This is a genomic window from Paraburkholderia sp. J8-2 (assembly GCF_905220195.1).
In the GTDB taxonomy this organism is placed as follows: Bacteria; Pseudomonadota; Gammaproteobacteria; order Burkholderiales; family Burkholderiaceae; genus Paraburkholderia.
Map to the genome: position 1 here is coordinate 401941 of NZ_CAJMZA010000001.1, position 230686 is coordinate 632626.

The 230686-nt window shown below is 63.6% G+C and carries 208 protein-coding genes and 1 tRNA gene (2 of these 209 running past the window's edge); 99 read left to right on the top strand and 110 right to left on the bottom strand.

Annotated elements, in window-relative coordinates; all coding sequences use genetic code 11:
* The 6 genes from U5A52_RS01720 to U5A52_RS01745 form a co-directional block, all read left to right on the top strand.
* On the top strand, positions 1-308 hold the end of the coding sequence (locus U5A52_RS01720) for an HAD family phosphatase (RefSeq protein ID WP_321933595.1). The gene continues 379 nt to the left of window position 1, outside the view; only the last 308 of its 687 coding nucleotides appear in the window; its start codon lies beyond the left edge, outside the window; its stop codon occupies positions 306-308.
* A 171-nt stretch (positions 309-479) separates the two neighbouring features.
* Positions 480-944: a MarR family winged helix-turn-helix transcriptional regulator gene (locus U5A52_RS01725; protein WP_158760321.1), complete on the top strand. Its 465-nt coding sequence runs from the start codon at positions 480-482 to the stop codon at positions 942-944.
* A gap of 17 nt (positions 945-961) precedes the next feature.
* Positions 962-3097: an FUSC family protein gene (locus tag U5A52_RS01730; protein ID WP_321933597.1), complete on the top strand. Its 2136-nt coding sequence runs from the start codon at positions 962-964 to the stop codon at positions 3095-3097.
* Positions 3098-3134: 37 nt separating this feature from the next.
* The gene (locus tag U5A52_RS01735) at positions 3135-3344 is read left to right on the top strand and encodes a DUF1656 domain-containing protein (protein WP_158760323.1); all 210 of its coding nucleotides are present in this window, start codon (positions 3135-3137) and stop codon (positions 3342-3344) included.
* Between the two features lie 7 nt (positions 3345-3351).
* Positions 3352-4332 carry an HlyD family secretion protein gene (locus U5A52_RS01740; protein ID WP_321933600.1) on the top strand — a complete coding sequence of 327 codons (981 nt, stop codon included), beginning with the start codon at positions 3352-3354 and terminating at the stop codon, positions 4330-4332.
* Positions 4329-5849 (top strand): efflux transporter outer membrane subunit, encoded by a 1521-nt coding sequence (locus U5A52_RS01745; RefSeq protein ID WP_321933601.1) that lies wholly within the window; start codon positions 4329-4331, stop codon positions 5847-5849. Before U5A52_RS01740 ends, U5A52_RS01745 begins: the two co-directional genes overlap by 4 nt.
* Positions 5850-5864: 15 nt before the next feature.
* Here the strand turns inward: U5A52_RS01745 and pbpC are convergent, their stop codons facing one another.
* The 3 genes from pbpC to U5A52_RS01760 all read right to left on the bottom strand — a co-directional run bounded on the left by pbpC (position 5865) and on the right by U5A52_RS01760 (position 15315).
* The gene (gene pbpC, locus U5A52_RS01750; protein ID WP_321934156.1) at positions 5865-8075 is read right to left on the bottom strand and encodes a penicillin-binding protein 1C; all 2211 of its coding nucleotides are present in this window, start codon (positions 8073-8075) and stop codon (positions 5865-5867) included.
* 62 nt (positions 8076-8137) lie between these two features.
* The gene (locus U5A52_RS01755) at positions 8138-14158 is read right to left on the bottom strand and encodes an MG2 domain-containing protein (RefSeq protein WP_321933602.1); all 6021 of its coding nucleotides are present in this window, start codon (positions 14156-14158) and stop codon (positions 8138-8140) included.
* Between the two features lie 368 nt (positions 14159-14526).
* Entirely contained in the window at positions 14527-15315 is a 789-nt protein-coding gene (locus U5A52_RS01760) for an SDR family oxidoreductase (protein WP_321909406.1), read from the bottom strand.
* A gap of 110 nt (positions 15316-15425) precedes the next feature.
* Here U5A52_RS01760 and U5A52_RS01765 point away from each other — a divergent pair, with 110 nt between their 5' ends.
* Positions 15426-15983, top strand: a complete 558-nt coding sequence (locus tag U5A52_RS01765) for a helix-turn-helix domain-containing protein (RefSeq protein ID WP_321933603.1) — start codon at positions 15426-15428, stop codon at positions 15981-15983.
* 122 nt (positions 15984-16105) lie between these two features.
* Here U5A52_RS01765 and U5A52_RS01770 read toward each other — a convergent pair whose 3' ends face one another.
* Positions 16106-16441, bottom strand: a complete 336-nt coding sequence (locus U5A52_RS01770) for a DUF4148 domain-containing protein (protein WP_321909410.1) — start codon at positions 16439-16441, stop codon at positions 16106-16108.
* A gap of 253 nt (positions 16442-16694) precedes the next feature.
* On the opposite strand from U5A52_RS01770, the gene U5A52_RS01775 reads away from it, so the two are divergent.
* From U5A52_RS01775 to U5A52_RS01785, 3 genes are all read left to right on the top strand, one after another.
* The gene (locus tag U5A52_RS01775; protein ID WP_321933605.1) at positions 16695-18089 is read left to right on the top strand and encodes a selenium-binding protein SBP56-related protein; all 1395 of its coding nucleotides are present in this window, start codon (positions 16695-16697) and stop codon (positions 18087-18089) included.
* 14 nt (positions 18090-18103) lie between these two features.
* Positions 18104-18745, top strand: coding sequence for a hypothetical protein (locus tag U5A52_RS01780; protein WP_321933607.1), 642 nt, complete (start codon positions 18104-18106; stop codon positions 18743-18745).
* 183 nt (positions 18746-18928) lie between these two features.
* Positions 18929-19330: a DUF3597 domain-containing protein gene (locus U5A52_RS01785; RefSeq protein WP_321933609.1), complete on the top strand. Its 402-nt coding sequence runs from the start codon at positions 18929-18931 to the stop codon at positions 19328-19330.
* A gap of 124 nt (positions 19331-19454) precedes the next feature.
* Here the strand turns inward: U5A52_RS01785 and U5A52_RS01790 are convergent, their stop codons facing one another.
* On the bottom strand, positions 19455-20315 hold the full coding sequence (locus U5A52_RS01790; protein WP_321909417.1) for an oxidoreductase: 861 nt from the start codon (positions 20313-20315) through the stop codon (positions 19455-19457).
* A gap of 287 nt (positions 20316-20602) precedes the next feature.
* Here U5A52_RS01790 and U5A52_RS01795 point away from each other — a divergent pair, with 287 nt between their 5' ends.
* On the top strand, positions 20603-21460 hold the full coding sequence (locus tag U5A52_RS01795) for an NADPH-dependent oxidoreductase (RefSeq protein ID WP_321909419.1): 858 nt from the start codon (positions 20603-20605) through the stop codon (positions 21458-21460).
* Positions 21461-21505: 45 nt separating this feature from the next.
* Positions 21506-22417 (top strand): 2-dehydropantoate 2-reductase, encoded by a 912-nt coding sequence (locus U5A52_RS01800; protein WP_321909420.1) that lies wholly within the window; start codon positions 21506-21508, stop codon positions 22415-22417.
* A 33-nt stretch (positions 22418-22450) separates the two neighbouring features.
* Here the strand turns inward: U5A52_RS01800 and U5A52_RS01805 are convergent, their stop codons facing one another.
* The 5 genes from U5A52_RS01805 to U5A52_RS01825 form a co-directional block, all read right to left on the bottom strand.
* The gene (locus U5A52_RS01805; RefSeq protein ID WP_321909422.1) at positions 22451-22900 is read right to left on the bottom strand and encodes a PaaI family thioesterase; all 450 of its coding nucleotides are present in this window, start codon (positions 22898-22900) and stop codon (positions 22451-22453) included.
* A 141-nt stretch (positions 22901-23041) separates the two neighbouring features.
* Entirely contained in the window at positions 23042-24301 is a 1260-nt protein-coding gene (gene boxA / locus U5A52_RS01810; RefSeq protein ID WP_321933611.1) for a benzoyl-CoA 2,3-epoxidase subunit BoxA, read from the bottom strand.
* Positions 24302-24353: 52 nt separating this feature from the next.
* A complete protein-coding gene (gene boxB / locus U5A52_RS01815) occupies positions 24354-25781 on the bottom strand; it encodes a benzoyl-CoA 2,3-epoxidase subunit BoxB (RefSeq protein ID WP_321909425.1) in 1428 nt (475 codons plus the stop codon).
* 57 nt (positions 25782-25838) lie between these two features.
* Positions 25839-27515, bottom strand: a complete 1677-nt coding sequence (boxC, locus tag U5A52_RS01820) for a 2,3-epoxybenzoyl-CoA dihydrolase (protein WP_321933613.1) — start codon at positions 27513-27515, stop codon at positions 25839-25841.
* Between the two features lie 127 nt (positions 27516-27642).
* Positions 27643-28599: a helix-turn-helix transcriptional regulator gene (locus U5A52_RS01825; protein ID WP_321933615.1), complete on the bottom strand. Its 957-nt coding sequence runs from the start codon at positions 28597-28599 to the stop codon at positions 27643-27645.
* A 129-nt stretch (positions 28600-28728) separates the two neighbouring features.
* Between U5A52_RS01825 and U5A52_RS01830 the strand changes: the two genes are divergently transcribed.
* The 4 genes from U5A52_RS01830 to U5A52_RS01845 all read left to right on the top strand — a co-directional run bounded on the left by U5A52_RS01830 (position 28729) and on the right by U5A52_RS01845 (position 33845).
* Complete coding sequence (locus tag U5A52_RS01830; protein WP_321933616.1) at positions 28729-30342, top strand: benzoate-CoA ligase family protein; 1614 nt, start codon at positions 28729-28731, stop codon at positions 30340-30342.
* A gap of 21 nt (positions 30343-30363) precedes the next feature.
* On the top strand, positions 30364-31185 hold the full coding sequence (locus U5A52_RS01835; protein WP_321933618.1) for an alpha/beta fold hydrolase: 822 nt from the start codon (positions 30364-30366) through the stop codon (positions 31183-31185).
* 276 nt (positions 31186-31461) lie between these two features.
* The gene (locus U5A52_RS01840) at positions 31462-32823 is read left to right on the top strand and encodes a HAMP domain-containing sensor histidine kinase (RefSeq protein WP_321933620.1); all 1362 of its coding nucleotides are present in this window, start codon (positions 31462-31464) and stop codon (positions 32821-32823) included.
* A complete protein-coding gene (locus U5A52_RS01845) occupies positions 32820-33845 on the top strand; it encodes a response regulator (protein WP_321933622.1) in 1026 nt (341 codons plus the stop codon). The genes U5A52_RS01840 and U5A52_RS01845 overlap by 4 nt, the downstream gene beginning before the upstream one ends.
* A gap of 85 nt (positions 33846-33930) precedes the next feature.
* Here U5A52_RS01845 and cqsA read toward each other — a convergent pair whose 3' ends face one another.
* Together cqsA and U5A52_RS01855 are read right to left on the bottom strand one after the other, a co-directional pair.
* Complete coding sequence (gene cqsA / locus U5A52_RS01850; RefSeq protein WP_321933624.1) at positions 33931-35232, bottom strand: alpha-hydroxyketone-type quorum-sensing autoinducer synthase; 1302 nt, start codon at positions 35230-35232, stop codon at positions 33931-33933.
* A gap of 621 nt (positions 35233-35853) precedes the next feature.
* On the bottom strand, positions 35854-37023 hold the full coding sequence (locus tag U5A52_RS01855; protein ID WP_321933627.1) for a GGDEF domain-containing protein: 1170 nt from the start codon (positions 37021-37023) through the stop codon (positions 35854-35856).
* A 154-nt stretch (positions 37024-37177) separates the two neighbouring features.
* On the opposite strand from U5A52_RS01855, the gene U5A52_RS01860 reads away from it, so the two are divergent.
* The 6 genes from U5A52_RS01860 to U5A52_RS01885 all read left to right on the top strand — a co-directional run bounded on the left by U5A52_RS01860 (position 37178) and on the right by U5A52_RS01885 (position 42357).
* On the top strand, positions 37178-37480 hold the full coding sequence (locus tag U5A52_RS01860; RefSeq protein ID WP_321909440.1) for an antibiotic biosynthesis monooxygenase: 303 nt from the start codon (positions 37178-37180) through the stop codon (positions 37478-37480).
* A 101-nt stretch (positions 37481-37581) separates the two neighbouring features.
* Positions 37582-37893, top strand: coding sequence for a DUF2795 domain-containing protein (locus U5A52_RS01865; protein WP_321909442.1), 312 nt, complete (start codon positions 37582-37584; stop codon positions 37891-37893).
* Complete coding sequence (locus tag U5A52_RS01870; RefSeq protein WP_321933629.1) at positions 37890-38414, top strand: response regulator; 525 nt, start codon at positions 37890-37892, stop codon at positions 38412-38414. The genes U5A52_RS01865 and U5A52_RS01870 overlap by 4 nt, the downstream gene beginning before the upstream one ends.
* A 249-nt stretch (positions 38415-38663) precedes the next feature.
* A complete protein-coding gene (locus U5A52_RS01875; protein ID WP_321909445.1) occupies positions 38664-39185 on the top strand; it encodes a PRC-barrel domain-containing protein in 522 nt (173 codons plus the stop codon).
* A gap of 90 nt (positions 39186-39275) precedes the next feature.
* Entirely contained in the window at positions 39276-41408 is a 2133-nt protein-coding gene (locus U5A52_RS01880; protein WP_321933631.1) for a phosphocholine-specific phospholipase C, read from the top strand.
* A gap of 154 nt (positions 41409-41562) precedes the next feature.
* Positions 41563-42357, top strand: a complete 795-nt coding sequence (locus U5A52_RS01885) for an SDR family oxidoreductase (protein WP_321933633.1) — start codon at positions 41563-41565, stop codon at positions 42355-42357.
* 139 nt (positions 42358-42496) lie between these two features.
* On the opposite strand, the gene U5A52_RS01890 is transcribed toward U5A52_RS01885, so the two are convergent.
* From U5A52_RS01890 to U5A52_RS01900, 3 genes are all read right to left on the bottom strand, one after another.
* On the bottom strand, positions 42497-42661 hold the full coding sequence (locus U5A52_RS01890) for a DUF1328 family protein (protein ID WP_027820439.1): 165 nt from the start codon (positions 42659-42661) through the stop codon (positions 42497-42499).
* Positions 42662-42880: 219 nt separating this feature from the next.
* Positions 42881-43726 carry an alpha/beta hydrolase family protein gene (locus U5A52_RS01895; protein WP_321909449.1) on the bottom strand — a complete coding sequence of 282 codons (846 nt, stop codon included), beginning with the start codon at positions 43724-43726 and terminating at the stop codon, positions 42881-42883.
* A 146-nt stretch (positions 43727-43872) separates the two neighbouring features.
* Complete coding sequence (locus tag U5A52_RS01900; protein ID WP_158760356.1) at positions 43873-44199, bottom strand: hypothetical protein; 327 nt, start codon at positions 44197-44199, stop codon at positions 43873-43875.
* An 80-nt stretch (positions 44200-44279) separates the two neighbouring features.
* Here U5A52_RS01900 and U5A52_RS01905 point away from each other — a divergent pair, with 80 nt between their 5' ends.
* Entirely contained in the window at positions 44280-44966 is a 687-nt protein-coding gene (locus U5A52_RS01905) for an SOS response-associated peptidase (protein ID WP_321933635.1), read from the top strand.
* A gap of 60 nt (positions 44967-45026) precedes the next feature.
* Here the strand turns inward: U5A52_RS01905 and rhaS are convergent, their stop codons facing one another.
* The 6 genes from rhaS to rhaM all read right to left on the bottom strand — a co-directional run bounded on the left by rhaS (position 45027) and on the right by rhaM (position 50987).
* Positions 45027-46034 carry a rhamnose ABC transporter substrate-binding protein gene (gene rhaS, locus U5A52_RS01910; RefSeq protein WP_321909454.1) on the bottom strand — a complete coding sequence of 336 codons (1008 nt, stop codon included), beginning with the start codon at positions 46032-46034 and terminating at the stop codon, positions 45027-45029.
* A gap of 81 nt (positions 46035-46115) precedes the next feature.
* The gene (locus U5A52_RS01915) at positions 46116-47135 is read right to left on the bottom strand and encodes an ABC transporter permease (RefSeq protein WP_321933636.1); all 1020 of its coding nucleotides are present in this window, start codon (positions 47133-47135) and stop codon (positions 46116-46118) included.
* A complete protein-coding gene (locus U5A52_RS01920; RefSeq protein ID WP_321933639.1) occupies positions 47128-48183 on the bottom strand; it encodes an ABC transporter permease in 1056 nt (351 codons plus the stop codon). Before U5A52_RS01920 ends, U5A52_RS01915 begins: the two co-directional genes overlap by 8 nt.
* Entirely contained in the window at positions 48180-49718 is a 1539-nt protein-coding gene (locus U5A52_RS01925) for a sugar ABC transporter ATP-binding protein (protein ID WP_321933641.1), read from the bottom strand. Before U5A52_RS01925 ends, U5A52_RS01920 begins: the two co-directional genes overlap by 4 nt.
* A 28-nt stretch (positions 49719-49746) precedes the next feature.
* Positions 49747-50652: an amidohydrolase family protein gene (locus U5A52_RS01930; RefSeq protein WP_321933642.1), complete on the bottom strand. Its 906-nt coding sequence runs from the start codon at positions 50650-50652 to the stop codon at positions 49747-49749.
* Positions 50653-50672: 20 nt separating this feature from the next.
* Positions 50673-50987, bottom strand: a complete 315-nt coding sequence (gene rhaM, locus U5A52_RS01935; protein ID WP_321909459.1) for an L-rhamnose mutarotase — start codon at positions 50985-50987, stop codon at positions 50673-50675.
* Between the two features lie 202 nt (positions 50988-51189).
* Between rhaM and U5A52_RS01940 the strand changes: the two genes are divergently transcribed.
* A complete protein-coding gene (locus U5A52_RS01940; RefSeq protein WP_321909461.1) occupies positions 51190-52182 on the top strand; it encodes a LysR family transcriptional regulator in 993 nt (330 codons plus the stop codon).
* 7 nt (positions 52183-52189) lie between these two features.
* Here the strand turns inward: U5A52_RS01940 and U5A52_RS01945 are convergent, their stop codons facing one another.
* From U5A52_RS01945 to U5A52_RS01985, 9 genes are all read right to left on the bottom strand, one after another.
* Positions 52190-52972, bottom strand: coding sequence for an SDR family NAD(P)-dependent oxidoreductase (locus tag U5A52_RS01945; protein ID WP_158760364.1), 783 nt, complete (start codon positions 52970-52972; stop codon positions 52190-52192).
* Positions 52973-53026: 54 nt separating this feature from the next.
* Positions 53027-54205 (bottom strand): L-rhamnonate dehydratase, encoded by a 1179-nt coding sequence (gene rhmD / locus U5A52_RS01950; protein ID WP_321909463.1) that lies wholly within the window; start codon positions 54203-54205, stop codon positions 53027-53029.
* Positions 54206-54229: 24 nt separating this feature from the next.
* Positions 54230-55588, bottom strand: coding sequence for an MFS transporter (locus U5A52_RS01955; RefSeq protein ID WP_321933643.1), 1359 nt, complete (start codon positions 55586-55588; stop codon positions 54230-54232).
* Positions 55589-55684: 96 nt separating this feature from the next.
* Entirely contained in the window at positions 55685-56437 is a 753-nt protein-coding gene (locus U5A52_RS01960; RefSeq protein WP_321909467.1) for an SDR family NAD(P)-dependent oxidoreductase, read from the bottom strand.
* A complete protein-coding gene (locus tag U5A52_RS01965; protein ID WP_321933644.1) occupies positions 56434-57297 on the bottom strand; it encodes a fumarylacetoacetate hydrolase family protein in 864 nt (287 codons plus the stop codon). Before U5A52_RS01965 ends, U5A52_RS01960 begins: the two co-directional genes overlap by 4 nt.
* A 219-nt stretch (positions 57298-57516) precedes the next feature.
* Positions 57517-58233 carry an MIP/aquaporin family protein gene (locus U5A52_RS01970; RefSeq protein ID WP_042261976.1) on the bottom strand — a complete coding sequence of 239 codons (717 nt, stop codon included), beginning with the start codon at positions 58231-58233 and terminating at the stop codon, positions 57517-57519.
* Between the two features lie 114 nt (positions 58234-58347).
* The gene (gene glpK, locus U5A52_RS01975) at positions 58348-59850 is read right to left on the bottom strand and encodes a glycerol kinase GlpK (protein WP_321933645.1); all 1503 of its coding nucleotides are present in this window, start codon (positions 59848-59850) and stop codon (positions 58348-58350) included.
* 106 nt (positions 59851-59956) lie between these two features.
* Positions 59957-61516 (bottom strand): glycerol-3-phosphate dehydrogenase, encoded by a 1560-nt coding sequence (gene glpD / locus U5A52_RS01980; protein ID WP_321909472.1) that lies wholly within the window; start codon positions 61514-61516, stop codon positions 59957-59959.
* 279 nt (positions 61517-61795) lie between these two features.
* The gene (locus tag U5A52_RS01985) at positions 61796-62575 is read right to left on the bottom strand and encodes a DeoR/GlpR family DNA-binding transcription regulator (RefSeq protein ID WP_158760371.1); all 780 of its coding nucleotides are present in this window, start codon (positions 62573-62575) and stop codon (positions 61796-61798) included.
* 157 nt (positions 62576-62732) lie between these two features.
* On the opposite strand from U5A52_RS01985, the gene U5A52_RS01990 reads away from it, so the two are divergent.
* The 3 genes from U5A52_RS01990 (at position 62733) to U5A52_RS02000 (ending at position 65418) form a co-directional block, all read left to right on the top strand.
* Complete coding sequence (locus tag U5A52_RS01990; protein ID WP_321933646.1) at positions 62733-64124, top strand: nucleobase:cation symporter-2 family protein; 1392 nt, start codon at positions 62733-62735, stop codon at positions 64122-64124.
* Positions 64125-64225: 101 nt separating this feature from the next.
* On the top strand, positions 64226-64816 hold the full coding sequence (locus U5A52_RS01995) for an XRE family transcriptional regulator (RefSeq protein ID WP_321909475.1): 591 nt from the start codon (positions 64226-64228) through the stop codon (positions 64814-64816).
* Positions 64817-64869: 53 nt separating this feature from the next.
* Positions 64870-65418, top strand: coding sequence for an N-acetyltransferase family protein (locus tag U5A52_RS02000; protein WP_321933648.1), 549 nt, complete (start codon positions 64870-64872; stop codon positions 65416-65418).
* Positions 65419-65448: 30 nt separating this feature from the next.
* Here U5A52_RS02000 and U5A52_RS02005 read toward each other — a convergent pair whose 3' ends face one another.
* A complete protein-coding gene (locus tag U5A52_RS02005; protein ID WP_321909479.1) occupies positions 65449-65814 on the bottom strand; it encodes a hypothetical protein in 366 nt (121 codons plus the stop codon).
* Between the two features lie 328 nt (positions 65815-66142).
* On the opposite strand from U5A52_RS02005, the gene U5A52_RS02010 reads away from it, so the two are divergent.
* The gene (locus U5A52_RS02010) at positions 66143-66412 is read left to right on the top strand and encodes a hypothetical protein (protein ID WP_321909481.1); all 270 of its coding nucleotides are present in this window, start codon (positions 66143-66145) and stop codon (positions 66410-66412) included.
* 84 nt (positions 66413-66496) lie between these two features.
* Here the strand turns inward: U5A52_RS02010 and U5A52_RS02015 are convergent, their stop codons facing one another.
* Complete coding sequence (locus U5A52_RS02015) at positions 66497-68782, bottom strand: NADP-dependent malic enzyme (RefSeq protein ID WP_321933650.1); 2286 nt, start codon at positions 68780-68782, stop codon at positions 66497-66499.
* A 163-nt stretch (positions 68783-68945) separates the two neighbouring features.
* Here U5A52_RS02015 and U5A52_RS02020 point away from each other — a divergent pair, with 163 nt between their 5' ends.
* On the top strand, positions 68946-69911 hold the full coding sequence (locus U5A52_RS02020) for a LysR family transcriptional regulator (RefSeq protein ID WP_158760378.1): 966 nt from the start codon (positions 68946-68948) through the stop codon (positions 69909-69911).
* Here U5A52_RS02020 and U5A52_RS02025 read toward each other — a convergent pair.
* Positions 69884-70693: a DinB family protein gene (locus U5A52_RS02025; RefSeq protein WP_321933653.1), complete on the bottom strand. Its 810-nt coding sequence runs from the start codon at positions 70691-70693 to the stop codon at positions 69884-69886. The genes U5A52_RS02020 and U5A52_RS02025 overlap by 28 nt on opposite strands.
* A gap of 139 nt (positions 70694-70832) precedes the next feature.
* Positions 70833-72155 (bottom strand): MFS transporter, encoded by a 1323-nt coding sequence (locus tag U5A52_RS02030; protein ID WP_321933655.1) that lies wholly within the window; start codon positions 72153-72155, stop codon positions 70833-70835.
* A gap of 290 nt (positions 72156-72445) precedes the next feature.
* Between U5A52_RS02030 and U5A52_RS02035 the strand changes: the two genes are divergently transcribed.
* The 8 genes from U5A52_RS02035 (at position 72446) to U5A52_RS02070 (ending at position 78475) form a co-directional block, all read left to right on the top strand.
* Positions 72446-73189 (top strand): IclR family transcriptional regulator, encoded by a 744-nt coding sequence (locus tag U5A52_RS02035; protein WP_321909489.1) that lies wholly within the window; start codon positions 72446-72448, stop codon positions 73187-73189.
* Between the two features lie 63 nt (positions 73190-73252).
* Entirely contained in the window at positions 73253-74305 is a 1053-nt protein-coding gene (locus tag U5A52_RS02040) for a cyclase family protein (RefSeq protein ID WP_321909492.1), read from the top strand.
* Between the two features lie 46 nt (positions 74306-74351).
* Positions 74352-75053: an SDR family oxidoreductase gene (locus U5A52_RS02045; RefSeq protein WP_321909494.1), complete on the top strand. Its 702-nt coding sequence runs from the start codon at positions 74352-74354 to the stop codon at positions 75051-75053.
* A gap of 2 nt (positions 75054-75055) precedes the next feature.
* Positions 75056-76024, top strand: a complete 969-nt coding sequence (locus tag U5A52_RS02050; RefSeq protein ID WP_321933656.1) for a 3-hydroxyacyl-CoA dehydrogenase — start codon at positions 75056-75058, stop codon at positions 76022-76024.
* A gap of 70 nt (positions 76025-76094) precedes the next feature.
* On the top strand, positions 76095-77426 hold the full coding sequence (locus U5A52_RS02055; RefSeq protein WP_321909497.1) for a short-chain fatty acid transporter: 1332 nt from the start codon (positions 76095-76097) through the stop codon (positions 77424-77426).
* A gap of 53 nt (positions 77427-77479) precedes the next feature.
* Positions 77480-77764: a muconolactone Delta-isomerase gene (catC, locus tag U5A52_RS02060; RefSeq protein ID WP_158760386.1), complete on the top strand. Its 285-nt coding sequence runs from the start codon at positions 77480-77482 to the stop codon at positions 77762-77764.
* Between the two features lie 12 nt (positions 77765-77776).
* Positions 77777-78073 carry a YciI family protein gene (locus U5A52_RS02065; RefSeq protein ID WP_321909498.1) on the top strand — a complete coding sequence of 99 codons (297 nt, stop codon included), beginning with the start codon at positions 77777-77779 and terminating at the stop codon, positions 78071-78073.
* Between the two features lie 225 nt (positions 78074-78298).
* The gene (locus tag U5A52_RS02070) at positions 78299-78475 is read left to right on the top strand and encodes a DUF1328 family protein (protein WP_321933658.1); all 177 of its coding nucleotides are present in this window, start codon (positions 78299-78301) and stop codon (positions 78473-78475) included.
* A 54-nt stretch (positions 78476-78529) separates the two neighbouring features.
* On the opposite strand, the gene U5A52_RS02075 is transcribed toward U5A52_RS02070, so the two are convergent.
* From U5A52_RS02075 to U5A52_RS02085, 3 genes are read right to left on the bottom strand one after another with little or no spacing between them, the layout of a single operon-like run.
* Positions 78530-79480 carry a dimethyl sulfoxide reductase anchor subunit family protein gene (locus U5A52_RS02075; RefSeq protein ID WP_321933659.1) on the bottom strand — a complete coding sequence of 317 codons (951 nt, stop codon included), beginning with the start codon at positions 79478-79480 and terminating at the stop codon, positions 78530-78532.
* A complete protein-coding gene (locus U5A52_RS02080) occupies positions 79481-80347 on the bottom strand; it encodes a 4Fe-4S dicluster domain-containing protein (protein WP_321933661.1) in 867 nt (288 codons plus the stop codon).
* A gap of 13 nt (positions 80348-80360) precedes the next feature.
* Positions 80361-83213, bottom strand: a complete 2853-nt coding sequence (locus U5A52_RS02085) for a molybdopterin oxidoreductase family protein (protein WP_415773527.1) — start codon at positions 83211-83213, stop codon at positions 80361-80363.
* A gap of 299 nt (positions 83214-83512) precedes the next feature.
* On the opposite strand from U5A52_RS02085, the gene U5A52_RS02090 reads away from it, so the two are divergent.
* The 3 genes from U5A52_RS02090 (at position 83513) to U5A52_RS02100 (ending at position 87015) form a co-directional block, all read left to right on the top strand.
* Complete coding sequence (locus tag U5A52_RS02090) at positions 83513-83728, top strand: TOBE domain-containing protein (protein ID WP_321909508.1); 216 nt, start codon at positions 83513-83515, stop codon at positions 83726-83728.
* 220 nt (positions 83729-83948) lie between these two features.
* Entirely contained in the window at positions 83949-85121 is a 1173-nt protein-coding gene (locus tag U5A52_RS02095; RefSeq protein ID WP_321933665.1) for a porin, read from the top strand.
* A gap of 214 nt (positions 85122-85335) precedes the next feature.
* On the top strand, positions 85336-87015 hold the full coding sequence (locus U5A52_RS02100) for a metallophosphoesterase family protein (RefSeq protein WP_321933666.1): 1680 nt from the start codon (positions 85336-85338) through the stop codon (positions 87013-87015).
* 39 nt (positions 87016-87054) lie between these two features.
* Here U5A52_RS02100 and shc read toward each other — a convergent pair whose 3' ends face one another.
* Positions 87055-89088, bottom strand: coding sequence for a squalene--hopene cyclase (shc, locus tag U5A52_RS02105; protein ID WP_321933668.1), 2034 nt, complete (start codon positions 89086-89088; stop codon positions 87055-87057).
* Positions 89089-89152: 64 nt separating this feature from the next.
* On the opposite strand from shc, the gene U5A52_RS02110 reads away from it, so the two are divergent.
* From U5A52_RS02110 to U5A52_RS02155, 10 genes are all read left to right on the top strand, one after another.
* The gene (locus tag U5A52_RS02110; RefSeq protein ID WP_321909515.1) at positions 89153-89860 is read left to right on the top strand and encodes a TetR/AcrR family transcriptional regulator; all 708 of its coding nucleotides are present in this window, start codon (positions 89153-89155) and stop codon (positions 89858-89860) included.
* Positions 89861-89978: 118 nt separating this feature from the next.
* Positions 89979-90938, top strand: a complete 960-nt coding sequence (locus U5A52_RS02115) for a 4-hydroxyproline epimerase (protein ID WP_321934157.1) — start codon at positions 89979-89981, stop codon at positions 90936-90938.
* Positions 90938-92107, top strand: coding sequence for an FAD-dependent oxidoreductase (locus U5A52_RS02120; protein ID WP_321934158.1), 1170 nt, complete (start codon positions 90938-90940; stop codon positions 92105-92107). The genes U5A52_RS02115 and U5A52_RS02120 overlap by 1 nt, the downstream gene beginning before the upstream one ends.
* Entirely contained in the window at positions 92100-92375 is a 276-nt protein-coding gene (locus U5A52_RS02125) for a 2Fe-2S iron-sulfur cluster-binding protein (RefSeq protein ID WP_321933670.1), read from the top strand. Before U5A52_RS02120 ends, U5A52_RS02125 begins: the two co-directional genes overlap by 8 nt.
* A complete protein-coding gene (locus U5A52_RS02130; protein WP_321933672.1) occupies positions 92372-93640 on the top strand; it encodes an FAD/NAD(P)-binding oxidoreductase in 1269 nt (422 codons plus the stop codon). Before U5A52_RS02125 ends, U5A52_RS02130 begins: the two co-directional genes overlap by 4 nt.
* Positions 93641-93740: 100 nt before the next feature.
* Positions 93741-94523 (top strand): AraC family transcriptional regulator, encoded by a 783-nt coding sequence (locus U5A52_RS02135; protein ID WP_321933674.1) that lies wholly within the window; start codon positions 93741-93743, stop codon positions 94521-94523.
* 170 nt (positions 94524-94693) lie between these two features.
* Complete coding sequence (locus U5A52_RS02140; RefSeq protein WP_321909522.1) at positions 94694-95608, top strand: dihydrodipicolinate synthase family protein; 915 nt, start codon at positions 94694-94696, stop codon at positions 95606-95608.
* Between the two features lie 90 nt (positions 95609-95698).
* Positions 95699-96736 carry an Ldh family oxidoreductase gene (locus tag U5A52_RS02145; protein WP_321933675.1) on the top strand — a complete coding sequence of 346 codons (1038 nt, stop codon included), beginning with the start codon at positions 95699-95701 and terminating at the stop codon, positions 96734-96736.
* An 87-nt stretch (positions 96737-96823) separates the two neighbouring features.
* Positions 96824-97486 carry a response regulator gene (locus U5A52_RS02150; protein ID WP_201696283.1) on the top strand — a complete coding sequence of 221 codons (663 nt, stop codon included), beginning with the start codon at positions 96824-96826 and terminating at the stop codon, positions 97484-97486.
* Entirely contained in the window at positions 97483-98883 is a 1401-nt protein-coding gene (locus U5A52_RS02155) for an ATP-binding protein (protein WP_321933676.1), read from the top strand. Before U5A52_RS02150 ends, U5A52_RS02155 begins: the two co-directional genes overlap by 4 nt.
* Before the next feature lie 38 nt (positions 98884-98921).
* Here U5A52_RS02155 and ampC read toward each other — a convergent pair whose 3' ends face one another.
* The 5 genes from ampC to U5A52_RS02180 form a co-directional block, all read right to left on the bottom strand.
* Positions 98922-100100 (bottom strand): class C beta-lactamase, encoded by a 1179-nt coding sequence (gene ampC, locus U5A52_RS02160; protein ID WP_321933677.1) that lies wholly within the window; start codon positions 100098-100100, stop codon positions 98922-98924.
* An 88-nt stretch (positions 100101-100188) separates the two neighbouring features.
* The gene (locus U5A52_RS02165; RefSeq protein WP_321933679.1) at positions 100189-101757 is read right to left on the bottom strand and encodes a purine-cytosine permease family protein; all 1569 of its coding nucleotides are present in this window, start codon (positions 101755-101757) and stop codon (positions 100189-100191) included.
* 161 nt (positions 101758-101918) lie between these two features.
* Positions 101919-102848, bottom strand: a complete 930-nt coding sequence (locus U5A52_RS02170; protein WP_321909533.1) for a LysR family transcriptional regulator — start codon at positions 102846-102848, stop codon at positions 101919-101921.
* A gap of 12 nt (positions 102849-102860) precedes the next feature.
* Positions 102861-104294: an FAD-dependent oxidoreductase gene (locus tag U5A52_RS02175; RefSeq protein ID WP_321933681.1), complete on the bottom strand. Its 1434-nt coding sequence runs from the start codon at positions 104292-104294 to the stop codon at positions 102861-102863.
* 80 nt (positions 104295-104374) lie between these two features.
* The gene (locus U5A52_RS02180; RefSeq protein WP_321933683.1) at positions 104375-104719 is read right to left on the bottom strand and encodes a cupin domain-containing protein; all 345 of its coding nucleotides are present in this window, start codon (positions 104717-104719) and stop codon (positions 104375-104377) included.
* 171 nt (positions 104720-104890) lie between these two features.
* Between U5A52_RS02180 and U5A52_RS02185 the strand changes: the two genes are divergently transcribed.
* The 6 genes from U5A52_RS02185 (at position 104891) to U5A52_RS02210 (ending at position 110308) form a co-directional block, all read left to right on the top strand.
* Positions 104891-105721 (top strand): helix-turn-helix transcriptional regulator, encoded by an 831-nt coding sequence (locus U5A52_RS02185; protein WP_321909538.1) that lies wholly within the window; start codon positions 104891-104893, stop codon positions 105719-105721.
* 164 nt (positions 105722-105885) lie between these two features.
* The gene (gene speB, locus U5A52_RS02190) at positions 105886-106836 is read left to right on the top strand and encodes an agmatinase (RefSeq protein ID WP_321909540.1); all 951 of its coding nucleotides are present in this window, start codon (positions 105886-105888) and stop codon (positions 106834-106836) included.
* A gap of 18 nt (positions 106837-106854) precedes the next feature.
* Positions 106855-108339 carry an aldehyde dehydrogenase family protein gene (locus U5A52_RS02195; RefSeq protein WP_415773388.1) on the top strand — a complete coding sequence of 495 codons (1485 nt, stop codon included), beginning with the start codon at positions 106855-106857 and terminating at the stop codon, positions 108337-108339.
* A gap of 140 nt (positions 108340-108479) precedes the next feature.
* The gene (locus U5A52_RS02200) at positions 108480-108869 is read left to right on the top strand and encodes a DUF2946 domain-containing protein (protein ID WP_321933685.1); all 390 of its coding nucleotides are present in this window, start codon (positions 108480-108482) and stop codon (positions 108867-108869) included.
* Between the two features lie 196 nt (positions 108870-109065).
* Positions 109066-109917, top strand: a complete 852-nt coding sequence (locus U5A52_RS02205; protein ID WP_321934160.1) for a hypothetical protein — start codon at positions 109066-109068, stop codon at positions 109915-109917.
* 28 nt (positions 109918-109945) lie between these two features.
* The gene (locus U5A52_RS02210) at positions 109946-110308 is read left to right on the top strand and encodes a copper resistance protein CopC (RefSeq protein WP_321933687.1); all 363 of its coding nucleotides are present in this window, start codon (positions 109946-109948) and stop codon (positions 110306-110308) included.
* Between the two features lie 86 nt (positions 110309-110394).
* On the opposite strand, the gene U5A52_RS02215 is transcribed toward U5A52_RS02210, so the two are convergent.
* A complete protein-coding gene (locus tag U5A52_RS02215; protein WP_321909544.1) occupies positions 110395-110619 on the bottom strand; it encodes a hypothetical protein in 225 nt (74 codons plus the stop codon).
* A gap of 167 nt (positions 110620-110786) precedes the next feature.
* Here U5A52_RS02215 and U5A52_RS02220 point away from each other — a divergent pair, with 167 nt between their 5' ends.
* Positions 110787-111050: a hypothetical protein gene (locus tag U5A52_RS02220; protein ID WP_415773391.1), complete on the top strand. Its 264-nt coding sequence runs from the start codon at positions 110787-110789 to the stop codon at positions 111048-111050.
* 32 nt (positions 111051-111082) lie between these two features.
* Here the strand turns inward: U5A52_RS02220 and U5A52_RS02225 are convergent, their stop codons facing one another.
* The 3 genes from U5A52_RS02225 to U5A52_RS02235 all read right to left on the bottom strand — a co-directional run bounded on the left by U5A52_RS02225 (position 111083) and on the right by U5A52_RS02235 (position 114537).
* Positions 111083-111991 (bottom strand): LysR family transcriptional regulator, encoded by a 909-nt coding sequence (locus tag U5A52_RS02225; protein WP_321933688.1) that lies wholly within the window; start codon positions 111989-111991, stop codon positions 111083-111085.
* Positions 111981-113369: an MFS transporter gene (locus U5A52_RS02230; RefSeq protein WP_321933690.1), complete on the bottom strand. Its 1389-nt coding sequence runs from the start codon at positions 113367-113369 to the stop codon at positions 111981-111983. The genes U5A52_RS02225 and U5A52_RS02230 overlap by 11 nt, the downstream gene beginning before the upstream one ends.
* A gap of 175 nt (positions 113370-113544) precedes the next feature.
* On the bottom strand, positions 113545-114537 hold the full coding sequence (locus U5A52_RS02235) for a LysR family transcriptional regulator (protein ID WP_321909549.1): 993 nt from the start codon (positions 114535-114537) through the stop codon (positions 113545-113547).
* A gap of 146 nt (positions 114538-114683) precedes the next feature.
* Here U5A52_RS02235 and U5A52_RS02240 point away from each other — a divergent pair, with 146 nt between their 5' ends.
* The 3 genes from U5A52_RS02240 (at position 114684) to U5A52_RS02250 (ending at position 120687) form a co-directional block, all read left to right on the top strand.
* The gene (locus U5A52_RS02240) at positions 114684-116228 is read left to right on the top strand and encodes an acetolactate synthase large subunit (protein ID WP_321933692.1); all 1545 of its coding nucleotides are present in this window, start codon (positions 114684-114686) and stop codon (positions 116226-116228) included.
* A 59-nt stretch (positions 116229-116287) separates the two neighbouring features.
* Complete coding sequence (locus tag U5A52_RS02245; protein WP_321933694.1) at positions 116288-117727, top strand: coniferyl aldehyde dehydrogenase; 1440 nt, start codon at positions 116288-116290, stop codon at positions 117725-117727.
* A gap of 197 nt (positions 117728-117924) precedes the next feature.
* Positions 117925-120687 (top strand): LuxR C-terminal-related transcriptional regulator, encoded by a 2763-nt coding sequence (locus U5A52_RS02250; protein ID WP_321933696.1) that lies wholly within the window; start codon positions 117925-117927, stop codon positions 120685-120687.
* Positions 120688-120698: 11 nt separating this feature from the next.
* Here the strand turns inward: U5A52_RS02250 and U5A52_RS02255 are convergent, their stop codons facing one another.
* From U5A52_RS02255 to U5A52_RS02280, 6 genes are read right to left on the bottom strand one after another with little or no spacing between them, the layout of a single operon-like run.
* Complete coding sequence (locus U5A52_RS02255; RefSeq protein ID WP_321934162.1) at positions 120699-121976, bottom strand: DUF445 domain-containing protein; 1278 nt, start codon at positions 121974-121976, stop codon at positions 120699-120701.
* A gap of 5 nt (positions 121977-121981) precedes the next feature.
* On the bottom strand, positions 121982-122824 hold the full coding sequence (gene phaZ / locus U5A52_RS02260; protein WP_321909557.1) for a poly(3-hydroxyalkanoate) depolymerase: 843 nt from the start codon (positions 122822-122824) through the stop codon (positions 121982-121984).
* Positions 122825-122883: 59 nt separating this feature from the next.
* Positions 122884-123306 (bottom strand): TIGR01841 family phasin, encoded by a 423-nt coding sequence (locus tag U5A52_RS02265; protein ID WP_321933698.1) that lies wholly within the window; start codon positions 123304-123306, stop codon positions 122884-122886.
* A gap of 54 nt (positions 123307-123360) precedes the next feature.
* Entirely contained in the window at positions 123361-125067 is a 1707-nt protein-coding gene (locus U5A52_RS02270; protein ID WP_321933699.1) for an alpha/beta fold hydrolase, read from the bottom strand.
* 34 nt (positions 125068-125101) lie between these two features.
* Positions 125102-125566: a MaoC family dehydratase gene (locus tag U5A52_RS02275; protein ID WP_321909561.1), complete on the bottom strand. Its 465-nt coding sequence runs from the start codon at positions 125564-125566 to the stop codon at positions 125102-125104.
* A 30-nt stretch (positions 125567-125596) separates the two neighbouring features.
* Positions 125597-127243 carry a fatty acid--CoA ligase gene (locus U5A52_RS02280; RefSeq protein WP_321933701.1) on the bottom strand — a complete coding sequence of 549 codons (1647 nt, stop codon included), beginning with the start codon at positions 127241-127243 and terminating at the stop codon, positions 125597-125599.
* A gap of 273 nt (positions 127244-127516) precedes the next feature.
* Here U5A52_RS02280 and U5A52_RS02285 point away from each other — a divergent pair, with 273 nt between their 5' ends.
* The 3 genes from U5A52_RS02285 (at position 127517) to U5A52_RS02295 (ending at position 129645) form a co-directional block, all read left to right on the top strand.
* Entirely contained in the window at positions 127517-127939 is a 423-nt protein-coding gene (locus tag U5A52_RS02285; RefSeq protein ID WP_321933703.1) for a tautomerase family protein, read from the top strand.
* A 66-nt stretch (positions 127940-128005) separates the two neighbouring features.
* Entirely contained in the window at positions 128006-128812 is an 807-nt protein-coding gene (locus U5A52_RS02290) for an acetoacetate decarboxylase family protein (RefSeq protein ID WP_321933705.1), read from the top strand.
* A gap of 137 nt (positions 128813-128949) precedes the next feature.
* Positions 128950-129645 carry a Crp/Fnr family transcriptional regulator gene (locus tag U5A52_RS02295; RefSeq protein WP_321909567.1) on the top strand — a complete coding sequence of 232 codons (696 nt, stop codon included), beginning with the start codon at positions 128950-128952 and terminating at the stop codon, positions 129643-129645.
* Positions 129646-129693: 48 nt separating this feature from the next.
* On the opposite strand, the gene U5A52_RS02300 is transcribed toward U5A52_RS02295, so the two are convergent.
* From U5A52_RS02300 to U5A52_RS02310, 3 genes are all read right to left on the bottom strand, one after another.
* The gene (locus tag U5A52_RS02300) at positions 129694-130878 is read right to left on the bottom strand and encodes a porin (RefSeq protein ID WP_321909568.1); all 1185 of its coding nucleotides are present in this window, start codon (positions 130876-130878) and stop codon (positions 129694-129696) included.
* 244 nt (positions 130879-131122) lie between these two features.
* Positions 131123-132790: a long-chain-fatty-acid--CoA ligase gene (locus U5A52_RS02305; RefSeq protein WP_321933707.1), complete on the bottom strand. Its 1668-nt coding sequence runs from the start codon at positions 132788-132790 to the stop codon at positions 131123-131125.
* Positions 132791-132856: 66 nt separating this feature from the next.
* Positions 132857-134986, bottom strand: coding sequence for an alpha/beta hydrolase fold domain-containing protein (locus tag U5A52_RS02310; RefSeq protein ID WP_321933709.1), 2130 nt, complete (start codon positions 134984-134986; stop codon positions 132857-132859).
* Positions 134987-135049: 63 nt separating this feature from the next.
* Between U5A52_RS02310 and U5A52_RS02315 the strand changes: the two genes are divergently transcribed.
* The gene (locus U5A52_RS02315) at positions 135050-135751 is read left to right on the top strand and encodes a TetR/AcrR family transcriptional regulator (RefSeq protein WP_321909574.1); all 702 of its coding nucleotides are present in this window, start codon (positions 135050-135052) and stop codon (positions 135749-135751) included.
* Here the strand turns inward: U5A52_RS02315 and U5A52_RS02320 are convergent.
* The 5 genes from U5A52_RS02320 to U5A52_RS02340 all read right to left on the bottom strand — a co-directional run bounded on the left by U5A52_RS02320 (position 135748) and on the right by U5A52_RS02340 (position 140582).
* Positions 135748-136986 (bottom strand): acyl-CoA dehydrogenase family protein, encoded by a 1239-nt coding sequence (locus tag U5A52_RS02320; RefSeq protein ID WP_321933711.1) that lies wholly within the window; start codon positions 136984-136986, stop codon positions 135748-135750. The two genes, U5A52_RS02315 and U5A52_RS02320, sit on opposite strands and share 4 nt — an antisense overlap.
* Positions 136987-137054: 68 nt before the next feature.
* On the bottom strand, positions 137055-137819 hold the full coding sequence (locus tag U5A52_RS02325) for an SDR family oxidoreductase (RefSeq protein WP_321909578.1): 765 nt from the start codon (positions 137817-137819) through the stop codon (positions 137055-137057).
* A gap of 46 nt (positions 137820-137865) precedes the next feature.
* Positions 137866-138885 (bottom strand): phosphotransferase, encoded by a 1020-nt coding sequence (locus tag U5A52_RS02330; protein WP_321933713.1) that lies wholly within the window; start codon positions 138883-138885, stop codon positions 137866-137868.
* Positions 138886-138907: 22 nt separating this feature from the next.
* Complete coding sequence (locus U5A52_RS02335) at positions 138908-139582, bottom strand: histidine phosphatase family protein (RefSeq protein ID WP_321933716.1); 675 nt, start codon at positions 139580-139582, stop codon at positions 138908-138910.
* Positions 139583-139682: 100 nt separating this feature from the next.
* Positions 139683-140582, bottom strand: a complete 900-nt coding sequence (locus U5A52_RS02340; RefSeq protein WP_321933718.1) for a LysR family transcriptional regulator — start codon at positions 140580-140582, stop codon at positions 139683-139685.
* Positions 140583-140819: 237 nt separating this feature from the next.
* On the opposite strand from U5A52_RS02340, the gene U5A52_RS02345 reads away from it, so the two are divergent.
* Positions 140820-141698 carry a LysR family transcriptional regulator gene (locus tag U5A52_RS02345; protein WP_321909585.1) on the top strand — a complete coding sequence of 293 codons (879 nt, stop codon included), beginning with the start codon at positions 140820-140822 and terminating at the stop codon, positions 141696-141698.
* 9 nt (positions 141699-141707) lie between these two features.
* Here the strand turns inward: U5A52_RS02345 and U5A52_RS02350 are convergent, their stop codons facing one another.
* Together U5A52_RS02350 and U5A52_RS02355 are read right to left on the bottom strand one after the other, a co-directional pair.
* Entirely contained in the window at positions 141708-142799 is a 1092-nt protein-coding gene (locus tag U5A52_RS02350) for a porin (protein ID WP_321933720.1), read from the bottom strand.
* Positions 142800-142945: 146 nt separating this feature from the next.
* A complete protein-coding gene (locus U5A52_RS02355) occupies positions 142946-144361 on the bottom strand; it encodes a carboxylesterase/lipase family protein (protein ID WP_321933723.1) in 1416 nt (471 codons plus the stop codon).
* A 136-nt stretch (positions 144362-144497) separates the two neighbouring features.
* On the opposite strand from U5A52_RS02355, the gene U5A52_RS02360 reads away from it, so the two are divergent.
* Positions 144498-145430: a LysR family transcriptional regulator gene (locus U5A52_RS02360; RefSeq protein ID WP_321933725.1), complete on the top strand. Its 933-nt coding sequence runs from the start codon at positions 144498-144500 to the stop codon at positions 145428-145430.
* Positions 145431-145462: 32 nt separating this feature from the next.
* Here the strand turns inward: U5A52_RS02360 and U5A52_RS02365 are convergent, their stop codons facing one another.
* The 4 genes from U5A52_RS02365 to antA form a co-directional block, all read right to left on the bottom strand.
* Entirely contained in the window at positions 145463-146461 is a 999-nt protein-coding gene (locus U5A52_RS02365; protein ID WP_321933727.1) for an AraC family transcriptional regulator, read from the bottom strand.
* 96 nt (positions 146462-146557) lie between these two features.
* Positions 146558-147598: an anthranilate 1,2-dioxygenase electron transfer component AntC gene (antC, locus tag U5A52_RS02370; protein WP_321933729.1), complete on the bottom strand. Its 1041-nt coding sequence runs from the start codon at positions 147596-147598 to the stop codon at positions 146558-146560.
* 16 nt (positions 147599-147614) lie between these two features.
* On the bottom strand, positions 147615-148112 hold the full coding sequence (gene antB / locus U5A52_RS02375; protein ID WP_321933731.1) for an anthranilate 1,2-dioxygenase small subunit: 498 nt from the start codon (positions 148110-148112) through the stop codon (positions 147615-147617).
* A 3-nt stretch (positions 148113-148115) separates the two neighbouring features.
* Positions 148116-149504 (bottom strand): anthranilate 1,2-dioxygenase large subunit, encoded by a 1389-nt coding sequence (gene antA, locus U5A52_RS02380; protein WP_321909596.1) that lies wholly within the window; start codon positions 149502-149504, stop codon positions 148116-148118.
* A gap of 314 nt (positions 149505-149818) precedes the next feature.
* On the opposite strand from antA, the gene catA reads away from it, so the two are divergent.
* The gene (gene catA, locus U5A52_RS02385; RefSeq protein ID WP_321933733.1) at positions 149819-150754 is read left to right on the top strand and encodes a catechol 1,2-dioxygenase; all 936 of its coding nucleotides are present in this window, start codon (positions 149819-149821) and stop codon (positions 150752-150754) included.
* A gap of 6 nt (positions 150755-150760) precedes the next feature.
* On the opposite strand, the gene U5A52_RS02390 is transcribed toward catA, so the two are convergent.
* The 5 genes from U5A52_RS02390 to U5A52_RS02410 form a co-directional block, all read right to left on the bottom strand.
* A complete protein-coding gene (locus U5A52_RS02390; RefSeq protein ID WP_321933735.1) occupies positions 150761-152095 on the bottom strand; it encodes an MFS transporter in 1335 nt (444 codons plus the stop codon).
* A 73-nt stretch (positions 152096-152168) separates the two neighbouring features.
* Positions 152169-153389, bottom strand: coding sequence for a tricarballylate utilization 4Fe-4S protein TcuB (tcuB, locus tag U5A52_RS02395; RefSeq protein ID WP_321933737.1), 1221 nt, complete (start codon positions 153387-153389; stop codon positions 152169-152171).
* Entirely contained in the window at positions 153376-154785 is a 1410-nt protein-coding gene (gene tcuA, locus U5A52_RS02400; protein ID WP_321933739.1) for an FAD-dependent tricarballylate dehydrogenase TcuA, read from the bottom strand. Before tcuA ends, tcuB begins: the two co-directional genes overlap by 14 nt.
* Before the next feature lie 74 nt (positions 154786-154859).
* Positions 154860-155804: a LysR family transcriptional regulator gene (locus U5A52_RS02405; RefSeq protein ID WP_321909607.1), complete on the bottom strand. Its 945-nt coding sequence runs from the start codon at positions 155802-155804 to the stop codon at positions 154860-154862.
* Positions 155805-155864: 60 nt separating this feature from the next.
* Positions 155865-156230, bottom strand: coding sequence for a nuclear transport factor 2 family protein (locus tag U5A52_RS02410; RefSeq protein ID WP_321933742.1), 366 nt, complete (start codon positions 156228-156230; stop codon positions 155865-155867).
* A gap of 163 nt (positions 156231-156393) precedes the next feature.
* On the opposite strand from U5A52_RS02410, the gene U5A52_RS02415 reads away from it, so the two are divergent.
* From U5A52_RS02415 to U5A52_RS02435, 5 genes are all read left to right on the top strand, one after another.
* Positions 156394-157347, top strand: coding sequence for a LysR family transcriptional regulator (locus tag U5A52_RS02415; RefSeq protein WP_321933743.1), 954 nt, complete (start codon positions 156394-156396; stop codon positions 157345-157347).
* A gap of 122 nt (positions 157348-157469) precedes the next feature.
* Positions 157470-158039, top strand: coding sequence for a TetR/AcrR family transcriptional regulator (locus U5A52_RS02420; RefSeq protein WP_321933745.1), 570 nt, complete (start codon positions 157470-157472; stop codon positions 158037-158039).
* A 57-nt stretch (positions 158040-158096) separates the two neighbouring features.
* A complete protein-coding gene (locus U5A52_RS02425) occupies positions 158097-158942 on the top strand; it encodes an SDR family NAD(P)-dependent oxidoreductase (RefSeq protein ID WP_321933747.1) in 846 nt (281 codons plus the stop codon).
* A gap of 88 nt (positions 158943-159030) precedes the next feature.
* Positions 159031-159888 carry an SDR family NAD(P)-dependent oxidoreductase gene (locus tag U5A52_RS02430; RefSeq protein ID WP_321933749.1) on the top strand — a complete coding sequence of 286 codons (858 nt, stop codon included), beginning with the start codon at positions 159031-159033 and terminating at the stop codon, positions 159886-159888.
* A gap of 4 nt (positions 159889-159892) precedes the next feature.
* Entirely contained in the window at positions 159893-160570 is a 678-nt protein-coding gene (locus U5A52_RS02435) for an NAD-dependent epimerase/dehydratase family protein (protein ID WP_321933751.1), read from the top strand.
* Between the two features lie 45 nt (positions 160571-160615).
* Here U5A52_RS02435 and U5A52_RS02440 read toward each other — a convergent pair whose 3' ends face one another.
* The gene (locus U5A52_RS02440) at positions 160616-161539 is read right to left on the bottom strand and encodes a LysR family transcriptional regulator (RefSeq protein ID WP_321933752.1); all 924 of its coding nucleotides are present in this window, start codon (positions 161537-161539) and stop codon (positions 160616-160618) included.
* A gap of 101 nt (positions 161540-161640) precedes the next feature.
* Positions 161641-162063 (bottom strand): DoxX family protein, encoded by a 423-nt coding sequence (locus tag U5A52_RS02445; protein WP_321909620.1) that lies wholly within the window; start codon positions 162061-162063, stop codon positions 161641-161643.
* Between the two features lie 315 nt (positions 162064-162378).
* On the opposite strand from U5A52_RS02445, the gene U5A52_RS02450 reads away from it, so the two are divergent.
* The 6 genes from U5A52_RS02450 (at position 162379) to U5A52_RS02475 (ending at position 168717) form a co-directional block, all read left to right on the top strand.
* Positions 162379-163296: a LysR substrate-binding domain-containing protein gene (locus U5A52_RS02450; RefSeq protein ID WP_321909622.1), complete on the top strand. Its 918-nt coding sequence runs from the start codon at positions 162379-162381 to the stop codon at positions 163294-163296.
* A gap of 225 nt (positions 163297-163521) precedes the next feature.
* The gene (locus tag U5A52_RS02455) at positions 163522-165183 is read left to right on the top strand and encodes an AMP-binding protein (protein WP_321933754.1); all 1662 of its coding nucleotides are present in this window, start codon (positions 163522-163524) and stop codon (positions 165181-165183) included.
* Between the two features lie 69 nt (positions 165184-165252).
* Positions 165253-165618 (top strand): VOC family protein, encoded by a 366-nt coding sequence (locus U5A52_RS02460; RefSeq protein ID WP_321933756.1) that lies wholly within the window; start codon positions 165253-165255, stop codon positions 165616-165618.
* 56 nt (positions 165619-165674) lie between these two features.
* Positions 165675-166697 carry an LLM class flavin-dependent oxidoreductase gene (locus U5A52_RS02465; protein ID WP_321933759.1) on the top strand — a complete coding sequence of 341 codons (1023 nt, stop codon included), beginning with the start codon at positions 165675-165677 and terminating at the stop codon, positions 166695-166697.
* Positions 166694-167803, top strand: coding sequence for a flavin reductase (locus tag U5A52_RS02470; RefSeq protein WP_321933762.1), 1110 nt, complete (start codon positions 166694-166696; stop codon positions 167801-167803). The genes U5A52_RS02465 and U5A52_RS02470 overlap by 4 nt, the downstream gene beginning before the upstream one ends.
* A gap of 47 nt (positions 167804-167850) precedes the next feature.
* A complete protein-coding gene (locus tag U5A52_RS02475; RefSeq protein ID WP_321933764.1) occupies positions 167851-168717 on the top strand; it encodes an alpha/beta fold hydrolase in 867 nt (288 codons plus the stop codon).
* Positions 168718-168726: 9 nt separating this feature from the next.
* Here the strand turns inward: U5A52_RS02475 and U5A52_RS02480 are convergent, their stop codons facing one another.
* Positions 168727-169503 (bottom strand): IclR family transcriptional regulator, encoded by a 777-nt coding sequence (locus tag U5A52_RS02480; RefSeq protein ID WP_321933766.1) that lies wholly within the window; start codon positions 169501-169503, stop codon positions 168727-168729.
* Between the two features lie 326 nt (positions 169504-169829).
* Between U5A52_RS02480 and U5A52_RS02485 the strand changes: the two genes are divergently transcribed.
* From U5A52_RS02485 to U5A52_RS02500, 4 genes are all read left to right on the top strand, one after another.
* Positions 169830-170873: a porin gene (locus tag U5A52_RS02485; protein ID WP_321933768.1), complete on the top strand. Its 1044-nt coding sequence runs from the start codon at positions 169830-169832 to the stop codon at positions 170871-170873.
* A gap of 271 nt (positions 170874-171144) precedes the next feature.
* A complete protein-coding gene (locus U5A52_RS02490; protein WP_321933770.1) occupies positions 171145-171957 on the top strand; it encodes a pirin family protein in 813 nt (270 codons plus the stop codon).
* Positions 171958-171990: 33 nt separating this feature from the next.
* Positions 171991-172446: a DoxX family protein gene (locus tag U5A52_RS02495; RefSeq protein ID WP_321933772.1), complete on the top strand. Its 456-nt coding sequence runs from the start codon at positions 171991-171993 to the stop codon at positions 172444-172446.
* 44 nt (positions 172447-172490) lie between these two features.
* On the top strand, positions 172491-173327 hold the full coding sequence (locus U5A52_RS02500; RefSeq protein ID WP_321933774.1) for an aldo/keto reductase: 837 nt from the start codon (positions 172491-172493) through the stop codon (positions 173325-173327).
* Between the two features lie 12 nt (positions 173328-173339).
* Here the strand turns inward: U5A52_RS02500 and U5A52_RS02505 are convergent, their stop codons facing one another.
* Genes U5A52_RS02505 through U5A52_RS02520 form a run of 4 tightly spaced genes read right to left on the bottom strand, consistent with a single transcriptional unit; the run spans position 173340 to position 179172 of the window.
* Complete coding sequence (locus U5A52_RS02505) at positions 173340-174407, bottom strand: porin (protein ID WP_321909639.1); 1068 nt, start codon at positions 174405-174407, stop codon at positions 173340-173342.
* 60 nt (positions 174408-174467) lie between these two features.
* Positions 174468-175499, bottom strand: coding sequence for an ABC transporter permease (locus U5A52_RS02510; protein ID WP_321933776.1), 1032 nt, complete (start codon positions 175497-175499; stop codon positions 174468-174470).
* Positions 175496-177973 (bottom strand): ATP-binding cassette domain-containing protein, encoded by a 2478-nt coding sequence (locus tag U5A52_RS02515; RefSeq protein ID WP_321933778.1) that lies wholly within the window; start codon positions 177971-177973, stop codon positions 175496-175498. Before U5A52_RS02515 ends, U5A52_RS02510 begins: the two co-directional genes overlap by 4 nt.
* 17 nt (positions 177974-177990) lie before the next feature.
* Complete coding sequence (locus U5A52_RS02520; protein WP_321933780.1) at positions 177991-179172, bottom strand: substrate-binding domain-containing protein; 1182 nt, start codon at positions 179170-179172, stop codon at positions 177991-177993.
* Between the two features lie 532 nt (positions 179173-179704).
* On the opposite strand from U5A52_RS02520, the gene U5A52_RS02525 reads away from it, so the two are divergent.
* The 5 genes from U5A52_RS02525 to U5A52_RS02545 all read left to right on the top strand — a co-directional run bounded on the left by U5A52_RS02525 (position 179705) and on the right by U5A52_RS02545 (position 183881).
* Entirely contained in the window at positions 179705-180649 is a 945-nt protein-coding gene (locus U5A52_RS02525; RefSeq protein WP_321909648.1) for a 3-keto-5-aminohexanoate cleavage protein, read from the top strand.
* Positions 180650-180758: 109 nt separating this feature from the next.
* The gene (locus tag U5A52_RS02530) at positions 180759-181802 is read left to right on the top strand and encodes a homogentisate 1,2-dioxygenase (protein ID WP_321933782.1); all 1044 of its coding nucleotides are present in this window, start codon (positions 180759-180761) and stop codon (positions 181800-181802) included.
* Positions 181803-181870: 68 nt separating this feature from the next.
* Entirely contained in the window at positions 181871-182380 is a 510-nt protein-coding gene (locus tag U5A52_RS02535) for a nuclear transport factor 2 family protein (RefSeq protein WP_321933784.1), read from the top strand.
* Positions 182328-183524: a Gfo/Idh/MocA family oxidoreductase gene (locus tag U5A52_RS02540; protein WP_321933786.1), complete on the top strand. Its 1197-nt coding sequence runs from the start codon at positions 182328-182330 to the stop codon at positions 183522-183524. Before U5A52_RS02535 ends, U5A52_RS02540 begins: the two co-directional genes overlap by 53 nt.
* Before the next feature lie 120 nt (positions 183525-183644).
* The gene (locus tag U5A52_RS02545; RefSeq protein ID WP_321933788.1) at positions 183645-183881 is read left to right on the top strand and encodes a hypothetical protein; all 237 of its coding nucleotides are present in this window, start codon (positions 183645-183647) and stop codon (positions 183879-183881) included.
* Between the two features lie 41 nt (positions 183882-183922).
* Here U5A52_RS02545 and U5A52_RS02550 read toward each other — a convergent pair whose 3' ends face one another.
* Entirely contained in the window at positions 183923-184462 is a 540-nt protein-coding gene (locus tag U5A52_RS02550) for a MarR family transcriptional regulator (RefSeq protein WP_321933789.1), read from the bottom strand.
* A 211-nt stretch (positions 184463-184673) separates the two neighbouring features.
* On the opposite strand from U5A52_RS02550, the gene U5A52_RS02555 reads away from it, so the two are divergent.
* Together U5A52_RS02555 and U5A52_RS02560 are read left to right on the top strand one after the other, a co-directional pair.
* Positions 184674-187631, top strand: coding sequence for a molybdopterin-dependent oxidoreductase (locus U5A52_RS02555; RefSeq protein ID WP_321933791.1), 2958 nt, complete (start codon positions 184674-184676; stop codon positions 187629-187631).
* Positions 187628-188473, top strand: a complete 846-nt coding sequence (locus U5A52_RS02560; RefSeq protein ID WP_321909658.1) for a 4Fe-4S dicluster domain-containing protein — start codon at positions 187628-187630, stop codon at positions 188471-188473. Before U5A52_RS02555 ends, U5A52_RS02560 begins: the two co-directional genes overlap by 4 nt.
* A 75-nt stretch (positions 188474-188548) precedes the next feature.
* Here the strand turns inward: U5A52_RS02560 and U5A52_RS02565 are convergent, their stop codons facing one another.
* On the bottom strand, positions 188549-189541 hold the full coding sequence (locus tag U5A52_RS02565; protein ID WP_321909660.1) for an ABC transporter substrate-binding protein: 993 nt from the start codon (positions 189539-189541) through the stop codon (positions 188549-188551).
* A gap of 264 nt (positions 189542-189805) precedes the next feature.
* Between U5A52_RS02565 and U5A52_RS02570 the strand changes: the two genes are divergently transcribed.
* Entirely contained in the window at positions 189806-191551 is a 1746-nt protein-coding gene (locus U5A52_RS02570) for an FAD-dependent oxidoreductase (RefSeq protein WP_321933793.1), read from the top strand.
* Positions 191552-191566: 15 nt separating this feature from the next.
* Here the strand turns inward: U5A52_RS02570 and wrbA are convergent, their stop codons facing one another.
* From wrbA to U5A52_RS02595, 5 genes are all read right to left on the bottom strand, one after another.
* Complete coding sequence (gene wrbA / locus U5A52_RS02575; protein WP_321909662.1) at positions 191567-192166, bottom strand: NAD(P)H:quinone oxidoreductase; 600 nt, start codon at positions 192164-192166, stop codon at positions 191567-191569.
* 124 nt (positions 192167-192290) lie between these two features.
* Complete coding sequence (locus U5A52_RS02580; RefSeq protein ID WP_321909848.1) at positions 192291-193004, bottom strand: pirin family protein; 714 nt, start codon at positions 193002-193004, stop codon at positions 192291-192293.
* 282 nt (positions 193005-193286) lie between these two features.
* Positions 193287-193709, bottom strand: coding sequence for a MarR family transcriptional regulator (locus tag U5A52_RS02585; protein WP_321909664.1), 423 nt, complete (start codon positions 193707-193709; stop codon positions 193287-193289).
* Between the two features lie 342 nt (positions 193710-194051).
* Positions 194052-195500: a DHA2 family efflux MFS transporter permease subunit gene (locus tag U5A52_RS02590; protein WP_321909665.1), complete on the bottom strand. Its 1449-nt coding sequence runs from the start codon at positions 195498-195500 to the stop codon at positions 194052-194054.
* A 71-nt stretch (positions 195501-195571) separates the two neighbouring features.
* A complete protein-coding gene (locus U5A52_RS02595) occupies positions 195572-196177 on the bottom strand; it encodes an FMN-dependent NADH-azoreductase (protein ID WP_321909666.1) in 606 nt (201 codons plus the stop codon).
* Positions 196178-196307: 130 nt separating this feature from the next.
* Between U5A52_RS02595 and U5A52_RS02600 the strand changes: the two genes are divergently transcribed.
* Complete coding sequence (locus U5A52_RS02600; protein WP_321934163.1) at positions 196308-197231, top strand: LysR family transcriptional regulator; 924 nt, start codon at positions 196308-196310, stop codon at positions 197229-197231.
* A gap of 130 nt (positions 197232-197361) precedes the next feature.
* Positions 197362-198660, top strand: coding sequence for a TAXI family TRAP transporter solute-binding subunit (locus U5A52_RS02605; protein ID WP_321933795.1), 1299 nt, complete (start codon positions 197362-197364; stop codon positions 198658-198660).
* A gap of 68 nt (positions 198661-198728) precedes the next feature.
* Here U5A52_RS02605 and U5A52_RS02610 read toward each other — a convergent pair whose 3' ends face one another.
* Entirely contained in the window at positions 198729-200360 is a 1632-nt protein-coding gene (locus U5A52_RS02610; protein WP_321933797.1) for an AMP-binding protein, read from the bottom strand.
* Between the two features lie 37 nt (positions 200361-200397).
* Positions 200398-201000 carry a 2-hydroxychromene-2-carboxylate isomerase gene (locus U5A52_RS02615; RefSeq protein WP_321934164.1) on the bottom strand — a complete coding sequence of 201 codons (603 nt, stop codon included), beginning with the start codon at positions 200998-201000 and terminating at the stop codon, positions 200398-200400.
* A 132-nt stretch (positions 201001-201132) separates the two neighbouring features.
* Here U5A52_RS02615 and U5A52_RS02620 point away from each other — a divergent pair, with 132 nt between their 5' ends.
* Entirely contained in the window at positions 201133-201702 is a 570-nt protein-coding gene (locus U5A52_RS02620) for a TetR/AcrR family transcriptional regulator (protein WP_321909670.1), read from the top strand.
* A 36-nt stretch (positions 201703-201738) separates the two neighbouring features.
* On the opposite strand, the gene U5A52_RS02625 is transcribed toward U5A52_RS02620, so the two are convergent.
* The 5 genes from U5A52_RS02625 to U5A52_RS02645 form a co-directional block, all read right to left on the bottom strand.
* On the bottom strand, positions 201739-202479 hold the full coding sequence (locus tag U5A52_RS02625) for an SDR family oxidoreductase (protein WP_321909671.1): 741 nt from the start codon (positions 202477-202479) through the stop codon (positions 201739-201741).
* A gap of 127 nt (positions 202480-202606) precedes the next feature.
* A complete protein-coding gene (locus tag U5A52_RS02630) occupies positions 202607-203359 on the bottom strand; it encodes an IclR family transcriptional regulator (RefSeq protein ID WP_321933799.1) in 753 nt (250 codons plus the stop codon).
* A gap of 47 nt (positions 203360-203406) precedes the next feature.
* Complete coding sequence (locus U5A52_RS02635; protein ID WP_321909674.1) at positions 203407-204573, bottom strand: acyl-CoA dehydrogenase family protein; 1167 nt, start codon at positions 204571-204573, stop codon at positions 203407-203409.
* A 35-nt stretch (positions 204574-204608) separates the two neighbouring features.
* Complete coding sequence (locus U5A52_RS02640) at positions 204609-205910, bottom strand: citrate:proton symporter (protein ID WP_321933801.1); 1302 nt, start codon at positions 205908-205910, stop codon at positions 204609-204611.
* Positions 205911-206029: 119 nt separating this feature from the next.
* Positions 206030-207187, bottom strand: coding sequence for a CoA transferase (locus tag U5A52_RS02645; RefSeq protein ID WP_321909677.1), 1158 nt, complete (start codon positions 207185-207187; stop codon positions 206030-206032).
* 393 nt (positions 207188-207580) lie between these two features.
* Here U5A52_RS02645 and U5A52_RS02650 point away from each other — a divergent pair, with 393 nt between their 5' ends.
* On the top strand, positions 207581-208231 hold the full coding sequence (locus U5A52_RS02650) for an ureidoglycolate lyase (protein WP_321933803.1): 651 nt from the start codon (positions 207581-207583) through the stop codon (positions 208229-208231).
* 52 nt (positions 208232-208283) lie between these two features.
* Here the strand turns inward: U5A52_RS02650 and U5A52_RS02655 are convergent, their stop codons facing one another.
* Positions 208284-208748 (bottom strand): nuclear transport factor 2 family protein, encoded by a 465-nt coding sequence (locus U5A52_RS02655; protein WP_321909680.1) that lies wholly within the window; start codon positions 208746-208748, stop codon positions 208284-208286.
* 118 nt (positions 208749-208866) lie between these two features.
* Between U5A52_RS02655 and U5A52_RS02660 the strand changes: the two genes are divergently transcribed.
* A complete protein-coding gene (locus U5A52_RS02660) occupies positions 208867-209481 on the top strand; it encodes a helix-turn-helix domain-containing protein (protein ID WP_321909681.1) in 615 nt (204 codons plus the stop codon).
* Positions 209482-209527: 46 nt separating this feature from the next.
* Here U5A52_RS02660 and U5A52_RS02665 read toward each other — a convergent pair whose 3' ends face one another.
* The 3 genes from U5A52_RS02665 to rpoD form a co-directional block, all read right to left on the bottom strand.
* Entirely contained in the window at positions 209528-209818 is a 291-nt protein-coding gene (locus U5A52_RS02665) for a hypothetical protein (RefSeq protein WP_415773415.1), read from the bottom strand.
* A gap of 597 nt (positions 209819-210415) precedes the next feature.
* Positions 210416-210503, bottom strand: a tRNA-Ile gene (locus tag U5A52_RS02670).
* Positions 210504-210669: 166 nt separating this feature from the next.
* Positions 210670-213078 (bottom strand): RNA polymerase sigma factor RpoD, encoded by a 2409-nt coding sequence (rpoD, locus tag U5A52_RS02675; protein WP_321909683.1) that lies wholly within the window; start codon positions 213076-213078, stop codon positions 210670-210672.
* On the opposite strand from rpoD, the gene U5A52_RS02680 reads away from it, so the two are divergent.
* Positions 212960-213199: a hypothetical protein gene (locus U5A52_RS02680; protein ID WP_321909865.1), complete on the top strand. Its 240-nt coding sequence runs from the start codon at positions 212960-212962 to the stop codon at positions 213197-213199. The genes rpoD and U5A52_RS02680 overlap by 119 nt on opposite strands.
* Before the next feature lie 21 nt (positions 213200-213220).
* Here U5A52_RS02680 and dnaG read toward each other — a convergent pair whose 3' ends face one another.
* The 5 genes from dnaG to U5A52_RS02705 form a co-directional block, all read right to left on the bottom strand.
* On the bottom strand, positions 213221-215095 hold the full coding sequence (dnaG, locus tag U5A52_RS02685; protein WP_321933805.1) for a DNA primase: 1875 nt from the start codon (positions 215093-215095) through the stop codon (positions 213221-213223).
* A 111-nt stretch (positions 215096-215206) separates the two neighbouring features.
* Positions 215207-215653, bottom strand: a complete 447-nt coding sequence (locus U5A52_RS02690; RefSeq protein WP_321909686.1) for a GatB/YqeY domain-containing protein — start codon at positions 215651-215653, stop codon at positions 215207-215209.
* Between the two features lie 225 nt (positions 215654-215878).
* A complete protein-coding gene (gene rpsU / locus U5A52_RS02695) occupies positions 215879-216091 on the bottom strand; it encodes a 30S ribosomal protein S21 (protein ID WP_013434742.1) in 213 nt (70 codons plus the stop codon).
* A gap of 143 nt (positions 216092-216234) precedes the next feature.
* Positions 216235-217212: a universal stress protein gene (locus tag U5A52_RS02700; RefSeq protein ID WP_321933807.1), complete on the bottom strand. Its 978-nt coding sequence runs from the start codon at positions 217210-217212 to the stop codon at positions 216235-216237.
* A 111-nt stretch (positions 217213-217323) separates the two neighbouring features.
* On the bottom strand, positions 217324-218544 hold the full coding sequence (locus U5A52_RS02705; protein ID WP_321933809.1) for an NAD(P)/FAD-dependent oxidoreductase: 1221 nt from the start codon (positions 218542-218544) through the stop codon (positions 217324-217326).
* 169 nt (positions 218545-218713) lie between these two features.
* On the opposite strand from U5A52_RS02705, the gene tsaD reads away from it, so the two are divergent.
* Entirely contained in the window at positions 218714-219739 is a 1026-nt protein-coding gene (tsaD, locus tag U5A52_RS02710) for a tRNA (adenosine(37)-N6)-threonylcarbamoyltransferase complex transferase subunit TsaD (RefSeq protein WP_321909694.1), read from the top strand.
* Positions 219740-219780: 41 nt separating this feature from the next.
* On the opposite strand, the gene U5A52_RS02715 is transcribed toward tsaD, so the two are convergent.
* The 5 genes from U5A52_RS02715 to U5A52_RS02735 all read right to left on the bottom strand — a co-directional run bounded on the left by U5A52_RS02715 (position 219781) and on the right by U5A52_RS02735 (position 225427).
* Positions 219781-220884 (bottom strand): porin, encoded by a 1104-nt coding sequence (locus tag U5A52_RS02715; RefSeq protein WP_321933811.1) that lies wholly within the window; start codon positions 220882-220884, stop codon positions 219781-219783.
* A 388-nt stretch (positions 220885-221272) separates the two neighbouring features.
* Positions 221273-222079, bottom strand: a complete 807-nt coding sequence (gene folE2, locus U5A52_RS02720; RefSeq protein WP_321933813.1) for a GTP cyclohydrolase FolE2 — start codon at positions 222077-222079, stop codon at positions 221273-221275.
* Between the two features lie 161 nt (positions 222080-222240).
* Positions 222241-224148: a 1-deoxy-D-xylulose-5-phosphate synthase gene (gene dxs, locus U5A52_RS02725; protein ID WP_321909701.1), complete on the bottom strand. Its 1908-nt coding sequence runs from the start codon at positions 224146-224148 to the stop codon at positions 222241-222243.
* An 86-nt stretch (positions 224149-224234) separates the two neighbouring features.
* On the bottom strand, positions 224235-225116 hold the full coding sequence (locus tag U5A52_RS02730; protein ID WP_321909704.1) for a farnesyl diphosphate synthase: 882 nt from the start codon (positions 225114-225116) through the stop codon (positions 224235-224237).
* Entirely contained in the window at positions 225113-225427 is a 315-nt protein-coding gene (locus U5A52_RS02735; RefSeq protein ID WP_321909706.1) for an exodeoxyribonuclease VII small subunit, read from the bottom strand. The genes U5A52_RS02730 and U5A52_RS02735 overlap by 4 nt, the downstream gene beginning before the upstream one ends.
* Positions 225428-225734: 307 nt before the next feature.
* Between U5A52_RS02735 and U5A52_RS02740 the strand changes: the two genes are divergently transcribed.
* Positions 225735-226841 (top strand): aromatic ring-hydroxylating dioxygenase subunit alpha, encoded by a 1107-nt coding sequence (locus tag U5A52_RS02740; RefSeq protein WP_321909707.1) that lies wholly within the window; start codon positions 225735-225737, stop codon positions 226839-226841.
* 149 nt (positions 226842-226990) lie between these two features.
* Positions 226991-227860 carry a sulfurtransferase gene (locus U5A52_RS02745; RefSeq protein ID WP_321909709.1) on the top strand — a complete coding sequence of 290 codons (870 nt, stop codon included), beginning with the start codon at positions 226991-226993 and terminating at the stop codon, positions 227858-227860.
* A gap of 27 nt (positions 227861-227887) precedes the next feature.
* Here the strand turns inward: U5A52_RS02745 and U5A52_RS02750 are convergent, their stop codons facing one another.
* The 3 genes from U5A52_RS02750 to polA all read right to left on the bottom strand — a co-directional run.
* Positions 227888-228760 (bottom strand): dienelactone hydrolase family protein, encoded by an 873-nt coding sequence (locus U5A52_RS02750; RefSeq protein WP_321933815.1) that lies wholly within the window; start codon positions 228758-228760, stop codon positions 227888-227890.
* 67 nt (positions 228761-228827) lie between these two features.
* On the bottom strand, positions 228828-230204 hold the full coding sequence (locus tag U5A52_RS02755) for an NAD(P)/FAD-dependent oxidoreductase (protein WP_321933817.1): 1377 nt from the start codon (positions 230202-230204) through the stop codon (positions 228828-228830).
* 256 nt (positions 230205-230460) lie between these two features.
* Positions 230461-230686, bottom strand: partial view of a DNA polymerase I gene (polA, locus tag U5A52_RS02760; RefSeq protein WP_321934165.1) — the end only. 2576 nt of this gene lie beyond the right edge of the window; 226 of the gene's 2802 nt are visible here — the last part of the coding sequence; its start codon lies beyond the right edge, outside the window — the gene reads right to left on this strand; it ends in the stop codon at positions 230461-230463.

Genomic DNA, 230686 nt, shown 5'->3' on the forward strand with positions numbered 1-230686 from the left:
TGAACCTGCTCGACTGCTTCGAAGGGCACATCTACAGCGGCCACGAAACGCCGCGCAGCAAGCCGCATCCCGATGTCTATCTCGCGGCGGCGGCCGGTCTGGGCGTGGCGGCCGGGCGCTGCGCCGTGGTCGAGGACACGGTCACGGGCGCGCGCGCGGGCCTCGCCGCGGGCGCCACCGTATTCGGCTACAGCCCGCCCGAGCCCGGCCACAGCAGCGCGCAAGCGTTGCTCGAGGCGGGCGTCGCGCACGTTTTCACCGACATGGTGCAGCTCCCCGCCCTGCTTGCCGGCTGGTCAAATCGTTAAGCGCCTATAAAAAACGGCCAACAGCCGCGCTCCCCGCGTATTGTTGGCCCCACGCATCACCGCGCACCACATAGAAAGCAGCCCGCTCCCGACTCGCATACCATCCGAGTCGTGGCGCTGCGAAAGAAAAAGATAGTTTGCTATCGAATCGCTTTGGGCTATTATCCGCCGATGTCGAATCTTCATACTTTACGCCTTGCGGTTAGCAGCACGCTCGTGGTGGCGGCACGCAAATGGCGGCGCACGACGCACGGCGCGCTCACCGCATACAACGTCTCCGAAGCGTGCGCCGCGCCGCTTCTCACCGCCGGGCGTCTCGGTGAAGCCGTGCGCCAGGTCACGCTCGCGGAGCACGTGGGCATTGAAGGCCCTTCGCTCGTGCGGCTGCTCGACCAGCTGTGCGCCGCCGGGCTCGTACGCCGCGACGAGGACCCCGACGACCGCCGAGCCAAAACGATCTCGCTAACGAGCGAAGGCCGCGCCGTGACCGAGCGCATGGAGGACGAACTGCGCTCGCTGCGTGCGCGCGTGCTCAAGGGCGTGAGCCGCGCCGACCTCGAAGCGACGCTGCGCGTGCTCAACGCGTTCAATGCGGCGCCCTCCGCTGACCAGGCTGACCGGGCCTTACACGACTGAAAGCAGAAAGCGGACCCATGACCTACCCCTCCATCCGCGACTGGCTCTTTTCGGTCAAGACCTTCGCCGCGTCGATGCTTGCGCTCTATATCGCGCTCGTATTCCAGCTACCGCGTCCCTACTGGGCGATGGCAAGCGTGTACATCGTCTCGAACCCCTTCGTGGGCGCCACGCGCTCGAAGGCGCTGTATCGCGCGCTCGGCACGGCGCTCGGCGCGGCCGCTGCCATCCTGCTCGTGCCGCCCTTCGTCGAAACGCCGCTGCTTTTCAGCGTGATCGTCGCCGCGTGGACCGGCACGCTGCTCTTTCTGGCGATCTCGGACCGAACCGCGCGCAGTTATGTGTTCATGCTCGCGGGCTACACCATGCCGCTCATCGCGCTGCCCACGGTGACCGATCCCACCACGATCTTCGACGTGGCCATCGCGCGTACCGAGGAAATCACGCTCGGCATCATTTGCGCGAGCGTGGTGGGCAGCAACATTTTGCCGAGCCGCCTCGCGCCCACGCTGATCGAACGCGCCGACGCGTGGTTCCGCGACGCCGCCTGGTACGGCAGCGAAACGCTCTCGGGCCATATTGTGGGCAACGCGCTTTCGGCCTGCCGCCAGCGCCTCGCGGCCACGGTGAACCAGCTCGAATTCCTGCTGAGCCAGCTGAGCTACGACCACACGCACCCGGAAATCCTTTCGCGCGCCGAATCGCTGCGCGGGCGCATGCTGCTCTTTCTGCCGATGATTTCCGCGCTCGCCGACCCGCTCATCGCGCTGCGCCGCGATTTGCATGTGTGGCCCGAGGGCCTCGACAGTCTGCTCGACGACGCGGCCCGCTGGTTCAGCGAGCCACTGCCCACGCGCGCCGCCGACATGCACGACGACGCGGGCGACGCGACCGCGGAAAGCCTGCGCAGACGCGTCGCCGCGCTGCAGCCCGCGCGCGACGCGCTGGCGAGCTGGGAAGGCGCGCTCCTCTCCAACGCGCTCTGGCGCCTCGGCCAGGTGATCGACGTGTGGCAGGACTGCCGCGCGCTGCGCGCGCTCATCGCGCACGACGGGGGCGGCACATGGCGCGCGCGCTATCGGCACTGGCGGCTCGGCGGCACCGAGCGCTTCTACGACCGCGGCCTCATGCTGTTCTCGTGCTTCGTGCCCATGAGCGCGATCCTCGTGGCCTGCTGGCTGTGGGTGAGTTCGGGCTGGCACGACGGCGCGGGCGCGGTGACACTCGCGGCCGTGGCCTGCTGCTTCTTCGCGGCGTCCGACGAGCCCGCGCCGCTCGTGTTCCGCTTCTTCCTCGCCACGGCGGCAAGCGTGGTGTTTGCGGGCCTGTACCTGTTCGTCGTGTTGCCCAAGGTGCACGACTTCGCCATGCTCGTGCTGCTGTTCGCGGGGCCGTTCATCCTGATCGGCACGCTCATTCCACGCCCCGCTTTCAATATGGTGACGATGCTCGTGGCCGTGAACACGGCGACTTTCATCAGTGTGCAAAGCGCCTACGAGGCCGACTTCCTCGTGTTCCTCAACAGCAATATCGCCGGCGTGGCGGGCCTGCTGTTCGCGTACCTGTGGACGCGCGCAACGCGCCCGTTCGGCGCCGAACTCGCGGCGAAGCGCTTGCTGCGCTCGAGCTGGAGCGACGTCGCGCTCTCGGCCTCGCCCACGCCCATCGCGGACCAGCGCAACCTCACCTCGCGCATGCTAGACCGGCTCATGCAGATCATTCCGCGTCTGGCCGCATCCGACGACCATCGCCATCCGTCGGTCGAGAGCTTTCGCGATCTGCGCATCGCGCTCTCGGCGCTCGATTTGCGCCGCTCGCTGCGCAAGCTCGACAGCGAAGTGATCGACGCGATCGACCGCGTGCTCAGCGGCGTGAGCGAGCACTATGCGCGCTGCGCGCGCGAAAGCGAGCGCCAGAGCGCGCCGCCCGCGCTGCTCGCGAACATCGACGACGCCATGCGCCGCGTCGCGGCCCACGCCCGCGCGCAACTGCCGCCCGCCACCGCAGGCGACGCCGAGGCGCAGAGCGCGCCGCGCGCGCTCGTTTCGCAGCGCTCGTTGAGCAACACGCTGCACGCGCTCGTGGGCATGCGCCTCGCGCTGTACCCCGCTTTGTCGGCGCAGTCGCCTTCCCACCCGGACGCCACGATATGAGCGCGCATTCCTCTTATCCTTTTTCGAAATCCGCATCATGATCGGCGAAATCGATATTTTTGGTGTGTTCGTGCCCACCGTGCTTGTGTTGATGCTGATCGCGTACCTCATCAATGTCGTGATCGGCAAGGTGCTCACGCGCGTCGGCTTCTATCGGCTCGTGTGGCATCGTTCCATTTTCGATCTCGGCATTTATGTGTTTGTGCTGGCTGCCGTCGTCATCGTGTCGCATCGCTTCGTGAAATAACGTTAACGTGAAAAAAACCTGGTTCTCCGCAGGACAGATCCTGCTGACGCTCATCGTCGTCGTGGTCGCCGCCCTCGTGCTGTGGCGCATCGTCAACTACTACATGTTCTCGCCGTGGACGCGCGACGGCCGCGTGCGCGCTGACGTGATCCAGGTCGCGCCGGACGTAGGCGGCCTCATCACCGGCGTCGACGTCGTCGACAACCAGCAGGTCAAGCAAGGCCAGGTGCTGTTCGTGATCGACCAGGCGCGCTACGCACTCGCGCTGCGCCTGGCACAGGCCACGCTCGAGCAGCGCAAGGCCACACTCGCCCAGGCAAAGCGCGAATACGCGCGCAACATCGCGCTCGGCAATCTCGTGGCAGCGGAAACGCTCGAAGAAAGCCGCACGCGCGTCGATCAGGGCGAAGCCGCGGCGGCCGACGCCCAGGTCCAGGTCGATACCGCCAAGCTCAATCTGCAGCGCACGACCATCGTGAGCCCCGTGGACGGCTACTTGAACGACCGCGCGCCGCGGGTTGGCGAGTACGTCACCGCGGGCCGCGCCGTGGTCGCCGTGGTGGACATGCATTCGTTCCGCGTGGATGGCTACTTCGAGGAAACGCGCCTGCACGGCATTCAGATCGGCCAGCCCGTGGAGATCACGGTGATGGGCGAGTCGCGCCCGCTGCGCGGTCATGTGCAAAGCATCGTCGCGGCGATCGAGGACCGCGACCGCCAGGCGGCCCCGAACCTGCTGCCCAACGTGAATCCGGCGTTCAGCTGGGTGCGTCTCGCGCAGCGCATTCCGGTGCGCGTGGCGCTCGACGAAGTGCCCGCCGATTTCCGCATGATCGCGGGCCGCACGGCAACGGTGGCCGTGCGCACGGAGGCGGGCAACGACCGCCAGGCCGCAGGCGCGAATAACGCGAGCGGCGCCGTCGCCTCGCAGCCCGCTACGGCTGCGAGCGCGCCTGCCGCTTCGCACGCCGCCGGAGCTTCGCAATGACACGCCGCAGTCTCTGGCGCCGCCGCTCCTGGTCCAACCTCGCGCTTGCGCCGCTCACGCTCGCGCTCGGCGCGTGCATCACGCTCGGTCCCAACTACCACGTGCCGCAGGAAGCCATGGTCAATGCGCCGTTCGCGCAAGGGCCGATCGAAGGCGCGGACCATGCGCCCGTTTCGCAACTGGGCGTGCCCGCCAACTGGTGGCAGCTTTACGACGACCCCACGCTCAACGAGCTCGTGCAGGAAGCGCTGAAGTCGAACACGGACCTGCGCGTGGCGGCGGCGAACCTCGCGCGCTCGCGCGCGGCGGTCGATATCGCCAACGCGCAAGGCGGTTTCTCGGGCAACGCGCATGCTGCCGTCGAGCGCGCGCAGGTGTCGGGCGAGCAGTTCCTCCTGTTCGAAAAGGTGCCCGTTGCGACGCTGGGCGACCTCGGCCTCAACGTGTCGTACGAATTCGATCTGTTCGGCAAGCTCAGGCGCGGCGTGGAAGCCGCGCGCGCCGACGACGCAGCCGTGGAAGCCGCCGCCGATCTCGCGCGCATTACCGTGGTCGCGAGCGTAGCGCAGGCTTACGTAGAATCGTGCTCGGCAGCCGAGGAACTGGAGATCGCGCAGGAATCGCTCAAGCTGCAGAAAGAGCGCGTGGCGCTCACGAAGCGCCTGCGCGACGCGGGCCGCGGCAACCAGCCCGACGTGACGCGCGGGCAGACCCAGGCCAACACGATCGCCGCCGATATCCCGCGCTTCGAGGGACGCCGCCGCGTGGCCCAGTACCAGCTCGCCATGCTGCTCGCGCGCGCACCCAAGGACCTGCCGCCCGCCGCGCTTGCGTGCAAGCGCCTGCCCAAACTCAAGCAGCCGATTCCCGTGGGCGACGGCGCCACGCTCCTCAAGCGCCGGCCCGACGTGCGCGAGGCCGAGCGCCAGCTTGCGGCGTCCACCGCGCGCATTGGCGTGGCGATCGCGCAGATGTACCCCGACATCACGTTCGGTGCGGGCGTGGGCACGATCGGCCTGACGAGCGATCTGTTCACCCCCGCGACCAACGCGTGGTCATTCGGACCCCTGATCAGCTGGACCTTCCCGGTCAACGGCCAGCGCGACCGCGTGCATGCGGCGGAAGCGGCCACGGGCGGCGCGCTCGCGCACTTCGACGGCGTGGTGCTCAACGCGCTGCGCGAAACGCAGTCGAGCCTCGCCACCTACGCCGCCGACGACCAGCGCGCCGATGCGCTGCGCACGGCCTACACGTCCGCGCAGCAGTCGGCGGACGAAACGCATCGCCTCTATGCGGCGGGCCGCGAACCGTTCCTCTCCGATCTGGACGCCACGCGCACGCTGACCAGCGTGCATGCGCAGGTCGCGGCCGCCGAAGGCCAGGTTGCGCTCGACCAGGTACGGTTGTTCCTCGCGTTGGGCGGCGGCTGGGAAGGCAATCAGCAAACGCTGCAGCAGCAAGGCGCTCAAAGCGCGCCGGCAGCAGCCGGTGCAACGTCGCCAGCGCCGGCGAACTAAAGACGCCGGCCCCCCTCAGCGCGCCACGCCGCCTTGCGCGGCGTCGGCGCGCATCAACTTCTGCGGCTTGGCAAGCGCGCCGCGCACCTCGAAGCGCACGGTGTCGATCACCTGCCCTCGCGCATCGACGAGTTCGAGCGTGTGCTTGCCGGGCCACGGCAGCCACGCCACACGCGCGGCGCCGCCCAACACCTTGCCGTCGAGGCGCCAGTTCACACGCGCGGTCGAGCCCGTCGCACGCTCGAACCAAACGCGCTGACGCTGCGCGGGAATATCGGGATCGAGCGCGAAGATCGTACCGTCAACAGGACTGCCGATCTGCGCCGGGCCGCGCGCGAGATCGGCGGCGTTCGAGGCGAGGCCCACCAGCGGAGTCGACGTGCCTGCGATGAACCACTCGTTGCGCGCGGGCTCCACGGCGTCGGCGAACTGCACGCGCACGCGTTCGACGCCAGGCGGCGCGGCCGGCGCGACGCTCGGCACGCGCCGATGCAGATAGCCGACGATGGCGGCCCACACCGGCGCCGCGCCGGTCACGCCGGAAACGTCCCACATGGGCGAGCCGTCCGCGTTGCCGACCCACACGCCCACCGTATAGCGCGACGTGAAGCCCACGGTCCAGTTGTCGCGCATGTCCTTGCTCGTGCCCGTCTTGACTGCGGAAAACATGCGCGTATCGAGCGGGCTGTCGAAATCGAAGGTACGCGTGCGCGCGTTGTTGTCCGCGAGGACGTCGGTGACGATGAACGCGGACTCGCGGCTGAATACGCGCTTTGACGCGTTATTCGGCACCGCCTTCGCAGGCACGGGCAATTCGGCGATCGGGCTCACGACGCCGCCATTGGCCAGCGCGCGATACGCATTCGTGAGCGTGACGAGGCTCACGTCCGCGCTGCCCAGCGCGAGGCTGAAGCCGTAGTAGTCGCCCGCTTGCGTGAGCGGCAGGCCGAGCGCCGTGAGCGTTTTCGCGAAGCGGTGCGGCGTGACCATCACGAGCGTGCGCACAGCCGGCACGTTCAGCGAAGAACCGAGCGCGGTACGCACGCTCACCCAGCCCTTGAAACCCTTGTCGTAGTTCTGCGGCATGTAGAGGCCGCCGCCCGCGGCAAGATCGAGCGGCGCGTCGTCGAGCAGCGATGCGGTCGTCACGCGGCGCTCGTCGATGGCTTCGGCGTAGAGAAAAGGCTTGAGCGTCGAGCCCGCCTGGCGCAGCGCAAGCGCCGCGTCGACCTCGCGCGCTTTCGACAGGCCTCCCGATGAACCGACCCAGGCGAGCACTTCGCCCGTTGCGTTGTCGAGCACGACCACCGCGCCGTCCTGAACGTTGCGCGGATGCGCTCGCGCGTTGAGTTCGATGAGCGTGCGCGTGAGCGTGTCGCGCGCGTAGCGTTGCAGGCTCGCGTCGAGCGTCGAGCGCACGCGCATGCCGGGCGCGGGGTGCACGGCGTTCGCGATCTGGCGCGCGAAGTGCGGCGCAAGCTGCGGCGAGGTTTCGCTGCGGCCGTCGAGCGAAGGATCGTCGGCGGCGATGGACGGGCGCGCGAAAGCCATCTGCACAAAGGCATCGAGATTGGGGCAGCTGCTATCGACGTTCGCGGCGCGCATGTCGCGCAGAATGCGGCACGCACGCGTGGCGACCTTCATATAAGGCGCATTCGGTGCGCGGATCAGCGCGGCGGCGACGGCCGATTCGCGCTCGTCGAGGCCCGATGGCGCCTTGCCGAACAGCGTTTGCGAAAGCGCGGAAAGCCCCACCGACTCGCCGCGAAACGGCACGAGGTTCAAATACGCTTCGAGAATCTGGTCCTTGCGCCAGCTGTGCTCGAGCCGCAACGCGTCCACCGCCTGCACGGCCTTTTGCGCGAGCGAGCGCTGACCCGAGTGCTTCGGGTCGTCGTCGAGCAGGCCGGTAAGCTGCATCGTGACCGTGGAGGCCCCGCGCGTGCGCGTATTCCACAGGTTCGCCCACGCGGCGGCCGCCGCACCGCGCCAGTCCACGCCGCTATGCTCGTAGAATCGTTTGTCCTCCGAAACGACGATCGCTTCGCGCAGCGCCGGCGAAACGTCGGCGAGCGCCACCCAGTCGCCGCGCCTCACGGTGTGTTCCACGCGCGTGCGCTGCAGCGGCGTGCCGTCGCGCGCGAGCAGCACCCAGTCGGAGCTTTGCCACTGGCCGCGCACGTCATCGAACGTCGGCAATGCAAATGCGGGCAACGGCAGCAACATGAGGCATAGCGTGGCAACGCCAAGTGCCCTCGTGCAGCGATGCCGTTGCGCGACCAGGCGGCTCATTGCGCTGCCTTCACGACCACCGGCGCATTCGGCGCGACGCCGAACGTAGCCGGCGCATAAAGCGCCTCCACGCGCGTGGGCGGCAGCCCGAACGTGCCGGCGTTGTTGAGCCGCACCGTGTACTCCACCGAGACCTTGCCCTTCGGCAGAAACTCGTAATAGGCACGATAGCCGTCGAAGCCGCGCTCGATGAATGCGGGCCACGGACCGTTCTCGTCCTGCTTCTCGCCCTGCGTCGCCACGGCCGAATCGCGCCCGAGCCCGGAGCCAAGAATCGTCGCACCTGCGGGAATCGGGTCGTTCACGACGACCCACGTCATGTCGGTTTGCGCGTCGATGTCGAGGCGCACGCGCACGATGTCGCCGCGCGTGTACACGCCCTTCACCGCGGCGCTCACCGGCGTGACGGTCTTCGTGATGCGATAGCCCGCCGCGAACGGCGCGCGCAACGCGAGCGCCGCGAGGCTTTCCACTGTGGCCCACGGCTTGCCGCTTCCCTCCTGTGTCAGCGTGAGGGTCCCGCTCTGCTTTGGCCATGCGAGAAGCGTGCTGCGCGCGGGCGCATTGCGCGTCGCCGCCGTGGCTCCACTCGCGCTCGATGCCGCTTGCGCCGCCACGTTCCAGGCGACGACGCGAGACGTGTCGCCGAGCTGGATCTTCGTCGCGCCCGTTACCGGATCGCGCTCGAACACGCGCGAGAAGCGCTCGACCGCAAGCGAGCCGTACGCGTTCGCGGTCGTCGTGCTCCATGCGCCGTTGCGTTGCAGCGCGAGCAGGCCCGCCACGAGCCGCGGCATTTCATCCTTCCACGCCGGGTTATCGACGAACGCAAGCGCGAGGCGCGCCGCGTTGACTTCGGTGCCCGTCATGAGCCACCACAGATCGTCTTCGGCGGCAGTAGAGAACGTAAGCTGCGTGCCCTGCCACGTAAGACGCGAGCGCAGGATCTGATCGAGCTGTGCCAGTTTTTCCGCGCGCTGCGGCACGTCGCGCATGCGCGCGAGACTTTCCGCATAGTCGATGACCGCCGACGTAGGCCACTGGTTCGGCGCGATCTCGATCGAGCCGAACTGGCGTGCGTTCGCCGCGCCGTAGCGCGAGAGCGCATCGATGGCCGCAAGCTTGCGCAGATCGAGGTCGCGGCGCGGCGCCCACGAATTGCGCTCGATGCGGCCTTCCACGAAGCGCGTGAGGCCCTCGACCATCTTGCTGCGCAAGGCGTCGGGAAGCGCGAAGCGCGGGTCGAGCTTCGACGCCTCGTCGCTCACCGTGAGCAGATACGCGGTGAGCGCGGTGCTGCCGTGGCTTGCGCTGCCGTCGGCGGGCGGGAAGTAGTTCGCGAGGCCGTCGCGATCCAGATACACCGGCATGCGCGCCAGTTCCGCCTGCCAGCGCACGGGGTCCCGCAGACCGATCGCGATCGACGTTTGCTGCTCGAGGCAGGAATACGGATAGCGCGTGAACCAGCGGCGCACGCCGGGCAAGCCATCCGCGAGCTTCGGCTGCAGCGACACCGCGATGCCGCCTCGCACCACGCCTGCGCGCGTTACGCTCGCATTGGCCGGCGGCGCAACGGGAATCGAGAGCGTACCGTCCACTTGCGCGAGCGTGGCCTGCTGCACCGTCACGGGTATCGCCGCGCTCACCTGCTGCGCGAGCTTCACCGCGTCCGCCGCGTGCGCGCCACCCTGCTCCGCCGCGCTTACGTTCCACACGAGCGCGGGCCGCTCCGCCTCGGCGAGATCGTCGGGAACCGCGACCGTCCACGCAATCTCCCGCGAGGCATTGGGCGCGAGGTCCACAGTCTGCGCGTCGAGCGCGAGCGGCGGCACGTTCGGCGTGACCCGCACTTTCATCGCGCGCGCAGTCGTATTGCGCAGGGTGAATTGCGCGCGGAAGGTATCGCCTTCGCGCACTTGCGGCGGCAGGCCCGAAATCAGCTGCAGGTCTTGCGTGCTCTCGATGCTCGCGCTGCCGGTGCCGAAACGCGCCGCCCCGCTCGCCGCGACAGCGACAATGCGAAAACGCGTGATCGAGTCGTTCAGCGGCACGTCCACTTGCGCCGTCCCCTTCGCGTCGAGCGTGACGCGCGGGTTCCAGTAGAGCAGCGTGTCGAAGAGTTCGCGCGTCGCGCCATGGCCGCCGCCGCCGCCCGCCGGCACCGCCTTGCGCCCGAAGTGACGACGCCCGACGATCTCCATCTGCGCCGTAGCAGTGTCCACGCCGTAGGCGCGTTGCTGCAGCATGGCGTCGAGCAGGTCCCAGCTGCGGTTCGGCATGAGTTCGAGCAACGCCTCGTCCACGGCCGCCACGGCGATCTGCGTGCCCGCCGGCACCGGCTGGCCGCCTGGTAGTTGCACGCGCAACTGTACGTGCGACGTTGCGCGTACCGCGTAGCGTTTCGCATCGGGCGTCACGTTCACCGCCAGCCGGTGCGCCGCGTCGCCCACGCGGATTTGCGCGAGGCCGTAGCGGAAGGCAGGCTTCGACAGATCGACGAGCGGCGTGGGCGCCTCGTACTGGCGGCCTTCATACCAGAACGCTCGCGCCCATTCGAGCGGCGCCTTCCAGCCCCACGTGAAAAAGGAATACCACGGCACTTCGTGAATACGCCCACGCAGCGCCAGCACCGAAACGTAGACGTTTGGCCCCCACGTGTCGCTCACCTTCAGCTCGACGGTCGGGTCGCGCCCGTCGAGCTGCACCACGTGCGTTTCGATGATGCCCTCGCGCTCCACGGCCACGAGCGCCGTCGCGAAGCGAAACGGCATGCGCACCTGGAAGCGCGCGGTCTCGCCGGGCTCGTAGCTCGTCTTTTCGGGCAACACGTCGATGCGGTCCGTGTTTTCGCTGCCGAACCAGAGTTCTTCCTCGCGCGTGACCCAGACCGAAGTCGTTGCCGTGGACGCATGGCCGTCGCCGTCGCGCGCCGTGGCCACCAGCTGGATGTTGCCCGCTTCCTTGAGCTTGGCGTTGCATGTGAGCAAGCCGTGATCGTCGCTCGTGCCGCTGCACAGCGTGCCGAGGTCGCGCGTTTCGGTGTGGTTGTCGTAGGCGTAGAAGCCGCCCACCATGCGCTTGCGCGACGTAGTCGTGATCTTCGCGACGCCCCGCACTTCGAGCTTCACGCCCGCGTGCGGCTTGCCCTGCAAGTCGAGCGCGATCGCAGTGACCGGCACCGTATTGCCCACGGAAACCCAATGCCCCGACTTGATGCCCGCCACTACGGCCGCTGGCCAGAGCGTGGCCGCACCGCTGATGGTCTGCACCTCGCCGTTCGGGTCCGCGAAGGTCGCTTCTAGCGCCAGGCGCTTCGGTCCCTCCACGCTCGGCAGGTTTTTCAGCACGAGCGTACCCGCACCGTTGCGGTCGAGCGTGAGCGGCTCCTTGTCGGCCACGAGCTTCGCGACCTCGTTATCCTCCTGTGGGCCGCTCTCGTCGTCCTCGGATGTGTTGTCGGCCTGGCTCTTGCTCACGTACGGCGTGAAACTGAAATCGCTGTACGTGCTGGCGAATGACGGCGTCGTCTCCTTCACGAGCGCCGAAACCTGCACGGGAAGATTCGACGCCGCGCCGCCCGACACGTAATCGATCTGCACCGCGACGCTCGCTTGCGTCGCCGCGACGAGCGGCGATGTTTTCTCGTTCTGCACGGCTATCGTGCCCTTGAGCACCGGCAAGCGGAACGCCTCCACGCGGAAGCTGCCGCTGTCGTAGCTCATGTGTATCGCGTCGGCGCTGTTGTCGGCTTCGTCGCTGCCTTCGCCCGCCGTGCTCGCGTTCGCGTCGCCGTCGTCGAGCGAGACGTCGTATTCGCCGAGCTTCGCTTCGGGCGGCAACGCAAAGGTCGAATCGGCCGTATGGTCGGCGGCCCATTTGAGCGGCAGGTGCCACGTCTGCCCGCTGCCCGCATGGCGTATCGTCACGCGCGTGGGGTACTGCTGCGGGAACGCGAAGCCACGCATCGTCTGCGCGCGGATGAAGTGTTTCATCGACACCGTCTCGCCCGCGCGCAGCAGCGTACGGTCGAACACGGTATGCGCGCGCACCGTGGGCGCCACGCTCGTATCGGTCGGCACATTGAAGCGCCACGACTCGATGCCGCGATTCCAGTCCGACTGCACGAATGCCATATCGGGGCCCGTTTTCGGGTCGTCGATGCGCGCTGAGACAAATAGCCCGCTGAAACTGTTTTCGCCGCAGTCACGGTGGTTCGAAAGCGGGCCGTCGATCGTCAGCAGTCCGTGAGAATCGGTTTTTCCCGTGGCGAGCGTCTCGCCATTGCAATCCGATACGTGCACGTCCGCGCCCGCTACCGGCTCGCCCTTGTCGAGCGATGTGACCCACACCACGCTGTTCTCGCGGCCCTGCTTGAAATGCACGCCGAGATTGGTGACGAGCACGGTCGTGCGCACGTACATGGGCGCGGGCTTGCCGAGCAAGGATGCCCCTAGCGATGGCGAAGCGAGCTCGATCACATAGAAGCCTGGCTTCGGCACGGGTATGCCGACCACTTCGAACGGCCGCAGCGCCTTGGGATCGGCCTTGGGCAGCGTGAGCGTCTGCACGCCCGGCTGGCCGTCGAGCAATGAGAGCGAGCGCACGTCGATAGTGCGCTCCTTCGCGTCGTCGTCCCCATCACCCGTCGTGCGCGGAATCACCACCGGCGACTTTGCTCGCGCGAGCAACCCCGGCATCAGCTTGTCGATCGACGTTTCGCTCATGCCGAAGTTGTCGAATTGATCGACGAGACGCATCCAGCGGCGCATGTCGATGTCGGACTGCACCGCGAGTTTTGCGAACTTCGCTTCGCCCGCGTTGAGCCCCTGCACGTGCAGGTCGGCCTCGACGTTGCGCAGTGTGACCGGCACGAGCGGCGGCGTGCCAGGCTCCGCATAGCGCTCGATGATGCCGAAAGTCGAGGACGGAAATTTCGCGAGCGGCGGCATCGGCGCGGTTGCCGTGTGCAGCGGGAACAGGTCGGCGTTCGCGAGCGCCCGGCCGCTGACGTCCTTGAGGCCCGCGGGCGCGGTGAGCGTGAGCGTTGCGTGATCGGGCAAGGGCGCTGCGAACGAGATCGAGCTGACTTCGTTATCCTTGTCGTCCGCACGGAAGCTCGGAGCGATTTCGCCCTTCGGCCCTCGCAGGCGGAACTTCTGCGCGTCGGCGCGCGTGATGGGCGCGCTCAGGTCGATGCGCAAGGGCCGCAGCGGCGTGCATGGCGCCTTCGCATTCTCGCGCTCGCAACTCATGCTCGCGGTGAAGGGCGCGCGCACCGTGAAGTCGAAGCGGCGCTCCACGTCGTTGGGCGTGCCGTTCGGTCCCAGCACGCCCTTGCCGTACACGAGCTGCATCTTCGCGCTCGAGGGCAGCGTTTGCTGGCAGGCGAGCGTGAGCACGCTGGCGCTGTCCTTCTCGAGCCGGAAATGTTTGAGCAGCACCGCGCGCGTTGATGTATCGGCAAGCTGCACCGGAATGCGGTTGCCGAGCCCACCCGACTCGCACCATACGTGTTCGCGCACGGAAGCCGGTGTGGCGGGGCCATTGAGCTTCAGCACGAATACCTGGTTTTCCTCTATTTCGCCGCCATAGGGCCGCACGCTCACCGGAAACGGACCGCCCGTCGAGAACGTGAAGCGGCGCGCGCCCGTCACGGCGTTGCCGGCCTGCGACTTGAGCCCGTCGGCGAGCGTGACGCTGCATTGCACGTCGGGCGGCAGATCGGCGGCGAAATCGTAGGCCCACGTCTTGCCGTCGATCCAGCGGCCCTGGCCCGCACTGGCAGCCGCATTGCTGCATTGCAGGCGCGCCGGGTCCTTCGCGTCGGGCGCGCCGAACGCCACCATGGGCTCGTCGAACTTCACGACCGCCTGGCGCACTTGTGCCACAGTCCCCTGGGGCGACACGCTCACCACGCGCGCGGCATAGGCGCGCCACGCCCAGACCATGCATAGGCCCAGCACCAGCGCTAGCGCCAACGTCCACCACCCGCCAGTTTTTCGTGTTGTTCGTTGCATCGACCGGTCCTCGTTTGCGCGCACGACGCGCGGCCAGTGCCGGGCGGCGTGCGGTGAATGGTACAGGGCGCCGCACGCTTACGCGCCAGGAATGGCCGGCCGCGCGCTTGCGCAAGCGGCTCGCGCCGAACGCGCAGCATGCCGCGACCTGCCAACCGGCGATATCGGAAACCGCTGAATTTTCGAAGGGGCTACGGCGGAGGGAGGACCGCGTGCAATACGCTAGCCAGGCTTGCGAACGCGAGCCGGTGGGAGATGGGGCGAATGTGTGGCGATGATGCGCAGAGAAGGCGCGCCGAGGAGATTACCGCGCCCCGCAGCCGCGCCGTGAAACGCGAGCGGCCGGTGGCCGTTCGCAATACATCGGACTACATGGCTTCGCGATAGCGCGCCGCCGGCTTCGACTGGCCAAAGTTTGCGAACATCGCAGACCGGGCGGCTTCGTAGTCGTCCCACTGCTGCGCATCGGGCAGCGGCGGGATCGTCACCGTCTCGCGCCGGTCATAGCCCACGAGCGCCGCGTCGACGAGATCGCCCACTTCCATCACGGCCGGCAATGCGTTCACGTCCTTGCCGGAGCGCTCCCAGATTTCGGTGCGGGTGGCGCCAGGCACGACGGCCTGAACGTACACGCCTTTCGCGCCAAGTTCCAGATTCAACGACTGCGAAAAATACAGCACGAATGCCTTCGTCGCGCCATACACGCTCGAACGAAACTCGGGCGCAAGACCGATGACCGAACCGACGTTCACGATCGCCCCCTTGCCTTCGCGCGCAAAACGCGGCGCGACCGCCGAGGCGAGGCGTGCAACCGCCGTGACGTTCAGGCCGATGAGGCCGCCCACTGCTTCCGGGCCCTGCTCGACGAACGTGCCCGGCAGGCTCGCACCTGCGTTATTGATCAGCACGCCGATGCGTGAGTCTTCCGCGAGGCGTGCCTCCAGCAGTGCAAGGTCCGCATGCGAGGCCAGATCGGCGCGAACGATTTCCACGTTCACGCCATCGCGCTCGCGCAGGCGCGCCGCGAGGTCTTCCATGCGGGCGCGATCGCGCGCCACCAGCACGAGGTCATGACCGCGCTTGGCGAAACGGTCGGCGTACACGGCGCCGATGCCCGTGGATGCGCCAGTGATCAGGACAGCAGGTTTAGCAGACATCGAAACTTCTCCTTGGGGATTCCGTTTACATGATGAACGTCATGTAAACGGAATCATGATGACCATCATGTATAATGTCAAGCGTCGATCGAAGGAAAGCGGAGAGAACAATGAGGGTCAGTCGCGAACAGGTGGAGATCAATCGCCAGCAGATCCTGGAAGCTGCCGGCCGGCTCTTTCGCGAGCACGGCTACGATGCGGTGACCGTCGCGGACGTGATGAGCGCCGCCGGGCTCACGCACGGCGGGTTCTACGGCTACTTCAAGTCGAAGGACGAATTGATCGCGCAAACGCTCGCCCACGTCTTCGCACAGGGCGAAGGCGGCGATACCGATCTGGCGCGCTATGCGTCGCGCTATCTCTCGGCCCAGCATCGCGACAACGTAGCGGGCGGCTGTCCGACTGCGGCGCTCGCCGCTGAAACGGCACGGCAAACGCCCGAGGCGCGCGCCGTCATGGCGGCAGGACTCGAGCGTCAAATTGAGCGCTTGAGCGCGGGCGTGAATGGCGTGGATGCCGCAGCGGCGCGCCAGGCGGCGATAGGCGGCTGGGCCGCGATGGTGGGCGCGGTGGTGCTTGCGCGCTTGTGCGACGATCCCGCGCTATCGAACGAGATCCTCAAGTCCACGCGCGCCTGGATTGGCGAGCGTGCAGCACCGCGTGACTGAAAGGGGCCCCTGCCGGTGTTGTGCAGGCAGGCGAGAAGTGAATCAGCCCGCCGTGCGCGTTCGCGCCGTTGCGGGCTGATAGTCGCTATGCGGCACGAATCGGCTTCGTCCCGCAGTCAAACTCAATGCGCGTTATACACCGGCGGCGAATAGCTGCTCACTGCACCATCGGTACGCGAGCCGCTTTCCGAAGAGCCGCTCGTGGCCGGACCGTAACCGGTTGCCTGCGCAACGGCTGCGCCGTTTTGCGCGTTCACGCGCGCCTGGGCGCGTTGCAGATCATTGGGGTAATTCAGATCGTTCGTCGAAGGACGATAACCCGCCGCTTCGAGTTGCACGAGCTCACTGCGCACCTGGGCGCGCGTCACAGGGCCATTGGTGCCTTGCGACTGCGCAAATGAAATGGCCGGCGCTGCAAGCACAGCAGCGATCGCAACGGCCTTGATTAGCGTTCTCATGACTCACCTCCAGTAACTTGGTCGAATCGGCGCAGCAGCTTGTCTGCATCCGTTGAGTACAAGTCTAGGAACGTTGGCCTTGCGAATAAATGCCGCAAACGCGAATTTACTATTCTCTCAGGGCAGATAATCCACTCTCATTGCTCAAATGCATAAGCTTCTATTCGTTTGGAATATGGAGCACGTGTGCAACGCACTGTTCCACTCTGATGCATGATAGGGACTCTTCCGAATCTTCGATGAGGAGGCAGCAATGGCGACATGGCAACCGGACCCGACCTTCTACCCGTCTGCGCGCATGGCTGGCGACGCCCCACCGGAGACACTGGCGTATGTCGCCAGTTTCGACCCCACGCGCAGCGTGCCCGATTCGCTCGATGTGGTCGATCTGGACCCGCGTTCACCGGAATTCGGGCGCATCGTGCACCGGCTGCCGATGCCCAATGTCGGCGACGAGCTCCATCACTTCGGCTGGAATGCCTGCAGTTCGTGTCTGTGCCCCAACGCCCCTCACGCGCATACCGAGCGCCGCTATCTCATCGTGCCTGGGATACGCTCCTCGCGCATTCATATTGTCGACACGAAGCCCGATGCACGTCGCCCCCATATCGCACGCGTGCACGAACCCGAGAGCGTCGCGCAGCGCGCGGGCTATACACGGCCCCACACCGTGCATTGCGGGCCGGAAGGCATTTATGTGACGTCGCTTGCGAACGCGCAGGGCGAGGCGCCCGGCGGCGTCTTTCTGATGGACCACGAGAGCTTCGACATTCTCGGCCAGTGGGAGATCGACCGCGGCCCGCAACAGCTCGCCTACGACGGCTGGTGGCACCTCGGTTATGACACGCTCGTGACGAGCGAATGGGGCCTGCCTGCGGACTTCGAGAACGGCCTCGTGCCCGAAGTGCTGCTCGGCGGCCAGTATGGCCATCGCCTGCACTTCTGGGATCTGCACACGCGCCAGCACAAGCAGGTGCTCGACTTCGGCGCAGCAAACCAGCTCGTGTTCGAGCTGCGCCCCGCGCACAACCCCACGCGACCCTACGGCTTCGTGAATTCCGTGATCAGCCTGAAGGACCTCTCGGCCTCGATCTGGCAGTGGTATCTCGACGGCGACCAGTGGGCCGCACGCAAGATCATCGAAATTCCGGCCGAGCCGGCCGATCCCGAACATCTGCCGCCCATGCTCAAGGGCTTTGCGGCGGTGCCGCCGCTCGTCACCGATATCGCGCTCTCGCTCGACGACCGCTTTCTCTACGCGTCATGCTGGGGAACGGGGGATTTGCGGCAATACGATGTGTCGGACCCGGAGAATGCGCGTCTGACGGGGTGCGTCCGCATCGGCGGCATTGCGGCGCAAGCGGCGCACCCCTTCGCGCCCGGGCGCAAGCTCAACGGCGGACCGCAAATGGTGGAAGCGAGCCGCGACGGCCGGCGCGTCTATTTCAGCAACTCGTTGTATGGTGCGATCGACGGGCAGTTCTATCCCGAAGGCATCGACGGCTGGATGGTGAAACTCGACGCCGCGCCCGACGGCGGCCTCGAGTTCGACGAGCGCTTCTTTGTCGAATGGCCGAAGTCGCACCGGCCTCACCAGATGCGGCTCGAAGGCGGCGATTGCTCATCTGATTCGTACTGCTACCCATAAGCGCGGAGCATCGTATGGAGGAAGTCTTTGGCACACACTGGGGCGCCTGGGCAGCCGTAGTGGGCAGCGGCGTCTTTCACGGTGTGAACCCGGCGATGGGTTGGCTCTTCGCAACCGCGCTCGGTCTGCAGCGCGGAAGCCGCGCGGCGCTGCTGTTCGCGTTGCCGCCTATCGCGCTCGGTCATGCGGCATCCATTCTGCTGTTCACGAGTTCCACGGCAGCGCTGGGCGCGCACCTGCCGGTTGCCGCGCTGCATTGGGGGCTCGGTGCGCTACTCATCGCATGGGCCGCCTGGCAACACGCGTATGGGCACCGGCACCGCGTGCGCGTGGGGATGACCGTGGGCTTTGCCGGGCTTGCGGCATGGTCCGCGTTGATGGCCACGCTGCACGGCGCGGGACTCATGCTAATGCCCGCCATGCTGCCGCTGTGCGCAGGCGCGGGCGGCACAGCGGGCCTCGCTAACCCGCTCGCGCTTTCGTTTGCGTTCACCGCACTGCATACGGTCACGACGCTCGCCACTACGGCGGCCATCGCGCTGCTTGCCTACGAGTATCTCGGCCTTGGCGTGTTGCGGCGGGGCTGGATCAATTTCGACTGGCTCTGGCGCGGAGCGCTCGTGGCGACTGGCACGTTGATGATCGCGACGGCGTGAGTCGTCGATTCAAACTCCCGGGGCGGCATCGTCTGTTTGCGGTTGGACAGTGCCCGCACATCCTTGACCTTTCCTGAAACTGTGCCTGCGCGAACTGCGCGATACTTGCCGGCAGGTCGCTGCGCGATTCGCGTGGGTGCCTTGTTTGCCAACACGCCAACCCCTGAACCAAAGGAGAGAGAAATGAGTATCTTCGGTGACATCGTCAACAAGCTGTTTCACAAGGCCAAACCCGATGCGGCCCCGCCCGCTGCCGAGCCGACTCCTGATCCGGCGGCGGCTCAGGCCGCCACTCCGGAAGCAGCACCGGCGCCCGCGCCGCTGGCCGATGTCGACGTTGCGGCGGTGATGGATCAACTCGTTGCGGAAAGCGGGCAGACGCTCAACTGGCGCACGTCCATCGTGGACACGATGAAGGCGTTGGGTGTGGACAGCAGCCTTGAGCATCGCAAGCAACTGGCGCAGGAACTCAAGTACACCGGCGACATGAACGACTCGGCCAGCATGAACGTATGGCTGCATGGGCAAGTCATGGCAGCGCTGGCCGCAAATGGCGGCAAGCTGCCGGCGGATCTGGGCGGCTAATGCCATACCGGCAGGCCCGGGCGTGATGACTCACGCCGGGCCTGCCCGCATGAACCGGCGTCGTTGCTGCGAACGCTGAGCGATCGCGGCGCTGCCATGCGGGCCGTTGTGAACCCCGAGCGCCTCAACTGCCCGCCGGAAAATCCGTGCCAAGGCTCAAGTCGCGCCATGCCTCGATATCGGCAAGCGCCGCGCGCAAGCGGTTCGCCACCGCATCCACGCCGAATGCGCCCAGCACGAGATGCCGCGGCGGCTTTTCGACTTCTGTGATGCGTATCATCGCCTGCGCCGCGCGCACCGGATCGCCGGGCTGATGCCCGCTGCCTTCCGCCGTGCGCTTCATGCGCGCGCCTGCCGTTTCGGCATAGTCGTCGATACGGTTCGGCGTCTGCACGAGGGAGCGGCCTGCCCAGTCCGTGCGAAACGGCCCCGGCTCCACGCAGGTCACCTTGATGCCAAGCGGCCCGGCTTCCGCCAGCAGCGAATCGGAGAACCCTTCCACGGCGTGCTTTGAGGCCGCGTAGTATCCGGAACCCGGAAAGCCCGCGAGCCCCGCCACCGACGTAATGTTGATGACGTGTCCCTTGCGGCGCGCGCGCATGCCCGGCAGCACCGCGCGCGTGAGTGCGAACAGGCCAAACACGTTGGCGTCGAATTGCGCGCGGATCGCGTGCTCCTCGCCCTCTTCGATCGAACTCTGGTAGCCGTAGCCCGCGTTGTTGACGAGCACATCGACCGCGCCGAACTGCTTGTGCGCGGCCGCGACGGCGGCGTCGATTTGCGCGGCGTCGGTCACGTCGAGCGAAACGGGCAGCAGGCGATCGCCGGCCTCGGGCGCGAGATCGTCGAGCGAGGCCTTGTTGCGCGCGCTCGCCACGCAGCGCCAGCCGCGCGCGAGCACGGCACGCGCAAGCTCGCGGCCAAAGCCGGTCGAACAGCCGGTCACGAACCAGACGGGCGTTGCATTCTGGGAATCAACGGACATGGGATAGCCTCCCGGAAGAAGGGGCAGACAAGGCTGCCGAAGACAGGGGGAAAGCAGAAGATGGCGGCCGCCGCCCTGGGCGAGCGCATGCGCAGATCCAGATGATACCGGTCACGCGCGAACTCTGCTGGCGCGCCCCAGCGCTTGAGAGCGTGCCGGTGAACGCCTGCGCCAATCGCGCGAGCCATGTACCATACGGCGCTTGGCGCCGCGATCGATCGCAGCTGTCGATTACAGCGCATTACAGCGCGCCCGATTCAACCGTCACCTGCCGGAGAAGAAACCCGATGTCCACCGTCACCACGCCCGCGCACCCCACTGCCGAAATCGCCGATGCCATGCGCGCCCTCGAAGCGCGCTACGGCACGCCGTGGTCCGCGCCGCTGCCGGACTGGAACGCTACGCTCGACACGCTGCTCGCGCATCGCTCGGTGCGCAATTACGCGGACCGTCCGCTGCCTGAAGGCACGCTCGAAACGTTGATCGCAGCGGCACAATCGGCCTCGACCTCGTCGAACCTGCAGACGTGGAGCGTGGTTGCCATCGAGAACCCCGAGCGCAAGGCGCGCCTCGCCGAGCTTGCGGGCGGCCAGTCGCATGTTCGCGCAGCACCGCTCTTTCTCGTGTGGCTCGCCGACCTCTCGCGCCTCGAAGCGGCGGGCGCGCGCGGCGGGGCTAGCGTCGAAGGTCTGCACTACATGGAGACGCTGGTCGTCGGCATGATCGATGCGGCGCTTGCCGCGCAAAACGCCGTGGTCGCGCTCGAATCGCTCGGCATGAGCGCGGTGTATATCGGCGGCATCCGCAATCAGCCTGAGCAGGTGGCAGCGGAACTGGGCCTGCCGCCGCGCGTGCTCCCGGTGTTCGGCCTGTGCGTGGGCTATCCCGACGAAACGCGCCCCGCGGATGTGAAACCGCGCTTGCCGCAGGAGGTCGTGCTCCACCGCGAACAATACGACGCGCCCTCGCAAGCAGCGGCCATTGCGCAGTACGACGAAGTCATGGGCGGCTTCCAGACCGCCCAGGGACTGAGCGCGGCGGGCTGGACCGTGCGCTCGCTCGCGCGCTGGCGCAGCCGCGAGTCGCTGCACGGCCGCGACCGCTTGCGCGACGCGCTCAACGCGCTCGGCTTCGAGCTGCGCTGAACATCACAGACGACGTAGTCCGTACGCCACACAGGAGAAACGCAAATGAAAGTCGCCGTCATGGGCGCGGGCGCAGTAGGCTGCTTTTTCGGCGGCATGCTCGCGCGCGCGGGACACGATGTGGTCTTGATCGGCCGGCCCCAGCACGTCGAGGCCATGACGCGCGACGGGCTACGCGTCGAAGCGCAGCAGTTCGACGAGCGCATCGGCGCGCCGCATCTCACGGCCAGTACCGAAGCCTCCGCGGTGGCGGGCGCCGACCTCGTGCTGTTCTGCGTAAAGTCGACCGACACCGAGAACGCAGGCGCGGCGATCAAACCGCATCTGCGTGCCGACACGCTCGTGCTCACGCTGCAGAACGGCGCGGATAACGCGGAGCGCCTGCGCACCGTGATCCCGCAGGACGTGGCGGCCGCGGTGGTCTATGTCGCCACGGAGATGGCGGGGCCCGGCCACGTGCGCCATCACGGGCGCGGCGAACTGGTGATCGAACCTTCACGCGCGAGCGACGCCACCGCGCGCACGCTCATCGACGCGGGCGTGCCCACCGAAATCTCGCCCAATGTACGCGGCGCGCTGTGGGCGAAGCTAATCGTGAACTGCGCGTACAACGCGCTCTCGGCGATTACGCAATTGCCCTATGGGCGTCTCGTGAAAGGCGCGGGCGTGAGCGAGACGATGCACGACATCGTCGGCGAATGCGTGGCCGTTGCTCAGGCCGACGGCGTGACGCTGCCGCCGGACATCGACAGCGCAGTGCCGCGCATCGCGCAGACCATGCCCGGCCAGTACTCGTCCACGGCGCAGGATCTCGCACGCGGCAAGCTCAGCGAGATCGATCACCTCAATGGCTACGTCGTGAAGCGCGGCGCGGCGCTTGGCGTGCCTACGCCTGCGAACCGTATGCTGCAAACGCTCGTACGACTCATCGAGGACAAGGCGCGCGCGGCGATCTAGCCCCCGTGCGCCGGTCGTCATGCTCGTCATGCGTTAGCGGTCGAACACGAGCAAGGTGGAAGTCGCGGATGCGTAGAGCTTGCCCTGCGCATCCGTGATGCTGGCCTCTGTGAAGGCGGCGCGGCGGCCAATGCTCAGCACACGCCCTTCCGCACGCACCGGGCCGGTATCGGCGGTCATGGGCCGGTGGTACGCGACCTTCAACTCGAGCGTGGTGTAGCCCTGATTCGTGCCGAGCCGCGAGTGCGCGGCGCAACCGCACGCGGAATCGAGCAGCGTGGCGGCATAGCCGCCGTGCACCGTGCCGATGGGGTTGTACACGTGCAGACCGGGCGTGCCTTCGAACACTACGCGGCCCTCTTCGACTTCGACCAGCCTGAAGCCAAGCGTTTCGCCAATGGCCGGGCCACGGCTTCCATGCAGCATGTGCTGCAACTGTTCGACGCCGGTCAGGCCGGCAGGCATTTCAGCAACGAGGTTCATTCAGGCGTCTCCAACGATGACGCGCGAGTGCGCGCGCCTTTGCGATTCGCCATCGTAACGCTTTTCGAACGATCGTGCTTAAACTATCGCTGGCTCTTTACGTGTTTCGATTCAGGCCTCGATTCATTGCATTCGAACGTTTCAATACGTCTCGAGATGCAGCCGCCCTTCGCGTTTGAGACGGTCCCACAAGGCCTCCCAGCCCATGCCGTGCGTCTCGGCAATCTCCTGAAGCGCCTGCAGCACGCCGTCCTCCATGCCCTTCAGCCCGCAGACATAAACATGCGTGTTGCCGTCCTTGAGCAACTGCGCAACATCCACGGCGCGCTCGCGCATGGCGTCCTGCACATAGCGCCTGGGCTGGCCCGGCGTGCGTGAAAAGGCGAGATTCGTGTCGATGAAATCTTTCGGCAGATTCATCAGGGGTCCGAAGTACGGCAATTCCTGCTGCGTGCGCGCGCCGAAAAAGAGCATGAGCTTGCCAGTCGCGCCCTTGAGCCTGCGACGGCGGCGATATTCGGTCATCGCGCGCATGGGCGCGGAGCCGGTGCCTGTGCAGATCATCAACAGATGCGAATTCGGATGGTTCGGCATCAGGAAGGTATTGCCGAACGGCCCGATCACGGTCACCACGTCGCCCTTCTTCAGGTCGCAGAGATAGTTCGAGCACACGCCATCGGTTGCGTTGCCACTGTGATCGCGCGTCACGCGCTTCACCGTGAGCGAGACGTTGTTATAACCAGGACGCTCGCCGTCGCGCGGACTCGCAATCGAATACTGGCGCGCATGATGGGTCCGGCCTTCCAGGGTCGCGCCCGGCGGCAAGATGCCGATAGACTGGCCTTCCAGCACCGGGAACGGCATGGCGCCGAAATCGAGCACGATGTGGTGAATGTCGCTTTCGGTGGCGTCGTCGGTCAGGCGATAGTTGCCGACCACGGTCGCCGTCGTAGGCGCCTTGTGCGTGTAGAGCTGGACATAGGGGCGCGCCGCCGACCACGGCGGCACGGTCGAGCCGCGTACCATGTCGGAGCCGCCGACGGGCGCATCGGCGGCATTCGGCGCCGCTTGTGCAACGCTTGCCGCATCGCCTGATTCTTGTGCTGCGGCCGGCGCACCGACCGATGGATTCTGCGCAGGCAGTTCGTCCCACGTGAACTGCTCGTCAATGGAGTACGCCTCGGCCTTGAGCACGTTGCGCCAGTTGTCGATCGCGCCGGTCGGACATGGCGGCACGCAGGCCATGCAGGCGTTGCAGACGTCGGCCTTCACCACATAGTTGGTGCCGTCGTGCGTGATCGCGTCGATGGGACACGTTTCCTCGCACGTATTGCAGCGTATGCAGATCTCAGGATCGATCAGATGTTGCCTGAGAATTTCCACGGGTAGCGGACCGTTCATGATTGTCTCCCATCGCGGCGCGCGAATGCGTCGCTACGCGCCGCCGCGCTCCTCAGTTAAAGCGCACGTATTCGAAATCGATGGGCTGCCGGTTGATGCCCATGGCCGGCGGCGCGATCCAGTTGGCGAACTTGCCGGGCTCGGTCACGCGGCCCATGAGCGAGGCGACATAGGCGCGGTCCTCCGCGGTGGGCAGCCATTTCGCTTCGTTCGCAGCCCATTCGGCCTCGCCAATCACGCGGCCGTCCGGCGAAACGCGCACGCCCGCAAAGGTGCCGATCTGGCGGTTGAACGCCTTGTGCGGCACCGTGAGCCGGGCGTCGATGCCCGCCTTTTCCAGCACCTTGTTCCAGCGGTTCACGCCCGCAATCGAGTCCTTGATGTAGTCGTCGCGCAGCACTTCGTTCATCGCATTGAGCATCGGCACCTCGCGCTCCACGAGCTTGCCGTCCTGCACGTCGAGCAGGCGGTATTGCTGGCCTTCGAGCTGGTGGTCGTCGTCTCGCTTGGTCTCTTCGTAGCGGCCCTTCAGGCCCGAGCTGTAGAACGTCGCGGCGTTCGACGAGTGGTCGGCGCCGAACAGATCGATCGTCACCGAGTAGTGGAAATTCAGGTAGCGCTGAATCGTTTCGAGGTCGATCACGCCCGCGGCGCGCAGGCGCTTCACGTCGTCGGTCTTCAGTTCGTTCATGACCTGCGCGGTGCGTTGCACGACACGCGAGATGCCCGATTCGCCGACGAACATGTGATGCGCCTCTTCGGTCAGCATGAATTTCGTCGTGCGCGCGAGCGGGTCGAAACCGGACTCTGACAGCGCCGAAAGCTGGAACTTGCCGTCGCGGTCGGTGAAATACGTGAACATGAAAAACGCCAGCCAGTCAGGCGTTTTCTCGTTGAACGCGCCGAGAATGCGCGGGTTGTCGTCGTCGCCCGAACGGCGATCGAGCAACGCTTCGGCCTCCTCACGACCATCGCGTCCGAAGTAGCGATGCAGCAGATACACCATCGCCCACAGGTGCCGGCCTTCTTCCACGTTCACCTGGAACAGGTTGCGCAGGTCGTACATGGAAGGCGCCGTGAGGCCGAGATGACGCTGCTGCTCGACGGAGGCGGGCTCCGTGTCGCCTTGCGTAACGATGATGCGGCGCAGATTCGCGCGGTGCTCGCCCGGCACGTCCTGCCACGCGGCCTCGCCCTTGTGCGCGCCGAAATGGATCTTGCGATCCGCTTCGCCCGGCGTGAGGAAGATGCCCCAGCGATAGTCGGGCATCTTCACATGATCGAAGTGCGCCCAGCCACCCGCGTCGACGCTCACCGCCGTGCGCAGATAGACGTCGTAGCCGTGCGAACCGTCGGGGCCCATGTCGCCCCACCACGAGAGGAAGTTCGGCTGCCATTGCTCGAGGGCGCGCTGCAGCGCGCGGTCGTCGGCGAGGTTGACGTTGTTCGGAATCTTTTCGCTGTAATTGATCGTAGACATTGCGGTTCCTTCCAGCAAATTCGACGGACGCGGCAAACGCGGCGGTGGATACGGATCTCAGACGCGGGCGACGTCGAACTGCGCCTTGCTGCCCTTGCCGTACACCTTGAGCGCGCCCTTCTCGCCCACGGCGTTGGGCCGGTTGAAGATCCAGTTCTGCCACGCGGAGAGCCGCCCGAAGATGCGCGTTTCCATCGTCTCCGGGCCGTTGAAGCGCAGGTTCGCTTCGAGACCCGTGAGCGCGTCAGGCGACATGACCGCGCGCTCTTCCAGCGCGAGACGGATTTCGTCGGGCCAGTCGATGTCGTCGGGCGAGGCCGTCACGAGGCCAAGGCGCTCCGCCTCGACCGGCTTGACCGCTTCGCCAATCTTTTCGCGCACGGCATCGAGCGGTTCGGTTTCCTCATAGAAACGCCGCGCGAGACGCGATTGATGCGTGACCATGGGATAAAGGCCAAAATTCGCTTCCGAGAGCGTGATGGCCGGTTCTTCGTCTTCGTTCGCGGGCAGCGCGGCCATGTACGTACGGTCGGCGGCGAATGCGAGTTCGGCAAAGGTGCCGGCGAAACACGAGCCAGGTTCGATCAACGCGAACAGCGAACGCGAAGACACATCGATGCGCGCCAGCGTGCGGCGCAACATGCCGATGGTCTCGCGCACTAACCAGTGGTCGCGGTGCGCGAGCAGCGCGGCGTCGGCGGCGAGCACGGTGCGCGCGTCGCCTTCGGTCTTGAGGATCCACGTGCCGATGTCGAGTTCGTTCGTGCGCATGCAGAGAATCGCGTCGTCCAGTTCACGCGCGAACTGCAGTGGCCACCACTTCGCGCCGGCCTCGACGATTGATTCGATGTCCGAAGCAGGTGCTGTGACGGGCGCTTTCGCGGTAAACGTCGCGGTGCGCTTCGCGCGGTCGATCGTAATTTCGACGGTTGCGTAGCTCAGGCCACTATCGTGCTCCACACGTTCGATACGCGTAAGCGCAATGCCTTGCGCACCCGCTGGCCGGTCACTCGCGGCCGCAAGTTCGAGCGCGCGCGCCTGCACGGCCTGGCCGAACTGGTTCGGCTTCACGACTTCATCCACGAGGCGCCAGGCTTTCGCGCGTTCGCCGCGTATGCCTTCCACCACGGTGCAGAAGATGTCGGCACGGTCGTGGCGCACCTTGCGCTTGTCGGTCAGACGCGTGAGGCCGCCCGTGCCGGGCAGCACGCCAAGCAGCGGCACTTCCGGCAGCGCGACCGAGGAGGACCGGTCGTCCACGAGCATGATCTCGTCGCAGGCGAGCGCCAGCTCATAGCCGCCGCCGGCGCAGGCGCCGTTCACGGCCGCAATGAACTTCAGGCCCGAATGACGCGACGAATCTTCCATGCCGTTGCGCGTTTCGTTGGTGAACTTGCAGAAGTTGACCTTCCACGCATGGGTGGAAAGGCCGAGCATGAAGATATTGGCGCCCGAGCAGAACACGCGGTCTTTCAGGCTGGTCAGCACGACGGTACGCACTTCCGGATGCTCGAAGCGGATGCGCTGGAGTGCATCGTGCAGTTCGATATCAACGCCGAGGTCGTATGAATTCAGCTTCAGCTTGTAGCCGTCGCGAATGCCGCCATCCTCGGCGATGTCCATGCCGAGCGTCGCCACGGCGCCGTCGAACGTCAGCTTCCAGTGCCGGTACTGCGAAGGCTCGGTGCGGTAATCGACCCGTTGCGGGGCGACGGCGGTTTCGACTGCGGCCATGAGCGTCTCCTTTCTGCACTTCGTTTCAATCAACGATAGTGCAATGGAATGCTCATGTAAAGCACATCAATGCATTTTAATGCATGTTAAGGGGTTAACCCGCAACATCGCAGTGCGCGGCCGCCAGTTACTCGATGCGCGGCGCCTCGGCGGCCAGGCGGGCGGCGAGCCGGTCACGCAGTTGCAGGTAGGCGTCGGCGAGCGTCTTTTCGCTGGTGTCGAAGCTCATGTCGGCGCGGCCATACAGTTCGCTGCGGCCCGCCAGGATGCGTTTGAGGTCGTCCATCGCCTCGCTGTTGCCCGAATTGCCCGACATGGGGCGCAGGTCGCCCTGCGCCACGACGCGGCGCATGTGCTCTTCGGGCGCGGCCTGCAGCCAGACGGTGAAGCAATGCGCGAGCAGCACATTGAACGTGGCCGGCTCGGAGACGAGACCGCCCGGCGAGGCGATCACGGCGCGCGGGTGCTCCGCGACCACGGCCTCCAGCGCCCGATGCTCGTAGCGGCGATAGGCGCTTGCGCCATACAGCGAATGGATCTCCGACGGCGGACAGCCCGCCAGCTGTTCGATCACCCGCGTCAGTTCGACGAACGGCACTTTCAGCTCCTGCGCGAGCATGCGCCCCAGTGTGGACTTGCCTGCACCGCGCAGGCCGATGAGTGCGATACGTTCGTTGCGATGCGGATCGGCGCTGGTTTGCGAGAACATCTCGGCGAGCGCCACGCGCGCGCGCTGCAAGGCAGCCGGGTCGCGCCCCTGCAGCAGCTCGCGGATCAGGAGCCATTCCGCCGACGAGGTCGTGACGTCGCCGATGACCTCGGCGAGCGGGCAGTTCAGCGTGTTCGCGATCTGCCGCAGCACCAGCACGGAGGCATTCCCCACCCCGGACTCCAGATTCGCCAGATGCCGCTCCGAGAGCCCGGTTTCCGCCGCCAGCGTCTTGCGCGTCATGCCGCGCCGCGCGCGCAGCATGCGCACGCGCTCACCCATGGCAGTGAGGAACGGATCGCGTTCGGCGCGTTCGCCGCGCGCGGCGTCGTCGGCGGCTTCCGCTGGAAGCTCGGCAATGTAAGTTTGCTTCATCTTAGGGAATCTCTGAACCCGCGTTTATGTACTATAGTGCTTGACATGCATTTTGCTAACCGCTAATTTTCCGCGAAAAGGTCGAACGACGACAAATCCGATCGTGGCAGACAGAGCGGAGACACCACCGTGCAAATCCATGCAGCGTCGCCAGAACACGCCGCGGCTGTGCCGCCGCCCGCGCAATTCAACTTCGCCACGCACCTGTTCTCGCTCAATGCGGCACGCGCCGCGAAGACCGCTTATATCGACGACGCGCTCACGCTGAGCTACGGCGAACTCGAAACGCAGGCCCGCCGCTTCGCGTCCGCCATGCGCGCGCTCGGCGTTCACACCGAAGAACGTGTTCTGCTCGTGATGCTCGACACCATCGAGTTGCCCATTGCCTTTCTCGGCGCGCTCTATGCGGGAATCGTCCCGGTGGTCGTCAATACGCTGCTCACGCCGGCCGACTACGTGTATATGCTCACGCACAGCCGCGCGCGCGTGGTCATCGCATCGGGCGCGGTGCTGCCAGCGGTGAGCGCCGCGCTCGCCGAAGCACAATGTGAGGACTGCCAGTTAATTGTTTCGCAGCCCGCTTCACAACCCGCTCCACAGCCCGCTTCAGATGAACCACTAGCGGTCCTCGCCGATCTGATCGCGCGCGCCGAGCCCGCCCCGCGCGCCGCGCAAACGGGCTGCGACGACATCGCGTTCTGGCTCTACTCCTCGGGATCGACGGGAAAGCCCAAAGGCACGGTGCATACGCACGCCAACCTCTACTGGACCGTCGAGACTTACGCGAAGCCCATTCTCGGCATACGCGAAAGCGACATCGTGTTTTCGGCGGCCAAGCTGTTCTTCGCCTATGGACTCGGCAACGGTCTATCGTTTCCCCTGTCGGTTGGCGCGACCACGATCCTGATGGCCGAACGCCCCACCGCCATCGCCGTATTCGCGCGCCTCGTGCAGCATCGGCCCACGGTGTTCTACGGCGTGCCCACGCTCTATGCGAGCATGATGGTCTCGCCCAACCTGCCCGCACGCGCCGATGTCGCGCTGCGCGTGTGCACCTCCGCGGGCGAGGCGCTGCCGCGCGAACTGGGCGAGCGCTTCAGGGACCACTTCGGCAGCGACATTCTCGATGGCCTCGGCTCCACGGAAATGCTGCACATCTTCCTCTCGAACCGGCCAGGCGACGTGGAATACGGCACCACGGGCCGCCCCGTGCCCGGCTACGAACTCGAACTGCGCGACGAGACCGGCGCGCTCGTGCCCGACGGCGAGATCGGCGACCTCTTCATCCGCGGGCCGAGCGCGGCCGTGATGTACTGGTGCAATCGCGAAAAGTCGCGCGCGACCTTTCTCGGCGACTGGGTGAGAAGCGGCGACAAGTACCGGCGCCTGCCAGGCGGCGCCTATGTCTACGCGGGCCGCAGCGACGACATGCTCAAGGTGAGCGGCCAGTACGTTTCGCCCATCGAAGTCGAAATGGTGCTCATGCAGCACGACGCCGTGCTCGAAGCCGCCGTGATCGGCGTCGATCAGGGCGGGCTCGTGAAAACCTGCGCGTTCGTCGTCCTCAAGCAGGCGGCAGCGGACACCTCGCATGAAGCATTGGCCGAGCAGTTGAAGGCGTTCGTCAAGACGCGGCTTGCGCCGCACAAGTATCCGCGCGACATTCTGTTCGTCGACGATCTGCCGAAAACGGCGACCGGTAAAATCCAGCGTTTCCGGCTGCGCCAGCAGTTTCGGTCGTGACAGCGACACGTGACAAGCACCATGAACGAAAGCGAATTTGCCGACCTCCCCGCCACGCATACACACGATGCGCTGCGCATTGAATATCGCTGGATCGGCGCGGCAGATGGCGAAGCGCCGCTCGCCGTGTTCCTGCACGAAGGTCTCGGCTCGATTGCGATGTGGAAGGATTGGCCCGCCGCGCTTTGCGAGCGCCTCGGCATGCGCGGGCTCGTTTATTCGCGTCCGGGTTACGGGCGCTCCACGCCGCGCGCGCCTCACGTGAAATGGCCAGTCGATTTCATGACCCAGCAGGCGCGCGAGGTCTTGCCCGCTCTGCTCGACGCACTCGGCATCAGCGCAGCCGAACGCACGCGCATGTGGCTGATCGGTCATAGCGACGGCGCCTCCATCGCGCTGCTCTATGCCGCCGCTTTTCCCGAGGCGCTCGATGGCGCGGTGGCAATCGCGCCGCACGTCTTCGTCGAAGCGATATCCGTCGAAAGCATAGCCGAGGCGAAGGTTGCGTACGAAACGACCCGCCTGCGCGAAAAGCTCGCGCGCTATCACGACGATGTCGATTCCGCGTTCTACGGCTGGAACGACATCTGGCTCGATCCCGCCTTCCGGGCCTGGAACATCGTCGGCGATCTTGCATCGATTCGTGCGCCATTGCTCGCCGTACAGGCCGGGGACGACCACTACGGCACCATGGCGCAGGTCGAAGCGATTGGCGCGGCCGTGCCGCACGCACGCGTCCACGCGCTAGCACACGGCGGCCATTCTCCGCATCGCGATGCGCCGCAGCCACTGGACGACGCAATCGAGCAGTTCATTTCCGCCCAACGCAAGCCAGCGGCCTGAAGGCCGCACAGAGGCGCGCCCGAGCGCCCGTCGAATGCCTCTAAAATGAGGCGAATCGATGCGCAGCGCATAACAAACCTCCTCCGGTACCGCATCGAAGTCCATCCAGGGGCCAAACACGCCTCATCGCTGCAATCCTTTGGTGATATTGTCTTTCTTTGCCGGGTGGAGACGGGGTCCGACCACGCGAGACCTCCGGCGGGAAAGCAGAAGCACGGGGCACCAAAAAAGCGAGACGCAAGAAGACCGGCCGGACCGCGCGCGCCGGCCAGAACGATGAGCGATTCCATTCTGATGAACGTTTCAAGAACCTCGGTGCGACTGAGGCGAGCCTGGGCGTCGATGCGTCCGCGCTTCGTGCGCGCCTTCGCGCCCGCGCTGCGCAACCTGCAATACGTGAAGCGCCGCATGCGCCCGCTCGCCGTCGTGGCTAGCGTGGGCTTTCCGCTTTACTACTACGTCTGGAAAGACCTCTTTCCTCAGCCGTATGAAAATCTCACGCTGCGCCTGATCGGCTCTCTTCTCTTTGTGCCGATTCTGGCGTTCGAGCGCTGGCCTGCCGCGCTGAAAAAGCTGCTGCCGTGGTACTGGTACTTCTGCACGCTCTACGCATTGCCGTTCTTTTTCACGTTCATGCTGCTCAAGAACAACGGCAACGAAGTGTGGGTGGAGAGCGCGCTGATCGCGGCGTTCGTGATGGTGCTGCTGCTCGACTGGCTCATGCTCGTGCTGCAGTTCCTTGTGGGCATCAGCCTCGCGGTGATCGCGTACTGCCTCACCACGTACCCCGTCGTGCTGGGGCCGAACTACCTCACCCATCTGGCGATCTTTTCGTTCGCGGTGGCGATCGGCGCGGTGGCCAATTACGATCAGGACCGCATTCAGATCGAACAGGAGCGCGCCATGCTGGCTACGGCAGGCAGCGTGGCGCACGAACTGCGCACCCCGCTCGTGGCGATCCGCGTGGGCGCCGCAGGCCTCATGCGCTATTTACCCGCGCTGCTCGACACCTATCAGCTCGCCCAGCGCAGCCGCTTGCCCGTGCCCAAAATACGCGTGGCGCATCTGCATTCGCTGCAAGGCGTGGTTGGCCGCATTGAACAGGAAGCCCTGCATTCGAACGCGATCATCGACATGCTGCTCGCCACGGCGCGCTTCACGGGCGGCAACATGCAAAACGCAACAACGTGCTCGATCGTGCATTGCGTGGAAACCGCGCTTGCGCGTTTTCCGTTTCGCGAAGGCGACCGGCGTCGGGTAATCTGCAATCTGCGCCCCGATTTCGAATTCCACGGATCCGAAATGCTTACCGTTCACGTGCTCTTCAATCTGCTCAAAAATGCCTTCCGGCATATGGGCAGCATCGAAGGCGCGCAGATTTCTATTCGTCTTGAATCAGGGCAACGGGCCAATCGTTTGATTTTCAGCGATACGGGCACCGGTATTTCCCCTGAGGTATTGCCGCACATCTTCACGCGCTTTTATACTTCGACAACCGCCACCGATGACGTGACGCTCGGAGCAGGAATCGGGCTGGCATTCTGCCGCGATGTCATGCAAGCGATGGGTGGAGCAATTACCTGCTCTTCCGTAAAAGGCGAATATACCGAGTTCGTTTTGACATTCCCTGCGCCATGACGAAAGCCATTCAGCCGTTCTCCTACCCGACCACCGTCGCCTTCGTCGACGACAGCGCCGCGTTCCTTTCGAACCTGAGCCTGCAACTCGACCCCGACCTGGCCTTCCGCCTGTTCAGCTCGCCTAGCGAGGCGCTGAAGTTTCTCAATGGCCGTGCCGGGCCGAACCGGGCCGCTGAGCCCATCTTCAGCCCGTATCTGGACCGCACCGAAGAAAACGATGCGCACCAGGTCATCGCCATGCGCGTCGACGCGATACGTAGTCTCGTACATAACGCGTCGCGCTTCGAGTCGGTATCGGTCGTGGTCGTCGACTACGACATGCCCGAACTCAACGGTATGGAGTTTTGCCGCCGGATTACCGACCCGTCGATCAGGAAAATCGTGCTGACCGGCAAGGCCGACGAGCACGTGGCGGTGAAAAGCTTCAACGAAGGGCTGATCGACCGCTTCATCCGCAAGCATGAAGTCGATGCCGTGGAAACGCTGAACCAGGCGATCGGCGATATGCAGCGCGCGTATTTCGACCGCTGCTGCAGCACGGTGCTCGACGCACTCGCCGTTTCCGAATATGCCTTCCTCAAGGATCATGCGCTCGCCGCGCACGTGAAAGGCATTGCCGATTCATTGGGCATCGTCGAGCACTATCTCTCGTACCAACCGCACGGACTCCTGATGTTCGACGGGGTCGGCACGGCATACCTGCTCGTCATTCACACCGACGAATCGCTGCGCGGCGTGCGCGAAATCGCGGTCGAACAAGGTGCGCCCGCAAGCTTTCTCGCGGAGCTCGACAGCCGCCGCAGCCTGCCCTATTTCTGGCGCACGGAAGGCTATTACCCGGCGCAGTGTGCGGAATGGCAGCCGTATATGCACCCCGCATCGGAATTTCACGGCGACCGCCGCTATCTCTACGCCGTGGTGAAGAAGCCGGCGGGGCTTGCGCTCGACAACGTCCTGCCCTACGACCGGCATCTCGACCAGCTCGACCGCGAGATCCAGGCGGCGTGGGACTCACCCTGATTTACGGCACCGAATTGCGGTAAGTTTTCCGCAGGCCGTAAATCGGGTGCCCCCCCACGCTATCGCCGCCTCGCTGCACGCATGCTCAGGCCGCCACGGCCACCATCGGCATATTCACCACAGCCTGCGGCACACGCACGCGCGCACGGCCCGCGTTGCGCTCGTTGCGGCGCGTAGACGGCCAGTTCCACATCTGCACCTCATCGCGAATCTCCGCGCACACCTCCACGAGCCGCTCCAGTTCATCCTCGCACAGCGCCGCGTTGAGTGAGAGCCGCACGAGCGAGCGGTTCTGCGCCGTGGCGGGCGCGCAGAACACCGAACCAAAAATGCCGCGGGCTTCGAGCGCGTCGCGCAGCACGATCGTCTGCGGCTCCGGCCCGGCTTCGAGCGCGATGATCTGCGTTTCGCTGCCGTTCAGGTTGTAGCCGAGTTCGGCAAGCCGCCCGCGTACGTAGCGCGCGTTGGCCGCAACGCGCGTGCGCCGCCAGTCTTCGCGCTCGATCACGTCGAGTGTCGCCGCGAGGCCCGCCGTCTCATGCGGCAGCAGCGTCGAGCTGAAAATCGCCGGCAGCGCCTCGCACTTGAAATACTCCTGGAAGCGCCGCGAACAACTAATGATGCCCGCGCGCCCGGCAAACGCCTTGGCGAGACTGGCCGTGCGGAAATGCACGCGGTCGATGAGCCCGAGTTCGGCCACCATGCCCGCGCCGTGCGGGCCGTGCGTGCCGAGCGAATGCGACTCGTCGACGACCAGCACGCAGTCGTGCTCGGCGCACACCTCGGCAATGGCAGTGAGCGGCGCCACGCTGCCGTTCGTGCTGTACACGGAGTCGACAATCACGATCCCGGCCCCGTAGCGCTGAATGCGCTGCTCGAGGTGTTCGACATCGTTGTGGAAGAAACTGATCGCGCGCGCACCAGCGCTGCGTATGCCCTCCCACAGCGACATGTGCGCCATCATGTCGACGTACACCGGCGTTTGCGCATTGGCGATCGACTGAATCAGCCCCGTGTTCGCAGCAAAACCCGACTGGCACAACACACTCGCTTCGGCGCCCATGTATGACGCGAAGCGGTCTTCGAGCGTGAGTTGCGGGCAGTCGTCGCCGTGCAGGAACACGCCCGACATCAAGAGCCCGTTGCCCTCCGAGCGGATGCTCGTGCACATTGCATCGAGAATCTCAGGGTGGCGCGCAATCGAAAGGTAGTCGTTACTCGAAAGGTGCAAGGCATCAGCATCGGCAACACGACCCTTCATGATGTGGCCCCCGGCCCAGCTCTCCTGCACGCGCTCGGTGTAGTAACGATCGACACGTGCTGCGAGGAATGCGGGCAATGCCGCGTCGTTGTTATGTGCGTTACGCCAGTTGCTGCCAACTTTCATCTCAGGCTCCTTGTGGTTAAAGCCTGCCCCCGGAAGCGACTTGTCTGGTCAGGATGGATACCGGGAGGCAGGCCCGTAATGTGCCCGCAGCGCAACGACACGCGCGATGAGGCCTGACGTGCGCGTTGCGGCAACGGACTTTTGAATGTGGGTAATGCAATGACTGGCGAGCGCGTGAGTCGCGGCGCGCGGCGGGGAACCAGGGAGTGCCCAGGCCGGCGGCGCCAGAGCGCGCTTGAATGCGGAGCGAATTCGAAAACCAATGCGGGCGCGGGGCGCCAGGAGCAGGCGTTTCATATCCGCAGGAATCCCGCATCGCGTGATCGCCACTGGTTACAAGGGAAGAAACGCCCGCCCGAAAATTTTTGAGGCGCGCCACGCAGGCCATCTGGACCCTGCACGTCATGCAGCGAAAGCGCCTTTACGCTGCACGCAACGTCAGTCGCGCCATTGATAATTATCGTTTAAAAACAGCGCTGTTTAGATCTTCGCGGTGCGCAACTATGCGTAGTGCATGGAGTTTCGATAAGGAATACCCGTCGCGCCACGAAAGGATTCGGGCATTGATTCACCACGCATAAACTGCCGAGGGAGACCGACAGACTCTTCAGATCAGACTCTTCAGATGGCCACGACGCGGTCGCGCCCGCGTGACTTGGCAACATAGAGCGCGGCGTCGGCGCGCGCCATCAAGGTGGCGAGCGAGTCTTGTGCCTGGGCTTCATCCACGCCCGCACTGAACGTGAGGCCGTCGTGCGCCTCCTGCCCGGATTCACGGGCGTGAGCATCGGCGCTGCGCCGCACGGCGAGAGCCAGCACGCGCAATTCATCGAGACGCCTCACGGCGTCGTCGCGGGTCATGCCGACAAACAGCAACGCGAATTCTTCGCCGCCCAGGCGGCCAAACACGTCCTCTACGCGCACGCCACTCTTCACGACGCGGCAAAACTGCGCGAGCACGCGGTCGCCTGTGGCGTGTCCGTAGCGGTCATTGATCGACTTGAAGTGATCGATATCGACAATCGCGAACGTGACCTGCTCGCCCTGCTCGCGCGCGGCTTCGAGCGTCGCGTTCGCTTGGGCCAGAAAGGCGCGGCGCGTGAGCGCGCCGGTCAGCTCGTCCTGATTCGCGAGGCGCTCGAGCCGCTCGGCCATGCGGTCGTGCGCGAGCAGAACCAGGCCGATCGAAAGCGCGGGTAACACGAGAATGCCGAGTGCGAGCCACGCCACGTTGAGCGGCGTGGAGTCGAGCAGCCCGTACTGCCTCACGATGCCGCTGCCGTACATCGCCCCGCGCAGCGCGTGCGCGAATGCGCCCAGCCAGGCGGCCAGCGTCACGAACCGGTAGCTGTAGACAGGGCGCGCGGGCGGCCGGCAACGCCATGCGAGCCAACCGATCGACACGTAAATGGCCGCATGAAACGTGGAGACGACGGCCACGCGCGCGCCGAGACTGGGCGTCACCCAGTACCACCACGCAATACCCGTTGCGAGCGCAACGGTTCCCGCGTAGGCGAGCGGCACACGCGGCTTGAGCCCGAAGAACTCGCGGCAGCCCTCGAGCATGCGCACGACGGCTAGCGCCAGCAACGTATTCGAAACGAAGACGGTGAGAACAGGCAAGCCAACGCGCTGCATGCCCGCGAGCAGGATCGCGACGCTTGCCATCAAATAGGCGCCGATCCACCGCCCCACACCGGGAATACCCGCGGGCCGCAGCGAGCCGAGAATGGCGAGGCTCATGATGCTCGAAAGCACCGTGACAAGAAGGATATTGACCGGATCTAGCATGTACGGCGTGGTCTGAAGATATGTCCGAGTTTACGGCATCATTGTGAAAAACATGCGCCTTGGGCCACGCTATCCCCACCGTCCCGACGCTTGACGAACGCCCCGAAACACCGCGACCATGCCTGAAGCGCCACGACGTAACAGGAGGTATGTCATGACCCAACGTGCGTTGTACGTCGAGCTGCATGCGCAGCCCGGCAAGGAAGAGGAACTGGCGGCATTTCTCGCGGGTGCGAAGCCGCTGGTCGACGCGGAACCCGCCACGCCGGCCTGGTTCGGCGTGCGCTTCGACACGTCGACGTTTGCGATCTTCGATGCCTTCGACGACGAAGCTGGCCGTGAAGCGCATCTGAACGGCAAGGTGGCGGCGGCCTTGATGGCGCATGCGGGCGAACTGCTGGCCACACCGCCGCAAATTCGCCGCGCCGACGTGCTTGCCGACAAACTTCCCGCTTGAACGTCCGCCGGAAGCCGCGCGTAGACAACGAGCAAAAGGCAGGCAAAAGGGTGCCAGGAATGGCGCCTGCGGGAAACATCGGATCTTCGAAGGAGGAGCCGATGAAGCCTGCTTCCGCTTGCGAGGCAACAAGAGCCGACACCCTTGGCGAGGCGCGCTCGAACGCCAAGGCCCTGACCGGGCGCGCGCTGCACGCCCTCGAATGCGTCACCTGGCCTGCGCACCCAGCCACGCTGATCGAAAGCGCCGAAAGCCGCGGCGCACCGCGCGACGTGATCGAAGCCCTTCGCCAGTTGCCCGACGAGGCGTTCGGCAGCTTTCCCGAGGTCGCGGCCTCCATCGTCGCCGCACAACTGCGCTTGCGTGAATCCGCCGCCCAACACGCCCAACAGGGAGCGGCGCCGCGGCGATGACGATCGAAGCCGAAAAGAATCCCGCCCGCGCGACGGCGCGGGAACGGAAATTGCGCGGTATGGGACGGCCGCTGGATAGTTTGGGCCCGCCGCGGCGCGATCGCAAAGAAGATCACGAAGAACAACGGCCCAGCCACCGTAACCGGCTGGGCCGCTCACGCAAGAAACGTATGGCTACCGTATTGCTGGTCGACGACGACATCAACGCACTCGATGCGCTCAAGGAACTGGTCGGGCAGGAGGGTTACCGGGTGCGCACCGCCGCAGACGGCTCGGATGCGCTGCAAAGCGCGCTCGACGACCCTCCCGATGTCGTGATCTCCGACTGCATGATGCCGCGCATGGACGGTCTGTCCCTCATGCGCGAAATGAGGCGCAGCAGCAAGCTCGCGCGCGTGCCGCTCGTGCTCGTATCCGCGCTCGTCACCCCGCCCCCCGACGCCGACGTCGCGGGCTTCCTGCGCAAGCCCTTCGCGGTTGCGCAATTGCTGGACATCCTCCACCGGGTCGCCACGCCCTGATACGCGCGGGCCTCGTGCGCCGCATGAACGATTTACCGTCGTCGTAGCGCCTTACATGGCGCAGCGGCGCGCAAATCGCCCACTCGCGCGGCCTTGCTTCATTCGGTTTCCTGATCGATAACCTGCGCGATAGCCTGCACTGGCGCGCCACGGCATGACCGATGCTGTGGAACCGGCGTGACCGGTCCATTTCGGGCGCGCGCGGGAAACACCCGGCATGCGCGTTTCATCATGAACAAGGAGAACATCATGGCCTATTCGAAAAACCCAGCGCAAACCCCAATCGCTTCAACGCCGCGCAGCGGCGAAGGCGCGCGCATTGTCGGCCGCGATCGCGCGGCAACGCGTGGCCCCGGCCCCGACGTGATGGCGGCGAGCACGCTGGACAGCGACCGCGTGCTGAGCTCGGACGGCGACGAAGTCGGCAAGGTCAAGGAGATCATGCTCGACGTGGAAAGCGGCCGCATTGCCTACATGGTGATGTCGAGCGGCGGCTTTCCCGGCATTGGCGACAAGCTGCTTGCGGTGCCGTGGAACGCTCTCACGCTCGACGCGTCGCGCAAGTGCTTCGTGATCGCCCTCAACTCCGAGCGCGTGAAGAACGCACCGGGCTTCGACAAGGGCGAGTGGCCTTCGATGGCCGATCGCACCTGGGCCAGCTCCGTGCATCAGTACTACGGCCGCGAGCCGTACTGGAGCGACGACGCCGCGAGCCTGCCGCTCGCCGAGCCAGGGCGTGAGCCGCCGCAAGCGGGGGGTGTGAAGCTCTGACGCACGCGCGCGCGTTCATCGAGCGCCCGCGGCGGCGCCAACGTGTCATGCTAATGGTCGCGAGTACAACGACAACAACGCGAACACAACATGACTTCGATGGACCGCCGTGATTTCCTTCGCGCCGCCGCCGCGGGCGCCACGCTCAGCCTCGCTTCGCCCGCCATCCAGCGGGCGCTGGCCATTCCTGCAAACAATGCGACCGGAACGATTGAAGACGTGCAGCATATCGTCGTCTTCATGCAGGAAAACCGCGCCTTCGACCACTACTTCGGCACGCTGCCCGGTGTGCGCGGCTTCTCGGACCGCTTCACGATTCCGCTACCCGGCGGCGCCAATGTCTGGCAGCAGAGCGATGGCTCACGCACGCTGCTGCCGTTCTACCTGGACAGCCGCAAAGGCAACGCGTTGCTCGCGGGCGGCGCACACAACTGGGCCGACGCCCACGAGGCCTGGGACCATGGCCGCATGACGCACTGGCCCAAGTTCAAGGGCGACGCTTCGATGGGTTACTTTCAGGCCGCCGACCTGCCGTTTCATTTCGCGCTCGCCAACGCCTTCACGATCTGCGACGCCTACTATTGCTCGCTGCACGGCGGCACCAACTCGAACCGGCTCTTTCTGTTCACCGGCACCAATGGCCCCACGGCCTCGCCATACGCGGTGGTCGACAACAACGGCTGGGACAACATCGCCGCGCCGGCCACGGGCCTGAAATGGACCACGTATCCCGAACGCTTGCAGGCCGCAGGCGTGACGTGGAAGGTGTATGAGAATCAGCCCGATAACTACACGGACAATCCGCTCGTCGGGTTCGCGAGCTATCGCAAGGCGCTCGAGGCAATCGACGGTTCGCCCAACGTGCCGTGGACCGAGGCGCTCGACGCGCGCGAACCCTTGTACAAGGGTGTCGGCAATACGATGCCCGATGGCGGCTTCCTGCAGGCGCTCAACGACGATATCGCAGCGAACCGGTTGCCTCAGGTGAGCTGGATCGTCGCGCCGCAGAACTATAGCGAGCACCCAGCCGTATCGACGCCAGGCCAGGGCGCCTACTACCTCCAGAAGCTGCTCGAAGCGCTCACGCGCAACCCGGACATCTGGAGCAAGACTGTGCTCTTCGTGAACTTCGACGAGAACGATTGCTTCTTCGATCACATGCCGCCGCCTTGCCCGCCCTCGCCCATCAAGGATGGCGAGTACGCGGGCAAATCCACCACCAGCACGCGCCACGAATACTTCACCATGCCGAATCCTCCCGGCGACGGCAAGCCGGTCAAGCCAGACGGCCTGCCATTCGGGCCTGGGCCGCGCGTACCGATGATCGTCGTCTCGCCGTGGAGCACGGGCGGCTATGTGAACTCGGAAGTTTTCGATCACACGTCGGTGCTGCGCTTCATCGAAGCGCGCTTCGGCGTGCGTGAGACGAACATCAGCCCGTGGCGGCGTGCCGTATTCGGCGACCTCACCTCGGCATTCAATTTCAGCACACCGAACGAAAAGCCGGTGCAGACATTTTCCGCGCCGACGAAAGCCGCCGCCGACGCGTTGAACAAGCAACAGAACGCCCTCAAACCCGTGCCGGTGCCGCAGCCCGACCTGCAGACCATGCCGCAGCAGGCGCGCAAGGCGCGGCCCTCGCGCGCACTGCCGTACCGCCTCAACGTGGATGCGAGCGTCGACGGGCGTCATCACAAGATTCAGCTGGAGTTCGGCAACGAAGGAAAGGCCGGCGCCGTATTTCACGTGTACGACCAGCTTCACCTCGACAAGGCGCCGCGCCGCTACACCGTCGAGGCAGGCAAGACATTGCGCGACACCTGGACACCCGCTGCCTCCGATAACGGCGCATACCGCCTGTGGGTGCTTGGGCCGAACGGCTTTCATCGCGCATTCGAGGGCAACGTGCGCGCGGCGGTGCACGGGCCGAATCCTGAAGTGCGCGTGCGCCATGACGCCGCGAACAATACGCTCGAGCTTGGCATCGCGAATCGCGCAAGCGCGGCTTCGAACGTGACCATAGCGGCCAATGCCTACCGCATCGACGGACCGTGGACTTACGCGTTACGCTCCGGCGACCAGGTGCAGCCGAACTGGGCGCTCGCGGATTCGGGCGGCTGGTACGACTTCACGTTAAGCGCGGAGAACGGTGTATTGCGGCGCTTTGCGGGCCGTCTGGAAACCGGCAAGGACAGCGTGAGCGATCCGGCTATGGGTGAATGAGGTGAGTGAGTCGACTGAGGCGCCCGAGAATACCTCCAACGCCGCTGCGCAGTACACTGCCCGTTCCCTTCACGATGGCCGCGACCGGCGTTGCGCCCCGCACGTTCAACGCGCGTTCAGAAGCGTGGCCTGCCTCCCCCCTCAAGGAGCCCGCATGAAAATCGATCTGACTGGAAAACTCGCGCTCGTCACCGGCTCGGCTGCCGGCATCGGTCTTGCCGCGGCGAAAGGCCTCGCGCTCTCGGGCGCCGACGTGATCGTCAGCAGCCGTCGCACCGAAAGCGTGCGCGAAGCCGAGGCGGCGCTGCGCACCGCGGCGCCCGGTGCGCGGGTGCAAGGCTTCGTCGGCGATCTTTCCAGCGCAGAGGGATGCGACGCACTCGTGAAGGCGCATCCGCAGGTGGACATTCTCGTGAACAATCTCGGCGTGTTTCAGCAGCAGGACTTCTTCGAGATTCCCGATGCCGAATGGCTGCGTTTCTTCGAAACGAATGTGATGTCGGGCGTACGCCTCTCGCGCGCCTATGCGAACGCGATGGTCAAGCGTGGCTGGGGGCGCATTGTGTTCATTTCATCGGAATCGGGGTTGAACATTCCCGCCGACATGATTCATTACGGCATGACGAAAACCGCGCAACTCGCGCTCGCGCGCGGCCTCGCCAAGCGCCTGGCGGGTACCGGCGTCACGGTCAATTCGGTGCTGCCGGGCCCGACGCTTTCGGAAGGCGTGTCGCATATGCTCAAGGACGAAGTGGCCGCTTCGGGCAAAACCGTCGAGGAAGTCGCCGCGCAGTTCGTGCAGACGCATCGTGCCTCTTCCATCATCCGCCGCGCGGCGAGCGTGGAGGAAGTGGCGAACATGATCGTCTACGCGTGTTCGAAGGAAGCATCGGCCACGACGGGCGCGGCGTTGCGCGTGGATGGCGGCGTGGTAGATACCATCGCGTGACTCGCCCGGCCGCGAGGGCACGGATTTGATTCGTTATACGAATCACAACACGCAACAGAGCATTGAACACAAAAAAGTGCAGCCCGCGCGGGCGGGCTGCACTTCGACTGCAACAAGCGTAACAAACGTGGCTCGCCGGTTAACCCCTTCTCACGACGCCAAGCAGCAACGTGACGAGGAAAACCACGAGGAAGATGAAGAACAGGATCTTGGCGATCGATGCCGCACCCGCCGCGATGCCGCCGAAACCGAACACGGCCGCGATGATCGCGATGATAAAGAAAATGACAGCGTATTGAAGCATGACGTCCTCCTGCACCCGGTGTGATCCGGCTCAAGGGTGGTCGCCGCGCCCCGGCGCCGCGTGCGGTCGCCCGATGCCCGGCATCTGGTTGAGCGGGACGGATCTACGCGCCCATCCCTGCAGGACCATTGGAGCAAACGCGGTGCCTGAGGTCGGGCACGCGCTGCGGGCAATCGTGTGATGGAAAGATGTTGGCAAACGCGCGCGAGCCGCGACGCGTTACGCCACTTGCGGATGCCAGCCGGCGCGCTGGAATGTCGTGGCGAAGAAGAGCACCTGATAGCGGATCGAGTTCGACCAGTAGGACCACGTATGACCGCCCGGGCGTTCCGCGTAATCGTGAGGCACGCCCAGTTCGACGAGCTTTTCGTGCAGCGTACGGTTCGACTGCACGAAGAAGTCGCTCACGCCGCAGTCGATGGTGAGCGCGATATGCGCATGCTCGAAGTCCTGCGCACTATCCACGATCGCATTGCTGTTCCAGAACGACGCGTGCCGCGCGGGATCGCCGAATACGTGAGCGATGCCCGGTTCGTCGTCGCAATTGCGCGGATCGACGGCGCCGCTAATGCTGCCGGCCGCGCCGAACGTCTCCTGGCGGTCCAGCGCAATGCGCAGTGCGCCGAAACCGCCCATGCTCAAACCCGTGATCGCGCGCCCCTCGCGCGTGGCGATCGTGCGGAAATGCATGTCGATATACGACACGACCTCGTTGCCGACATAGGTTTCATAACGGCTGCTCCGATCGAACGGGCTGTCGATGTACCAGCTTTCGTGGCCGCCGTCCGGCATCACCAGCACTACGTGGTAACGGTCGGCGAGCTTGCCGATGTGCGTGTTCGAGGTCCAGTCGGCATAACTGCCGCCCGAGCCGTGCAGCACGTAGATGACCGGAAAACGCGCGGCGTGGTTGCCGCGCGCGTAGTCGTCGGGCAGGACGACGGTCGCGTCGAACGAGCGCTGCATCGCGGTGCTCGGGATCGAGACGACACGCGTCTGGTATGCCCAGACGGGAGCACTGAGAAGCAGCGCCAGAACGAACCAGCATGTACGGACAATAGCCATGAGAAGTCGCTCTTGTGTTGACTGCCACGAAAGACAACTGCTTTCAGGGACTCTAACAAGGGCCACTTACAACCAAATTTCAACGTGCCATACGATTTATTGCGAATTGTTCACAAACGTGGGGGAGCCCACATGATGGGGGACGCTCAATCGCCATTGCGCCGCCTGCGTCGCAGCCGCCCCTGCGGCTCGCCCTCATGCAGCAAACCCTTTTGGCGCGCCGTGAGCGGATCGGTCAAACACGGCTCCGCGTCGAGGTCCTGCTCGAAACGCTCCCACATGCCTGCAGGCGTATTCGCCGTGCCCACGCGCTTGCCGATCGTCAGCCGGATCTGGTTCGCCCGGCTGATGGTGGAGCGCAGCCGGTGGATTTCCCAAAGCAACCGCAACACGACCGGCAAGGGATTCCGATCGTAGATTTCAGCCAGCTCCGCTGCCGTGAGCGGAGGGAAGTGACGATGATCGCGTCCCATTATCCGCCCCAAAACACTGTATATTTATACAGCCTATCACATGTCAGAATGAATCTGAAGGACGGGACGGAGAGACGACCATGTGCACGAACTACGCCGCCGCACGCCGCGACTACCTCTTCAGGCACTACGGCGTCCTGCCGCCGGACGACCCTTGGCGCGACGAGATCTACAAGGACTATGCCGCGCCGGTAATCCGCCGGGCGAGCGAGGTGCCGGATGAGCCCGACGCGCGCGAAGCCCTGCTCGCGACCTTTGGCATGGTGCCGCGCAAGCACATTCCGCCCGGCGTGAAAGTGTTCGACACGATGAATGCGCGCGCTGAATCAGTGGGTGAGAAGCGCAGTTTCAGTGGCGCGTGGAAAAAGCTGCAACTTTGTTTGATTCCGTGCGAGGCGTTTTTCGAGCCGAGCTACGAGACCGGCAAGGCGGTGCGCTGGCGCATTGGTCTTGCCGATGGCGCGCCGTTCGCCATTGCCGGCTTATGGCGCGAGTGGGACGAAGGCGAGGCCGGCCGTGCGTACTCGTTCACGATGCTCACGGTCAATGCAAGCGAGCATCCGCTCATGAACCGCTTTCACAAGCCCGGGGACGAGAAACGTTCGGTGGTGATCGTGCCGCCTTCCGAGTATGAAAACTGGCTTGCTAGCCGCTCGATGGACGAAGCGAGATCGTTTCTCAATCTTTACCCGGCTGACGGGATGGCGGCCGAGCCTCAGCCCATGCCGCCGCGCGCCACGGCGAAGCCCGAAACGAACGACAAGTAAAAAACGACCCGGGCAAGCCGGGTCGTTCAGCACTCCGCATCAACCCGCAGGCAACGCCAATCAGAAGTTGAAGTTATCGATATTCGAAGCGTCGAACGTCGTGGGCGGCCCGAGAATCACTTCGCCGCTCTTGCCGATCGTGCGCTTGCCGAGCTTGCCCGCATCAAAGGACTCGCCTTCCTTGCCCGTGATCGTGCCCGAAGCCAGATTGGCGGCAGCATACGCAGCGAGATAACCGAGTGCACCCGGGTCCCAAAGCTGGAACGCCTTCACGGTGCCGTTCTTCACGAACGCGCGCATCTGGTTAGGCGTACCGAGGCCTGTCACCACCACTTTGCCCTTGCTCGGCGACGAGGAAATGTAACGCGCCGCCGCCGCGATGCCGACCGATGTAGGCGCAACGATCGCCTTCAGGTTCGGATACGCCTGCAGCAAGCCTTGCGTCTCGACGAAGGACTTCTGGTCGTCGTCGTTGCCGTAGGCGATCTTCACGAGCTTCATCTTCGAATACTCGGGCTTCTTCAGCTCTTCCTGCATCCACTTGATCCAGGTGTTCTGGTTCGTCGCGTTGGGCGTGGCCGAGAGAATCGCGAACTCGCCCTCGCCGCCCATCAGCTTCGAAACGAGCTGGATCTGGCCGCGGCCAATGCCCTCTGCATTCGCCTGGTTCACGAAGATCTGCCGCCCCTCGGGCGCCGTGTCCGAGTCGAACGTAACGACCTTGATGCCCTGGTCCATCGCGCGCTTCAAATACGGCACGAGCGCGTTCGCGTCATTGGCCGCGATCACGATCGCGTCCTGGTGCTGCGTGGTGAGCGTGTTGATGTACGAGACCTGCGAGGACGCGCCCGCGTCCGAAGGCCCCACCGCCTTGCCTTCGCCCTTGAACTCCTTGATGGCGTCCAGGCCGCCGTTATCGGCGATCACCTCGTAGGGGTTGTTGATCTGCTTGGGCACGAACGCGATCTTCAGCCCTTCCTTGATGCCGGCCGCATGCGCCGCGACACCGCCTCCCACTAGCATCGCGCACAGCAAGGCCGTGCACACGTGACGTACTGGCTTTCTCATGAATCGTCTCCTCGATGGGTACCGGACGCATCCGGTTGATTTGACTACCTCTTGACTTCATTTCCCTCTTTCACACCATGCTCAAGCCGCCCGTGCGAGCGCGCGTTTGTCGCGCAGCGTGCGCCAGCGCGCCGCGAGATTCGGGATCAGCACCGACGCCAGCAGCAGCGCTCCGGTCACGATCGTGAGCGTCTCGCTCGACACGTCGACGAGCGTGAGCGCATTCTTCAGCACACCTACGATCACAAGCGAGAGCAGCACGCCATACATCGACCCGCGCCCGCCGAAAATGCTCACGCCGCCGAACAACACCGCCGCGATCACCGAAAGCTCAAAGCCCTCGCCGTTGTCGCCGCGCGCGCTCGTGAAGCGCAGCGTATAGACAATGCCCGCGAGCGCGCTCATCACGCCCGACATCACGAACAGGCGCAGCTTGATCTTCGGCACGTCGATGCCCGAGAACGATGCGGCCGTACTGTTCGCGCCGATCGCGTAGAGGCTGCGGCCGAAAGCGGTCGCCTGCAGCAGGATCGTGAACACGATGGCGCATGCCGCGACGATCAGGAACGGCAGCGGAATGAACGTGCTGCCCAGGTTGCTCATGCCAAAGAGCGTATAGCCCGGCGGAAAGTCGGCAATCGCCTGGTCGCCGAGCAGCACGTAAGCCAGCCCGCGAAAGAGCGCGAGCGTGCCGATCGTCACCGCCAGCGAAGGCAGATTGAGCTTCACGATCACGAGCCCGTTGAAGAGGCCCGCGAGGCCGCCCGCCACGAGCACGAGCGCCATGGCGAGGGGCATCGGCAAGCCCATGTGCCAAAGCACGCCCAGCAACGCGCTCGATGCCCCGAGCACCGAGGCCACGGAAAGATCGATTTCGGCGGCGACGATGATGAGCGTCATCGGCAACGCCATGAGCGCGACTTCGGTGAGATCGGCAAGCACGTTGCTGATATTCGCGCCCGTGAGGAACACGGGTGAGAGCACGCGCCCCACCACCAGCGAGGCAATGAGAATGACGACGAGCAGCGCTTCCCAGCTAAGCGGCAAGCCGGGCTTGCGCGTGAGCAGCGCGGCGTCGGGTTTCGGGGCGTTCTTAGCCATGGTCGCGTTTCCTCATCATGCGTTTTGCCACGGAGCGGGCGAGCAGCGTATCGGCGGCGATGGCGGCCACGATCAGCGCGCCCTGAATCGCCTGTTCCCAGAATGGCGAGACATGCAGCACCACGAGCGCAATGCTGATCACGCCCAGCACGAGCGCACCGAGCGTCGCGCCGAGTATCGTGCCCACGCCGCCCGTGATCGCCACGCTGCCAACCACGGCGGCCGCGACCACCTGCAGTTCGATGCCCTTCGCGGTGCTCGCATCCACGGTGCCGAAGCGGGAGAGCCACAGCGCGCCAGCCAGGCCCGCTATCGCGCCGCTGATCAGAAAGCCCGTCGCGACACGGCGCTCCACATTGATGCCGGCAAGCCGCGCCGCTTCCGGGTTCGAGCCAATCGCGTAGTACTCGCGGCCCGGCCGGAACTGCTTGAGATACACCGAAAGTCCGGCGAGCAATACGAGCGCGATGAGCGCCAGCACCGGAATGCCGAGCACCGAGCCCGTGGCGAGCCGCGAAAACGCATCGGGCAGGCTCGTGGCGTTGATCTGCCCGCCGTGCACCCACGCATAATCGGCGCCGCGGAAAATGTAGAGCGTGGAGAGCGTCGCGACGAGCGACGGCACACGCCCTACTGCCACGAGCAACGCATTGATTGCGCCCGCAACGAGTCCGATGGCAAGCCCCGCGACGAGCGCAACGAGCACCGGCATATGCGGGAACGCCACGTAAAGACTGCCCACGCCATAGGCGCTGATGCCGACCGTCGACCCGATCGAGAGATCGATATGGCGCATCAGGATCACGATCGTCATGCCCGCCGTGAGCAAGCTCACGATGGAGACGTTCAGCAGCACGTCGCGCAGATTCTGCAGATTGAGGAATTGCGGCCGCGCGAGCGCCGTGCCGCCCACGATCAGCAGCAGGACGACGAAGAGCGTGGTCTCGCGGCTGCGCGCCAGCGCTTCGGCCCACGCGCCAGCGTTGCGCCGCTGCGCGCGCGGCTCGCCGCCGTGCAAGGGATGAGGAGAAGTGGAATGGCGCATCATGCGGCGTGCCCCAGATGAATGTTGGTCTCGCCGAGCGCGGCGCTCATGATGCGCTCTTCGTTGGCGTCGGCGCGCGCAATATCGGCCGTAATGCGGCCTTCGTGCATGACGAGCACGCGGTCCGCCATGCCGAGCACTTCGGGCAGTTCGCTCGAAATCATCAGCACGGCCATGCCCTCTTTCACGAGTTCTGCGAGTGCGCCGTAGACTTCCGCCTTCGCGCCCACGTCAATGCCGCGCGTCGGTTCGTCGATGATGAGCACCTTCGGTCCTGTGGCAAGCCACTTGCCGAGCACCACCTTCTGCTGGTTGCCGCCCGAAAGCGTGCCCACCGGTGCGTTCAGATCGCTCGCCTTCAGGCGCAGGCGCGTGCCCCACTGTCCGGCCAGCTGCACTTCGCGCCCCGTGGAGATGAGGCCGAAGCGCACGAGCCGCCCGAGCACCGTGAGCGACGCATTGCGCGCAATGCTCAGTTCGAGGGCAAGGCCTTGCTGACGCCGGTCCTCCGGCACGAGCGCAAGGCCTGCTTTCACAGCAGCGGCGGGCATGCCGGACGCGAGCGGCTTGCCCGCGATCTGGACTTGCCCCGCATCACACGGATCGATGCCGAATATCGCGCGCGCCACTTCGCTGCGCCCCGCGCCCACGAGCCCCGCAAGCGCGACAATCTCGCCTGCGCGCACGTCGAACGATATGTCCTTGAATACGCCGCGGCGCGTGAGCCCGCGCACCCGCAGCATCACGTCGCCTGGCTGCACTTCGGCCTTCGGATAGAACGTGGCGAGGTCGCGCCCCACCATCTTCGCGACGATGTCCTGAGTCTTGAGCGTGGCCGTGGGGGCGTCGAACACCTTGGCGCCGTCGCGCATGATCGTCACGTGTTGCGTGAGCGCGAACACCTCTTCGAGCCGGTGCGTAATGAAGAGGATCGCCACGCCCCGGTCGCGCAGCGTGCGTGCAATCGTAAAGAGCCGCTCGACTTCGGGCAGCGAAAGCGCGGCAGTCGGCTCGTCCATGATGAGCACGTTCGCGTTGAGCGACAGCGCCTTCGCAATCTCGATCACCTGCTGGTCAGCAATCGAAAGGCCGCGCACGAGCCGCTCTGCCTTCAGTTCGACACCGAGCGATTCGAGCAGCGCCGCCACTTCGCGATGCATCGTGTCGTAGTCGATGCGGCCCACGCGATCCACGGGCTGACGGCCCATGTAGATGTTCTCCGCAATCGAAAGATCGAAGAACAGCGTGGGCTCCTGATAGATCACCGCGATGCCGGCGTCGCGGGCCTGGGCAGGCGTTGCAAACGCGCACGCCACGCCGTCGATGCGCATTTCGCCACCATCGGGCTGGTGCACGCCCGCGAGAATCTTCACGAGCGTCGACTTGCCCGCGCCGTTCTCGCCGAGCAGCGCGTGCACCTCGCCGGACATGAGCCTCAAGCTGCCGTCGATGAGCGCGCGCACGCGCCCGAACGACTTGCTCGCGTTACGCAACTCGAGCCGCGGAGTGCCGCCGGCCGTGACTTTTTCTGCTTCCACACCTGTCTCCATGTCGTTGCGCGCACACTCAAATGCGGTAGATACGTTCAGCGTTGCCGCGAAATAGCGCCGCGTGCTCGCTCTCGCTCGCGCCGCTCACGATCGACGCGTACGCGTGCCAAAGCTTCGAATAGCCGCCGAACAGGCGGTCCACCGGAAAGTTCGAGGCGAACATCGCGCGGTCCACACCGAACGCATCGATCGTTTCCAGCACATAAGGCCGCAGGCTTTCGACGCTCCATTCATGATCGAACATTGCCAGCCCGCTGATTTTCAAGGCTACGTTCGGGCACGCCGCGAGCAAGCGCAGGCCTTCTCGCCACGCACGGTAGCCCGCCACACTGTTGCGGTCGACGAACATGCCCGCGTGGTTGATCACGATCTGAATGCCAGGATGCGCTTGCGCGAGTGCGGCCGCCTCTTCCATCTGCGAGGGATAAATCTGCAGGTCGAACGAAAGCCCATGCTTCTCCAGCAGCGCGAAGTTCTCACGCCATGTCGCCTCGCGCATGTAGTGCCGGCCCACGTAGTCGTAGAGCTTGTTTTCGTGGACGTTGAGAATCTGGCGAATGCCGCGCGTGCGAGCGAAGGCGGCGTGCGCTTCGAGTACGGCGGCCGCGTTCGGCGCACTCAGGTCGCATGCGGCCACGATGGCGTCAGGCAATGCGCGTGCTTCACCCGCGTTCGCTGCGTTGTCCGCAATCGACTCCAGCCAGCGCGTTTCCTCCACCGGATCTTCAGGATCGTGATTCGCCTCGACGTGCACGACCTTGAGCACGTCGATGTCGCCCGCCTCGCGCAGCAGGTCGTCAGGCAGATAGTTGTGCTTGAGCTCGCGCGCATCGCCCACGAACGACGTGCCCGGATTCGCGAGCCACGGGTAATGATGCGTATCGAGGTTCCAGAAGTGGACGTGCGGATCGACGACCTGCATGGCATGCTCCTCGCGTGTGTTCAAGGCAAATGGAAAACCTGCACGAGTGGCTGTTGCAGCGGCACGTTGTGCGCGTCCGTCTGCATGATGTCCGCCATGTAATCCCACCATTTGCGCATGACGGGCAACTCGGGCAGCGCGTCCATGGTGTGATCGTCGCGGCGTTCGAGCACGGCGAAGAGATGGTGCGTCGCCTCGTCGAGAAAGATGCGGTAATTTTTCACGCCCGCATCGCGCAGCGCGCTCGCGAGTTCGGGCCAGATTTCGCGGTGACGCCGCTCGTATTCGTCCCGCTTGCCGGGATCGAGCTGCATGCGAAACGCAATTGTCTCCATGATCGTGTCTCCGTCCAGCCTTGTTTCGGCGTGCGCTTCATTGCGCCTCGCGCGCGTTGCCTCGGTGTTTGCCCTGGCTTCGCAGCGCGCAACGGCACGCGTTTTTACGTAGTTAGCCGCGTTGTGATCCGACTATAATTCCCGCATCGATAGCCAACCAATCCGATGTTGGGATCGGGCGATGCACAAACCGGATCGCTCCATGAATCATCAAACTGCCGTCGTCGCACTCGTCAACCGGCTCAGATTCAAACATCTCGCCTTGCTCGTCGCACTCGACGACGCGCGCAACGTTCATCAAGCCGCCGACGCCATCAACGTCGCCCAACCCAGCGCGAGCCGCATGCTGAGCGACATCGAAGAAGCGTTCGGCTTCCGGCTCTTCGAGCGCAATGCGCGCGGCATGCAGCCCACCGCGCTTGGCGTCGTCACGCTCGCCTACGCGCGCCGCGCGCTCGCCGAACTCACGCGCTTTGCCGAAGACCTCGACGTGAAGCGCCGCGGCGGCCACGGCCAGCTCACCGTGGGCGCGATCATGGGCGCCGCGCCGGACCTGCTCGCGCAAGCCGTCGCCACGCTCAAGACCGAACGGCCGCTGCTGCACGTGCGCATCCTCGGCGAAACGAGCGACCAGGTCGTGCAACTGCTGCACCGCCGCGAAGTCGATCTCGCGCTCGGGCGCCTCACCACGCCGCTGCAGCACAACGACTTCAGCTTCGAGCCCATCGCACGCGAAACGCTCGTGCTCGTGGTGCGCGCGCGCCATCCGCTTGCACGGCGCGAACACGTCACGCTTGCGGAGCTGATGGACTGGCCATGGGTGGCGCAGCCCATTGCGAGCCCCGCGCGCGAGTTGTTCGAAGGCGAACTTGCGCGCGCCGGTCTTGGCACGCCCGCCAATCTCACTGAGTCGGCCTCGATCTTCGCCACGCTGCAACTGCTCGAAAGCTTCGACGCCGTGGCCATGCTGCCCGAGCCGGTCGTGCGCGACCATGTGCGCGGCAAGCTGCTCGTCGTGCTGCCGCTCGAAATCGGCAAGAGCCTGCCGGGCTACGGCGTGCTCACGCGCAAGAACGAGCCGCTTGCCGAGCCCGCCGAACATTTCGTCGGCTTGTTGCGGCGCTTTTCGCAGCCCTTCAAGATGGACGATATCGCTCACGGTGGTTCGCACGCAGCCGCGCTCGCTCCTCATTGATGCGTTTTCACTGCAGGTTCACGAAGAGCCCGCCGTCGACGAGCAACGCCGCGCCCGTCACATAGCGCGCGCGGTCCGAGGCGAGAAACACCACGCATTCGGCCACGTCCTCGGGCGCGCCCAGGCGCCCGAGCGGAATGCGCTTTTCGAAGTACTCGCGTTTGCTTTCGTCGCTCAAGTCTTCGGCGTTCAGGTCGGTGGCGATCGTGCCCGGCATCACCGAATTGCAGCGTATGCCATAGGGTCCCAGTGCAATCGCGCAAGACTGCATGAGCGAATGCACGCCGGCCTTGGTCGGCGTGTAGTGCGTTTGCATACCGCCGCCCACGAGCGCGCTGATCGAACTCGTCGCCACGATTGCGCCGCCCGTGCCCTGCTCCTTCATTTGCCGCGCAACGGCCTGGGTCACGTAGAACGCGCCGTTCAGGTTCACGCCTATCGTGCGTTCGAGCACGGCGGGCGGCATGTCGAGAAACGAGTGGAACGGGCAGATACCCGCATTGCTTGCGAGCACATCGACCTTGCCGAAGCGCTCCACCGTCTGGCGCACGAGGTCCACGCCGGTTTGCGGCGCGGCCACGTTGCCTTCCAGCGCAATTGCGCGGCGCCCTAGCCGCTCGATCTCGCCCACCACCTCGTCGATCGCCGAGCGGCGGCCGTACGAGGCGTCGTTGTCGCCCCAGTAGTTGATCGCGACATCGGCGCCCTCACGGGCGCTGGCAATCGCAATGGCGCGGCCGATGCCGCGCGACCCGCCGGTGACGATCACCACCTTGTCCTTGAGCAGCACGTGCTTTCTCCTCGTAGCTTTCGATGAGCCTCGATCAGCGCGCTTTCGCTGCGCTTAATGTGTATAAGGACGCGACAATTTGCAGTCCGGATTAAGCCGCACACCGAAGCCAGGCGCATCCGGCACCTTGAGGCGGCCCTTCACCGGCACCGGTTCGTCGAGCAGCAGCGGCGTGAACATCGGCACCACCTTGTCGGCCTTCGGCGCCATCATGAGGAATTCCGCGAACGGCGAGTTATGACGCGTCACGACGAAGTGATAGCTGTACACCGACGAGCCATGCGGAACGACCAGCACATTGTGCGCGTCGGCGAGCGCCGAGATCTTGATGAGTTCGGTCATGCCGCCGCACCAGTTCACGTCAGGCTGGATCAGGTCGCAGCACCCCATTTCCAGCAGCATGCGAAAGCCCCAGCGCGTGGCCTCGTGTTCGCCCGTGGAGACCATCATGCCGCGTGGCACGTTGCGGCGCAGTTCGGCATAGCCCCAGTAGTCGTCGGGCGGCAGGCATTCCTCAATCCACTTGAGGTTGTACTCCTGCGCGGCTTGCGCGAGCCGCGTGGCATAGCGCACGTCGAGGCTCATCCAGCAGTCGTACATGAGCCAGAAGTCGTCGCCCACGCGCTCGCGCATCGTAGCGAGCAGTTCGATATTCTTCCTGAGGCCCTCCTCGCCTTCGGCCGGACCGTGCAGCAAAGGCAGCTTGCCGCCGATGAAGCCCATTTCCTTCGCGAGGTCGGGCCGCGCACCGGTCGCGTAGAACATCAGCTCGTCGCGCACCGGGCCGCCGAGCAGTTGATACACAGGCTCCTTGCGAATCTGCCCGAGCAGGTCCCACAACGCGAGATCGACGCCCGAAATGGTGTTGAGCACAACGCCCTTGCGGCCGTAGTAGAGCGTGGCGTAGTACATCTGATCCCACATCTTCTCGATGTCGGTAACGACCTGCCCTTCGAGAAAGCGCGCGAGATGCTTCTCGACGATGAACGCGCCGATCTCGCCGCCCGTGGTCACGGCAAAGCCCACGGTGCCGTCGCTCGCCTCCACTTCCACGACGAGCGTGCCGAGCACGTCGATGCCGAACGAGCGGCGGCTCTGGCGATACTCGGGATAGCGCGCCATGGGCGTGGAAATGTGGTCGTCGATCCAGTGGCCGTCGGGTTGATCGTGATAGTCGGCGCCGCCGCCGCGCACGGTGAAGGCTCGCACGTGTTTGATGGTTGGCATGGCCATGTGACGTAGCTCCTGTGTAGTGGATTAACGCGCGCGCCGCACGGGCGGCTCGAACGAACGAGCCGCCGGCGTAACGGCGCGCGGCGCGACGATAAGAATGAGCAGCGCGGCGGCAATGCTCGCAAGGCCGAGCAGTTCGAGGCCCGCCGCGTGTGAAGCGAAGTTCCGGTCGGCGGCGGCGCGCAGCATCGGCGCGACGAAACCGCCCAGACCGCCGAGCGAGTTGATGAGCGCAATACCGCTGGCCGAGGCCGCGCCCGCAAGGTCGCGCGCCGGGAAGGTCCAGAAGAGCGGCTGCGCCGCAATGAAGCCGCTTGCAGCACAACACAGGCCGACCATCGCTACGATCGCGCCCGTTGTGCCGCCAAGACCGCCCGCGAGGCCCGAGACCACAATGCCGCCCCCTGACATCACGAGCAGGCGCGCCGCCCAGGCACGATGACCGCCGAGGCGGTCCGCGCGGCGCGGCACGATCCACGTGAGCGCCACGGCGCACAGCCAGGGCACCGCCGCGAGCAGGCCCACCTTCAATCCCACGGATGCGCCCACGATCGAGGCCACCTGTTGCGGCAAAAAGAAGATCACGCCGTACACGCTCATCTGGATCAGCGCGTAGATGCCGGCATAGGCGAGCACGCGGCGGTCGAACAACGCAGCGAGCGCATCGCGCGGACCATGCGCGGCGGCCTCGCGCGCATCGAGCTGGATCGCGCTGGAAAGCGCGCGGCGTTCGTCGGCGTTCAGCCAGCGCGCGTCCTCGGGCTTGTCGACGAGATACCAGAAAGCCCACACGCCCACGACCGAGGCGAGGCCGCCCTCCACGAGAAAGAGCCACTTCCAGCCTGCCAGCCCGAAGGTTCCGTGCATGTCGATCAGAAGGCCTGACAACGGTCCGCCGAAGATGAATGCAAGCGGTGCGCCGAAATAAAACACGCCGATGGCACGCGCACGCGAGGCCTGCGGAAACCACTGCGTGAGGTAATAGATGATGCCGGGGAAGAAGCCCGCTTCGGCCACGCCCAGCAGGAATCGCAGCACGTAGAACGAGGTAGGCGACTGCACCCACGCCATGGCCGCCGAAATCAGGCCCCACGTGACCATGATGCGGCACATCCAGATCCGCGCGCCCACGCGGTGCAGCGCGAGATTGCTCGGCACTTCGAACAGCGCGTAGCCGACGAAGAACACGCCGGCGCCGAAGGCAAATGCCGCATCCGACAGGCCCGTATCGTGCTGCAGCGCCTTTTGCGCGAAGCCGATATTCGCGCGGTCGAGAAACGCGAGCACGTACATCAAGAGCAGGAACGGCAAGAGGCGGCGCATGGCCTTGCGGCCAGCGGCTTCTGCCAGGGTGGGTGCCAAGCCAGGTGCCTCGATCGACATCAATGTCTCCTGTCGGCGCTTGTCTGTTACCGCTGCGCCGTTATCGTGTTCCCGCGCGCTCAATCAGACCCATGCGCGCGGGTCATGCTTGCCGCCTCAGTACGTTGCGCGTCCGCCCGAAAGATCGAACACCGAACCGGTGCTAAATGCGCAGTCTTCCGTCGTGAGCCACACGATCATCGAAGCGGCCTCGTCCGGCATCAGGAAGCGGTTCATCGGGATCTTGGCGAGCATGTAGTCGATATGCTGCTGCGACATCGAATCGAAGATCTCGGTCTTGGCCGCCGCCGGCGTCACGGCATTGACGAGCACGCCCTTCGTGGCAAGCTCCTTGCCGAGCGACTTGGTGAGCCCGATCACTCCGGCCTTCGATGCACTGTAGTGCGAAGCATTCGGATTGCCTTCCTTGCCGGCCACGGAGGCGATATTGACGATGCGCCCATACCCCTGCTCGATCATGCGCGGCACCACGGCGCGGCAGGTGAGGTAGCTGCCGATCAGATTCACTTCGATCACGCGGCGCCACACCTCCACGGGCAACTCCCACGTGAGGCCATTGCCGCCCGTAATGCCTGCGCTGTTCACGAGCGCGTGAATCGCGCCGTGCGTCTTCACGGTTTGCTGCGCGGCGGCCTCGACCGACGCTTCATCGGTCAACTCGACTGTCACCACCGAGACATTGCCAAGCTCCGACAACTCGCTGCGCGCGCGCTCGAGCCGCTCGGCGTCGATGTCCCACAACGCGACCGCCGCGCCCGAGCGCAGCGCGCGTTGCGCCACGGCATAACCCAGACCGCGTGCGCCGCCCGTCACCACCATCACGCGATTCTTCAGATCCAGTTGATTCATTGCGCCTGCCCTCCTTGTTCCGCCACGAGGCGTTGCTGTTGTTCGCCGAGCCCGCTCACGCCGAGGCGCATGGTCTGGCCCGCGCGCAGATAGATCGGCTCGGGCTTCTGCCCCATTCCCACGCCCGGCGGCGTGCCGGTCGAGATCACGTCGCCGGGCTGCAGGCTCATGAACTGGCTGATATAGGAAACGAGCGTGGCCACGTCGAAGATCATCGTGCGCGTGTTGCCGTTCTGGTAGCGCTTGCCGTCGACTTCGAGCCACATGTCGAGCGCCTGCGGGTCGGCGACTTCGTCGCGCGTGACGAGCCAGGGGCCGAGCGGCGCGAAAGTGTCGTAGCCCTTGCCCTTGTCCCACTGGCCGCCGCGCTCGATCTGCCATTCGCGCTCGGAAACATCGTTGACCACGCAATAACCGGCCACATAATCGAGCGCACGCTCGCGCGGCACATTGCGCGCTTCTTCGCCGATCACCACGCCTAGCTCGACTTCCCAGTCGACCTTCTTCGCGCCCGGGGGAATCAGCACGTCGTCGTTGGGACCGGTGATGGAACTCGTTGCCTTGAGGAAGAGCACCGGCTCCTTGGGCACGGGCATGTTCGATTCGGCGGCGTGGTCGGAGTAGTTGAGGCCCACGCAGACGATCTTGCCGACGCCGCCCACGCACGGGCCCAGGCGGGTGTTGGCGGGAACGAGCGGCAAGGCGGTGAGATCGAGTGCCGCGAGTTCGCGCAGCGCAGCCGCGCCGAGGCGCTTGCCGGCCACGTCTGGCGTGACGCCGGAGAGGTCGCGCACGCGCCCCTCGTTGTCGATCACACCCGGCTTTTCAGCCCCCTTACTGCCCCAACGGACCAGCTTCATGCGGCGTCTCCTGATATTGGAATGCATCGTTGACAGCCAATATAGGTGCGCCGCGATAGCCGAACAATCCGAAAGCCGCATGAGGCGATAGCGAAACCGGATCGCGCCCTTTCAAACGTTATGCGTTATAGATACGCAGATAAACAAAAGCCCGCGAACGCCTTGACGTTCGCGGGCTTTGTGCACTGCAACGCGCCTGCGGCACAGGCGCGACGGGCATCAGTGCATTGCGTGCAGGTAATGATAGAGACCGGCCGCAGCCGCGCCGCCGGCGAGCGGCCCGAACACCGGAATCCAGGCATAGCGCCAGTCGCTGTCGCGCTTGCCCGGAATGGGCAGCAGCGCGTGCATGATGCGCGGCGAGAGATCGCGCGCCGGGCTCATCGCATAGCCGGTCGGGCCGCCGAGCGAAATGCCGATGCCGAGCACGAGCAGGCCCACGGGCAGCGCGTCGAGCGCGCCGAGGCCCACCTGCGGCGAGGCCAGATAGAGCACGCCCAGAATCAGCACGAAGGTGCAGATCGCTTCCGTCAACACGTTGTGCCGCTTGCTGCGAATAGCAGGCGCCGTGCAAAACACCGCGAGCTTGATATCCGGATCGGCTTCGTTTGCGAAGTGCTGGCGATAGGCGAGCCACACGAGCAGTGCGCCCGCCATGCCGCCGAGCATCTGCGCCGCAATATAACCGCCGACTTTCGACCAGGCGAACTTGCCCGCCAGCGCGAGGCTGATCGTCACGATGGGGTTGAGGTGCGCGCCGCTGAACGAGGCCGTCACGTAGACCGCCACGAACACGGCCATGGCCCAGCCCATCACGATGACGATGAGGTCGGCGCCCTTGCCCTTCGTTTTCGCGAGCAGCACGTTGGCGACAGCGCCGTTGCCTAGCAGCACGAGAATGGCCGTGCCAATGAATTCCGCAAGATAGGGTGACATGATTGTCGAAGTCTCTCTCTGCCCGCGCGGCGCATGCGCACGTAGCGCATGCGAACCCGCTGCGGGCTATGTTAATTAGTTATGCTTGTTTGTTTGAAAAGCGGATTGCGCGGCTCAGTGCGAGTCGTCCGCCCAGGCCTTGGCCGCACGCACCGCGCGCTGCCAGCCCGCGCGGCAGGCGTCGACCTGCGCGGCCGGCATCGAGGGAGCGAAACGCCGGTCGAGCTTCCACTGGCTCTGCAGTTCGTTCACGTTTTGCCAGTAGCCCGTTGCAAGGCCCGCGAGGTAGGCCGCGCCGAGCGCCGTGGTTTCGGTGATCTTCGGGCGTACCGCATCCACGCCGAGCAGGTCTGCCTGGAACTGCATGAGCAGATTGTTCGCGCTCGCGCCGCCGTCCACGCGCAACTCGCCCACGCTGATACCCGAATCCGCTTCCATCGCGGCCAGCACGTCGAGCGACTGGTACGCGATCGAGTCGAGCGCCGCGCGCGCAAGATGCGCCGAGGTCGTGCCGCGCGTCACGCCGAACAGCGTGCCGCGTGCGTGCGCGTTCCAGTGCGGCGCGCCGAGGCCCGCGAAGGCCGGCACGAGGTACACGCCATCCGTATGCGGCACGCTCGCGGCGAGCGCCTCGATTTCCGGCGCGCTCTTGATAATGCCCATGCCGTCGCGCAGCCACTGCACCACCGCGCCCGCAATGAAGATGCTGCCTTCGAGCGCGTAGTTGACCTCGTCGCCGATCTGCCAGGCAATCGTCGTCACGAGGTTGTTCTTCGACTCGATGGGCTTCGTGCCCGTGTTCATCATCAGGAAGCAGCCCGTGCCGTAGGTGTTCTTCACCATGCCCGTGCTCGTGCACATCTGGCCGAACATCGCGGCCTGCTGGTCGCCCGCGATGCCGGCCAGCGGAATCTTCGAGGCAAACACCGTGGTCTTGGTCGGACCATAAATTTCGGATGACGAACGGACTTCGGGCAGCATGCTGCGCGGAATTTCGAGCGCGTCGAGCAACTCGTCGTCCCATTGGCGCGTGTGAATGTTGAAGAGCATGGTGCGCGACGCGTTCGTCACGTCGGTCACGTGCAGTTCGTGCTTCGTGAAGTTCCACACGAGCCAGCTGTCCACGGTGCCGAACGCGAGCTTGCCTTGACGCGCTTTTTCGCGTGCGCCGGGCACGTTGTCGAGAATCCAGCGGATCTTGGTGCCCGAGAAGTACGAGTCGATCGGCAAGCCGGTCTTCGCGCGCACTTTTTCTTCGAGGCCGCGCTCCTTGAGCGAGTCGCAGAAGTCGGCCGTGCGGCGGTCCTGCCACACAATGGCGTTATAGATGGGATGGCCCGTTTCCCGGTCCCAGACGATGGTCGTCTCGCGCTGGTTCGTAATGCCAATCGCGGCGATATTGGTGCCGTTCAGGCCCGCGCGCGTGACGGCCTCGGCGGCCACGCCGGCCTGCGTCGACCAGATTTCCTGCGGATCGTGCTCGACCCAGCCCGGCTGCGGATAAATCTGCTCGAATTCCTTTTGAGCGACCGAAACGATATTGCCCTGGCGGTCGAACAGCATGGCGCGCGAACTCGTGGTGCCCTGGTCGAGCGCAAGAATGTACTGTTCCTGCATGTCTCTCATCTCCGTGTGTACTAGTTGTGATTGTGCGCCGTGGGGGACGGCGCGGGGGGTACGTGCCTGGTATTACGTAAAAACGCTTGCGTGGTGCCGGCGAACTTCAGTGCTGCGCGGTCGCCGTCGCGCTTGATGCGGCAAACCAGTGATCGATTGCGGCGGTCACGCCATTGAGCGTGCCCGGTTCGACATGCAGGCCCAGCTTCGAGCGGCGCCACAGCACATCTTCGGCGCGCGTGGCCCATTCGGCGGCGCGCAAATAGCGCAATTCGGCCTCGTAGATGCCCGGCGCGACTTCGGCGCCGAGGTCCGCGAGCGATTGCGCGTTGCCCACGAGACGTTCGGCGCGCGTGCCGTACGCACGCGCGTAGCGGCGCGCAAGCGCGGCAGGCAGCCACGCGTGGCGCTTCGCGAATGCCTGCGCAAAGGGCTCGAAACGCGCGTTCGCGATATCGCCGCCGGGCAACGGCGCGCCCGCCGTCCACGAAGGCGCGGCGTGGCCGAGCGCGCGGCACAGCATGTCCGAAGCCTCTTCCGCGAGCTTGCGGAAGGTCGTGATCTTGCCGCCGAACACCGAAAGCAGCGGCGCGCCAGCGGTTTCGTCGAGTTCGAGCTTGTAGTCGCGCGTGACGGCGGACGCATTTTCCGCGCCCTCTTCCTCGAGCAGCGGACGCACGCCCGAGTAAGTCCATTGCACGTCGGCGGGCGAGATCTTGCGCTTGAAATAGCGGTTGATCGACTCGCACAGATAGCGCGTTTCGTCGCCGTCGATCGACACCTTCGCGGGGTCGTTGTGATACTCCACGTCGGTCGTGCCGATCAGCGTGAAGTCATGCTCGTACGGAATCGCGAAGATGATGCGCTTGTCGGGGTTCTGGAAGATGTACGCGTGGTCGTGATCGAACAGGCGCTTCGTCACGATATGGCTGCCCTTCACGAGCCGCACGCTGTGCTGCGCGCCGCGCCCGAGCGCGCCGTGCAGCACCTCGCCCACCCACGGGCCGGCCGCGTTGGCGATGGCGCGCGCACGCACGTCGAAGGTGCTGCCGTCCGGGCGGCGCAGCAGCGCCTGCCATTCACCAGCCGCGCCACCCGCACCGTTCGCGACATTCGTGCGCACGGCGGAAACCAGCTTCGTACGCGTGAGGATGTCCGCGCCGCGCTCCTGCGCGTCGAGCGCGTTGAGCACGACGAGGCGCGCGTCGTCGACCCAGCCGTCCGAATAAACGAAGCCGCGCTGGATCGAATCGATGAGCGGCTCGCCCGCCGCATGGCGGCGCATGTCGATGCCGCGCGAGCCCGGCAGCAGCTCGCGCTTCGCCAGATGATCGTAGAGGAACAGGCCCATGCGAATGAGCCATGCGGGGCGCAGGTTCGGCATGTGCGGCATGACGAAACGCAGCGGCCACATGATGTGGGGCGCCGCGCGCAAGAGCGTTTCGCGCTCCTGCAGCGCTTTGCGCACGAGCCCGAATTCCTTGTACTCGAGATAGCGCAGCCCGCCGTGAATCAGCTTGGTGCTGGACGACGAGGTATGCGAGGCGAGGTCGTCCTGCTCGCAAAGGAGCACCGACAATCCGCGGCCGGCCGCGTCGCGCGCGATGCCCGCGCCGTTGATCCCGCCGCCCACAACGAGCAGATCGTACCGGTTCTGTTGAGTCACCCTGCTGTGTCCCTGAAAGAAAAACGAACCTCGGAATGTTCGAATTCGAAATTTATCGAACATGAACGAAAAAGTAAAGGTTCGATTTAGCAGAGAAAGGATGGAAAGGCGCGCGTAAACGAACATGGTTCGAACATGTTTCGAACGTTCGTCAGGCGCGAATGAAAACGGGGCGCCAACGCGCTTCCACAAGGCAACGCGCCGGATTTCAGATCGGAAAGGAAGAAAACACGCGGACTGCGCGCGCCTCAGATAAAGCGCGTACGCAAATCCCGCGGCTTACGCTGCGACGTGAACCTGCGTGCCCGCCGCGAGCACCGCCTCGTTCATTTCCTCGGGCAGCGGCTGGTCGGTGAAGAGCGCGTGAACCTGGCTCAGATGCCCCTGGCGCACGAGCGCGGGGCGGCCGACCTTCGAATGATCGGCGACGAGGTAGACCGTACGCGCATGCTCGATGATGGCCTGCGCCACGCGCACCTCGCGCGTGTCGAAGTCGCGCAGCGTGCCGTCGGTTTCGATGGCCGAGGTGCCGATGATCGCGTAATCCACCTTGAACTGGCGGATGAAGTCGATGGTGTGCTCGCCGACGATGCCTTTGTCCCAGGGCCGCACCACGCCGCCGGTGATCATGACTTCACAGTCGGGATAGCCGCTCATTACGCTCGCCACGTTCAGGTTGTTCGTGACGACGCGCAGGCCCTGATGATGATTGAGCGCGCGCGCGACTTCCTCGGTCGTGGTGCCGAGGTTGATGAAGAGCGACGCCTGATCGGGAATGTGCTGGGCCGCGAGCGCCGCGATACGGCGCTTCTCCTCATGAAACATGTGTTGCCGCGCGCTGTACGAGACGTTTTCCGCGCTCGTGGGCAGGCTCGCGCCGCCGTGATAGCGGCGCAGCAGATTCATGTCGGCGAGCCAGTTCACGTCGCGGCGAATGGTCTGCGGCGTGACGTCGAAATGCGAGGCGAGATCGTCGACCGTGACGAAGCCGTCGCGTTGCACCCATTCGAGCATTTCCTGCTGGCGCGCGTTCAGGGTGAGGCGAGGATCTCGTGTCATTGGCTCTTTTGGCAGACGTATGAGGACTTGGCCTATTGTAAAGGCTCGCCCACCCGATTCAGGAGAAAGCCGGTTAATCGGGACTGCGGGCGCCCCCAGGGTTCCCCCTGCGCTTCCGTTAAAATGCTGCGCTTTCTCCGCTCACCCGCCGCTCCCGATGCAATCCGCCTCATCGACCCCGCGCGCCGCCTCCCACGGCGCCGACGAAAACGAAACCACCCACGACCTCGTCTACGGCCCGAACGATCGCCCCGCGCCGACCATCGCCTTCGTGGCCGCGCTCCAGCATCTGCTCGCGATCCTCGTGCCTATCGTCACGCCAGGCCTCCTGATCTGCCAGGCGCTGGGCGTTTCCAGCCGCGACACCACGCTGATCGTCTCGATGTCGCTGGTCATTTCCGGCATCGCCACGTTCCTGCAATGCAAGCGCGTCGGGCCGCTCGGCGCGGGCCTGCTCATCGTCCAGGGCACGAGCTTCAACTTCGTCGGCCCGCTCATTGCGGGCGGCAGCCTCATGGTCAAGCAGGGCACGCCGGTCGAAACGGTAATGGCCGCGATATTCGGCGTCGTCATCGCCGGCTCGTTCGTCGAAATGGCGGTGTCGCGCATCCTGCCCTTCATCAAGCGGCTCATCACGCCGCTCGTCACCGGCATCGTCGTGCTGCTGATCGGCCTCACGCTCATCAAGGTCGGCCTCATCAGCATGGGTGGCGGCTATGGCGCCATCGCCAAGGGCAATTTCGCGAGCGTCCAGAACCTCACGCTCTCGGGGCTCGTGCTCGGCGCCATCATCGTGCTCAACCGCGTGCCCATCGTCTGGGTGCGCAGCACGGCGCTCGTCATCGCCCTCGCCATCGGCTATATCGTTGCGGGCGCAATGGGTCGGCTCGACTTCACCGGCGCGCGCGAAGCCGCGTTGTTCCAGATTCCGACCCCGTTGCATTTCGGCCTTGGCTTCTCGTGGTCGCTCTTCGTGCCCATGCTGATCATCTACCTCGTGACCTCGCTTGAAGCGATCGGCGACGTCACCGCCACCAGCAAGGTGTCGAAAGAGCCGGTGGAAGGTCCGGTGTGGATGCAGCGCATCAAGGGCGGCGTGCTCGTGAACGGCTTCAATTCGCTGATCGCCGGTTTCTTCAACACGTTCCCCAGCTCCGTGTTCGCGCAGAACAACGGCGTGATCCAGCTCACCGGCATCGCCAGCCGCCACGTGGGCCTGTGGATCGCAGGCATGCTCGTCGTGCTGGGCCTCTTCCCGAGCGTGGCCGGCGTGCTGCAGGCCGTGCCCGAGCCCGTGCTGGGCGGCGCGGCCATGGTGATGTTCGGCGCGGTGGCCGCTTCGGGCATCAACATTCTCGCGGGCACGCGCCTCGACCGCCGCGCCCTGCTCATCATCGCGGTGTCGCTCGCGCTGGGCCTTGGCGTCTCGCAGGTGCCGGAGATCCTGACGAGCCTCCCGCATGCGCTCAAGAACGTGCTGGAGTCGGGCGTTGCCACGGGCGGCATCTGCGCGCTCGTGATGAACTGGTTCCTGCCGGAAAAGCGCTAACGCGCCGGGCGCACGGCCCCGATACCGGGCCGTGCGCTTTTTTATTGACCGCAATTTCCAATTTACTGGATAATGACTCCATCATCTTGGAAGCAAATCCAATGGACAGCCCGACCGACGCCGGAATCAACGAGCGTATCGCCCGCTGCGTGCGCGACTTGCGCGCCACGCGCGGCCTGACGCTGGACGCGCTGGCCACGCGCAGCGGCGTAAGCCGCTCGATGATCTCGATGATCGAGCGCGGCGCCGCCAGCCCCACGGCAGTGGTGCTCGAAAAGCTCGCGGCGGGGCTGTCGGTCTCGATGGCGAGCCTCTTCGGCGCAAGCGGCGAGAGCACGCCCGCCGAGCCCCTGGTGCGCCGCGAACAGCAGGCGCAGTGGCGCGACCCGCAGTCGGGCTATATGCGCCGGAGCGTGTCGCCGCCCAACTGGCCTTCGCCGATCCAGCTGGTCGAAGTGGATTTCCCCGCCGGCGCGCGCGTCGCCTATGAAACGGGCGGCCGCGACACTGTCATTCACCAGCAGGTCTGGGTGATGGAAGGCAGCATCGACGTGGAATTGGGCAATGAGCGGCATTCGCTGCATGCGGGCGACTGCCTCGCCATGCGGCTCGATCAGCCGCTGATCTTCAGCAATCCAGGCTCGCACGCCGCGCACTATGTCGTTGCCATTTGCGACGTCAACGGTATCTGAATGCGCCTGATGCGTCTGAATCTGCCACCCTTTTCATTTAAAGAGGATTCCATATGAATTCGAACCCACAGAGCGATGGCGTGCGCTTCATCGATTGCAACGAAGCGGACCATGCGTCGGCGATTCTCGAGATCCTCAACGACGCGATCGTCAATTCAACCGCGCTCTACGACTACAAGCCGCGCGCGCCCGAGGCCATGGCCACGTGGTTCGGCACCAAGCGCGCAAACGGCTTTCCGGTAGTGGGCGCCGTGGATGAAGCCGGCACGCTGCTCGGCTTCGCGAGCTGGGGCACATTCCGCGCGTTTCCCGCCAACAAGTACACGGTCGAGCACAGCGTCTACGTGCACCGCGACCAGCGCGGCCGCGGCCTCGGCGAACGCCTGCTGCTGGAGTTGATCCGCCGCGCCCGTGGCGAACAGATTCACGTGCTCGTGGGCTGCATCGACGCCACCAATGCCGGCAGCATTGCGCTGCACGCCAAGCTGGGATTCACGCACTCGGGCACGATCAAGGAAGCGGGATTCAAGTTCGGACGCTGGCTCGACGCCGCTTTTTACCAGCTCAACCTCGAGATGCCCGCCCCGCCCGTGGATGGCTGAACTTCGCGCGCAATGCCTGCGATAAGCGCGTTACCGTGCGATCGACCGGGCCGCAGCCGCGGTCATGGCATTGCGGAGATGGCGTGCGCGCAGCGGCGCGCGAGCCGCGCGCTTTGAAGCGCACGCCGCGCGCGTAGCACGTAGCTTCGCCTGGCTGCGGTTGCGGGACTCGGCTTCGCGCGTGGCACGCCGCGATTGCCCGCGCACGAAAAGGCGCACGGCGAGCAGCACGCAGCCTGTCACCGCAAGCACGGCCACGCGAAACGGCGACGACTCGAAGGCGCGTTCGGGCACGTGCAGCAGCAGGATCGAGATGAACACGGCGACCTGAATCAGGATCGCCGAAAGCGAAGCGACGAACAGGTACGCGTGCAGGCGATCGGTCGGCGGCTTCATGGGGGCTGCACTCAAGAAAGTTGCGCTGACAACGATATCCAGTCTGACTGGTTCCACACTACGCCTCGCGAATGTCACACGCATGGCAACGTACGACGCGGGGCGGAGTTTTGAGATCGTGCCTGCTCGAAGCTGAAGAGAACCTTAAGGAAAGGCGCCTGCGCATGCGCTTTTTTCATCGGAAGATAATCCTTTGCGCACCTTACTAACCAGCGCCTTTCATCGCCTTTCGACTTACCCCCTGGCGTCTCATTCAGCGCTTACGTAAGGTTGACTTAAGCTCGCGTGCCGTACCCTTGCACGCTGTAATCTGTACGGCAATGCAGTCATGAATCGCACCTATGAATATCGCGGCTACGCAATCCGCGTTGGCGTCGAAGCGAACGGCACAGTCCCGCGCGAACGACCCGAAATCGAACGTCCTCGCTACGCGGCCGTGGTGAGCATCGCGGCCAACGACAAGTGCGCGTTGCCCTCACCCCTGAAAATCGAGAATGCCGCCGGCCTTCCCTTCAGCTCCGATATCGACGCCTTGATGGGCGGCTACAGCGCGGCCTGCCGCCTGATCGACGAACGGCTGGCCGAAAGCGCGGCCTGATCCGCAAAAGAAAAAACGCGCGGTGGCTTCAAGCCATCGCGCGTTTTTTAATCAGGACGCAGGTCGTGCGTCCTCTGTCTACGCTCAGTCGCGGTTCGCCTGCAACACGGTCAGCGCGGCCATGTTGATGATGCGTCGCACCGTCGAGCTCGACGTCAGCACGTTCACCGGCGCATTCACACCCAGCAGGAACGGGCCGACCGCCACGTTGCTGCCCGCACCCGTCTTGAGCAGGTTGTAGGCGATGTTGCCCGAGTCCACGTTCGGGCACACGAGCAGGTTCGCCGCGCCCTTGAGCTTCGAATGCGGCAGGATGCGCAAGCGCAGTGCTTCGTCCAGTGCGCAGTCGCCGTGCATTTCCCCGTCGATTTCCAGATCGGGATTCTTCTCGGTCACGAGCTTGAGCACTTCACGCATCTTCGTGCCCGAAGCCGAGCTGCCCGAACCGAAGTTCGAACGCGAGAGCAGCGCAACCTTAGGCTGCAGATTCAGCCATTCCATCTGGCGCGCAGCCGCCAGCGTGAATTCGGCGATCTGCTCGGCGTTCGGGTTGTCGTTCACGTGCGTGTCGACGATCGCGACCGTACGCTTGTCGAGCAGCAGGATGTTCATCGCCGCGTACGTTTTCGCGTTCGGATGCATGCCGATCGCTTCGTCGACGAAGCGCAGGTGGTCGTGATACGCGCCCACCGTGCCGCACACCATGCCGTCCGCGTCGCCCAGGCGCACCATCATCGCGCCGATCAGCGTGAGACGGCGGCGCATTTCCACGCGCGCCATTTCCTTCGAAATGCCGTCGCGGCAGCGCAGTTCCCAATACGTCGTCCAATACTGGTGGAAGCGCTCGTCGTACTCGGGGTTCGTGACTTCCACGTCTTCGCCGAGCTTCAGGCGCAGGCCGAACTTCTCGATGCGGGCGAGCAGCACTTCCGGGCGGCCAATCAGGATCGGACGCGCGAGCTTCTCGTCGACGATCACCTGCACCGCGCGCAGCACGCGCTCTTCCTCGCCTTCGGCGAACACGATGCGCGACTTGCCGCCGTCACGCACGAACTGCTTCGCGGCCGCGAAAATCGGCTTCATGAACGCGCCCGAGTGATACACGAACTGCTGCAGCTCGTTCGTGTACGCACCAAAGTCGTCGATGGGACGCGTGGCCACGCCGTCTTCCATAGCGGCCTTCGCCACGGCCGGTGCGATACGCACGATCAGGCGCGAATCGAACGGCTTCGGAATCAGGTACTTCGGGCCGAAGCGCAGATCGTAGGCGCCGTACGCGGCAGCCACCGAGTCGTTCAGTTCTTCTTCCGCGAGCTTGGCGATCGCGTGCACAGCCGCGATTTCCATGTTTCGCGTAATGGTCGTAGCGCCCACATCGAGTGCGCCGCGGAAGATGTACGGGAAGCACAGCACGTTGTTGACCTGGTTCGGGAAGTCCGAACGGCCCGTGGCGATCACCGCGTCCGGGCGCGCTTCGAGCGCGACCTCGGGGAAGATTTCCGGCGTGGGGTTGGCCAGCGCGAGAATCAGCGGCTTGTCGGCCATCTTCTTGACCATCTCCGCCTTGAGCACGCCGCCCGCGGAAAGGCCGAGGAACACGTCCGCGTCTTCGATCACTTCGGACAGCGAGCGCGCGGAGGTGTCCTGCGCGAAGCGTTCCTTGTCCGGGTCCATCAGCGTCGTGCGGCCCTGGTAGACCACGCCGTCGATGTCGGTCACCCAGATGTTCTTGAGCGGCAGGCCCAGATCGACCATGAGGTCCAGACACGCCAGCGCCGCCGCGCCCGCGCCCGAGGTCACGACCTTGACCTTCGTAATGTCCTTGCCGATCACTTTCAGGCCGTTCATGAACGCGGCCGAAACGGTAATGGCGGTGCCGTGCTGATCGTCGTGGAAGACCGGAATCTTCATGCGCTCGCGCAGTTTGCGCTCGACCGTGAAGCAGTCGGGGGCCTTGATGTCTTCCAGATTGATGCCGCCGAACGTGGCTTCGAGGCTCGCGATGATGTCCACGAGCTTGTCCGGATCGCTTTCAGTCACTTCGATGTCGAACACGTCGATGCCGGCGAACTTCTTGAACAACACCGCCTTGCCTTCCATGACCGGCTTGGAGGCCAGCGCGCCGATGTTGCCGAGACCCAGCACGGCCGTACCGTTCGTGATCACGCCCACCAGATTGCCGCGAGCGGTGTAGCGGAACGAGTTCTGCGGATCGGCGACGATCTCCTCGCAGGCCACGGCCACGCCCGGCGTATAGGCGAGCGCGAGGTCGCGCTGGGTGACGAGCGGCTTGCTGGCCGTCACCGAGATCTTGCCCGGGGTGGGAAATTCGTGGTATTCCAGCGCGGCCTGACGATCGGTCTTGTTCATGTTCCTCACTCGCTATGGACGGGGCCCGGCTCGCGCTGGCCAGCCTGGATCGGGGCTGGCGCGGCCTGGCGTGTTCGAATGAGGCGATTCTAGAGAGCCCTCATAACGTGTCCATTTTGATTTAGTATGGGGCCATCATTTTTTCGTAATACCCTGGGGAATCGTGTCTTTCAGCATTGACGACGTGACGAGGCGGTTGAATACGCGCCTGAAAATGCGCCATCTGGTCCTGCTCCTGCAGATCCGCCAGCACGGTTCGCTCACGCGCGTGGCGGAACACATGGCGACGAGCCAGCCCGCCGTCACCAACGCGCTGGCTGAAATGGAGAGCATGTTCGGCGCGCCGCTCTTCGACCGCACGCCGCGCGGCATGACACCCACGGCGCTCGGCAACGTGGTGCTCGCGCGCGCCCAGGCCATGCTGCACGACCTCGACCACCTCGCGCGCGACATCGAAGCCGTGGTGGCCGGGCACGCCACGCGCGTGCACGTGGGCGTGATTCCGTTCGTCTCGGGGCGCACGCTTGCCGCCGCCATTCGCCTCACGCAGTCGCGGCTGCCGCAGCGCGTCACCATGACGATTCACGAAGGCACGAGCGACGCGCTCCTGCCGCAGCTTCGCGACCATACGCTCGATATCGTGATCGGCCGCGCGTCTTCCGCCGTCGATGTCTCGCAGTTGCGCTTCGAGGTGCTGCATCAGCAAAAGCCGCGGCTCATCGCGAGCCGGCGGCTCGCGGCGCGGCTTGCGCGCGGCAAGCTCGACTGGGAAAAGCTGGTCGAACTCGACTGGATACTGGGCGCGCCGCACACGCCCATTCGCGAGCAGATTTCCGACCTCTTCCTGCACGCGGGCGTGGCGCCGCCCGTGCCGATCGTGGAGAGCTACACGTCGCGGCTGATCGGCGAAATGATCAGCACGAACGAGAACGCCGTGTCGATCGTGCCCGCCGATATTGCCGAGGAACTCGTGCACTTCGCGGGCGTGGCCATCGTGCCGTACACGCTCGACTGGACGCTGCCGCCGGTCGCCATGTTCACGCGCGCGGGCGTGCTGCGCGATGTCGATGCCACCTTTGGGCAGTCGCTCCGCGAGTTGTATCAGGAGGCGGAGAAGGCGCGGGGGTGAACCTCTTCCTGCAATTCGCTTTCGAGTTCTTCCAGTTCCAGACCGTGCGTACGGTCGTGGTCGAGCAGTTCGCGCACGAGCTCTTCCAGCGTCATGCGCCGTACACCGTCGCGCAGCCCGCAGCGCAGGCGTTGTTCAGGCGTGAGGCGCTTGAGCGAGGCGCAAAGACGGCGCCGCCCTTCGCTGAATTCGCCCATTGCGGCGACGAGATCCTGGCGCAGATAGTCACGCTCTTCGGCAAGCGTCGTGCCGTTCACCGATGCGATTTCCGGTAGCTGAGCCTTGCGCACGACGCTGAACCGCTCGGCGAAAATGGCGTCGAGATCGCGCAAGTGGCATGCATGTTCGAGCAGCGAGAAGCCCGTGCCCTTTGGCCGGCGCCCCCACAGGTTCATGGGCACGCGCTTGACGAGCGCAACAAAGCGCTCTGGCATGGTTGCGAGCGCTTCGATCACCGCTTCGAACGGCAAGACGACCGGCTGAGCGCTGAACACCGCGCCATAGCTGAACAGCGCCCCGCTCACACGGCCGCGCGCCTGTGCGACTTCGTGGCCGTGGCGGCGCATCACCTCCGCCACCAACGCGCCACAGTACTGGCGCGCCGTGGTGTCCTCGCCGATTTCCGGAAACTTCTGCGCGATTTCCTCCGCCACCGCGGCAATCGCGGCCACACCCACGCGCGAAAGCACCGCGTATTCCACATAGCGCCCAGGCGCGTCGATCAAGGCTTCCAGCTGGCTGGCGAGCGGGGTTGCCTTGAAACGATCGAAGCGTGAATGCACGTTGCCTCCTAATAGCTCGTTTTGTAACGTATCAAAACGATACGTTACAAAACGCGAAAAGGCAAGTAATCAAACGCAAACGGGGCGCGGACCCAATCGCCCGCGCCCCGCCAGCCACGCATCACCGGTATTCAGCAGATCAAACCCGCTCAGTCGCCACCTGCTGCGATTCGAGCGTGCCTTCGCCCTGCATGCGCGCCACCAGCATCAGCGCGCAAACCAGCGTGATGAGCACATGCACCACGCCCAGCGCCACCACCGAAAGAATGCTGCCCGTGGCGCTCAACAGGTACTGGCCGAGAATCGGCGTCGTGCCCGCGAACACCATGCCGCAAATCTGGTAAGCGAGCGAAATGCCGGTGTAGCGCACCTGCGCGGGGAAAGCCTTCGCCAGCATGCCCGCCATGGCCGCGTAGTAAAGCGAATGCGGAATCGAGGCGAGCGCCATGCCGATCATCGCGAGCTTCGTCGACCCGGTGGCGATCATCGAGAACATCAGGGGCAGCGCAACGATCTCGGGCACGAGCATGTAGATGATGGCCTTCTTGAGGTCCATCTTCGTGGCGAGCACCGCGCCGAACGGTTGCACGATCAACTGCACGACAATCGCGAACGTGATGACGCTCAGGAACTGCGTGCGGTCGAAACCGATCGAGGTCACGGCCCACGAAAGCGCGAACGTCGTCTTGAAGTAAGTGGCCGAGAGCGCGATCACGCAGGCGCCCACGCCCATCGCCACCAGGCCCTTGTGATGACGCAGCACTTCGGCGATCGGCAGCTTCGCCACCTTGTTCTTTGCCTGCAACTCCTTCATGGCGGGCGACTCGTCCACGCTCATGCGGATAAAGAGCCCCACGGCCACGAGCGCCGCCGACATCAGGAACGGCACGCGCCAGCCCCAGGTCATGAACTGGTGATCAGGCAGCATGGAAATCACGAGAAACGCGACCGTGGCGAGCAGATTGCCCGCGGGCGAGCCCTGCTGCGCGAACGCCGAATAGAAAATTTCCTTGCCCTTGGGCGCATGTTCCGAGGAAAGCACGACCGCGCCGCCCCATTCGCCGCCCATGGCGATGCCCTGCGTGAGACGCAGCAGGATCAGCAGCACCGGCGCGAGCACGCCCACCTGGTTGTACGTGGGCAAAAGGCCCATGAGCGTGGTGCAGCCGCCCATCAGCATGAGCGTGACGATCAGCGTTTTCTTGCGGCCCACCTTGTCGCCGAGGTGGCCGAACACGATGCCGCCAATCGGGCGCGCGAGAAAGCCGACCCAGAACGAGGCGAAGGCGGCCAGCGTGCCGATCAGCGCATTCGTCGATGGGAAAAACAGCTTACCGAGCACGAGCGCGGCCGCGGTGCTGTACGCGTAAAAGTCGTACCACTCGATCGTCGTGCCGACGAACGATGCGATGCCCGCCTTGCGAGCCTGGCGATGCTGGGTGTCGAGGGAGGTTGCTGCCAAGAGACGTCTCCAGATTTCGATTTCGAGCGGCGGTTTCCAGAGCGAAACGCGCCGTTTCCCGGGCTTTTTCGATTCGAAAGTGCCTTGCGATCACGTTCGCCTTTCGAACTACCTTTCAATTATCGAACAAAGCGCCAGAAGGTGCGGACTATGAAACGGTCGTTCGCTAGCGTCAACCAAGGGATAACCCTCAGCCCTCCCGCCGCCCGAGCGGGCCGTGATTGCGGCGACTTAGGGGTTTACCCGTAACCGTATTGTCAGCTGGTTATCGGTATGCCGATAATGCTCTCATGGATGTGAAAACTGCAGTGCGCGTCTTCGACGTGATCAACCTCTTTGCCGAAGTCCGGCAGCCGATGATCTACAGCGAAATTGCGCGTCGAACCGAGATCCCGCTGTCGAGCTGCCACGCGCTGTTGCAGACGATGGTGGCCAAAGGCTATCTGTACGCGCCGGGCGTGAAGGCGGGCTACTACCCCACGCAGCGTCTGCTGCACGTGGCGCGCGACATCTGCAGTGAGGACCCGCTCACGCTGATGTTCCAGCCGCTGCTTTCCGCGTTGCGCGACGCCACTGGCGAAACCGCCGCGCTCGCCACGCTTGCGGGCAACCGCGTGGTCTATCTCGACGTGATGGAGTCACGCCAGAAGATCCGCTACAGCGACGAGCCGGGCGGCTTCATGACCATCGCGAGCGCTGCGGGCAAGGCGCTACTCGGCGCGCTCGCGCCCGCCGCGCGCCGCAAACTGCTCGACAGTGTCGAGCCGCAGTTGCACTCGGCCAGTGGAGCAGCGATTGACCGCGCCGCGTTCGAGCGCGACGTGGAGCAAGGCGTGACGGACGGCTGGCATCGTTCGACGGGCGAGAGCGTGGAAGACGTGGCCGGCCTCGCGCGCGGTTTCCTGATTCACGGCGAGGCGTTTGCGCTCGTCATCGGCGCGCCCAAGGCGCGTCTTCTGAACAACGAGCAGAACGCCGTGAAGGCGCTGCTCGAGGTGTACGCGCAAATCCCGCCGTCGCTCCTCGCCGCCTGAGACCCCTCGGGCACCCGATGTAGCGTCGCGCGAGCGCGGAAATCCCGAAGTGGAGGCAAAAGCATGCGTTGGAAGAACCGGCCGGAAGGCTCGAACTGGGGCGATTTCGGTCCCGACGATCAATTGGGCCGCCCCAATCTCATCGGCGCGCAGCAGGTGCTCAAGGGCGCGCAGGAAATTCGGGCCGGGCTCACGTTCACGCTCTCCCTGCCGCTCGACTTTCCCGGTGACAGCAAGCTCAACGTGCGCCGCCATCCGCCGGTGCTGCGCCCCACCTTTCGCGACGGCCTCCCGTATGTGAACTTCCCGTTCGCGCGGAACGTTGCGGGCGCAACCGACGTGGTGAGCGACGATCAGGTGCTGCTCTCGCTCCAGTACTCCACGCAGTGGGATTCGCTCGCCCATGTGGGCGCGCGCTTCGACGCCAACGGCGACGGTATGGCCGAGAGCGTCTACTACAACGGCTATCGCGCGAACGTGGACGTGGTCGGCCCGATGGAATATCGCGCCGAAGACAACTTCGCGCCCCACGCCTGTGGCGGCGAGCATAGCCATGCCGATGTGCTCGGCATCGAGCATCTTGCGGTGAAGGGCATGCAAGGCCGCGGCGTGCTGATCGATTTCGCCGCGCATTTTGGCCGCGAGTTTCGCACCGTCGGCTACGACGATTTGATGCGCGTGATCGAGGCGGACGGCGTGGAAGTCGAGCGCGGCGACATGCTCGTGCTGCGCACCGGCTTCGCGGAGATGGTGCTCGAAATGAACCGCCAGCCCGACGAGGCCGTTCTGTCGAGCCACTGCAGCGCACTCGACGGACGCGACGAACGCCTGCTGCAATGGATCACCGACTCAGGCATCGCCGCGCTCGCCGCCGACAACTACGCCGTCGAACGGTATCCCGCGCGCGCGCCGGCCACGCCTGGCGACCACCCGCTCATGCCGCTGCATCACCACTGCCTCTTCAAGCTCGGCCTGCCGCTGGGCGAACTTTGGTATTTGCGCGATCTCGCTTTGTGGCTGCGCGAACACAAGCGCTCGCGGTTCATGCTCACTGCGCCGCCGCTGCGGTTGCCGGGTGCAATGGGCTCGCCCGTCACGCCGGTTGCAACGGTTTGACGAACTAATTCGCAATCCTTTGTTTTATCCGAATTCCCGAGAAAACATGGCTAAAGAAAGAGTCCTGATTACCGGCGCCGCCGCCGGCATCGGCGCCGCGTGCGCTGCGCGCTGCGAGGCCGACGGTTACGAAGCCGTCGTCATCGACCGCGTGGGCGACGGCATCATCGCCGACCTCTCCGACACCCAGGCAACGGCGGCCGCGCTCGAGCGCGCGCTGGAAGGCGGCCCGATCACGCGCCTCATCAACAACGTGGGCGTGGTCGTGCCCAACGACGCCGAGCACCAGACGCTCGAAGAACTCGAACGCGCCTGGGCCCTGAACGTGCGCTGCGCCCAGCAGTGCATGCAGGCGCTGTTGCCCGGCATGAAGGCCGCGGGCTTTGGACGCATCGTCAACATGTCGTCGCGCGCCGCGCTCGGCAAAGAGTTGCGCACGGCCTATTCGGCCACCAAGGCCGCGTTGATCGGCATGACGCGCGTGTGGGCGCTCGAACTGGGCGCGTTCGGCGTGACCGCGAACGCCATTGGCCCCGGCCCCATCCGCACCGAACTGTTCGACCGCGCCAATCCGCCCGGCGCCCCGCGCACCGAGGCGATCATCAATGCCGTACCGGTGAAGCGCGTCGGCACGCCCGACGACGTCGCGCACGCCGCTTCGTATCTGCTCGATGCGCGCAGCGGCTTCGTGACCGGCCAGGTGCTCTACGTATGCGGCGGCATGACCGTTGGCGTCGCGGGGGTTTGACGATGACGGCCCCAGATACGCCCACGCAGCGGCGCGCCGGCATTGTCGGCGCGGGCAGCATTGGCGTGGCGTTCGCGATCTGCTTCGCGCGGGCCGGCTGGCGCGTGCGGCTTTACGATCCCGACGCTGCGCGCCGCGCCGCCGCGCCTGAAGAGATTGCACTGCGCCTTGGCGATCTCACGCACTACGCCCTGCTCGACGAAAGCGCGAGCGAGATCGCCGCGCGCGTAGCGATTGTCGACACGCTCGAAGCCGCTGTGGCTGAAGCCGATCTCGTGCAGGAATGCGCGCCCGAGCGCGCCGAACTCAAGCGCGAGATCTTCGCGCAGCTCGACCGCGCAGCGCCTCCCGAAGCGATCCTCGCGAGCGCTTCGTCGTTTCTCGCGGCTTCGAAATTCGTGGACGAAACGCTGCCGGGCCGCGCGCGCTGCCTGGTCGCTCACCCCGGCAACCCGCCCTACCTCGTGCCCGTGATCGAGGTCGTGCCCGCCCCCTTCACGTCCGAAGCCGCAGCCACGAGCGCCATCGCGCTCTACGCCGAAGCGGGCATGAAGCCCGTGCGCGTGAAGCACGAGGTGGAAGGCTTCATCTTCAACCGCCTGCAAGGCGCGGTGCTGCGCGAGGCGTATTGCCTCGTGCGCGACGGCGTGGCATCGGTGGAAGACATCGACACCGTGATGCGCGAAGGCCTCGGCCCGCGCTGGTCGGTGATCGGCCCGTTCGAGACCGTCGATCTGAACACGCGCGGCGGCATCGCCTCGCATGCGCAGAAGATGGGCCCATCGTACGCACGCATGGGCGCCGAACGCGGCCAGCACGACCCGTGGACGCCTGAACTCGTCGCACAGGTCGAGGCCGCAAGACGCGCGGCGCTGCCGCTCGATCAATGGGACGAGCGTGTGGGCTGGCGTGACCGCCAGCTCATGCATCTCGCCCGCCATCGCAAGACCCGAAGCCACGACGACTCATAAGCGCCTCGAACGCACGCGCCGAGAGCCGAAGAGACCCGACAACTATTACGATTCAGACAGAGACACTTCCATGCAGAAAGTCACCGCTTTCTTTACCGAGCTGATGCGCCGGTACTTGCCCGATCCCTTCGTGTTCGCGATCGGCCTCACGCTGCTGACGATGGCGCTTGCCGTGATCGTGCAAGGGCAAGCCGTCACGGCCCTCACCACGAGCTGGGGCAAGGGCTTCTGGGCGCTGCTCGCGTTCACCACGCAAATGGCGGTAATTCTCGCAATGGGCTACGTGCTCGCCACAGCGCCGCTCACCGACCGCTTCCTGAACCGAGTCGTTGCACGCGTGAACGACCCGCGCATGGCGATCATTGTCGCGACGCTGGTGGGCGGCATCGGCAGCTATCTGAACTGGGGCTTCGGCCTCGTGGTGGGCGGAATCGTCGCGCGCAAACTCGCGCTGCGTGTGAAAGGCGTGCACTATCCGCTCATCATCGCTTCGGCCTATAGCGGCTTTACGCTCTACGGCCTCGGGCTTTCGGCGAGCATTCCCGTGCTGATTTCGACGAAGGGGCATCCGCTCGAAGCGCAAATGGGCGTCATTCCGCTCTCCGAAACGATTTTCTCGCCCACCATGCTCATCACGAGCCTCGTGACCATCATCACGCTGCCGCTCCTGAACGCATGGCTGCACCCGAAGCCCGGCCAGCCGATCAAGGAGATCGACCGCGCCCTGGAAGAGAAGCAGCAGAAGGCAGCCGCGCTCGGCGTGGATCTCGACGAAGGCAACACGCTCGCCAACCGCCTGAACAACAGCCGCATTCTGAGCTATGTGATCGGCCTGATCGGCATGGGTTATGTCGCGCTGCACTTCGTGCAGGGCGGCTCGATCGACCTGAACCTCATCAACTTCTTCATTCTGTTCCTCGGCATCCTGTTGCTCGGCACGCCGATCCGTTATGTGGAGAAGCTCAACGAAGGCATTCGGACGATCAGCGGCATCATTCTGCAGTACCCGTTCTACGCCGGCATCATGGCGATCATGGCGTCGTCGGGTCTCGTGAATACGCTTTCCGAAGCGTTCGTGAAGGTCGCCACACCGGCCACGCTGCCGTTCTGGGGCTTGATCAGCTCGTTCGTCATCAACTTCTTCGCGCCTTCGGGCGGCGGCCACTGGGTCATTCAAGGACCATTCATGATCGAAGCGGCGAAGACGATCGGCGCCTCCGTGGGCCATACGTCGACGGCCGTGATGCTCGGCAACGCATGGAACGATCTCGTGCAGCCGTTCTGGATCTTGCCGGCCCTCGCGCTCTCGAAGCTCAAACTCAAGGACATCATGGGCTACACGGTCATCATGATGTTCTGGATCGGCATCGTTTATTCGGTTGCGATTCTCGCCTGGGGCTGACGGGACCTGAAACGAGCCTGCCCCTGAACCCATACCTTTAACGGAGACCATTCATGCTGTATCTCGTGCACATGCAGGTGCAGATTCCGCACGGCACCGACGCCGCCTTCGCCGACGCCCTGAAGGCCGAAGAAAAAGCGTTCTCGCAGAAGCTGCAACGAGAAGGCAAATGGCGCCACTTGTGGCGCGTGGCCGGCGAATACGCCAATTACAGCGTGTTCGATGTCGAATCGAACGACGAACTCCATACGCTGCTTTCCGCGCTGCCGCTCTTCCCGTTCATGAAGATCAGCGTGACGCCGCTCGCCCAGCACCCCTCGGCCATCGTGCCCAATTAAGAGGAACGCGCCATGCCCTTTCTCATCGAAACGTTCGACAAGCCCGGCCACGCCGAGGTGCGCGTGCGCGAGCGCGACGCGCACCTGGAATTTCTCGCGCAAAACAAGGCGCTGTTGCTCGCCTGCGGTGCGAAACTCAACGACGACGGCAGCAGCGCGGGCGGCGGCATCTATATCGTCGACCTCGAAACCCGCGAAGAAGCCGAGCGCTTTATCGCGCAGGATCCGTTCACGCATGTCGGGCTGTTCGAAAGCGTGAAGATCGTTCGCTGGCGCAAGGCCTATATCGACGGAACCTCCTACCTGTAAGCGCGACGCGCAGTTCCTCGCGAACGCGAAGTTCGCTATCGACCCTCGACGGCGCTGTGCTCCCCTGTGCAGCGCCGTTTTTGGCTCGGCGTGCACCTCCACACGCCGGGCCGTTTTTCATTCGCCATCCGGCTCGGGCACATCGATTGCTGCGCAGGTGCGCCGTCAGTCCATCCAGCAGCACAGCCTACACGGCTGCGCTCTCACGCGAGGAGGAAATCGACCATGCTCAAGCTGGCCCTGTTCTTTGCCGTGATCGCCGTGATCGCGGCCTTGTTCGGCTTCACAGGCTTGGCGGCCGGCGCAGCCGCCATTGCCAAGATCCTGTTCTTTATCTTCGTCGTGCTGTGCGTGGTATTCCTCGTGATCGCGCTCGTGGTCACGAAGAAAATAGTCGATTGATCAGAGCGTGAACGCGTACCGGGGCATCGGCGGTGCCGATGCCCTCTTGCCCCATCAGGCCGCACGCTGGTAATACAGGTTCTGCGGGTGACGCGCCTGCGCGAAGAAAAACCAGCGCTCCGCAACGAGTCCCGCGTACTGAATAACGCACGCCGCGACGAACAACGTTGCGGAAGACGTATGCAGCGCCAGTAAAAGCAACGCCAGCGGCACGACAAATGCGCCCGCGAGAAAGCCCCACTTGACCCATTGCATCACGGCGTCGGACTGGCCATGAAAGAACTCGTGCAAGTTGAAGGCGCTTGCCGTAAAGCCGCGCGAAATCTGCCTGATTTTCTCAGCCTTGATGCCCGTGGCGCTTTGCAACGTAGAACGCGGATGCAAACGTTGATTGCGTGCGAGCGCGGCAACGCGAGCCACGCAGGCGGCCACAATCAACGCACCTGCCGCGAACCCGAGGCCCGGCACGACGCCGGGCGCAAGCCACGCGGCACTAGCGGTTGCGATCGTGAAGCCGGAGGCACAGCCGAGCAGCACGAAATTCACCAGCGTAAGCGGCGTGGCCCACTCCTGCAGAAAGCGCAGGCACGCATAGATCATGGCCGTGCAGACAAAAAGGCTGACGCTCGCAAGCGCGGCAATCGCGCCGATGGTGAACGACCACGGTGCATGCATCCAGTGCGCCAGACCATAGAGGAACGTCGTTGCGAGGAACACGGGCAGCGCGAGACATTCACGCGAAAGCCACGAAGTGCGCCACATGGCGATCGCGCGCCACGCGCGCTCCGGGTGCCCAAGATGGAAGACCGAAGCGAAGAGCCCCAGCGCACCGAGCGCAACCGCGAGCCCCGCACCGCAGATATAGAACGGCTGAGGGATTCCCTGCAACGCCGTCCACTCGGGATGCATCCGCGCAAGCCACTCGACGCCAAAGAGCGCGATCAACAGACCTTGCCCCGCACCTGAAAGCGTGGTCAGGAAAACAACCGAAAATGCGGGTCTCATTCAAATCTCCTTCGTCGCGACCGGCCGCGCACGCGTGAATAGCGACTTCACTCGCGTTGCAAAGGCGGCCAGATTCAGCTTGCCCGAATCCAGTTGAGCGTCGAGTCGCTTATCGCGCGACATGGCCGGTGTGCCGCGCCGGATCGCCAGGCTCGCGAGGTTGATCGGCTCGCCGGCTTCGAGCATGTTCACCGGCGACGCCACCGATGCGCCACCGCCGCACCCGCACGAACCGCTGCCACAACTGCTTTCGGTCTTCACACGCGGCAGATAATGGTTCGAGGGCTTCGTCCCCCACTCGGGCATCAACTGATAGCCGCCGCGCGCCTGAATCGCCTTGGACGCATCCGACTCGGGGTCGTGAATGTCGCCGAAAATACGCGCCGATGTCGGGCACGCGAGCACGCAAGCGGGCTTGCGGTCGCGCTCGGGCAGCGCCTCGTTATAGATGCGGTCCGCGCACAGCGTGCACTTGGTCATCTCCTTGCGCTCTTCGTCCAGTTCGCGCGCGCCATACGGGCAGGCCCAGGAGCAATACTTGCAGCCAATACACTTGTCGTAGTCGACGAGCACGAGCCCGTCTTCCTTGCGCTTGAAGCTCGCGCCCGTGGGGCAAACCGGCACGCACGGCGGGTCCTCGCAGTGCAGGCACGATTTCGGGAAGTGAATGGTGTCCGAATTCGGAAACTCCCCGGCTTCATAGGTCTGCACGCGGTTGAAGAAGGTGCCGGACGGATCGGCGTCGTAGGGGCGCACGTCCGAAAGACTCCCCGCCTGCCCCGAGGTATTCCATTCCTTGCAGCTCGTCACGCACGCGTGGCACCCCACACAGACGTTCAGGTCGATCACCAACGCCATTTGCGTCATTTCGGATTCCTCCTTACTTGCCTGTCACAACATTACGCAAACGCGCGGCAAACTTGCCACCGCCCGCAAAATACGCCTGAATCCGGCCAACCGTGCCGGTCGAACCCGGCAGCGGTTGCATCGGCGCGAACTGCGGCAGTGTGTGATCGGCATCGGCCTCCGCCGGATAGACACGCACACGCACGTCGTACCACGCGGCCTGCCCAGTGATCGGGTCCGAGTTCGAAACGCGCCGGCCGTCGCCGAAAGGCAGTTCTTCGGTAATCAGGTGATTGAGCAGGAAACCGCGTTGCGACTCATTGGCGTCCGGGCCAAGATTCCATGCGCCGGCGGCCTTGCCAATGGCGTTCCACGTCCACACCGTGCCCGGCTCGACCGCCTCGCTGTAGCGCGCCATGCAGCGCACCTTGCCCCACTGCGATTCGACGTAGATCCATCCACCGTCCTCGATGCCGTTTTCCTGCGCCATACGCGGATTCACGTACAGGTAGTTCTCGCCGTGAATCTGCCGCAGCCATGCATTTTGCGAGTCCCACGAGTGATACATCGCCATGGGGCGCTGCGTGACCGCCGCGAGCGGGTAGCGTTCGAGATCGGTTGTCGCGAGTTCCAGCGGCGCATACCAGAAAGGCAGCGGATCGAAATAGCGCTCGACGCGCTCGCGCAAATGTTCGGGCGGCTGGCGCGCATCCGTCTTGCCCTGCGCGGCGAGGCGAAACTTCTGCATGACATCCGAATAGAGCTGGATAAGGATGGGTTCTGCGAACTTCCGGAATCCCTTCTCCACGGCGAATTGCAGGTAAGGCCCATTGACGCCGCGCATGTACTGAAGTTCTTCCGGCAGCGTGTAATGGAACACGCAGTTGTGCTTCGCGTATTCCTCCCACTGGCGTGGATTGGGTTCGCCCACGAGCGCCTTGTCGCCGTCCTTGCCGCGCCAGCCAATCAAAAAGCCCACGCCGGAATCAGGCGCGGTCTGGAAGTTGACGATGAAGTCCGGATAGTCCTTGTACTTGCGCTCGCCTTCGGCCGTCGTGAATGCGGGCAGCTTCAGGCGGCTGCCCAACTCGACGAGCACTTCCTGGAACGGGCGGCACTCGCCGGTGCGCTCGAGCACCGGCACGCGCACGGAATCCACCGGCCCGTCGAACTCCGAAATCGGCCGATCGAGCATCGACATCGCATCGTGCCGCTCGAGGTAGGTCGTGTCGGGCAGGATCAGATCGGCGAACGCCGTCATTTCCGACTGGAACGCGTCGCACACTACGAGGAACGGAATCTTGTACTCGCCGTCCGGCCCGCGGTCGGTCAGCATCTTGCGGACCTCGCTCGTGTTCATCGACGAGTTCCACGCCATGTTGGCCATGAAGATCAACAAGGTGTCGATGGGGTACGGGTCGCCTCGCCATGCGTTCGTGATGACGTTGTGCATCAGGCCGTGCACCGCGAGCGGATATTCCCACGAGAAGGCTTTGTCGATACGCACCGGCTCGCCCGCTTCGTCGATAAAGAGGTCGCCCGGCGCCGCGGGCCAGCCGAGCGGCCCGGCCGGCAGTGGCGTATTCGGCTTGACATCGTTCGGACTGCTTGGCGGCTTGGCCGATGGCGGCACCGCGCGCGGATACGGCGACTTGTGACGAAAGCCGCCGGGCCGGTCGATCGTGCCGAGCAGCGACATCAGCACGGCGAGCGCGCGGATCGACTGAAAGCCGTTCGAATGCGCGGCCAGCCCCCGCATGGCGTGAAAAGCGATGGGGTTGCCCGTCACGCTTTCGTGCTTCACGCCCCAGGCGTCCGTCCACTCAATCGGCAGCGTGATCTTGTGGTCGCGCGCCGTTTGCGCCATCTCGCTCGCGAGGCGGCGGATCGTGTCGGCCGAGATGCCTGTGATTTCCTGCGCCCATTCGGGCGTCGTCTCCTTGAAGCGCTCGCGCAGCAGCGCAAATGAAGGCGCCACCGGCGTGCCGTCGTCGAGCACATAGCGGCCGTCGAGCGCGGGTTGCGCGCCGGGCGTGTGATGCTGCACCGCACGGCCGGTGTTCTCGTCCCACCACAGATGGTTTTGCGGGAACAGCGGATTGCCCTCTGGGAGGTTCGCGTCCTTCACGAACAGGCCGAACGTGTGGCTCTGCGTGCGCATGTCCAGCAGTTCGCCCGCGTTGGTGAAGCGCTTGACGAATTCGTGATCGTACGCGTCGGCCTCGATCAGTTCGTGGATCAGCGCCATGAACAGCGCGCCGTCCGTACCGGGACGAATGGGCACCCATTCGTCGGCAATGGCCGCGTAGCCGGTGCGGATCGGGTTGATCGCAATGAAGCGGCCGCCCGCACGCTTGAACTTCGAAATGGCGATCTTGAGCGGATTGGAGTGGTGATCCTCCGCCGTGCCGATCATGATGAAAAGTTTCGCGCGGTCGAGGTCCGGGCCGCCGAATTCCCAGAACGAACCGCCCATGGTGTAGATCATGCCCGCGGCCATGTTCGCGGAGCAAAAGCCGCCGTGGGCGGCGTAGTTCGGCGTGCCGAACTGCCTGGCGAAAAGGCCGGTGAGCGCCTGCATCTGGTCGCGGCCGGTGAACAGCGCGAACTTTTTGGGGTCGGTTGCCCGCAGATGGGCGAGACGCTTCTCGATCGTTTCGAGCGCCACGTCCCACGAAACGGGCTCGAACTGCGCTTCGCCTCGCCCGGCGCCCTGCTTGCGCATGAGCGGCTGCGTGAGGCGGGCCGGCGAATACTGCTTCATGATGCCCGACGAACCTTTCGCGCAGATCACCCCCTGGTTCAAGGGATGCTCGGGGTTGCCGTCGATATAACGGACTTCCCCTTCGCGCAGATGCACGCGAATGCCACAGCGGCACGCGCACATGTAGCAGGTCGTGGTCTTGATTTCCAGCTTTTCGTCTTGAGTTCGGGCGCCGTGGTCCACTAGAGGCCTCCAATAACGACTGACGGGTGTCCGGGAACCGCCACGGCACGCCATCTATGCGCTAGAGATGGTAGGCCTGTGTGATTGACTACTCAACTTTGCATTCCGGATACCAGCCATCACGAAATCCGATAGTTTCGATAAGCTTACCCTGCTGCGGGAAACCCTGATTTCCTGAAAGCCACGCAGCGCGGTATGGTCCAGCGCTTCGCCACCCAACCTCCATACGTTTGCGAATCATGGATATTCCAGCGCCCCGCGTTCGCAACCAGTTTCCCGGCCGAATCGTCGGCATCATCAGAGGAGCGGAGCATTCGGAGGTCGATGTCGCCACGGCGGCGGGCATCTTCACCTCCGTCATCGAAACCCGGACTCTGGACCAGCTCGGCCTGAAAGCCGGCGCGATGGTCGTTGCCATCGTCAAATCGTCTGACGTCAGCCTTTCAGTGCCTTGACGCGTCATTTCGACCGGCTGCCTGTCAGCGTCGTCTCTCTGCTATTTGGTTGAATTATCAACCATCATTTGAAACCTAACGCGTCCCATGAACTGAAGGCATCAAGAACCTAAACGAAGTTTCATTTTAAGGGCCATTTTCGACACGTTTGCGTCATTGCCCGCGCCTAAATTTCCGGTTCCGCCACACACGAAGATTTCTCCTTCTCTACGGAACCGAAATGAAAAAAGCGTTGTTGAACATCCTCGCGCTCGCGGCGGCCGCCGCCTGCACGAACGCTCACGCACAAAGCAGCGTTACGCTGTACGGCACGGTCGATGCGGGCCTCGATTACGTCAGCAATCAGAAGTCCTCCACGGGTCATGGCACGACCTGGGGCATGCAGTCCGGCAACGTGAGCACGAGCCGCTGGGGCCTGCGCGGCACGGAAGACCTGGGCGGCGGGCTCAAGGCGATCTTCGACCTCGAGAACGGCTTCTCGGTCGTCAACGGCAAGGGCTCCAACGGCGGCTATATGTTCGGCCGGCAAGCGTGGGTGGGACTAGGCAGCGACCAGTACGGCACGCTCACACTCGGGCGCCAGTACGATGCGCTCGTGGACATGATCGCGCCCATGTCGGCCACGGGCTCCGGCTTCGGCGGCAACCTCGCGATGCACCCGTTCGACAACGACAACCTCAACAACGACGTGCGCATGAACAACGCCGTCAAGTTCCGCAGCGCAACCTACGCGGGCTTCCAGGTGGAAGGCGCCTACGCGTTCAGCAACCAGGGCGGCAGTTTCTCGAACAATAACGCCTACACGATGGGCGCTTCGTGGAACGGCGGCCCGATCAACCTGGCCGTGGCCTACTTCCAGGGCAACGAGCCCGGCTCGACCACCAACGGCGCGCTGAGCGCCGGCAGCGGCACCGACAACGATCCGATGTTCGTGGCCGCGCGCACCCGCACGCTTGGCGCGGGCGGCAGCTATACGATCGGGCCGGCCAAGGTGGGCCTCGTGTTCACGCGCACGATGGTTGCCGAACCCACGCAGATCGCCCAGGGCGGCTCGCTCAACGCGTTCGACGCCGACTACCTGACGTTCAATAACTTCGAACTGAACGGCCGTTACGCGCTCACGCCGCAACTGAGCCTGGGCGGGTCCTATACCTATACGGACGGTTCGGTCAGTCGCGCAGAGGGCAACGCGTCGCCGCACTGGAACCAGTTCATGCTCCAGGCCGACTATGCGCTGAGCCGCCGTACCGATGTGTATCTGGAGGGCGTGTATCAGCGCGTTTCCGGAGCGCAAGGCATTCCGGTGCTCGGCAATGCGTCGATTTATAACCTCGCGGCTTCGTCGAGCAATACACAAGCCGTCGTCGCGGCGGGGATGCGCCTGAAGTTCTAAGCTCATGCTTAACGGCTAACCGAGAAGTCGCAGCGGGCCGCGCGGGAAAAGCGCGGCCCGCTGTGCTGCGAAGAATAAGGGCGGTGTCATCGCCAGGTCATGCAAGCGCGCCATCGTTGCGCAGACACTCACCCTGCGATGCTTGCGCCCGCGCGCGTCAGTCATGCAAGTCCGTTAGCGCAGGCTTCGCCTTCTGCTCCCAAGGCGAGACGACATGACGAAAAAAGACATCCCCGAGAATGCATCCACCGAAAGCGGCGCCAGTGTCTCGCGCCGCGGCTTCCTGAAGCTTGCCGGCGCTTCCGGCTTTGCGAGCGCCGCCAGCGCGTTTGCGGGCAGCGCGAAGGCCGACGCCTCCACACCCGACGGCACGCCCGAGCAGATCCACCTCACCTGGGGCGAAGACCCGACGCGCGAAGTCGTCGTTTCGTGGGCATCGCTCGCCTCCTCCACGAATCCGCGCGTGATCTACAGCGCCGATCGCGGCAAGCGCGAGACCGTGCACGCCATTCAGCGCACCTATACCGACGGGCTCACGGGCAATGTCGTGTTCACCTATCACGCGCGGCTGCGCGGGTTGGAGCCGGCCACGACCTACCGCTACGAAGTCACTGCCGATAACGACAACCGCACGAGCAGCCCGTTCAGTTCGAGCTTCGCCACCGCGCCGCGCGCTCGCGCGCCGTTTCGCTTCACGAGCTACGGCGACCTCGCCACGCCGAACACGGGCTGGGTGCTGTCGTCGCCGCAAAGCCGCTTCGCCGTGGAAGCCGTGGAGCGCTTCCAGCCGCTCTTTCACCTGCTCAATGGCGACCTCTGCTACGCGAACCTGAATCCCGCGCACCAGACCGACGTGTGGCGCGACTTCGGCAACAACAACCAGACGTCGGCGGCGAACCGTCCGTGGATGCCGTGCCCCGGCAATCACGAGATCGAGTTCTACAACGGTGCGCAGGGCCTGAATTCGTATCTCACGCGTTATACGCTGCCCGATAACGGCACGCATTTTCCGGGCCGCTGGTACAGCTTCCGCGTGAGCAACGTGCTGTTCGTTTCGCTCGACGCCGACGACGTGGTCTACCAGGACGCCGCCGCCTTCGTGGCCGGCCCCTCGCCGCTCGTGCCCGCCGCGAGCACGGGCAACGCGCCCATCCAGCCCGGCTCGTCGTTCTACGTGCGCGGTTACAGCAACGGCGTGCAAACGCGCTGGCTCGAAGAGACCTTGAAGCAAGCGAAGAACGACGACGATATCGACTGGATCGTGGTGCAGATGCACCAGGACGCGCTTAGCTCGTCGAAAACCGGCAATGGCTCGGACAAGGGCATACGCGAAGCGTGGCTGCCCCTCTTCGACCGCTATGGCGTGGATCTCGTGGTGTGCGGCCACGATCACGACTACGAGCGCAGCTACCCGGTGCGCGGCTGCAATCATCACGCGGGCGTCGACGCGAAGACCGGCGTGAGCGTCGACACGCTGCAGCCGCGTCCCGTCACGCATGCCCAGGGCACGGGCAACACCTTCGACACGAGCCACGGCACGATCCACCTGATCCTCGGCGGCGGCGGCACGAGCGCACCGCTCGACGTGTATGGCGTGGATGCCGGCAACGGCAATCCGCAGGCACAGGTGTTCACGAAGCCCAACCACCCGGTGCCGGGCGCGACCGCGGGGACCTTCGCGCGCCCCACCGCCGATGCGCTCGAAGACGCGATCTGGTCGGCGCAGCGCGATACGGGCACGGGTTATGGCATTGCGGTGTTCGACGTCGATCCCGGCACACATGGCGGCAAGACGACGATCACGATGAACTACTATCACGCGCCGGGCGCCGATCAAACGCCGACCGGAAATTATGAGTTGTTCGAAACGATTACGCTGGCGAAGTCACGCTAAGCCAGCAATGCGGGGCGCTTGCGCCCCGCGTCGAATGCACTATGCGAGTGCGGCCTCTTCCACTTCGCGCACTTCGACAGCACTGCCCGCCAGCCGCCGGTAACGCGACAGCGCCCACAGCGGGAAATACGCCGTGTAGCCGTGATACTTGAGGTAGTAAATACGCGGGAAGCCCGGCGCATTATGCGAGCGATGCCACCAGAACCCGTCCTCCTGCTGCACGGATAGCAAATACGCCACGCCGCGCCGCACCGATTCGGACTCCCAGTCGCCGAACGCCATTTGCGCGAGCAGTGCCCACGCCGTGAAATTCGACGTGCTTTCGCCGCCATTCGTGCCGGCCAGGCGCGGGTCGATATAGCTGTCGTTGGTCTCGCCCCAGCCGCCGTCCGCGTGCTGGCGCGCGCGCAGCCACGCGAGCGCGCGCGCGATGTACGGCTGACTCGGGTCCTCGCCTGCGAGCGCGAGACCCGCCAGCACGCTCCACGTGCCGTAGATGTAGTTGGTGCCCCAGCGGCCCCACCAGCTGCCGTCGGCTTGCTGCGTGGCCTTCACGTACTCGATGGCGCGCGCGAGCGCCGCCTTGTCTTCGGTGCGGCCCGTCACGCCGAAGCACAGCAGTACGCGGCCCGATACGTCTTCGGTTGGCGGGTCGAGCAACGCGCCGTGGTCCGCGAACGGAATCGCATTCAGATAGAGGCGGTCGCAATCGGCGTCGAAAGCGGCGAAGCCACCGTTGCGCGATTGCAGACCGCGCATCCAGTCGAGCGCTCGCGTCACGCGCGCCGCGTAGGGGTCCACGCCCGTTTTGCGGGCCTCCGTGCGGCCACGACGATGGAGCATGGCGACGACCACGGCCGTGTCGTCGATGTCGGGATAGTACGGATTCTCATACTGGAAAGCCCAACCGCCAACCGGCGTGTCCGGCTGCGCGTTCTCGATCCAGTCGCCGCGCACGTCGTCCACCTGGCGCGCTGCGAGCCACTCGTACGCGCGCGCAATGCGCTGCTCAAGTTCGTGCCCGGTGATCGTTGCCGACGCCGGATCGGCGGGCACGACCGTACGCGCCTGCTCGAGCGCCATCGTGCTCCATGCCGTGTCCCAAACCGGCGAAAGGCACGGCTGGCAATACACGCTGCCGTCCGGGCGCTCGACGAGCAGCTTTTCCAGCGCATTCTCGCAATCGCGGCGCAGCGGATGATCTTCAGGATACCCAATCACCTGCATCATCTGGTAGCTGTAGACGATCGGCGGAAAGATGCCGCCCATGCCGTCCTCGCCGTTCATGCGCTCGGCGCACCAGGCCTCGGCGTGCTTCATGGCGCGCTGGCGCAGCGCGCGCGGCAGCAGCGGCTCAATATGGCGCAGCGCCCGGTCAGCCGCGAGAAAGAACCGGCGGATGCCCTTGCCGCGCGCAAAGTATTCGCGCTCCTCTTCGGGCGGCGTGACGAACAGTTCGGCAATCGACACATCATGAGGATTGGCCGCACGCGCCTTCAGCGAACAGAGCGCGAGCAGCGGCACCATGGTCGTGCGCGCCCAGTAGGCGACCTTGTACATCGAAATGGGCACCCACTTCGGGAACAGCACGAATTCGATCGGCATGAACGGCGTGGCGCGCCACGGCACCTGACCGAAGGTGGCGAGGAGAATGCGCGTGAACACGTTCGACTTCGCCGCGCCGCCGAGCTTCAAAATGGCTTCCCGCGCGCGCACCATGTGCGGCGCGTTCGCCGGATCCCCCGCCGCCTTCAACGCGAAATACGCCTTCACGCTGCACGAGACATCGGGCGCGCCATCCACGTAGAGGTCCCATGCGCCGTGCGTTTGCAAGCGCTGAATGTCGCGCAGATAGCGCGCCATCTTCTCCTGGCGTACCGCGTCGATCTTGCCCATGAAATGCATCATGAGGATGTATTCGGCGGTGATCGTGGCGTCCGATTCGAGCTCGAAACACCAGCTTCCATCGGCATCCTGCTGTCGCACGAGCGCTTCGCGGCCGCGAATGATCGAGGCGTCGAGCGCCGCCATGGCGGCTGCGGAAGCGGTAAAAGGCGGGGGGATTTTTTTCATCGGCGGATCATACCATCCGTACGGAATGTTTAGCCGCGAAGCCTGCAATGGTATGATCGGCGCCATGAAAGACTCCTCCGTCAAGGCGCCCGCGCGCGCGACAAGGCGCAGCGCGAAGGCGGCTGACGCAGCGGCTCCCTCTGCCCCGGCGGTCTCGAAGCCTGCTTCCCCACGCGAGGACACGGCTCCAGCCGCCGGCACGCGCCGCAAGAAAGCCCCGGCCCAGGTGCGCGCGCAATTGCTGCAGGCGGCTTCCGATATCGCCACCGACCAGGGCGTACCCGCCGTCACGCTCGATGCGGTAGCCGAACGCGCGGGCGTGACCAAGGGCGCGTTGCAATATCACTTCGCCAACAAGCAGGGCTTGCTCGATGCGCTCTTCGAGCAGACGCTGGAGCGATTCGAGCAGCAGATGCATGCGCGCATCGAAGAAGGCGAGGCAAAGGGCGCGCCCAAACACGGCGCGGCCGCGCGCGCCTACTTGCACACGACCATCGACGAAACAAGCCCCGCCGCCAGCACCAACGTGCTGCGCGTGCTGGTGGCCGCGATGATGACCGATCCCGCGATTCGCGAGCGCTACGCCGCGCCCATGCGCAAGTGGACGCGCCCCGACCCGCTGCCGCTCGAAGCCGCCGCCCGCCTGATGATCTGCCGGCTCGCCGCGGACGGCCTGTGGATCTCCGACCTGCTCGGCTACCAGAACATGCCGCCGCGCCTGCGCGCCGAAGTGGTGCGCCAGCTGGAGCAACTGGCGCTCGTGAAAGACTAAAGAAAGCATGCGCCAGGGATCACCCTGAGCGCCGCGCATTCACACGCGGCGCACTATGCCGAAATCGTCACCGCGCAAGGGCCGTTCGAGCAAGACGGCCAAAATGGCGCGACCTACGATTGTCGGCATGAAAACCCTGACCGTTATCGACTCCCACACGGGCGGCGAGCCTACGCGCCTCGTGATCGCAGGCGGCCCCGAGTTGGGCCACGGCCCGCTCGCCGAACGCCTCGCCGTTTTCCGTCGCGACTTCGACCGCGTGCGCGCGGGCGTCGTCAACGAGCCGCGCGGCTCGGACGTGATGGTCGGCGCGTTGCTGTGCGAGCCGCATGATCCGTCCTGCTCCGCCGGCGTGATCTTCTTCAACAACGTCGGCTTTCTCGGCATGTGCGGGCACGGCACCATCGGCCTCATCGCGTCGCTCGCGCATCTCGGGCGCATCGCGCCCGGCGTGCATCGCATCGAAACGCCGGTGGGCAACGTCGAGGCCGAACTGCACGCCGACGGCAGCGTCACCGTGCACAACGTGCCCGCGTATCGCTACCGCCAGGCCGTGCCGCTCGACGTGCCGGGCTACGGCCGCGTGCATGGCGACATCGCCTGGGGCGGCAACTGGTTCTTCCTCGTCGCCGATCACAACCTCACGCTCGAGGCGGGCAACGTCGAAGCGCTCACCGAAGCCACGTGGGCCATGCGCCAGGCGCTCGAAGCGAACGGCATCACCGGCGCGGACGGCGCGTTGATCGACCATATCGAACTCTTCGCGCACTCCGACGTTGCGGGCATCGACAGCCGCAATTTCGTGCTATGTCCCGGCAAGGCCTACGACCGTTCGCCGTGCGGCACCGGCACGAGCGCGAAGGTCGCCTGCCTCGCCGCAGACGGCGCGCTCGCGCCCGGCGCGCAGTGGCGGCAGGAAAGCATTATCGGCAGCGTGTTCGAGGCGAGCTATGAAACCGCGCCCGAACTCCCCGCAGGCTACGTGCGCCCGAGCATACGCGGCAGCGCGCATATTAGCGCGGAGTCCAAACTGATTTTCGCCGACGACGATCCGTTCGCGTGGGGCATTCCCGCGTGATGCAAGGTTCGAGCGGTCAACACGATGTTGCCGTCGATGTTGTCGTAATCGGCGCGGGCATCGTGGGCGCGGCATGCGCGCATGAACTCGCGGCGCAGGGCCTGAATGTGCTGGTGATCGAGCGCGCGGGCGTGGGCGGCGGCGTGACAGCAGCCGGTATGGGCCACCTCGTCGTAATGGACGACACGCCCGCCGAATTCGCCCTGAGCGCGTGGTCGCTGGCGCTGTGGCACGCGCTCGCGCCGCGGCTCGACGAACGCCATGCGTTCTTGCGCTGCGGCACGCTCTGGGTCGCTGCCGACGACGAGGAACTGGCGCTCGCGCAAGCGCGCCAGCAGGCGTTGCATCAGCAAGGCGTGGCGTGCTCGATGCTCGACGTGCACCAGTTGCGCGAAGCCGAACCGGGCCTGCGCCATGACCTGGTAGGCGGCATGATCGTCGATAACGACGCTGTGGTGTACGCGCCTGCCGTAGCAACATGGTTGCTCGAACAACCGGTTAGCGGACGCATTACCTGCCGCACGCAAACGCAAGTCACGCGTATCGACCGCGCGGGCGTGCATCTCGCCGATGGCGAGGTCATCGGCGCGGGTGCGGTTCTCGTCGCGAACGGCCTGCAAGCGCTCGATTTACTGCCGCGCCTGCCGCTACAGGCCAAGAAGGGCCACCTGCTCATTACCGACCGCTACCCCGGCACGATTCGCCATCAGATTCTCGAACTCGGCTATATCAAGAGCGCGCACAACGCGAGCGGCACCTCTGTTGCGTTCAACGTGCAGCCGCGGCCAACCGGGCAATTGCTGATCGGCTCGTCGCGCCAGTTCGACAGCACGGACCCCGCCGTCGAGCCTGCGATTCTCGCGCGCATGCTGCGCCGCGCCGCCGAATATCTGCCGCAATTGCCCACGCTCAACGCGATTCGTGCATGGACGGGCTTTCGCCCCGCATCGAGCGACGGCATGCCGCTGATCGGCCCCGCTGCCCCGTTCGCCGATGATGACAGCCATCCGTCCACGTGGCTCGCCACCGGACACGAGGGCCTTGGCGTCACCACAGCGCTCGGCACCGCAAAGCTGATTGCCGCGCAAATACTCGGACGCCCCGCCGAGATCGACGCGACGCCGTATCTCCCCGCGCGCTTCGCTGCCCAAGGGGCTGTGCATGTCTGAAACCAGCACGACGTTGACGATCGACGAATACCAGGTGAGCGTCGCGCCTGGCAGTTCGGTGGCAGCAGCCATCGCCATCGCTGCACAGGCACGGCACGCTGCGCTCGTCACGCGGCGTTCGTTGACCGGCGCGCTGCGCGGGCCGTTGTGCGGCATGGGTATCTGCCAGGAATGCCGCGTCACCATCGACGGCGTGCCGCATCGGCTCGCATGCCAGACGGTTTGCCTCGCTGGCATGAACGTCGTTACCGGGAATGCAGCGCCATGAAGTTCGATATCCTGATCATCGGCGCCGGACCGGCTGGATTGAACGCCGCGCGTATCGCCGCAGAGGCGGGCGCGAGCGTAGGCATCGTCGATGACAACGCGCTGCCTGGCGGCCAGATCTGGCGTCAGGGTCCCGGCCATCGCGCCACGGGCCCCGCACGCGCCGTGCTCGATGCCCTCGCCGCGCGTGCGAACGTCACGCTGCTAAGCGGAACCCGCATCGTGCAAGCGCTGCCAAGGCGACAACTGCTCGCGGAAAGCCCCGACCGGGCGCTCACGCTCGCTTACGACAAGCTCATCGTCGCCTCCGGCGCGCGCGAACGCTTCCTGCCCTATCCCGGCTGGACTTTGCCGGGCGTCACCGGCGCGGGCGGCTTGCAGGCGCTCATCAAGGGGGGCATGCCCGTGCGCGGCGAGCGGATCGTCATCGCGGGCAGCGGGCCGCTGCTCTGGGCCGCCGCCTTGACCGCGCGCCAGCATGGCGCGACGATCGCCGCCATCGTCGAACAGGCACCGCCGCAAGCGGTGCGCCGCTTCGCGGCGGGCCTCGTCCATACGCCCGCGAAACTCGCTCAGGCGCTGCGCATGCGCTTCGATCTGCGCGCCACGCCTTACTGGTGCGATGCCTACGTGAGCGAGGCAATCGGCACTACGCGCGTGACGCAGGTGCGCGTGCGCCGCGGCAACAACGAAATACTGGTCGATTGCGACCGGCTCGCGTGCGCCTATGGCCTCGTGCCCAATACGGGCGTCGGCGCAGCGCTCGGTTGCAAGTTGGACACCCACGCCAACGCTCCCGCCATCGCCGTGAACGAATGGCAACAGACCTGCGCCGAAGCCATCTACGCGGCTGGCGAATGCACGGGCGTGGGCGGCATGGAACTCGCGGCGGTGGAAGGCCGCATCGCCGCATACGCCGCGCTCGGGGACAACACGAACGCCCGGCAGCTGTTCGCCGGGCGTGAACGCTACCGCCGTTTCGCCGAGCGCCTGCACGCGGCGTTCGAACTCGCTCCCGCGTTGCGCGCGCTCCCGCAGCCCGACACCGTGTTTTGCCGGTGCGAGGACGTCGCGTATCGCGACGTTGCCCGCCATGCGTCGTGGCGCGACGCCAAGCTGCAGACGCGCTGCGGCATGGGCCCCTGCCAGGGCAAGATTTGCGGCGAAGCGGCGGCGTTCTGCTTCGGCTGGCCGCAAAACGGCCAGCGCCCGCCCTTCTCGCCCGCGCGCATCGACACGTTGCTGCACGCGGAAACGACGCCTTAGCGCGGAAAAAGCACCGCACACGTTTTTTGTTACAGATGCGCGGGCGCGCGCAAATCGGCACAATGGAGTTTTCTGCCGATCCCGCCCCAAGCGCCACGCGATGCCCGAACTGGTCCTGCCCGCCGCTCTCGAAAACGCCACGTTTGCGCAGATGGTCGCGCATTTCACCATGCTCGAGCCGCTGTTCGACGCCATGCCCGACGTGGTGTTCTTCGTGAAGGACGACGAGGCACGCTACGTGATCGCGAACACCACGCTCGCCGCGCGCTGCGGCTTCAAAGAGAAACGCGCGCTGCTCGGCAAGACGGCCGAGCAGGTTTTCCCGTCCCGCTTCGGCCACAGCTACACCGCGCAGGACCAGGCCGTGGTGCGGCTGGACAGCAGTCTCATCGACCAGCTCGAACTGCACCTGTATCCGGGCCGGCAACCGGGCTGGTGCCTCACCTCGAAAGTCCCGCTGCACGACGCGCGCGGCCGCGTGCTGGGCGTGGCGGGCATTTCGCGCGACCTGCAGGCCGCCGAGGGCACGCATCCCGCTTACCAGCGGCTCGCGGTCGCCGCCAAGTACATCCAGGACAACTATGCGCAACCGCTCAAGCTCGCGCACCTGGCGAAGCTCATCAACATGTCGGTGGCGCAGATCGAGCGCTACTTTCACAAGATCTTTCACCTCACGCCGCGCCAGATGCTGCTGAAAACGCGCCTGGACGCGGCCTCCGTGCTGCTTGCGAGCGACCTGAGTATCACCGACATCGCCACGCAATGCGGCTATAACGATCACAGCGCGTTTACGCGGCAATTCAAGGCCACCGTGGGCGTGACGCCAAGCCAGTATCGCGCGTTGCTGCAAGCGCCCGCCAGCGCGCAGACGCCCGGCGCCTAAGCCTCGCGTGTGCAGGCCAGGGTTCTCCCCAGGCCACGCCCGACTATGCAGATTTCGTCTTTTTGAAGCACGAAAGGCCCCAAGCGCCAAACGATTTGGACAGCGATACTGCACTCACATTCAACACGTACCGCGGCGCGAGCCGCTACGCATTCAAGGAGTGAGTCACAGTGAGCGCTATCCAGTGGAGCGGGGTGTTTCCCGCCGTCAGCACGCAGTTCAAGGCGGACTTCTCGGTCGATATCGACGCCACGCACCGGGTGGTGAGCAATCTCGTCAAGGACGGCGTGTCGGGCCTCGTGGTATGCGGCACCGTCGGCGAGAACACCTCGCTCGCGACGCATGAAAAGATTGCCGTGATCGAAGCCGCGCGCGACGCCGCCGGCGGCAAGGTGCCGGTGATCGCGGGCATTGCCGAATTCACCACCGAGTTCGCGCGTCAAACCGTGAAGGAAGCGGCCCGCGTGGGCGTGGACGGCGTGATGGTCATGCCGGCGCTCGTGTATTCCTCCAAGCCGCATGAAACGGCCGCGCATTTCCGCGCCGTGGCCTCCAGCACCGACGTGCCGGTGATGGTCTACAACAATCCGCCGATCTACAAGAACGACGTCACGCCCGACATCCTGATCGCTCTTCAGGATTGCGAAAATATCGTCTGCTTCAAGGATTCGTCGGGCGATACGCGCCGCTTCATCGATCTGCGCAATGCCGTGGGCGACCGCTTCGTGCTGTTCGCGGGCCTCGACGACGTGGTGGTCGAAAGCGTGGCCGTGGGCGCGCAAGGCTGGGTTTCGGGCATGTCGAACGTGTTCCCGAAGGAAGGCGAAACGCTTTTCCGTCTTGCGAAGCAAAAACGCTTTGACGAAGCGCTCGCGCTGTATCGCTGGTTCATGCCGCTGCTGCACCTCGACGCACGCCCCGACCTCGTGCAGTGCATCAAGCTGTGCGAGGAGCTGGTGGGCCGCGGCAGCGCGATCACGCGGCCGCCGCGTCTGCCGCTCGAAGGCGAGGCGCTCGCGCACGTGAAGGCCGTGGTCGAGAAGGCGCTCGCTACGCGTCCCGCCCTGCCGGACGTCGGTCTATAAACTGATGTAAGCACGCCTCTCTCCAGCGCTTTTTCCAGATCACCGAAACCGGGCCACATTGGCCCGGTTTGTCTTTTTACACGGGATGCCATGTCCAGCACCGTCACGAACGACGCACTCGAACCGGTCGTCCTCACACTCGACGAAGTCTTCACGCTCTCGCGCAACGTGCTGCTGCGGCACGGCATGTCCGAGGCGCATGCCGATGCGATCGCGCGCGTCATCACGCAAGGCCAGCGCGACGAATGCCACTCGCATGGCATTTATCGCCTGCTCGTTTGCGCACGTTCGCTCAAGAGCGGCAAGGTCGATGCGCGCGCCGAGCCCACGCTGCGCGATATTGCGCCCGGCGTGCTGGCCGTGGACGCGCACTATGGCTTCTCGCTGCTCGCATTCGAAACCGGCCTGCCCGCGCTCGCGCAGAAAGCGCGCAGCCAGGGCATCGCGGCGATGACCATCAACCACTGCTTTCACTTCTCGGCGCTGTGGCCCGAGGTCGAAGCCATCGCGGCGCAAGGGCTCGTGGGCATCGCGATGAACCCGAGCCATAGCTGGGTCGCGCCCGCGGGCGGCACGACCGGCGTGTTCGGCACGAATCCGCTGGCGTTTGCGTGGCCGCGCGAAGGCGGTCTGCCATTCGTGTTCGACTTCGCCACGAGCGCCATTGCGCGCGGCGACATCGAACTGCATGCGCGCGAGGGCAAGCCCATTCCGCCGCACTGGGCACTCGATTCCGACGGCCAGCCCACCACCGACGCGCGCGCCGCGCTGGACGGCGCGATGCAAACGTTCGGCGGCCACAAGGGCTCGGCGCTCGCGGCCATGATCGAGCTGCTTGCGGGCGCGCTGATCGGCGACCTCACGAGCATGGAGTCGCAGGCCTTCGACGGCGGCGCGGGTGCGAGCCCTTGCCACGGCGAGCTCGTCATCGCGATCGACCCGCGGCGTTTTGGCGGCGACGGCTATGCAGCCGGCCAGGCGCGTGCAGAGCGGCTCTTCGCCGCCATCACCGCGCAGGGCGCGCGCTTGCCGTCGCAGCGCCGGTTCGAGGCGCGCGGGCGCAGCGAACGCGACGGCGTGAAGGTGCCGCGCGCGCTCTACGACGATGTGCTGAAACTCCTCGACTGATTGCCGGGCGCTCCCCTCGCGTGACGCTTAAGCACCGGTTAAGCCGGGATGAGCGACAATGTAAGGCTGGAATAAGGGGAGCGAGCGATGCGCCTGTTGCTGGTGGAAGACGATGAAATGATTGCCGAAACGGTGCTCGACTCGATGCGCCGCGAGGGTCATGCCGTCGACTGGGCGCGCGACGGGCGGGAAGCCGAGCTTTCGCTCGACAACGACGTGTATGACCTCGTGCTGCTCGATCTCGGTCTGCCGAAGAAAGACGGCATCGAGGTCCTCAACGGCTATCGCCGCAAGGGCGGCGAAGCGGCCGTGCTGATCCTGACCGCGCGCGACTCGGTCACGGACCGCATCGCCGGGCTCGACGCCGGCGCCGACGACTACCTGATCAAGCCCTTCGATCTCGACGAACTGGCCGCCCGCACGCGCGCCATGCTACGCCGCCGCACGGGCCAGAAGCAGCCGGTCTACACGCACAGCGGCCTCTCGCTCGACCCCGCCGCGCACGAAGTGACGAAAGACGGCGAGAGCGTCGCGCTCGTGCCGCGCGAATTCGCGTTGCTGCGCGTGCTCATCGAACAGCCCGCGCGCGTATTCACGAAGGCCGAACTCGAAGAGCGCATGTACGGCTGGGGCGAGGAAGTCGGCAGCAACGCGATCGAGGTGCATGTGCACAGCTTGCGCCGCAAGATCGGCACCGACCAGATCGTGACCGTGCGCGGCGTGGGCTATCGGCTCAAGAGACCGGAATGAATTCCATCCGCCGCCGCCTGCTGGGCTGGCTCATCTGCGGCTTCGCGGCCGCTTCCTTGGTGGCGGGCTACGGCATTTTTCACACGGCGCGCGACGAAGCGGGCGAGTTGTTCGACTACGAGCTGCATGCCGTGGCGCTTTCCATGCCCGCGAACGTCGCAACGGCGCGCGAGGTCGAGCAGTCCAGCCCCGGCTTCGACGAGATCGCCGACGACCGCATTCTCATCCAGATCTGGGACCGCGAAGGCAAGCTGATTTACCGCTCGCAGGAAACGCCTGTCCTGCCGCGCCAGTCCACGGGCTTTCGTACGATCGAAGACGACGAAGTGCATTGGCGCGTGTACGGCATCGAGCAGCCGGAACGCTTCGTTCAGGTCGCACAGCCCATTTCCGTGCGCGATTCGCTGGCGCTGCACCTCGCGCTGCATACGTTGTGGCCGCTCGCGCTGCTCGTGCCGGTGGCGATCGTGCTCGTGCTGTTCGTGGTGACGCGCGGGCTCGCACCGGTGCGCGCGCTGTCGGCGCTGCTCGCTGCGCGCTCGGCGCATGCGCTGGAGCCGTTGCGCCTCGACGGTTCGGTGCCCGTCGAGCTGCGCCCGCTCGTCGTCGCGCTCAACGATCTGCTGGACCGCTTGAACGCGGCCTCGCAGGCGCAGCGCACCTTCATCGCCGACGCTGCGCACGAGCTGCGCTCGCCGCTCGCCGCGCTCAAGCTGCAATGGCAGGCGGCGCTGCACGACGGCACGCTGAACGGCGAGCCGCGCACGCTCGAGCGCATGCAAACCCGCCTGAACCGGACGATACGCCTCGTGCAGCAACTGCTCACGCTCGCGCGCGAAGATGCGCAGGCGAGCGCGCCCGCCACGATCGTGAGCCTGCGGCGGCTGGGCGAGCAGGCCATCGGCGACTTCTCGCTGCTCGCGGAGGAAAAAGGCATCGACCTCGGCCTCGAATCGCGGCCGCCCGTGACACCCGAGTCCATCTGCAACGTGAGCGCCGACGCGCACGGACTGAACACGCTGCTGAACAACCTGCTCGACAACGCGATCCGCTACACGCCAGCCGGCGGCAAGATCGATCTCCTGCTCACGCGCTCGCAGGACACGCTCGGCTTCGAAGTCATCGATAACGGGCCCGGAATTCCCGAAGGCGATCTCGAACGCGTGCTCGACCGTTTCTTTCGCGGCGATCATGCCCAGGGCACCGGCAGCGGGCTTGGCCTGTCGATCGTGGCGCGCATCGCGCAGCGTCAGGGCCTGACGTTCACGCTGCGCAACAACCCGGGTGGTCGCGGGCTCACGGCGGCGGTGAGCGGGCTGCCCGCAAACGACGAGCCCGTGACCAGCACGAATGCGCCCGCCAGCCGAGCCGCCCGGGCGACGAGCGATTCGGCCTGAGGCCGCACGCGCGCTCGCTCACCGCGGATCACTGCGGATCACTGCGCAGACGCGCCCTGCACCAGTTCCAGCACGCGGTACGCAAACCGCACACGCGATTCGGTGGGGTGATTGCGGTTGGCAAGAATGACGATGGCCGTCTTGCGCGCGGGCTCGAACGCGAGATAGCCGCCGAATCCGTTGGTCGCGCCCGTCTTGTCGAGCAATACATCGGCCTGCGGCGGCAGCGGCGGGATCAACGCCGTGGCCGGATTGTCCTCCAGCACCATGAAGTTCGCGTTGCCCTGCACGAGATCATTCAGGCTCACCGGCTGCGCGTACTGCTCCCATACGAGGTCCTGAACGTACGGGCCCGTGCGGAAATAGCCCACATGCGTGGCCTCCAGCGCGCGCTGCAACTCCGGCTCCACTCCGACCTCGCCCATGTTCGCTTCGAGAAAGCGCAGCATGTCGCGCGTATCCGATTTCACGCCGTAGGCTTCGTCGGCGAGCACGCCGGGGTTCAGGCGCACGGGCATATCCTTGCTGTTGTAGCCCTGCGCATAGGCGGCACGCTCTCCGTCGGGCACGCGAATGAACGTGTGTGCCAGCCCCAGCTTCGGAAAGAGTGTTTTCTCCACGGCGTCTGCGTAGCTCATGCCGAGCTGCTGCGCCGTGATGCGCGCGAACATGCCGATGCTCGGGTTCGCATAGGTGCGCTGCGTGCCCGCCGGATAGCGCGGGCGCCATGCCTTGAGCCACGCCATCAGCTGCGCGTCGTTTGTGACTTCTTCGGGCACCTGCAGCGGGAAGCCGCCACCGGTGTGCGTGCCGAGATTGATCAGCGTAAGCGCGCCAAACGGCGTGCCACGCATGTCGGGCAAATACGTGCTCACTGGCGCATCGAGCGCGAGCTTGCCGTTCACCTGCGCCCAACCGGCAAGCGTTGCGGCGAAGGTCTTGCTGATCGACCCGAGTTCGAAGAGCGTTTCGTTCGTGACGGGCGCGCCGGTTTCCTTCGACGCGACGCCAAAGTTGTAGAAGCGCGCCGTGCCGTTCACGGCGACCCCGATCGCGAGACCGGGAATACCGTTCTCGCGCATGAACGCGAGCGCGGCTTCGCGTATTCGAGCGTCGCTGCCGGTCGCGATTTCGGCTTCTGCGCCAATGGCGGGACGGTTCAGCGCGACGGCGACGAGCACTGCGCCGGCACAGACCCTTGCGAGTGAACGAAGCAAGATCGTCTCCTTGCACGATGTGCAAAAGCCGTGATCTTACCCGGTCTGCGCGCACGGGCCGCCAGCGAAGCGGCCCGTGCTTCCCGACTTACTCGGCGTACTCCGGGCTGCGCTGCAGTTCGCGCACCGCGCTGGCAGTCTGCGCTTCGTGCCTGCGTGGCGCATGAACCGGCGCAGCGGCATGAGCGCGCGCGCCGCCGCGCACGAAGCGCCGCCCTTCCCGGCCATACACGGCGTCCGGCTCGGGGAAGATCGTGAGCAGTACGACGTAGATCATGCCGCCCACCGCCAGCGAAACCGGGACGCTCAGATCGAGCCCACCCGCCAGCGAGCCGAGCGGACCGATGAATTGCCCCGGCAGATTCACGAACGAAAGACCGAGGAACGCCGCCGGCAACCAGGCGCCCATCGCGCGCAGATTCCAGCCGTGCGTGAACCAGTAGTGCCCGCCGCGGCCGCCGCGATTGAAGACCTGAAGGTCGTCTGCGAGATAGTGCCCGCGGCGCGTGAGGAAGCCGATCACCATGATCGCCATCCACGGGCAGCTGAACGTGCAGATCAGCGTGGAGAACGTCGAGACGCTTTCCACGAGATTGAACGCGAAGCGTCCGACGAAGATGAAGCCGATAGCGAGCGTGCCGATCAGCATGGTCGCACGCACGCGGTTCAGCAGCTTCGGGAACATGCTGGACATGTCGAGGCCGGTGCCGTACAGCGCGGTCGTGCCCGTCGACATGCCGCCGATGATCGCAATAAGACAGGTAGGCAACAGGAACCAGCGTGGCGACACAGCCAGCAGCCCGCCCACATAATCGTTCGAGGCGATATAGCTCGGCGCCTTCGTCGCAATGAGCGTGGCCGTGACGAGGCCGAAGAAGAACGGCACGAAGGTGGCGATCTGCGCGGCAAATACAGCGCCCATGATGCGGCGGCGCGGCGTGTGCTGCGGAATGTAGCGCGCCCAGTCGCCGAGCGTCGAGGCGAACGACACCGGATTGCTCAACGCAACGAGCACCGCGCTCACGAACGCCACCCAGAAGCCCGCGCCGCCCTCGTGCAGCGTGCCGGCGTAGCCCGGATCGAACGCGCCCGCAAACGCGAAGGCGCCCACCACGAACATGAGGCTCGCGGCCCACACGGCAATCTTGTTCACCCACAGCATGAAGCGAAAGCCGTAGATGCACACCACCACCACGAGCACGGCGAACACCATGTAGGCCGAGCCGAGCGTCCAGGTGTTGACCGGCACACCGACCATGTTGTGCGCGCCGCCGACCAGTGCATCGCCCGAACTCCAGACGGCGAGCGCGAAGAACGCAATCGACGTAAGCAGCGCGAGGAACGAGCCTACAATCCGCCCGTGTATGCCGAAGTGCGCCCCCGACGAAACCGGATCGCTCGTGCCATTACGCGGGCCAAACAGGCTCATGGGCGCGAGAATGCAGGTGCCGGCCAGCACGCCAAGCAAGATGGACCACACGCCTGCCTTGAACGAAAGGCCCACCAGCACCGGGAAACTGCCCAGCACCGAGGTGGAGAAGGTATTGCAGCCGCCGAACAGCAGCCTGAAAAGATCGACGGGCCGCGCGTAGCGCGATGCATCGGGAATACGCTCGAAACCGAATGTTTCGATCTGGGTAATGCTGTTGTCGCTCATTGTCTCACTCCTTGCCACGCCGATCCGGTTGTGCATGCAAGCAACCGGTCAACGCACTATCAACGTCTCTCGCCCACTTTAATCGATCGGAGCAGGCTAATTATTCTGCATTCCATACGTTTACATCATGCGCGGCCAATGTATGGCGCGCACCGCTTCTCTCATTCAACCAGCGATTCGGGCACGGCGGCATGCTGACCATAGACGTTCAGCAGATCGTCGCAGAACGCGCGCACGATGGGCTTTTCCGCGGCACTGCGCTTGACGGCCAGATGCATCGGCACGTCGAAGCCGAACGTGGCGCGCCCAAGCGCCCGGATGAGGCCACGCTGCTCGAACGGCTCGGCGTGATGCGCGGGCAGATAGCCGATATGGCTGCCCGAGAGGATCAGGACCGTGGCCGCGTCGATGCTGTCGGCAATCGCCGTCACCTGCCGGTCGCCAATACCTGCAAGCTCTTCCGGTATCGGATAGCTGCGCCAGACCCAGTCGTGCGCGCGCAGGTCGTCCACGTTCACATGCGGTGCGCTGTGGAACAGCGCATGCCCGCGCCCGCAGCACAGCACCTGGCGCTCGCTGAACAGCTCGGTGTAGTCGAGCCCCGCCACGCGATGCCAGAAGTAGCCAATCGCAATGTCGAGCTGGTTATTGACGAGACTTTCCTCGAGCTCCTGGGGCGCCGCGACCTTCATCGTGAAGCGCACAGCCTGATCGCGTTTGCGAAACGCGCCGATCGCCTCCGCAAGCCGCGCATTCTCGACATGCGAAGCCTGGCCGATCAGTCCAATGCCGAGCGTGCCCACGAGCTTGCGGTCGATATCGCGCACGCGCGCCACGAAATCGGTTGTGGCCGCAACGAGCGCGCGCGCCGAAGGCACGAAGCGTTCGCCCTTTGAAGTGAGGCGAAAGCCGCCGCGCCCGCGCTCGCAGAGCTTGAAGCCCACGCGCGCTTCGAGCGCGGAGAGTTGCGTGCTGATGGTGGATTGCCGCACGCCTAGCGTCGCTTCGGCCGCCGTGATGCCGCGCGCGTCCACCACGGCGAGAAACACGCGGATCAGGCGCAGGTCGAGATCGGAGGTATTGGAGAACATGGCGCTACACACTCACATGGGAAAGCCCATCGCCTTGATGCCCTTGATCCACGCGCGCTTCCAGCCGCCTTCGGCGTCGGCGCCGTCGAACGCATGGAACGTGACCTTGGCGGCCAGCCAGCGCACCGGCTCTGGCGGAATATAAGTGGGGCTCTGGTTGGCGATATCGAGCGCACGTTCCGGGCTGTTGCGATCGAACAGGATATTCAGGCCCATGAAGGCGCCGAAGCGGCTCGCCGCCACGCCAAAGCCCGTGTAACCCGCCACGAAAACGGCCTTGTCGTTCAGATAGCGCTTTGCGAACACGGAGCCGCGCGAGCAGTAGTCGATCGGGCCGCCCCACGCGTGCGAGAAGCGCACGTCGGCAAGCTGCGGGAAGGTGCGGTAGAACGCCTGCGCGAGCCGGTAGTAGGTCTCGGCCTTCTCGTCCTGCGGGGGATTCGGATCGCCGTCGAAGTGATAGCTCACGAGACCGCCGAAGATGATGTTGTTGTTCTTCGTGAGGCGGAAGTAATTGAGCTGCGTGCGCGTGTCGTAAATGCCCTGGCGATTCTTCCAGCCGATGCGCGCGAGTTGCTCGTCGGTGAGCGGCTCGGTGGCGAGCACGTGGTCGCGCACCTGCAGCACGCGCCGGTTGATATCGGGAATGCCGACCTTCGCGGTACCGCTGCCGAACACCACGCGCGGCGCGCGCACGCTGCCCTCGGGCGTCTTCACGTACACGGTCTGCCCTTCGTCGATCACGTCGATGAGCGGCGTGTGCTCGTAAAGCTTCACGCCGAGCGAAAGCGCAGCGCGCTTCAGACCCCATGCCAGCTTGGCCGGATGCACGATACCGCTGCGATTGCGCGACCACAGCGCGCCCGCGAACAACGGCGAATCGAGTTGCTCGCGCGTCGCTTCGCTATCGAGCAGCACGACATCGTGCCCGTAGCGTTTGTGGAGGTCATAGTCGCCCTGCAAATGCTCGATATGCTCGGGATCGACTGCAACGGTCATTTCGCCGTTCCATTCGATGTCGGCGTCGATGCCGTAGCGCTTGAGCGTTTCCTCGAAACCGTCGAGATTGTGATGGCCGAATTCTTCGAGCTGCGCAATGTCGTTGGGGAATACCCGTACGGCATTGGGCAAGCCATGCATCACCGAAGTCGAAATGATGCCGCCCGCACGGCCCGACGCACCGTGCGCGACCTTGCCCGCCTCGATCAGCACGACGTTCAGATGCGGCATCTGCTCCTTGGCCTGCACCGCGGCCCAGAGCCCCGTGAAGCCGCCGCCGACGATCAGCAGATCGGCCTCCACGTTGGCGGTGAGCTTAGGTTCCGTCGGCGGTTCGGCGGGGTTGTCGAGCCAGTACGGAAAGAACCGCGTGCGCGAAAGCGCCTCTTGCACGCTGAGCGTGAAGGGCGGGGGCGATGCGACTTCAACTTCTGCAGGGGTACTCATGATGGTCTTCACTGCACGGATCGGGATAAAGGATCGGGTAAACTGCGCCGCCTCGCGCGTGAGGCGGCTCGCCTGGTTCGTTAGGCTTGTTCGAGCACGACGTAGAACTTCTTCGCGTCTTCGATCGTTTCCCAGCGCCCTGCAAAGCCTGCGGGCAGGAGATAGCCCTGGCCCGCCGTGAATTCCTTGCGGCCGCCGTTCGCGTCGGTCAGGGCGATCTTGCCTTCCACGAGCCATACCGCTTCGTCTGCGGTCGTGGCCGGGAAATCCACGGCGCCGACCTTGCCTTCCCACCAGCCGATCACGTAGTTATTGTTCTTGCCGACGGTTGCGCGCCAGTCGCTTTCGTCCATGCCGTATTCCAGCTTGGTGAATTCGCCGATGCCAGCGCCCAGCGGCACGATGTCCTGAATCAGTTTGCTCATTTGCGTCACTTCCGGTTGTTTTGATTGAGTGCTGCCAAAGTTACCGACTGGCGCGGCGGCGGTATGCCCCCCCTCAGGGGGGGCAAGCGGTGTTTTGCTGCCCGAGCCCCGCATTTTTGGCGGCCTAAGCCCTTCAGCTATAATGATTCAGCCTTCAAAAAGGGGCGCGCCATGCTGCTCAACGTACCCCCGCTCAACCGCGATCAACCGAACTTTCCGCTCTCGTTCAAGACCCTCGGCAATGTGATCGAGGCCGTCGGCACGCCCGATTTCGTGCCGCGCCTCACGCTGCTCGTGAACGAAGTCGTGCCCGTCAACGTCGTGCATATCGAGCGTTCGCGCGCGGACAGCACGATGCCAACGGGCTATCGCTGCGAATGGATCGGCAGTGGCGGGGTCGGAATGGATTCCGGCGCGATTTCCGACGTGATGACGCTCTATTACGACCGCTTCTACGAAAGCGATCCGCTTTTCGCGGGCATTCGCGGCAAGCTCGGCACCATGCTGGTCGTGCGCGACATCGGCGCGATCCCGCCGGGCGAGTTCCGCCAGCGGCTCTTCGACGAAGCGCGCATTGCCCACGAATGCGTGCTCGCACGCGGCACGCGCCACGCTCAGGACTCCATCGCGCTCGAACGCGGGCTGCGCGAACCGCCGTTTACGCTCGTGGAAATGAACCGCTTTCGCAGCGTGAGCGAGTTTCTGTTTCCGCTGCTCGAACTGCACGCCTCCACGAGCGCTGCCCGGCTCATTGCCCATGCGGCGCCATTCATGCATCCGCTCGCGCAGTTCGACGCGCGTATTGCGGCAGACCATGTGCGCCTCTCCAAACGCGAATACGAAACCTGTGCGCACCTCATCACGGGCAAGACCGTGCCCGAGGCCGCGCAAATCCTGGGCGTGCAGGTGGCCACCGCCGAGTCGTACGTGAAGCGCGCCTTCGCGAAACTGGGCGTGCGCACCAAGCGCGAGTTGATCGCGTGGGGCCATGCCGCGGTGTAGCCGCCGCTTCCAGTCCCAGGATTTACCCGCAGCGTTTGCCTGATTAAGGGCTTGCATACATCGACCTCCATCGATGTAAACATCTCAACTTCAATATTTGGCGGCGCGGGATCTCCCCTACCATCGTCCGATCGATTTGACTCTAACGATCGGAGACACACCAGATGGAGCGCCAGTTCAACCAGCCGCTCGGCGGCAACGAGATGCCCCGATTCGGCGGCATCGCCACGATGATGCGCCTGCCGCAGGCCGAAACCACGGAGGGCCTCGACGTCTGCTTCGTGGGCGTGCCGCTCGATATCGGCACCTCGAACCGTTCCGGCGCGCGCTTCGGACCGCGCCAGATCCGTTCGGAATCGGTACTGCTGCGGCCGTACAACATGGCCACACGCGCGGCGCCGTTCGATTCGCTGCAGGTGGCCGATATCGGTGACGTCGCAACGAACCCGTACGACCTGAAGGATTCAATTCGTCTGATCGAAGCCGCCTACGACCGCATCGTCGAGACCGGCTGTCGCCCGATCACGCTCGGCGGCGACCACACGATCGCATGGCCGATCCTGCGCGCGCTGCACAAGAAGTACGGCAAGGTTGCCGTCGTTCATATCGACGCTCACGCCGACGTGAACGACACCATGTTCGGCGAGAAGATCGCGCACGGCACGCCGTTTCGCCGCGCCGTTGAAGATGGCCTCCTGCAATGCGACAAGGTCACGCAAATCGGCCTGCGCGGCACCGGCTATCACGCGGAAGATTTCGACTGGTGCCGCAAGCAGGGCTTTACCGTCGTGCAAGCCGAGGCCTGCTGGAACCGATCGCTTGCGCCGCTCATGGAAGAAGTGCGCGCACGCGTGGGCGACACGCCGGTGTACCTGAGCTTCGATATCGACGGACTCGATCCCGCTTTCGCGCCCGGCACCGGCACGCCCGAAGTGGGCGGCCTCACCGTGCAGCAGGGCCTCGAAATCGTGCGCGGCATGAAGGGGCTCAACGTGGTGGGCGCCGATCTCGTCGAAGTCTCGCCGCCGTACGACCAGGCCGGCACGACCGCGCTCGTGGGCGCGAATCTCGCCTACGAAATGCTTTGCATCATGCCCGGTGTGGCTTACCGCTAGGGCGCGAGGAGAAACATCATGGCTACGAATACCGAACGTCAGATCGACGGCGAGGCCTTTGTGCTGCCCGCCGCGATGATTGCGGGCACAACCTTCTGCGCGACGGACCGCGAAGTGTGCTCGCGCATCTGCAACGCGGCCACGGGCGAAACCATCGGCTGGCAGGAGCACGCCACGGCCGAAATGGTCGATCGCGCCGTGCACGCCGCGCACGATGCGCTGATCGCCTGGCGCCACACGACGCCCGCCGCGCGCGGCAAGCTGCTGCGCAAGATCGCCGAACTGCTGGAAGCCGACCGCGCGCGCCTCGCCGCCATGCAGATGCAGGTGAGCGGCAAGCCGCCGTTCGAAGCGGACCTCGACGTGAGCGACGCCATCGCGACGTTCAACTACTACGCGGGCCTGTGCGAAGACGCGTCGATGTTCGCGGCCGAACCGGTCGCGCTGCCGGACGACGCGCTCCTCGCTGAACGCATGCACGAACCGGTTGGCGTTGCGGCGCTGATCGTGCCGTGGAATTTCCCGATGGTCACGACCGCATGGAAACTCGCACCGGCGCTGGCCGCGGGCTGTACGGTCGTCATCAAGCCTTCAGAACTGACCTCGCCCACCGAGCATATGCTCGCCGAGATCGTGAACGAAGCGGGCGTGCCCGATGGGGTCGTGAACGTGGTCAACGGCGGCGGCGAAGTCGGCGCATGGCTGACGACGCATCCGCTCGTCGACAAGATCTCGTTTACCGGCAGCACGGCGTCGGGCCGCAAGGTCATGCAGGCCGCCGCGCAGGACATGAAGCGCCTCACGCTCGAACTGGGCGGCAAGTCCGCGCTGATCGTGCGCGAAGACGCGGACGTGGTGCAAGCCGTCTCGCTCGCGGTGGGTGGCGCGTTCGCGAACGCTGGGCAAATGTGCTCGGCAACGGCGCGCATACTCGTGCACGACAATGTGTATCGCAAGTTCATGGCCGCGTTCGAGACAGCGGTGCGAGCGGTTGTCGTCGCGCTGCCGCAGGGCGCCGACGTGGCGATGGGGCCGCTCATCAGCGCCGCGCAACACGCGCGCGTGGCAGCGCTCGTGGCGCAAGGCGTCGAAACCGGCGCGCAGATCGCGTTCGCAGGTCAGCTCGATGCCGCTTGCGCCGATGGTTTCTTCATGGCGCCGGTTGTCATCGCTGAACCCGCGGCGGACAACGTGCTGTGGACCGACGAAATCTTCGGCCCCGTGGCCTGCGTGAAATCATTCCGTTCGGATGACGAAGCAATCGCCCTCGCCAACGATACGCGCTACGGACTGGTCGCCACTGTCGTGACGAAGGACGAAAAGGCCGCGCGACGCTACAAGGCGCAGCTTCGCGCCGGGCTCGTATGGGTCAACACCCCGCAACTGATCTTCCCGCAAGTGTGCTGGGGCGGCTTCGGCCTGAGTGGCATTGGCCGCGAGCTGGGCGTTGCGGGTTTGCGCAGCTACCAGGAATTGCGTCACACGGTCGGGCTGAGCGCTTAATCGCGGCATCCGGCTTGACTCTGGCTTCCTCGCGGCCTCGCACGCAACGTGCGAGGCCGCGACGCTTTGACAGGCAGCGCGCCGGGAGTGGCGGCTCGCGTGGCATAATCCACGCACTATTCCTGCCACTTCCATTCGCCGTGCGCCAATTCCATCTCAGGCTGGGCAGTCTACTGGGGACGCTCGCGCTCCTCATGGCGACGCTCGCGCCCGTGGTTTCGCACCTGCTTGCCGCCCAGGCCATGCAGATGGCGCCAGGCACGGTGGAACGCGCCCCCTGCGGCATGCCGTCGATGGAGCGCCACATTCACGGCGCAAGCGGCGAAGCCGGCATGCACGCCACGCCGGGCGACATGCAGGACTGCGGCTATTGCAGCTTCTTCGCACACCTGCCCGTCGTCTCGGGCGTACCTGTCGCCCTGTTTGTCGTTGGCAAGCTCGTGCAGGCCCGCATCGAGGCGCAGTTCGAAAGCGTTCGCCTCGCCGCGCCTGCGAGCCACATCCACGCCCGCGCCCCACCCCTGTCCTGACCGGATCGATCATGCCAATCCCGGACGACACGCCCAGCGTGTCACCGGGCCAGCACGCGCGCCCCTTTAACCTGCGTGCGTGCGTCGCTCCTCGACAGGACACCTCATGTCTGACCAATCGCCGTCCAGCCGCCTGGCGCTGGGCGAGCTTGCACACATTCGCGCGTTCAATCGGACCAACCTCGAAATCAACCGCATGATCGCCCGCGTGATCGGCTGCGCGTTGCTGCTCGGACCCTGCGCGGCCCATGCGCACGCTATCGCGGGCGACCGCGTCTTTCCCTCCACGCTTTCCGTCGACGACCCCGGCGTAGGCGACGAAGCCAACCTCGAATTCGGGCACCAGCGCGTGCCGGGCGATGCCGGCGACCAAAGCATCAACACCTTCAGCTTCGAGTACGACAAGCTCATCACGCCGCGGCTCGCCTTCTCGGTGGACGGCGGCTACGTCATGCAGAACAACCCGAGCGAGCGCGGCTTCGACAACTTCGGCGTGGGGCTCAAGTACCTGCTCTATGTGAACGACGCGCATGAATTCATGACGTCGGTGGGCGTGAACGCCGAGTTCGGCGGCACCGGCAGCCGCGCGATTGCCGACAACTTCTCGACGATCTCGCCCACGATCTTCGCCGGCAAGGGCATGGGCGACCTGCCCGACTCGCTCGCGTGGCTGCGGCCCATCGCGATCACCGGCGAAGCGGGCCCGTCGTTCACGACAGGCGGCGGCCAGCCAAATTCGTTCGACTACGGCTTCACGTTCCAGTACAGCCTGCCCTACCTGCAACAGCACGTGCACGATCTCGGCTTGCCGCAGCCGTTTTCGAACCTCATCCCCCTCGTCGAAGTGCCCCTCTCGCGCAGCCAGGGACAAACGACCGGGACCGTCAACCCCGGCTTCATCTGGATGAACCGCTACGGTCAGCTCGGCATCGAAGCGCAGATACCGATCAACCGGGCGAGCGGCTCGCACGTCGGCATTCTCGCGCAGGTGCACATCTTCTTCGACGATGTCGCGCCGCGCACGATCGGCAAGCCGCTTTTCCAGTAAGCCCATTCATTCACACAGGAATCTCGCCATGAAACTCGCTACATTGCGCACGGCTGTCGCCACGATCGCGCTGCTCGCCGCCCATCTCGCTTGGGCGCACGCTTATCCGAAGCATCAGGAACCGCCCGCGGGGTCGACCGCACCGGCCACGCTCGACGCCGTCGTGATCGACTTCGACGATGGGCTCGAGCCCGCGTTCAGTTCCATCGACGTGACAAACGCGCAGGGCAAGTCCGTGATTCGCGAGAAGGCCAAGGTCGATGCGAACAACAACAAGCGCATGTCGGTCGCGCTGAATGCGTTGACGCCTGGGAAGTATTCGGTGGTGTGGGTCGCGGTTGCCGCCGACGGGCATCGCACGACCGGTCATTACGCGTTCGACGTGAAGTGAACGTGTAACGATGAAATGCGGCCACGCTGCGATTTCGTGCGAGATTGCAGCATGGCCCGTTCGTGATGGCGGGTTGGCTCGCCAGCTTACTGCGGCAGGGTTGCCGTAAAGGCTTCGGGCGAACCGTTCAACGCGTCGTACAGCTCGCCAACGGGCAAGTCGCCGATTTCGTTGTGGATATAGGCGTTAAACGTGCGTTCGTAGAGCGCGCGCCCGGCGTCGGTTTCCATCGTCATGTCGAAGCCGTTGAGAACCAGGCCGGCGATCTCGTCGGCTTCGAGCAGGATGTATTCAGCTTTCTTTCGTTCCATGGTGGTGCTCCGCTACGGCAGTGTCATGGAATTTTAGAGGCAACGGCGCAGAAGTGGTGGCGAAATAAACGGGGGGCGATTCGGCTTTGAGTCAATGCGGAACGGGTCTTGCCTCTGAGCGCTTAGGCAGGCGTGATACGGTGGTGCCTCTTATGGAGGCACGCTCTATGCGTCAAATCATCTCTCCCGCGTTTCTGACCGCGGTTGCCATGGCAAGTGCGCTTGCCGCCTGCGCTGATCCTTCATCCAATACGGCATCGAATAGGCCCGGCGCCGATCGCGATGCGCATGGGTGCATCGGTTCGGCCGGATATTCGTGGTGTGAGGCGACGCAACGTTGCGAACGGCCGTGGGAACTGGCGAAACAGAAGGGATTCGCCGTGTCCGAGGAGCAGTTCACGCGATATTGTTCGAGCCGAACGCACGACTAGCGGGAAGCCAAGCGCCGCTTGATGAATCGCCGCTACACGCGCCGTGTCGAGTCCACGACATCGGAAGCCAGCATGGCAACGAGTTCGCGGGTGAACAGCGGGAGGTCTGCCACACTGCGCACGCAGATGTTCAGGCGGCGCTGCGCCCACTCGTCCTTGAGCGTGACCATGACGATATCCTTCACGCGTGCATGCTTCCACGCCACCGAGGCCGGCACGATCCCTATGCCCGCGCCTGCGGCGATCATCCTGCATGCCGCGTCGAACGAACCCACCTCGATGCGTATTCTGAGCGCCCTGCCAAGCGCGGCCGCGGCGCGGTGAACGAAGGCGTGAATGGCGCTCGAGGCCGGCAGGTCGACAAAATCGTTGTCCAGCGTTTCGGCAAAGTTCACCGCGTCACGTTGGGCAAGCGGATGATCCGGCTGGGTCACCAGCACCAGTCTTTCGTTCTGGTAGGGCAGCATCTCGAGCTGCCCCGCGTCGATATTGCCGGCAACGATGCCGATATCCGCCAGGTTGCCGGTCACGCCTCGCACGATATCGTCGCTGGGCGCTTCGCGCAGTTCGATGTTCACATGGGCGTGCTCGCAAAGAAAACGGCCTAGCGTGTCGGGCAGCGCGCCGGTAATGGCAGTCGTGTTGGTCCAGACCCGGATGTGCCCGGTCATCCCGCTGCCGAACTGCTCGATGTCTCCGGCGAGCCGCTCCACCTGTTCACGCATCAACAGCGCATGACGGATAAAGCACTCGCCCGCCGGCGTCGGAATCATGCCCTGACTCGTTCTGTACAACAGCCGCACGCCCAGAAAGTCCTCGAGATTTTTCAGGCGGCTGCTGGCTGCCGGGGCCGACATGTGACACAGGCTCGCGGCGCGTGCAAGATTGGCTGTCTCGCCAAGCGCCGTGAGCAAGCGCAGATCGACGAAATCAAAATGCATGGTGGCTGTCGGGTTGTTTGATCGCTTCTTCCTGCAAGCCTGGTGCGGACACGGCTTCGAGCGTCTGACCGCTCGCCTCGACGCGAAGGAAGAGCAACGCGACACACAGTGCAACGAGCACGCAGGCAACCATCGCTACCACACCCGACACCCCGAAGTTCGAATAGAGCAGGACGGCGAGATAAGGCGTGCACATCGACGCAGCCCGCCCGCACGTGCCTGCCACGCCGGTGCCGCGCAGACGGTGCGTGGTTGGAAACAGCTCCGGGATATAGACGAACAGACCGAGCGTGCAGACCGTATAGAGCGCGGTCACCAACGCGAAGCCCATCACAGAGATGGCAACGGGGTCGCGCATCTGCACGTAGAAGTATCCGAGCACGATCGAGACCAGCGCGCTGGCGATCAGCGCCCTGCGGCGGCCGAGACGGTCAGCGATCGCGAAGCCAACGACGGCCCCCATCGGTGCGCCGAACGACATGAGGAACACGAACCCGAGCGAGCGCGTGATGCTCAGCCCTTCATTGACGAAGAACGCCGGCAGCCATGCAACGAAACCGTAAAGGGACACGTTCACCGCAATGGCGGTGAGCGCCGCCACGAAAGTCCGGCCTTTCATGCCGGGCGCGAAAAGCGCAGAGAACGGCGCGGCCAACGCCTCGTGGCTCGTCACTCGAGTGACAGCCGGCAGGACGTCGCCCGTGTGGCGCTCGACCTCCTGCTCGATGGCGGCCACCGTTCGCTCGGCTTCCTCCAGCCGGCCCACGGTCTCCAGCCAGCGCGGCGACTCCGGCATGCGATGACGCAGCGCCCAAACGACGATGGCGCCCACGCCCGCGATCGCGAACATATAACGCCAGCCAAGATGCGGAATGACCCAGTAGCCCACGGCGGTGGCCGCGAGCAGCCCCGAATTGGTGATGAGCGCCAGCAACGAAGTCCAGCGGCCGCGGCTAGCCGGCGGCACGAACTCGCACAGCGTGCCGGCCGCGACCACCAGTTCCGCGCCGAGGCCGACGCCCATGATGAAGCGCAGCAGGATCAGCCAGTAGATATTGGGCGCGAACGCGGCAATGAACGACGCGCCGCCGAAAATGGCGAGGTTGGCCTGGTACGAAAAGCGGCGTCCGAAGCGGTCGCCCAGATAGCCCGAAAGGCCCGCGCCGATCATCATGCCAAGGAAAGTCGCCGACAAAAAGAACGAGCCGACGCGCAGGTCGGCGAAGCCTGTCTTGACCATGGCCGCCAGCGCGCCATTGGCAAGATAGATGTCGAACGCATCGAGAAATGCGCCCGCACTGATCAAGCCAAGAATTTTCCAGTGAAACCGGCTGATGGGTAGCCGGTCGAGGCGGGCGCCGGAATTGACGATTGCCATGCTGTCTCCTGTGTTGGGTCTGGCCCGGCGCAACGCCGATCGATGCGTCTGGCATCGCCATAGGACGCGTCGGCTTGCGCAGCCTGAGTTGGCTGCCAGACTGCTCGCAATACAGGGAGAGGGGAATTCGTTTTTCTGGAACGGGGAATTTCAGCCAGACTAACGGCTGCCCGAATCAAGGCGAACGTGGCGAGGTCGCAGCACGTGCACGCCGCTGTCTGGGCGCGCCTTTCGCACCGATTTGAATCATGTCGCGCTCGAGCGCGCCCGGCAATTCCGCTTTCAGCAACTCGACCCATGCGCGCGTCTTGGCTTCGAGAAACTTCCTCGAGGGCATCAGCACATACACACCGACGTCGGGCGAGCGCCATTGAGGCAGAACGTGTACGAGTTCTCCGCTGCGTATGCGGTCCACCGCAGCGAAGCCGGGCAGCAGCGCAATGCCGAGGCCGCTGCACGCCGCCTGCACGACGGCTTCGGGCTTGTCCGCCACCAGCGGGCCCTCGGGCTGCATCGAATGGGTCGTCTTGCCGTCGGTCAGCTCCCAATGCAACGTGGTCGACGGATTCACGAGACGCAGGCAGGCATGCCCCGCGAGATCCGCTACGGTTCCCGGCGCGCCATGCCGCTTGAGGTAGCCTGGCGTCGCGCATAACACGCCGTGGACCTCGCCAAGCCGCTGCGCAACCAGACTCGAATCCGGCAGGCTGCTCGTCAGATACACGCTCACGTCCACGCCTTCTGCCAGCAGATTCGGTACGTACTGCGAAGCGCTGTATTCCACGCTCACCGCCGGGTACTGTGCGCAATATTTCGTCACGAGCGGCACCACGTAGCGGTCGCCGAAGCTTGCCATGCACAGCACCCGCAGCCTCCCGCTCGGCGCCATGCGCGCGCCGCTCGCCTCCCCTTCGGCTTCCGTCACGAGGTCGAGAATCGTGCGGCACTGGTTCGCGTAGCGCTCGCCCGCGCTCGTGACCGACATGCGCCGTGTGGTTCGCTGCAGCAGCTTCGTTTGCAAACGATTCTCAAGCTCCGATACGAGCCGCGAGACCTGCGCCGTGGTCAGCCCCATGTGCTCCGAGGCCGCCGTGAAGCTCCCGGCATCCACCACGCGCACGAAGGCGGTCATCGCGTGCAGCAATCCGTAGTCGAGATTCTTGCGCATGACGTAATAAATTTTCAGATCAGACTGTATTTTTGCATGGTAGCCGGGTAGTTAGGATCAGGGCGTACGTCGATGCACGACGTCTGGGCCCCACGGCAACCGAAGGGGCGAAGCTTCTTACAGGTTTGTTACTGAGGTGATCCAAAATGAATGGCGCTGAAAGTCTGTTGCGTTCGCTGGTCGCAAGTGGTGTGGACGTGTGTTTCGGAAACCCCGGCACGTCGGAGATGCATTTCGTGGCGGCGCTCGATTCCGTTGAAGGCATGCGGCCGATACTCGGCCTTTTCGAAGGCGTTGTCACCGGCGCCGCCGACGGCTACGGCCGCATGGCCGGCAAGCCCGCCGCCACGCTGCTGCATCTCGGCCCGGGCCTCGCCAACGGACTGGCCAACCTTCACAACGCGCGCCGCGCGTCGAGCCCGGTCGTCAACATCGTCGGCGATCATGCTTCGACGCATGCGCGTTACGAAGCGCCGCTCACGTCCGATATCAAGGGCTTTGCTCGCCCGGTTTCGAGCTGGATTCACTCGTCGAGCAGCGCGTTGACGGTGGGTGCCGACGCCGCGCGCGCCGTGCAGGCCTCCATGGCCGACGGCGGCCAGATCGCCACGCTGATCCTGCCCGCCGACACCGCCTGGTCGCAAGCCGACGGCGTGGCCGCGCCACTGCCCGTGCAGGCGCCCGCGCTCGTGAGCGCCGACACCATCGAGCGGATTGCGGCCCTCGCCCAAAGCGGCGTGCGGACCGCCTTCCTGCTCCGAGGTCAGGCATTGCAGGAGCGCGGTCTGCGCGCCGCCGGAAGGATCGCCGCGAAAACGGGTGCCCGCCTGCTGTGCGACACGTTCGCGCCGCGTGTGGCGCGCGGTGCGGGACGTGAAGTGGTCGAGCGTCTGCCGTATTTCGCCGAGCAGGTGGTCGAATTCCTCGCCGGGACTGAGCTGATCGTGCTGGTCGGCGCGCAGCCGCCGGTGAGCTTTTTCGCCTACCCGGACAAGCCGAGCTGGCTCACGCCGGAGGGTTGCCGCATCGCCGTGCTTTCGCATCCGCATGAAGACGGCCCGGCCGCGCTCGAAGCCCTTGTCGAGGCGCTGGGCGCACAGCATGCGATCGCCCGAATCAACGCCCGCGCCGCGGTCGAGTTCTCGCCCGAGGGCGCGCTCGATGGCGAGTCGATCATGCGCAGCGTCGCGAAGCATCTGCCCGACAACGCCATCATTACCGAAGAGTCGTCGCTCGCGATGGCGTACTCGGGCCTGCTCGAAACCGCCGCGCCGCACGACCTGCTGGCGCTCACCGGCGGCGCGATCGGTTGCCTGATGCCCGTTTCGATCGGCGCGAGCGTGGCATGCCCGGACCGCAAAGTCGTCAACCTTCAGGGCGACGGCAGCGCCATGTACACGCTTCAGTCGCTCTGGACGCAAGCGCGGGAAAAGCTCGACGTCGTGACGGTGATCTACGCGAACCGCGGCTACAAGATCCTCGCGAACGAGCTCAAGCGTGTGGGCGCACGCACGGGCGGCGCGCACGCCGCTTCCATGTTCGATCTGCAGGACCCGTCGCTCGACTGGGTTGCACTGGCTCGCGGCATGGGTGTGGAAGCCGTACGCGCCGAGTCGCGCACCGACTTCGACGCCGCGTTCGCCGCAGCAATGAAGCGCCGCGGCCCGATGCTGATCGAGGCCGTGATCTAAGCGCACCGTTTGCGTCCCACGCGTTCAACGAGCGATTCCATTTTCTGATGAGGTTTAGGATGTCAAAGCCATTCATGCTGCCCGCCGAAGCGACGGCCGCGCAGATCCGCGCGCAACTCGATGCAATGAAAACGGCACAACTCAAGGAGGGGCCACCACCGCTGGCCGTTCGCCGCGACCGTATCGATCGCGCAATCGACCTGCTGCGTTCGAACAAGGACGCGCTGGTCGAGGCCATCAACGCGGACTATAGCTGCCGCGGCAAACAGCAAACGCTGCTCGCCGATATCCTCGCCTCGATCGAAAGCCTGCGCTTCAATCGCGAACATCTCGAGGCGTGGATGGCGCAGCCGGCGACGGCCGAGCCGTTTCCGGGCGTGAAGGCCCGCGTCGAGTATCAGCCGCTCGGCGTCGTGGGGATCATCAGCCCGTGGAATTTTCCCGTCGTGCTGGCGTTCGGACCGCTTGGCGGCGCGTTCGCTGCGGGCAACCGGGCCATTCTCAAGCCGTCGGAGATGACGCCGCAAACGTCCGAGCTGCTAGCTGAACTGATCGCCCGCAATTTCGACAGCGACGAACTCACCACCGTGCTTGGCGGAGCCGAAACCGGCGCGGCGTTCAGCGCGCAGCCGTTCGACCATCTCGTGTTCACGGGCAGCACGCAAGTCGCGCACCATGTCATGCGGGCGGCGTCGGATAACCTGGTGCCCGTGACGCTCGAACTGGGCGGCAAGTCGCCGGTCCTCGTGGGCAACGACGCCGATCTCGCCCTCACGGCGCAGCGCGTTCTCACGGTGAAAACCTTCAACGCCGGTCAGATCTGCCTTTCGCCGGACTATGTGCTGGTTCCGGCGAACCGCGCCGATGCCTTCGTGCAGCACGCAAAAGCGGCGGTTGCGCAAATGTATCCGACCATGCGCGAGAACCCCGACTACACCGCGATGATCAACGTACGCGGTTTCGAACGGCAACTGGCGCTTGTCGAGGATGCGCGTCAGAAAAGCGCGAACGTGGTGAACCTCGGCCCCGCAAGCGAAGACCTCTCTGATCCGGCGGTACGCAAGATGGCGCCGACGATCGTTCGGAATGCAAACGACACGATGCGCGTGATGCAGGAGGAAATCTTCGGCCCCGTTCTGCCCGTGGTGACCTACGAAACGCTCGATGAAGCGCTTGCATATATCAATGCGCGGCCGAGGCCGCTCGCGCTTTATCACTTCGGCAATGACGCCCTGGAGCAACACGAGGTGGCGAGCCGAACCACTTCGGGGGCGCTGGTCGTCAACGATGCGATGACGCACGTGTTCTTCGACTCGCTGCCTTTCGGGGGCGTCGGGGCATCCGGCATGGGCCATTACCACGGCGAATATGGCTACCGCACGTTCAGCCATGCGAAGCCGGTTGTCGTCCAAAGCGCCGGCGGCGAGTCGAATCTCCTGATGCGCGCGCCTTATCTGGCGGCTACGGAAGCCGCCGTCAAAGGCATGATCGACGCCTGACGCATTGGCCGTGGCTGGCTGCGTGCGAAACGCGGCCAGCTCGCGCGATGATGCATCGCATCATCAACGCCTCGCGCACTGACCCGCATTACCCATCATGCCTTGCCGCAGTTGTCGTATGATGGATTGAACGTTCCGGTTGGCAGCGCGCCAACCCTCGCCAATCCCTCATGGGCCCTCCTCTGAGCCGTTCAGCCGTGACTGAAGTGACAGAAGCGACGACCGTGGCGAGGCCACCTCTCCTGCTGACCACCAAGGTCATTGCGCCCCGCTTGCCCGCGGGTTTGATCGATCGCCCACGGCTGAAGGCCTTGAGCGCCCAGGTGGAGATACGGCGCATCACCGTCATCAAGGCGCCTGCGGGCTTCGGCAAGACGTCTCTCGCGCTCACCTGGCTCGACGCGCTGCGTGCGAACGGCGCGCAGGTGGCGTGGCTTTCCCTCGACGCAGACGACGACGAGCCAGCCCGTTACTTTCATCACCTTGCACATGCCTTGCAGCGCGCGTGCCGCACCGTTGGCACATCCGCCATCGGGCTGACCACCGAGTCGTCGTTCGTCCCGGCGAATTCGCTTGTCGCAACGCTCATCAACGAGCTGGCCGAAGTCGACGACGAACTGCACGTCTTCATCGACGACTATCATCTGATCCACTCAGCGGCCATTCACGAAGCGATGTCGCTATTCATCGCCAATGTGCCTTCTAATGTGCACGTCGTGATCTGCACACGTACCGATCCGCCGCTGCCGCTCGCGAAGCTGCGCGCCGGCAACAATCTCTGCGAGATCGATGCGGCCGCGCTGCGATTCAATTTCGACGAGACGCGCCGTTTCGTCGAACACGAGTGCCCCGGCAAGCTCGGCTTTGGCGATCTGAAGTCGCTCTATGCCACGACCGAAGGATGGGCGGCCGCCTTGCGCATTTCGGCGTCGGCGTTGGCGCGGCAGGATCGCCCGCAGGGCTGGCAATCGAACATGCAAGCGGGCATACCGCCGGGCACGAAACCGGGCGGCGTGTCGAAGCCTGTGTCCGACTACCTCGAAGACCTGCTTCAGCATCTGCCACCGCAAACGCAGGCCTTCATGCTGCGAACCGCGATTCTCGAGCGGCTGAGCGCGCCGTTGTGCGAAGCGGTGACGGGCGTCGCATCCAGCCAGGCCATGCTTGATGACATCGTTGCGCGCCAGTTGCTGCTCGAGCCGATAGACCTCGAAGGACGCTGGTTCCGCTATCACCGGTTGATGGCCGACTATCTGCAGCGGCGTCTGGCAGCCACGCACCCTGGCGAAGTCACCGAGTTGCACCGTCGCGCGTGGCATTGGCACGCCGCCCAACAGCATTGGACCGATGCGATAAAGCACGCGATAGCCGCTGGCGCCACCGACGAAGCCATCGCCATGATGGAGCGTTGCGCGAAGGCGCTTCTAAAAAGCGGAGACCTGCTCACGCTGGTCGGCTGGCAACGCCAGTTTCCCGCCGACCTCATGCGCGCGCAAACGGCGGTCACCGTTGCGACCGCGTGGGGCATGGCACTCGCCATGCGCTTCGGCGAGGTCAACGCGATGCTCGATTCGATCGAGCGCGGCGACGGCCAAACCGAGTCGGCCGACACGATTCAATGGGACTGCCTCGCCATTCGTTCTGCGCTCGCGGCCTTGCAGGACGATCCGCACCGCGCGCTGGAACTCGCGCGCCAATACCTGGGCCGCCCGTCAACGGACGCATGGACGACCAATGCGGTTTCCAACGTCGCGCGCTTTAGCTACTGGAAAACCGGCAATCTCGACGCGCTTTACGCCACGCCATGGATTCCCGATTCACTGGAAGAAGACCAGCGCAGTGTCTTTTCGTCGGTCTACCGCCTGTGCCTGCTCGGTCATGTGGAGTTGCAGCAGCTCCACGTTTCGATTGCGGAGCGCCGCTTCAACGAAGCGATGCAACTCGCCGAACGCTACGCGGGACCTCATTCCGTATCGGCTGCGTTGTGCGCGCCCATGATTGCGCAAATCCGCTATGAGCAAGGCCGCCTCGACGAAGCCGAAGCCCTGCTGCTCGAACTCATGCCCGTCATCGACCGTGCCGTTCTGCTCGATAGCGTTCTGATTGCCTACCGCATTCTGGTTCGCATTGCCGTCGCGCGCGAAGATTATGCGGGCGCGCATGTGCTGATCGATCAGGCGCAAATACTCGGCCAGGCGCGCGGCTGGAACCGGCTGCTTGCGGCAGCGCTGGTCGAGCGCACGCGGCTCTATCTCGCCGAAAATCGTGTTCCTGAAGCCGCTGCATGCGTGGCGGACCTTCGCGAACTCGCCGCTCCGCGTGAGCCGACCGCTACGCCTGTTTCACCCGAAATCGAGAACTACCGCGACCTCGCAGCGGCCTGCCTCGCCCTGCAACGACACCTCGTGCCCGAAGCCATCGAGTCCCTGCGCATGGCGCTCGCGCGTTGCGAACGCATGCAGGGCAACTATCTGGCGCTGCGCCTTCGAACCCTGCTCGCCGTGGCCTGGCTCAGCGCGGGAGAACCCAGCCGTTCGCTCGAGACATTTCGCGAAGTCGCAGATATTGCGGCGCCTACCGGCATTTATCGATCCATCCTCGATCAGGGGGCCGCAGTCGGACCGCTCCTGCGCATGGCGCACGAACGCATGCGCAGCGCCGCGCGCACGCCGGAGGTAACGGCATGGCTCGACCGTTTAATCGAAGGCTGGCGCGCGATGTATGAGCCGCAGAGCAAGCCGCGCCGCGAGGGCGAGCGCGAGCCGCTCAGTTCGCGGGAGCGCAATATCGTCGAGTTGATCGCGCAGGGGCAATCCAACAAGGAAATTGCCCGCACGCTGGGCATCACGCCCGAAACGGTCAAATCGCACCTGAAGAATATCTTCGCGAAGCTCGCGGTGGACAAGCGGGCTCAGGCTGTTTCGCGCGCGCAGGCGCTTGGGCTTGTCAAGCATAGTTAGACGTCGCGTCATCACATTGCGACGAGTACGCACGCGTGTATCAGCACGCCCACGAGCCCGCCTACGAACGTGCCGTTGATCCGGATGAACTGCAGATCGCGGCCGATTTCCGCTTCGAACTTGCCGCTGACCTCTTGCGCGTCCCATCCCTTCACGACGTCGGTGATCAATCCCGAAAGCTGATGCCGATAGCGCAACACCAGCATCCGCGCAATCTCCAGCCACCACGCATTGAGCTTGTTCTGCATTGCGCTAGCGCTGACCATGGTCTTGCCAAAGGAGGTCAACGCGCCGGCGATCATGTCGCGCGCGACCGACTGCTCGCTCGCGGCGTCGGCGGCAACGCGCGCGCGAACGCGGTCGAGCAGGAGGCGATAATAGTCGCCCGCTTTGAAGTGGCGAATGCAGTCGCGCAGCAAGAGTCTGCCGAATCTGCGGTATTGAGCCGCCGTTTGCAGGTCGCGCGACAACTCAGCCACGGCCGCATCGAATTGACGGCGCAATTCGTGATCGGGATTCGCCGCCACTTCGTGGACCAGCGCGACCACGCCCTCGACGAACTTGTTGACGATATAGGTGTCGAGCGGCGCGGGCGTGAACCGCGATGCCTCGCTGAATTTCGCCTTGATCATGCCGACGTTGGCCGCAAGCCACCGTTCGACGGCGTCCAGCCCTCGATCGAGCAGTGGCTGATGGCGATTGCCTTCAGTCAGGACACCCAGGATCTGCCCTGCGACGCGCGACACATCGAGTGCGCGCAATTGTGGCAGGAGCAGTCGATCGAACAGATCTTCGACGTCCGACTCGTCGATACGCTCCAGCAAGCGCGGAAGCGACTCGACCACGACATCGGCAATCGTCGAACTGTTCTCCTTTTCGGCAAGCCACATGGCCAGCGCGCGTGCCGCGTTGTATTCACTCAAGCGCCCCACCACGAGTTCCGTGGTCAGGAAATTCTGCTCGACGAAGTTTCCCAGGCTTTCCGCAATGCGCGCCTGGTTTCGGGGAATGATGGCGGTATGCGGCATGGCGATGCCAAGCGGATGGCGGAACAACGCGACCACCGCATACCAGTCCGCGACTGCACCCACGGTACCCGCTTCCGCAAACGCACGCACCCACGCAAGCCACGGATAGCTCGCCTGCCAGGCAATACTCACCACGAGCAAGGCAATCATCGCCGCGAGCAAACAGGTGGCCGTCGTGCGCATGCGCTTGAGCCGAGCCACTTTGATGCTCACGGGCGCGCGCACGTTCACACCATCAACGCGCTCGTTATCGTCGGTCACCGAACTCAACTCGCCTCCTGCTCGAGAAACGCTTTCACCAGCGGAGCGATTTCCTTTGCGCGCGTAATCAGAAACAGGTGACCGTCGTCGATCACATGGAGCGTCGCGTCGCGAATGCGCGCGACGAGAATCTTTGCATTGGTGAGCGGCACGATCGGGTCGTCGTTGCCATGTATCACCAAGGTTTTTTGGCGCAACGCGCCGAGCCACGGCAGGCTCGTCCAGCCCGACGCGGCCAGCAGTTGATACAGATAACCACGGCCGCGCGGCGCCTGGATATGGCGGCTGTGTTCTTCGAGCAGCGCGGCATCGCGCCGGTAGGCGCCGCCGTATATCTCAGCGCCAACCTGCTTCAGATACGCCGGGTCTGTATATCGCCGCGGCCCAACCAGCTTCGACAGCACCGAAAGCCGCGCGGGCACCATGATCACCCCCGGCGACGTCGCGGCGAGTATCAGCCGGCGGCACCGCCTTGGGTAAAGGTGCGCGAACTGCTGCGCGAGCGCCCCGCCCCACGACACGCCCAGCACATCGACAGGACCCGCATAGCCGAGCCGCGTGAGCAGCTTGTCGGACAATACGGCGAGCGTCGAGAAGCGGTACGGAATGAGGGGCGCGGGCGAGCCGCCAACGCCCGGCACGTCGAAAACGATCACGGTGATGTCTTCGAGCGCATCAACGAAAGGCTCGACCAGTTCGAGATTGGCGCCAATGCCATTGAACAACAGCAGCGGCGGGCACGCATCGCGGCCGCGACGCACACCGACGCGCAACCACTGACCATCCAGATCGATCATCTGAATTTGCATGGCGTCGACTACCTCTGGGCTCGTTCGTGTATCGGTCATCCGGTTTTTCCCCTGGCTCGGCAATTCGTTTTCGTTGTGGATCGTGGCGGCTCGCTATATCACTTCTTCGGCTGCATCAGCGCCTTGATCTCCTCTACATGCTCCGCAAGGCGCTTCGTGACGACCGCGATGCTGTCGGTCTGGGCGCGATACGCCGCATCCGCGAGTTCCTGCATGTCGATGAACGCCTTTTGCAGCGCGTCCTTCACGCCCTCGCCCGCGCTTGCGACGCTTTCGCTTCCAGGCGTCGACAAACGCGTCACCAGCGACTGCAGTTCGGTCATCTTCGAGCGGAGAATCTCCACCTGCTTTTGACCGAGTTGCTGCACGCCGGCGAGCGCGGTCATGTTGGCCTCGGTGAGCGCCTCGACGTCCTTGCGACGCGATTCGAGGAACGCGCTCACATCCACGCCCGGCAGCTTGAACTGCGAGATGAGCTTCGTATATTCAGCGAAAATGCCGTTGGTGTTGGTCGTTGCCATGATTGAATCTCCTGATTGAATCGAAAAAACGCTTAAGTAGCGGGTTGAAAATCGTTAGTCTTGCAAAACATACTTGCCGGGCGCGCTTGCCGTTGCTGGGTGCTTTTTGCTGCCGTTCGCTGCCGGCGCGGCGCGCTTCTCGCCTGAGCGGGCCACGAGCCAGTCGCGCCAGTTGTTCCACCACGAATCCTTCTCGGCCTGTGCGTTGTCGAGCCACGCATCGGAATTGGCGGGCAACGAAGGATTGAGGAAATACTTCGCTTTCGGATTGCCGGGCGGATTGATCAGGCTTTGAATATGCCCGCTCGAACTCAGCACAAAGCGGGTCTCGCCGCCAAAGCGCCGGGCGGTGTTATAAACGCCTTTCCACGGCGTGATATGGTCGGTCATACCCGCCACCACGTACTTGTCGCAATTCACCTGGGACAAGTCGATAGGCGTGCCCAACACCGTCAGCGCGCCGGGCTTGCTGAACAGATTCCCGGTGAAAATGTCGAGCAGTTCGCCGTGGAATTTCGCCGGTAAGCGCGTCGTGTCGTTGTTCCAGTAAAGGATGTCGAACGCCGGCGGCGCGTTACCGAGCAGGTAGTTGTTGACCCAGTAGTTCCACACCAGATCGTTGGGGCGCATCCACGCGAACACGCGGCCCATTTCTTCGCCGGCCAGCACGCCGCGCGAAATGCTGTGCTGCTTGGCGGCCGCCACGGCCTCGGGCGTCGCAAAGAGGCCAAGCTGGGAATCGGCCGTGTTGTCGAGCACGGCAACCATCAGCGTGGTGGCGTTGACTGTCTTCTCGCCGCGGGCCGCCAGGTGGCCGAGCAAGGCCGAAATCGTCATCGCGCCAGAGCACGCGCCGTGCAGATTGATATCTTCGCTGCCGGTGATTTCACGCACGGCCGTAATGGCCTCGATCAGCGCAGTGACGTACGTGTCGAGGTCCCAATGGCTTTGCGCCGCGGTCGGGTTGCGCCAGCTGACCACGAACACCTGCAGTTCGTTGTCGAGCAGATAGTTGACGATGCTCTTACCTTCGGACAGATCGAAAATATAGAACTTGTTGATCTGCGGAGGAACGATCAGCTGCGGCCGGCTATAGACCTGCTGCGTCGTGGGCGAGTATTGAATCAGTTCCAGCAATTCATTGCGAAACACCACCGAACCTTTCGAAGTCCCGAGGTTCTTCCCCACTTCGAATGCTGTCTTGTTTACCTGCGCCGGCATGCCCTGATTCTTGAGCATGTCCGTCACGGCATTGTTGAAGCCGTCCAGCAAGCTGATTCCGCCCGAATCGACCACCTTCTTGAGCGCAGCCGGGTTGCCCAGCAGCGTGTTGGTCGGCGAGGCCGCATCGGTAATGAGCGAGACCACGAACTTCGCGCGCTCCCGGCTGTTCGCGTCGAGCCCCGAGCGCTCCACGAAACCGGCAAGCGAGTCGCGCCACGCGAGATAACCTTGCAGCGTCATGCGATACATCGGATTGTCCTGCCACGCCGTATCCGTAAAGCGTTTGTCGCCTTGTGGCGACGCAGCCTTGGAGCTGCCCGAAACGATGCTGAACATCTCGCGCGCCAGCGCCATTTCCTGCTCCATCACGAGCGCCGGCTGTCGCATTGCCTGAGCACCGATCTGCTGCACGGCCGCGAAGATATCGCAGGGGCGCAGCCCGACGAACGGATTGGGGCCCGGCAGGGCTTGCTCGACCGAAGCGGCCAAAGCCTTCGCGTTCTCGCTTTGCTGGGGCATTTCACGGGTTACCGCCATTTTCGACTCCTCAATAGTCTCTTTTCGTCGCGTATCACGCAATCAGCATCGCGAGGGTTTGTGCGACCAACGCGGGCTTGTCTTCGCCCTCGATCTCCAGCGTGTTCATCGTCTTGACGAGCACGCGGCCTCCTCCCTTGTTCTCCGCCGACTCGAGCGTGACGCGGTTGCGCACGCGCGCGCCAGCCTTAACGGGCGTCATGAAGCGCACCTTGTCGAGCCCGTAGTTCAGTCCCGCCGCCGCATCCTTGGGGACGATGCCGATTTCCATCGCAAGGCTCGCCAGCAGCGACAACGTCAGGTAGCCGTGGGCGATGGTTCCGCCGAAAGGGCTCTCGCGCCTCGCACGCTCCACATCCACATGGATCCACTGCCGGTCGCCGGTGCACGCTGCGAACGCGTCGATACGTTCCTGATCGACGAGAACCCAATCCGATACGCCCAGTTCCTGGCCCACAAAGTCGCCGAGCGTCTCGACGCGGTAATTTTCCAGACTCATCGCTTCCACTCCTCGCATGTTCCCGACCATTCAGGCGATCTGCTCGCGCAGCGCTTTCTTGTTGACCTTGCCGACGCTCGTTCGCGCCAGCGCCTCGACGAACTTGACGATCTGCGGCACCGCATACTTCGAGATTCGTCCTGATGTCGTGAACGACAGCACGTGCTGCTTGATGTCTTCCTCCGTCACCGCCGCGCCTTCCTTGAGCACCACGAGCGCGACTGGCCGTTCTCCCCACTTCTCATCCTTGATGCCGATAACGGCGACTTCCGAAACGCCCTCGTACTGCGAAATCAGGTTTTCGATTTCCAGCGACGACACCCACTCGCCGCCCGACTTGATGACGTCCTTCAAGCGATCGGTAATCTGCACGTTGCCGGTCGGGTCGATATTGGCGATATCCTGCGTATGCAGATAACCGCCCGCCCAAAGTTGCTCGCTCGCCTCGGGATTCTTCAGATAGCCTTGCGTGAGCCACGGCGCACGCGCGACGATCTCGCCCGTGGATTTCCCGTCATGCGCAAGATCGGTCATCTCGTCGTCCACCACGCGCAGATCGACGAGCGGCACCGGCAGCCCGGTTTTGCACCGCAGGCGAATCTGCTCGTCGGCATCCAGCTTTTCGGCGCCCGGCGGCAGTTGCGCGAGGCTCAACACCGGACAGGTTTCGGACATGCCATAACCGGCGAACACGTCGATGCCGCGCGCCACTGCCGAAGCGGCCAGGCCCTGCGGCAACGCGCTGCCGCCAATGATCACTTTCCACTTGCTGAAGTCGGTTGCCTTCGCCTCGGCGCACGTAAGCAGCATGTGCAGGATCGTGCCCACGCAATGCGAGAAGGTCACGCCTTCGTCCTCGATGAGTCTCGCAAGACGCTCCGGCACATAGCGGCCCGGATAAACCTGCTTCACGCCCATTACCGTGGCGATATAAGGCATGCCCCATGCGTGGACATGAAACATGGGGGTGAGCGGCATATACACGTCGCCGCGATGAAAGCGTTGACCGGCAATCGGCGCTGCGAGCGCCGCCATGAGCGAGATGGTGTGCAACACCAGCTGCCGATGCGTGAAGTAGACGCCCTTTGGCAAACCGGTCGTGCCGGTCGTATAGAACGTCGTGGCGCGCGTGTTTTCGTCGAACTCCGGGAAGTCGTAGCTCGTGCTGTTTGCGGCCAGCATCGCCTCGTATTCGTTCGAGAACGCAATCGTATGGGCCGGCGCTTCGCTGCCCGGCTCGTCGATCCACACAAACTTGCGCACGGTTTCGAGCTGATCCTTGATGGACTCGACTACGGGAATGAAATCAGTGTGTACGAACAGGACTTCAGCGCCAGCGTGATTGATCGTATAAGCGATCTCCGCCGGAGACAGACGCACGTTCACGGTCTGCAGCACCGCACCCATCATCGGGATAGCGAAGTAACTCTCGAGGTAACGGTGGCTGTCCCAATCCATCACCGCAAGCGTGCTGCCGTATTCCACGCCGAGTTGGGCAAGACCGTTGGCGAGGCGCGCAATGCGCTCGCGAAGGGTCGCATAGCTCATGCGCACCTGGCCGCGATAGACGATCTCCTGCTCCTGTGCCTGAGCAAAGGGCGTATGCAGCAGTTGCTTGATTAACAGCGGGTAAGCGTAGGCGTTGCTGGCGTGAGCCGTCTTCACGTCGTCCGACATCGATATCTCCTGGGTTCCTGAACATGGATCGCATGAACGCCGATGCTTTGTTTTTCGTTCTGATCGGAGCGACGTTCCGTTGAAGCAATGATCCCGGCATCGGGACGCCCGCAATATCCCCCGGATGGGGGAGCGCAGCAAATACCCCGAGATAGCCCGATAAAACGCGATTCGATGATTTGAAAATCTCATCACAGCAATTCGCTGTGATTGTTGGATGTGATCGGATGCACGCCTAAGATTTGGCGCAGCAATCGCCAAACGGAGCTTTCCATGCCAATGACCCATGTTTCGATGCGCGCCGGCCGGCCCGCGCCATTTCGCACCGCAGTCCTGAAGAGTATTCACGAGTCGCTGCACGAGGCGCTCAGCGTTCACCCGCAAGCGTTCTTCATGACGATTACCGAGCACGAAGACGCCAACTTCCTCGCGAACACGACGTTCCCGTTCAAGCGCAGCGCGGACCTGCTGCTGGTTCAGATCACGCTGACCGCCGGCCGCAGCGCCGACGACAAGAAGCGCTTCTACGAACACCTCGTCAGCAAACTGCAAGCAACGCTCGGCGTGGACCCCGCCGATGTCTTCATCAACATCATCGAAGTGGCCAGCGAAAACTGGTCGCCCGGTAACGGGATTGCCGGCCGCAATGCGGTCATTCCCGCTGCGAATTCGTCTGCCGCTTCCACCGCCAGCTGACAGCGACGTTAGATAACCTGAAAGCCATTCTCTGGCCGCAAACCCAATCAATCTGGAGTCTTCATCATGACCAGGCCTTACGCTGTTCCTCTCTCGCCCCGTGGACTTTCGAGCATCGCGCCCCCGCCGCCGTGGCACTATTCCGGCGACTTCATCCTCGTCGAATTCTGGGCCGATCCCGCTGCGGTCGCCGCCGTGCTCCCCAAAGGTTTGAGCGCCGATCCCGCGTCGCCGGGGCATGCCACGGCCCTCTTCATCGACTGGCAATTCACCGGCAGCAACGACGAGATGCTCGACCCGGCGCGCTATCAGTACCGCGAATTTTTCATCCTCGTGGACGCGCTGCACGACGGCAAGCCGGTTTCGTATTGCCCGTACATCTTCGTGGACAACGACTCCGCGATGATGCGCGGTCTGATTCAAGGCTTCCCGAAGCGCTATGGCCAGGTGCATCAAACGCGTTCGTTCGCGGCGCCGAGCCCCGCCGCCGCACCTGTTGCCGCAGGCACGCGCTTCGCCGCCTCGGCGAGCGCCGCCGGACAGCGTCTTGCCCGCGCCGAGGTCAAGCTGGAGAAGGCCGTTGAAGACGTTTCGAAACTGAGCATTGCGGGCCGACCGGTTGTGAACCTGCGCTATTTCCCGCGCCTCGCCGCTGGCCAGCATGAAACACCGGCCGTGAACGAACTCGTGCTCTCCGTCATGGACAACGCGCAGATCGCCGGCGTGTGGACGGGTGAAGGCAAGCTCTCGTTCCCGGTCGCCGAAGGCGAAGAGATTTCGGATCTCCAGCCTGTGCGTGTGGGCGCTGGTTTCCGCGGTTCCATGGCTTATAGCGTGACGGACCTGAAAACGCTGAGCGACAACACGAAGTAAGCGCACTAAAACCATGAGGGCCGCGGCGTGCCTCCCCCGTTTGAGGGAGGTCACGCCATCTTTCGACGAATAAAATGCGGTGCATGTAAGCGGCCAGCGCCGCGCTCGAACATTGATCTGCATATTGACTGCTTCACATGGCCCTCATGATCGACACGTCCGACGAAATGCGGACCAACCAGTGGTTCAGCGCGTTACCCGCCGAAGAACAGGAAGCGCTGATCGGCAGCAGCGAACTCATGACGCTCGGCCCGGGCGAATATCTTTTCCATCGCGGCGACGCACCAAGTGCGTTCTATGGCGTCAAGAGCGGACGCCTCAAAGCCTCTACCGTTCGCGAAGACGGCAAGGAAGCGATCCTTGCCGTGATCGAACCGGGCAACTGGTTTGGGCAGACCTCGTTGACTAGCCGCCAACCGCGTCCGCGTGACGTCATTGCACTCGACCGGTCGAGCCTCTTTGTCGTGAAGGCCGCTGCCTTCGAGGAACTGATGCAGCGCAGCCACGCGTTCGTGCGCGCGATTGCGGAGTTGCAGTCGCTCCATATGAACTGGCTTTACCGCATGGTCGAAGACGCGACGCTGCATTCCACGCGTGCGCGCATTGCCCGCCGCCTGCTCTCGCTCGCTGCGGGCGATGTGACACTCGCGCCGCAGTGCCGCCAGGACGTGAGCCTCTCGCAGGACACGCTCGCCATGATGCTGGGCATCACGCGCCAGACGCTTTCGCTGGAACTCAAGGCGATGGCGGAAAAAGGTGCGATCACGCTTCGGTATGGCCGCATCGAAATCTTGTCGAAAGACCTCCTCTCGTCCTTTCAGGATTACCAATGATTTCGTCCACGAGCGCCCGCTGGATTCGCGGGCGCTCATGTGGTTCGCCTAGAACAGATGCCGCAAGCCCGCCGTCACGCCAAGCTGGGTGCTGCCGAAAGCCGAGCTCACCGCGTTGATGCCCTGGAACTGCGCGCCGATCATGCCGCCCCGGTACAGCGAGTAATCGACTTCGACATACGTATCCGTGCGCTTGGACCAGTTGTAGTCGGCAAGCAGCTGGAACTGCGTCGCGTTTCCGTCACCGGACTGAGCCTTGCCGGTCTGGATCGTGCGCCACACGTTCGCCGAGAGATGCGTGGCAAAGCCGATCTGCTGGCTCACACCACCAAAGAACATCTCTCGTGCGCTGAACGTATTGAATTTCAGCGCGGTCAATGCGGGCACGGAGAACGGGCCGTTAGGGAAATTGCCGACGAAGCCCGAGTCCTGCCGGTTGACCATCCAGCCTGCATTCACGGTGGTCGAGGCGAACGTGTACGAACCGCCCACGGCCCAAGATTTGAAGTGCTGGGACCCATTCACAGCGTCGCGCGAGTCGAGATAGGCGGCTGAAAAGGTCAGCGGCGCAGCGGGCAGATACAGAATGGACGCGCCAATCTGGCTACCCGCGCCGAACTGCCCCGCCTGGCCGCCAAACGCGTACGAGACCTCGGCGGTCAGGTACTGATAGCGCACGGCGTACTTGACCATGTTGCTCGTCCATACGCCCTGGGCCATCGTGACTTCCGGCCGGAACTGATAGAACGACGGTAGCCAGCGGTTCGATATGAACGACCCCAGCACGGCGTCGGCGAACGGATTGATCTGGCGACCCATTGTCAGCTTGCCGAACGTGTTCGATTGCAGGCCGACAAACGCCGTATTGAAGAACGGATAGGCCGGGTCCATTTGCCCGTTGTTCGGAAAGAAGCGATTTTCCAGGGTGAAAATAACCTTCGTCCCGCCGCCAATGTCTTCCGCACCCTTGATGCCAAAGTGGCTTTCGCTCGCGCCGCTCAACATCTGAAACTGCGAATCGCCTGCCGGGTTCGCGTGTGTCGTATAGCGCAGGCCGGCATCGACCAGACCGTAGAGGGTCACCGACGATTGCGCAGCCGCCGAAGCCGAATACAACGTAGCCGCAGAAATGGCGCCGGCCAGCACGCCCGCCGTGCGGCCTCGCGGTCTCCTTCCAACCCGGCTACTCGCCACCGAAGCGACGTTGACGGGCAATCTCCTTACCTTCCGCATTCCATGACTCCAATCTTATGTTTATGTTGTACTACGAATTAATTTGACCAGATCGACACGCGCTTTTTGCGCGAAGATGCTGGAGGTCTCCCCCGCTCAAATTCTGTTATGCCTTGTGGCGTTTTTTATCGCCTTGTCGAGGCATCGTGCCCAAGACGATAAGTTGCCCGAGAAGGCGTCGCCAAACCGTCAGAAACTTTACATTTCCGGGCGCGCGTCAATTGCAAGGAATCTTGCAGTTGGATCACGACGATTCTGGTAGGCCTTTGCGCCGGTTTTCCGCTTCCTGCAACACGCGCCACTGAACCTTGCCGCTCGCCGTGCGCGGCAAGCTATCGGCAAACGCGATCACGCGCGGAACCTTGTAGGCCGCCATGCGTTCGCGAGCCCACGCGACAATGTCGTCTTGCGTCGTACACGCACCACTACGTAGAACGATAACGGCCTTGACGGATTCGCCCCTGCGCGCGTCGTGAGTCGCGATCACGCAGGCCTCCTGCACGGCAGGATGTTCGAACAGCATGGCCTCGACCTCGGCGGGCCACACTTTGTAGCCCGATGCGTTGATCATGCGCTTGAGCCGGTCGACAACGAAGAAGTAGCCCTCCTGATCGACATAGCCGAGATCGCCCGTGCGCAGATAGCGCCGCCCATCGATCGAAGCGAACGCGTCACGCGACGCCTGCGGCGCGTTCCAGTAGCCGTCGAACACTTGCGGCCCGCTCACGAGGATTTCGCCCGTCTCGCCTTCTCCAAGGGTCTGCAGCGAATCGGGGTCGACTACGAGCGCATAAGTGTTGAAAACGGGCACGCCCATGCATTGCGGCTTGCTGCGCGTGCGTGGGTTGATGTGCGTTGCCGCCATCGTTTCGGTGAGCCCGTAGCCTTCCACGTAGGCAATGCCCCAGCGCTTCTCGATCTCCTGCGCAACCGCCTGGGGCATCGCGGCTCCGCCTCCACTCAGATAGGTGATCGAGCCGAGGTCGAAGCTCGCGATGTCTGCGAGATTCAGCAGATCGATCACCATCGTCGGCACGGTGACCCATGTGCTCACGCGGTGGCGTTCGATCAGGTGCGCTGCGCATCTCGCGTCCCAGCGGGTCATGATCACCATCGTCGCGCCGATGAAGACCGGCATGTTCATGCAGTTCTGCATGCCCGTTACATGAAAAAGCGGCACGGAGCACAGCATCACGCTCTCACCGGGGAGTTCGGGCCACGCGCCGCAAGAAACGGTCGAATGCATCACACTGCGGTGCGTATGGATGCATCCCTTCGGGTGCCCCGTGGTGCCGGACGTATACGGAATCACCGCCAGGTCATCGGGTCCCGCTTCGTGGGCGCGCGCAACGTACGCATGAAGTAGCGCGTCGTACCAGCCGGTAATGCTGGCATCGCTTTCGGACGGCAGTGCGTTGAGCTGCGGCTCGGGGACAGTCAGGATATCGGGCAGCGGCAGATCCGTCTGCAGGTCTAAATAGTCGGCATAGCGCGCCGTCACGACATGGCCCACCTGGCGCCCCATGAGCGGCCGCACGTGCTCCAACAACTCTTCGCCAACAAACGCGACTCGCGCGCCACTGTCTTCGAAGATATGTTGCAGCTCGGCGGTCCGGTTCATCGGATTGACGGGCACGACGACCGCGTCCGCGCGCAGCACCGCGTAGAACGCGATGACGAACTGCGGACTGTTCTGCATGAAGAGCACGACGCGCTCGCCACGACGGACTCCACAATGCTGTTGCAGGAATCCCGCCATCGTCTCCACTTCGTCGCGTAATTTCCCGTAGCTCAGGGCACTGCCGTAGTAGAGAATGGCGTCCTTCTCGGGATGACGATTCGCGCAGACTTCGAGATTCGCGTAGAGCGAGGTCTGCGGTGTAGCGAGTTGACGCAATGATGTTGCCGTCATAGGCACTCCAGACATGAAACAGGATGCCTCCGCACCTGGCGCAGTGCCCGGCGCAGAGGTTTTTCTTCACTGCGGCAGCAGTTTGCGGCTCCACTGGGCGATCGCTTCGAGCGTTTCGGCGGTCTCGGGCAAGAACGGGAACAGCGTGAAGACGTGAACGGAGTCGTCCACCATCTTTAGCGTCACGTTCGCCCCGGCGGCTTTCGCGCGCTCGGCAAAGCGCGTCGTGTCGCTTTCCAGCACTTCGCCATGCACGGCCGCGAGATACACCGGCGGAAGATCCGTGAGATCGGCGAACAGCGGCGACACCATCGGGTCGGTCGGCTCGTGGCCCTGGAAGTAGCCCGCGACGAGATTGGTCAGCGTCTCGCGATTCGCGGCCGGGTCGTCGCCCGAGTTCGCTTGCACGGAAGGGCCGCTCAGCGTGAGATCCGTCATCGGGCAGACGGCGATCACGCCGGCCGGCAGCGGCAGCCCCGCGCGGCGCAGCGCCGCCGCCAGCGCGAGTGCGAGACCACCACCGGACGACTCGCCGCTCAGGAAGAGCGTGGCGGGATCGACGCCCGTGGCGAGCAGGCCGCGATACGCGCTGAATGCATCGTCGATGGCCGCCGGATACGGATGCTCGGGCGCGAGGCGATAGTCGACCGTGTAGCACGGGCCGTTCAGCGCATGCGAAAGACGGCTTGCGTATTCCACGGAACTATTAGCAGAACCAAGCACATAGCCGCCGCCGTGAAAATGCAGCACGGTCGCCTGCTTCCCCGCGCCTTCCGCTGTTACGCGCAGCGAGCGCACGCCATCGAGATCGACTTCCTTCACATGGGTGCTCGCCGGTGCGGGGAATTGCCCCAGCAGGAAGCGCTCGTATGCGGCGTGCTGGCCGCGGTCGCCGCGCGCCACGTCGTCGGGCGTGAAGACGCCCTTCCAGAGATCGAATGCACGCTGGCTCTCGGCGCGCTCCATGCGCTTGCCTTCACGCGCCGCGCTCAGGCCCACCACCTCGCCCGGCGGCAATTTGGCCGCCGCGATGATGTCGTGCCCCCAGGCGAACGACCACGAAATCTCGCCCAGCGGATCGATGCGCGAAAGCCCCTTGAGCCGCCCGTTGCGCTGACGCACGCGCGCCGCGTCGGGCTCGTGCGCCCAGTCGACCACGTAGCGCGCGCCCGCCTGAATGCGCTTCGTGCGCGGCTGGCGACGCCGTTCGTATTCGAGCAGCGCATCCTGCACACCGGCGCTGCCGTGATTCTTGAGGCAAGTGGCGAGCACCCATGCGTCCTCGATCGACTGGCAGGCGCCTTGTGCGAGATACGGCACCATCGCGTGCGCGGCGTCGCCGAGCAGCGCGATGCGGCCCGTCGTCCAGCTCTCGATCGGATCGCGGTGATACATGCCGGTGATGAACGTGTTGTCCACCTGCGCCAGCATCTTCTGCACCGTCGGCTCGCAGCCCTCGAACGAGCGTCGCAGTTGCTCGACATCGCCCGACTGCGTCCACGACTCGCGGCTCACTTCGGTTGCCGGCACGGAGGCGAGAATGCTGTACAGATCCTTGCGAACCCAGTACGACACGATATTGCGGCCCACGCCAAACCAGTTGTTGCCCGCCACGGGAAGGCTCAGCCCTTCGAGCCGGTCGGCCGGGATCAGCGAGCGCCACATCAGGATATTGGCGAACTGCTTCTCCTCCGGCCCGCGCAAGGCCGTGCGTACGGCCGAATGAATGCCGTCCGCGCCGATCACCACGTCGCCTCGGATCACCTCGCCGTTCTTCAGCGTGACCCAGGCGCTGTCCTCGTCCTGCGAAACCGATTCGCACTCCGCACCAAGACGCACCACGCCCGGCGGCAACGCCTTCGCGAGCAGGTCGATCAAGTCGGCGCGGTGAATGTTGTAGAGCAACGCGCCGTAGCGCGCCTCGGCGTCCTTGCCGAGCGGCGCGTAGTAGAGGCGCCGGCCCGTCGACAACTCCAGGTAATCGAAGCCTGCCGGCACCGTCGCGACGCTCGCCACGGCGCGTTCAAGCCCCAGTTCACGCAGCACGATCGTGCCGTTGGCGGCGATCTGCACGCCCGCTCCGACCTCGGTCAGCTGCGGAGCACGCTCCAGTACAATCGGCTCGATTCCTTGATGCAACAAGGCCAGCGCCGTGGTGAGGCCGCCGATGCCGCCTCCTGCAATTACGACTTTCATGCTAAGTTTCTCCTACCGGGTTAATTAACCCAGTGTAGTTAGTTATATCGATACGGTAAAGTAATGACGACACCAGGAAAACCCCTTAGATCGGACGGCGCCGAGACGCGAACGCGCCTGAAAGAGGAGGCGCAGCGGCTGTTCGCGCTGCGCGGGCTGGAGGGGGTGTCCGTGCAGGACATCATTTCGGCGGCGGGTCAGCGCAATAGCGCCTCGCTGCGCTACTACTTCGGGAACAAGCTCGAACTGGCGCGCGAACTGGTCGTAGATGGCGCGCGCCTGATCGACGAGGACCGCCAGGCGCGGGTGGACAAGCTGGAAGCGCAAGGCACGCTGAGCGTGCGCGCGGTGTTGGGGGCGTTGCTCTTTCCCATGCTCGAACTGGCCGATCGAACGGGCCAGCCGACGTACATCCGCATGATCGCCAACCTGCAGCTGAACGATCGCGCGTTCCTGCGCGAGGCGCTGGAGAACAAGTGGAATGCGGGCTATCAGCGCTGCAATGCGCTGCTGCGGGACCTGCTGCCCGAGATCGATCCGGCGATTGTCGACCACCGGCTGTCGCTCGTCGGCATCTATGGCAATGCCGCGCTGGCCGCCTGGGAGGCAAGCCGGGACAGCGGCGAGCCGGGGCGGCTCTGGGCCCCCGGCTACGCCGTGTCGAACTTGATGGATACCTTCGAAGGCATGCTCGTTGCGCGGCCTTCGGAGGAAACGCAATCGCTGTTGGGCGAGTCCAAAAGCAATCGCGAGACAGCTCGTTAGCGCGTCAGATACGGGCTTTCTTGGCCCGGTTCATAGGGCCGCGCCTTGACCTCCATGCGCGCAATGCTCTGAAGATGCACCTCGTCCGGGCCATCGGCGAACTTCAGTGCACGCCCCCACGTCCAGCTGTCCGCGAGCGGCGTGTCGGGGCTCAGGCCCATCGCGCCGAAGGTCTGGATCGCCCGCTCGCAGACGGCGGTGTGCACGCTCGGCACGAGCGCCTTGATCATCGAGATTTCCTTGCGCGCTTCCTTCGCGCCCACGTTGTCGATCATCCACGCGGCCTTCAGCACGAAGAGCCTCGCCTGATCGATTTCGATACGCGACTTCGCGATCCATTCACCCACCGTGCCCTGCTGATAAAGCTTCTTGCCGAACGCCGTGCGCGCCTGCGCGCGTTCGATCATCAGTTCGAGCGCCAGTTCGGCGGCGCCGATCGAACGCATGCAGTGGTGAATGCGTCCGGGCCCCAAGCGCGCCTGGGCGAGCGCGAAGCCGCTGCCCTCTTCGCCAAGCAGATTCGAGCGCGGCACGCGCACGCCCTTGAATTCGATCTCACAGTGGCCTTCCGGCGCCGTGTGATTGACCACCGTGATATTGCGGATGATCGTCACGCCCGGTGTGTCGCGCGGCACGAGAACCATGCTTTGCTGACGGTGCGCGGGCGCGTCCGGGTCCGTCTTGCCCATGACGATGAAGATCTGGCAATTCGGGTGCGCGGCGTTCGTGATGAACCACTTGCGGCCATCGATCACATAGTCGTCGCCATCGAGGCGAATGGACGTGGTGATGTTGGTCGCGTCCGAGGAGGCGACCGCCGGTTCCGTCATCGCAAACGCCGAGCGGATCTTGCCGTCGAGCAGTGGCTCGAGCCACTTCTTGCGTTGCGCCGGCGTGGCGAACATGTGCAGCAACTCCATGTTGCCCGTGTCCGGCGCGTTGCAGTTGAATACTTCGGAGGCCCAGGAAACGCGCCCCATGATTTCGGCAAGCGGAGCGTACTCGAGATTGGTTAGCCGCGTGCCCGGTTCGTCGTCGCGCAGATGCGGCAGGAACAGGTTCCAGAGACCTTCCGCACGCGCCTTTTCCTTCAGTTCCTCCATGAAGGAGACGGGATATTGTCCCGCGCTCACTTCTTCATGCCATTGGTGAATGCGCGGCACGATATGCTTGTCCATGAACGCGCGCACCTGCGTGCACAGCGCTTCGACTTTCGGGCTATAGGCAAAGTCCATTTTGCTCTTCCTTCAATACAGGTGTATGTCGTGCGGCGCGAGCGTCAGTGACGCGCGCCGCTCCATGGTCAGATCGTCAGGCCGCCGTCGACGACGATGCACTCGCCGTTGGTGTAGCTCGCCGCATCGGAGACGAGATACAGCACGGTGCCGGCCATTTCGCGAGGCTCCGCATGACGGCGCAGCGGAATCTTCGCCATCCAGCTCTCGTACAGGGCCTCGTCCGCGAACAGGGCGCCTGCGAATTTCGTTTTGGTGAGGCCGGGCAGCAAGGCGTTCACGCGAATGCCGAGCGGGCCGCACTCCTTGGCGAACGCGCGCGTCATGTTGACCACGGCGGCCTTCGTGATCGAATAGATGCCTTGCTTGTCGCCCGGTTGCAGCGCATTGACGGAAGCCGTGTTGACGATCGCGCCGCCGCCGTGCTCGCGCATCAGCTTGCCCGCTTCGACCGACATGAAGAAGTAGCCACGCAAGTTGACCTCCACCGTCTTTTCGAAAGACGAAAGATCGGTGTCGAGAATGTGGCCGAAATACGGATTCGCCGCCGCGTTGTTCACGAGTATGTCCAGCCGGCCATGTTTCGCGCGAATATGCTGGAACACGCCTTGAATGTCGTCGAGACGCCCAACGTGGCACGGATACGCCTCGGCGCTGCCGCCCGTCTCCCTGATCTCGCGCGCCACGCTCTCGCAGTCATCGAGCTTGCGGCTCGAGACGATCACATGAGCGCCCTGTTCTGCAAGCAGCTTCGCGATTTCTTCGCCAATGCCACGGCTCGCGCCCGTGACCAGTGCAATCTTGCCGGTCAGATCGAACAAATTAGTAGTCACAACTGTCTCCTCAATGTATCCGCGCGTACGCGTCAAACGCCAGCCGTCAGATGACGTCGACGCCCATCCTCGCCAGCGAGCCGGCCATTTCACCGACCTGGCGCGCCTTCTCGTTCGATGCGTTGCCGCCCAGCGCACGCTTTTTCACGCCCTGCGCAATGGCGGCGAGCCGGAAGAAGCTGAACGCGAGGTAAAAATTCCAGTTCTCGATCGACGCAATGCGCCGCAAGCTGCAATACCGCTCGACGATCGCGGCCTCGTCCGGCACGCCAAGCGCTGCCCGGTCCAGCCCCGCGAGACCGCCGATATGCCCTTTCGGCGGAAGCCGCAGGCACATGCAGAAGTACGCGAGGTCGGCGAGCGGATTGCCGAGCGTGGAGAGTTCCCAGTCGAGCACGGCGCGAACTTTTGGCGTGCCGCGGTGGAAAATCAGGTTGTCGATGCGAAAGTCGCCGTGCACGAGCGCGGGCTTGCCCGCTTCGGCCGGACAGTGCGCGGGCAGCCAGTCGATCAGCGCTTCCATGGCGTCGAGTTCATCGGTCTGCGCCGCGCGATATTGTTTGGTCCACACGTCGACCTGGCGCGAGAAGTAGTTGCCCGCGCGGCCATAGTCGGCGAGTCCAACGGCCTCGACATCCACGTCGTGCAGGGCCGCCATCGTGCCGATCAGCGCGTCGTAGACGGCGCCGCGTTCTCCTGCGGCCAATGCGGGCAGCGACGGGTCCCAGTAGATTTCGCCGTCTTCGAAACTCATCACGTAGAACAGGCTGCCGATCACGTCGCGGTCCTCGCACAGGTGCAAGGCCCGCGCGACGGGAACCGGCGTATCGCCAAGCGCACTCAGCACGCGGAATTCGCGGTCCACCGCATGCGCCGACTTGAGCAGTTCACCCGGCGGCTGACGCCGCAGCACGTAGCGGCCGCTTTGCGCTTCGAGAAGAAACGTGGGGTTCGACTGTCCGCCAGCGAACTTCTCGACGGTCATGGGCCCCCGAAAGCCGGGCACGTGCGCGGCCAGATAGCGCGTGAGCGCGTCGACATCGAACTGAAGACTTGCATTCATCATGGAGCGGGCATCCGGATTCGAATCAGCCATAGGTGACGAGTTCGCGCCGCTCGGCCTGGTCGAGGTGCGGCAAGGTGTTGAAGGTGACCAGCGACACGGCGCTGTCGTTGAAGACGTACTGGCTCACGCTGCTGTTGCGGATCTGCATGTTGAGCGCGATGGCGGCCGCGGCGCTCGCCTGCAGAACCTGCTGCGTGAAGACGGCGATCGGGCCGCCCGAACTCACCACCAGCACGCGCTTGCCGCCCGCGCGTTGAATGGCAAGACGCGCGCGCTCGACGCGTGCCTGGAACTGCCCCCAGGTCTCGGGAACGCGCCCGGGCAGCTTATCCTCGGACCAAAGCTGCAGGACCTGCTTGAGCCCTTTGTAGAAGTCCTTCTTCGAGCCTTCGGCCTGCAGGCCGGACGCGAGGCCGCTCTCGCCGAGCGCGGCAAAGAGGGCGCCAAAATCGTACTCGTTCAGATCCGCGTCCTGCACGATCTCCACGGGCGCGCCGCGCATCGCCGTGAGCAACGCGTCGGCCGTTTGCGCGTGCCGCCGCATCGTGCCGGTGACAACGCGATCGAACGTCAGGCCTGCCTGCGCGTAGTATTCGCCCAGCCAGCGCGACTGGGTGCCGCCAGCCGTTGAAAGCTCGTCATAGTTTTCAGCGCCGAAAGACGCCTGCCCATGCCGTACCAGATAGAGTTCCGCCATGCCAACCTCGCTTGAACATGACTGCAACCATACCGGGGCGCGAAGTATTCAGGAAATTTATTCTTGTGATACTGCGGCATAACGATTCGTGACACCCCGGCTACTGCCGCTGCTTGCGCATGAGACGGCCGATCTGCTCGCGCAGCCAGCGATGCGCGGGGTCCGCCGTCACGCTGCGGTGCCAGTAGCCATGCGTCTCGAGATCGGGAAGATCGAACGGCAGCGCCAGAATGCGCGCGTCATAGCGCTTGAGCAGCATGAGCGGCGCGGTCAGCACGAGGTCGGTGCGCATCGCGATCAGGGGCGCGACGAGGTAGTGCTGGACGCGGGTCTGGATCGTGCGCCTCACGCCCAGCTTGTTGAGTTCCGTGTCGACGAGACCGGGCCCCTGCCGGCGGCTCGACACGTGAATATGGCCAAAGCGCAGGTAGTCGTCGATCGTCAGCTTCTTCTTCGCGAACGAATGCTCGTTGCGCACCATGCACGCGTAACGGTCGCTGCCGAGCGGCTCCTGTTCGAGGTACGGGTCGTCGATGAGGGGCGCGTCGATCGCCAGATGGACTGCGCCGCTCGCGAGCGCTTCGGGCACGTCGCGGCGGGTCGTGAAGTAGCTTTCGATACGGATGCCGGGCGCGAGGCGCTGCAGCACGTCTTCCAGCGCGGGCAGCAGCAACGCCTCGGTCAGGTCGTTCATGCTGAGCCGGAAGGTCCGCTGCGACGAAGCCGGATCGAAACGCTCACCGGCATGGGTGCTCGAATCGAGCAGCTGAAGCGCCTCACGCACGCGGCCGATGATGTTCTCGGAAACCGGCGTGGGCATCATGCCGGCCGGCGTGCTGACAAAGAGCGGATCGTCGAATGCCTTGCGCATGCGCGCGAGCGCGTTGCTCACGGCGGGCTGCGTGATGAACAGCAGTTCCGCTGCGCGCGTGAGGTTGCGCGTTCGATAGACGGCTTCGAAAACGACGAAGAGATTTAAATCGACTTTGGATGGGCGCATAGCCTGAGCCTAACCGCCCGGTCGCAATGCCGTCAATCGAGGGCGTGATCGGGAACCCTGCGTCGCATGGCGTCGTGACCGCGAGCGGCAAGCCCCTCGCGGCTGCCCGAGTTGGACGTGGCTGAGCCGCCTGGCCAGTTCGTCGTCCCCCTGCGAGTCGTTCCTGTTCAGTCGGCAAGCCGCCACGCGCAACCCCGGCGTATGATTTCCTCCAATGATGCTTGAGGGCCCTTCGCCATGAGCACGGGATATCAACACACCGGCCGCCTGCTCGATCTCGACGCCGTGCAGGCCTTCGTGCTGGTTGCCGACCTCAGCAGCTTCACGCGGGCGGCCGAGGTGCAGGACACCACGCAGTCGGCCATCAGCCTGAAAATCAAGCGGCTCGAGGAACGGCTCGGCAAGCGCTTGCTGGAACGAACGCCCCGGCACATTCAACTGCTGCCCGAAGGCGTGGCGTTTCTCTCTGCCGCGCGCGAGTTGCTGAGCGCACATGATCGCGCATTGGCCAGCGACGTTCGCGAGCAGCGCAGCCTGCGCCTTGGCATCATCGATCACACCGCTGCGGAAGAGTTGATTCCGCTGCTTGCGCGCGTATCGAGCCACGACCCGACCTTGCGTGTGGAAGTGCGCATCGGCGCTTCGAGCGAGATGCTCGAAGCGTACGACGCCGGCGAACTCGACGCTGCCTACGCGCGGCGCGACCCGGCGCGGCGCGATGCGGAGCGCCTCTTCGTCGAGCACTGCGCATGGTTTGCAGCGCCGCAGTGGTCGCCCAACCCGGATGAGCCGTTGCGCGTGGCTTCGCTATCCGCACCCTGCGGGGTGCGCGCCAACGCGCTCAAGGCGCTGGACGAAGCCGGCATCCCATGGACCGAGGTGTTTGTCGGCGGCGGTATCGGCACGGTTGGCGCGGCCGTCATGGCAGGACTCGCTGTGGCGCCGTTGACGAGGCGAGGACGGCCGCCGCGCGCGGTAGACGTGGGAAGCCGCTTCGGATTGCCGCCGCTCGCACCGATCGAAATCGCGGTCTACACGCGCGTACGCGACGCGTCCTTGAAAGAAGCCATTCGCATTTTTGGCGCCGCGCTGCGCAATGCGAATACGCGCTTCTGAAGGCAGGGGTCAGAACTTCTGCTGCAAGCCGACCATCACGCCAAGCTGGTTCATGCCGGTCGCGACCGTGCCGCCAGCCGCGACCGAGTTCGCGGCCTGTGCACTGTTGAACATGTAGCCCACCGACGTGTACACCATGGTGCGCTTCGAGAACAGGTAATTCACGCGCCCGATGAGTAGCGTCGAGTTGGCGTCCTTCGCGCCCTGAGAGCCGCGCTGAAGATAGCGCACGCCCTGCGTGTCGAAGAAAAACGCGGGCGTGACATAGTACGTGCCCCCCGCAAAGAAGATATCGGTCTGCAAATGGGTGGCGGCCGCGAGGTTGTTCCTGATCCACCCGAAACCGATCTTCGCCGAGCCCAATATCACGTAACCATCGACGATGTTGTGCGTATCCGTGTAGCGGCTGTTGTTCAGCGGCGCCGTGGCGCCCGCGCCGCCGCGCAATACGTCATACGAGGCCGCCACGCCAAAGCTCGCCGAATCGTATGCGAGGAGCGCCGTATATTGACGGCACGCCAGCATATTGCCTGGAACCTGCCCGGGGCAGTTGGTTGCACTCGGTCCGGCTGGGCCCGCGGCGTCGCGGCCGAAGCTGTAAGTGCCGCCAATCGTGACGCCGTGGAATTTGCCCATATAGCCGATCGCGTTGTCGCTGCGGGCGTTCGGCAAATAGGAATCGAAGACGCTCAGCGAATGAATCGACGGGCCAATCACATCCGCGTTGAACAGCGCGTACATCGTCATGCCCATCTGCCTGCCGAGCGTGATCGAGCCGTAATCGCTGCTGATACCCACGTTCGATTGAATGCCGAAGAGCCGGCCGCCGTAATTCAACGTGCCGTTGGTGGGCTGAAAGCCGTTCTCCAGCACGAAGAAGGTCTTGAATCCGCCGCCCAGGTCCTCAGTGCCCTTTAGGCCCCAGCGCGAAGGCAGACGCCCGGTCAGCGAAGCCATGCCGACGAACGTCCCGCCGCTGGCCGTCGCATGGTTATAGTATGAGAGGCCCGTATCGATAATTCCATAAAGCGTGACGCTGCTCTGGGCGTGCGCGAGCCCTGTCACCGCGACCAGCAACGCGGCACTCCACTTCATCTTCATGACGTTCTTGTCTCCAGGTTCGGCAATGCTTCGCCGTATTTATTTGGATTACTTAGTAATTGCGCGAATACCTTCTCAATGATCTACGACCCATGACGATTGCGAGACGATTGTGCTAGCCTCGGCTCGCAATCGGCGCCAGCACGTCAGTCGAAATACATCAAATCGCCATCATCGCCGTTGAACGCTTTCCACGCCGGCAAGCCCGCGCCATTCGGATTACCGGACTCCACAAATTTCAGGAAGTGACTCTGAATTCGGGCCGACAACGCGCGGCTGCGCGGCTCGTCGATGCCTTCGAGCATGGGTGCCTCAATCCAGTTCTCAAAATTGCCAAAGAAGAACGGCAATTCAAGGCAATGGCAAGCGCCCACATCCGGCTGTGGAGAGGGAAAATCGAACCGATAGGCGAATACGCCGCTTCCCGCTTCGGCCATGCGCTTTGCGAAACGCCGCGTTGGGCCCACGATCAGCTTTTCCGAGCTCAACTCGACCAACGCGGCATAAGGCTTCCGCTCAAACCGGCCTTCGGCCACGCGCTCGTATCGAGCTTCCGCAGCGTCGCCGAATTCGTCCTTGAACTTCTGCAGGGCCTGTTCCTGCGTCGCTCCAAGGAGCGCTGGGCTGCTCGCAAAAAAACTGCCGGACTCATCGCGTGTCCAGCCTATGAAGACCGGTTTGCCTCCGAAGCGCTCCTGAGCATCTGCGCCGGGGTCCGCTGGCACGTTGCCGCTCGCTACCGACATGAACGCGATGGGAACCTCGGCAAACTTCGCCACGGCGCCAGTCAGCCGGGTTTGTGCTTGCAGGATGTCCTCGACAGGCATCTTGAGCAGTTCCTCGCCGCTAGTAGCGATACCAGCGGTATCGCACAACTGCTCCGCAATCGTCTGTGCTTTAGACGGCGCCATCGGCTGAAGGCCCGGATAGCTGAGCATGGCAATCGCCTTCACCAGCCCATGGGTCGACGGCATCGAGGCCAGCAGCTGCGCGAACCAGGCGCCCGCCGACTGGCCCGCTACGACGATGGAATCCGGGTCGCCACCGAAACTGGCGATGTTCTTCCTGACCCACTGAAGCGCCAGTTCGAGATCCGAAACGGCGAGATTGCCCGCCGATATGCCCTCCATATAGAGGTTGCCCAGCACGCCGAGCCGATAGTTCATCGTCACGACCACCGCGCGGCCAAGACCGGCGAGCGATTCGCCCGAGTAGCATGGCAGCGCCCCGCCGGTCATGAACCCGCCGCCGTGGATCCAGAACACGACCGGTAATTTGCCAGTGAGGTTGGGCGTAAAAACATTCAGCCTGAAAGCATCTTCGGACTGCTCAACGCCTCGAGCAGTCGGTCCCATGACGAAATCCAGGCGGCTTGGCAATTGAGGAAAGACCGGGCCAGGTCGGGTAGAATTTCGCTGACCGTTCCAGCGCGCTGGTTCTGTGGCGGGCCGAAAGCGCCCGCCATTCGCCGCGTAGGGAATATCGAAGAACGTGTGTACACCATCGTTGGTCACGCCTTCGAGTACGCCCTGCTCGCATTGGGCAAGTACGGTGCCCTTCATGTAGCCTCCTTTGTCTTGCGCACTCGCGCACATAGGTTTATCGCATCCGACAACCACGAGCTTACGGATCGACAGCGGAAAGAAAATGGAATTCTTCGCCGCCCCCCCATGACAAAAGTTCAACCCGGCCCGGATCATGAACTCACTGCAACAACGCCTGAAGCTCCGTCACATCACCGTCGTGGTGGAAATCGCGCGGCTAGGCAGCCTGCAAAAAGCGGCTGAAGCGCAGAACGTCAGTCAGTCCGCGCTTTCCAAGGCGTTGGCCGAGATCGAGGGGATAGTCGGTGCGCAGCTTTTTGAACGCACGCCGAGCGGAATGCGCCCGACCCTTTACGGCGAAACCCTCGTGCGTCACGGCCATCTGATCGCGAGCGACGTTCAGCGAGCGGAGGCCGAACTCGAGGCATTGCTGAATGGGGATATCGGCAACCTGTCGATAGGCATCTTTTCGCCGCTTACCTGGTGGGGGACGCTATCGGATTGCGTGAGCGACTTTCGGATCAAGTGGCCACGCGTGCGACTAGCGCTGCGCGAAGGTTCGATGGAAATGTTGCTGGAGAATCTCGACCAGGACCTTGTGGATATTGTGATCGGGCGGATGGCCAGTGGATTCGGCAGCGAACTCTATAAACTCGAAATGTTGAAGCGTGACATGCCCGTCTTTCTCGCCCAGCGAGGACACGCTTCGACTTTGAAGCCGGTGGCGCTTCACGAGCTTCTGGACTATCCGTGGATACTCCCGCCCCAGCCGAATATCATCAGGCAACAGCTCGAGTTCGCGATTCGGGACATGGGGCTGGCCATGCCGCCGAATGTGTTGTCGTCGCAGGTGTCGCCGCTGGCCTTCCGTCTGGCCAGCCAGAGCGATGCCCTCGTCCTCTCGTCCGAATGCATCGCCGACGAGCTATGCGCCCAATATCGCCTGCAACTCGTGCAATGTGAATTGCCGCTGCATATCGGGCCTCTCGTCGCCATCACGCGTAGCGATAAACCGCTCACGCACGCATCGGCAACTTTTCTAAGGGAGCTTAAAGGGCGATTAGGCCACGCCCAAATGGAGGAGTGAGTTTGACTGCGTGCGACTGAACAGCGGACAACCTAGCGCCTCACCGCACGCTTGAGGGTTTGCGACGGCGTTTCGCCAAAGAGCTGCTTGTAATCGTTGGAAAAGCGGCCGAGATGCGAAAAGCCCCAGTTCATCGCGATGGAAGAAACATTGCGCTCGGAGCAGTCGGAAAGAATTTCGCGCCGCACGGCTTCGAGCCTGTACTTCTTCAGATAGGCCATAGGCGCGTGCCCGAAGTGCTGCCCGAAGCCTTCGAACAGCTTGTAGCGCGAGACGCCCGCTGCGCGCTCGATGTCTTCGAGTGCAATGTTTTCACGAGCGTTGTCGTGGATAAACTGTTTCGCGCGCAACAAATAATGCGGACACGCTGGGCGCATTGCATCGGCAAGCGCCTGCGAGTAGTTGTGCGGCTGCGAGAGCAACAGCCCCTTGATCAGCGCCTGTTCGAGATCGCCCACCATCTGCTGATGATTGAGCAACGGGCCGGCGCTCCCCATTTCGGCCAGCAGGAACTTGACCATGCGCCACCACGATGCCTGATCGCCGTCGGCGGCATTCATCTGCGGCTCGAACGTCAACGCGGCCTCGAGCGGCCGCTGCAATAGTCCTTCCAGCACCTGACGCAAGGCCGGGCTCGGAATCGACACGATGATCTTGCGGCAATTGCCCGTGATCGCAAGGTCCTGCGTCTCATGCGGCGACAGCACGAGGCCGCTGTCCTGGTCCGATAACCACAGGCGGCCGTGCGCGGCAAGTTCCTGTTGCCCCGTAAGCGGCAAACTCACGCTATAGCAGTTAAGCGGCGCATCGTTGTGCACGGAGACGGTGACGTCGGTGCCGTACTCGACGTAGCCCAACGTGCTCGCCATGGAGCGCATTACCGTGCCGCTATGATGGAATTGCAGTGCCTTCGGGCTGCGAACCTGCAGCCCATGCGGTCCGCAAATCGACGCCATCCAGTCGCGCGCGCCTTCGAGGTCGTGACGCAGTGCGTCAATACCTCGGCTGTCGTGGGCGGCGGGGGTTGGCATGGTGTATCACTGAGCAATGGGGGAATGCTCAATGGTAAACCACGCCACGCGCGGACAAAATAACGAAACACCCCGAGTGCGTACAACCCCGCAGCGTTACACAGCGGTTTGCGCGCTGTTGCTGTCCCCAAATTTTTCGTAGTAAAGACGGTGGTCGTCGAGGCTTGCGTTCGCGAGCCATGTCTTGATTGCCTCGACCATCGGCGGCGGGCCGCACACATACATGTCGAACGGGTTCGCTTCGAGCATCTCGCGATCAAAGTGTTCGGGAATGAGCCCAGTCTTGCCTTGCCATACTTCAGACGGATTCATCACCACGATATCGCACGCGAAGTTTGCAATGCGCTCCTCGTACGCCTTCAAACGATCGAGTTCGCACAGGTCACGCGCGTTCGTCACGCCATAGTAGAGGTGAACCTTCTGGCCACAGCCGCCCTTGTGCGCGAGATCGTCGAGCATGCCCAAAAAGGCCGAGAGCCCCGTTCCGCCTGCCACCATCACGAGCGGCCGTTCGACCTGCCGCAGATAGAACGTGCCGAGCGGCGCCTCGAATTCGACGCTCTGCCCCGGCTCGCAGCGCTCGCGCATGTAGTTGCTCATCGCGCCGTCGGGCAGCAGGCGAATCAGGAACTGAAGCTGGTTGTCGTCGTCGGGCCGGTTGGCAAACGAATACGAACGCCACACGTCTGCACCCGGCACTTTCAGGCGCGCATACTGCCCGGGCAGGAAGTCGAGCCGACCTGAGTGAGCACTTGCGTCCAGATGCAGGATCGCCGTTGTTTCGGATACCTGCTTAACGGCCGTGACACGGCCCGTGATCGACGTGGTGCCGCCCGCGCTGCACAGGCTCGAATCGAAGTCGAAGTAAAACGACGCGTCCGATTGCACACGCGTCTGGCAGGACAGGATCTTGCGCGCGGCGAGATCGTCGGCGGACAGGGTTTCTTCGTCGACATAGTCGAGCGTATAGCTGCCCGATTCGCAGCGCCCCTGGCAGGTTCCGCACACGCCCTCACGGCAATCGAGCGGAATGCTCACACCATTGCGCAGCGCGGCGTCGAGCAGGAGTTCGCCCGAGCGGACATCGAAGAACACGGTCTTGCCGTCGGCAAAACTAAAGGCGACCTTGTGGCTCATTTCGTGGCACTCCCGCTTACAGATGGTAGAAGTCGAGCACGGCGTTGATCGTGTCGTTGAGCAGCAGGACATGCTTGCGCGCGATCTTCCAGGTGTCGCCGTCCGGGCGCAACTGATACGTGACGCGTCCGAAGAAGTGTTCGGCAACGCCATGGCGCGCGTAAAACGTGGCCCAGTTGGCCTTCGCTTCCAGCTCGCCGTTTTCGCACTCCGCGATACGCACATTGGTGATCTGGTGCAGCGTGCGCGGCAGCGGCGTCGACGCTGCCGACTTGCCCGTGCGCAGGCGGAACACGCGATCTTCGAGACCCGTGCGGTTCGAGTAGTAGATGAGCGACATGCCGCGCTTCGGGTCGGTCGTGTACACGTGCTCGGAGTCCCATTGGGGCACATGAAATTCGCTGTGTTCGTCGAACAGGTCGAGGTACTCGTCCCAGCTCTGCGCGTCGCAAAGCTCGGCCTTGCGATACAAAAACTGCTCGACCGCGTGTTGCTGCGCGTGCGTAATGGCCATGGCTCAAGCCTCCTTCGTGTTGTTCGATTGCTGTGCGAGGCCCTTCAGGAGATACGTCTGCCACGCGCCGTGCTGGTTGACGTAAAGGCCCTCGTGGGTCAGCTCCGTGCCGCACAGCACAGGCTCGATGCCGAGCAGGCGCGCACTCGCCGTCTCGCCCGCCACCCACTTGTGATGACCGCGCGAGATATCGCTCCAGCGCTCGAGGCGCGCCTGGAAGCCGCGTTGCTGCTCGCGGAATTCCACGAGATCGTCCGGCGTGCCCATGCCTGAAACATTGAAGAAGTCTTCGAACTGGCGAATGCGGCTTTCGCGGTCCTGATCCGATTCGCCCTTCACGCCGATACACTGGCTGATGACCTCCGTTTTATTCCAGGCGACCGGGCGCACGATACGCAACTGCGAGCTGATCTGATCCATGAAAAAGAGGCTCGGATAGACGTTCAGGTTGCGCAGCCGATGCATCATCCATTCGGCCTTCTCCTGGCCGTATGTTTCGACGAGACGCGGCATGACGCTCGCATAGCCGGGGCGCACGCTCGGGTTCGGCATGTCGCTGAACAACACGCTATGGCCGTTCTTGAACGCGAACCAGCCGTCGTCGGTCTCGGCATCGCCCGCGCCGAGCTTGCTGTAGTCGAGCGTGCCATTCGCCGCGCCGCCGTTCTGCGCGTTCGCCTCTTGACGGCGCTGCACCGTGGCGACGTAGTTGTAGTGGACCGTGCTCACGTGATAGCCGTCGAGGCCATTCTCGTTCTGCAGTTTCCAGTTGCCTTCGAACGTATAGGCCGACTTGCCCGGCAGCACCTCGAGTTCGCCCGTCGGCGATTGCGCGACCATCATGTCGAGGAAGATGCGCGAGTCGCCCAGGTATTCTTCGATCGTATCGGTGCCATCGACGTCGAGACTGATGAACACGAAGCCCTTGTAACTCGCGATACGCGCCTTCTTGAGGCCGCGCGTGGACTTGTCGAAGTCTTCGCAGTACTCGCCGGGCGCCTTGACCTTGACGAGGCGTCCATCGCTCTTGTAGCACCACGCATGGAACGGGCACGTGAAGGTCGACTGATTGCCCTTGCCCATGCGCGTGAGCGTCGCGCCGCGATGCTGGCACGCGTTGATCATCGCGTTGAGCTGGCCATTGCCGTCGCGCGAAATGATCATCGGCTGGCGACCGGCGCGCATCGTCATGAAGTCATGGGGCTTGGGGATCTCGCTCTCGTGGCACGCGTAGATCCAGTTCTTCTCGAAGATGAACTCCATCTCCAGGTCGAACAGTTGCGGCTCCGTGAACATCTCCCGCGCAATGCGATAGACGCCTTCTGCCGGACGGAAATCGAGGCATCCGCCAACGAAATCCTGCCATTGCGACGCGATTTTCTCTGTGCTCACGATGGGTTCTCCTCCTGCCATTTAGCGGTCTTGCGACCAGGTCCTTGATGAGCTGGATTGAATACCCACGGCGGCGCCGGCGCTATCCGCCTGGTCGGCGTTCGCTATCCGCTTTTTTTGCCGCGCGTTTTCCTCGTGGCCGGACGTGGCTTTGCGACGCCCGGCGGCCGGCCATGCACAGGCCGCTTCAAAGCGGTTTCGCGCCCGCGCCGAAAAAAACGGATAGTGAGTGTCGACCAGGTGGATAGCGCCTGCGCGGGCCCGGATATCTAATGCGCTCAACGCCCCCCTAAAACCAGTTGGAGACAGTCATCATGAGCGTGAAAGTATTCGAAACCAGCGAAGTGCAAGACCTGTTGAAGGCCGCCACGAACGTGGATGGCAACGGCGGCAGTACGCGTTTCAAGCAGATTGCCCACCGCCTGCTGAGCGATCTGTTCAAGGCGATCGACGATCTCGACATCACCCCCGATGAGGTCTGGACCGGCATCAACTATCTGAACAAGCTCGGCCAGGACGGCGAAGCGGCACTGCTCGCGGCTGGCATCGGACTGGAAAAGTATCTGGACATCCGCATGGACGCCGCCGACGAGCAAGCGGGCATCCGCGGCGGCACGCCGCGCACGATCGAAGGCCCCTTGTACGTTGCGGGCGCGCCAGTGCGCGACAGCGTTTCGCGAATCGACCTCGACGCCGATGAGCAAGCGGGCCCGCTCGTGATTCACGGCATGGTCACGGGCCCGGACGGCAAGCCGGTAGCAGGCGCCGTGGTCGAATGCTGGCATGCCAACTCGAAGGGCTTCTACTCGCACTTCGACCCGACCGGCGCGCAGAGCGACTTCAACCTGCGCGGCGCGGTGAAGACCGGCGCCGATGGCAAATACGTATTCCGCACGCTCATGCCCGTGGGCTACGGCTGCCCGCCGCAAGGCGCCACGCAGCAGTTGCTGAACGCGCTGGACCGTCACGGTGAGCGTCCGGCGCACGTGCACTTCTTCGTCACGAGCGACGCTCACCGCAAGCTGACCACGCAGTTCAACGTCGAGGGCGATCCGCTGATCTGGGACGACTTCGCCTACGCAACGCGTGAAGCGTTGATTCCGCCAGTGACGGAAAAGACCGGTGGCGCCGCGCTCGGGCTGAAGGCCGACGTGTACAAGGACATCGAGTTCAACCTCACGCTGACGCCGTTCGTTCAGGGCAAGGACAACCAGATCGTCAACCGGTTGCGCGCCGCCGCTGTGGCATAACTGTCGTCAAACCGGCGAAGGCGCCGACTCCACCTGTCCCGCACGCCGCCGATACAACCAGAGCGTCGCCGCGAACCCGCACAGCGCGGCAAAGCTGAGCCAGTAGCCCGGCGCAGCTTTGTCGCGCGTGATCTCGATCAGGTACGTCGACACCGCCGGCGTGAAGCCGCCGAACAGCGCCGTCGCCAGACTGAACGCCAGCGAGAAGCCAGCAACGCGCACCTGGGCCGGCATGACTTCGGTGAGCGCGGCGACCATCGCGCCGTTGTACATGCCGAAGAAAAACGAGAACCACAGCAGCACGATCAGCATGCGGCCAAAACTCGGCGCAACGGCAAGCCACGAAAGCGCCGGATACGCCGTGAGTATCGCCAGCGTGGAGATGGTGAGCAGAATCGGCTTGCGGCCTATGCGATCGGAAAGCGCGCCGCCAATGGGAAGCCACGCGAAGTTCGAAATGCCTACGAAGAGCGTCACGATGAGCGTATCGGCCGTGGAGAGCTTGAGTACGGCTTTGCCGAAGGTCGGCGTATAGACGGTGATGAGATAGAACGTCGTGGTCGTCATCGCCGTGAGCAGCATGCCGGCGATCACCGTGCGCCAGTTGACCAGCAGCATCGCGAAGATTTCGCGCGCGCCCGGGTGATGCGGACGCGCTGCGAACGCAGCGGTCTCCTGCAGCGAACGGCGCAGAATGAAGAGAAACGGCACGATCGCGCAGCCGATGAAAAACGGAATGCGCCAGCCCCACGCGCCGATCTGCTGCGCGGAAAGCCACTGATTCAACGCGTAGCCGAGCGCGGCGGCCATGACGATCGCGACCTGCTGGCTCGCCGATTGCCAGCTCGTGTAGAAGCCCTTGTTTCCGGGCGTCGCCATTTCCGCGAGATACACCGAAACCCCGCCGAGTTCCGCGCCCGCCGAAAAGCCCTGCAACAGCCGGCCGAGCAGCACGAGCGCGGGCGCAAGCAGCCCGATGCTCGCGTAACCGGGTACGCAGGCAATCAGGATCGTGCCGCTCGCCATGATGGAAAGCGTGACGATCAGGCCCATGCGCCGCCCCACTTTGTCGATATAGGCGCCGAGCAAAATCGCGCCGAGCGGACGCATGAGGAAGCCCGCGCCGAATACGGCGAAGGTCAGCATCAACGAGGCATATTCACTCGACGAAGGGAAGAAGATCTTCGAGATCGACGTGGCGTAGAAGCCAAACAGAAAGAAGTCGAACTGTTCGAGGAAGTTGCCGCTCGTGACGCGCAGCACGGCCGCTGCCCGCGAGGCACGCGAGGCTTGCGAGGCGCCGTGTACGCCCGAAATGGCGCTCGGCTCTGTGGGGTTCATGGGACGTCTCCTGTGGTTGTTGATGTCGTGCGGGGGAGCATGACGCTCCCCCGTTTTTGCCCGCTTCCAGCCTTTAGTCAGAACCGAGACTCAGCGTATTGCGCTGCCGCTTTTCTATCGACGATTTGAGCAACGCCGCCGAGCGGAAGATGCCGTGTGCAAACTTCCCGTAAGGCAGCGTCGCGAACAGCGCCATCACGATGCCCAGGTGAATCGCGAGGAGCGACGGCATGGCGGAAGTCGCCCGCAAAACCATGAGCGCGAGGCCCGACGCACTCGTGAGCAGCAGGAGCGCGATGAAACCGCGGTCCATCGGGCGCTGGCGCGTATCGCCCTGCTGCGCATGCCGTTTGAGGTTCAGCCACAGCAGCCCCGCCGGCCCAATGATCAGACCGATGCCGCCCAGCGTGCCCAGCAGCACCGGCACGCTGAAGAAAGGATACGGCGCTTCCAGCCCGAGCACGTAGTGATATGCCGTCGCGACCGCCGTCGCGGCAAAGCACAACATGAAGCCGTAAAACGTCAGATGGTGGAAGCGCCTTCTCGCAAGCGTGAAGGCGTCGTTCGATTCGTTGCAGCCGTCGCCGTGGCCGCCGTCGAGATACTTGAGCGTCAGCGCGTTTTTTGCGGCTTCGGCGAGTGCAGGCGCGCTCGCGTTCGCCGTTCCTGCCGATACGTCACGCCAGAAGCGCGTCACGCCCACGCCGAGCGCCAGCACGGCGAACAGGAACACCGCGCCGAACATCGCAGCAAGCAGGTTGTGCGGGAAGATCGCGTAAAAGCTCACTGCGGCGGTGTCGCCCGAGAATCCGCCATGCATCGCCGTGCCGAGCAGCAAGAAGAGCGCGAGCCCCGCTGCGAGCGCGACTGAAAGCGTGAGGCCATTGCGCTTGTACAACGCGCCAAATGCAGCCGGAAACGCGTATTCCGTGTAGGTTTCCAGGCGGACCTGCGCCATCGCCTTCGGCACGTTCACGGCGAATTCGTGCGGCGGCGCGTACTGGCAGGCGTGATAGCACGCGCCGCAGTTGTGACACAGGTTCGCGAGGTAGTTCACGTCCGCCTTGCCGAATTCGAGGCGGCGCGTCATGGCCGGAAACACGGCGCAAAAACCTTCGCAATAGCGGCAGGCGTTGCAGATCTGCATCTGCCGCGCCACTTCGCTTTCGCTGTCGCTCATCGGCACGATGGGGATCACCCGCGCGCCACCGCCTTGCGTCCCGCGAGCTGGCATCTTTGCATCGGCTGGCGCGGTGCGCGTGTGTTCGGCCGCGAGGGCGTCAGTGCGCTGCATGGTGAGTCTCCGTCGTCTGAAGTGCGGCGCGCGCAGCCTGCGTGCCGGCAATACGCCCGAATGCGGTGCCGATCGACATGCCGACTCCGGCCGTATACCCCTTGCCGAGCACGTTGCCCGCCATCATCTCGCCCGCGACGAACAGGTTCTCGCTCGCCTCGCCGCCGAAATGGACCTGGGCGCGGTCGTTGGTCTTCAGGCCGAGGTACGTGAACGTGATGCCAGGGCGCAGCGCATAGCCGTAGTACGGCGGTGTATCGATGGGGCGCGCCCAGTGCGTCTTGGGCGGCGCAATGCCGTCAGTGTGGCAATCGTCGAGCGCGGTGTGATCGAAGGTGCCGACACGGCACGCCTCGTTGTAACGTGTGAGCGTTTCCATGAAGCGCGCTTCGGGCAGGTTCAACTTGCGCGCGAGTTCGGGCAGCGTGTCGGCTCGTTCGCCGGGAAACACAGGCGGCATGAAACGGCCAATGGCTTTCGAATCGATGATCGAATAGCCAATCTGACCCGGCTGCTGCGCGACGAGCCGCCCCCAGATCGCGTAGCGTTTTGGCCAGAAGTCTTCGCCTTCGTCGTAGAAACGCTCGGCGTCGCGATTCACGACCACGCCGAGCGACACGCAGTCGATGCGCGTGCAGATGCCGCCGTCATAGAGCGGCGCGCGCGCGTCGATCGCGACGCAATGCGACTGCGACGGGTCGCCGATCATGTCCGCGCCCGCGTCGATCATGTGCCGGATCAGCACGCCCATGTTGAAGCGCGTGCCGCGAATGCGGAAGTTGTCGGCGGGCCATTCGCCGCGCTCGTTTTGCCCCCACGCTTCGCGCAGCCATTCGCGGTTCGATTCGAAGCCGCCCGCCGCCAGCACGCAGGCGCGCGCCTCGAAGCGCTGGCTGCCGCTCTTCGCCGCGACGAAGCGCCCGTCTTCCAGTTCCAATGAATCCACCGGCGTGTCGTAGCGAACCTCCACGCCAAGCGCTTGCGCACTGCGGTAGTACGCGTTGACGAGCGCCTTGCCACCGCCCATGAAGAACGCGTTGGTGCGCGCCACATGCAGCGCGCCGGAAAGCGGCGGCTGGAAGCGCACGCCGTGTTTTTGCATCCACGGACGGCACGTGGATGAGGCCCGGATCGTCAAACGCGCGAGATGCTCGTTGGTGATCCCGCCCGTGACCTTCAGCAGGTCTTGCCAGAATTCCTCTTCGGGATACGCGTCGACGAGCACGTCCTGCGGCGCGTCGTGCATGCAGCGCAGATTGCGCGTGTGCTGTGAATTGCCGCCGCGCCACTCGCGCGGCGCCGATTCGAGCAGCAGGACCGACGCGCCGGCTTCACGCGCCATCAACGCCGCGCATAGCGCGGCATTGCCTCCTCCGATCACAAGTACATCGACCATCCTGTGCGCCTCCTTTCGGGCACACTCTAATGACCGCGCGCTCGCCTCGCCATCAGCGGGCCGTTAATGGGTCTTCAGTTTTTGTGAAGACCGCCGTCAGGGCGCAGGCGCGCACCGGGCCAGCGCCCTTCGCGCACCAGTTGGCGGGCCACGTCGGCGAGCACGACACGCGCCGCCAGCCCGGCAGGCGACAGTTCGTCGTCGGAAACACTCGCGATCATGTTGGGGCGTGTTGCAAAGCTATCGGCCACGCGCACGCTCGCCAACGTCACGTTCTCCGGGCGCGCGAGCGCTGCGCCGGGCTGAATGGTCGCGCCGAATCCTGCGCGGACGTAATCCATCAGCAGCGCCAGGCCGTCCACTTCGGCAATGACATTGGGTTCGTATTTGGCGCGCTTGAACGCGGCGCTCAGCAGCGAACGCAGCCCGTGCGTGCCGCTCGGAAGAATCAGCGGCAGCCTGCCGATCTGCGCGAGACGTACCGAAGCGCCGCTGGGCATGCCATCGAGATCGCTCGCGCCGATGACGAATAGCCGCTCCTCGAGCAGCGACGCCACGCTCCAGCGTTGCGCCGGGACCTCGCGAAACAGCACGGCAAGATCGATTTGCCGCGCGCTCAACATGGTGGCGAGATAACCGGAAAGGCTTTCGACCATGCGCAGACGCACATGGGGATAGCGCTCGCGCATGGCCTGCATGAAGGCAACGCCAAGCACGCTCGCCGTGCTCGGCGCCATGCCGACGCTCACGTGCCCGGATAAACGCGCTTCGCGTGCGGCGAGCGCGGCATCGTCGATATGCCGCAGCGCGAGTTGCGCCTGACGCCAGAACGCGAGGCCGGCATCGGTTGGAACGACGCCGCTGGACGTGCGCTGCAGCAAACGTGTGGAAAGCTCGCCCTCCAGGCGGCTAATCTGCTGACTCAGCGCCGATGTCACGACACCGAGTTCCAGCGCGGCTTTGCCCATGCTCCCGTGTTCGACGACACTGAGAAAATAGCGCAGTTGTCTGAGTTCCATTTCATGATCGGCAAGAGCGGAAATTGCGGGCTATTGTCGCAGAATGGAATCGGCTTCCCGCTACGACGGCATCGAATCGAGGAAGACATAGAGCGCGGCGATTTTCTCGTCGCGAACGATGATCACATCCACGCCCGTATACTCGGGCGCCTCGTCCCGCGGCCCCGATCCCCACGACAGACGGCCCGCGTTGTGCAGCGCCTGTGGCTCACCAAGCGGCACGTAGGCGAAATGCGGGTGCGTCGCGCGCAGGGCCCCGGCGAACGTGTCGAGCGCATCGTGGCCGGCGAATACGCCGGGAGGCGCGTAGAGCACACAGTCCTCCGTATAGAGTTCCTCGATCGCCGCGCGGCGACGCTTTGCATCGCCTTCGCCGAAAACCTCTTGCAGGTTGCGATAGAGCAGTTCGTTGATCCGTTCGTTCATGGCATTTCTCCTTATCGATTCAGTCAATCGCACTACTGATTAAATCCGGGCCTTCCCACCGCCGACGACAATCTCCGTACCGGCGTTGTGACGAGACAAATTTAAGGCCGCATGTTATTTTTCGAAATAGAAATGACCGAAAACCATCGTTGCAAAATTGTCGATGTCAAAGCTACCGGACTTCGAAGGATTCGCGATGTTTGCGAAGGTTGCCGAGGAAGGTTCGTTCGCGGCTGCCGCGGCGGCCATGGGCGTATCCGTCGCCACAGTCTCCCGCGCCGTGACCCGGCTCGAGGAGCGGCTAGGCGGCAGGCTGTTCAACCGCACGTCCAGGCGGCTCGCGCTCACGGACTACGGGCATACGCTCGCCGAGCGCGCGTCGAAAATCTACGCCGACGCCGAAGAGGCTGAGGATTTCGCGCGCGAGACCTCGAGCCGGCCGCGCGGCCTGGTCAAGCTCGCGGCGCCGCTTTCCTTCGGCGCGCGCTGGGTGGCGCCACTTCTGCCCGAGTTCTTCCGGGCCTATCCCGACATATCTGTGGAGCTTCATCTCACGGATGCCCAAGCCGATCTGATTGGCGAGGGGTTTGACGCCGCCCTGCGTATCGCCATCCTCGAAGATTCCTCGCTCGCGGCACGTCTCATCGCGCCCGTGCGCCGGTTTGTCGTGGCATCGCCCGTGTATTTGTCGCGCAATGGCCGGCCGCAGCATCCGCATGACCTCGGCGCGCACCAATGCCTGACCTATGCCAACAGGAGCCGGCGGGACGTTTGGCGTTTTACGCACGAAAATGGCGAGGCATGCACGGTCACGCCAAGCGGCGCGCTGCGAGCCACGACCGTGGAAGCGTTGCTGCCGACGCTCCTCGCCGGACTCGCCGTCGCCGAGCTTCCCGAGTTCGTGGCGACGCAGTATTTCGCGGACAAACAACTCGAACCGGTTTTGACCGACTGGCGCTTGCCCGAAGGCGGCCTGTATTTCGTCACGCCCACCGCCCGCACACGGCCAGCCAAGGTGAGCGCATTGGCCGACTTCTTCATCGCGCGGCTCACTGCGGCGCAATGGAGCGCCGAGACGCTGATGGGTTGGAAGCCGCCGGGCGCGCGCAGCCGTTGATTGCGTGACCTGCTTTATCGGCGAGCGGCGATGCGATCTGGCGCGATTTTCGCGTGATTGCACTCGCCTCGAACCATATCTATAATTGAGTGCGTACTCACTCTACATTGAACCGAAATACGATGGCACGTCCTTTGAGCCCTGAAAAGCGCAATGCCCTGCTGGTTGCGGCAACGCAAGCCGTGGCCGAACAGGGCGTGCTGGCCAGCACGGCGAGTATCGCCCGGCGCGCGGGTGTTGCCGAAGGAACACTGTTCACGTATTTCGAGAACAAGGACGTGCTGTTCCAGGAACTGTATCTGCACCTCAAGCACGAACTGGCTGAAACCATCATGCCTGGCTATCCTTCCGAGGCGGGCTTCCGGCTTCGGCTGGAACATGTCTTCCAGCACTATGTGCGCTGGGGCGTGGCGAACACGGCCGGGCGGCTCGCCATCGCGAGGCTTTCGGCTTCAGGTCAGTTGTGGGATGAGACGCGGACACAAGGCATGGAGCCGTTCATGGCCGTTTCGCAAATGATGGAAGAAGCGGTGCAGCGCGGCGTACTGCTGGACGCACCGATCGCGTTTCTCTACTCCATCATCGAGCGCATTGCCGATACGACGATCGAATTTGTCGAGCGCCAACCCGACGATGCCGAGCGTCACCGCCAGCTGGGTTTCCATGCCGCCTGGCGAGCCATCACGCCGTAAAAATTTTCTTTAATAATTGAGTGCGTACGCACTCAATGTGGAAAAGGAGAAATCAACATGTCCAGTCAAAAGTGGTTCATTACCGGCGCATCCGGCGGTCTCGGGCTTGCCCTTGCCGAAAAGGTCCTGGCCGAAGGGCATCGCGTGGTTGCAGCGGTGCGGCGCGTAGCAGCGTTGGACGCGCTCAAGCAGTCCTGGCCGGATCAGCTCGAAGTGGAGTCGCTCGACGTGACCCGTCCCGAGCAGGTGCAGGCCGTGGCGGCACGCCATCCGGATGCCGATGTCGTCGTCAACAATGCGGGCGGCGCGGTCATCGGCGCGATGGAGGAGTTGAGCGAAGCCGACATCGAGCAGCAGCTCGCGCTGAATCTGCTCGCGCCCATCCACGTCACGCGCGCCTTTCTCCCAGCAATGCGCGCGAGAAAGCACGGCACGTTCATCCATGTCACGAGCGTCGGGGGACGTGCGGCCTTTCCGAGCGGCTCGATGTATCACGCCGCGAAATACGGTCTCGAAGGCTTTGCCGAAGCGGTGAGCCAGGAAGTGGCCGAGTTCGGCATCAAGACCCTCATCATCGAGCCGGGTTCCATCAAGACGGGGTTCGTCGCGAATATCCGCTGGACCGAGGCGCTTGCGGATTACAAGGACGGTGTCGTCGGCAAGCTGCGCCAGCAGATCAAGGAAGTCGGCGATGAGTATGCCTCGGGCGATCCCGTGAAAATGGCCGGCGCCATCTACGAGGTAAGTCAGTTGCCGCAGCCGCCGCTGCGTACTGTTCTCGGCGGCGACGCCTACACGGTGCTCGAGGCCGGCTATACGCGCAGTCTCGCCGCGCTGCAGGCTCAAAAGGACCTTGCCAACTCGGTGATGTTCGAAGGCAAGGCAGGATTCAATCCGCAGTGAGCTTTGCGAGTCGCATTTCGCAGGCATTCACCCACCCTTTCATTGCCAAATTGTCGATGCCGCTCGCTCGACGAAGGTTGAAACGATCATGTCAAAAGTCTGGTTGATTACTGGCGCGTCCCGGGGTCTAGGCCGCGCCATTCTCGAAGCCGCGTTGCAGGACGGCGGCAAGGTGCTGGCGAGCGCGCGCGACACGTCGCGTCTCGCCGATTTGCAGGCGCGCTATGGCGAGCGCCTCGCGACGTTCGAACTGGACGTCACGAACGAAGAGCAGGCACAGCAGGCGGTGTCCGAGGCGGCACGGCGATTCGGATGCCTTAACGTTTTGGTCAACAACGCCGGTTACGGACACATTCAGCCGTTCGAATACATGCCTGCCGATGATTTCCGCGCGCAGATCGAAACCAACTTCTTCGGCGTGGTGAACCTCACGCGCGCGGCCATCCCCGTGATGCGCGCCCAGGGCGGCGGCCATATCTTTCAGGTCTCGTCGGCAGGCGGGCGCATCAGCAGCCCGGGGCTCTCCGCTTACCAGGCGGCCAAATGGGCCGTTGGCGGATTCAGCGACGTCGTGGGCAAGGAGGTCGCGCCGTTCGGCATTCGCCTCTGCACGCTGGAACCCGGCGGCATGCGCACCGAATGGGGCAACGAGGCGCGTACGACGCTGCACACTCTTCCTCAGGACTACGAGGCTTCCATGGCCGGATTCAAGGCGCTGATCGACGCGTACGTGGGTCATGAAGTGGGCGACCCCGAGCGCATTGCGAAGCTGATCGTGATGCTCGCCTCGCATGAAGCGGTGCCCGCGCGGCTCGTGCTCGGCTCGGATGCCTGGCAGATCGTGGAAGCCGAGGAGCAGGCCCGCCGCGAATCCATGCAAGCCTGGAAAGCCGTGACGCTCGCGGCCGACTTCGATTCCGCAATGCCCGCGTGGCCGTCGGAGTGACATCATGCGCGTCGTACTGATCGGCGCGACCGGCATGGTCGGCCAGGGCGTGTTGCGTGCGTGCCTTTGCGCGGCGGACGTCACCGAAATCATCGTGATCGGCCGGCGCGCGCTGGAGGGCTACGATGATCCGCGACTCAAGCTCTTCACCGTGCCGGATCTTGCAGGCTTTCAGGCCACGGACGAAGCGTTTTCCAGTATCGACGCGTGCTTTTTCTGTGCAGGCGTATCGTCCTTCGGCATGGCCGAAGCGGCTTATCGGGCGATCACCTACGATCTCACGCTCCACATCGCTCAGGAACTGCTTCGCGTGAGCCCCGCGATGACGATGGTCTATGTGTCCGGCGCGGGCGCGGACAGTAGTGAACGAGGCAACAGCATGTGGGCCCGCGTGCGCGGACAAACCGAAAATGCGCTGCAGCGCCTGCCGTTTCGGCAGGTGGCTATTTTCCGGCCGGCGGCGATCTTTCCCGAGGACGGCATACAGTCGCGCACGGCCGCGTATCGATGGATGTACGTCGCCCTCAAGCCGCTACTCGCATTGGTTCGGCGAATCTCGCCAAATAGCGTATTGACTACCCGAATCATTGGCGATGCGATGCTAAACGCGGTGCGCCGCGGTGTACCGCAAGCTATTCTGAAGCCTGCCGATATCCATCGACTCGCCAGTTCGCGAGCGTGATCCAGTTGCGCGCATGCGCGGTCCCTGCGTGCGTCGCTCGATGGCTTATGCCTCCAGCGATTCGTGCGGCGCGCTCGCGGAACAGTCGCGCAGTTGCTCGATCAGCCATCTTCCAGCCGGACCCGGCGGTGCCGCAACGGGGTACACGGCCAGCATCGGAAGCACGAGCCCACCGGCGGGCACGTCTTCGACGTGAAGTTCAACGAGACGTCCTGCCGCAATGTCGTGCTGGATGGCATGCACGGGCATGCCGCCCCAACCTAGCCCGTGCACCAAAAGCGCATGCTTGGCGAACAGATCGGCAACGCGCCAGGTCGCCGCAGACATCACGCCGAATTCGTGGCCTGCCGACAATTCGGTCCGGTCGGTTAGCACCAGTTGCGTATGGCGCGCGAGTTCATCCTTGGGAATCGGCCCACGAATCGCGGCGAGTGGATGCGTACTGGCCGCAACCATCGCAAACGCGACGCCAGCGAGCCGCTCCGACGTCAGTCCTGGCGGCACAAAAGGCAAGGAACCCACGATGCCGACCGCAGCACGTCCGTCGATGACGGGTTGATAAGCACCGCCGAGCGCTTCCGCGTAGAGCCGCAAAGGTACACCCGGAAAGTGCTCGCGAAACGCCTTCGCGGCCTCGACGACAACCTGAAACGGGAAAAAGACGTCCACCACGACGGACAATTCGGGTTCGAGCCCGGCCGCCATGCCCTTGGCACGCGCCTTCATGCCATCCACGCCGGAAACAACATTGCGCGCGTCGGCCAGCAGCACACGCCCTTGCGCGGTCAGAACCGGGTAGCGCCCTCGCCGGTCGAACAGCGCTACGCCGATCTGTCCTTCCAGATTCGACACTAGCTCGCTGACCATCGATTGCGCGCGGCGAAGCTTCCTCGCCGCCCCGGAGAAGCTGCCTTCGTCGACCGCCGTGATGAATGCCCGGAGCTGGTCCAGCGATACGCCATCCAACATTTTGGTTTCCTAAACTCGAAAACTCACCGGGGCGGAAGCGGACAAAGGCCGCCCCGTCGATACTGCACGGGCGGCCCGTCGCGCTGCCTCAGCCCGGTGCCTCAGCTCGCACTGGCCGCTGCCAGTCGCGCGCTGAAGCGCCCAAGCCGTTGATCCAGGCTATAAGCACCCGCGCCGAAGTAAGCGATCTGCAGAAGGCCGCCCGCCATCATGACGTTCTTCAGGAAGTGAATCATCTGATTCTGGTCTGCGAAATTGTTGTGGAAGAACGCTGCCGTGACCAGACAGAACACGGCCATCACGACCGACAGGGGACGCACGCGGTAGCCCGAAATCAGCAGCAGGCCGCCGCCCAGCTCGATCACGATCGAAACCAGGTACGCGAGCGGCGGAACGGGCAAACCCATCGCTTTGATATAGCCAACCGTTGCCGCGTAGGCGGCTAGCTTGCTGAGCCCGCTCATCGCAAAGGGCACACCCAGCATGACGCGGCCCAGCAGCGGAATAAACTTGAATCGTTCCATGACGATCTCCTCAAAGAAGTTCACTTTGGTGGACCAGGATAGGGATTCGCGCCAGCCTCCACCATCGCCAGTCGCGCACAGACCATTTCAATCAGGATTACGAAACATCACCCCTTCCGATCGACAGATCGCCCGCATCCACCGTGTTGCCCGGACGCTCGAAACCGGCGCGATTCAACTGTTCTGTAGCCGCTGAATAACCCGTCCTCGGTCAGTTGCGCCATACTAAATCCGCAACGATCACGCGCCAATCTCCCGAATTGCAAAGCAACGTTGCGCGTGATAGAACGACGCATCCTCAGCGAGAGCCCGACGATGAACCAGATCACCGACCTCAACGATCTCCGGATCTTTGTAGAAGTTGTCGAGCGCGGGAGCTTCACGGCGGCGGCGCACGCCCTCGGCTCGCAGACATCCAAGCTCAGCCGGCGTGTTCGTGCACTCGAGGAGGAGCTGGGTGTTCGCCTGCTCAATCGCACCAGCCGCAGCCTGTCCTTGACCGAGATTGGGCGGCGCTTTCACCAGCATTGCCTCGCCCTCGTTGCGGAATCGAAAGCCGCCAAGGATATCGTCGACCAGACACGCTCCAAACCGCAGGGCACGATACGGATTAGTTGCCCGGTAGGATTGCTCAGCTCGGGCATTACCCCGATGATCGCGCAATACATTCAGGACAACCCCGAGGTGCAGGTGCTCGTCGATGCCACCAACCGCCGCGTGGACGTCGTGGAAGAAGGGCTCGACTTCGCTATCCGCGTGCGGCTTCCCCCTCTCGAAAGCACCGATCTCGCCGTCCGGCAACTCGGGCTCTCCTCGCAGATCCTCGTTGCCAGTCCGGACCTGGCCGCACGCCATGCCGCGCCCGCGTCGCTGCAATCACTCGAAGCGTGGCCTACGCTCTCCATGGCGAACAGCAGCGAGAAGTTTGTCTGGAACCTCGTGGACACCGAAGGCAACGCATCGTCATGGGCACATCGGCCGCGTCTCGCGAGCGATGACCTCGCCAGCCTGCGCATCGCAGCGATGAATGGCGTTGGCGTGGCCTTGCTGCCTCGCGAACTCGTGGATGCCGATATCCGTTCCGGCCAGCTTCTACACCTGCTGCCTGGGCTTGCCACCGAACCCGGCCTCGTGCACGCGATTTTCGCCTCGCGCCGCGGCATGGTTCCAGCAGTCCGGCAGCTGCTGGACGCGCTAGTCGCGGGCTTCGAAAAGCTGAACAGCAAGCAATAACGAGAGCCTGAGTGCGCGTTGGCCCTTCAGCGGCCGACGTTTCTATTTATTTCGCTATCCAAATTGATTGCCGAAGTGTCGCCTGCGCTGCCCAGTGGCTTCACGCCGACATTTGAATAGTCACGTCAGCGGCAAAACGGGTTGACACGTCCGTGAGCGCATCCTAACATACAACAATGCTGCATACGTTCACTATTGTTGAACGCAAAACATCCAGGAGACTACATGAATACGCTTTCGTATGAGCGCGGAACACGCACCACGGCGCTCATCAATCAGACGATTGGCGACTACTTCGATGCGATCGCCCATCGCTTGAATGAACATGCTGCGGTCATCAGCCTGCATGAAAGCATCCGCCTCACCTACGGCGAGCTTCGGCAAAAATCGGACGATCTCGCCGCGGGATTGCTTGCCTCTGGACTCGAGCCCGGCGACCGGATCGGCATCTGGTCGCACACGAACATTGCCTGGCTGCTCATGCAATTGGCCACGGCAAAGGCCGGGCTGATTCTCGTGAACATCAACCCGGCCTACCGGAGCGCTGAACTCGAGCATGCGCTGAACCTGGTGGGGTGCAAGGCGATCGTGACGATGGTCCAGTACCGTTCGAGCGAATACCTGAACATGCTGAGGGAATTGGGCAAGTCGCGCTTGCCGAAGCTCGAGACGATCTGGTGGATCGACGAAAGCGGCGCGCCGGACGAGGCGGGCGCGCAACGCTTCTCCGGCCTGTTCGACCTCGCGGCGGCCGGCCGCACTTTGCTCGACGAGGTTCGCCCAACCGTGCGTCCGGACGACGCCGTCAATATCCAGTTCACGAGCGGGACGACCGGACTGCCCAAGGCAGCGACGCTCAGTCACCGCAATATCCTGAACAACGGGTACTTCGTTGGCGAATGCATGAAGCTCACGCAAATGGATCGCGTCTGCGTGCCCGTGCCGATGTACCACTGCTTCGGCATGGTCATGGGCAATCTGGCATCGCTCACGCACGGTTCGACAATCGTCTACCCCGCCGCAAGATTCGACGCTGAAGCCGTTCTCGAAGCCGTGCAGGCTGAACGATGCACAGCGCTGCTCGGCGTGCCCACCATGTTCATTGCCGCGTTGAATCACCCGCGCTTTGCGGCATTCGACAAGCGCACGCTACGCACCGGCATCATGGCCGGCTCCCCTTGCCCGATCGAAATCATGCGGCGTGTCGTGGACGAAATGAACCTCTCCGAAATCACCATCGCCTATGGCATGACGGAGACCAGCCCCGTGAGTTGCCAGAGCATGACCGATACCCCGCTCGACAAGCGCGTGACCACGGTTGGTCAGGTACTGCCGCATCTCGAGATCAAGATCGTCGACCAGGTGAGCGGCGAAACCGTGGACCGAGGTCAGCCCGGCGAGCTTTGCACACGCGGCTATTCGGTCATGCTCGGCTACTGGAACCAGGAGGACCGGACAAAAGAAGCGATCGATGCCAAAGGCTGGATGCACACAGGCGACCTCGCAACGATGGATGCGGCGGGCTACGTCAACATCGTTGGAAGAATCAAGGACATGGTGATCCGCGGCGGCGAAAACCTCTATCCGCGCGAGATAGAAGAATTTCTGTACACCTGCCCCGGTGTGCTCGACGTTCAGGTGGTGGGCGTACCCGACAAGCATTTTGGCGAGGAACTCTGCGCTTGGATCGTCACCGCGCCCGGCGCCATTCTTGACGAAGGCAGTGTCCGCGAATTCTGCCAGCCACGCATCGCGCATTACAAAGTGCCCAAATACATTCGCTTCGTCGACTCGTTCCCGACTACCGTGACCGGGAAGATCCAGAAGTACCTGATCCGGCAAATCATGAGCGATGAACTCGGTCTGCAAGACCAACAAACGGCCTGACACTCCTGAGCGAGTGGCATTCGCCAGATCCCTCACCTTTCCTCATCACAGTTTGCTGGAGCACTCGCCATGGCAGAAGTTGATATGCAATCGGTCTATATCGTCGCGAAAGATGTTGGCCGGCTTTCCGAGTTCTATATCGCGGCGTTAAATATGCCGGTCCAGTTTCGCGACGCGAACAAGTGGACGCAATTCCGCCTGCAACGCAGTGCGTTTGCGCTGAGTTCCGCAGAGGAAGCCGCACAAGGCGCGGTCGGCGCCGTCCCCGTTTTCCAGATTGCCGGCGAGGCACGTGCGGAAGTCGAACAGAAGATTCTCAGTTCAGGCGGTCTGCTGCTCGGGCAGCGCGACATGGGAACGCACGGTTTCGTCGCCACCTACAAAGACCCCGAAGACAACATCTTTCAGGTCTTCAGCAAGACTTCTGCGCGTTGATTGGCAGCCCTGCACCAGGCGCGAAGATCACCTAATTCTCAATTACTGGAAAAATCATGAAGTTTGGAATTTTTGACCAAAATGATCGCAATGGTCTGCCAATCAATCAGCAGTACGAAGAGAGACTGCAGATCATCGAACTGTACGACAAGCTGGGTTTTCACTGCTATCACATGTCGGAGCACCACGCGACCACGCTGAGCGCGTGTCCGTCGCAAAGCGTGTTCCTCGCCGCCGCCGCGCAGCGCACCCGCAAGCTGCGCCTTTCGCCGCTCGTCTACATTCTTCCGATTCATCATCCCGTGCGGCTCGCCGAAGAAATCTGCATGCTCGACCATTTGAGCGGCGGCCGCTTCGAATACGGCGTGGGACGCGGCGCCTCGCCCCACGAGATCGAAGCGCTCGGCGTCGACCCTGCCACGGCTCAAGCCCGATATGTGGAGTCGTATGAAGTCGTGAAGCGCTTTCTCAACTCGGATACGCTCAACTACGAAGGCACGTTCTGGAAGTTCAAGGATATGCCCATCGAGATCAAGCCACTGCAGTCGCCGCCGCCGACGTGGTACGCACTGGCATCGCCCGAGTCGACGGTTTGGCCCGCGCAGGAAAAGATGAACATCGTGTGCGCAGGCCCCATTCAGCGCGTCCGGGCAATCACCGACCGCTATCGCGAGGAATTCGCCAAGCGGCACCCGTTTGAAGCAGAACCGCTCATGGGCGTGAATCGCTATATCGTCGTAGCGGAAACCGATCAGGAAGCGATGGAAATAGGCTCGCGGGCATGGTCTGCGTTCTATCCGAACTTCATCAAGCTCTGGAAGAAGCACGGCACCGAACCCGTCAACCAGAAGCTTCCTCCGACGTTCGAACCGCTCGTGGAATCCGGTCTCGCCGTGGTGGGACGGCCGGAAACCGTCCGTGAAAAGCTGCTGGAACAGGCAAACAACGGCGGTTTCAACTATCTGATCGGCACCTTCATGTTCGGAAATATGTCGATGCAGGAAGCCAAAACGTCGATCGGACTCTTCCACGAATCCGTCATGCCGGCATTCGGTGAACTGGAAAAGGTTCCGTCATGAACGCGATTCCTCTGTCCGAGCACGAACGGTCAGCCATCGGAACTTTCGACAAACGTCAGCTGAGAAACGTTTTGGGCTCCTTTGTAACTGGCGTAACCGTGGTAACCACGCTCGACACCGAAGGAAAAATGCATGGCCTCACCGCCAATTCGTTTTCCTCGGTGTCTCTCGACCCACCGCTTGTGTTGTGGAGTCAGGCGACATCCGCTGGAAGCCACGCGGCCTTCAGGGATTCAGAGCGCTTTGCGATCAACATCCTGGCGGAAGATCAGCATGGCCTGGCCAATCATTTCGCCACGCGATCGCCGGACAAGTTCTCGGGCATCGAATATGACGTCGGGGTCGACGGCCTCCCCGTACTGCGCGATTGCAGTGCCTGGCTCGAATGCAAGGCAGTTGCCTGCTATCCCGGCGGCGACCATGTGATCTTTCTCGGTTCAGTCGAGCGCATTCGCCAAAGCGCGCGGCGGCCGCTGGTCTTTGGCGGCGGCCAGTACCTGGTGGCAGATCCACACGACCTGGGTCACGCTCCGGTCGGAACGCAAGGTACGATGAAATCCCGGCCGCATGCGGTGCGACTGGCGAGCCGCAGTATGTTGCGGCTCGCCAGTACGCTCGACAAATCGCTCGCCCTGGTGGCATGGGGCAATCACGGACCGACTGTGATCGCCTGGCAGGCCGCGGCGACACCTGTAGCCGCGGATCTGCCTTTGGGGCTCGTGCTGCCGGTGACGTCTTCGGCTTCCGGGCTTGCACTCGCGGCCTTTCTTCCGCGTGAAGCGATCGACCGGTTCGTTGTCGCGGAGTTGCGTGAAAACGCTCGGCGCGAATCACAGGATTTGCCCGTTGCCGCAGAGACCTTCTCTGGCATGCTCGAATCGGTCAAAGCTTCGCGCGTAGCGACGAGGCGCCCCGGACCGTTTCATGACGACCGAGTCCTCGCCAACGCAATCAGCGTGCCCATCCTTTCGCCAGACGGCATGGCAGTGCTTGCCTTGACCGCGATTGGCCCCGCAGAGCAATTCGATGCGGCAACCGACGGACCGTGCGCGCAAGCCCTCAAGGCCGCCGCACAGGAGATTTCTCTAGCGCTGCGCGAAGCATGAATGCCCGCTCCGCACATAGCGCACTCGATAGCGACCCCACGAAAGCCATGACTGAAACAGATAGCCGCTTACTCGAAGCCGCCTTGCCTCCCGTAGCACAGATCCGGGTGAACCTCGACTCGCCAAGCGGCAAGCAAACCATCGCCTACCGCGAGGCGGGCGACAAGGCAGCGCCACCTATCGTCCTGCTGCACGGCATTGGATCGAACTCGGCGGGATATCGCGCACAACTCGCAGGACTTGCCGCGCGCCATCGCGTGATCGCCTGGGATGCCCCGGGCTACGCACAAAGCAGTCCGTTTGCGATCGCAACGCCTCGCGCCGCCGACTATGCGGAGGCCGTCATGGCGATGATGACGGCGTTGGGCATCTCGCGTGCGACGGTTGTCGGCAGTTCGTGGGGCAGCGTCATCGCAGCGACCTTTGCGGCGCAATATGCCCACGCAACGCACGCTCTCGTATTGAGCGCGCCCAACGTCGCGCGCGCTCACCTGACGCTTTCCGATCGCGCCGCCGCGCGCGAGGCGCTGATGCGAAGCGCAGCGGCGCAGTCGCCCGAAGCGCGCGCCTCGGTGGTCGACGCCCTGCTCGCCGCCAACGCCACGCCCCAGGTCCGCGCGCTTGTCTCGACACTCCGGGACGCGGTTACGCCAACGGGATGGGAACATGCCGTCAACATGCTCTTCTCGGCCTATACGCCAGTGGTGGTCGCATCAGTCGAGGCGCCAATTTCCATCGTTATCGGCGACGAAGATCGCATCGCACCTGGCGACGATCACGCGCGGCCTATACACAAGGCAGCGCGCAATTCGACGCTCCATGTGCTCGAAGGTATTGGCCACATGCCGAAGCTTGAAGCGCCGGACAGGTTCAATTCCATCGTATTGGCCGCTGCCGCCGGTGGATACACGTGACGCAGACTTCTACCCGATCTGGCGGGACACCTTGCCCCCGAGTGCAATCGTCGCGCGAACAGCGGTCTCGAGGAGCGCCTTGATTGCCGCGCTGTTGATATCCGTATCGAGCGTGGCCGGCGAGCCGATAAGGCTGATTGCAAACTGAAGATTCCCGTCCCGGTCCCAGATCGGGGCGGCAACCGATACATAGCCAAGATTGCCGCGATGAACCAACGAAAAACCGTTCTTGTGCAATTCCGCGCTCGCTTCTTCCCGCATGGCGGCCGCACTCCAATTCTTCTCGCCAGACATTTCGCGAGCAATGAGTTCGTCGGTGCGGCTGGCCTGCAGGCAGGCGATAAAGAGCTTTCCCGCTGCCGTCGTGACCAGTGGGATCAACCCCGTTCTCAATTCGAGGATGCTGCGCGTCTCCCCCTCCTGCTTGAACAGACTCACTGGCCCGTCGTCGGTCCATGCCGTCACCGCCGCACCGTTGAGCGTGGCGTCGCGCAGCGCAATCACTTCGCGCCGCACGATATCGAAACCGTCGAGCTGGTTGATCGCGCTCATCCCTAGAGCCAGCGAAGCCGGGCCGAGTTTGTAGCATCCCGGCTTTTCATCGGCGCAAACGAGGCCTGTGCGGACGAGGCTGATCATGTAGTTGCTCGTCGCGCTCGGCGTGAGTTCGGACAGCGCGGCAATCTCTTTCAGAGGAAGGGCTCGCACACTCGTTTGCAACGCCGAGAGGATTCGAAACGCTATCTCGACGGATTGAATGCCGCGCCTCGTGCTCACATTGGTCATATCGCTGCCGTATTGAAGTTGTTGAACACACGCCGCCCGGGTTTCCCCGCACGTCAACCTTGTTGACACCCTTCGCGGGCGCCTTCTATAGTATTCAACATAAATTATTGCATTCATTACTGTTGAATGCAATATCATGAGAAGCAGGTGGACCGCAAGGTTACACGAGCCGTTGGACCCTGGTATGGAGTTTTACGAACTGATTGCTTAGTACTGCAATTCTTTTTCTCATCGACACAATCCATCAAAAGAACAATTACCGCTTCGGAGTCAAAGCAATGGCCTTTCGCAGACGTGCAGTGGCAGGAACCCTTTCCGCATTTTCAATGTTCGGCATCGCCCACGCGCAATCGAGTGTCACCTTGTATGGCATCGCCGACACAGCGGTCCAATACATCAGCAATGTCGGTGGACACTCCCTTGTTCAGCAAGGCAACACGCATTCGCCCGATATCTTCGGCTTGAAGGGTGTGGAAGATCTTGGCGGCGGCTTGCGCACGATCTTCGACCTGCAGGGCGAGTATTTGCTGAACAACGGGCAGTTGCTCGTTCCAGGGACGCTGTTCAATCGGAAGGCCTACGTTGGGCTGCAGTCGGACACGTTTGGCACGCTCACGCTCGGCCGCCAGCCCAGCTTCATGTATGACGTTCTCGCCAACTATCAAACGCCTCTGCTGCTCGGCAATATTCTTTCGCTCCATCAGGGCAACCTCGACGAAGTCGCGAACTTTTTCCAGTTCGCCAACGCCGTCAAGTATGTGAGCCCGACGTTTGCCGGCTTCTCGACCGGTGTGGAATTTGCATTTGGCAATGTGCCGGGCAACTTTAGCGAAGGCCGCAACTACTCGTTCTTTGTCCAGTACAAGAACGGACCGTTGAGCCTCGCAGCCACTTACGCGAACGAGAACAACCGCTTCCTGGAGCTATCGAGTTTCATCGGCCTCCCATCGCTGTTTGGTACGCCGTTGCGGGCGTCCGAGGGCGTAGTCGCCGACAAGCTCGTCAACTGGGGCGTGGGCGCGACTTATCAGTTCACTCACGTGCTGCTGCACGCCGCCTTCACGCAGTCGCGCATCACCCTGGCCACAGGCCAGGGCAACGCCAATACCGTCGACGCGGGCGCGAACTGGACGGTCAGGCCCGACGACATCGTCGCGATTGGCGGCTGGGTCGAAAATCTCGACGGCGGAAACTGGAAGACGATAACGCTCTCGAACACCTATCTTTTTTCGAAGCGCACTTCCATCTACCAGCAGGTCACCTACCAGCATGCGTCGGGCGCCAACAGTGTGGCGTCGCTTGCGGGCGCCGGCCTGGCATCCGGCCGGTCGACAACCGGCGTCTCGCTGGGTATCCAGCACTTTTTCTAGGAACAGGAAATTGACCATCGCATCCGTGCAGCAACGCTCACGTATCTCCACTGGCGATGGATTGCATCGAGAAATACAGGCTTTTCGTGAGACACGTAAGCGCCTACCCTAGCTCAATGTCATCAACTGGCGCTCGCGCCCGATTATTATGTCGTCCGATACAACCTTGCCGCACGGCGTGTCAAAAGCATCGAGCGCTCAATGCGCCCCTCTTCAAGTACGGCCCGGCCTCGATACCGCCGGGCAGCAAGACACCGCGAGAGCGGTCGTCTTGCGCACGGCGGGGCGGCAGCACGGCTCCATCACGCGACTCGTCAGCCCGGGCGACCTTGGCGACATCCTGAAGCCATTTGTTTTTCTCGACTACTTCGAGAGCAAAAATGCGGCGGCGCTGCAGTTTTCCATGCACCCTCATTCGGGTCTCGCGACCACGACCGTGCTGCTGCAAGGCGAGGTTGAGTATGAGGACACGACCGGTGCATCAGGCGTACTGCCCGTTGGCGGCGTAGAGTGGATGAATGCGGGCGGCGGGGTCTGGCATGGCGGCGGCGCCAGAGGCAACGGCACAGTACGCGGTTATCAATTGTGGACCGCATTGCCGCCCTCCCTCGAATTGGCGGCTCCTCACAGCCAGTACCTGAGCGCGAGCGACATTCCTCGCACCGGTCCAGCAGCTGTCATTCTGGGCCGCTACGGGGAAGCCGAAAGCCCCATTCGTGCTCCCGCAGGCATCAACTATCTGCTCGTGAGACTTCAGGCCGGCGAACAATGGCAGTACACGCCGCCAGCCGGTCACAGCGTTGCCTGGCTGAGCGTTCAACGCGGCGCATTGCGAGTGGGCAACGCGCGTGTCGCCGACGAGCTCGTCGTATTCGACGAGTCTGAAGACGCCGTGACCCTCACCGCGAGTGAGGACTGCGAGTTCGTGCTCGGCTCTGCCATCGCCCATCCGCACCCGCTTGTGCTCGGACACTACTCCGTTCATACGTCTGCCGACGCGTTGCGCGCGGGAGAAGCGAGGATCAAGCAGATCGGTGCGCAGCTTCGGCGCGACGGCCATTTCGGCCAGACGCCCACGCGTTGATCAGTCGAGCGTCAAGGCATCGAGGGCAGGCACATGGCCATCGCGAACTCTACAGGCAACGATCTGCTCGCCATGGCCGGACGGTTCCTGTTCGCTTCCCTTTTCGTTGCGAGCGGCGTGAACAAGCTGCTTTGGCCGCTGGCGACCATTGAATACGCCAGGACGTTCGGCCTGCCCGTGCCGCAGCTATGGTGTATCGGCACAATGTTGCTGGAACTCGCATGCGCAACGTTGCTCATTCTCGGCTACCGAACCCGCGCCGTAGCATGGATGCTGGCCGCCTACTGTGTTTCGACGGCCATCATCTTTCACCATGCGTTCGCAGACCAGAACCAGTTGATCCAATTTCTCACGAATCTGGCCATGGCAGGCGGACTGCTTGCGCTTTCGATTTACGGCGCCGGCCTGTTCAGTATCGATCGACTCGTTGGTAACGGACACGTCGAGACAGCGTCGAATTACGCCCGAATCACGCCGTCCGACAGTTGATTGCCCCGCGCCGTTTGTCCTCCTTTCTCTTTCGGAACTCCCTCATGCGTGACGTTCATGTTGGCGACGCAGCCATACCGGCCATTGGCTTTGGCACCTATGGTCTAAGCGAAGCCGAAGTCCATCGATTGGCGCCCGCGGCCATTGACGCGGGCTTCCGCCATTTCGACACCGCCCAGATCTATGGCAATGAGGCCGCCATTGGCGACTGCGTTGCCGCTTCAAATCGCCCAAGAAGTGAATTCTTTCTCACCACCAAGGTTTGGGTGAGCAATTACGCAGAGAGACATTTCGAAGCGTCCGTGAATGAGAGCCTGCGCAAGCTCCGGACAGACTACATCGATCTATTGCTACTGCACTGGCCGGGGTCGGATATCCCGCTTGCCGAACAAATCGCTGGTTTGAATGCCGTAGTGCGGGCGGGCAAGGTTCGGCATATTGGCGTCAGCAATTTCAACTGTGCCATGATGGCGCAAGCCATTCGCCTTTCCGCCGCACCGCTCGTGACGAATCAGTTCGAATATCATCCGTACCTGAATCAGTCCGTGCTGGCCGAAAGCACGAGGCAAGCCGGTCTTGCCGTCACGGCCTACTGCGCGATGGCGATCGGACGCGTATTCGGCGACGATGTGTTGAAAGCAATCGCAGGTCGCAACGGCAAGACGATTGCGCAAATCGTTCTTCGGTGGCTCGTTCAGCAGCCCGGCACGGTTGCCCTTTCCAGAACCACCCGGATCGAACGCCTCGCGGAAAATCTCGCCATCTTCGACTTTGCGCTCGACGACGCGGAGATGTCGGCAATCCACTCGTTGGCAACAGCCGACAGCCGCATCGTCAATCCCCCTGGACTCGCTCCCGTCTGGGATAGCACCGCGCCTTGACCCCAGGCGTCATCAGAAGAAGTGCATGATGCCGAAGTAGCCACCTTGCTGGTTGTGGCCCGGCAGCGGCAGGGAGTCTGTCGCTTCCACCGGGAATGAGGACTGCTTGCCGTTGAACATGGCGCCGATGGTCAGGTAGAGGAACGTCCGTGCAGAGAGGTTGTAAGTCGTGCCTAGAGCGGCGAGATTGCCTGTTCCACCACCATGATTCACGTTACCGTGATACCAGCCGCCCTGAATCGCGAGAGCAGGCGTAGCCTGATACGAGGCGCCAATCCACTCCTGCTGGCTGCGCGTTGCCGCAAACGGATTGAATGTGGTCGCGACCGTATCCTGTCCGGACGACACCAGCTGCTGAAAGCCGGTATAGAACTTCAGTGACCCAAGCGTATAGGTGGCCCCGATCATGTACTCTCGCGAAGCCGCATACAGGTCGGAGAATTGCCCGTTCGCGTCGCGTATTTCTTCATATACGCCGTACGCGGCAAAGCTCGCCCGCGTGTATTGCGCACTCACGCTGAACTGGCGGCCGGACTGGAAGTTGCCCGCCACGCCGCCAAATCCGTTCTGCACGCGGAATGAAAATCCCGCCCAATTCGGCGAATTGTAGGTGACCACGTTCGGCCGCGGACCCCAGGCGCGACCGTACGCGAAATTGCCGACGCCGATCCCGACCTGCTCGCCCAGGGGGTCGATGTACCAGCCGGTCTCGTCGGTCAGGCTCATCGCGCGACCAAACCAGATACTGCCGAAACGGTCGCTCGCGAGGCCTACGTACGCGTCCCGCGTAAAGATGGTGTTCGGCGGTATTTCGCCGGTTCCCGAAGTAAAGAGGCTTTCAAGCTTGAACACCGCGTGTAGACCTCCGCCAAGGTCTTCATCACCTTTGAGCCCAAACCAGCTGTAGCCGTACTGATTGCTGCCAAACCGGAAGTTGTTCTTTGAGCCTTCCGGAGTCGCCACATTCGTCACGTAGTCGAAGCCTGCCGCAATGCGCCCATACAGCGTCACCGAGCTTTGCGCATACGCGTTGCAGATTCCGATGGTCGTTAAAGCTGCAAACAATGCCAATCTTTTCATTTTGTATTCCTCAGCAAAAAATTGTCTCCACTCCATCCTCTGAAGGCCTCTGCGAAGTTCCTACCTCCGCGCTTGGCGAAGTGCTCTGAGTAACTCCGGAAGATGACGCACCGTCGTTGCCAGCAGGATCGCGCACGCCTGTACGAGTAGCTGAACCGCAGCACCCGCACCTAGCGCCAGCACCAGTTGCCCGAGTTGCGCCATGAATAGCGCGGCTACAGCGCTCGCAACGACGCTGCCCCGGCCACCGGTGAATGGCGTGCCGCCCACCACCACCGCTGCGATAGCGGGCAGCAGATAGTCGTTACCGGACGTTTGCGACGCGCTGCCGATAAAGCCGGCGAGCAGCATGCCCGCCGCCGAAAAGCACACGGCCGACGCGAAGTACGCGCCGATCCTGTACTTCAACACGTTGACGCCCGCGGCTTCGGCCGCGCGCGGATTGACGCCCACGGCAATGAACCTGCGCCCTACCGCGGTCTTGCGCGTGATTAGCCACGCACTCGCAACGAAAACGAACGCGAACCAGACATTGGCAGGCAGGCCGAGGAACTGCGCATGCGAGATGGTTTGCATGACAGTCGGGACATTGACCGGAACGTTGCCCGTCAGCGAGCGTGCGAGGCCAATCAACAACGCATTGACGGCAAGCGTTGCAACCAGTGGCGTAATCGCAACCTTCGAGACCAAAGCGCCGTTGACGATACCGACGATGCCGCCAACGCAAACGGTGATAACAACGGCAAGCACAATGGAGTCGAACACGAATCCGGTTCTGGCCATGACGATGCCCGCGAGTGAAACCATGCCGATTGCCGACATGTCCAGCCCGCGCTGCTGGATGACCAGCGTTTGCCCCGTCGCGACGATCGCAAGGATGCCGGCAAAAGGGAGCATGGCGAGGATCGAACCGTGCGAAACGGTGCCCGGCGCAACGATAAAGCTGCACGCGAAAAGCAGGATCACCCCCACCCAGATCCACGAGAATTCATCGATCGCGGGGAACCACGCCGGCTTTGCTTTTGATTTCGTTGAGGAGGGTTCGAGAAATTCCGACATGATTTCCGCCTGGTTGTGCATTGCCTTTCTCATTTCGCCACCGCCATTTCTCTGCTTCTGGAATAGAGCGCGACCGAAGCCAGGATCATTGCGCCCAGGAGGTACGATTGCCACGAGTCGCCGATATCGAGAAATGACGTCACCACGTTCACCTGAATGATGAGGAGCGCACCAAGCAGTGCGCCAACGAAGGAGCCGCGCCCGCCAAAAAGGCTCGCTCCGCCGATCACCACCGCCGCAACGCTTCCGAGCGTGTAGTTGATGCCGGCGCTGGCATCGCCGGAACCGACCTGCGCCATCATCGGCACTGCCGCAACAGCCGCAAGCAATGAGCAACCAAGGTAGGCGGCGAGCGTCGTCAGTTGGGGACGCGCGCCGGCCATCCGAGCGGCTTCGGAACGAGAACCCACACCGCGAAGCGTGAGCCCCACCCTCGACTTGAACAGCGCGATTTCGAGCACGGCCGCCATCGCGATCGCGACGATCGCAACGACGGGCATGAAGCCGAACTGCGCGCCGATCGCGTCCACGACGCGATCGGCTATGAGTCCGCCAGGCACCGGGCGCAGAAGCAACGAGACGGCCTGAAGCGCCATATAGGTCGCGAGTGTCGCCACCATGGGATGCAGCCGGAACGGCCCAACCAGCGTCCAGTTCACCAGTCCGACGGCCAGGGCCACCAGCAGCACGATCACCCAGCCCGAGAGTTGATGGCCCAATGTGGCGCCATCGTTCAGGAAGAACGACTGGATCACCACAACGAGGCCCATGAGTGGCCCCACCGAAAGATCGATGCCCCCGACCAGCATGAGCAACTGCTGCCCATAAGCGGCGATGGCCAGCGTGGCGACGAGCGCCAGCATGCCGCTCAGGTTTCGTGCGGACAGGTAAGCGGGATTGACATGCGCCGCATACAGACCGAGCGCGCACACGGCCACGGCGAGCATCACGATCGGCGCCAGATCCCCCGAAGCCCACTTCCAGAACCGTGCCGTTGTGGACGCGTCTTTCTCCCGCTCGGTCGTCACAGTCAGGACGGCAGATGTGATGGTGTTCTCGCTGACCGCGTCGCCGGCAAGTTCCTTCACGACGTGCCCGCGTGAAAAGATCAGCACGCGGTCACACAGTCCCGCCACTTCGTGCGCATCGGACGAAACGACGATCACAGCCGTGCCCGCGGCAGCCGCTTCTCTCAACACCTTGTAGATTTCCATCCGCGCGCCGATGTCCACACCCTGAGTCGGCTCGTCGACCAGCATCACCTTCGGTTGGCTGGCCAGCACACTCGCCAGCACCAGTTTCTGCTGGTTGCCGCCCGACAGGCTGCGAATCGTCGTGTCGATGGACGGCGTCTTGACCGCGAATCGCTTCACTGCGTCTCGCGCGCGCCTCGCTTCGCTGCGCTGGCTGACCCAGCCCTTGATGGAATCGAAGGGCAAACTGCGGATCGAAAAGTTCTCACGCACCGACAATTCGCCGAAGATGCCTTCTCGATGACGATCGCCCGGTAGATACCGGATGCCTGACGCGGCTGCGGCCTGCGAATGGTGAAGTCTCGCTTGAGCCCCCGTTACCGTGACGCGGCCGCGGCTTCGCGCGAGGCCCGCAAGCGCCCGCATGAATTCGCGCTGGCCATTGCCATCGATACCCGCGAGACCTACGATCTCGCCTTTGCTGACCCGAAGCGAAACATCGCTGAAGCCTGCGCCACGCAGTCCCGCCACGTCGAGAATGACGCTCGCGTCTTCATCGTTGCCCTTGACCGGAAAGTCGCGATCGAGCGCCCCGCCAACGATCAGTTCAACGATCTGCTGTTCGCTCAGGCCCGCGGCTTGCCAGGTGCCTTGCCCCTGACCGTCGCGAAGCACGGTCAGCCGATTCGCGATCTTCTGCACTTCGCGGATCCGGTGTGAGATGTACACGACCGCACAACCCGAAGCCGTAATCTTGCGGATGCGCTCGAACAGGCGCTCGACGTCTTCCGCCAGCAGATGCTCGGTCGGTTCATCGAGGACCAGAACCTTGGGCTTCGCCGCAAGCGCCTTGACGATCTCGACGATGAACCGTTGCTCCGGATTCAGACTCACCACGCGCTCGTTCGCATCGATGGCGACGTCATCGCTCCATTGCTTCAGGAGCCCTTGCGCCCATTGCGCGACTTGCATGAGCGTTGGACGCTGCTCGATCGGCACGCCGAGATAGAGGTTCTCTGCAACAGTCAGGTCGGGCATGAGCGCCGGTTCCTGCCGCACGATGGCCAACCCCAGGCGGCGTGCCTGCTCGGTATCGCCTCGCGTTTCCACGCCGTCGATCACCACGCGCCCGTGCTCCGGAACCAGTGCACCTGATGCGACCGCCATCAGCGTGGACTTGCCAGCGCCGTTCTCACCCACGAGACCGTGCACTTCGCCCTTCACCACCGAGAACGTCACGTTGTCGAGCGCCCGTACACCCGGAAAGATCTTCGTGACACCGTCGACCTGCAGCAGCGTTTTCTGGTCATTCATGATTCGTCTCGAACGTTTTACTGGGCAAAGACTTGCTTGAGCTTGTCGGCGGGCAGCGCAGAGGAAAGATCGGCGTCGGGCGGCGCCGACGGATCACACTTCGGATCGATGCCTTTGGCGCTGTCGGCGTACGTGAACGGAAGGATCGACGGCGACTCCTTGTCCTGGGTCCCCTGATAAGCCGCTACTCCCTGGCGCACGGCGAAGCGAACGTAGGACGTCGTGCCATCGACCGTGTAATACGGAAAATGCGTGCCGGCCTTTTTGGCCGCCATGTAGTGGCAGTTCAACTCGTTGTCGCTCGCAATGGTCGCAATCGCCGGAACGGGCAGATGCGCCTGCTCGAATGCCTTGGCCGCCGCGAGTGCCGTTACGCCGAAATCGGTGACGATCGCATCGATCTTCGGATACTGCGCGATGAGGCCGGCCGTGGCCTTTTGTGCATCTACGGGGTTCCAGTTCGTCACGACGAACTGCTCGTTGAGCAGCTTCAGATTCGGGTATGGCTTGAGCCCGGCTTTCAGGCCGTCCAGGAAGTTCTGCGAGGGTGCAGCGCCCGGCGACCCGCCCAGAAACACCACATTCCCCTTCTTCACATTGGCACCTAGCCAGTCGGCCCACAGCACGCCGATCTGCTTCGTGTCTCCAACCACGTTCACGACGTAGTCGCGTCCGGGTACGCCCGCGATCTGCGCGGAGTAAGGCACCACCGCAACGCCCGCTTTCATGGCCGCCCGCATGGCGGGAAGCTGCACCGCGCCGAAGTCAGGAAGCAGGATCAGCACGTTGATGCCCTGCGCCACCATGCTGTTGATATCGGAGTTCGCCTTTTGCGGATCGCCATTGGCGTTGCTGTAGATGATCCGCTTGACGTTCTTGCAGCGGCTCAGCTCGTCCTTGACCTCGGCAAGGCCGGTCTTGCGCCATGTATTGCCGCCATAGCCGTCCGACACGCCGACGATCATCGGCTTGGTGCCGCACAACGGCGTGATATCGCCCTGTTGGTTCGTCTCCGAGTCGCCAGCCGCGTAAGCCGCCGTGCCGATAACGCTCGCGCCGAGCAACGCCGCGATCTGCGCGAGCATACGGCGGGACCTGGACAGTGCATGCGCTTTTTTCCTCTCGATGGCATGTTGGGTGAGGCCGTGCGAATGCTTGTTACGCGTGCCATTCGGCCATACGTGAAGCGGGTCGAACATGGTGATCCTCGATGTCGTGTTGAGTGTGATTCGAAGCGTCATGATGCGCCGCTTCATCCGTACTACGAAATATATGGATTGGTCTCCAAGCCTTTCCTGGCCACTTCCTTGTTATTTGTCCACGCTTAGGCCACTCCCAAACTCAATGATGCGATACAGAATCGATTTATGTCGAATGATGTGTTTCGGAATGACCGATGTCAAGATTCCTGGGGAATCTCCCTAGCGCCGCCCCGCGCCGGTTCGGTGCCGCTCCACGTTTGCTGTCATCTGACGCAGTGGCCGCGCCCACCCAGGTAATTTCCCTGGGTCCCTTGACTTAATTCATTCCAAACAACATCATTCGATATAAATCGATCTTGCTCGGAATGATCTCTGCGCAAACGATTTTGGTGAGAGGCATCCACCTCCCGCGCCCCGGGCGGGCACGGGCCGTGACGTCACTGGCGCCCCGGCAAAACCTCTCCAGTTTGATCGCCGTCGGTTCGGAAGCTTTGCGGACCAAAATTCACTACCTGTGTCGAGGATCATCATGATCGAGAAATTGCCCCTCTGGGAAGCCGCCAAGCGCGAAATGGAGGAGTACCAATTCATTGCTGGGGCCGAGTTGCAGCCCAAGTGGGACGTGCCTGAGAAAGTCGCCATCAATGCTGCCGTTTCCGGCCGCTTTGAAGACACGACGTCCTTTCAGGCCTACGTGGATGAAGCGACCAGCGTGATCGAAGCCGGGGCCTGCGGCGTTCACATCGACTTCTCGTTCATGACCGACAAAGAAGGCCGCCGCCTCGATCGCGACATCGTGCCGGTCGAGGCCTACAAACAGGTGATCGAGCCGCTGCGCAAGCGCTTCGGCAACGATTTCGTGCCGAACGTGAACGTGCTGCACGGCACGACGTTCGACATGTGCATGGGCCCCGCTCGCGAAGGCCTGACCGAAGTCGCGCCCTGCGCGCCGGGCCACCCTGAGGCCTTTGCGGTGCCGGCCGTCGCCACGCTCGAGGAAGTCGGCGTCAAGCCCGAACTGGCGGTGCACAGCTCCGGCGAAATCGAGCTTGCCAAGCGCAAGCTGATCGACACGGGCATTCTCAAGCCGCCGTACAACTGGCTGATCCTGTACGGCCTGCCGTTCAATGTCGGACGCACGCTGGTCTCGGGCACGTGGGTGAGCGACACCGAGGACATGACGAAACACCTGTTCCTGATGGTCGACCAGATTCGCAAGATCGATCCGACGTCGGTGATCAGCGTCTGCGCGGCGGGACGCGCAACGCTCTACATGACGACCCTCGCCACCATGATGGGGCTGCATATCCGCGTCGGCACGGAAGACACGCCGTGGAAGTACCCGAACAGCGACGAACGTCTCGCGAGCAACCTCGAAATGTTCACCATGGCGCGCGATATCGCGGCCCTGCTCGGACGCAAGCCGGCAACGGCCAATGAGTACCGGCAGCTGATCGGCAAGCCGGCCCGCTGAGAACGGGGCCGCGCGACCGTGGCCTCGTGCGCAATGAGCCACGGTCGCGAGATCGCGCCTATAACGCCTGTAACGGCCCGGTGCCTTCAAGCCCCCAGGAGAATGACAGATGAACGATGAAACGAAAGGCGCGGAGCCCACCGTGCAGTTGTGGACGCGGGACGGGTTTCTCGGTGCGCTTTCGGTCGTGACCCGACCGACGTATGCGCCCGATTACCTTTCTGTCGAAGGGCCGCATGCGCCCCGCAGAGCCGTGCTCGAGCGCCTGATTCCGGGCGACGCGAGCGACCCGCAAGCCATCCCGACGACTGTCGCAACATCGCGGATCGGCGTGAAAGTGCACGTATCCGCCCGCCGTGCGCCGATGCCGTTCGTGGTGCGCAACGTCGAGGCGGACGAGATTCACTTCATCCAGTCGGGCACGGTGAAGTTCGAAACCGATGTCGGCAGCCTCATCGCCGGGGAGGGCGACTTCGTCTGCATTCCGCGCGCGATTGCCTACCGCTACGGCCCGACGGATGGCGCGATGCGCAGCCTCATCGTGGAGAGCCCCTCGGCGCTCAAGCTCTCGCCGCCCGCGCCATCCGGCATGCTCAACGTCGCGCGGGACCTGAAATACGCCGAAATCGATCCGGACATCGCGCCAGGTGCTCCGACCCGGTTGATCCTGAAGACGCTCGACGGCGAGAACACCGTTTTCGTCATGCCACACGACCCGCTCTCGCTGGGCGTGCGGCTTTCCGATAGCGTGCCGGTGTGGAAGCTCAATCTCACGAAAATCCAGGTTCATACCTATCTTCCGGAGGGCGGCCCGCCGAGCCCCTTCCTTTCGTCGGGCACGGGCGACCTGCTGCTGTTCAACCTCAGCGCGCGCCCGGGAGGCCGGCCGCCCGTCCATATCAATGCCGATTTCGATGAAATGATCTGCTACGTGCGCGGCCCCGGCGCGTGGGGCGGCTGTACGGAGCCCGGCACGTTGACCTGGGTGCCGAAAGGCGTGATCCATCACGGGCCGTCCGAGGACGTTCCCGAAGGCTACCAGGCATGGCTGCTCGAAACGCGCGCGACCTTGCGCTGGACGCCAGAGGCCCTTGCCATCTCACAGCTGATGGAAACCGGCAATTACGCGCCTCATCCGGGCGCCGCGAAATGACACGCTGATCGTGGCCCGACTCGCTCGGCACCACGCTCAGGCGAGGCCAATTAGAAAGGAGACCGAAATTGGAAGCGAAACTTCAGCAAATGCTGGACGAAGCCGAGATTCGCCGCGTTCATGTCCGCTACTGCCGCGGCATCGACCGCATGGATTGGGACCTCGTGCGCTCGTGCTATCACCCCGACGCAATCGACCGGCACGGTGCGTATAACGGCGATGTGGAAGGCTTCATCGAATGGGCAGCCGAATTGCTGCCGAATTTCGAATCGACGCAACATTTCACGGGCAACCAGTATGTCGAGGTCCACGGCGATCGGGCGTTCGCGGAGCACTATGCGCGCGCCAGCCACCGGACCAGGCCCGAAGACGGCAAGCCCGCAATGGATTGGGTGGTGAACATTCGCTATGTGGACCGCATGGAGCGGCGCAACGGCGAATGGCGCATTGCCGACCGGGTCGTGGTACTCGATTCGCAGCGTTCGGACCCGGTTCCCGAGGGCCAGGCGCCGCTCGGCAATTCGAATGTCGGCCGCCGCGACAGGGAAGATCCCTCGTACCAATACCAGACCGTATGACGGGTGCGCCCGTTATCTGAAGCAAGAGGAACACATGGACAGGAAACTTCGCGTGGGCATTGTCGGCCTGAGCGCAGATCGCGGTTGGGCGGCAATGGCCCATCTTCCCGCCTTGCGGGCGTTGCCCGATGTCTTTGAGCTTGCAGGCGTCGCCAATACGACGCTCGCCAGCGCGCAGGCCGCCAGCGCCGCGTTCGGCATCCCGCGCGCATTCGAAAACGCCGCAGCGCTTGCTGCGTCGCCGGATATCGACGTTATCGTCGTCACCGTCAAGGTCCCGCACCACCGCCAGGTCGTCACCACGGCCTTGCAGGCCGGCAAGAGCGTGTACTGCGAATGGCCGCTCGGCAATGGCCTGGAAGAAACCATCGCACTCGCGGAGCTTGCACGCGAGAAGAAGGCGCTCGCTGTCGTGGGCACGCAGGCGATTGCCTCGCCTGAAGTGCAGTTCCTGCGCAAGCTGGTCGCGCAAGGTGAGATCGGCGACGTCCTCTCGTCGACGTACGTGGGGTCCGGCATCAGCTGGGGCGGCGATATCCTGCGGGGCGACGCCTACGCCATGGATGACCGCAACGGCGCCACGCTGCTTTCCGTGATCGGCGGGCACGCTATTGCCGCGATTCAGGCGGTACTCGGCGAGATCGGCGAGATCGGCGCGGTGCTATCGCAACGCCGCCAGACGGTCCGTGCGATCGAAACGGGCGAAGCCGTGCAGATGAAAACGCCAGATCACGTCATGGCAAACGCCGTTTTGCGCTCCGGTGCACCGCTGTCGCTGGAATTGCGCGGCGGCGTTCCGCGCGGAACGAAGCTGTTGTGGGAAATCAACGGAAGCCAAGGCGATTTGCGTGTCACCGCACGGAACGAATACGTGCCTTGCGTGAATATTTCACCATTACGTGTGGAGTTCGGCCGCAAGGGCGAGGAAGGCTACACGGAACTCGCGATTCCCGATCCCTTCCCCATTGATGCCGAAGACGCGGTTGCCGCACGCAACGTCGCCGGTATTTACCGGTTGATGGGCCAGGACCTGCTTCATGGCACGCGCACCGCCCCCAGTTTCGACCACGCACGCGCGCTTCACGAGGTGCTCGAAGCGATCGAGCAATCGAGTCGAGCCGGCAAACGGGTGAAAGTGGGGTAAAAGCGCGCAAGCACGTCCGGCAGGCCGGGCAGTGGGAGGTGGACGCCTTCGCTTCGAGCAAGGCCGTCCTGCATGTTCTGGTCACGCGACGATTAAGACGCGCGTGATGAGGAGAAGACAATGGCCAGCGCAGAAAAGTCATTGCGCGCGATGGTCGAGTTCTGGCTCGCCCCGACCTCGATGGACGCGGTTCACGTGGTCGAATTCCGGAACCGGCGCGCGAAGTGTCAATGCTATGTGTGTGTGGAAGCCAGCCGGGCAGCGGGCCCCGCGGCCCTGTTCTTCTTTCGCCACACGGACGGACTTTGGCATATCCTCCCGCCAGGGCGGGAGCGCCCCAGCATGCGGGTGGCCTGAACGCAGCCTGGGCGGCTTCGCGCCGCCCTACCCGCCGCCAGCTAGTCGACGATGGAGTCGCCTTGGGAAATCTGGGTCAGATTGGCTTCTATCTGGCGCATGACTTTCCAGAAAATGTGAAGGTCGTTCGGCGCGATGCCCTCGAACGAACCTGAAACCATCGCCGTAATTTCTGGCAGCAGTTCGTCGACGAGACGTTGCCCCTCCTCCTGCAGACTGACGTAATACTTTCTCCGGTCCTTCGGGTCGCGCGTACGTCGCACGAGATTGCGCTTTTCCATGCTGTCTAGCGCCGGCACCGCGGTGGTCGAGGCAATGCCTACCCGCTTGCTGAGTTCCAGCTGGTTCATTTCGCCACGCTCGGCAAGCACGCGCAGATAGAGCCAGTGCGCAACCGAAATACCCTCCCTGTCCAGCACCTTTTGCGCCTGGCTGTCGTAAAGCCGGTATAGCGTGCGTGCCATCCACGGAACGGTTCTGCCGCGCACATCGACCGCGACTGAACGCGACGTCGCGCCCTGTTCATCGAGCCCCTCCAGTTCCAGGGCTTCCTTGACTGCATTCGAACTCAGCTTTGACATAAGCCACTCCTCAACATGGGGGCCGCGGAAAGATCGGTCATGCCTTCGGTGCAGGGAATTCCCTGGAGCCCTTGACTTTGCCCGTCCCGGAACACATCATTCGATATCAATCTATCTCAATTTGGATGATCTCTCAAGGGATAATCCAGATTGTCACCGGCGGTGATATCCCACGTCACAGCGCCTGGTTCAATTCAGGATCGAGACTGGCATGCAACGACAACTCCTTGTGCTCATACTCTGGCTCATGCCATTCGCCCTTCGCATGGCCGCGCGGCGGTTTCCCAGCATGCGCAAGCACCTGGGCGCCGGGCGATGGGTCATACAATTGCGGCTGCGGGACAACAGCCTCGCGCGGCAGCTCCATTTCAAGGACGGCACCCTGTCTGCCAGCTGGGGACCGTACGCCGCGCCGGACGCCGAACTCGTGTTCATGGACGTTGCCACTGCCCGCCGCATGCTCGCGCCAACGACTGACCATGCGTTCCTGATCGACGCCCTGAAGAACTTCAAGATCACCCAGGGCGGCAGCGACGAGGCGCTGGTCTGGTTTGGCCAGCTCGTCAACACGATGAAGACGGCCTCGTGGCGCAAGGGCACGCCGATGAAGGACGGCACGACCCGCTATGTCACGCTGACCAACGGCGGCCCCGTATTTGTTTACGTGAAGGACGACAAGATCATCCGGACGACCCCGATCGATCTTGTGGAGGAGGACGGACCGAGCTGGACCATTCGCGCGCGCGGGCGCCAATTTTCGCCCGCCCGGCGCGGCACGGTCAGCCCGCACGCGCTTTCGCTCAAGTCGCTCGTCTACTCCGACAAGCGCATCCTTTACCCGATGAAGCGTGTCGACTTCGACCCCAACGGCGAGCGCAACATCCAGAATCGCGGCATCTCCGGTTACGAGCGGATCAGTTGGGACGAAGCGCTCGATATCGTCGCGGGTGAAATCCGCCGCATGAAGCAGCAATACGGTCCCGGCGCCATCGCCATGGCGACCGGCGCGCACCATCAGTGGGGGAACATCAACTACTACCTGAGCGCAATGCAGCGCTTCGGCAACCTGATCGGCTACACGCGCGTGGAAATGAGCCCGATCAGTTGGGAAGGCTGGTATTGGGGTGCCATGCACCACTATGGCAACAGCTTGCGCCTCGGTACGCCGAGCTTTTACGGCACCGCCGTGGATTGCCTCGAAAACGCCGAACTCATCGTGTTCTGGTCGAGCGATCCCGAGTCGACCAATGGGGTCTACGCCGGCTTCGAAGGCACGGAGCGCCGCCTGTGGGCAAAGCAGCTCGGCGTCGAGTTCGTCCACATCGACCCGTACCTCACGCAATCGGCCCAGCTGCTTGGCGGAAAGTGGCTTCCCATCCGTCCCGGCACCGACTCGGCTTTTGCGATCGCCATCATGCACGAGTGGATGGTGAACGATACCTATGATAAGGAGTACGTTGCGAACCGCACCACGGGCTTCGACGAGTGGCGCGCCTACGTGCTCGGCGAAGAGGATGGCATACCCAAGACCCCCGAATGGCAGGAAGCCGAAACCGGCATTCCGGCAAAGGACGTGCGCAGTCTCGCCCAATTGTGGGCGTCGAAGAAAACTTACCTCGCAGCGGGTGGCCTGGGCGCGGGCTTCGGCGGCGCCTGCCGCACGGAAACCGGCGCCCAGTGGGCGCGCAACGTCGTCATGATGATGGCCATGCAAGGCTGGGGGAAACCAGGCATCAACTTCGGCAATCTGCAGATCGGCGCACCGCAGGACCTGAACTTCTACTTCCCAGGCTACGCCGAGGGCGGAATTTCCGGCGATCTGAACTACACGGCGAGTGCGGCGCACAACTATTGCCGCATGCCGCACATCATCACGATCAACCCCGTCAAGCAATCTGTCCCCCGTCAGCGCCTTGCCGAAGCCATTACGGAAGGCAAAGCGGATGGCTACCTGTGGGACGGATTTTCGATCGAAGGGCAATTTGCCTACTACTCGTATCCGCGGCCGGGCTATTCGCCCATTCATATGCTGTACCGCTACGGCTCGTCTTCGTTCGGCACGGTCCCCGGATCGAACCGGATGATCGACGCGTACCGCCACTCGTCGCTCGAATTTGTCGTCAACCAGTCGATCTGGATGGAGAACGAAGCGCAGTTCGCCGACATCATCCTGCCCGCGTGCACGGCGCTCGAACGCGACGACATCTCCGAGTGGGGCAATTGCGGCGGTTATATCCAGCACGCGCAGAGCCAGATCAATCACCGGATGATGATCATGCAGCACAAGTGCATCGAGCCGCTGGGCGAATCCCGCTCGGACTACCAGATCTTTCTGGATATCGCCTTGCGGCTCGGTTATGGCGGCATGTACTCCGAAGGCGGCGGGTCTGAGCTTACGTGGTGCGAGCGCATGTTCAACTCGACCGACCTGCCAAAGCAGACAACCTGGAAGACGTTCCTCAAGAAGGGCTATCACATCGTGCCGCCGCCTGCCGACGACGATCGTCCGCCCGTGGACATGCGCTGGTTCGCCGAAGGCCGCACGAAGGATCTGCCGGAAGCGAATCCGCTGCCCGGCGTCTACTCGAACACGTTCGGCGAAGGACTGCCCACGCAGTCCGGCAAATTCGAGTTCGTGCCCTCCAGCCTGCGCCGCATCGAAGCGATCGATCCCGTGCGTCCGGCCGTCAACCGGTACATCAATCGCGACAGCGCGATCAAGCACCCGTATCCGCTGCAGCTCGTGACCAATCATCCGGTCTACAGCTTCCATACCCACGCGGACGGAAAGAACAGCCATATCAGCACGATCAACGAGCACCGGCTCAATGTGGGCGGCTATCGTTACTGGGTACTCCGAATGAGCGTAAAGGATGCCGCCGCACGTGGGCTGCACTCCGGCGATCTCGTACGCGTGCACAACGCGCAGGCCTCGGTCATCTGCGCACTGGACGTTTCGGAGCTGATCAAGGATGGCGTTGCGCGCGGAAACGAATCGTGCGCCGAACTCGATCTGATCAAGACTGCGGTCGGCATGGTCGACCGCGGAGGTTGTCTCAACCTGCTCACGCCGGGACGGAAAATGAGCACGACCGCAGACGGAATCATGCCCAACACTTGCTGGGTGGAGGTGGAAAAATGGGACGCGACACTGGAGAACGCAGCATGAGCAACTGGGCACTGGTTATCGACGTTTCGCTTTGCATCAACTGCCGCAACTGCGTCATCGCCACGAAAGACGAATACAGCGGTAACGCCTTTCCCGGCTATTCGGCACCGCACCCGCCCGAGGGGCTAGAGACAATACGTGTCGAACGGCATGTGCGGGGAGAAGGCGCGCTCGTCGACGTCACGTATATCCCGAAGGCCTGCAATCATTGCGACAACGCGCCTTGCGTGAAGGCCGCACCGGACGGCGCGATCTACAAGCGCCCGGACGGGATCGTCATGATCGATCCGGAGAAAGCGCGCGGCAGGCGCGATCTGGTGAAAAGCTGCCCGTACGGCATGATCGAATGGAACGAACAGGAACAGGTGCCGCAAAACTGGAACTTCGACGCCCACCTGCTCGACGCCGGATGGAAGGAGCCGCGCTGCGCCCAGGCCTGCCCCACCAAGGCCATTCGCGCGCTGAACGTACCGGAGCCCGAACTCGAGAAGATCGTGAAAGACGACAACCTCACGGTCATTCACCCGGAGTTCGGCACGAAGCCACGCGTCTTCTACCGCCATCTTGAGGACGCGCTGAGCCATCTCGTGGCTGGCAATGTGTGCGAAACCATGGAAGACGGACGCCCGCGCAATCTGGCAGGTATCGAAGTGGTGCTGCGTGACTCCGCGAGCGGCGAGGAGCGCACGACGCGAACCGATCATTTCGGCGACTTTCGCTTTTCCGGCTTGAATACGATGACCTCGACGGTCGAAGTGCGCGTGCGCAAGGACGGTCAGGAGAAGGTCATCGCAACGCGGGAGCGCACGGGCAGCGTCAACCTCGGCACCCTGTTGTATTGATCGTTTGTGCGGGGGCGCCTTTGGGCGCGCCCGCCTGCCGCGTTCGAGAACGGACAAGCGGGCGCATTTCAGCGCTCAAATAGCGAAGCTTTCGAGCGTGGCTGGATGAAACAACTCGCGGGCTTCAAGGCGGCGGCTCGACAGACCCTCTGCATGATGGCGTTCCAGGAAGCGGTTGATGACGTGCTCGTTCTTCGCGAAACCGTACGACCAGAAGTCCTCGCCCATCAGCTTGCGCGCCGCTCGAAGCTGGTCCTCCACGAAGGGCAACGTAATTTTCGTTGCCGACGTGTCGCTCAGGCGCGTTAGCGCGAGCGCCTTCGACTTCTCGAACGCCTTCATCAGCGCGCCGGGCAGCCACGGATGACGCTCCGCGAGCGTCTTGCGCACGCCCAGCGTGTGCATGATCGGGAACAGGCCAGTACGCGTGTACCAGTCGGCGGCGGTCTTGTGCGGATCGTCGAACAGGTACTTCACCTGAGGATGCCCGCGGTCGAAGCACGACGGCGCACGCGGGCCGATCACGGCATCGATTGCTCCATCGGCCAGCAGTTCCGAAATTGTTTTCCCGGTGGGCGCCGTTTCGAGCCTGATATCGTCTGGCAACTGCAGCGTAATCTTCTCGACTCTCGACGCGTCCTCATAGCCGCCGCGCACCCACGTCACGTCCGACGCCTTGACGCCGTAATCTTCCTCGAGAAACAGGCGCACCCAGACGTTGGCGGTGAGCTGGTACTCGGGCACGCCGATACGCTTACCCTTGAGATCTTCGGGACGCTCGATCCCGCGGTCCGCGCGCACGTAGATGGACGTGTGTCGAAACGCACGCGACGGAAAGACCGGCACGGCAATGTACGGCGACGTACCCGCAGCGGTTTTCACCGAGTAGCTGCTGAGCGAAAGTTCGCAGACGTCGTAGTCTGCATGCCGGAATGCGCGGAAGAATATTTCTTCGGGATCCTGAAGCATGAAAACTGGATCGACGCCCTCGATCTGTACATCACCATCCACCAGTGGGCGAATCCGGTCGTAGTTTCCTACGGCAACGGATAACTGAAGCTTGCTCATTGCCTCTCCTCAATACCTCGAAAATTTCACATGACTCGGAACCGGAAAGGCCGCACCTCGGCACATTCGATTTATATCGAATGATCCTAAATGGGATTGATGTTGTCAAGATCAGTATGTCCTCATGTGGGGCGCTGGCCGGCCTCCCAGGAGAATCCCTGAGTTCCTTGACATCCACAGCACTCCAGCCCATCATTCCGTTTAAATTCATCCCATTTGCGATCATTCTATATAGAATGATTAGGAAGAACAGAGGCACACGCCATGAGCACTGATATGACGAAAGATTGGGACCTGGAGGTCGATGTCATCATTCTGGGAGCGGGCGCAGGTGGTCTTTCGGCGGCGATCGTCGCGAAGCATGAAGGGCTCGAGCCGCTCGTACTCGAAAAGACGGACCAGGTCGGAGGCACCTCCGCCTGGTCGGTCGGCATGATGTGGTTTGTGGACAGCGCGCCCATGCAGCACGCGGGCTTCAAGGATTCCTTCGATAAAGCGCGCCGATACTTTGCCGCCACGGTCGGCAACAGCGTGGGCAACCCGCTTCAGGAAAGCTACATCACGCAGGGCCGGGTTGCCTTGGACTACCTCGTGCGGCATTCCGAGCTGAAGGTGGCGGCAGTCGACTATCCGGACTATTACCCCGAGTCCGATGGCGGCATGTTCGGACGCGCCCATGCCCCGCTGGATTTCGACGGCCGCAAACTCGGCGCGCACTTCAAGGATTTACGCGCTCCGCTCCCCGCGTTCGCACCCTTTGGCGGCATGATGCTCGACCTCGTGGACTTGAACCACTTCCTTGCCCTCACGCGCTCGTTCAAGTCGTTCTCCCACGTCGCAAAGCGCTTCCTGCGCTATGGCATGGACCGCCTGAGCTATCACCGCGGCACACGACTCGTTGGCGGCAACGCGCTCGTTGCACGCCTCTACAAAACGGTTCTCGATGAACAGATTCCACTTTGGCTGCGCGCCCACGCAACGCGACTCATCACCGCGAATGGCGCCGTGATCGGCGCCGAAGTCACGCGCGACGGCCGCCTGTTGCGCGTGCGTTCACGCCGCGGTGTGGTGATCGCAACCGGGGGCTATAGCGGAAGCGCCGCCATGCGGCGCGAGCATTCGCGTCAGCCAACGGTGGAACTTGGACTGGGCTTGCCGAGCAACATCGGTGAAGGCATTCGGCTAGCCCTTTCCGTGGGCGGCCGGCTCGATCACAATGCGCTCGACACCGGCTACTACGTGCCGGTCTCCGTTTTCAGGAATGGCAACAACGAGACATTGTGGGGCCATTTCATGCTCGATCGGCCCAAGCCCGGTTTCATTGCCGTCAATAAGGAAGGCAAGCGCTTTACGAACGAAGCGGCCTCGTACCACGCATTCACGCAAGGCATGTTCGACGCCGGCGCGATTCCCGCATTTCTTGTCGCCGATGCAGCCGCCGTGAAAAAGTACGGCATTGGCGTCATTCTTCCGGGCATGTCGCTGCGCCGCTATGAACGGGCAGGCTATCTGCATAGCGGCAACACGCTCGCGGAACTCGCCGCCAAAATCGGCATCGACGCCGATGGCCTCGCACGCAGCGTGCTTCGAAATAATCACTTCGCGCAAACCGGTGTCGACGAAGATTTCGGCAAGGGCGCCTCTGCCTACAACATCTACAAAGGCGACCCGGCCCATGCGCCGAACCCGTGCATCGGGCCAATCGCGCAGGGACCGTTCTATGCCGTCAAGCTGATGCCGGGCGACTTCGGTACGAGCCGCGGCCTCGTCACAGGGCCGAGCGGCGAAGTCCTGGATCACAACAACCAGCCGATTCCCGGCATCTTCGCGTGTGGCAATGACATGAACTCGCCCGTTGGCGGCCACTACATTGGAGCCGGAATTACACTCGGCCCAGCGCTCACGTTCGGCTACCTGGCCGCCATGGCGCTAGCAAAGCGTGATCCGTCACGGGCCACGCTTGCGAGCAAACCCACTTCGCGGGCAGCCCAGAATATCGGTCAGGGCTGACACGCAGGCGGCCGGTTAGCCAAACACCTTGTTCGCCACCTTCGCAATCAATTCGCCCTGGTGGCGTGCGCCATCCAGGTCGATTTTGCTCGGCTGCCGCTGGCCCTGTCCGCCCGCAATCGTCGTCGCGCCGTAGGGGGAACCGCCTGCGATCTCGTCCAGCGTCATCTGAGCTTGATAGCTGTACGGCAACCCGACGACGACCATGCCGAAGTGCAACAGGTTGGCGATGACCGAAAAGAGCGTGGCCTCCTGCCCGCCGTGCTGGGTGGCCGTCGACGTGAAAGCGCCGCCAACCTTGCCATTGAGAGCTCCGCTCATCCACAGGCCGCCGGCCTGGTCGAGAAACGCCGCCATCTGCGACGACATGCGTCCGAAGCGGGTCGGCGTTCCGATGACGATGGCATCGTAATTGGCGAGTTCCGCAACGGTCGCGACCGGCGCCTGCTGGTCCAGCTTGAAATGGGCGCCTGCGGCGACTTCCTGCGGCACGGTTTCGGGCACACGCTTGACGTCGGCGGTTGCACCCGCGGCGCGGGCGCCTTCTGCAACGGCCTCTGCCATGGCTTCGACGTGCCCATAGGAGGAGTAGTACAGCACCAGAACTTTCGACATAACAGGCTCCTTTCAACACATACCGGCAGCGCCGGGATCAAGAGGTTTGTGACGCCTGGAGTGACTTGTCACCCAACTGCGCAACTGCGAATGCACGGCAATCGGTAAGCGCCACGCACCTCGACTAGAAAGAGGAACTCCCGCTAGTTTCCACCAACACGAGTTCGGAGTCTTCCAGAGCGGCTATCTCGCTTGCCGCCACGTTCGTAATTGCCACGCCGTCTAGCGGGCCTACCCTCTCGCCGTCGATTTCGATACAGCCCGACGCCACGACGAGATATGCGCAACCTTCTACGAGGAAGCCCTGCCTGACACGCTCGCCTGCCTTGAGCGTAGCGCCGGAGAGGCGCGCGTCGGCGCGAATGGGAAGCGCGCCTTCATCTTCGGCAAAGCCGCTGGCGAGCACGACGAAACGACCGGAGCGATCGCTCTTCGGAAACGCCCGGGTATCCCAGCGCGGTTCGCCACCCGCCTTGCGCGGCAACAGCCACACTTGATAGAGCTTGAGCGGGACATCGCCCTGGTTGTACTCGGCGTGCCGTATGCCTGTACCCGTGCTCATGACCTGCACGTCGCCAGCGCGAATCGTCCCTTCGGAACCAATGGTGTCGCGATGCCCAAGAACGCCCTCGCGGACGTAAGTGACGATCTCCATGTCCCGGTGCCCATGCATCGGGAAACCGCCGCCAACCGCAATCTCGTCATCGTTCCACACGATCAGAGGCCCCAACGCCGCATGCGCCGGATTGCCTCCGGCATTCACAGCGAAATGGTATTTGGCGCGCAACCAGCCATAATCGGCCCCGTCGAGCGCGGCCCAACGTCTATGTACAAGCATTTCCGCTTCCTTCAGTAAATTGAAGCTGCCGACCGTCGTGAACGACGGCTCAGCCACGGATCAATGCTATATCGGCAAACATGGGCGCGAAATGTCCGGGCACACAAAGCAACGTTGCCTGCAGTAGAACGATGGCGAACGCCGGGGAAGCATGCTTACCACGCAAATCAATCAGGCATCCGAAATAATATATTCGCTCGGCATTCGGGAGCCCCCCGGCAGACCCGGCTTCGCCGAAGTTGAGGTCCGCCGTGATCCTTCTCGCTACCGCTGACGCACGGATCAGTCGACGACCGTTTCGCCCTGCGCCATCTGGAAAAGATTCGCTTCGATCTGGTGCACGACCTTCCAGAACACTTTCATGTCTCTCTGCGAAATGCCGTCGAGTGACGCCGAAATCATTTCAGTGAGTTCGGGAAGCAATTCGTCGACCAGGCGTTTGCCTTCGGGCTGCAGCCTGATGAAATGCTTTCGCCGGTCGTTGGGATCGCGCACTCTTTGCACGAGACCGCGCTTTTCCAGATTGTCGAGCGCCGGAACCGCGGTCGTCGACGCAATGCCGACGCGCTTGCTCAGTTCAAGCTGATTCACCTCGCCGCGCTCGGCCAGCACGCGAAGGTAGTACCAGTAAGCGATAGGCAGCCCTTCCCGGTCGAGGATCTTTTGCGCCTTTGCGTCATAGAGCCGGTGAACCGTTCGCGCCATCCACGGAACGGTCCTGCCTCGATCGTCGAACACATCCGATGACCGTTCTGCCGGCGCCTCAGCAGGCGTTGGAGCAGCCTTGGCGGCTTTCACTGCGGACGAATTTGTCTTGGCCATTCACTTGTTCCTCGGCGCGTGGTCGAGCCAGCGGCCAGAGATCCGGGCGGCGCAAGACGCGTGACAGTTGCGCAGGCCGGCCAATTCCAGAGGTCGCTGATCTCGACTTTCTCACCACATATTATTCGATATGGGTCGAATTCGCCTGGAACTATCTCGTTGAAAACGATCCATTGTCACACGAAATCATACAACACTCTTTCGCGAGACCGGAATCCGCGCGGATCAGGAGCCGACAATGCTGGAAGCCTCCTCTTGCGCCTGGCCTTGCGTGCGCGTGCGCACGAGCGCGCCGGCCAGCGCAGCGGCAAATAACGCCGCAATGGCCCCCACCAGAAACGCCAGGTGATACCCGCCGTTAAGCGCGGCAGCGGCATCGGCTCCCGCCGTGGCCAGTTCATCGGTGCGTGCCGCCGCAAGGCTCGCGAGGATCGCCAGACCCAGTGCCCCGCCCATCATGAACGACGTGTTCACCACCCCCGATGCGAGGCCCGACTCGTCCGGCGCGACATCGCTCATGGCGGCCAGCAGCACGGGGTTGAAGGCCACGCCTGCCCCCAGGCCCATCAGCACCATGCCTGGCAACACGTCCAGCGCATAGCTGCCCCCAACCGGCGCACGCGCGAACAGCGCGAGGCCGGCCGCCGCCAGCAGCAAGCCGAGCGTGAGCGGCGCGCGAATGCCGAAGCGCATGACCAGTCTTGCCGAAAGACCGAGCGAGAACGCCGCCATGATGACGTTGGCCGGCAGGAAGGCCAGCCCCACCTGCATGGCGTTGTAGTTCAGCAAGCGCTGCATGTAGAGCGCCGAGATGAAGAACCACGCGAACAGCGCCGCCGCCCACAGCACGCCCACCACATTCGCCGTGGCCACGTTGCGCAGCGCGAACATGTGTAGCGGCATGAGCGGATGCGACACACGCGATTCGATGACGAGAAATGCGATCAGGAGCGCGATGGCAATTCCCAGCTGGACGAGCGTTTGCGCGGACGTCCAGCCAGCTTCGTTGCCATGCACGACGGCGTACACCGCCAGCATGAGCGACGCGGTCACGGCGATCGCGCCCGCCACATCCAGCCGGGCGCGATCCGCGAGGGGCTTGCCTGCCGGCAGCAGCGCCACGCAGCCGGCATACACCGCCACGCCAATCGGCAAGTTGACGAGGAAGATCCAGTGCCAGTTCAGCGCGCTCGTCAAGACGCCGCCCAGCAACACGCCGATGCTGCCGCCGCCGCCGCCCACGAACCCGTAAATGCCCATCGCCTTTGCGCGGTCCGCCGGCGAGGTGAACAAACTCATGATGAGCGAGAGCGACACGGCCGAGACCACTGCGCCGCCCAGGCCTTGAACCGCGCGCGCCGCGATCAGCAGCGCTTGCGAATTCGCGAGCCCACAGGCCGCCGAAGCCAGCGTGAAAACCGTGATACCGAGCAGGAACAGGCGCCGATGACCGAACAGGTCGCCAAGCCGCCCGCCTAGCAGCAGAAAGCCGCCGAAGGTCAGCATATAGGCATTGACGACCCACACGAGGGAGGTCTCGGTGAACCTCAGATCCGCGCGGATGGACGGCAGTGCAACGTTCACGATGGTCGTGTCCAGCACGATCATCAGCACGCCGAGGCACAGCACCATGAGGGCAAGCCAGCGTTTGCGTTCGTCGATTCCATGCGTCATGTCACGGCCCCTGGAAATGACGGTCATCATACGCTCCGGTCAAATGCAATCGGTGAACGGCCGGCGTTAGCTCACGCCGCAAGAGCAGCGGTTTCCTTCCTCGCCGAATCCATCGCCCCGTTGCGCGCCACGTCACCCATCGCCACACCCTCCGCACGAATGAACGTGATATCCGTGATGCCCAGAAATCCGAAAGCCACCTTTAAATAGCTTTCCTGATGATCGAACGCAGCAGCGGGCGACCCATCGCTGTAAATGCCGCCGCGCGACGAGGCGATGACGAGTTTCTTGCCGCCGCACAGTCCGACCGGTCCCTGGTCTCCATAGCGGAACGTCTGCCCGGCAACGGAGATCCGGTCGATCCAGGCCTTCAGCTGAGAAGGCACGCCGAGGTTGTACATGGGTGCGCCGATCACCACTAGATCGGCGGCGAGGAACGCCTCGAGCGCGGCCTGGCCCATGGCGACGTCGAACTTCACCGCGTCATCGACCGGCGCGCCTTGCGCGGCCGCGAGGTGGGCCGCCGTAAGATGGCCGATCGGCGTGGCGGCCAGGTCGAGGCGCGTGACAGTCAAGTCAGGATGAATAGTGCGCAACGTCGCGACGACATTCGCCGACAGTTCGCGGCTGACCGAACCTTGACCGAGGATGCTGGAATCTACGTGTAGCAGCTTCATGAAATTTTCCTTGAGACGTTGGGGTGCCGCCCACGCGGGCAATCAACACGAATCCCAAGTATGGGATCGAAAAAAGCTCTACACTAGTCGGCAGAATCGGATTGCATTCGTCCATTTATGGAGCAATGGCATGCTCGACCTGAATGACCTCGCGTTGTTCGTGGAAGTGGTCCGCGCGGGCAGCTTTTCCGAGGCAGCGCGGCGCCTGCGCATGCCGGCCAATACGCTGAGCCGGCGCATCGACCAGCTCGAAGGACAACTAAGTACTCGTTTGCTGCATCGTTCGACACGCAAGCTCACGCTCAGCACGGAAGGTCAAACGCTGTTCGAGCGCTATGCGCCGGCGATCGATCAAATTCTCGAAATCGGGCGGTTCCATGGAAATGAGCAAACGCCCTCCGGCTCGGTTCGCGTCACGGCTATGGCCGGCCTGTTCGAAATCTTCCGCATTGAATGGCTGGCCGAGTTCTACGCGCGCTATCCGAACATCAGCATTGAGTTCCTGCTGGACGATACGCCGTCCGACCTGGTCGCCGAGCGTATCGACCTGGCCTTGCGCATGGGCATCGAGACGGGAACCGGCTTCAGGGTGCGCAGGCTGGCGCCCGGTGAAATGATCCTCGCGGCAAGTCCGGCCTATCTCGCACGGCGCGCTGCGCCGCGTACGCTGCGTGAACTCGCCGAACACGACTGCCTGACGATATCGAATCGCCAGGGTCGCAACAGCTGGCGCCTGGAGGGTCCGCGCGGCATTCAGGACGTGTCGATCAAAAGCCGGTTCGCAGTCAACGACATGCGAGTGCTGACGCAGGCGTGTGTCGCCGGTCTTGGTATTGCGCAACTGCCGCAGTTGATCGTCGACTCGATCATTGCAGAGGGGAAACTGGTGCGCGTGCTGCCGACCTGGCGGCGATCGAGCAGCGAACTCGGCCTGCAACTCGTGTACACGAGCCGCCCGCCCGTGCCGCCCGCGGTAGCGGTCTTCGCCGAATATCTTGTGGAGAAACTCGGCGATGCGATGTCACTGCCCTCACACAGCCGTGCGAGCCGATAACATTGGTATCGTAAGTCTGTTTGCCATTGCGGGTCGGGGTGCGCCGCGATCCTGTTAGCGATAAAACCCGAAGGGGTCGAGAACGATGCCGAGACACAATCCAACACTGCACCGCAGTCAGAAAGCGCCCATGACCCGGGCGCGGCGACGCCTCTTTTTCATCGGCGTGGTCGTTCTGCTAGCAGCGTTTGGCTGGCTCATGGCGATCATCGTCCAACCGGCGTTTCAGCGCACCATCGTCATGACGAGTGGCGCGGACGGCGGCATCTATCGTGGATTTGCGGATCGCTATGCGCCCATCCTGAAGCGCGCGGGTATCAAGCTCGTTATTCGCAGTTCCTCGGGCTCGGTGGAAAATTATGAGCGTTTGAGGGACCCGAATAGCGCCTACGAAGTCGGCTTCATTCAGTCGGGCACCACCAGCCCGAAGGAAACCGACAATCTGCAGACGATCGCGGCCGTCTCGTACGAACCGATCTGGGTGTTCTATCGCGGCGACGCCACGGTCGACCGGCTGTCACAACTGCGCGGAAAGAAGATTTCGATGGGCGTGCCCGGCAGTGGCCTGCTCAACGTTGCGCAGGGATTGCTCGGCTATAGCGGCATCACGAGCCAGAACTCCACACTGCTGCAAATGGACGCGCTTGCCGCTTATCAGGGGCTCGAAAGCGGCCAGATCGACGCGGCTTTTTTCATCGGCAGACCCGACTCCGACATGCAGAAGACATTGCTGAACAGCAACCTGAAGTTGATGAGTTTCGCGCAGGCCGATGCACTGGCACAGAAGTTCCCATCGCTTTCGAAGATCGTCTTGCCGCGCGCGTCGGCGAGTGTCGCCGACGATCTGCCGCGCAGCGACGTGACACTGCTCGCGGCAACCGCACTGCTCGTATCGAAAGACACGATGCATCCGGCTCTCGTCTATCTGCTGCTCGACGCGGCCCACGCCGTTCACGGCGGCGAGGATTATTTCACACCGCTCGGCACGTTTCCCAATCTGAAAACGGAAGAATTTCCAATCTCAGACGAAAGCGCGCGCTACTTCAAGTCCGGACAGCCGTTCCTGTACCGCTATCTGCCGTTCTGGCTTGCGAGTCTGATTGAGCGGCGGCTGTTGATCCTCGTGCCGTTCGCCGCGCTTCTCATCGGTTTGATTCAGGCATTACCACGCCTCATCGAAGCACGGATGAAAAAGCGCTTCATCGTCTGGTATCGCGAGATCAAGGCACTGGAAGACGAGGTGTGGAACAGCCGCGAGCCAACCCATTCACAAATCGCACAATGGCGTGACGAGATTGAAAACATCGACGCGAATGCGAGCCAGATACGGATTCCGTATCGCTATTTTCAGGACGTCTACGCGCTCAAGCAGGCAATTGGTGTCGTGCGGGACAGAATCGCTGATGCTGCGCAGCGAGCGAAGGCATAGCGATCTCTGTCGTTCGTCTGAGCGTCACATCGGCCGCGCGCACGCGCCGTTTTCAGCCTGCGTATCGGCTAACGCAGCGCCCTTCGTAAAATCTTACCCACCGTCGACTTGGGGAGAGCTTGCCTGAACTCGAACTGGCGCGGCACCTTGTAGCTCGTTAGATTCTCGCGACACCACGTTTGCAGCGCGTCGGCAGTCAATCGCGAGTTCCGGGCGACGACGAACACTTTCAAGGCTTCACCGGTCTTCGCGTCCTGCACGCCGATACACGCGCACTCGCTAACGTCGGGATGGCTCGCGACCACTTTCTCGATCTCGTTAGGATAGACATTGAAGCCGGACACGAGAACCAAGTCCTTCTTCCGGTCTACGATGGTGACATAGCCTTGCGCGTCCATTACCGCGATGTCGCCGGTGCGAACGAAACCGTCTGGCGTAAAGGACGATTGGGTTTCTTCCGCGCGGTTCCAGTATCCACCCATCACCTGCGGGCCCTTCACGACGATTTCGCCGGGCGTCCCAGCCTTCACTTCATGCCCCTCGTCGTCGAGCAATTTCACTTCGGTAGACGACACAGGTACCCCGACTGTTTGCTCGCGACCGGTCACGCCAACCGGCGTCATGCAGACGGTAGGCGACGCCTCAGTCAGCCCGTATCCGCCTGAAAGCGCACACCCGGTCAACTTGCGCCATTTTTCCGCAACGACCGGCTGGACGGCTGCGCCCGCGCCACACGTATACGCGAGGCCTTCGAAATCGAGTTTTCCAAAAGGCTCGAAATCCATCAACGCGTTGAACAGCGTGTTGACACCTACGAAAAACGAAAAGCGATGCTTACGCCACTGCTCGACAAGGGTAGAAAGATCGCGCGGGTCGGGAATGAGAACGTTCTTCCAGCCACGCGCAGCCGAGAGCAGACAGTTACCGGTCAACGCCATGATGTGATACATCGGCAGCACGGTCACGACGCAAACGTCCGCGCCATCCAATGCGGGCCGCAACCACGCCGACAACTGCAGAACATTCGCCATGACGTTCCGGTGAGTCAAGACGGCGGCCTTCGGATTTCCCGTTGTCCCGCCTGTGTACTGAAGAAATGCAATGGCATCGGGTGACACCGGCGACTGCGCCCTCGAGCGATGACGTCCAGCTTCGAGCGCTGCGATGAAGGTCGTTTGCGCCGCCTCTGCATTTCCGTGCGTTCGCGGCGGAGCGCTTCGCAGGGGCGGGAGCTTGGCAAGCTCATCTGGCGTCGCCAGAATCAATCGGCAATTCAACTCGCTTGCTGCCGCACGGGCCACCGCTTCCGCGCCCTCCCACGCGATGAGGATCGTCGCTCCGCTGTCTTCCAGGTGAAAACGAACTTCCCGCTCGGTGTAGTGCGGATTCAGGTTGACCACAACCATGCCCGCGCTGAGCACTCCGAATAGCGCCAGGGAATATTGCGCAACATTGGGCATCATGAGCGCGACGCGGCTGCCACGCGGCAGACGTTCGATGACCTGCAGGTAGGCCGCGAACGCTTCGCTCAACTCGGCCATCGTGGCGAAATCGAGTTCGACATCTGCGCAACATAGTGCTGTTCGGGCGGGATATGCCGCGGCCGTTCTGGTCAGGAAATCCGCTATCGATCCGTAGTCCTCAAGTTCGATATCGGCAGGCACACCGATTGGATACTGCTCAAGCCATTTCCGTTGCACGCTCGCCTCCTTCTCATGTTCCGTGATCTGTGCCGATTCAGTGTGCCTGGCTACGCAATGCTTCCTTGACGAAATCGAGTCGGTCTTGCCCGAAGAACATCTCCTCGCCCACGAACATCGTCGGCGCGCCAAAGAGACCTCGTGCAACGGCCGCCTCGGTTTCCCGCTTCAACCGCTCCTTCACTGCGGGATCCTCTGCGAACTGGAACAGGAGTGCGCTATCGAGATCGGCACCCTCGAGAACGGCGTGCACGGTGGGAAGGTCAGCCATGTTGCGGGGGTGTTCCCACATCGCACGAAACACCGTGCTGACATAGCGCTGGAACAGTGGCTCGTCATGCGTCTGCGCACCGGTTGCGGCGCGCATGAGCATCAGCGTGTTGATCGGAAAATGCGGATTATGGGTGTACTGGACGCCATAGCGCCGGGCAAAGCGCGCGAGATCGATCTGCATCCATGCGCCTTTTGCAGGTATGGCCGCCGGCGACGCATTGTTCGTTGCCTTGTGAATGCCGCCCAGCAGGACTGGCTTATACACAAGCTCGGCGCCGCTTTGAGCAGCAATGGCCGGCAGTTGCGTCCAGGCGAGATAGCTCGCCGGGCTTCCGAAGTCAAAGTAGAACTCTACTGTTTTCACCATCTCTCCCCCTGACACCCTTTGCGGACCCTGATGCAATGCGTATCGGACGCCCCGTAAAGGTCTTTGATAAATGATCGTTAACTGAACGAAGGTTATGCTATTCTGATTTGATATCCTGACTAGACCTTGACCATGCGCTATTCAAGCTCGCACAAAGAGGAAACGCGCCGCAAACTTATCGAAAGCAGCCGCGCCATTGCGAAGGAAGGCGGTTTTGCTTCCACGGGTATCGATGCGCTGATGGCGTCGATCGGGCTGACAGGCGCCGCGTTCTACAATCATTTTCCTTCCAAGCAGGCGCTCTTCGACGCCCTCGTAGGCGAGGAGGCGTCCAACAGCGCCGATCTGCTAGCGGTAGACGACAGCGCACCCGAAGCGGATCTAGGCAAACGCCTGAGAAGCTACCTGAGCACGTACCACGTTCTGCATCCTGAATCGGGTTGTGCGCTACCCGCGATCGGCCCGGAAATCGCTCGAGGCACGCCCACCGCGCGCGCGGAAGTCGAAAAGGCGCTCAAGCGAATCCAGAAAAGCTGGAGTGCTCACCTCGACGACAAGGACACCGCCTGGGCAGTCATGGCGCAATGTGTCGGCGCCCTTCTGCTTGCGCGCACCGTGGAAAGCGAGCGCACAAGGCGCGACATCCTCGCGTCCAGCCGGCGGCTGCTGGGTGAAGCGCTCGACATCGATACCCTGAAGTAGCCCTCGCATTTCGGCAGCGCTTTCGGCAGTCCGCGCTTACCAACGCTCCATGTAGGGGCGCAGATCCAGCTCGAACGTCCAGGCGTCGCGGGGCTGCTGGTGCAAATACCAGTAGTTCTCGGCGATGTGTTCCGGATTCAGGATGCCGTCCTTTTCCTTCAGGGCGTAGCGCTCAGGGAAGTTCGTGCGAATAAAGTCGGTGTCGATGGCGCCGTCGACAATAATGTGGGCGACGTGAACGTTACGCGGCCCCAGTTCGCGGGCCATGCTTTGCGCTAGCGCCCGAAGCGCATGCTTGGCGCCCGCAAATGCGCCGAAATCTGCCGCGCCCCTAACGCTTGCCGTCGCGCCCGTAAAGAGAATCGTCCCGCGCCCTCGCGCAACCATCCGCTTCGCTACCTCGCGGCCGTTCAGGAATGCGCTAAAACAGGCCATCTCCCAGATCTTGAAGTACTTGCGCGCCGTCTCTTCGAGAATGCTGCAAGGCACGTTTGCGCCAATGTTGAACACCATGGCCTCGATCGGACCGTGCTCGGCTTCGACACGCTCGATCAATGCGATGACATCCTCTTCCTTACGCGCGTCGCTTCCGTACCCGTAGGCCTCACCGCCGGCCTCGCGAATACGTGCAACCAGCGGCTCCAGCTTGTCTGCCGAGCGGCGGCTCACACAGGCGATGTAACCCTCGCGGGCGAATCGCGACGCGATCGCTCCCCCGGTGGCATCTCCTGCCCCAATCACGAGCACGACTTTGGGTTGTACTTTATCGGACTGCATGCCGCCTCCTGTTATCGAACGATCGTTTAGTTAACGTACGTTAATTAAACGATCGAGTGTTGTCAACCAGGGTTTTGGCTTCAGCGGCGTGAACGTTCTTTGAGGATGGTGCGTAGAAAAGCGGAGCTCAGTCAGTCTCGCTCTTTTGCCAGGTCAAGAGAATATGCTGCTTTGCGGTGGTCAGGGTTGCCACGTGCTCGTTCAGTTGCTCGCGAATCCGTTCGGTCGGGCCGCCAATCGAGAGTCCGTACAGGTCGCCGCCGAAATCGAGGGCAACGGCAACCGCCGAAAGTTCAGGCGCACTCTCTCCGATGTTCGCATACCAGCCGCGCTCATGCGCGGCGTTGACCTGATCGATGAACGTGGCGAGATCGGTGACAGTCGCACCGGTGAACCGCTCGAACTGAAGCTTTGCGAAAAGCGCATCGCGCGCCGGCGCGTCGAGTTCGCCGCAAATCACCTTGCCGATCGAGTTCGCATGCAACGGGCGCAGCGAGCCGGGTGCGCATGCGTAGCGTACTGCCTTCTCCGATTCGACCACGTCGAGATAGACGACCTGCGTGCCATGGATCTTGCCAAGCACGACGGTTTCGCCTGTTGCGTCGCGCAACTCGACAAGGCGGGGGTGCAACATCTGGACCACAGGATCGACGGCATTGATCGCGTTGGCGAGCAGTTGCAAACGCCGCGTGGGATAGTAGCCGCCGCGCTTGCGTACCTCGTACAGATAGCCGCGGCTCACAAGCGTGCGGGCAAGCGCGAGGCAACTCGATGCGGGCACCTCCAGCAGCCGCGCCATTTCGGCGAGCGCCAATGGTCTTTGTTCGGCGGCGAAGAGTTCGAACAGGTCGAGCGTGCGGGCAACGAGTTTGACGTCCATGGGTCGGGCAGTGGGTCGCAAGGCGGCGCGCGCGCCCCTTGCGGTGGTCAGTAAGACTTCGGCAGCCCGAGCACCTTTTCCGCAATGAAGCACATGATCATTTGCGGGCTGACGGGCGCGAGCCTTGGAATCATACACTCCCTCAGATAGCGTTCGACGTGGTATTCCTTCGCATAACCCATGCCGCCCAGCGTAGCAATGGCCGTCTGGCACGCCTGAAACGCCGCTTCGGCAGCCAGGTATTTTCCGGCGTTGGCTTCGGCGCCGCACGGCTCGCCCGCGTCGTACAGCGTGGCCGCTTTCATCACCATCAGGTTCGCGGCTTCGAGCGCCATCCACGCCTGCGCGAGCGGATGCTGGATAGCCTGGTTCTGCCCAATGGGACGTCCGAACACGACACGGTCTTTCGCGTACTGCGTTGCGTGGCGCAGCGCCGCCTGGCCGAGCCCCACCGCCTCCGAGGCGATCAGGATGCGCTCCGGATTCAGGCCATGCAGCAAATAGTGAAAGCCCTTGCCCTCCTCCCCAATGCGTTCTTCCATCGGCACGCGCAGGCCGTCGATGAAGAGCATGTTCGAATCGACGGCCTTGCGGCCCATCTTCTCGATCTCGCGGACTTCGACTCGCGTGCGGTCCAGGTCGGTATAGAAAAGACTCAGGCCATCGGTAGGCTTCGCCACCTGGTCCAGCGGCGTCGTGCGCGCGATGATGAGCATCTTGTTCGCGACCTGCGCCGTCGAAATCCAGATCTTGCGGCCGGTGAGCACATAGTGATCGCCGTCGCGCACGGCCTGGGTTTTCAGGTGCGTCGTGTCGAGGCCGGCGTCGGGTTCGGTCACGGCGAAACAAGCCTTGTCGCGGCCCTCGATGAGCGGCGGCAGGAATCGCTGCTTCTGCGCCTCGCTGCCGAACACCTGCACCGGATTGAGTCCGAAGATGTTCATATGCACAGCCGACGCGCCCGAGAGCCCCGCACCGGAAGCACTGATCGTGCGCATCATCAGCGCCGCCTCGGTCATGCCGAGCCCGGAACCGCCGTAGTCCGGCGACATCGCAATGCCAAGCCAGCCCGCATCGGCGAGTGCCCGGTGAAAATCGTGCGGAAAGCCGCCTTCGCGGTCGCGTTCGAGCCAGTAGCCGTCGTCGAAACGTTCGCAAATCTTTTCAATTGCAGCGACGATCGACTGCTGGTCTTCATTGAGGTTGAAATTCATACGGACTTCCTCTCAAGGCATAAACAAAAGCGGTATTAGAGCGGGAACACACCGACCAGCACCGCGGTGAACACCATCAGCACCGTGGCGGCAAACAGGAAGGGAATCGTGAACTTCTGATGCTCGGCAAGTTCCACACCCGTCAGGCCAACAATCAGGAACGTTGCCGGCGTGAGCGGGCTAACGGGGAAGCCGGTCGTCATCTGCCCGAGGAGCGCCGCCTGTGCCATCTGCACGGTTGGTACGCCTAGCAGTTCCCCGCTTTTCGCCAAAACAGGCAGGATACCGAAGTAAAACGAATCGGGATCGAAAAGCAAACTGAGCGGCATGGAAACGAGTCCCAGCGTGAATGGCATATGGCGCGCGTGATCGGCCGGCACATGGCGCACAACCACTTCAGCCATGGCATTGAGCATGCCGGTTCCGGTCATGATGCCGGTGAAAGCACCCGCAGCCAGCAGCACGCTCGCCATCATCAGGGCGGCCTTCGCATGGGCGTTGACCCGTTCACGCTGCTGGTTCACATCGGGGTAATTGATGACGAGCGCCAGCACAGTGCCGATCATGAACATGACCATGGGATCGACGATGCCCGACACCAGCGTCACGAGCACGACGAGCGTCAGCACGAGATTGATCCAGAAGCGCTGAGGCCGGCGCAGCGCCAGTTCCTCAGGCGTAAGCACGCGTGGAGTGGCGGCAATGCTGGCCGCATGCTCGCGCGTGAGACCGAGGCGTCTTTCCTCGCGCTTTCCGAGCACGTATGCCGTGCCAAACACGAAAACCAGGCCAACAATCTGCACGGGAATCATCGGATAGAAGATGACGGTGCCCGGAATATGCAGGGCCGCGGAAGCGCGCAGCATGGGTCCAACCCAAGGGAGAAAGTTGACGCCCGCCGCCATCGAGGCGACGCACGCGAGAATGCGACGGTCGAGCCCGAGGCGGGTATAGAGCGGCATCATCGCGGGCAGCGTGACAAGGAACGTGACCGCGCCCGAACCATCGAGGTGAATCAGCAGTGCAAGCAGTGCCGAGCCCATGACAATTCGCGGCGGATGACAACCCACCACGCGCAATACACCATTGATAATCGGGTCGAGCATTCCCGCATCAGTAAGGATACCGAAGAAAAGTATCGCAAATACGAACATTCCCGCAACCGGGCCGATGTTCTGCACCCCGTGGACGATGAACTTCGCCGTGGAAAGGCCGAATCCCGCAGCGAGCGCGGCGACGATGGGCACGGCGATCAGCGCGACGAGCGGCGAAAGACGCTTCGTGATGATCAGCGTGAAGAGAGCGATGATCGCGAGCGTGCCGATTAGCGCGAGCATGATCGAGTCCCCGTGTGCGCCCTGCTTCCTGCCTGGTTGCCAGGTGTCATTGCTGTCTCCTGCGCGGCGTTTCGTATGCCGCTGTCGTGGTGCGATTGGATAGCTTGTCGATGTGACGGCTATTGCTCGCGCGATGGGTCGCCGAAAACCTGTGCCGCATGTTCGTCGAGCGCCGGTGGCGCGCTTCGGTAGGTGGCCGGCGTGCGGGCGAGCTTGATTGGCGACGCGATCCCGCGGTAGGACCCCATCTCGACCTTCATCGCGCGATGGTCGACGTGGGGATGCGCGAGCGCCGCACCCACGCCCAGTACCGGTGCACATGGCACGCCGTGGCGCACAAGCATGTCAGCAAGCTGTGGACCATCCCAGCGGACGAAACATTGCTCGAGTTCCGCGCGCAAGTCGTTGCGGTGCTGGCTGCGCAAGCGATTGTCGGTAAAGCGCGGATCGTCGGCGAGGTGTTGCGCATCGATCAGCCTGCAAAGTGATGCGAACTGTGTGTTGTTGCCGACCGCGAGAAAGATGTCGCCGTTGCCGGTATGGAACATGTCGTACGGCGTGATGTTCGGATGCGCGTTACCGGTGCGCTGCGGTTCCTTGCCCGAGTAGAAGTAGTTGGGCGTGTGCGGGTGGAGGATCGAGAGCGCGCAATCGAACAGCGTCGACTCGACGAACTGGCCTCGCCCGCTTACCTCGCGCTCGCGCAACGCCATCAGAACGCCAAGGGCCGCATTGAGTCCCGTCACGAGATCGACGATCGGCACGCCGATGCGCAGCGGCGCGCCACCTGCCTCCCCGTTGACGCTCATGAGACCGGTCATCGCCTGGATCGCCGCGTCATAGCCGGGCAAGGCGCCGAGCGGGCCGTCCGCGCCGAAGCCAGACACGCGGCAATGCACGAGCCGCGGAAAGCGCGCGGCCAGCACGGTGTCGTAACCGAGCCCCCATCGCTCGAGCGTGCCGACCTTGAAGTTCTCCACCAGTACGTCAGCCGTTTCGAGCAGCGCGAGCAAGCGTTCGCGCTCCGCCGGCTGCGTGAGATCCAGCACGACGCCCAGCTTGTTGCGATTGACGCCCTGGAAGTACGAAGCTGTCTCGCCGTCGAACGGCGGCCCCCAGCCGCGTGTTTCGTCGCCGCCAGGCGGCTCGACCTTGATGACTTCCGCGCCGTGGTCGGCAAGAATCTGCGTGCAGTAGGGGCCGCCGAGAACACGGGACAGATCTACGACGCGCAAGCCGTGCAGCGATCCAGCGATTGGAGTTGATGGTTTGTTCATTTTGATCTGTAGTACTGACTGATAAGAACCGAAAACGCAAAAATCACCACGGCGACGCGGCCGGAAAGTGCACCTCCAACAGATATCTGATGTTGGAGAGCCTTCAAGTCGTCCCGTATCGGCTCGACATGAGTGCGTCACCATAAATTCACCTGCGTGAATTAATATTCACACACAGGAATACATGAGGTCAAGCGGGATCCCCCAAAGCCACCCCAGGAATGTCCCTGGTGTTGGACGGCCAACTCCGCCTGTCAAGGTGACACGTCCCGGCAGCGTCAAGCGTTGAAAGGGCGCTGAATCCTGCGAACGCCCCGCCGCCGGGACACTCCAAGCTTCGTGCCCATGGCGCTCTGAACGCAGGCCCAGCCCTTGATTTCCAGTGAGATTCGTATGAGCAAAGCGATCGACTACCTCAACCCCGCCCTTCCTCGGGGCCTGCGGCGCGTGGCGATGCCCGTGGTCGACGCGACTCCGGCAACGCTGCATGGCTACGGCAAACTGGTGGACGATCCGGACACATGCCACGTGGAAATCGTGCAATGGCCCGCTGTGGGATCAAGGCCGATCGACCCGGGAACCGGTGACGAAGCGGGTACGACCGAGGGCACGTTCGTCAGCGAATGGCGCGGTGACATTCTCTACGGTCGAAACGAAGCGGTAAGCGGCAACTACGTTCTCGCATACGCAACGGAGCCAGGCGACGCACGTGAAGACAGCGCGACTACACCGGAACGCATGTTAATTTGGCATGCGAACTATCACCCGGACGGCGGCCAACTGTTTTTCCCGCTCGATCGTCACCCGTTCTACGTTCCGCTGGCATTGCCCGGCGACGATATCACGCCACAGAAGTTCGTCTGCTTCCGTTTCGACGGGCAGCAGGGTCTCTATATTCACCCCAACATCTGGCATGAAGGCGTGTTCACACTGGAAGGGTCGCAGCGATTCTTTGACAAACAAGGCGCTGTCCATGCGCGCGTCTCGGTCGAATTCGCGTCCGAATTTGGTTGTTTGCTCGAAGCGGCCATTACGCGTGGCTAGCGACCATAGACGCTTCTGAGCGCCGTGAGATCAGCGCCCTTGCTGGCCGCCGCTATCCTTGCGCGGCGGCTCGCTCTTGCGCGCGCCGTACGGCGTCGGCAATCTGCTGCGCGACCCCACGCGTGTCCCAATACACCTGTGCCTGGTACATGCGGTCACCGCGTACGTTGAAGCGATCAACGCCCTGCCATTCGAGCGACTCTCCCGCGACGCTTGCATGCGCTCGCCATTCGACCAGCACCGCGTCGCCGGTCGGCGCCCAGCGGATCACCTCGACTTTGAGATCGGGTAGCTGTTGCAGGACCTGCCGGAAATGCTCGACCACGCCTTCGCAATTAGCGGGGACCGACATTGGCGGAATCAGGTTCTGCGTATCCGGATGCATCAGGTCGCGCAACTCCTCCGCAACTGGGCGCCGCCAGCGTTGCGCGAAACGGCGCACGATGTCTTGCGCCGCGTGCAACTGCAGGTCCGTGGGGGGAACGTACTTCGCTTCGGTGTGGCTGGAATCCGTCATGGACTGACCTCGTGAGGGTTGATCTGCACCATAAACGTGACTACATACACGATGATTTTCACATACATCGTGTATGTATACTACGATGCGTCTGTGAAAAGTCAACCTTCCTGGTCTCATGGCAGAAACATTCAAGACCCGTCGTGCCGAATATGCGGACGCAACACGCGAAGCGCTGCTTGATGCCGCGCGCGAACTGTTCACGTCGCACGGTTATCAGCAGATCAGTCTCGAGGCGATCGCGCAAAAGGCCCGCGTGACGCGCGGCGCTTTCTATCACCATTTTTCTGGGAAGACGGACCTGCTCGATGCGCTCGTCGTCGCGCTGCAGGCCGATGCCGCGGCGCGCGTACGCGCCGCCTCCGCCGCTGCGCAGGCGTCGCAGCGGGTCGGCGCGGGCATCGCTGCGTTCCTCGATGTGTGCTCGGAGTCGACCTACCGGCACCTCGTGCTCGAAACGGCAACCGCGGTGCTGGGCTCGGACCGCTGCCGCGAAATAGAGGAAGCGAGCACGTTCGGTCTGTTGAGCGCAGCGCTGCAAGCGCAGGCAGCGCGCGGCAGCGCTGCGGCGAAGAACGTGCCGCTCGCGGCGCGGATGATCGGCCGCATGATCTGCGAGTCGGCACTGCTCATCGATAGCGCAGAAGACGAAAAGGCCTTCAAGGCCGACGTGCAGCGTATCGTCAAGCACACGTGGGACGCAGTAACGGCGGGCCCTCGTACGAAGGCGTGACGTATTAAGCTGATGATTTCGTCTTTAGGCCCATACAGATATTCCGCTAGTGACTCGCGGCACCAGGCGACGCTGCCTTTCTTTCGGCATTCTGAATATCATTGGGGTAATTCGCGTCGTTTGCTGTGGCCGGGTTGTATCCGTTCTGTTCGAGTTTCTTCAATTCCGCGTTCTTTCGTGCCCTAGCTTCCTTGCGTGCTTCTTTGCGCTGCGCTTTCGTCATGCTGGCGGGGTTCGAAGCGTCGGGCGCGCTCGTTTGCGCACCGGCTATTCCCGGTACAAGCGCGATGGAAAGGGCGGTCACCGCAGCGACCATCAAGGAATGAGACTTGGCCATCGTCACTCTCCCGTGAAAAGAGGGGATCCATTCTGAGGCAATCCGCGAAAGCGCACGCTGCGCTCCCGAACCGCCGGAACTCCTATCCTGCCACTCCGCGCACATTAGCGTCGGCCCACTGCCGCGCGAACATTGCGCGCAACCCAGCTCGAGTGGTCGCACAACGAAACGCCCAACGTTAGCCAGCGATCGAGTTTCGTTCGGACTGACATGATGTTCCCACCGGCCTCTTCCCGCGCTTCTGTCAAAGCCTTCGAGCAGCGGTAAGCCGGGACAGCAATCGTCGTACCGCACATCGCGCGAGCGAGGTGGCGCTGATCTCCACCAGCATATGCATGCAGCCGAGGCGATGACCTGGCTTGGACAGGGTGGCCACGCAAGTTGCGCTCGATCCTGGATACAGCACGCTTGGTGCTTTTACCGCGATGTTTCGGAGATTGTTCGGTGAGTCGCCACAGCAATCTATGGCGCCGAGCAGCGAGTGATTGCGGCCGCTGAGGTAGTTGCGACGAGAATTGACCGAAATTGATAGGCATGCCTATCGATCTCTGATCGAACGGAAGGCAGAACGCCCAGGATCCGGCGAGAGAAGAGAAATGGTGGGCCGGGTGGGGTTCGAACCCACGACGTCCTTTCGGAGGCGGATTATGAGTCCGCTGCCTGCAACCAACACGGCGTCCGGCCCACGAAGCTACGAAGCGTAGCGAGAACAAAAGAACGGCAATGCGTCAACAAAAAAGCCCGGTCTACCCAAAGGCCGGGCTTTTCGATGACAGGCCGACATACTACACGAAAGCGAGCCGACCTGGCCATCGTGCACGCGACTTCCGTGCATTAAACGCTAATCAAGCTCAATTTCCTTCAAGGAACGACTTGAGCTTGTCCGAGCGGCTCGGGTGGCGCAGCTTGCGCAGCGCCTTCGCTTCGATCTGGCGAATCCGCTCGCGCGTCACGTCGAACTGCTTGCCCACTTCTTCGAGCGTGTGATCGGTACTCATCTCGATACCGAAGCGCATGCGCAGCACCTTCGCTTCGCGCGGCGTGAGCGAGTCGAGCACGTCCTTCACCACATCGCGCATCGAGGCATGCAGCGCGGCATCGGCCGGCGCCACCGTGTTGTTGTCCTCGATGAAGTCGCCCAGATGCGAATCGTCGTCGTCGCCGATCGGCGTTTCCATGGAGATCGGCTCCTTCGCGATCTTCATGATCTTGCGGATCTTGTCCTCCGGCATTTCCATCTTCTCGGCGAGCGTTGCCGGATCCGGCTCGAGACCGGTCTCCTGCAGGATCTGCCGCGAAATACGGTTCATCTTGTTGATCGTCTCGATCATGTGAACCGGAATGCGGATCGTGCGCGCCTGGTCCGCAATCGAGCGCGTGATGGCCTGACGGATCCACCACGTCGCGTAAGTCGAGAACTTGTAGCCGCGGCGATATTCGAACTTGTCCACCGCCTTCATCAGGCCGATGTTGCCTTCCTGGATCAGGTCGAGGAACTGCAGGCCGCGGTTCGTGTACTTCTTCGCGATCGAGATCACGAGACGCAGGTTGGCCTCGGTCATCTCGCGCTTCGCCTGGCGCGCCTTGAGTTCGCCGGCCGCCATCTGACGGTTGGTTTCCTTCAGGTCCTTGAGCGGCAGCACCACGCGCGCCTGCAGATCGAGCAGGCGCTGCTGCTGTTCGCGAATGGCCGGAATGTTGCGCGAGAGAATGCCGCTATACGCATGGCTCTCGCCAACGATCTTCTCCGACCACTCGAGGTCGGTTTCGTTGCCCGGAAAACGCGCGATGAACTCCGAGCGCGGCATGCCGCACTTGTCCACGACCGTGTGAAGAATCTGGCGTTCGACCTGGCGCACTTCGTCCACCTGCGCGCGCAGCGTGTCGCACAGACGCTCGACGGTACGCGCCGTGAAGCGGATCGACATCAGCTCGTTCTGGATGGTTTCCTGCGCCTTGAGATAGGACTTCGACTTGTAGCCCTCCTTCTCGAACGCGCGGCGCATCTTGTCGAACCATTCGCTGATGAGGGCGAATTTTTCGAGCGAGGCACGCTTGAGGGCTTCGAGCTGCGCCGCGTTGGCCGTCGCCTGCGCCGCGCCGTCGTCCTCTTCCTCCTCCTCTTCTTCTTCCTCTTCGGCTTCTTCCTCTTCGTCCTCGTTCTCGATCTCTTCCGCTTCCTTGGCGTTGAAGCCGTCGGTGTCTTCGGCGTTGGGATCGATCAGGCCGTCGACGAGTTCGTCCACGCGAATCTCGTCGTTCGCCACGCGCTCGGCCATGGCGAGGATGTCGGCAATCGTGGTCGGGCAAGCGGAGATCGCCATGACCATGTGCTTGAGGCCGTCTTCAATGCGCTTGGCGATTTCGATTTCGCCTTCGCGCGTGAGGAGCTCGACCGTGCCCATTTCGCGCATGTACATACGCACCGGGTCAGTCGTGCGGCCAAATTCGGAGTCGACGGTGGAGAGCGCGACTTCTGCCTCCTCTTCCACTTCGTCGTCCGATGAAGCATTCGGCGCGTTGTCGTTGAGCAGCAGCGTTTCCGCGTCGGGGGCCTGCTCATAGACAGCCACGCCCATGTCGTTGAACGTGCTGATGATGCCTTCGATCGCCTCGGTTTCCGTGAAGTTGTCCGGAAGGTGATCGTTGATTTCCGCATAGGTGAGGAAGCCGCGCTCCTTGCCGAGCTTGATGAGCGCACGCAGCTTCGTGCGGCGCTCCTCGAGCTCCTCGACGGTGCCGGGCTGCGACGACGCGAACGCGTCTTTCAGCAGCGCCTTCTCCTTCGCTCGCCGGTCGCGCGCACGGGTGGTCTTTTCGACCTTGCCTGCGGCGGGGGTGCTGTCTTCGCTCTGGTTTGCGTCGTCATCGACGGGTACTTCATTCAGCTTTTTCGTCATGGAGTTCGCCGTACCGGCTAGTGTCTCGACTCGCGGCTGCTGGACAACAGCCTCGTGAACCGTGGATGCTTGAGCCTCGCGCTCTGCCGCATCGTCCTCGACGGCAGGCACTTCCCTTGCACTTCTCGAACCGGACCGCTTCGTTGCCGGCTGCGTAACGGCTTTCGCCGCACGTGCAGGCGCTGCTCGCGCAGCCGAAACAGTCATCGACCTCTTCCGGGTAGCCGGTTCAGAACGGTTGGTGGACTCACTGCCCGACGACCGGGCGGAAGAACTGGCAACTGCGGCCTCTGTGACCTTGCTGGTCGGCTCCGTCGAGCCCTTGCCGGTTGCCTTTTTTCCGCCTGTAGTCTTTGCCATTGCCATTCCGCCCCTTGCTGGAAAACTGAACATTCATGGGTTACCCCAACCCATTATGTCCGCCCGGAAAAAACAAAAACAAACCGCTGAAAACCTGTTATTTTACCACGCAGGGCAATAATCCCCCTGTGCGGTCCTTCCCTTACAAACCGAGCTGACGCTTCATGTCAGCCCGCGTCTGATTCAGTGACATCAATTCGGCAAGTTCCTCAGGCGTATGTCGCGACTGCCGCGAAAGCGCGTCCAGCCGCTCGCAACAGGCGTCGTACCGCATCTTCAGGATTGCCGCCGTCAATTCTTCGCTCACGAGCCTCTCCTGCTCGCGGCGCTCCTCTAGCGCAGCGCCATCTTCCGGATTTTTCATCAGCAAATCCCGAACGTTTTCATCATAGTCCAGAATTTCGCGAAAAATCTCCTCGAAGGTTGGAGCATTGGCCCCATTTCTCAGCAGGTCCGACAGCAGCTGAAATTCCGCCGCGTCACCCAGTGCCCGCGCGTGAGTGGTCACTTCCTCGAACAACTCGCCGTGGCGCGTCAGTCCAATCAGCGCCTTTTCGGCCTCTTCGTCGAGCTGCGACGCGATACGCGGGTGCATCACGAGGTTGCGCAGCGCCTTGCGCTCGATACCGGTCACAAGGTGCCGGTCCTTGCGTGCCGGCGCCTGGCGCGCCGCCTGGGCGATGCGCGCGTCGACTTCGCACAGCGCGGCCACTTCCTCGAACGGCAGGTCCAGGCGGTCCGCGAACATGTGCATGATCTGCGCCCGCAGGGCATTCGCCGGCAGCGCCTGCAACAGCGGTTTCGCGTCGAACAGCGCCCGGGCACGCCCTTCCGGCTGGTCCAGTTCCTTGTCCGCCAGGACCTCGTTGAGCATGAACTGGGACAGCGGCATGGCCCGCTCGACCTGCTCCGAGAACGCCTCGGCGCCAAATTCGCGCACGTAGCTGTCCGGGTCGTGCTCCTGCGGCAGGAACAGGAAGCGGATCGTGCGGTTGTCGGCCGCGTGCGGCAGGCACGCGTCGAGCGCGCGCCGCGCGGCGCGGCGGCCCGCCGAGTCGCCGTCGAAGCTGAAGATCACCGTGTCGGTCTGCCGCATGAGCTTCTGCACGTGGATCGGCGTGCACGCGGTGCCGAGCGTCGCCACGGCGTTCTGGAAACCCAGCTGCGCAAGCGCGACGACGTCCATGTACCCCTCCACCACCAGAACATAGCGCTGTTCCCGGATCGCGAGGCGCGCCTCGAACAACCCGTACAGCTCGCTGCCCTTGTTAAATAGCGGCGTTTCCGGGGAATTCAAATACTTGGGCTCGCCGCCATCCAGCACGCGGCCGCCAAATCCTATGACCTGCCCCTTCACGTTGCGGATCGGGAACATCACACGGTCGCGGAAGCGGTCGTACCGGCGCGACTGGCCTTGCGCGTCCTGCTTTTCGCTGACGATGACGAGGCCTGACTCCACGAGCGCGTCGTCGCGATAGTTGGTAAACGCAGATTCGAGGTTCTGCCATCCATCCGGCGCGTAGCCGAGGCCAAAACGCGCGGCGATTTCGCCCGTGAGGCCGCGCTTCTTGAGGTACTGAATGGCGTTGGTCGCGCTGCGCAGCTGCTTGCGGTAGTAGTCGCACGCGGTCTGCATGACATCGGAAAGCGCGGTGGACACGGCCTTCGAGACAGCCGGCGCATAGCCGCCGGCCGCACCAGCCCCGCCGCCGCGCAGGGGCGAAGGCTCTTGCGGCACGGTCAGGCCGACCGACTGGGCGAGTTGTTCGACGGCCTCGGGGAACGTCAGGCCCGCGTGCTCCATGAGGAAGCCGATGGCGGTACCGTGCGCCCCGCAGCCGAAGCAGTGATAGAACTGTTTGGTTGGACTAACTGTGAACGAAGGGCTTTTCTCGTTGTGGAACGGACACAAGCCCATGAAGTTCGCGCCGCCCTTCTTGAGCTGCACGTAGCGACCCACCACGTCGACGATATCGACGCGGTTCAGCAGGTCTTGCAGGAACGAATGCGGAATCATCGAAGCGAACGCGCTTGGGCAACCAGGGCTCGCGCGGCCCGAATACATCACGTACGGGCCTCGCGGCGTCGCCCCTGGGCCGGGCCGGCGCCGCGTGCGAACCGGTTGCGCTTACTTCGAGAGCGCGGCTTTGACGAGCCCGGAAACGGCCGTCATGTCGGCGCGCCCGGCGAGCTTCGGCTTGAGCACGCCCATCACCTTGCCCATGTCCTGCGGCCCGGCTGCGCCCACCTGGGCGACGGCGGCCTGCACTTCGGCGGCGATCTCGGCATCCGAGAGCTGCGCGGGCATGTAGGCGGCCAGGACGGTCAGCTCGGCGGCTTCCTTCTCGACGAGATCGGTGCGGCCCGCGGCCTCGAACTGGCTGATCGAGTCCTTGCGCTGCTTGATCATCTTGTCGATGACCGCCGTGATGCCGGCGTCGTCGAGCGTCACGCGGTCGTCGACTTCACGTTGCTTGATAGCGGCGAGCAGCAGACGAATTGTGGCAAGGCGTTCGCTTTCGCGCGCGCGCATCGCGGCTTTCATGTCGTCGTTGATCTGGTCTTTGAGACTCATCACTCACCTGAAATACGTTGGGGTTGCTGGAATGCAAAAACCCGCCTGGAAACGCTTCCAGGCGGGTTGGCGCAAATTCGACATGGTTGCGACCACACCAGAGGGCAGCGGCGGCCGCGTTGCGCTAAGTCACCCAAGGCCGCGGGCCGGCTGTCCACGTCGCCGCGAAGCTCACGCGAAGTCCACGCTGGAACTGCGCGGCCACGCGCCACGGCGACGCCAGAATCAGTACAGCTTCTTCGGCAACATCTGGCTGCGCAGACGCTTGAAGTGGCGCTTCACCGCCGCCGCCTTCTTGCGCTTGCGTTCAGCCGTAGGCTTCTCGTAGAACTCGCGCGCGCGAAGTTCGGTCAACAGGCCGTTCTTCTCGATCGTGCGCTTGAAGCGGCGCATGGCGACTTCAAAGGGTTCGTTTTCTTTTACGCGGATGGTCGTCATTTTCCAATAACGGATCGGGGGTAAAGAGGATTGAGTATAGCAGTTCCGGGTTTGCGCATCGTGCGCCTGCTTGGGGGGAAACCCCAATTCCGGGCCACGGTGTCGACCGCGCCCAGAGCCTTTCCTGGCGGGGCTGCGCAGTATCAGGCAGCGCCCGGCCCGACGAGCAGCAGCGGCACATGCGTGATCTCGATGGCACGCTGCGCCACGCTGCCGAGCAGCCAGCGCGCGACGCCCCGCCGGCCCTGCGTGCCCAGTGCGACGAGATCGGCCTGCCAGTCTTGCGCGTCGCGCAACACAGTGTGGGCGATGTCGTCGCGCAGGCGAGCGGTGGCCACGAGCGCGGTTTCATAGGCACTGCCTGACGCTTCGAGTGGCTCGTGCGCGCCGGCCAGCGCCTTGCGGCCAAGCTCGGTGAGCGCGTCTTCGAGCACCGACCCCGGCACCGGGTCGCCAGCCACACTGCTGCGGTCCACGACATAAACCGCGCGCAACGTGGTTTGCGATTCGGCCAGCCGCACCGCCGCGTTGATCGCCTGCGCCGAGGCCGGACTGCCGTCCGTCGCCAGCAGGATGCGGGCAAGCGGCGCGTGAGCGCGCGTTTCGTCGTACTCCACGGGCACGACCAGCAGCGGACAGGGCGCGCAAACCGCGAGCGCGCCCGAAACCGAGCCGTCGATCCAGCGCTTCATGCGCCCCTGGTGCCGCGTGCCGACGATCAGCATGTCGGCCTGCCAGTCACGCGCCGCATCGGCTAGCGCCGGCACGACGGCGCCTGCCTCGGCAGAAAGACCGACCACCTGCCCTTCGACCAGGGCCACTTGCCCGTTGAACGCCGTCATCGCCTGCTCGAGCGTGCGCTCGGCCGCGTGGAGATATTCGTCGCGCGCGACACTGAGCGCGTCCGTCATCCACGCGTCGCCCGCGGTGTAAGCGCCGCCCGCATTCCAGGCGCGCGGCTGTTCGGCCGCGCACACGATCCGCACGTGGGCGTCGCGCGGCACCACTCGCGACGCAAAACGCAGCGCCTGCGTCGATGCCTTCGAATCGTCCACCGCAATCATGATTCGCCGCAGTGGCCCGCGCAGTGCCTCAATGTGCTGCTGTTCCTCTCGATTCACGTTTCGTACCTTTTCCTCATGGTCAGGTATTCAAGCGTGAACCTCGGGCGCCCAGGCAACCATGACTCGGGTCAGCCGCGAGAGATTCGGCAGTGCGTGTCGGTCAGAAAATCAGCTTGCGCTCGCCGAATACTGGGCGGCGGCCTCCCCGGCCGCGACGCCCGAGGCCCACGCCCACTGGAAGTTGTAGCCGCCAAGCCAACCCGTCACGTCCACGGCTTCGCCCACGAAGTAGAGGCCAGGCACACGCTGGCTCATCATCGTCGCCGAGGAAAGCTCGCGCGTGTCCACGCCGCCGCGCGTGACTTCCGCCTTCTTGTAGCCTTCGGTGCCAGTGGGTGTGAGCGTCCACTGGGCGAGCCCTTCGCCGATCTTGCGCAGCGTTTTATCCGGCAGATCGGCGATACGCGCGTCGGCCTTCACCTGATGCGCCTCCAGCCACACATGCGCGAGCCGCGCCGGCACCCACTCGGCGAGCAGATTGCCGATCTGGCGTTTCGTCGCGCCCTTGGCCTCGATCAAGGCCGCCGCCGGATCGTGCTCGGGCAGCAAGTTCACGCGGATCGGCTGGCCCGGCTGCCAGAAGCTCGAAATTTGCAAGACGCCGGGTCCGGAAAGGCCTCGGTGCGTGAAGAGCAGGTCTTCATCGAAGGCGCCGCCGGTTTTGCGCTCGCCCGTCGCCACGTGAACTTCGAGCGAAACGCCCGCGAGCGGCACGTAGGGCGTCCACTCGTCCTGCGCGAACGTGAGCGGCACGAGCGCCGGACGCGTATCGATCAGCTTGTGGCCGAACTGCTTCGCAACGCGATACGCGAAATCGGTAGCGCCGATCTTCGGGATCGACAGGCCGCCCGTCGCAATCACGAGCGCTTTCGCGCGTATCTCGCCCTGCGGCGTGCCGAGCGTAAAGCCCGCGCCGTCGGCATGGCTCACCGCTTCCACCGGCAGCGGGCGGCGCCACGACACGCGGCCGGCGTCGCATTCGGCGCGCAGGACGTCGATGATCGCCTCGCTCGACTGGTCGCAGAAAAGCTGGCCCTTGTGCTTTTCGTGCCAGGTCACGTGGTGTTGGCGCAGCAGCGCGAGGAAGTCGCGCGGCGTGTAGCGCGCGAGCGCCGAACGGCAGAAATGCGGGTTGTTCGAAAGATAGTTGGCCGGGCTCGCGTGCAGGTTCGTGAAGTTGCAGCGCCCACCGCCCGAGATGCGGATTTTTTCCGCGAGGCGCGGGGCGTGGTCGATCAACGCCACGCGGGCGCCCTGCTGGCCAGCCACCGCCGCGCACATCATGCCGGCCGCCCCTGCGCCGATCACGGCGATGTCGAAAGATTCCATGGCGCGCATTCTACCTGTGCGGCGGCGGGGCTTGTCCGCGGGGGGCCCCGCTTGCGGCCCCCAGCCGGCTTTCACGCGCGCTGCTATACTTTTATGTTCTCTTAATTCTTGATTTAGCGACGGTTTTTAGCGGTTCATGCCGCGCAAGGCCGTCGCCGCGCCCCACATCATGCTCGTTCTCGGCATCGAAAGCTCCTGCGACGAAACCGGCCTCGCGCTCTACGACAGCGAGCGCGGCCTGCTCGCGCACGCGCTGCACTCGCAGATCGCCATGCACCGCGAGTACGGCGGCGTCGTGCCGGAGCTTGCCTCGCGCGACCATATCCGCCGCGCGCTGCCGTTGCTCGAGGAAGTCCTCGCGAAGAGCGGCGCGGCGAAAAGCGACATCGACGCCATCGCCTTCACGCAAGGCCCCGGCCTCGCGGGCGCGCTGCTCGTGGGCGCGAGCATCGCCAATGCGCTTGCCATGGCCTGGAATCGTCCAACCGTGGGCATTCACCATCTCGAAGGGCACCTGCTTTCGCCGCTGCTGGTCGACGCGCCGCCGCCGTTTCCGTTTGTCGCGCTGCTGGTGTCGGGCGGCCACACGCAACTGATGCGCGTGACCGACGTGGGCGTGTACGAAACCCTTGGCGAAACACTCGACGACGCAGCGGGCGAAGCCTTCGACAAAACGGCCAAGCTGCTTGGCCTCGGCTATCCGGGCGGCCCTGAAGTCTCGCGCCTTGCGGAGTTCGGCACACCTGGCGCGGTAGAACTGCCCCGCCCGATGCTGCATTCGGGCGATCTCGACTTCAGCTTCAGCGGACTCAAGACGGCCGTGCTCACGCAAGTGAAGAAGCTCGGCACGAATATCTGCGAACAGGGCAAGGCCGATATCGCGCGCGGTTTCGTCGATGCCGCCGTCGAGGTGCTGGCCGCGAAGTCGCTCGCCGCGCTCAAGCGCACGAAGATGAAGCGCCTCGTGGTGGCGGGCGGTGTGGGTGCGAACAAGCAGTTGCGCGAGACGCTTTCGGCGGCGGCGCAAAAGCGCGGCTTCGAGGTGCATTACCCCGATTTGTCTCTGTGCACCGACAACGGCGCGATGATTGCGCTCGCGGGCGCGCTGCGCCTGAAGCGCTGGCCCGAGCAAGCCACGCGCGATTATGCGTTCACGGTGAAGCCGCGCTGGGATTTGACTTCGCTCGCGCAGTAAGCGCCGAGCGCATCGCGGATCGATCCGCCGGCACCTGAAACTCAGAAACGCTGTGTCATGCCTACGACTGCCAGCGTTTGTTTGGTACCCGGGGCCGTCACGCTCACGCCAGACCAGCTCATCGTGGACGAGCCGTTGTTCTTCATGTAGCCCGCGCGCGCATAGATGGACGTCCGCTTCGAAAGACTGTGGTCGACACCCAGTTGCACGGCCCACATATTGTCATGCACGCCGCGTACGGCGCGTTGCAGCGCCGCGATTTCGATTGAATCCGCGGGCGTGACTTGAACCGTGGCGCCGGCTTGCATCAAGCTATACGAATGCACGGCCGAAAGCTGCGTCGCGAGCGGACTCGCGTCGTCGTGCTTCGGGCGATGATATCCGTAGATGAACTGAAGATTGACGATCCCTATCTGATAAGCGAGCGCAGTATTGAAATGCTCGGTTCCTGCCGTATTCAGGACGGACGGCAAACTGGCCAGAGTCTTCGTGCCCGGATGCTGATACTGGTACGCAATCCCCGCATAGAGACCATAGCCCGACCAGGTGGCGGCAACATCGACGATATTGCCGTTCGTTTGCGGCGCAGGCTGCGTCACGCTGGACTGGAACGCGTACATGGCCAGCAGCTGGAGCCCCTTGAGACTCGGTGACCGATAGACGACCGAATTGCTCGAGCGCCCGCCGCTCGACTGCAAGCCAACCGTATTACGGTCGACGACATTGCCCGCTGCGGCTAGCAGCGATATCACTTCATTGGCAAGGAACGGATCGCCTGGGTAGAGCACCCAGAAAGTCGGCTGATACTGGCGCCCCAGGGAGACCGTGCCGTACTTCTCGTGCGCAAGCCCCACCCACGACTGTCGATAGAACATGGCGCCCGTATCGGCAAAGGCAGTGCCATTGTTGATGTTGAAGCCATTTTCGAGCGTAAATACGGCTCTCAGGCCCCCGCCAAGATCCTCCGAGCCCTTGATGCCGAAGCGCGACGGCACACCCCCACCGCTGCGCTGCGACCACGATTGCTTGCCGCCATTGTTGAGGAACTGGACGAACGCGTCGGCAACGCCATACAACGTGACGCTCGTTTGCGCACTCGCACCGCTCACCGCCAGAATCAGTGCTGCGCCGCAAATGCTTTTCATGCAAAAGCCCATGATGTCTCCTCCACTGACTGTTTCTCATTGATGCGTTGGTCGTCGCTCGCGGGTGCGTATGCCGGCGCGTGATGACGTTGCATCGAAGTGGAGTTATAACGACGAAGGCAGGCTGTAGCCTTGCCGCACCTCAAGCGCGCGTTCGTCTATGCGAAACCGCGTATGCTGCGCTGGCGAAAGCGCGACAGTTCAGAAAGGGCTCAAGGAAATATTTAGGAAAATAATGTCAGGATTGCAAAGCAATGCTGGTCTGAGCGGTAATGAAGCGCGCCGGGATTTGACGTCGCTTGTGCAGCAGTAATGCGCTTGCCGCCGTAGAAGCAAAAAGCCGCCCGAGGGCGGCATTTTTGTGGACGGCGCAACCAGGCGGTCAGCTTTACGCCACGCGCTTGTCGTGTTCGATCACGGCGTAGGCGCTGTGATTGTGGATCGACTCGAAATTTTCGGCTTCGAGCGTATAGCCGATCACGCGCGCATCGGCATTCAAGCGCACGGCCACGTCGCGCACGAGGTCTTCGACGAACTTGGGATTTTCATACGCGCGCTCGGTCACGAACTTCTCGTCCGGGCGCTTGAGCAGGCCCCACAGTTCGCACGACGCCTCTTCTTCGGCAATGCGAATGAGGTCTTCAACCGGCAGATCGCCTTCGAACTCGACGTTCATCGTCACGTGCGAGCGCTGGTTGTGCGCACCGTATTGCGAGATCTTCTTCGAACACGGGCACAGGCTCGTCACGGGCACGAGCACCTTGAGGAAGAGGCGCGTTTGACCGTTGCGCACGTCGCCCGTGAGCGTCACTTCGTAGTCCAGCAGACTTTCCACGCCCGACACCGGCGCGACCTTCTTCACGAAATACGGGAACGCGACTTCGATCCGGCCCGCCTGCGATTCGAGCTTCGTGAGCATCGCTGCCAGCATCGCGCGGAACGTGGCGGGCTCGAGCGGCGCCTTGCTCTCTTCGAGCAGCGCGACGAAGCGCGACATGTGCGTGCCTTTCTGGTCGGCCGGCAGATGAACGTCGAGGTTCCACATGCCGACGCTCGGCTGGACGTCACCCGCGCCCGTCTTCACGGTGAGCGGATGGCGCACGGCCTTCACGCCCACGCGCTGGATCACGATCTGACGGGTATCGACGGAGCTTTGGACGTCCGGCATCACGAAGGCCGGGTTCATCTGATTCATGTTCTTATCCTCAAGCCGCGCCGAGTGCGGCGCGCAAATGGCAAACGCCGGCATGAGCCGGCGTTTGCTGGCGGAAAGCCGGGTACGAAACCCGCCCGCCAGTTCAAATGTGAATGGTCTGGCGCGAGGCGCCAATTAACCTGGAGCAGCCTCGATCGACCTTACGCGACGCGCATCACCGACTTGCCGGACACATTCGCCGCCTTGTCGAGAAAGCGTTCGCGAATGGACTTCGCGATCCCTGCTGCGTCGAGCCCACAGCCCGCCAGCAGCTTTGCCGGGTCGCCGTGGTCGATGAAGCGGTCGGGGAGGCCCAATTGTAGTACGGGCTTGATAACCCCACTTTCAAGGAGGGCTTCCACGCAGGCCGAACCGGCGCCGCCCATGATGCAGCCTTCCTCCACGGTCACGATGTAATCGTGCGTTTCGGCGAGCTGTTTCACGAGTTCCGCGTCGAGCGGCTTCACGAAGCGCATGTTCGCCACGGTGGCGTCCAGCTCTTGCGCTGCGGCGAGGGACGGCGCAACCATCGTGCCGAACGCGAGAATCGCAATGCGGCTGCCTGCCGGCGCCTTGCTCTCGCGGCGGACTTCCCCCTTGCCCACCGGCAGCGCGGCCATCTGCTTGACGGTCGCAACACCCGTGCCCGCGCCGCGCGGGTAGCGCACGGCCGTCGGGCAGTCCTGCTGGAGTGCCGTGTACAGCATCTGGCGGCATTCGTTTTCGTCGGACGCCGCCATGATCATCATGTTCGGAATGCAGCGCATGAACGCGAGATCGTAGGCGCCCGCGTGCGTCGCGCCATCGGCGCCGACGAGACCCGCGCGGTCGATGGCGAACACGACCGGCAGGTTCTGCAGCGCCACGTCGTGGATCAGCTGGTCGTAGGCACGCTGCAGGAAGGTCGAGTAGATCGCGACCACGGGCTTCAGGCCCTCGGCTGCGATACCGCCCGCGAACGTCACCGCGTGCTGCTCGGCAATGCCCACGTCGTAGTAACGGTCCGGGAAGCGCTTTTCGAACTCCACCATGCCCGAGCCTTCGCGCATGGCCGGCGTGATGCCGATCACGCGGTGGTCGAGCTCGGCAGCGTCGCACAGCCATTCGCCGAACACCTGCGTGTAGGTCTTCTTCGCGGGCGTTGCCGACGGCTTGATGCCTTCAGCCGGGTTGAACTTGCCGGGACCGTGGTACAGGACCGGGTCGGCTTCGGCGAGCTTGTAGCCCTGGCCTTTCTTCGTCACGACGTGCAGGAATTGCGGGCCGCGCAGTTCCTTGATGTTCTGCAGCGTCGGGATCAGCGAATCGAGGTCGTGACCGTCGATCGGCCCGATGTAGTTGAAGCCGAATTCCTCGAACAGCGTGGCCGGCACGATCATGCCCTTCGCGTGCTCTTCGAGCTTGCGCGCGAGATCGAGCACCGGCGGCGCATGGCGCAGCACGCGCTCCACGCCTGCGCGTGCGGCGGCGTAGAAGCGGCCCGACATGAGGCGCGCGAGATGGCGATTGAGCGCGCCCACCGGCGGCGAAATCGACATGTCGTTGTCGTTGAGGATGACGAGCAGCGGCACGTCGTCTTCGACGCCGCCGTTGTTCAGCGCCTCGAACGCCATGCCGGCCGTCATCGCGCCGTCGCCGATCACGGCGATGCCCATGGCGTTGTCGCCCTTGAGCTTGCTCGCCACGGCCATGCCGAGCGCCGCCGAGATCGACGTGCTCGAGTGCGCGGTGCCGAACGTGTCATACGGCGACTCGTCGCGTTTCGGGAAGCCCGAAATGCCGCCGAGTTGGCGCAGCGTCGACATCTGGTCGCGGCGGCCCGTCAGGATCTTGTGCGGATAGGTCTGATGGCCCACGTCCCAGACGATGCGGTCGCGCGGCGTGTCGAACACGTAGTGCAGCGCGATCGTCAGTTCGACCGTACCGAGGTTGGACGACAAGTGGCCGCCCGTTTGCGAGACGCTCTCGAGAACGAAGGCACGCAGTTCGTCGGCAAGCGGTTGCAACTGGCGGCGATCAAGGCGGCGCAAATCCGCCGGGTCGTCAATGGTTTTCAGCAAGTCGTACATCGTCGTTCCATTGTAGGAAAACTGGCGCTCCCGCACTTGTTCTGCGCATTACATCCCATTTCATGCGCGTGGGCGGGTTGGCGCGATCAGCTCACCCGGTTCACCACCAGGTCAGCGAGTTCGGCGAGGCGCTGTGCGCGCGCGCCGAACGGTTCGAGCGCCGCGTGCGCGTCGGCGCGCAACTGCTGCGCGAGTGCACGCGAGGCATCAAGACCGATAATCGACACGTAGGTCGGCTTGCCGTCCTTCGCGTCCTTGCCCGCGGTCTTGCCGAGCGTTGCGGAGTCGGCGGTGACGTCGAGAATGTCGTCCACCACCTGGAATGCGAGGCCCACGGCCGCTGCGTATTTGTCGAGCGCGGCAAGGCTTTGCGCCGAAGGCGTCTCGCCCGCAAGCGCCCCCATGCGGACCGCGGCGCGCAGGAGCGCGCCGGTCTTCAGGCGGTGCATGGTCTCGAGTTGCTCGCGGGTGAGCGAATGGCCCACGCTCGCGAGGTCGATGGCCTGGCCGCCGGCCATGCCGATCGAGCCGCTAGCCAGCGCGAGCTCGCGCACGAGCGAGGCCTGGCGCTCAGCGCTGAGCACATCGGACGTCAGCGCGACGAAGGCTTGCGACTGCAGCGCATCGCCCACGAGGAGCGCCGTCGGTTCGTCATATTTGACGTGTACGGTGGGTTTGCCGCGACGCATGTCGTCGTCGTCCATGCACGGCATGTCGTCGTGCACGAGCGAGTAGACGTGAATCATTTCGAGCGCGCAAGCCGCCGCGTCGAGCGCTTCGGGCGTGGCGTTCGTGAGTTCGCCCGCCGCGTGGCACAGAAGCGGACGCACCCGCTTGCCGCCGCCCATCACGGCATAACGCATGGCGTCATGCAGCGGCGCCGGCAGCACGTCGGCAGCCGGCAAATAGTGATCGAGCGCGCTTTCGACCCGGTCGAGTACCTGCCGGGTCCATTGGTCAAATGTCATAGATCGTCGTCTCCGCCCGCTGCGGAGTCTGTCGTATTGAGGGGCACGGGCCGCAACGTCTCGCCGTCGAGCACGCGCACCTGTTGTTCAACCTTTTCGAGCTGCTGCTGGCAGAAGCGCACGAGCGCCGCGCCGCGACGATACGCCGCTAGCGATTCTTCCAGGCTCAGGCTGCCGCCTTCCATGCGTGCAACGAGCCCGTCGAGCTCCGCAAGCGCCGCCTCGTAGCTCTCGGGCAGGGTTTCGCCCTCGGCCAGCCCGGCTGCGCTTTCGCCCGCGCCAGCGCGGTCTTTCGTTGCGGATTTCGCCATGAGTCGTCGCCAGAATGAAACAAGGCGGACATTCTACGGCAAAAGGTCCCTTTCGACCCGCTCCCCGGCTTGTGTACCCTCTCGACCACACACTCGGGGACAGTACAGATCGGTTCCAGACGGCCCGATTCCCCGTGCATTTGTCTCATATTTCCTGATTTTCTGCCGTCTTTCCGGTGTAATTTTGGCAAAAATCAGTCACTTAGCTACCCCATGACGGGGTAACCGGGTATAATCGCCGGCTCCCTAAATCGAATCTTCGATGGTTGGGTTGTTCACTGCTTTCACGTCTTCATCGGGAGTGGGAATGTCCAATCTGAGCAATGCATTGCAGCTGAAGTCTATCCACAGCCAGCTGCCAGTCACCGCTTATTTTGACGAAGCGCTACTCAAGCGCGAAATCGACACGCTTTTCCAGAAGGGTCCTCGCTACGTCGGGCACGAACTCATGGTGCCCGAGGCGGGAAACTATTTTGCGCTGCCTGGCGAGAAAGAAGGCCGCGTGCTCGTTCGCAACAAGAGCAACGAGATCGAACTGCTCTCGAACGTGTGCCGGCACCGCCAGGCCATCATGCTAAACGGTCGCGGCACAGCAGACAACATTGTATGTCCGCTGCATCGCTGGACCTATGACCTCAAGGGCGAACTGCTCGGCGCACCGCACTTCGCGGACAAGCCGTGTCTGAATCTGAACAGCTCGCCGCTGCAGAAGTGGAACGGGCTGCTCTTCGAATCCGCGGGCCGCGACGTCGCGCGCGATCTTGCACGCCTTGGGCCGGCGAAACACCTCGACTTTACGGACTATATGTTCGATCACGTCGAGGTCCACGAGTGCAACTACAACTGGAAGACCTTCATCGAGGTCTATCTGGAAGACTATCACGTCGTGCCGTTCCACCCGGGCCTCGGCAACTTCGTGTCGTGCGACGACCTCCAGTGGGAGTTCGGCGACTGGTATAGCGTGCAGACGGTCGGCGTGCACAATCACCTCGGCAAGCCGGGCAGCCCGACGTACCGCAAGTGGCACGACGAGGTCCTGCGCTTTCGCAATGGCGTGCCGCCCGAGTTCGGCGCGATCTGGATGGTGTACTACCCGAATCTCATGATCGAGTGGTATCCGCACGTGCTCGTCGTTTCGTGGCTGATCCCCCAGGGCACGCAGAAGACGACGAACATCGTCGAGTTCTATTACCCCGAGGAAATCACGCTGTTCGAGCGCGAGTTCGTCGAGGCCGAGCGCGCCGCCTATATGGAGACGGCCGTCGAAGACGACGAAATTGCCGAGCGCATGGACGCCGGCCGCCGTGCGCTCTTCGAGCGCGGCGTTTCGGAAGTCGGCCCGTACCAGAGCCCGATGGAAGACGGCATGCAGCACTTCCATGAGTTCCTGCGCCGCGAGCTGGGACCGATCTGATGCCCGGCAGGCGCAAGCCTCTGGCGATCATGAGCAATGCGGAACGCATGACGGAAAGACGGGCTTAGGCCCGTCTTTTTGTTTAGACTGACGGCATCGGGCCGTTGTATAGCTGGAGATGGCGGCCTTGCACGAATCAAGGAGCCGTCATGCCCCACACGCACTACACCACACTGATCTCGGCCGCCAATCTGCACGAACGCCTGACCGCCGCGCCGGGCAGCGTGCTGGTCTTCGACTGCCGCTTCGATCTCGCCGATCCCGCCGCCGGTGAAAATGGCTATGCGCTCGGCCATCTGCCCGGCGCGCAATACCTGCATCTGGACCGCGACCTCTCGGGCCCGAAGACCGGCAAGAACGGCCGCCACCCGCTGCCCGACCGTTCGGCGCTCGTCGCCACACTCTCGCTGCACGGGCTCAACGAAGGCCAGCAGGTCGTCGCGTACGACGCACAAGGCGGCGCCTACGCCGCGCGCCTGTGGTGGCTCTTGCGCTGGCTCGGCCACGACTCGGTGGCCGTGCTCGACGGCGGCCTCAAGGCATGGGAAGCAGCCGGCTTCCCGCTCGTGCGCGACGTGCCCACGCCCGCTCGCGGCACCTTCAAGGCCGGTGCACCGCTCCAGGTGACGGTGGATGCGCAGGCCATCGTACGCAATCTCGCCACGCACGAACTCACGGTCGTCGACGCGCGCGCCGCCGACCGCTATCGCGGCGAGAACGAAACGATCGACCCGGTGGGCGGCCATATTCCTGGCGCGCGCAATCGGTTTTATCAGGACAACCTGACGGCAGACGGCCGCTTCAAGTCGGCGCATACGCTGCGCGAGGAATTCACCGCCGTGCTGCCCGGTATCACGCCCGAACACGTGGTCCTGCAATGCGGCTCGGGTGTGACCGCCTGCCATAATGCGCTCGCGATGGAGATTGCCGGCTTGCACGGCGCGGCCCTCTACCCCGGATCGTGGAGCGAATGGAGCGCCGACCCGTCGCGGCCGGTCGCCACAGGCCCCAACCCCTGAGCCGGGAGCCACGCGCCGGGCACGGCGTCAAACCGCGCCGTGCTCCTTGAACCAGGCGATCGCGCGCTTCCATCCGTCTTGCGCATCGGCCTTGCGATAGCTCGGGCGGTAGTCCGCGAAGAACGCGTGGCCCGCGTCGTCGTACACGACGATTTGCGAGCCGCGCCCGCCCTGCGGACCCTGCGCGATAGCGGCCTTCATCTGCTCGAGCGTGTCCTGCGGGATGCTCTGGTCCTGCAAGCCGTACATGGCGAGCACCGGCACCTGCAAGGTGTTCGCGAGATCGAGCGGATTGCTCGGCGCGTTCGCCGTGTGCGGGCCCGCCACGCGCCCATACCACACCACTGCCGCCTTGATGTGCGGGTCGTGCTCGGCATAGAGCCACGCATAGCGCCCGCCCCAGCAAAAACCGTTCACGCCTACGCGCTTCGTGTCGCCGCCATGTTCGCCCGCCCAGGCAATGGCCGCGTCGATGTCGCCGATTACCTGGGCGTCGGGCACCTTGCTCGCGATGTTGTCGTTGATCTGCTGAATCGTCGGGTACGCCGAGGCATCGCCCTGGCGCACGAAGAAGTCCGGCGCGATGGCCAGATAGCCGAGCTTCGCGAAGCGGCGGCACACATCGGCGATATGCTCGTGCACGCCGAAGATCTCGTGAATCACGATGATGACCGGCAGATGCGTCTTGCCGCGCGGCTGGGCGCGATACGCCGGGATGAGTGTCCCATTCGACTCAAAGCCGATCTCGCCGGCTTCGAGACCTTCGCTGTCGGTGTGGATGGTTTGCGCGGAGACGGGCAGCACGGCAGCGGCAAATCCGCTGCCGAGCGCCGCCTTGATGAAGGTACGCCGGTTGAACGGCACGTGCGGGACGAGGCTATCGACTTCGGGTTTCAGCATGCAGCGCTCCTTTGAGGTCAAACTGCGGAAACAGGCAGAATAGCGCTGCGCCCCGCGCAAGCGCCGCTCAGTGCAGCTTCACACGCGGCAACGTCGTGCGGCGCAGCCAGTGCGCGAAGGTATCGAGCACCATGCGCGCGTAGCCGTGCAGCGCCGCGATGTGCAGCCGGTACAGCGACATGTACATGAAACGGGCAAACAATCCTTCGATCAACATATTCCCGCCGATCAACCCACCCATCAGATTGCCGACCGCGCTGAAATGGCCGAGCGACACCAGCGAGCCGAAGTCGCGATAGGTGAACTCCTCCAGCGGCTTGCCGGCGAGCAGATTGCCAAGCGACTTGAACAGGAACGTGGCTTGCTGGTGCGCGGCCTGCGCGCGCGGCGGCACACCGCGTTCGTGGCCCGGCCATTCGCAGGCCGCGCAGTCCCCGAGCGCGAAAATGTTGTCGTCGAGTTCGGTTTGCAGCGTACGGCGCACGATGAGTTGGCCGAGCTTGTTGACGGTGAGGCCATCGAGCCGCGAGAGCACAGCCGGCGCAGTGATGCCCGCGGCCCAGACCGTGAGGTCCGCGCGCAGGTTCTTGCCGCTTGCCGTGCGCACGACGCCCGGCGCGACCTCGGTCACGCGCTCGCCAGTCAGCAGCTTCACACCGAGCTTGTTCAGCAGCTCCGCCGTGGCCGAAGAAACGCGCTCGGGCAACGCAGGCAGGATGCGCGTGCCCGCCTCGATCAGCACGATGCCCACGTCGTGCCGCGGATCGAGCTTGTGCAGCCCATAGGCCGAAAGCACCTGCGCGGTGTTGCGCAACTCGGCGGAAAGCTCGACGCCCGTCGCGCCTGCGCCGATGATCGCCACTTGCACGCGCGGCTCGCCGCCCCCGTTCATGGCCGGTGTGAGATCGTCTGCCGTCACCTCCGCCGCGACGCTTTCGGGCGCCAGATGTTCGGCGCGCATGCACGCGGCGATCAGGCGCTTGCGAAAGCGCTCGGCCTGCTCGACGGTATCGAGCGCGATGGAATTCTCGGCCGCGCCCGGCACGCCGAAAAAGTGCGTCGTACTGCCGATGGCGAGCACCAGCGTGTCGTACTCCAGCACGCGCTCGGGCAGCATTTCCGCACCGTCTTCGTCGAGCACGCGCCCGAGCGTGATGCGCTTCGCCGCGCGGTCGAGCCCGATCAGTTCGCCCTGCTGGAACTCGAAGCCATGCCAGCGCGCCTGCGCCGGATATTCGAGCTGATGCGTGAACGGATCCATGCTGCCCGCCGCAACTTCGTGCAGGAGCGGTTTCCAGATATGCGTTGGATTGCGGTCGACCAGGGTGACCGATGCCGCTTGCGGCTTGCCACGCTTCGCGCGCGCTTCGCCGTAACGATCGCCGAGCCGTGTTGCCAGTTCCAGCCCGCCTGCGCCTCCTCCCACAACGATAAAGCGATGCATAGACTCTCCGTGCATGTCGAAAGGCGATAGAAAGGCCGATGCATCGGCAACATCACGCGCGGGGCACCGGCCTTCGATCAAATCATTGTCGGCTGACGGAGCGCGCGGCGGCAACCCTTGCGGCGCGCATTCGCGACATCACGCACGCGAGGCTTGCCTTATCGCGCGCGTGCAGTTAGGTCTTTGTTGCGGTACGGCGCATTCAGTATGTACTTAGTAGAGCTGCACTAAGCACTGCAACGCCTTCGGTACGGCTTCAGTGCGCCTCTTCCCAGTTTTCGCCCACACCGACTTCGGCCACGAGCGGAACCTTGAGCTGCGCCACCGAGCACATCAGTTCGGGCAAGCGCTTGCGCACCTCGGCGAGTTCGTCGCCCGGGACTTCGAGCACCAGTTCATCGTGCACCTGCATGATCATCTTCGTGCCGATCTTGCGTTCGTCAAGCCACTTCTGCACCGCGACCATGGAAAGCTTGATGAGG

Bases quoted from the DNA above. Each gene is read 5' to 3' on its own strand.
- U5A52_RS01725 (WP_158760321.1), top strand. From the start codon at position 480: ATGTCGAATCTTCATACTTTACGCCTTGCGGTTAGCAGCACGCTCGTG.
- U5A52_RS01730 (WP_321933597.1), top strand. From the start codon at position 962: ATGACCTACCCCTCCATCCGCGACTGGCTCTTTTCGGTCAAGACCTTC.
- U5A52_RS01735 (WP_158760323.1), top strand. From the start codon at position 3,135: ATGATCGGCGAAATCGATATTTTTGGTGTGTTCGTGCCCACCGTGCTT.
- U5A52_RS01745 (WP_321933601.1), top strand. From the start codon at position 4,329: ATGACACGCCGCAGTCTCTGGCGCCGCCGCTCCTGGTCCAACCTCGCG.
- pbpC (WP_321934156.1), bottom strand. From the start codon at position 8,075: ATGTTGCTGCCGTTGCCCGCATTTGCATTGCCGACGTTCGATGACGTG.
- U5A52_RS01755 (WP_321933602.1), bottom strand. From the start codon at position 14,158: ATGCAACGAACAACACGAAAAACTGGCGGGTGGTGGACGTTGGCGCTA.
- U5A52_RS01760 (WP_321909406.1), bottom strand. From the start codon at position 15,315: ATGTCTGCTAAACCTGCTGTCCTGATCACTGGCGCATCCACGGGCATC.
- U5A52_RS01765 (WP_321933603.1), top strand. From the start codon at position 15,426: ATGAGGGTCAGTCGCGAACAGGTGGAGATCAATCGCCAGCAGATCCTG.
- U5A52_RS01770 (WP_321909410.1), bottom strand. From the start codon at position 16,441: ATGAGAACGCTAATCAAGGCCGTTGCGATCGCTGCTGTGCTTGCAGCG.
- U5A52_RS01775 (WP_321933605.1), top strand. From the start codon at position 16,695: ATGGCGACATGGCAACCGGACCCGACCTTCTACCCGTCTGCGCGCATG.
- U5A52_RS01780 (WP_321933607.1), top strand. From the start codon at position 18,104: ATGGAGGAAGTCTTTGGCACACACTGGGGCGCCTGGGCAGCCGTAGTG.
- U5A52_RS01785 (WP_321933609.1), top strand. From the start codon at position 18,929: ATGAGTATCTTCGGTGACATCGTCAACAAGCTGTTTCACAAGGCCAAA.
- U5A52_RS01790 (WP_321909417.1), bottom strand. From the start codon at position 20,315: ATGTCCGTTGATTCCCAGAATGCAACGCCCGTCTGGTTCGTGACCGGC.
- U5A52_RS01795 (WP_321909419.1), top strand. From the start codon at position 20,603: ATGTCCACCGTCACCACGCCCGCGCACCCCACTGCCGAAATCGCCGAT.
- U5A52_RS01800 (WP_321909420.1), top strand. From the start codon at position 21,506: ATGAAAGTCGCCGTCATGGGCGCGGGCGCAGTAGGCTGCTTTTTCGGC.
- U5A52_RS01805 (WP_321909422.1), bottom strand. From the start codon at position 22,900: ATGAACCTCGTTGCTGAAATGCCTGCCGGCCTGACCGGCGTCGAACAG.
- boxA (WP_321933611.1), bottom strand. From the start codon at position 24,301: ATGAACGGTCCGCTACCCGTGGAAATTCTCAGGCAACATCTGATCGAT.
- boxB (WP_321909425.1), bottom strand. From the start codon at position 25,781: ATGTCTACGATCAATTACAGCGAAAAGATTCCGAACAACGTCAACCTC.
- boxC (WP_321933613.1), bottom strand. From the start codon at position 27,515: ATGGCCGCAGTCGAAACCGCCGTCGCCCCGCAACGGGTCGATTACCGC.
- U5A52_RS01825 (WP_321933615.1), bottom strand. From the start codon at position 28,599: ATGAAGCAAACTTACATTGCCGAGCTTCCAGCGGAAGCCGCCGACGAC.
- U5A52_RS01835 (WP_321933618.1), top strand. From the start codon at position 30,364: ATGAACGAAAGCGAATTTGCCGACCTCCCCGCCACGCATACACACGAT.
- U5A52_RS01840 (WP_321933620.1), top strand. From the start codon at position 31,462: ATGAGCGATTCCATTCTGATGAACGTTTCAAGAACCTCGGTGCGACTG.
- U5A52_RS01845 (WP_321933622.1), top strand. From the start codon at position 32,820: ATGACGAAAGCCATTCAGCCGTTCTCCTACCCGACCACCGTCGCCTTC.
- cqsA (WP_321933624.1), bottom strand. From the start codon at position 35,232: ATGAAAGTTGGCAGCAACTGGCGTAACGCACATAACAACGACGCGGCA.
- U5A52_RS01855 (WP_321933627.1), bottom strand. From the start codon at position 37,023: ATGCTAGATCCGGTCAATATCCTTCTTGTCACGGTGCTTTCGAGCATC.
- U5A52_RS01860 (WP_321909440.1), top strand. From the start codon at position 37,178: ATGACCCAACGTGCGTTGTACGTCGAGCTGCATGCGCAGCCCGGCAAG.
- U5A52_RS01865 (WP_321909442.1), top strand. From the start codon at position 37,582: ATGAAGCCTGCTTCCGCTTGCGAGGCAACAAGAGCCGACACCCTTGGC.
- U5A52_RS01870 (WP_321933629.1), top strand. From the start codon at position 37,890: ATGACGATCGAAGCCGAAAAGAATCCCGCCCGCGCGACGGCGCGGGAA.
- U5A52_RS01875 (WP_321909445.1), top strand. From the start codon at position 38,664: ATGGCCTATTCGAAAAACCCAGCGCAAACCCCAATCGCTTCAACGCCG.
- U5A52_RS01880 (WP_321933631.1), top strand. From the start codon at position 39,276: ATGACTTCGATGGACCGCCGTGATTTCCTTCGCGCCGCCGCCGCGGGC.
- U5A52_RS01885 (WP_321933633.1), top strand. From the start codon at position 41,563: ATGAAAATCGATCTGACTGGAAAACTCGCGCTCGTCACCGGCTCGGCT.
- U5A52_RS01890 (WP_027820439.1), bottom strand. From the start codon at position 42,661: ATGCTTCAATACGCTGTCATTTTCTTTATCATCGCGATCATCGCGGCC.
- U5A52_RS01895 (WP_321909449.1), bottom strand. From the start codon at position 43,726: ATGGCTATTGTCCGTACATGCTGGTTCGTTCTGGCGCTGCTTCTCAGT.
- U5A52_RS01900 (WP_158760356.1), bottom strand. From the start codon at position 44,199: ATGGGACGCGATCATCGTCACTTCCCTCCGCTCACGGCAGCGGAGCTG.
- U5A52_RS01905 (WP_321933635.1), top strand. From the start codon at position 44,280: ATGTGCACGAACTACGCCGCCGCACGCCGCGACTACCTCTTCAGGCAC.
- rhaS (WP_321909454.1), bottom strand. From the start codon at position 46,034: ATGAGAAAGCCAGTACGTCACGTGTGCACGGCCTTGCTGTGCGCGATG.
- U5A52_RS01915 (WP_321933636.1), bottom strand. From the start codon at position 47,135: ATGGCTAAGAACGCCCCGAAACCCGACGCCGCGCTGCTCACGCGCAAG.
- U5A52_RS01920 (WP_321933639.1), bottom strand. From the start codon at position 48,183: ATGATGCGCCATTCCACTTCTCCTCATCCCTTGCACGGCGGCGAGCCG.
- U5A52_RS01930 (WP_321933642.1), bottom strand. From the start codon at position 50,652: ATGCAGGTCGTCGATCCGCACGTCCACTTCTGGAACCTCGATACGCAT.
- rhaM (WP_321909459.1), bottom strand. From the start codon at position 50,987: ATGGAGACAATTGCGTTTCGCATGCAGCTCGATCCCGGCAAGCGGGAC.
- U5A52_RS01940 (WP_321909461.1), top strand. From the start codon at position 51,190: ATGAATCATCAAACTGCCGTCGTCGCACTCGTCAACCGGCTCAGATTC.
- rhmD (WP_321909463.1), bottom strand. From the start codon at position 54,205: ATGGCCATGCCAACCATCAAACACGTGCGAGCCTTCACCGTGCGCGGC.
- U5A52_RS01955 (WP_321933643.1), bottom strand. From the start codon at position 55,588: ATGTCGATCGAGGCACCTGGCTTGGCACCCACCCTGGCAGAAGCCGCT.
- U5A52_RS01960 (WP_321909467.1), bottom strand. From the start codon at position 56,437: ATGAATCAACTGGATCTGAAGAATCGCGTGATGGTGGTGACGGGCGGC.
- U5A52_RS01965 (WP_321933644.1), bottom strand. From the start codon at position 57,297: ATGAAGCTGGTCCGTTGGGGCAGTAAGGGGGCTGAAAAGCCGGGTGTG.
- U5A52_RS01970 (WP_042261976.1), bottom strand. From the start codon at position 58,233: ATGTCACCCTATCTTGCGGAATTCATTGGCACGGCCATTCTCGTGCTG.
- glpK (WP_321933645.1), bottom strand. From the start codon at position 59,850: ATGCAGGAACAGTACATTCTTGCGCTCGACCAGGGCACCACGAGTTCG.
- U5A52_RS01985 (WP_158760371.1), bottom strand. From the start codon at position 62,575: ATGACACGAGATCCTCGCCTCACCCTGAACGCGCGCCAGCAGGAAATG.
- U5A52_RS01990 (WP_321933646.1), top strand. From the start codon at position 62,733: ATGCAATCCGCCTCATCGACCCCGCGCGCCGCCTCCCACGGCGCCGAC.
- U5A52_RS01995 (WP_321909475.1), top strand. From the start codon at position 64,226: ATGGACAGCCCGACCGACGCCGGAATCAACGAGCGTATCGCCCGCTGC.
- U5A52_RS02000 (WP_321933648.1), top strand. From the start codon at position 64,870: ATGAATTCGAACCCACAGAGCGATGGCGTGCGCTTCATCGATTGCAAC.
- U5A52_RS02005 (WP_321909479.1), bottom strand. From the start codon at position 65,814: ATGAAGCCGCCGACCGATCGCCTGCACGCGTACCTGTTCGTCGCTTCG.
- U5A52_RS02010 (WP_321909481.1), top strand. From the start codon at position 66,143: ATGAATCGCACCTATGAATATCGCGGCTACGCAATCCGCGTTGGCGTC.
- U5A52_RS02015 (WP_321933650.1), bottom strand. From the start codon at position 68,782: ATGAACAAGACCGATCGTCAGGCCGCGCTGGAATACCACGAATTTCCC.
- U5A52_RS02035 (WP_321909489.1), top strand. From the start codon at position 72,446: ATGGATGTGAAAACTGCAGTGCGCGTCTTCGACGTGATCAACCTCTTT.
- U5A52_RS02040 (WP_321909492.1), top strand. From the start codon at position 73,253: ATGCGTTGGAAGAACCGGCCGGAAGGCTCGAACTGGGGCGATTTCGGT.
- U5A52_RS02045 (WP_321909494.1), top strand. From the start codon at position 74,352: ATGGCTAAAGAAAGAGTCCTGATTACCGGCGCCGCCGCCGGCATCGGC.
- U5A52_RS02050 (WP_321933656.1), top strand. From the start codon at position 75,056: ATGACGGCCCCAGATACGCCCACGCAGCGGCGCGCCGGCATTGTCGGC.
- U5A52_RS02055 (WP_321909497.1), top strand. From the start codon at position 76,095: ATGCAGAAAGTCACCGCTTTCTTTACCGAGCTGATGCGCCGGTACTTG.
- catC (WP_158760386.1), top strand. From the start codon at position 77,480: ATGCTGTATCTCGTGCACATGCAGGTGCAGATTCCGCACGGCACCGAC.
- U5A52_RS02065 (WP_321909498.1), top strand. From the start codon at position 77,777: ATGCCCTTTCTCATCGAAACGTTCGACAAGCCCGGCCACGCCGAGGTG.
- U5A52_RS02070 (WP_321933658.1), top strand. From the start codon at position 78,299: ATGCTCAAGCTGGCCCTGTTCTTTGCCGTGATCGCCGTGATCGCGGCC.
- U5A52_RS02075 (WP_321933659.1), bottom strand. From the start codon at position 79,480: ATGAGACCCGCATTTTCGGTTGTTTTCCTGACCACGCTTTCAGGTGCG.
- U5A52_RS02080 (WP_321933661.1), bottom strand. From the start codon at position 80,347: ATGACGCAAATGGCGTTGGTGATCGACCTGAACGTCTGTGTGGGGTGC.
- U5A52_RS02085 (WP_415773527.1), bottom strand. From the start codon at position 83,213: ATGTGCGCGTGCCGCTGTGGCATTCGCGTGCATCTGCGCGAAGGGGAA.
- U5A52_RS02090 (WP_321909508.1), top strand. From the start codon at position 83,513: ATGGATATTCCAGCGCCCCGCGTTCGCAACCAGTTTCCCGGCCGAATC.
- U5A52_RS02095 (WP_321933665.1), top strand. From the start codon at position 83,949: ATGAAAAAAGCGTTGTTGAACATCCTCGCGCTCGCGGCGGCCGCCGCC.
- U5A52_RS02100 (WP_321933666.1), top strand. From the start codon at position 85,336: ATGACGAAAAAAGACATCCCCGAGAATGCATCCACCGAAAGCGGCGCC.
- shc (WP_321933668.1), bottom strand. From the start codon at position 89,088: ATGAAAAAAATCCCCCCGCCTTTTACCGCTTCCGCAGCCGCCATGGCG.
- U5A52_RS02110 (WP_321909515.1), top strand. From the start codon at position 89,153: ATGAAAGACTCCTCCGTCAAGGCGCCCGCGCGCGCGACAAGGCGCAGC.
- U5A52_RS02120 (WP_321934158.1), top strand. From the start codon at position 90,938: ATGCAAGGTTCGAGCGGTCAACACGATGTTGCCGTCGATGTTGTCGTA.
- U5A52_RS02125 (WP_321933670.1), top strand. From the start codon at position 92,100: ATGTCTGAAACCAGCACGACGTTGACGATCGACGAATACCAGGTGAGC.
- U5A52_RS02130 (WP_321933672.1), top strand. From the start codon at position 92,372: ATGAAGTTCGATATCCTGATCATCGGCGCCGGACCGGCTGGATTGAAC.
- U5A52_RS02135 (WP_321933674.1), top strand. From the start codon at position 93,741: ATGCCCGAACTGGTCCTGCCCGCCGCTCTCGAAAACGCCACGTTTGCG.
- U5A52_RS02145 (WP_321933675.1), top strand. From the start codon at position 95,699: ATGTCCAGCACCGTCACGAACGACGCACTCGAACCGGTCGTCCTCACA.
- U5A52_RS02150 (WP_201696283.1), top strand. From the start codon at position 96,824: ATGCGCCTGTTGCTGGTGGAAGACGATGAAATGATTGCCGAAACGGTG.
- U5A52_RS02155 (WP_321933676.1), top strand. From the start codon at position 97,483: ATGAATTCCATCCGCCGCCGCCTGCTGGGCTGGCTCATCTGCGGCTTC.
- U5A52_RS02165 (WP_321933679.1), bottom strand. From the start codon at position 101,757: ATGAGCGACAACAGCATTACCCAGATCGAAACATTCGGTTTCGAGCGT.
- U5A52_RS02170 (WP_321909533.1), bottom strand. From the start codon at position 102,848: ATGTTCTCCAATACCTCCGATCTCGACCTGCGCCTGATCCGCGTGTTT.
- U5A52_RS02175 (WP_321933681.1), bottom strand. From the start codon at position 104,294: ATGAGTACCCCTGCAGAAGTTGAAGTCGCATCGCCCCCGCCCTTCACG.
- U5A52_RS02180 (WP_321933683.1), bottom strand. From the start codon at position 104,719: ATGAGCAAACTGATTCAGGACATCGTGCCGCTGGGCGCTGGCATCGGC.
- U5A52_RS02185 (WP_321909538.1), top strand. From the start codon at position 104,891: ATGCTGCTCAACGTACCCCCGCTCAACCGCGATCAACCGAACTTTCCG.
- speB (WP_321909540.1), top strand. From the start codon at position 105,886: ATGGAGCGCCAGTTCAACCAGCCGCTCGGCGGCAACGAGATGCCCCGA.
- U5A52_RS02195 (WP_415773388.1), top strand. From the start codon at position 106,855: ATGGCTACGAATACCGAACGTCAGATCGACGGCGAGGCCTTTGTGCTG.
- U5A52_RS02205 (WP_321934160.1), top strand. From the start codon at position 109,066: ATGATCGCCCGCGTGATCGGCTGCGCGTTGCTGCTCGGACCCTGCGCG.
- U5A52_RS02210 (WP_321933687.1), top strand. From the start codon at position 109,946: ATGAAACTCGCTACATTGCGCACGGCTGTCGCCACGATCGCGCTGCTC.
- U5A52_RS02215 (WP_321909544.1), bottom strand. From the start codon at position 110,619: ATGGAACGAAAGAAAGCTGAATACATCCTGCTCGAAGCCGACGAGATC.
- U5A52_RS02220 (WP_415773391.1), top strand. From the start codon at position 110,787: ATGCGTCAAATCATCTCTCCCGCGTTTCTGACCGCGGTTGCCATGGCA.
- U5A52_RS02225 (WP_321933688.1), bottom strand. From the start codon at position 111,991: ATGCATTTTGATTTCGTCGATCTGCGCTTGCTCACGGCGCTTGGCGAG.
- U5A52_RS02230 (WP_321933690.1), bottom strand. From the start codon at position 113,369: ATGGCAATCGTCAATTCCGGCGCCCGCCTCGACCGGCTACCCATCAGC.
- U5A52_RS02235 (WP_321909549.1), bottom strand. From the start codon at position 114,537: ATGCGCAAGAATCTCGACTACGGATTGCTGCACGCGATGACCGCCTTC.
- U5A52_RS02240 (WP_321933692.1), top strand. From the start codon at position 114,684: ATGAATGGCGCTGAAAGTCTGTTGCGTTCGCTGGTCGCAAGTGGTGTG.
- U5A52_RS02245 (WP_321933694.1), top strand. From the start codon at position 116,288: ATGTCAAAGCCATTCATGCTGCCCGCCGAAGCGACGGCCGCGCAGATC.
- phaZ (WP_321909557.1), bottom strand. From the start codon at position 122,824: ATGACCGATACACGAACGAGCCCAGAGGTAGTCGACGCCATGCAAATT.
- U5A52_RS02265 (WP_321933698.1), bottom strand. From the start codon at position 123,306: ATGGCAACGACCAACACCAACGGCATTTTCGCTGAATATACGAAGCTC.
- U5A52_RS02270 (WP_321933699.1), bottom strand. From the start codon at position 125,067: ATGGCGGTAACCCGTGAAATGCCCCAGCAAAGCGAGAACGCGAAGGCT.
- U5A52_RS02275 (WP_321909561.1), bottom strand. From the start codon at position 125,566: ATGAGTCTGGAAAATTACCGCGTCGAGACGCTCGGCGACTTTGTGGGC.
- U5A52_RS02280 (WP_321933701.1), bottom strand. From the start codon at position 127,243: ATGTCGGACGACGTGAAGACGGCTCACGCCAGCAACGCCTACGCTTAC.
- U5A52_RS02285 (WP_321933703.1), top strand. From the start codon at position 127,517: ATGCCAATGACCCATGTTTCGATGCGCGCCGGCCGGCCCGCGCCATTT.
- U5A52_RS02290 (WP_321933705.1), top strand. From the start codon at position 128,006: ATGACCAGGCCTTACGCTGTTCCTCTCTCGCCCCGTGGACTTTCGAGC.
- U5A52_RS02295 (WP_321909567.1), top strand. From the start codon at position 128,950: ATGGCCCTCATGATCGACACGTCCGACGAAATGCGGACCAACCAGTGG.
- U5A52_RS02300 (WP_321909568.1), bottom strand. From the start codon at position 130,878: ATGCGGAAGGTAAGGAGATTGCCCGTCAACGTCGCTTCGGTGGCGAGT.
- U5A52_RS02305 (WP_321933707.1), bottom strand. From the start codon at position 132,790: ATGACGGCAACATCATTGCGTCAACTCGCTACACCGCAGACCTCGCTC.
- U5A52_RS02310 (WP_321933709.1), bottom strand. From the start codon at position 134,986: ATGAAAGTCGTAATTGCAGGAGGCGGCATCGGCGGCCTCACCACGGCG.
- U5A52_RS02315 (WP_321909574.1), top strand. From the start codon at position 135,050: ATGACGACACCAGGAAAACCCCTTAGATCGGACGGCGCCGAGACGCGA.
- U5A52_RS02320 (WP_321933711.1), bottom strand. From the start codon at position 136,986: ATGGACTTTGCCTATAGCCCGAAAGTCGAAGCGCTGTGCACGCAGGTG.
- U5A52_RS02330 (WP_321933713.1), bottom strand. From the start codon at position 138,885: ATGATGAATGCAAGTCTTCAGTTCGATGTCGACGCGCTCACGCGCTAT.
- U5A52_RS02335 (WP_321933716.1), bottom strand. From the start codon at position 139,582: ATGGCGGAACTCTATCTGGTACGGCATGGGCAGGCGTCTTTCGGCGCT.
- U5A52_RS02340 (WP_321933718.1), bottom strand. From the start codon at position 140,582: ATGCGCCCATCCAAAGTCGATTTAAATCTCTTCGTCGTTTTCGAAGCC.
- U5A52_RS02345 (WP_321909585.1), top strand. From the start codon at position 140,820: ATGAGCACGGGATATCAACACACCGGCCGCCTGCTCGATCTCGACGCC.
- U5A52_RS02350 (WP_321933720.1), bottom strand. From the start codon at position 142,799: ATGAAGATGAAGTGGAGTGCCGCGTTGCTGGTCGCGGTGACAGGGCTC.
- U5A52_RS02355 (WP_321933723.1), bottom strand. From the start codon at position 144,361: ATGAAGGGCACCGTACTTGCCCAATGCGAGCAGGGCGTACTCGAAGGC.
- U5A52_RS02360 (WP_321933725.1), top strand. From the start codon at position 144,498: ATGAACTCACTGCAACAACGCCTGAAGCTCCGTCACATCACCGTCGTG.
- U5A52_RS02365 (WP_321933727.1), bottom strand. From the start codon at position 146,461: ATGCCAACCCCCGCCGCCCACGACAGCCGAGGTATTGACGCACTGCGT.
- antC (WP_321933729.1), bottom strand. From the start codon at position 147,598: ATGAGCCACAAGGTCGCCTTTAGTTTTGCCGACGGCAAGACCGTGTTC.
- antB (WP_321933731.1), bottom strand. From the start codon at position 148,112: ATGGCCATTACGCACGCGCAGCAACACGCGGTCGAGCAGTTTTTGTAT.
- catA (WP_321933733.1), top strand. From the start codon at position 149,819: ATGAGCGTGAAAGTATTCGAAACCAGCGAAGTGCAAGACCTGTTGAAG.
- U5A52_RS02390 (WP_321933735.1), bottom strand. From the start codon at position 152,095: ATGAACCCCACAGAGCCGAGCGCCATTTCGGGCGTACACGGCGCCTCG.
- tcuB (WP_321933737.1), bottom strand. From the start codon at position 153,389: ATGCAGCGCACTGACGCCCTCGCGGCCGAACACACGCGCACCGCGCCA.
- tcuA (WP_321933739.1), bottom strand. From the start codon at position 154,785: ATGGTCGATGTACTTGTGATCGGAGGAGGCAATGCCGCGCTATGCGCG.
- U5A52_RS02405 (WP_321909607.1), bottom strand. From the start codon at position 155,804: ATGGAACTCAGACAACTGCGCTATTTTCTCAGTGTCGTCGAACACGGG.
- U5A52_RS02410 (WP_321933742.1), bottom strand. From the start codon at position 156,230: ATGAACGAACGGATCAACGAACTGCTCTATCGCAACCTGCAAGAGGTT.
- U5A52_RS02415 (WP_321933743.1), top strand. From the start codon at position 156,394: ATGTCAAAGCTACCGGACTTCGAAGGATTCGCGATGTTTGCGAAGGTT.
- U5A52_RS02420 (WP_321933745.1), top strand. From the start codon at position 157,470: ATGGCACGTCCTTTGAGCCCTGAAAAGCGCAATGCCCTGCTGGTTGCG.
- U5A52_RS02425 (WP_321933747.1), top strand. From the start codon at position 158,097: ATGTCCAGTCAAAAGTGGTTCATTACCGGCGCATCCGGCGGTCTCGGG.
- U5A52_RS02430 (WP_321933749.1), top strand. From the start codon at position 159,031: ATGTCAAAAGTCTGGTTGATTACTGGCGCGTCCCGGGGTCTAGGCCGC.
- U5A52_RS02435 (WP_321933751.1), top strand. From the start codon at position 159,893: ATGCGCGTCGTACTGATCGGCGCGACCGGCATGGTCGGCCAGGGCGTG.
- U5A52_RS02440 (WP_321933752.1), bottom strand. From the start codon at position 161,539: ATGTTGGATGGCGTATCGCTGGACCAGCTCCGGGCATTCATCACGGCG.
- U5A52_RS02445 (WP_321909620.1), bottom strand. From the start codon at position 162,063: ATGGAACGATTCAAGTTTATTCCGCTGCTGGGCCGCGTCATGCTGGGT.
- U5A52_RS02450 (WP_321909622.1), top strand. From the start codon at position 162,379: ATGAACCAGATCACCGACCTCAACGATCTCCGGATCTTTGTAGAAGTT.
- U5A52_RS02455 (WP_321933754.1), top strand. From the start codon at position 163,522: ATGAATACGCTTTCGTATGAGCGCGGAACACGCACCACGGCGCTCATC.
- U5A52_RS02460 (WP_321933756.1), top strand. From the start codon at position 165,253: ATGGCAGAAGTTGATATGCAATCGGTCTATATCGTCGCGAAAGATGTT.
- U5A52_RS02465 (WP_321933759.1), top strand. From the start codon at position 165,675: ATGAAGTTTGGAATTTTTGACCAAAATGATCGCAATGGTCTGCCAATC.
- U5A52_RS02470 (WP_321933762.1), top strand. From the start codon at position 166,694: ATGAACGCGATTCCTCTGTCCGAGCACGAACGGTCAGCCATCGGAACT.
- U5A52_RS02475 (WP_321933764.1), top strand. From the start codon at position 167,851: ATGACTGAAACAGATAGCCGCTTACTCGAAGCCGCCTTGCCTCCCGTA.
- U5A52_RS02480 (WP_321933766.1), bottom strand. From the start codon at position 169,503: ATGACCAATGTGAGCACGAGGCGCGGCATTCAATCCGTCGAGATAGCG.
- U5A52_RS02485 (WP_321933768.1), top strand. From the start codon at position 169,830: ATGTTCGGCATCGCCCACGCGCAATCGAGTGTCACCTTGTATGGCATC.
- U5A52_RS02495 (WP_321933772.1), top strand. From the start codon at position 171,991: ATGGCCATCGCGAACTCTACAGGCAACGATCTGCTCGCCATGGCCGGA.
- U5A52_RS02500 (WP_321933774.1), top strand. From the start codon at position 172,491: ATGCGTGACGTTCATGTTGGCGACGCAGCCATACCGGCCATTGGCTTT.
- U5A52_RS02505 (WP_321909639.1), bottom strand. From the start codon at position 174,407: ATGAAAAGATTGGCATTGTTTGCAGCTTTAACGACCATCGGAATCTGC.
- U5A52_RS02510 (WP_321933776.1), bottom strand. From the start codon at position 175,499: ATGAGAAAGGCAATGCACAACCAGGCGGAAATCATGTCGGAATTTCTC.
- U5A52_RS02515 (WP_321933778.1), bottom strand. From the start codon at position 177,973: ATGAATGACCAGAAAACGCTGCTGCAGGTCGACGGTGTCACGAAGATC.
- U5A52_RS02520 (WP_321933780.1), bottom strand. From the start codon at position 179,172: ATGTTCGACCCGCTTCACGTATGGCCGAATGGCACGCGTAACAAGCAT.
- U5A52_RS02525 (WP_321909648.1), top strand. From the start codon at position 179,705: ATGATCGAGAAATTGCCCCTCTGGGAAGCCGCCAAGCGCGAAATGGAG.
- U5A52_RS02530 (WP_321933782.1), top strand. From the start codon at position 180,759: ATGAACGATGAAACGAAAGGCGCGGAGCCCACCGTGCAGTTGTGGACG.
- U5A52_RS02540 (WP_321933786.1), top strand. From the start codon at position 182,328: ATGTCGGCCGCCGCGACAGGGAAGATCCCTCGTACCAATACCAGACCG.
- U5A52_RS02545 (WP_321933788.1), top strand. From the start codon at position 183,645: ATGGCCAGCGCAGAAAAGTCATTGCGCGCGATGGTCGAGTTCTGGCTC.
- U5A52_RS02550 (WP_321933789.1), bottom strand. From the start codon at position 184,462: ATGTCAAAGCTGAGTTCGAATGCAGTCAAGGAAGCCCTGGAACTGGAG.
- U5A52_RS02555 (WP_321933791.1), top strand. From the start codon at position 184,674: ATGCAACGACAACTCCTTGTGCTCATACTCTGGCTCATGCCATTCGCC.
- U5A52_RS02560 (WP_321909658.1), top strand. From the start codon at position 187,628: ATGAGCAACTGGGCACTGGTTATCGACGTTTCGCTTTGCATCAACTGC.
- U5A52_RS02565 (WP_321909660.1), bottom strand. From the start codon at position 189,541: ATGAGCAAGCTTCAGTTATCCGTTGCCGTAGGAAACTACGACCGGATT.
- U5A52_RS02570 (WP_321933793.1), top strand. From the start codon at position 189,806: ATGAGCACTGATATGACGAAAGATTGGGACCTGGAGGTCGATGTCATC.
- wrbA (WP_321909662.1), bottom strand. From the start codon at position 192,166: ATGTCGAAAGTTCTGGTGCTGTACTACTCCTCCTATGGGCACGTCGAA.
- U5A52_RS02580 (WP_321909848.1), bottom strand. From the start codon at position 193,004: ATGCTTGTACATAGACGTTGGGCCGCGCTCGACGGGGCCGATTATGGC.
- U5A52_RS02585 (WP_321909664.1), bottom strand. From the start codon at position 193,709: ATGGCGCGAACGGTTCACCGGCTCTATGACGCAAAGGCGCAAAAGATC.
- U5A52_RS02590 (WP_321909665.1), bottom strand. From the start codon at position 195,500: ATGACGCATGGAATCGACGAACGCAAACGCTGGCTTGCCCTCATGGTG.
- U5A52_RS02595 (WP_321909666.1), bottom strand. From the start codon at position 196,177: ATGAAGCTGCTACACGTAGATTCCAGCATCCTCGGTCAAGGTTCGGTC.
- U5A52_RS02600 (WP_321934163.1), top strand. From the start codon at position 196,308: ATGCTCGACCTGAATGACCTCGCGTTGTTCGTGGAAGTGGTCCGCGCG.
- U5A52_RS02605 (WP_321933795.1), top strand. From the start codon at position 197,362: ATGACCCGGGCGCGGCGACGCCTCTTTTTCATCGGCGTGGTCGTTCTG.
- U5A52_RS02615 (WP_321934164.1), bottom strand. From the start codon at position 201,000: ATGGTGAAAACAGTAGAGTTCTACTTTGACTTCGGAAGCCCGGCGAGC.
- U5A52_RS02620 (WP_321909670.1), top strand. From the start codon at position 201,133: ATGCGCTATTCAAGCTCGCACAAAGAGGAAACGCGCCGCAAACTTATC.
- U5A52_RS02625 (WP_321909671.1), bottom strand. From the start codon at position 202,479: ATGCAGTCCGATAAAGTACAACCCAAAGTCGTGCTCGTGATTGGGGCA.
- U5A52_RS02630 (WP_321933799.1), bottom strand. From the start codon at position 203,359: ATGGACGTCAAACTCGTTGCCCGCACGCTCGACCTGTTCGAACTCTTC.
- U5A52_RS02635 (WP_321909674.1), bottom strand. From the start codon at position 204,573: ATGAATTTCAACCTCAATGAAGACCAGCAGTCGATCGTCGCTGCAATT.
- U5A52_RS02640 (WP_321933801.1), bottom strand. From the start codon at position 205,910: ATGCTCGCGCTAATCGGCACGCTCGCGATCATCGCTCTCTTCACGCTG.
- U5A52_RS02645 (WP_321909677.1), bottom strand. From the start codon at position 207,187: ATGAACAAACCATCAACTCCAATCGCTGGATCGCTGCACGGCTTGCGC.
- U5A52_RS02650 (WP_321933803.1), top strand. From the start codon at position 207,581: ATGAGCAAAGCGATCGACTACCTCAACCCCGCCCTTCCTCGGGGCCTG.
- U5A52_RS02655 (WP_321909680.1), bottom strand. From the start codon at position 208,748: ATGACGGATTCCAGCCACACCGAAGCGAAGTACGTTCCCCCCACGGAC.
- U5A52_RS02660 (WP_321909681.1), top strand. From the start codon at position 208,867: ATGGCAGAAACATTCAAGACCCGTCGTGCCGAATATGCGGACGCAACA.
- U5A52_RS02665 (WP_415773415.1), bottom strand. From the start codon at position 209,818: ATGGCCAAGTCTCATTCCTTGATGGTCGCTGCGGTGACCGCCCTTTCC.
- rpoD (WP_321909683.1), bottom strand. From the start codon at position 213,078: ATGGCAAAGACTACAGGCGGAAAAAAGGCAACCGGCAAGGGCTCGACG.
- dnaG (WP_321933805.1), bottom strand. From the start codon at position 215,095: ATGATTCCGCATTCGTTCCTGCAAGACCTGCTGAACCGCGTCGATATC.
- U5A52_RS02690 (WP_321909686.1), bottom strand. From the start codon at position 215,653: ATGAGTCTCAAAGACCAGATCAACGACGACATGAAAGCCGCGATGCGC.
- rpsU (WP_013434742.1), bottom strand. From the start codon at position 216,091: ATGACGACCATCCGCGTAAAAGAAAACGAACCCTTTGAAGTCGCCATG.
- U5A52_RS02705 (WP_321933809.1), bottom strand. From the start codon at position 218,544: ATGGAATCTTTCGACATCGCCGTGATCGGCGCAGGGGCGGCCGGCATG.
- tsaD (WP_321909694.1), top strand. From the start codon at position 218,714: ATGCTCGTTCTCGGCATCGAAAGCTCCTGCGACGAAACCGGCCTCGCG.
- U5A52_RS02715 (WP_321933811.1), bottom strand. From the start codon at position 220,884: ATGAAAAGCATTTGCGGCGCAGCACTGATTCTGGCGGTGAGCGGTGCG.
- folE2 (WP_321933813.1), bottom strand. From the start codon at position 222,079: ATGAATCAGATGAACCCGGCCTTCGTGATGCCGGACGTCCAAAGCTCC.
- dxs (WP_321909701.1), bottom strand. From the start codon at position 224,148: ATGTACGACTTGCTGAAAACCATTGACGACCCGGCGGATTTGCGCCGC.
- U5A52_RS02730 (WP_321909704.1), bottom strand. From the start codon at position 225,116: ATGACATTTGACCAATGGACCCGGCAGGTACTCGACCGGGTCGAAAGC.
- U5A52_RS02735 (WP_321909706.1), bottom strand. From the start codon at position 225,427: ATGGCGAAATCCGCAACGAAAGACCGCGCTGGCGCGGGCGAAAGCGCA.
- U5A52_RS02740 (WP_321909707.1), top strand. From the start codon at position 225,735: ATGTCCAATCTGAGCAATGCATTGCAGCTGAAGTCTATCCACAGCCAG.
- U5A52_RS02745 (WP_321909709.1), top strand. From the start codon at position 226,991: ATGCCCCACACGCACTACACCACACTGATCTCGGCCGCCAATCTGCAC.
- U5A52_RS02750 (WP_321933815.1), bottom strand. From the start codon at position 228,760: ATGCTGAAACCCGAAGTCGATAGCCTCGTCCCGCACGTGCCGTTCAAC.
- U5A52_RS02755 (WP_321933817.1), bottom strand. From the start codon at position 230,204: ATGCATCGCTTTATCGTTGTGGGAGGAGGCGCAGGCGGGCTGGAACTG.